This is a genomic window from Mesorhizobium sp. M0239 (genome assembly GCF_040321815.1).
GTDB lineage: Bacteria > Pseudomonadota > Alphaproteobacteria > Rhizobiales > Rhizobiaceae > Mesorhizobium.
Genome location: NZ_JAMYSG010000004.1, coordinates 114,396 through 297,103, shown reverse-complemented (window position 1 = coordinate 297,103; position 182,708 = coordinate 114,396). Strand labels below are relative to the sequence as shown.

The window sequence follows — 182,708 nt, the reverse complement described above, 5'->3', positions numbered from 1 at the left end:
CTAGCCCCCTGCCCTCCCCTCGTTGTGCTTTATCCCGATTCTTATTTCCTCGACCCCCCACCCCGCCACTCATAAAACTTTTTTTCTCCGGGGGGGCGCGCGGGGCCCCCCCCCGACAGATGTTCCGGATGTGTGGACCAACAGCTGACGTGCGGGTTCCGTCCTGAAGACCGGGCGACGCAGGCCGAGGGCCGGCTTGACGGCCCAGCGCAACCACAAAGATTTTTTGCCATCAGCGAACCGCGGAGCTCAGGCACCGCGCCGCCGCAATTGGACACTCGAAAACCTTGGACAACCAAGGTGATGCAGACCGGCCACCCGTACCGGCTCAGGCAAGCACCGCGCTCATCCCGCAAGACACGAGTCACATGAACGCTCCGGCAATCGCGAGGGAATCTCGCCTCGCTGGTCGCCACCCTTCCAAACATCACTGGTGTCATTCAAACGGACGAGGACAGGCACCTGGTGTCCCCCTAGCGTGCACTCGGGCGGCATGCGCTCAGAGGTGATTAAACCGGGCCATGGCAGCATCGAGAGCCAATCGGCCATGTGCGCTTGGGAGAGGCAGATGAACCCGCACCTGGTCTGCGTGGGAGGCGAGGATCACGCCTTGAGAGTTCCCTTCCTCATCGCGCTGCGAGAGAAAGGCTTTCGCGTTACGGCGGTCTCGAGCGGTTCTCCCGTACCGTTTTTACGGCATGACATTTCGCATCACAGGTTCTCCTTCGACCGCTTTGCAAGCGGAGGCGGGGAATGGCGCACTCTCGGAACGATGCGCCGCTTGATGCAGGAGCTTCAGCCTGACATCATCCAGAGCTTCGACACCAAGCCAAATCTGTTAACGCCCCTTTCGGTACGGGGAACTGTTCCGGTCATTCGCACCATCAACGGACTGGGATGGACGTTCTCATCGCTGGAGCCTCGAGCCCTGGCCTTGCGTCCGGTCTATTGCGCACTGCAATGGCTTGCGTCTTCCTGGACGGCAGCGACCGTATTCCAAAATAGCGACGACCAACTGTTCTTCGAGCGCTTTCGGCTGATCGGTCGCGGAAGTTCGCGACTGATACGCAGTTCCGGAATCGATGTCGACGCGTTCGCAACGGTGCGCCATCTCGGGTCCTCAGCAACGAAGATGCGAAAGGACCTCGGCCTTCAGTCCGCCGAAGTGGTGATCTTCGTCGGCCGTTTGACGCGCCAGAAAGGCGTGGCGGCCCTTCTCAAGGCGGTCCCTCGCATTCTGTCCGCAAGGCCCTCGGCACGGTTTGTGCTCGTCGGCCCACGAGAATCCGAAGGCTCATTCGCAATCGACAAGTCGGAACTCGATCGGCATGCACCTCATGTGCTGGCCTTGGGTCCACGACGCGATGTCGCCGACCTCCTTGGCATGGCCGATGTATTCGCCTTTCCCACTCAGTATCGCGAAGGGGTTCCGCGTGTATTGCTGGAGGCGGGGCTGGCGGGACTGCCCATCGTGGCCTCAAGGATGCCAGGCTGCAGCGACGTCGTCGAAGACGGATGGAACGGCTACCTGGTTGCGCCGCATGATGCCGAAGCCCTCGCCTCGCGAACAATAGACTTGCTGTCCGACCGCGCGGCGGCCAAGGCGATGGGCGCCCGTTCTGTTGAACTTGTCCGGAGGCGATTTGCCCTGCCACTGGTGGTCGACCAGTACTGCGACCTTTACGACAACACACTCCGCGCGGGGCACATGCGACCGCTCCCTGCCGTTGGGCTTGGAGGCGGCCTCGCAAATCACCGAGGTGGGGCACATCAATGATCCGGGACGCCTTGCTCGCCCTGGGGGTTGCTATGTCCTATGCGACGCAACTAGGCGTTCCGGGATTGCCGCTCGGCTATGGCGAATTGTTCATCGCGATCTGGATCGTGCTGGCGATTGGACGAATACTCGCTGGCGGTCGTCTCCAGCTCACACCCGCTTTTGTCCAACTGGCGAGCTTCTGGCTGCTCCTGTCGCTCGCTTTGGGGATCGGCACGATCGTCGGTTACCTGACCACCGTTCTTTATCTGACCGGGTTTGTACATGACGTTATGGCCTATGTGTTGCTGGCAAGCTTTACGTGCCTGGCCGCGGCGGAGCCGGACGCCGATCGGCATCTGCGCCGCAGCGCATGGTACGTGGTCGCGTTTGCCAATGGGGCCTTTGTGATACAGCTTGGTTTGGCTTATGGTGCGATCCACCAATCCGGCGTCGATCCCTGGTATTGGGACCGGTTCCGTGGCTGGTCAGAGAACCCGAACCAACTCGCGCTCTATTGCGCGCTCTTTGGCCCGCTGGCTTTGCATCTTGCCACGACCACGCGCAACCCATGGGCTCGTTTGCTTGCATTCTCATGCCTGCTCCTGACGTTCTATGTCGGCCGACTGACGAAGAGCGACACCTATCTCTATACCAGCATCCTGAGCTGCCTCATCTTCCTCGGATTGCGGCTTCGTGCATGGATAGCAACGAGCGGCCGCGCCAGCATGCCCCGCCTGGCGGCAATTATGCTGTTGGCAGGCTCCTTCCCTCTAGCGCTTGCAATGACGCCGTACGCGCTCACCGAAGAGACCAGCGTCGCCAATTTTGCCAAGAGCCTCACCAAAGACGAAGGCGGGGAAGCGACCGTCGAAACGTTCGAACTCCGGCTTTATCTGTGGCAGGAGGCTGTGGAAAAAGGATTGAAATCCGGGTCCCTGGGACTGGGCCCTGGCCCCCACCTCGAGCGGCCTCCCGTCGCCGACCGTCAATTTCTACAGCGACCTTTCGAGGCGCATAACACCGTTCTCGACCTTTACCTGCAGGGCGGATTGCTTGCCGTGATGGCGTTGGTCTGGATCGTGGGCGCCGCCATGTCCTCCGCCTGGCGAGCGGGATTCGACGCCCTGCTGGTGCTCGGGGGATCGACGATAATCTTCAGCATGCCTCACCTGATCATCCGCCACCCGATCGTGTGGTTTTCGCTGGCTTTCTGCCTCGTTGCCGGAAATCCGACCGCACTTCGGCGGCAGCTTGCTGAACCGAGGGTGGCCTAATGTGTGGGATCGCGGGAATTCTATTGGCTTCGGACGCTCTGGACATAAAGCCGCTTGGAGCGATCGGGCGGATGACTGCATCGCTGCGTCACCGGGGGCCGGATGGCGAGGGGCTCTGGATCGACCGCGAAGCTGGAATCGCACTGGGCCACAGGCGGTTGGCAATTGTCGACCTGTCAGCCGCCGGGCACCAGCCGATGCATTCCGCCAGCGGTCGGTACGTGATCACCTTCAACGGTGAGATATACAATTTTCGCGATTTGCGTAGCGAACTCGAGTGTGCGGGCCAAACCTTTCAAGGTGCTAGCGACACCGAAGTGATGCTCTGCGCAATCGAGCATTGGGGGCTTGAGGCCGCCCTCAATCGCTTTGCCGGTATGTTCGTCTTCGCATTGTGGGATCTCAAGACAAGAACCCTGCATCTGGCCCGCGACAGAATGGGCAAAAAGCCCCTCTATGTCGCATCGACCCGAGATGCGCTGGTTTTCGCGTCTGAGCTGAAGGCGATCAATTGCTTTCCGGGCTTTTCTCCTGACCTTGATCTTGATGCCGCCGCGGCAATGCTTTCGACGGGATGGGTGCCGGACCATCGCTGTATCTGGCGAAGCGTGTTCAAACTGCCGCCTGGTTCTGTCCTTTCCGTCACGGCGGCGAATTTTGCCGAAGACCGCAGCGCGGACCGTCTTTCCCGATGCGTTCACCGCTGGTGGTCGCTGGCTGCCGTCGCTGCCGATGGGCGACGGAATCCCGCCATCGGCACCGACGAAGATCTGGTTGACGAACTGGACAACCGGCTTCGGCTGGCTGTGCGGGAACGTATGATCGCCGACGTGCCTCTGGGCGGCTTCCTGTCGGGCGGGATCGACAGCTCAGCCGTGATCGCCTTGATGCAGGCCCAATCCTGCAAGCCGGTTCGCAGCTTCACGATCTCGTTCGGAGAGGGCGGCTTTGATGAAGCTCCATACGCAGCGGCCGTTGCCCGTCATCTGGGTACCGACCACTCCGAACTTCACCTCTCGCCAAGCGCCGCACGTGACGTCATTCCCGAGTTGCCCCAGGTCTGGGATGAACCCTTCGCCGATGAATCACAAATACCGACCTTGCTCGTTGCCAGGCTCGCTCGTCAGCACGTCACCGTAGCGCTGTCGGGCGACGGTGGTGACGAATGCTTCGCAGGATACGGCCGCCACTTTATGGCGGAGCGGCTGAAACGGCACCTGCGCCTGCCCCGACAACTGCGCCGAACCTTGGCGGCAGGGGCAGGGTTTTTCGCACGCGCCGGACGTGACGATGCCGTTGGCAAACTGCCGCTCTCTGCGAGCGCGAGGCATTTTATCCGGAGCGACCGAATGGAACGCCTCGCCCGGCTGCTCACGGCATCGAACGAAGACGAATTGTTTCAGCGGCTGGCGCGGCCACAAGCTGAAAACCTTGGATATCAGCGGCCGACCGAACCAACCCACGGCTACGGCGGTCCGCCGCTTGACGACCTGCTCTCCCGTCTTCTGTACGATGACATGGCGGGCTACTTGCCTGGCGATATCTTGGTGAAGCTGGACCGTGCCACCATGGCCAACAGCCTTGAGGGTCGGTGTCCTCTGCTTGACCACCGCGTTGTCGAATTCTCCTGGCGGCTGCCATCCAACATGAAAGTTCGTGATGGCGCCGGCAAATGGATCCTTCGCCAATTGCTACGCCGCTATCTCCCGCAGCACCTGATCGAGCGTCCGAAACAAGGCTTCGATGTCCCTATCGCTGCATGGCTGCGGGGTCCGCTGCGCAACTGGGCCACCGATCTTCTCGCCGACATGCGAACCGAAAGCAGTGACGTATTGGACACCGCGAAGATCGACGCCTGCTGGCGCGATCACATTGATGGCCATAACCGCTCGCGCGAATTGTGGTCCGCGTTGATGTTCCAGGCCTGGCGGAGCAAGGCCAATCGGCAAGCACAGCAAACCGGCCCAACTCATGAACGCGACCTGGCAGGAGTGTAAGATGGTAGGTTCCGCAATCAGCCCGATCCAGCTGCCACGGGTCAATCAACTACCAGCACCGGTTCTCGAAGGCAGAGTGCCCGTGCGGTCATTGCGTGAGTATGTCGAGCCGCCCACCGCGTCGCGCCAACTCTTCGTGATTCTGGCAAGGAGAAAATGGTCTATTGTTGCCTTCGCTGTGTTGGGCGGCTTGTTGGCGGGGTTGCTGGGAAGCCTTCGACCAGTTCTCTACGAGTCAACAACCCAGCTTATCGTCGACGCCCCCTCGCGCGGTTCACTGCCCGTCGGCGCCCCGTCTTCGCAGGACCTCGTTGATTCAAGCATAGATGACCACATCACGATGTTATCGTCGCAAGATCACCTGCGCCGCGTCATGGCGGCACTGCGCAAGACAGGTGCGGCGGAAACCGGACAGGACAATTCCGCGAGCAGGAATTCCCGGCTTGAACCGTCTGCCACCCCTCCCCCAAGGACACGCTCACTTGCCGGCGGTCTACTGGACTGGCTGTGGCCAGGGGCGGACCAGGTAGCCAACGGTCCACAAGCCGAGGATGCCTCCGAGTTGAGAGCTTTGCGGCGAGGCATGCGGGTCGGGCAGGAGCTGCGATCGAGAGTAATCTCCGTCGCTTTTGCCGATGACAGCCCCGCGCGGGCGGCGCTCGTGGCCAACACATTCGCTCAGGTTTATGTCGACTCCCTAGCGAAGAAAAGGCAGGCATCCGACCAGCAAGAGCTCGATGCGATCACCGCCAGTTTGCCCGGGCTGCAAAATGATCTGCAGGCAGCGGCAGACCGCCTTGAGAAATATCGGCTGAGCCACGGAGCCATCGACCAAGGCTCGGCGGACAATGCAGCCAGGGAACGGGCCGACCTCAGCCAGCAATTGTCGATGTCAAAGGCGGACCTCGCCGCTGTGGAATCTCGGCTTCGATACGTCCAGGGGCTTCGAGAGCATGGGGCCTCTCTCACCGCCTTGGCCGAAGCTATTGGCGCGCCTGAACTTGCCGACCTTGCGGCTCGACAGGCTCTCGCGCCGGCAGACCAGGAACTCAGAGCCACGACGCAAAGCAAGATCGAACAAGGCGTCGACAAGATTGCTGCCGATGCAAACATTTTCCGTGCACAGATCGCCGCTCTTGAAAGCCGAAAGAACATCCTGGATGCGGTCATGGCCGACACCGCCAGCCGGCTTTCCGGTTTGCGGGCTCTCGAGCCGCAGGTCAGCCTGCTGACCCAGCGATATAACGAACTCCTTGGTCGACAACAGGATTTGACGCGGCGTATCGGAGTTCCCTCAGCTGGAATTTCCATCCTGTCCGCTGCTTGGCCGCCGACTATCCCGCAGACCTTGCCAGCCATCTTCCTTGTTCCCCCTGGGATGATCCTATTCGCCATTCTGGGGGCGATGTACGTCACGATGCGCAATCATTTCGACCGGACTTTCCGTGGCGAGGCCGAGGCAGAAGCGGTGCTCAAGGTTCCCTGTGTGGGGCAGATTCCCGAAGCAGGCGGAATGCATGCCAAACAACTGCGAAACCTCGTGCTGGGGGAGCGCAGGTCCGCATATAGCCGCGCCGTGACGTCGTTGCTGATTGCGGCGGCACCAAATGCGCTAAGGGCTCGTTCGTCGTACACGGCGCTTGTCACCTCCAGCGTGCCGCAGGATGGCGGGACCGAGCTCGCGTGGAGCCTGGCGCTCGCCGGCACGCGACTGGGCGGTCGAGTTCTGTTGGTCGATCTTGAACGCAAGGGCGTTCAGCTCACGCTCGAGTTCCTGCACCAGTTCAGCGAACGCAAGAACCGCCATTCCTTCGCTGACTATGTTTGCAATCGCTGCGACCTGGAAGGTGCCGTTGCCAGGCTGCATGAAATCGGGATCGACGTAATGACCGCCGCTCCGTCGGACGACCTGCTGGCGCTGCTATCATGCGAGGACGGAGGCAAAGTGATGGCGGATCTGCACGCGACCTATCGCATCGTGATCATAAACCTGCCGTCGGCGCTGGGGCAGCCGGAAGCCAAATTTCTGCCAGGATGGGCGGACGTGGTTCTTTTCGCCATCCGGTGGAGGAAAACGCCACGCACCCTCGCTCGCGGGGTGCTGGAACTCCTTCAGGGCAACGGTTCTCTTGCGATACCTGTTGGCAGTGTCCTCACGCGAGTGAATCTGAAAAAACATGCCGGATATCGGCTCGAGGACAGCGCTGACCTCTTGCGCGAGCAAATAGCATGACGGCCACAGGCTCGTCCTTGGGCTACGGACGATCCTGGGGCGGTTCATCCAGGGAGCGGCCAGGACGATTCACGGTGCAGCCTGTCAGCAGAGCGCGTCATTCAGGTGAATGATGGCAAGGTCCGGTGTGCATCGTAGGCTGCGGCAATCCCCGATATTTGCCTCCCTCGGAAGCGCGAACCGATGGCACCAAGCGACCTTCTGAGACCCAAGACGGTTCCTGCGGCAGGCACAGCCATCATCGTTGTTCGGCCGAGCCCGATCGGCTCGATCATTCGTGCAGCAAGCGGAGTGTCGGCAATGGCGATTGTCGGCCAGCTCACCCTTCTTGCCGCAATCCCGGTTTTGGCGCGGCTCTATTCGCCGGCCGATTTCGGCATCTTTACGATTTATCTGTCGATCGTGAACATACTCGCCGGGGTCGCGGCATTGCGCTTCGAGGCTTCGCTCTATGGGGTCAAGGGGAACGCGCAGGCCTATGTGACGGTCAAGCTTATTCTCTTGGCTGTGTTCGTGACGACCGTCCTGGCCTTTTCGGCCGGACAGATGCTGTCGAACCTTGCTCCCAATCGCCTCGGCTCGCTCGCCTGGCTCATTCCGATTGGAATGGGAGGCGCAGGTCTGGTCGAAGCCATGAACTGCTGGAGTCTGCGTGCCGGGCTTTTGCGCGATTTTGCTCTCGGGCGCCTGATCCTGCCGGCAAGCATGGCTGCACTGCAATTGGCTTTCGGCATCGCCGAACTCGGCGGTGAAGCGATGATCCATGCCCATATTTTAAGCCAGTTCGTCTTCATCGGGGTGATCGGCTATCGGGTGATGAGTTGGGAGGATTTGCGTGGCATCGCCTGGGCACCTTGGCGTGCGGTATTGGAAAAGGCTCGGCGGGAATACAAATTTCCTCTGTTCGATATTCCCGCAACGCTCGCGAGCATAGCAATCAACAATCTTCCAGCAGTCCTTGTCGGCGGGCTGTTCGGCACCGCATTTGCCGGATATTTGGGCGTGGCCGCGCGGCTGGTCACCGGTCCGGTGACGCTGATCGCCACACCGCTCAGCAATGTTTTTGTCGCCGAAGCAAACCGGAACAGCAATCGTGGACACCTGCTTGGTGTGGCGCGCGGGCTTCTCCTGCTGGCCGCCGCCTTTACCGCGGTGCCGATCTTGCTGCTCGGCCTCGCCGCGCCCTATGTGGTCGTTCCGCTTCTGGGCGAGCCTTGGATGCCCACTGCGGAAATCATGACCGCACTGGCGCTGATGGGCGCGGCACAGGCGTTGTCGACTCCGCTCAGCGACGTTCCCGCTCTGTTACGGCGGCAAGGAACAAGACTGGTCATCGACCTCGCACGGGCGGTTCTCGTGTTTGGCCCGCTGCTCGCCGGCGCCCAGGCGGGCTGGCAGCCAGTCACCGTCATCTATTTCATGGCCGCCGGCGGCGCGTCGGGTTTCGCTCTGAAAATGGCAGCATCACTGTATCTGTTGACCCACGACCCTCAACCAGCAGGCGCTGCAACGTGCATCCAACATGAATGTCTCGAGGAAAAAACACCATGAATTCGTCGTCGGTTGACAACCTTCAAGCGGCAGTTGCGGTCACCCAGCATGACCGGGCCGATCTCTCGTGGTCACGCCCTTTTATCTCGGTCGGGATACCAACCTTTCGTCGACCGGATACGATCCGCAGGGCGATCGACAGCGTCTTGGGCCAGGATTACTCCGATTGGGAGTTGGTCGTGAGCGACGACGAGGGGCCGGAGGGCGAGACCTGGGCTATCGTGACCGACTACGCACGGAGCGAACCTCGCATCCGCATCATCGAAAACAGTCGAGGTCGCGGTCAGGTCGAGAACACCAACAACGCTATGCTGGCTTGCTCCGGACGATGGATCAAGTTGCTACATGACGATGACTGGCTTGCGCCAGGTGCACTCAGGACATTCGCCGAAATTGCCAAACAGTACCCCTCAGTCGCCTTCATGACGTCAGCCGCAAACATAATCGAGGACAAGCGAGTGCGATTTCGCCAAGTCCCCAAGCAGCAGGAACCGATCTCGCTTTATTCCAGCCAGCAGTGCCTGATGGACCTCTATCTGGTGCGCGCGACACGCTGCCTGGGGATTATTCCATCCACATTGTTGATCAACAGCGACGTCATTCGTGCCGGCTGCTTGATGCGCACGCACAAAGAGATTCCGGCCGGAGTGGATCAACTGTTCTTCGTGGATCTAGCCAGCCATGGGGACATGGTGGCGATAAGCGATCCGCTTACCTTTTACGATGCAACGAACCATCCAAGCATTACAACGTCAAAGAGTTTCCGCGAGGTCGACGAAGTGACCCTCGCCGTCAAACAGCTTAACTGGAATCTCATCAAGGACCGCAACCATCTCCCGCCTCCCGAGACATTGCTGCGGGCATTGCGGGTTGCTCGTATTCCCATGAGGTTCCACCAGCAGTCCTGGTTGACCACGTTCCTGGACGGGATTCAGATCTTCCGGCCTTCCGTCATGAAGGTGGCGGGCTGGCACGTGCTTAACCACGTGTTTGCAATCCGCCCAAGATTGGGCCGGGTGCGCACACGACGGCGGTAGGGTGAGGCTGGCGGACAAGCACGCCGGCAACAGATTGCGCGCGCACAAGCCTGTTGCGCGCGCGCATGGTACGGCCGTTACCTCACGGCAAGACGCATATGCGCCCAAGAAGAGCTACCAGTTCCGCCTGGCGCCGTGTTTCGGTCTTGGCGAAGAGCGACGCCAGCTGTGACCTTATCGTGGTCCGGCTCAAGCGCCGCTTGCGGGCTATCTCCAAAGGGGCATCGCCCTGCGCCAAGCGCAGCGCGAGTTGCGTTTCGGCACTCGTCAGACCAAACATTCTTTGCAGCGTCTGGGGATTTGGCCCGGACCTGTTTTCACGATCCAGCAGCGCCACGATACTCGTCGCGTCAGGCGTTGCTATGCCCTTCTCGTTCAAAATCAAGGGCCTGTCGCCCATACCGCGGATCACCACCCATGAAAGCGTGCCAGGAAGAAAATTCCCCGGCACGTTTGCGATCAGCCGCCTCAGAGCAACCGACACCTTGCCGGCCGTATCAGCTGCCTCGCCCTCGCGCTCCAAGGTGTTTTGAGCGGCTGAATTCCACTCCATGACCTTCCTGTCGCTGTTCAGGATCAGATAGCCACACCCGATGCGATCAAGCATTCTCACAACAGATGCAAGGCTGCTCTGCTTTGGCTCGACAGCCACGCCGTCGAACCTTTGTGGTGCTTGGTGCCAGGCGGAACTATGGCCACCCTGCGTTCTCAAGGCCGAGACGGGCTTTCCCCCGAAACTTCCATATTGGCGACCAAGAATTCCATCATGCTGCCTACCAACCAGTGCCATTTTCTTACCTCCCGCAAAACGGCAACGCCTCCCTGTCAGGAGGTGCCTTAAACATGTCAGTCAGGTCGCTTGGAGAGTTGCGGTCCGATCCGCCCCCGACAACGGACAAAATGCGCGCTACAATCCCGGGGAACAATCCTGCGGTCGGACTAGTCTGTACGCTTTTCGGTCTAATCTCGACGGACTAGTCAGAAGGTTATAGTCTGGCACATGCGTTTGCATTCGCTCAGTTTGCATCCGAACAGCTCAGGCAAGTTGCTAACCCACCTTGCCTCGATGTCGCTCCTGGTCGCGACACTTGCGGTCGAGACAGCGCTGCCCGCCTCCATGGCATACGACATCGGCTTTTTTGAGTTTGTTCCCACCATTATTGCCATCTCATATCTCGAAGATCGCCTGATTGCCCTTGCGGCAACGTTTGTGATGGTGACTGTCGGCTTGTTGGCGCGGGATGTCCTTCACAATCCAACCGACGTCGACGTTTGGATTAGGGCCATCCTGCTGCTGGTTGCAGGGGGGATGATCGCCCTGACTTTCCACCGGCAGAGGCAGGACTACCGCACCCTTTTGCGGGTTGCAGAGGCTAGACTCGTGGCCTTGGAGGCGACCGAAAACAGTTATCGCTGGGCATTTGAACGTGCCGCTATCGGCTTTGCCAATATGAGCGAGAACGGAGAGTTGCAACGATCCAACAAACGTCTTTGTGAGATGACAGGGTATGCCGAGGAGGAGCTTTCTAGTTTGCCAGTCAGGGCACTCGTCCATCCTGACGACAACCACACTTTGGCGGAAGCATTGACTCGCCTCAAAGACACGACTTCGTTCGGCTCGGAGATCCGTCTCCTGAGAAAGGACGGCACGGTTTTGTGGACAAGATTGGCGCTGTCTTTGGCCGTGCCAGCTGATGCTCTCCCTCAAAGCATCTTTGTAATGGTGGACGACATATCGGGAGAGCGAACCGCCCGCGAGGCACTCCGGGCTCAGAAGGAATGGTTGGACCTGGCGCTGTCGTCCAGCCGGTTGGGAACATGGCGCATAGACTTCGAGAGCGGATCCGTGAACGGCTCGGCCGCGTTCTGGGAAATGATGGGACTGGCACCCGCGCCGAGCCGTCCGCTGCAGGAACTGGCTGCGGTCGTTCATCCAGCCGACTTGCCTAATTTGACGGCCCCGGGAGAGCTTGCATCCGGCGCCAACTATGACGCGGAGATCCGCATCAGGCGAGCTGGCGGACATATCCGCTGGATTGCTCTTCGCGGACGGGACGAATTGCGCGATGGTCGTGCACAGCGAATAGGAGTCGCCGCGGATGTCACCGATCGGCGCATAACCATTCTGCTGCGGGCTGCGGCGAAGAAGCGAGAGCGGGCCATGCTTGAACAGCGCCACAGGCTCAACAATCTGTTTCCGGTGATCACGGCGCTTGTGAATATGGTTAGTGCCCCCGACAACGATATCGCCCGCTATAAGCAGACACTGATCCAAAAAATCGGCGCACTCCAGGCGACGCATCTGCTTCTTTCACGCGATGGCAACCTGTCGGCGTCCTTGCGCGACCTCATCGTTCAGGAATTGCAGCCCTACATGGGGACGCACAACATCTCGATCAGTGGGCCCGAAGTAAAAATCGCAGAGGGTTCGGCTGAGAGCTTCGCAATGATCGTTCACGAGCTTACGACCAATTCCGTGAAGCATGGGGCTCTCGGCACTCCGGCAGGCCGGATCGAGGTCATGTGGCAATTCACAGCCCAGGAGCCCGGCGCCGACATCGTGTTTGAATGGTCGGAATCGGGAGAGCGCCGGGTCTCCACCTCGGCTCGGCGCGGTTTTGGGTCGTTGATCATTGGAGCCGACGGTGAGCCTATCGTGGGTCACTCTTCCAAGCTTGAGATGCTGGCTCACGGACTGAAATATTCGGTCCGGCTGCCGCCAAAAGCAATCGGCGCTAGTTGACGTCTCTGGCGGCCCATGTCTTCAGCAGAACCGCGGCCTCTGTCCGATTTCGTGCCCCAAGTTCGCGCAGGACGGCGGCGGCATGAATCTTCGTCGTCGCTTCTGCAATTTCAAGAGAGCGGGCAATCTCTTTGTTCGAGTAACCTTCGGCCATCAACCTGAGGACTTCCTTCTGTCTGGACGTAAGCCTGCCCAGATTGTTGACGCTGGTGGTCCTGTGGGGCATTCGCGTGGGAGCCTCGGATGGAAGGCGTACCGGCTCCTTGGACCTTTGTGAAAGAAGTGCCGGAACGTAAATACGGCCGGCCAGGATTTCCTTCACCGCCAGGACCACCTCCTCGTCCGTTTGGGACTTTACGATATAGCCATGAAGTCCAATCGAGAGGGCAGTTAGAATCTCGGCGCGTGAATCGGTCCCTGAAACAATTGCAAACCGTGTGTCGGGATGAGCCGGTAAGACGTCGCGAAGATCGTCCTGGCCGGACAGTCCTGGCATGTTCAGGTCGATGACGGCGAGATCAACGGGCGCCTGATCTTCAAGCAGGCTTATGACGGTATCAAAACACGCCGCTTCGAATATTTCCAAGTCTGGAATGCCGGCCATCAATGCCAGTCGCAGCCCACGACGATACAAGCCGTGATCATCGGCGATGATAATACGATACATGAACCACCCACCTTTTGGCAGCCCGCATGTGTCCCTAGCTGCCGAACCCTCCCTTTGGATGGACTGTACGGTGACCCAACACAGATCAGCCGCCCGCTGATCCCCCGTATGTCGACGCTCGTCGCCGCCCATCCGCACATTTCAACCTGCTAATATAGCTTACAATCGCACACATTTCAGGGCCAGATAGCAAAGTGTTTTTTTCGTACGAACGGTAGCGATGCCCTTCCGAGAAGGTCGTTACCGGCGCCGGACATGCGCACAGCAGTTGCCAATCGAGCGGCTACAGCTCCCAGCTCTGATTGACCGCCCTGCCGCGCCCATGCCCTGCCGGCTGGAATATTGAAATCAAAACGCCGGGAAAGTGCCATTCAAATGCACGACGACGCCTTCTCGGGCGCCACTTACCATCGCTGCACCCGGAGAGGCGAAACCAACACTGGCGTACCTTCCGGCCGGTGGGCTGGACCCATCACACCGCGACAGTCGTATCAATAGGAGGACGAGATGAAAGCGGTCATTCAGTGCGGTGGAATGGGAACACGCCTTCGGCCTTTCACATCCATCTTGCCCAAGCCTCTCATGCCGATCGGTGCTCGACCGGTTCTTGAATTGCTTTTGAAGTGGCTGCGACGGAACGGCATTCAGGAAGTCTACGTCACGACCGGCTATCTGGGGCACTTGATCCGCACCGTATGCGGAGACGGATCACAGTGGAATCTAAGGATACGCTATACCCAGGAGCTGGAACCTCTCGGCACTATCGGCCCGCTCTCCCTGATCAGGGAGGAACTGGACGAGCCGTTCATTGTTCTCAATGGGGACGTACTTACCGATCTCAGTCTCAGCCGGTTTGTGGCATCACACCGGACTCACACGGATCCAGTCACCATAGCCACCGCTTCCCGCGTCATCAAGATGGACTTCGGCGTCATCGACGAGATCGACAATACTGTTAAAGTATTTCGTGAAAAACCGACTCTATCTCATCTGGTAAGCATGGGTATATATTGCATGAACCCAGATGTTTTCCGTTTTATACCTGACGGTATCGCCTTCGGATTCGACGACCTCATGCTGCAGATGATGCAAAACGGCACGAATGTGCACGTCTACAAACATGATGGGCTTTGGCTGGATATCGGACGCGTTGAAGATTTTCAAAACGCACAAACCATTGCCTGGGAAGAGCAGTCCGCATCGATCGAGGTCTCGGCAGCGGCCGCTTGAGGGCCGAACGCTCGGCCGCGCCAACATGAGGAGGTCGTAATGCTCTTGGTCAGCGCTCCTATTCTTGGCTTTCCGGAAAAGGCGGCCCTGGCCAAAGTTGTCGACAGTGGGTGGCTGACGATGGGGGACCAGGTACGAGCCTTTGAAGAGGCCTTCGCGGCCGTGCATGATGCGGTCGATTGCGTCGCCGTCAGCTCTTGCACCGCCGCCCTGCATCTCATTCTCCATGCACTTGGGATCGGCCCTGGAGACGAAGTGCTGGTTCCCTCGCTGACCTTCGTGGCGACCGCGAATGCAGTGCTCTACGTAGGAGCAACACCGGTATTCGTCGACATAGAGTCGGCCGAAGTGCCACTGATGTCTCTAAGCGACGCGGAAGCCAAGTGCACCGGACGCACCAAGGCAGTCATTCTCGTCCATTTTGCCGGCTACCTCGCCGACCGGGAAGAATGGCAGAGATTTGCCCGTGTGCGAGGACTGCATATCGTCGAGGATGCCGCGCATGCTCCCGGCCTTAAGGAGGTGGGGACTTACGGTGCGGCCGCGGCCTTTAGCTTCTACGGCAACAAGAACATGACCACCGCGGAAGGCGGGGCCGTTATCGCCCGGGATGCACAGCTCCGTGAAGCGATCCGCCAGGCTCGCGGACATGGGATGACCAGTGGCACACATCAGCGGCTGAACAGCCGCACGCCGCAATACGACGTGACGATGCTCGGTTTCAATTATCGCATGGACGAATTGCGCGCCGCTATCGGCTTGGTCCAACTTCAGAACCTGCAGGAATGGAATGAAATCCGGCGCATATTGGTCGTCCTCTATCGGCGTCTGATCGCAGATTATTGCTCGGCTGTGACAGTCCCGTTCGGCAAACCGCGGACCTCGGCCTACCACATCATGCCTGTCCTCCTGCCGCATGACGTCGACCGGCAAACGGTAATCGACCATCTGCGAACGAAGGGTATACAGACCACAATCCACTATACGCCCGTGCACCAGATGACGCTTTATCGCCAGATGTTCACTGAAATCCATCTGCCGAAGACCGAGGACTTCGCGCAGCGGGAATTGACGATTCCACTACACCCGCAAATTACGGCAAGTGCGATCGAGTCGGTGGTTGTTGCGTTGGCCACGGCGATTGAAGGCAGCGGGCGGGCGGGAGCCGCGGCATGAACGCACTCGACGTGACGATGCATCGGCCCGCCGTAGCTGGCACCAGCCACGGAATTGCCAGACGCGCTATGGACATCATCCTCGCCGCAGTAGCGGGAATGGTACTCGCTCCACTGATGCTCCTGATTGCCGTTGCACTCTTTGTCGAGGGCGGTTGGCCCGTGCTTTTCGCACAGACGCGCCTGGGTGCCGGCGCAAAACCGTTTCGCATGTACAAGTTCCGCAAATTCAAGACGACAGCCGATCCTTTCGGCCTTGCGCTGACCATGAACGATGACAGCCGCATGACGCGGGTAGGCCGTTTTCTCGCGGCAACGAAACTTGATGAGCTGCCCCAACTGTGGAACGTTTTCACGGGGGACATGGCAATTGTCGGGCCGCGGCCGGAAAGCCTTGCCTTCGCCGATTGTTTCCGCGGCGGCAATGAAGCTGTCCTACAGTGGAAGCCTGGCCTGCTCGGCCCAACCCAGGTTCTCTTCCGTCACGAAGCCTGTTTTTACCCGCCCTCCCTTGATCCGCTCCTGTTTTATCGAGAGGTCCTGTTCCCGGCCAAGGCAACGATCGACCTCGCCTACTATCCGCGGCGCACCATTGCATCGGACCTCGTCTGGATAATGCGGGGCTTCAGGGCGGTTTTCGGCGTGTCCCTGCCTCCCGCGGCAAGTGGGTAGAGTTGGCAAGTGAGGAGAGTTTGGCATGAATGGATTGTTGTTCGTTCGCCAGTTTGACGGCTCACATGATCGAAGGAGTGCACGGTCGTGAACTATCACGGCAGGAAGGTCCTGGTCACGGGTGCGGATGGATTTATCGGATCCCACCTCACGGAAGCGCTGGTGCGCGAAGGTGCCGATGTCACGGCACTGGCCCTCTACAACTCGTTCGACAGCCATGGCTGGCTGGATGATTTGCCCGACCACGTTCGAAGCCAGTTGCAGTGCATTCGGGGGGACGTTCGTGACAGCGCCTTCATCAACCGGATCGTGCGCGGCCAGGCGGTGGTGTTTCATCTGGCTGCGCTGATTGCGATTCCCTATTCCTATGCGGCTGCCCAATCCTATGTGGAAACCAATGTGCTGGGTACCGTGAATGTCCTCGAAGCGGCACGCCACTGGGAAACCGAGCGCATTGTGCATACGTCCACAAGCGAGGTTTATGGCACCGCTCTGACCATGCCGATCCACGAATCCCACCCGTTGCAGGGACAATCCCCCTACTCCGCATCCAAGATCGGCGCGGACATGATGGCGGCGTCCTATGCCAGGTCCTTCGATGTGCCGGTGGTGATCCTGCGACCGTTCAATACATACGGGCCGCGCCAGAGCGAGCGGGCCATCGTGCCGACCATCATAAGGCAGGCTCTGGACGAGAACTGTTCGGCGATCATGGTCGGCGACACCAGCCCTATCCGCGACCTTACCTTTGTGGAAGACACTGCGGCGGCATTTGTGGCGGCAGGGGCGGCCAAGCTTGAATTTGGCCATGCCTACAATGCCGGCAGCCAGCGCGCCGCCAGTGTCTCGGACGTTTTGGAGTTGGTGCTCGAGTTGAGTGGCACCAGGAAACCGGTCCGCCGCGATGAAAGCCGGGTGCGGCCGCAGAACTCCGAGGTTCGTGCGTTGCTCGCCGATTCCTCAAACCTTGAAAGTAAAGTCGGATGGCGGGCACATACGAGCCTGCGTGATGGTCTGGAAAGGACCATCGAGTGGTGGCGCTCGCGCCTCAGCGAAGGCCGCGTCCGTCGTGAAATGAGCTATATGACATGACCTTTCCGCGGCTCATACCGGCTGTGCTGCTGATGGCCGCTCTGCTGGCGCTGCACACAGCCGGAAACCGGCCGAGCGGTGCGGCAGGCACGGAGCCGTCAATGGATCTGCCCGCTTACCTGAAACCTGTCACTGATCCGGCGACAGGGATCAGCTTTACTCGGATTACCCAGCCCGGAGCTCTTGGCAGCGGAATTGTCTGCGGCAAGATATATTGCAGTCACCGATACTCGAGCGCGCAAGCGTGGAATGCGGATCAGAGCCTCCTCGTCCTCATGAACGGCTGCAACGGCATGTGTTTCCTCGACGGGAAAACCTACCTCCCTTTGTTTCACCGCAACAAGTCGGGTGAGTGCGAATGGCGCCCTCGAAAGGCGGAGATGATGATCTGTGTCGACGGTCAAAAGATCTCGACTTGGGCTCCCCGCACCAATCGTGAGGACATAGTGTATGCCGCAACGAAATATCGGGATCTCGAATTCGGCCCGTCCAAGGGAAATCCTAGTCGTGACGGCAACCGCATTGCCGTACGCGCGACCCGCGATGATGGAGCTGCCGTCGTCTTCGCATACGACATCGACCGGCGTCTGAAATACCCGGACATCGATCTCGCCCAGGTTGCCGGAACGACCAGTTCCTGCACCATTTCTCCGCTTGGAGAAAACATCCTGTGTTTCCAAAACCTGGTCGACGGCACCGAGCAGCGAGCCATTTTCGCAGTCGACGGCACCCTGCGCCAGAGGTGGAAGGACCATCATCGGCCCGGCCATGGCGATTTGACTCTCGATGCGGATGGTAGCGAGATTTACGTCGGAACCAGCAAATCCGCTCCGGACGAATATCAGGTGATCAAGCGTCGGCTGTCCGATGGAAAGGTCACGTCGCTCACGAAGTACGGTGAGGCCGAGCATACGTCGCTGCGTGCTTTGGACAGGCCCGAATGGGCATTTATAAGTTACGGGGGCAATCCCGATGAGGTTCGGAGCCATCCAAACTGGGCGCCATACACGCGCGAAGTGATCGCGCTGCGTGTTGACGGTCGTCAGGAGGTCCGACGCATCGTGCAGACGCGAAACGCTCCATTTGACTATTGGAGCGAGACACATGCCTCACCGTCCCCTGATGGGTCGCAAGTGATCTGGTCGAGCAATTGGGGGGTGCCTGGTGGGCCGGTCTACGAATTCGTCGCCCGTCTCGATTGGCCGCAGCAGCCGAGCTTGAATTAAAGGGAGATTGCCATCAATGGCCTTCGTTAGCCGAATTTTCTTTGCAGCGCTTGCCGGCTGCCTGGCCCTGGATATCGCAGCCGCGGCTGAAGCGCCGGTGGCCTACAAGCTTTCCCCCGGCGACACGGTAGAGATAGGAATTGCCTCCATAGCGGAACGAACGCAACGCGCGATTGTCCAGATGGATGGCTCGATCGCGCTGCCCGAGTTCGGGATGATCCCAGTTGGCGGGTTGACGCCGGCTGAATTGCAGACGCGCATGGAAGCGGTGCTGCCAACCAAGATCGTCCACCAGCGTCTGCCTGATGGACGGGAGCAAATAATCGTCATCAAGCCGAGCGACGTCACGGCCGTGATCGCGGAGTACCGGCCGATCTACGTGACTGGCGATGTGCTGACGCCAGGGCAGCAGGCTTACCGGCCACTCATGACAGTCCGGCAGGCGATTGCGGTCGCCGGCGGTTTCAGCCTTCTGCGGTCGCGGGCAAGCCAAAGCGGACCTGATCCCGTTGATCTGCGACGCGACTACGAGTCGATCTGGGGGGATTATATCAGGGACTACTTTCATGGCGCCCGTATCCGCGCCGAACTTCAGAACCAGGCAGAATTTGACATGCAGCCGCCGCAAGGTTCGCCCCTGTCGAATGCATTGATATCGGCGGTCGCGCAGGCGGAAGCGGAGGGTCTCAGAATTTCGCTGAACAATTTTCAACAGGAGCAAAGCTATCTCGACAAGACCGCCAAGGATGCCGAGGCTGAGGTCGAGGTTCTGCTCAAGCGCGAGCAGACGGAAGCGGCCGCGGTGAAACAGGATGAGGACGATCTGGCGCGGGTCACCAAATCGTTCGAATCGGGCAACCTGACCAACAGCAGGCTCGCCGACGTCAGACGTGCCGTGCTGATGTCGTCGAGCCGGGCGCTCGAGACGTCGGTCGAACTCATGAGAACGCGACGCCAGCAGGAAGACTTCGTCAGGCAGCAGGAACGCAATGAAAATCAACGAAGGATCGGCCTTCTGAACGAGTTGAGGGACACCGACCTTCGCCTCGCCGAGACCACTGCAAGGCTCCACGCAGCCAGCCAGAAGCTTCAGCCATCAGGGGCGTCCGCTCTTCCACTGCCGGTCGCCGGCGAAACCTTCCAGGCGCGGATCACAATAACCGGCGGGGCCGGCGACGCGTCTAGAAGTCGACCGGTCGACCAGGACACTGAGGTCGCGCCTGGAGACACGATCGAGGTGAGGTTCAGCAGCGACCTGCAGAGTGCGGCGATCCAGTAGCTACGCGGACGTGAACGTAGCCGGGAACGATGAGGCTGATGCCTCGCCTCACAGCATGAAGACATGGGCGACCTGAGAAATCGAGCATGGGAAAATCAAGAAAGCGGGTTTGTCGTGATTGGTGAAATAGATGTCGCCAGCGCCTACAGCACCGGCCGCACCGACTTCATGGGACTGAAGTTGGTTGTCGCGCCCGGCGTGCTCGTCCCTCGCCCGGAGACGGAATTGCTCGGCTGCACCGCCCTCAATGTGCTGCGTGAACTTAATCGGCCGGTCCCGCGTGTCGTCGACATGTGCTGCGGGGCAGGCAATCTCGCCTGCGCCATTGGATACAAGGTCCCCACCGCGCGCGTCTGGGCGAGCGATCTCACTGACAGCTGTGTAGAAACCACGTGCCGGAACGTCGCCCATCTTGGCCTGGCCGGACGCATTTCGGTGCTGCAGGGCGACCTGTTCAATTCCTTCTCGGGTCTGGAGCTCGAAGGCACGATCGATCTGGTCGTTTGCAACCCGCCTTACATCTCCGAGAAGCGGCTCGAAAACGACCGCGCGCATTTGATGGAACTTGAACCACGTGAGGCGTTCGCTGCCGGGCCCTACGGCCTGAGCATTCACATGCGGGTGATCAAGGAGGCGCGGCGCTATCTGCGGCAAGGTGGTATGCTGCTTTTCGAGGTCGGGCTTGGCCAGGACCGGCAGGTCATGAGTTTGGTTGAACGTTCCAAAGGCTACGAGAGCATTCGCACGGTTGCGAACAATGCTGGTGAAGCCAGGGTGGTTTGTGCACGAGCCAGAACGCCAGCGTGAGCCGCGCCATGGGTTTGCGCGCTCGGTTGGGAAGACGCCCTTATTACCATCGCCCGGCGATCAGTTTTCCTTGCTCACCACGTAACGTGCAATTCCCTGGATGGAATCGAAATTCTCAGGCAGAAGTTCACTGTCCTCGACAGTGATGCCGAATGTCTCCTCGACGAAGCCGATAACTTCAAGCACTCCAGTCGAGTCTATGATGCCCTGGTCGAGCAACGACGTTTCAACCTCCAGGGCACGCGGGTCGGCCACGTAGAAATTTGACGCCAGAAAGGCGCGTATCTGATCGCTGTAGGTGTCAATTCTGTTGTTCGTGCTCAGCATTGAATTGGCCTCCGATCCAAATGATTTCCAGGTATCGCTTTATGACAGCGCTATTTTCTTGAGCTTGCCCGTGTCCGTCATCGGTAGACTGGACACAATTTGGATGGACTTCGGAATCATGACGTTTTCCAACCGCTTCTGACATTCCATCCGCAGCTGCTTTTCGCCTATGATCGTTCCTTGCTCCATGACGACAAACGCTTTCACTGCTTGCCCCAGCAGGTCGTCGGGAACTCCGACAACCGCGGCTTCCCGTACTCCCGGGATTTCCATCAGCACGTTTTCGACTTCCCTAGGCGCCACCTTTTCTCCCCGCGATTTTATGATCTCATCGCTGCGGCCGACAAAATAGAGGTACCCTTCCTCGTCCATTCGGCAGTAGTCGCCGGTGTACAGAACCTGCTCGCCGGGCAAAGGGCCAGGCTTGAGCTTCCTCGCGGTAGCCTCCGGCTTACCCCAGTAGCCCTTCATGACCGTTGCTCCGCGGATGACCAACTGGCCGACGACATTGGGACCGACCTTTCGGTCATCCTCATCGACAATCCACATTTCGGTGTTCGGGATGGCGATCCCCACGCTCAACGGTTTTCGCGCAAGATCTTCCGGCGGAAGATAGGTGCAGCGTTTGCATTCGGTCAGGCCGTACATCGAATAGATCCGGGCATCGGCAAACAGTTCCTGGAGCAGGCGAATGTGCTTGAGCGGCAGTGCCGCAGCAGTGTTCGTGACATACCTTATGCTTGCAAAATCATTTGCCTTCAGCGTCTTGAGATCCGACAGCGCGGCAAAGATGGTCGGCACGCCGGGAAAGCCTGTAACTCTCTCCCTTTCGATGATCGCAAGTATCTGTGCGGGGAAGGCAAACGAGCGCTCGAGGACCAACCGCGCCCCGGTACGGAATGCCATTATCATCTGATAGAGGCCGTAATCGAAGGCCAGGGGCAAGACATTGAGGATCACGTCGTCTTCGCCAAGCTCGAGGTACGAGGCGATAGACGCGCAGGCTGCCATCATGTTCCTGTGTGTCAGCATCACGCCTTTGGGTTCGCCGGTCGAGCCCGACGTGTAGATGATGGCTGCGAGATCGATATCGATGCGGCGGCGGGCCGGCGCTTTGCCGTGGCCGGCAGCCGCCTCATCCCAGCGCACGGCATGCGGCAATCCCCGGAGCTCGGCGTCGTCCACCTGACCGGAGACGATGAGCCGCCGCAGCGACGGACAGTTACGCGCCGGCTCAGTAAAGATCGGCTGCAAATGTTTGTCGGTGATCAATGCCGCCGGCAGGCAATCGTTGAGCAAATACCCCAGCTTGTCGCTCTTGGTGAGCGGATTGACGACGCACACAACGGCGCTCGCCTTGAGAACCGCCCAGAAGCTGACCACGGTCTCGACGGTGTTGTCGGCGAAGATCATGACGCGGTCACCGGGGGCGACCCCGGACGTGACGAGATGATGGGCGACCGCGTTGGAACGTGTCTCAAGCTCATCATAGGCGAGCCGGTGCCCGCCGCACACCAGCGCCACCTTGTCGCCGAGCCGGCCGGCCGAATGGCTGAGGTAGTCGTGCAGCAGAGGGACGGCGCCATGCATCATACCAGCACCTCTTGCCTGTGCAGGTGATCGACATCTATCCTGAGGTCGACCGCACACCCGCTCGAAGGGCGGCTTGCGACAAACTGCTGATGGAGGAGCTGCGTCGACAGCACGCCGACCAACGCCATGTTGTCCGAGTTGGACAGATCCCCATCGCCGGTCTTGGCAGCGCATTTGTCCAGCAGGCGCGCGACCGAGTTCGGATCAAAGACATTCGCCGCGCGCAGGGCAGTCTCCGAGAGTGCTTCGCGGACATAGGCGGGTGCGCTATCGCCGATGAAGCAAAGTGCGTTGGGCGCCCGGTAGGGTTGCTTCTTGCGGGCCACGACTTCCGCGGGCACGATCGATTTCGCCACACGCTTCAGCACGTGTTTCTCATCCAGAATGCGCAGCTTGTAGTCGGCCGGTAGCGAATTCGCCAAGGCCACCAGCCTGTCGTCCAGGAACGGGAACCGCCCTTCGACGGAATGGGCCATCAGCATCCTGTCTCCCTGCGAGGAGAGCAGGTAGCCCGACATCAGCGTCCTGATCTCAAGATACTGGTCCTGCGCGAGAGGACCCCATCGTTGAAACTCTTCGGGCAGGCGGCAGAGCAGGTCCGCCACCACGTCGTGACGCGCCGTTTCGGCGTGCATGTCGGCCGAGAACAGCCGTTTGATGGCGCTGGTGGTGCGCCAGCGGGTATCATGCGCGAAGCCGGGCGCGCCAAATGCATGGATACCATGTCCAAAGAACTGGCGCGCCATCGCCTGCTGCTTGACCGGCGAGCGGCTCAGATAAGGGTAGAGGCGTTCCAGCAGTCGCGCGCGTCGGGCAGAGGCGGGCTGCCGCCCCCAGAAGCGGCGGACCTTGCCTTCCCGGAACAGGTCGTAGCCGGCGAACATCTCGTCGGCCCCTTCGCCGGTCAGCACGACCTTGATGCCATGTTCGCGCACCAGCCTCGAGAGAAGGAACAACGGCGCCGGCGCCGTCCTGAGAATCGGACGCTCGGCGTGACGGATCACATCTGGGAAGATGTCGGCGATGTCACCGCGCGAAACCATCACCTCGTGGTGTTCGCCGCCGCTCGCACTTGCAACCAGCCGCTGGTAACGGGTTTCATCATATTCGGCGTCAGCAAAACGCAACGAGAAAGTCTGGAACGGCGCGCCGGCGAAGCGCCTCCCGAGCATGGCGACAAGTGAGCTGTCGAGCCCGCCGGAAAGGTAGCAGCCGACCGGCACATCCGCCTTCACCATCCTAAGCGCCGTCGCGGCCCGCAAGGCGCCGCGCACTTCGTCCACCGCATCCTCCAGCGAGCCCCTGAAGGTGCCGTGGGCCGGGTCCTCGTTCTCGGGATAGCAAGGTTTCCAGAAAGCCTGCTCACGAACGCTGCCATTGTCGTAGATGCGGACATGGCCGGGGGTAAGTTCCTGTACTCCCTGAAATACGCCTTGCGGCGGTACGACGGTCCACAGCGTGAAAGTCTGGTCGACCCCCGCCGGATCGAAGGCCCGCGGTATCGCCGGGTCGGCTGCGAAGATGGCCTTAACTTCGCTGGCGAAATGCAGGCGGCCAGCGTGTTCGCACAAATGCAGCGGGCAGATGCCGAACCGATCGCGCGACAGGACGAGGCGGCCCGTCAGCGAGTCCCAGATGGCGAGTGCCCACTGCCCGTTCAGCCGCTCGAACGCGGCCACGCCCCAGGCGCGGTAGGCATGCACGACGACCTCCGTATCGCTGCGGGTGCGGAAACGATGTCCCAGGGCCATGAGTTGTTCACGTAGCTCGACGTAGTTGAAGATCTCGCCGTTGAACACGATCCAGGTGGTATCGCCTGTGTCGGCGAGAGGCTGCTGTCCGGTCGAGAGATCGATGACCGACAGGCGGGTATGCGCCAGCCCCGCTCGCCTGTCGCGGTAAAGGCCGCTTTCGTCCGGACCTCGATGGGAGAGCGCGGCTGCCATTCTCAGAAGCGCGGCTCGTGACGGAGGCTCCGCAGCCGCGTTCAGCGCCACAATTCCGGCGATGCCGCACATGGGTCAATCCCTGTCCATCGCAGCGGACAGCTGCGGCCGTGCGTGAAGGTAGCGTGCGGCGCGGCGTTTGCTGACGATATCCTTATAGACCTTCTCGACCTGCTCGGCCGTGAGGCCGGCGGCGGCGGCGACCGCGCCGGCCGAAATTCCGTGATTCATGCCGTAGAGGCACAAATCCATCAACTGATAGGGCAAGGCGAAGTAGAACTCCTCCTGGGTTTGCGCCATGGAAAACGTGTCCGTGGTCGGCGGCCTTGTTCGGACCTCCGTGTCAATCCCGAGATATTCCGCCAGCTGGTAAACCTGGGTCTTGTAGAGATGGACGATAGGCATCACATCGGCGACGCCGTCGCCCTGCTTGACGAAGAAGCCCTGGTCGTATTCGAGCCGGTTTGGCGTGCCTGCCACTGCATAGTTGAGGCGGTCCGCATGATAATATTCGGTCATCTTGCGAACCCGCTGCTTGTAGTTGGTAGCAGCGACGATCTGCAGGTAAGCCGCCGGCGACAGACGCACGGTGTCGATCTTTCCGTCCGGATCCTCGACCGTAAGGCGCGTGATATTGAGGCCGCTGCTCTCCAGCACCGATGCCATGACCAGCTTGCATTTCCAGCCTTCGCCATATCCAGGGACGGCAGTTCGGATGGCCTCGATCTGTCGGGCGTAGGCGCCAATGCCTTCGAGCGCCGGCTCGATATCTTCAAGGATGGTGTCGATGCCAAGCTGCCCAGCGACGCTGCGGCCAAGCCTCAACGAGTCGCCTGACGAATCGCGCTCCGGCATGAACAGGCCCAGTACCTTGTACTTTCCGAACGCCCGTGCGCACACCGTTGCGACGACCGAACTGTCGATGCCTCCGGAGAGCCCGACGACCACTCCGCGACGCCGTTGTGTGCCGAGAACCTGTTCGCGCAAAGTCTCGACGATGCGATCGATCTCCAGCCGGGCATCGAGCGCCAGCACATCGCTGCTGAATTCGCCGATCAGGTCGATGACACTGCCTCCTGTTTGCGTGACTCGATTGAAGAGTAGGTCTCGGTCACAGCGTTTTCGATGAGTGGGCGATTGACGGTCAGATGAGGCTCCACGACCATGTCGATGTGGGTGCCGGCGATCGGAATGACGTCCAGATGGACGAATGCCCGATCCCACCCGAGTGCAAGGGGCATTCCGGGCCGCGCGCAACGGAACAAGGTGCCGGTGATCGGCAGTATCGGCCTAGGTTCTGTCAGCCATTGGAAGAAGGCCCGCGCCCGCAGAACCTCCTGCAGTTCCAGTTTGGTTCTGAAGCTCGTCGGATTGAACTGACCCTCGGCATAGCGGTCGAGGAAGCCGGCAAGCCGGGATTCGCAGTGCATTTTGACCGCGACCTTGGCGAGCGCGCGACACGCCACCCGACTAGCCGATATACGATTGGTTCGGATCCGGTGAAATGTCCGGGTAATGGTCTCCCAACGCTTGCTGCGCTCGCCAACCAGGCTGGTATCCAGAATGCCCGTGAACGCTACCGCTCGCCCTTGATCAAGCAGACGCGCGGCAACCTCAAAAGCGACCGCTCCTCCGAGCGAGTGGCCAAGCAGGCGAACACAGCCGGTCGGCTGCACGCGGTTGATATGATCAATTGCAGCTTCGACCATTGCGGCGACAGTGTTCTGACCTTGCAGGATCATGCCCAGGGCCGGATATCTGATGGGAGACACCCTGGCGACCTTGCTTATTGCTGATGCGAACGAAGCAAGGCTCGGACCATAGCCGACCGACCCGGGGAAAAGGAAAAGCAGCGGAGGCTCGTGTTTCCAGGCGGGCGCGTGCTCTCCGCCTCCTTGAGCGGAAATGACCGCTGCAACCATCTCATCGAAGCTCATTCCAACCGTGAAGGCTTCCAATCCGAGCTCTTGCCCGATCGCGCTTTCGATTTCCATCACGCAATGCAGCAGCTTCAGCGAATCTCCCCCCGCTTCATCCCAGCACCCCAGTGCGACCCGCGTTTTAAGGACCTTGGTCCAGGCACGCCGTACGATCTGATGAGCAGGAACTTCATTTCCCGCATGGGCGATTTGCGGTGGGGGCGTTGTTTCCCGCACCGAAAGGTCGATTGCAGCCAGCATTGCCATATCGATCTTTCCGCTGGCCAGCCGCGGTATCTCGGCGCTTGCATGGAGCCGCAGCGGGCAAAGCGCCGGCGGCAATTTTGTCCTGGCAAGTTGGCGCAGCTCGTCGCAAAAACTGGCTCCCGCCCCGCCGTGCGGGACGGCGAACGCAACCAGTTCATTCGCCGGGGTGACGATAACCACGGCATCCTTCACCGACGGCGCGCCACGCAGAACCCGTTCGAGTTCGGCCGGCTCAACGCGCCGCCCATTGACCTTTATCTGGCGCCCTTTGCGACCGATGATCCGCAACAGGCCATCACTCCCAATTTGCACAAGATCGCCCGTTGCAAAGATACGAAGCGTCTGATCGGCGGGATCTATTTCAAACGGAACGACTGCCCCGTTTTCCCAATATCCGAGTGCGACATACGGGCTTCTGATCAACAGTTCTCCGATCTTGCCGGGCTGAACCGGGTAACCCTCTTCATCGACAATTGCGAAGCTGATTCCCGGAAGCAGCCAACCGACGGGAGCTGAGGAATCGAATTCCGGCCAATCGTGCGGCAAGAACCACTGCGACCCAGTCGTTTCCGTCGATGAATAGCCGATCTGCACCAGGCAAGTTGGCGGGACAGCCTTGCGCACCAGGCGGATGTCGGCCGAGGACACCTTCTCGCCTCCAATTCGGGCAACCCTGAGTGAACCAAAGGCGTCCGCAGGCTCATCCGCCAGGAGAGCGCGAAGCAATGCCGGCACCAGATACGTGATCGTCACGCATTCCGATTGCATGCGGCCGCGAACCGCGCGCAGGCCGACGGCTTCGACCTCCACAAGCTGCAACGTAGCACCCGTAAGAAGAGCAGCAAGGATTTCCCGGCAACCGGCGATGGTTGCCGGGCCGGTCAGGGGCAGGAAAACATCCTGCGCATTGATGTGGCAGGCGTCGACATATTGCTGCACTCGGCACAGCAAGCTCCGCTGGCTGTTGACAATCCCCTTGGGGCGGCCCGTGCTGCCGGAGGTATAAAGCACGATTGCCGGTGCATCGACAGAAACGGTACGGTGTTCAGCTGGACGAAGCGTTGCCTGCAACGATTGCGCTATCTCGATCCGGGCAACGTGCTGGGGCAGATCAAGGCCGTGGATGCCTTTGTCGCCAATTATGGCGGAGAGCCGCGCGTCGGCGACGATTTCGTTGATGCGCGAGTCCGGATCTCGCACGTTAAGCGGTACTGACGGTCGACCGGATGCCATGCTGGCCAGCATCGCAACGGTGTACCAGACCGAGTTGGCCTGAAGTATTCCAACCGCATTTCCATCGGGAACGACGGCTTCAATCCGGCTGGCCAAGGCCTCGACCGCCCGAAAAAGCTCGGAATAGGTCAGTCGGTTGGTGCCGTCGCTGGCGGCTAATTTTTCGGAATAATGCCCGGCGATTTCCCTCAGGTGATCAAAGACCGGAATGTCGACGAAGCCAGTTCCCATCCGTTGATGCAGACGTAGAACGGGCCCGCCCTCGTCAAGAGCATGATCGGGAACTTTTGACCATCGACAAGAGACCACCGGTTGGTAGTCAGTCTGCACCGTTCGAATCGCCCTCGAAGATTCTAAATGCGCCAGAGACATAAGGGCCCCACGTTAGGATTGTTGCCGCTTATCGCCCCGCGGCATGATCTTTTCATCAATCATTCGGATGATGCGCGAGGCGGTCTTGATCACTTGAATCGTTCGAAGTTGAATATGCCAGCCTGCGCCCGCTAAGGCTGCGGGGCTACCTTACCGAGGTGTCGGGCTGTGCGCTGCTGTCCGCTTCGCCGGCGCCTGAAACGAAGCAGTATGCGAATACTTCCCCTCCAAGCTCATCCGTGACACGAACCCAATTGTTTTCCCATGTCCGCAGGGTAACTTGGCGTCCTGTTGATATAGTCGCCGCCGTGAACGGGCTGGACGCATTGACATTACTCGCCGCAACTACGTCGTCCCCTTCCATTTGCTCTACCAGGTATGTTTGCATCACTGCTCCTGACTGCAGGGCATGGCCGGCTCAATTGCGTGTAGCTGGAGGCATGAACTCCAACCGCAAGGAACGGATTTCGTTCCATGCAACAGGCAACACTACCGCCGGCAGTCAGCGTTCAGACTGCCCCTGGCAGGACCATGGCCTAGCCGCTGAATGACTTGGTCAGGACTGAGCTATGCTTTGGCGGAGATGGACCCTCGCGTTGCGAAGCCCCATACTTCTGGAATAGTGCAATCTTGTCGGGATAAGTAATCCGGATTTCGCTGTGACACCCCTCGCAGCGATATTTGGATGCAACCTGAAACCAGCGCCCGGGTTTCAGCAAAGCCAATCCGCAACGTGGACATTTGAATGTCATTTCAAGAGGGCATAGATTCTGACACAGCGGCATTTCGCAACTTCCATAAGAGATATCTAATGTTAGGCAACGGCAGCCGGCCGGAATCGTTCCTAGACGCCGTTCTTTTCGTCAGGCCGATGACCAACCCGGACGTCAGGGACTATTCGTTATCCGCGATGCCATATTCACTGACGCAGGTCTGAACTGAGGCGCATCACGCTTTCATGGTGACGTCGCGCCTGAGCGCCGATCGAACGGCTGTCAGAAGGTTTTATGAGAACTTGTTCACCGGGCCTCGGCACCGAGCGTGATGGCCTCGGGGCGACGACGGGCCGCACGGTCGACGACACGACCTCTAATCCGGACGCTGAAACAACGCCGCGCGCCAGCATGTCGAACAGCACTGCCGCGATCAGTGAAACAAGAAGGACGAAAAGCGGCGTAACCAGGCGGCGATCCTTGAGCATCTCGCCTATATCGTTGTGCTCGGGAGCCGCGATCCCGACCGAATTTATGGATATGGAGGCGCTGTTGAAAGCAACCGACGCATCCCTTGGCGAAATGCGTCGGTTCCAGAAGCTTATGCGTGGCGGATTTCCGTTCCCAGCACCTTCAAACATTCGCGGATGAACGCAGCAAGCGCCGTCCAGCCTTTGGCAGAAACCATTGTCCCGTCCACATAGGCCTCGGTCGGCGACAGGTCGATATAGGTGCCACCCGCCAGTGTCACCTCAGGCTCGCAGGCGCCGAGTGCTGCGACCTTCTTGCCACGCACCACGCCGTCAACAGCGATCAGGATCTGCACACCGTGGCAGATGGTGAAGATCGGCTTCTTGGCCTCGTGGAAATGGCGCACGATCGCCTGCACGCGCTTGTCGGTGCGGATGTATTCCGGGCCGCGGCCGCCCGCGCAGTAGACGGCATGATATTGATCGAGCTGCCTCTCGGCTTCCGAGAAAGTCTTGTTGATCAGCGCATAGTGGCCGAGCTTTTCGGTGTAGGTCTGGTCGCCCTCGAAGTCGTGCAGCGAGGTCTTGATCAGATCTCCGGCGTTCTTGTCTGGGCATACCACGTGGATGGTGTGACCGACGGCTTCCATCGCTTGCTGGTAGACAAAGATTTCGTATTCTTCGGTGAACTCACCGGTCAGCATCAGTATCTTCTTGCCTGGCATGGCTCTTCCTCTCAGTGTTTGAGCTAGGCAAGGCGCAGACCGCGCCCTGCCTTTCGGTGAAATCGGATAGGGTTAGAATGGCGAGTCGGGGAAATAGTATTCCTTGGCGTTGGCTTGGGTGATCAACGGCGCGTCGAGCTTGACGGTGCCACGGACGGGTGCCTGGCCGATCAGGTTGGCGACGGTCATGTAGATCGCGGTCTTGATCATCGACGGCGGATATGGCGTCTCGACCGGCGTCATGGCGTCGCCGTCGATCACCTTCTTGACGATGTCCTTCATGCCGTTGCCACCGAGCGCCAGCTTGATATCGGTCCGGCCCGATTGCTTGACCGCTTCGAGCACGCCAAGCAGCATGTCGTCGTCATTGGCCCAGACCGCATCGATATGGGGGTACTTGGCCAAATAGTCCTGCATCAGCTTGAAGGCCTCGTCGCTGTTCCAATGCGCGTACTGGATGTCGAGGACTTTCAGGTTCGTACCCTTGATCGTGTCCTGGAAGCCCTTGATGCGCTCGTCGTCGATGACGGTCGGAATGCCGCGCAGCACAACGACGTCGCCCTTGCCGCCGAGCTTATCGATCATGAACTTGGCTGTGTTGGTGCCAACCGCGATATTGTCGCCGGCGAGGTAAAGATCCTGGACGGAGGCGTCAGTCAGACCGCGATCGACGACGGTGATGAACGTGCCCATGTCCTTGATAGCCTTGACCGGCTGAGTCAGCTCTTCCGAGCTGTAAGGCAGGATCACCAAAGCGTCCAACTTGCGGCTGGCCGACAGGTCCTCAAGCGCGCTGACCTGCTCCGCCGCGGACGGCGACGTCTTCACGACCACTTCGACGTTCGGGAACGCGGCGTTGATTTCCTTGGCCGCCGCCTGTGCGTGATAGACGATGCCCGCCGTCCAACCGTGGTCGGCTGCCGGTATCGACACCGCGATGACCTTCTTGTCTTGCGCCATGGCCTGACCGGCCAGCAGCAGCGCGCCAAGTGCCGCCGCCGCAATCCATTTTCTATCGAACATTGTCTTCTCCCTTGGACCTACAAGAACGTTAATCCGCGTGGTCCGGACGCGGCGCTATTTCGAATTCGAAAACCGCTGGATGAGCATGGCGATGATGATGATGACGCCCTGAACAGCGGCAACGAGGTATTCCGAGACGAAGTCCGACAGCACCATGAGGTTGGCGATGAGCTCCAGGATGACGGCGCCGGCGACCGTCCCCCACACATGGCCCTTGCCGCCGCGCAGCGCGGTGCCGCCAATCACCACGGCTGTGATGACCTGCAGTTCCCAAAGCTGTCCGGTCGTCGGCGTCGCGGCGCCCAGGCGCGGCACGTAGCAGATCGCGGCAATGGCCACGCAGACACCCTGGACGATATAGGCGACGGTCCGTGTCCTGATCACCGAGATGCCGGAATAGCGGGCGACATCCTCATTGGCGCCGACCGCCGCGCATTTACGGCCGTATTTCATTTTGTACAGGATGAAGGATGCGACCGCGGCGACGGCGACGGATATGAGGATTGGAACCGGGATGCCGGCAACCGTGCCGAAATAGACAGGCCGGTAGGCCTCGCGCAGCGACCGGTCGATCGGTATCGTGCCGCCGTCGGTCAGATAGGTTATCAGCGCCCGGAAAATCCCCATCGTGCCCAGCGTGGCGATAAATGGTTCGATCCTGCCGACCGTGACGATGAGGCCGTTGGCAAGCCCGCACAGCAGGCCGACCAGGATCGCCACCGCCATGCCGGCGGGAATAGCCCAGATACCGGCATGCGGCGCCACCGTGTTCATGAACATGATGGTGATGCCGGTGATGAAGGCGGCCATCGAGCCGACGGAAAGATCGAGCCCGCCGGACGAGATCACAAATGTCGCGCCGACCGCGATAATGGCGATGAAGGCGCTGCGGGTGATGACGTTGGCGAGATTGGTGGCGGACAGGAAATCGGGGTTGATGAGGTAACCCACGACCAGGAGGGCCGCCAGCGCAAGGAAGGGCCCGATGTCGGTCCAACTGACATTGAGATCCAGGGGGCGACGCCTGGGTGCGGATTCGGTCATGACAGCCATTCTGTGCCTCCCTTGGCTTTTGGCCCTGGCTTGGGGCCACTGGTCGCCAGTACCGCCACGTTGCTTTCGGTCATTTCGGCGCCGCTGACCTCGCCGGTGATGCGGCCTTCGCGCATCACCAGGATGCGGTCGCAGATGCCGATCAGTTCCTGCATCTCCGAAGAGATGACGATGCAGGCCTTGCCCTTGGCCACAAGCTCCTGGATGAAGGCATAGATCTGCGCCTTGTTGGCGATGTCGATGCCACGCGTGGGCTCGTCGATAATGACCACCGAAGGATCGGTCAGCAGCACCTTCGCCAGCAGCAGCTTCTGCTGATTGCCCCCGGAAAGCTGGCCCGCTTTGGCGCCGAGACTCTTCAGCCTGATGTCATATGCCTCCACGGCCTGTTCCAAGGCCTCCGCTTCGCGGCGCCGACCCATCGAGAGGCCCCGATGGAACACACCGAGCGCCGACAGCGTCAGGTTAGGCGCCAGGCGCTCCTGCAGCAGCAGTCCCTTGCCCTTGCGATCCTCGGTCAGGTAACCGACGCCGGCGTCGATCGCCGCGCGCGGCGATTGGAAATGGATCGACTTGCCCTCAAGTTCGACCTTGGCGGCCGCCGGGCGCAGGCCGATAATGCCCTCGAAGAGTTCGGTTCGACCTGCGCCGACCATGCCGGCGAACCCGAGGATCTCGCCTTTGTGGACCGTGAACGACACGTCCTCCGCATAGCCGGGAACGGAGGCGTTCCTCACGCTCAGCATCGGTACATCCGAAGGCGCTGAGGTCCTTTCAGGATAGAGGGCGGCCAGTTCGCGACCGACCATCATCCGCGCCATATCCATCTGGCTCAGCGTCTTGCCGGGATAGGTGCCGACCATCTTGCCGTCGCGCAGAACGGTCACCTTGTCGGCCACCCGTTGCACCTCGTCCAACCGGTGGCTGATATACAGCACGGCGGTGCCGTGAGCCTTCAGTCGCAGGACGATCTCCAGCAGGCGCTCGACCTCGCCACCGGTCAGAACGGCGGTCGGCTCGTCGAAGATAACCAATTTATAGTCGTCAAGCAGAGCGCGAGCGATCTGCACCATCTGCCGGTCTGCCAGCGAGACGTCGCGCACCAGTGCACTTGGCGAGACCACGCAACCGATCTGCGCCAGTTTCTCGGCCGCCAGCCGGCGCATGGTGCGGTCATCCACGACATGGCCGCGCGAAAGCTCTCGCCCGAGAAACAGATTATCGGTGACCGTGAGCCCCTCGGCGAGCAGGATCTCCTGATGGACCAAGGCGATACCGGCATCCTGTGCCTGGCTGGGCTTGGCAAATTTCACCGCGTGTCCGTTCATCGACAATGTGCCATGGCTTGGCTCGACATAGCCGGACAGCAGCCGCATCAACGTCGACTTGCCGGCACCGTTCTCGCCAATGATGGCGTGGACCTCACCGGGCAGGATGTCCAAAGTGACGTCCGACAACACCGTCACCGGGCCGTATTGCTTGGACAATTGCTGGGCGCGCAGCACCGGTTCGAGCGAACCATGCGCATTGCTGGACAACGTGCTCCCGCCCTCCCCGGCGATATTAGCGGCAATGGACATCCGTTCCGACCTCAATCGAATGCCGGGAGCAGGCGATCGCGCGAGTGCTCTATATGGATGCGCATCGCCTTTGCGGCGGCATCGGGATCGGCAGAGCCGAACGCGGCAAGAATCGCCTCATGTTCGTCAAGTGCCTCCTCGGTCACACGTGCATGAAACATCAGGCGGAAGATGTGGAAGTGCGTGTGCTGGTGGCCCAACGTCTCTCGGATGAGTTCGTTTTGAGAAAACTCCAAGATCTTGTCGTGGAAGATCGCATCCTGCCTGGCGAAGTTCGAATAGCGTACGCGATCATCCTTGCCGTCGCGGCGTGACATCACGCCGGCGGCTTCGAGCAACACATTGAACTTGGCCTCGTCCATCATTACGGCGGCCTTTGCGGCGCCATGCGGTTCGAGCAGCAGACGCATTTCGTACAATTCGTCGAAACGGCGCCGGGTGATCTGGGGTGCAGCACGATAACCGATCAAATGCGTCTTGAGGACGAGGCCTTCGCCTTCGAGCCGGCCAAGGGCTTCGCGGATCGGCGTGTGCGAGACGTTGAATTCCTTGACCAGGCTATCGACTGTAATACGTGAGCCTGGCGGGATTTTCAGCGCCATCAACTGCGCGAAGATGGCTTCATAGACATCTTCGACGAGACTGTTGGCGCGCTTGATGCGACCAACTCCAATGGTGGCGTCGCTTGGGTCGGGTAAGTTTGCGGTGTGCATATTTTGCCTCTTGACAGTCAGGACTGCTAACACGATGGTTCCGTCGATGCAATCCTATATCCTATACGATTTTAAAGCGGATATGTTTTAGGGGCGAGAGACACGCGCTTAGACCGTCCGATCCCAAGCCCAGTTCAATGCCTCCGTTTCCAGTCAGCCGCCGTCAAAGGACCGATCATGACCCTCTTCGCCGCCCTGCGGTTGCCGCGTGAAATCCTGTTCGGGAAAGGGCAGCGCCATGTGCTGCCGACGGTCGCCGCCCGGTTCGGCCAACGTGCGCTGGTCTGCACCGATGAGCGTTTCGCGGGCACAACGGTATTCGTCGACATCATCAAGTCCCTTCAATCAGCCTCGATCGAAGTCCTTGTGCATGACCGCGTTCTGCCCGACGTGCCACGCGACACGGTCGGCATCTGTGTCGAGGAAGCGAAGGGGTTCAGACCGGACATGGTGATCGGCATCGGCGGCGGCAGCTGTCTCGATTTCGCCAAATGCACCACGCTGCTTCTCAGCCATGGCGGCAAGCTCCAGGACTATTACGGGGAGTTCAAGGTGCCGGGTCCGACGCTGCCGCTGATCGCCGTACCCACCACGGCCGGCACCGGCTCCGAGGTGACGCCGGTCGCGGTGATTTCCGACCCGGACCGGACGCTCAAGGTCGGCATATCGAGCCCTCACCTTATCGCCGCAGTCGCCCTGTGCGACCCCGAACTGACAATGACCTGCCCCCCTGGCCTGACCGCGATCGCCGGCGCTGACGCTTTGACCCATGCGATCGAGGCCTTCACCGCCATGCGGCGCGGTGAAGACCCCAATCTGCCGCAACAGCATGTCTTCATCGGCAAGACTGACCTGACCGACCATTTCGCGTTGCTCGCGATAAAACTGCTTGGCCGGAGTCTGGAGAAAGCCTGCAGCGACGGCGCCGATGCCGACGCGCGTGCCGATGTCATGATGGGCGCTCTGGCAGCGGGCTGCGCATTCGGCACTGCCGGCACGGCGGCGGCGCATGCCGTGCAATATCCGGCAGGCGCCCTCACCCACACCGCCCATGGTTTGGGCGTGGCGACAATGATGCCTTACGTAATGACCTATAACAGCCGCGTCGCCGCTGACGAGATGGCAGAGATCGGCGCGGCACTTGGCTTGGAGACGAAGGCGAGAACCACCGCCCAGATGGCAGCCGCCACAATCGAGGAGATCAGGCGATTGTTCGCGGCGATCGGCATTACGCCAACACTGGCGGATCTAGGCCTCCCTGCCGATAAGCTTGACTGGACCGCCGAGCAAGCGCTCGGCATCGACCGCCTGATCAAGAACAATCCGCGTGCCTTCGATCTCGGCACGATGCGACGCCTCGTTCAGGCTGCCCATGACGGCGACCTCGCCGCCTGCGTTATGTGAAAACGGAACAAAGCGATGAATTTGAACGCTCAGCAGCTCGACCAGGATGGCTATGACGTGCGCGGTTTTTCACACGGACTCTACATCGACGGTACTTGGCGACCGTCCTCCGACGGTCGGCTCATCGATGTTGTCGATCCCTCCTCCGGGGCGGTGATCGCGGCGGTTCCCGATGCGGCAGTCGAGGACGCCACCGCCGCCGTCGAGGCCGCGGCCAAAGCAGCTAAGGGATGGCGGGAGACGGCGCCGCGCAAACGCTCGGAAATCCTTCGGCGCTGTTTTGAGCTCATGGTCGAACGCTCCGAAACGCTTGCCATGCTGATTTCCCTGGAGAATGGCAAGGCGCTGCGCGACGCGCGCGGCGAGGTAGCCTATGCAGCCGAGTTCTTCCGTTGGAATGCTGAGGAAGCGGTCCGCATCACCGGCGAGTTCGGCACCGCGCCCTCCGGCAGCAATCGCATCGTGGTCGATTATGAGCCGATCGGAATTTGCGTGCTGATCACCCCGTGGAATTTTCCGGCCGCTATGGCGACCCGCAAGATCGCGCCGGCGCTGGCGGCAGGCTGCACTGTCGTCCTGAAGCCGGCAAGTGAAACACCGCTGACGGCCTATGCGCTGGCGGCACTCTACAGCGAAGCCGGCGTGCCTGCCGGTGTCGTCAACGTGCTGACCACGACCAGTCCCGGGCCGCTGACTTCGGCCATGCTCGCCGATCCGCGCGTCAGGAAGCTGTCCTTCACGGGGTCGACGGGCGTGGGCCGAACCTTGCTCGGCGAGGCTTCAAAGCATGTCATTTCCTGTTCGATGGAACTCGGCGGCAATGCCCCGTTTGTCGTCTTCGACGATGCCGATCTCGACGCCGCCCTCGACGGCGCGATGATCGCCAAGATGCGCAACGCCGGCGAAGCCTGCACCGCCGCCAATCGCCTCTACGTGCAATCAGGAATCCATGATGCTTTTGCCGACGGGCTCCGCAAGCGCATGGCGGCACTTAAGGTGGGGGCGGGTCCGAATGCCGACACCGAATGCGGGCCGATGATCACCAGAAAGGCTGTCGACAAGATCGACCGCCTGGTCAAGGACGCCGTGGGCCGGGGAGCCAAGGTGCTTTGCGGCGGGGCGATTTCGGAGGAAGAAGGATTCTTCTATCCGCCCACAGTGCTGTCCGATGTGCCGCCCGATGCGGAGATGGCGCACGAGGAGATTTTCGGCCCGGTGGCACCCATCACACGCTTCGACACCGAGGCCGAGGCGATCGCACATGCTAACAACACGGAATATGGCCTGGCCGCTTATATATACACACGCGATGTTGGACGCGGCATGCGGGTGGCGTCGGGGATCGAGGCCGGCATGATCGGTCTCAACCGAGGACTGATGTCGGATCCGGCCGCACCATTCGGAGGCGTCAAGCAGAGTGGCCTTGGCCGCGAAGGCGGCCAGCACCACGGCATCGCCGAGTTCATGGAGGCTAAATATATTGCCGTCACCTTCTGAACCGGCAGTCATGTCAAAGGACCCTTTCCGCACGCGCGACCATGTGGCCGATTTTGACGATATCGTGGCCGACATAGTGACTCGCAGCGCCGAAACCCGGGCGACCCTGCCGATATCGGCTGATATCGCCTATGGCGAGGGCGAGGCCGAGAGGTTGGACCTGTTCTTTCCGCCCGGCGCGCGCAGGGATCTTCCCGTGCACATCTTCATCCATGGCGGCTACTGGCGCATGTTCTCCAGGAGCGACTATTCTTATGTAGCAAACACAGTCACCAAAGCTGGGGCGATCGCGGTCATCGTCGACTATGCGCTGATGCCCGAGTTCAGGATGGCGGCAATCGTCGGCCAGGTCCGGCGTGCCAAACAATGGGTGCTGGACCATATCGTCGACCATGGCGGCGACCCTGCCCGGCTAAGCGTAAGTGGTCATTCGGCGGGTGCGCACCTGGCCACATTCCTGTTTGAAAAGACGCCAATGCCATCACGCATACGTGCGGCGCTGCTGCTAGGCGGCCTTTACGACCTCAAGCCCCTTCAGACGTCCTTCCTCCAGCCGCTAATCGGAATCACCGATGAGGAGGCAGCTGTCTTCACCCCAATGACGCGGTGGCATGACCCGGAGACGGCAGCGACCATTCTCGTCGGAGATCAGGAAACGTCACCTTTTCACCAGCAGGCCGCCGACTTCGGAAAGCGCTTGCGCGCGCAGGGGCACCTTGTCTGCGACCTCCGCCTGAATGACCGAAACCACATGAACAGCGTGCGTGATCTGGGCATCAGCGGCACACAATCTGGCGATTGCCTGATGGCGATGATCGAGGGAAACGGCCTATAGGACGGAAGCTGGGGAAAGCAGAGCCGCTTGACTGCCGGGCCAGACACTCCCGTCACTCAAGAAAGTACCGTCACGGGATCGCGGCACGCTACCGGCATCGGGCTGAGCTTTGCGGCAGGTGAAATCCGGCAGAGGACACAACCGACGATTCCTCATCCTCTTTCTCCACACTGCATGCGGGCGGAGCCGATCGACCATGCTCAGTCGGCATCATCACCGCGCGGGGCTATGTGCACCACTCTTTCTCCGAACAGCTGATGGGCCTCATCCGCACAAATTTGCGCGAACTGGCAAACTGAACATCGCGCCTTCGGACAGGCACCTTGCACGAGCGCCGAGAATGGTGCGTTGCGAACGCCGCCATTGGCAGTCCGGCCTCACCTGAATATCATCGCACGCTCAGTCGGTCTGGATCCAGATCGACTTGGTCTCCAGATATTCATGCAGATGTTCGATGCCGCCCTCGCGGCCGTAGCCGGACATCTTCATGCCGCCGAACGGCACCGCCGGGTCGATGGCGTGGTACATGTTGACCCACACCGAGCCGGCCTTGATGCGGCGGGCGAGCTTGTGGGCGGTGCCCAGATGACTGGTGAAAATGCCGGCGGCCAGGCCGTAGGGCGTCGCATTGGCCCGCGCAACGGCTTCGTCGAGCGTGTCGAACGGCATCGCCGAAATCACCGGACCGAAGATTTCTTCACGCGCGATGGTCATCTTGTCCGACACCGCGCCGAAGACAGTCGGCGCGATGAAATTGCCGCCGTCGTAGATCTCGCCGGTCAGTCGCGAGCCGCCCGCTATCAGTTCCGCGCCTTCGTCGCGGCCGGCCTTGATATAGCCCACCACCTTGCCGGCCTGCCTGGCATTGATGAGCGGGCCGATTTCGGTTTCCGCCTCGATGCCATGGCCGATGCGAAGCCTGCCGGCAAACTCGGCTACCCGGCGCACGAATTCGTCATGGATCTCGCGCGCCACGAACAGCCGCGATCCGGCGATGCAGATCTGGCCCGAATGAACGAACACCGCCATCGCGGCGACAGGAACCGCCTTGTCGATGTCGGCATCCCGGCAGACGATGATCGGCGATTTGCCGCCGAGTTCCAGGGAAACGCGCTTGAGGTTGGTCACGCTCGCCCGCGCGATGGCCTGGCCGGTCAGCGTCGAGCCGGTGAAGACGATCTTGTTGACGTCGGGATGTTCAGCGAGCCGCGCACCGGCCTCCGCCCCGGTGCCGGTGACGACGTTGACGACGCCGTCGGGAACGCCGGCTTCCTGCATCAGCCTGGCGATCAGCAGCGGCGTCAACGAGGCATCCTCCGAGGGCTTCAGCACGATCGTGCAGCCGGTGGCGAGCGCCGGCGCGATCTTCCAGATCGAAGCGGCGGTCGGAGCATTCCAGGGGATGATCGCGCCGACAACGCCCACCGGCTCGCGCCTTGTGAAGCTGACGATCTCGCCGGGGATCGAATTGTCTATGGATTCGCCATGCAGCGCGGTCGCCATGCCCGCATAGAAGCGCAGCATGCCGATGACGCGCCGCCGGTTGACGAGCGTGCGCGTGATCGGCAGCCCCATGTCGAGAGTGTCCGAAACGCTGAGCTCTTCCCAATGGGTCTCGAAGAGATCGGCGATGCGCAGAAGCACGCACTGCCGCTCATAGGGCGAGAATTTTGACCATGGCCCTTCGAAAGCCGTGCGCGCAGCGGCCACCGCCGCATCGACGTCGGCCGCCGAGCCACGCGGCACGGTGGCCAGCACTTCGCCAGTCGCTGGGTTGAACGCCTGCATCTCCTGGCCGGACTGTGCCGGAATCCACTTGCCGCCGACGAACATCGGCCGGAATTCGCCATGGTAGAGCGCCGTGGCCTTCGCCCGCGGGTCGAAATTCAGCGTCATCCCTTCCTCCTCACAATCCGTGGTGACTATGCCTCCCACGCCGGTCGACCTCAAACAAGGAAAGCTAAAAGGGCGTTCAGATAATCGGACTGTGCAATGTACCCGACTTCCCCGATGGTGGCGTCAATGGAGGAACAGATATGAGACTTGCTGGCAAGGTCGCCATCGTCGCTGGCGGCGGTTCGGGATTTGGCGAAGGCATCGTCAGGAAATTCGTCACCGAAGGTGCGCGGGCCGTGTTGATGGACCGGGATGAGGCCGCCGCGGCCCGCGTTGCTGCCGAAATCGGCGAAATGAGCGGCCAATCACTGGCGACCTCTCGACACTCGCAAGCTCGAAGCGGCGGCAGACCTGGCCCGCTCGGCCTTTGGCGGTCTCGACATACTGGTCAACAATGCCGGCGTGGCCCAGCCGCCCTGGCGCTCGAGACGATGGACGAAGAGATGTTCGACCGGATCGCCAACGGCGGCGTCTCGCCTCGCCCGAATTTGACTTGGTGCAATGCTTCAAGGGCTGGGCGATTGCCGCCACCCGGGCCATGGCCGTGGAACTCGCACCGTTCGGCATCCGCGTCGTCGCCACCATTCCAAGCCTGTGCCATAGCGCCTGCCTGACGGCAGGCGGTTAGCCGCCGCCGCCCATGGTCACGGACATGAAGGCCCGGAAGGCCGCCGCTGCCGGTTCGATTGATCTGTCACGCGACCAGGCCAGGCCGACATCCATAGTGGGGATGGGCTCGACAAGCCCGCGCACTTCGATGCGCTGCCCCTCCAAGGACCAGGGGCGGTAAACCATGTCGGACAGGACAGTGACCCCCATGCCGGCAGCCACGAGCGACCGCACGGCCTCGACCGAACTGGTGGTAAGGACGGCGCGGAGCGAAAGCCCCGCGGCATCCCAGTAACGGGCGGCCGTCGTACGTGCCTCGTCAACCGTCAGCATGACATAATCTTCCGCCGCCACATCGGTGAGGCTGATTTCCTGTCGCGCGAGCAGGTGATGATCAGCCGAAAGCCAGAGCCGGCGGTTCGACCGCATCAAGACCTCCTGCGCCAACTCCTTGGTGTGCTCCAGGTTCGACACCAGCATCACGGCCATGTCGATGTCCCCGCACATCAACCCGCTTTCGAGAGCGTCTCGGGGCAGTTCCAGCACCTCGACCTCGATCTCGGGATAGGTCTTTCGAAACCGGGCGTAGTGGCGCGACATGTAGTAGCCGACGACCGTGTAGGTCATGCCCAGCCGCAGCTTGCCCGCCAGGCCTTTCCTATCGCGCAACGGGCTTCGGACGGCGGCAGCGACGGCCCCGGTGATAACCCGCGCATGTTCAAGAAACCGCGCGCCCTCCATCGTCAATCTTACGCCAGCGTGGTTACGCTCCAAAAGCCGTACGCCCAGGTCAGCCTCAAGCGTCTTTATCGCCGCAGTGACCGCCGATTGCGAGATGTTGAGTTCCACCGCAGCATGACTGACCTGTCCGCTCTCGGCGGTCGCGATAAAATAATCAAGCTGTTTCAAGGTGATGGTCATGGTGCGCTCCGGCCCAGAACCATTATCTGTTTTTTTGATATGACAATCAATAAACTACTATTTCACAAACGCCTTCGCATGCGCAAAAAATGCTGCAACGCCGCAAAGACGGCAGGTTCGAGGGGTAACAATGCGATGGCGGTGACGCTAAACTGCGACATGGGCGAAAGCTTTGGCCTCTACAAGGTTGGCGATGATATGGGCATGATGCCCATCATCGACGTTGCCAATGTCGCCTGTGGTTTCCACGCTTCTGATCCGGATCACATGCACGCCGCCGTCCGCAGCGCCAAGGCGAGTGGCGTCAAGATCGGCGCCCATCCAGGCTTGCCCGACATTCAGGGTTTCGGCCGGCGCGAGATGCGGATGACCCGCGAAGAAGTCAGGAACACCATCATTTACCAGGTGGGAGCGCTTGCCGGCTTCCTCAAGGCCGAGGGTGTGGAACTCCACCACATCAAGCCGCATGGCAGCCTTTACTTCATGGCCATGCAGCAGGAGGCAATCGCCCATGGCGTGTGTGACGCGGCAGAGGTTTTCGGCGTACCCCTCTTCGGCATGACGGGCACCCTGCATGAGAAGATCTATCAAGAGCGCGGTATCCCATTCGTCGCCGAGTTCTATGCCGATCTCGACTACGATGCCTCCGGCAAGCTGATCTTGACACGCGTTCATGACGCCAAGGACCCCGCAGAGATGGCCGAGCGGTGCGTACGCGCCATCAGGGAGGGCGAGGGCACGGCAGAGGACGGCAGTTTCTTCCCCGTACGCTGCGAAACCATCTGCGTGCATTCCGATACGCCGAACGCCATCGAAATAGCCAGAGCCGTGCGCACCGCAATCGCCCCCTGGCACTGAACTCGACCGAACCCGCCCGCGCGGGCGGTTCCAAATTAATCTGTCCGCAGTTTTCCGGAGCTTTTTATGGCCCAGATTCTTTCGCCTCTTCCCGGCACCTTCTATCGCAGCGCTTCGCCAGACCAGCCGCCCTACAAGGCGGATGGCGACGCGGTTTCCGCCGGAGACGTAATCGGTCTCATCGAAGTGATGAAGTCGTTCCACGAAGTGAGGGCCGAGACGGCCGGTACGAACATCCGCTTCATTGCCGACAATGAAGACCCCATCATGGCCGGCGCACCTATTGCGGATCTCGACTGATGCTGAAAAAGCTTCTGGTTGCCAACCGGGGCGAGATAGCGGTCAGGATCATCCGGGCCGCGCAAGATTTGGGGATCACCACCGTGGCGGTGTATTCGGCCGCAGACGCCGAGTCGCTCCACGTCCAGCTTGCGGACGAAGCGGTCAACATCGGCCCACCAGCGGCAAAGAAGTCCTATCTCAATGTCGAAGCAATTCTGAAGGCTGCCCGCGACACCGGTTGCGACAGCGTTCATCCAGGCTATGGGTTCCTTGCCGAGAATGCCGCGTTTTCCGACGCGGTCACAGGCGCTGGATTGGTCTTCGTCGGCCCGTCGGGAGATGCGATCCGGATGATGGGAGACAAGGTCTCGGCGCGATCCGCCGCCGCCGCTGCAGGTGTCCCTGTGGTGCCTGGCTCGGCTGGCCGGGTCGAGGGCCTCAAGGCTGGCCACGAGGTGCTGACCGCAACCGGTTTTCCGGTGATGATCAAGGCGGCGGCAGGCGGCGGTGGGCGGGGCATCCGCATCGCCAACTCGCTCGCCGAGTTCGAACAAGCCTTTCCTCAAGCCAAAGCAGAAGCCCTCGCCGCCTTTGGCGACGGTGGCCTCTACATGGAAAAGGTGATCGGCAAGGCCCGCCATATCGAGGTGCAGGTGCTGGCAGACGGAAGCGATGCCATCCACTGCTACGAGCGGGAGTGCTCACTGCAGCGGCGACGCCAGAAGGTTTGGGAGGAGGCGCCGTCGCGCGCACTTTCAGACAGGCTGCGCGAGGAGCTCTGCGCTTCGGCGGTCGCTTTGGCCAAGGCGGTCAAATACTCTGGTGCCGGCACGGTAGAGTATCTTTATGACGATGAAGCAGATCGCTTTTACTTCATCGAGATGAACACCCGTATCCAGGTCGAGCACCCGGTCACCGAAGCGATCACCGGCATCGACCTCGTTGCGGAGATGCTTCGCATCGCCGGCGGCGAGAAGCTGCGGATCCGGCAAGGCGATGTCTCCGTCAAGGGGCATGCGATCGAAGTCCGGCTCAATGCCGAAGACCCGGCGAAGGAGTTCGCTCCATTCCCGGGGCAAGTGGCCGAGCTTCGCATTCCCGGCGGTCCGGGCGTACGCTTCGATTCGATGCTTTACCAAGGCTATCAGGTGCCGCCCTTTTATGACTCGCTGCTTGCCAAGCTGATCGTGCATGCAGAGACGCGCGAGGCGGCGATAGTGCGCCTGATCCGCGCGCTCAACGAGTTGAAGATCGGCGGGCTCAAGACCACCAAGCCGCTGTTTCTTGCGCTGGCCGCCGATCCGGCGGTGCGGGCGGGAGACGTGCATACCCGCTGGCTGGAAGGCTGGCTCATCGAAAACGCCGCAGCTTTGGCGGGTTAAGGAGGACCGATGTCGATACGATTCAACTTCGGCGGTGACGAACATATCTTCGGCGAGGTGTCCGAGGAAATGTCGCTCACCTCCTTCTTTACCGGCCTTTCGATGACGAACGCGGTGCGTACGGCAGGCATCCGAGGTGTCACCGAGATCTGCCCTGCCAACGCCAGCTTCCAGATTCGCTTCAACCCCGACATCGTCAAGCCGCAGGATTTGCTCAGCGAACTGAAGTCGATGGAAGAGGCGGCCTCGAAGGCGGACCCGGTGCTGAAGACCCGGATCATCGAACTGCCGGTTTATTTCCAGGATCCATGGACGCGTGAAACCTGCTTGCGCTTCCGCGAGCGCCATCAGGACCCCTCCTCCACCGATCTTGAATATTCGGCCCGCATCAACGGCTACGCCACGGTGGAAGAATTTATCGAGGCCTATTCCGGCCAGCCCTGGTTCGTATCGATGGTCGGCTTCGTCGCCGGACTGCCCTTCCTGTACCAGATGGTTGAGCGCAAGAAACAGATTCAGGCGCCGAAATACTTGCGTCCACGCACCGACACTCCCAAGCTCACCATTGGCCATGGCGGCTGCTTCGCAGCGATCTATTCAGTACGCGGCGCTGGCGGCTACCAGATGTATGGCATAACCCCGGCCCCGATCTACGACCCGACCAGGAAGGTGCGCTACCTCTCCGATGACATGTGCCTGTTCAAGCCAGGCGACATCGTCAAGTTCAAGGCCATTGGCCGCGATGACTACGACGCCACGCTGGAGGAAATTGAAGCCAATCGGTGGCAGCCGACGGTTCGCGAGTGCACCTTCAGCCTGAAGGACTTCAACAGCGATATTTACGGCACCAATGCAAAGCTGATGGAGCTTATCAATGGCCGTTAAGGTAATCTCTCCCGGCCTCTCCACTTCCGTGCAGGACCTTGGTCGACCAGGCCACTATCATGTCGGCATTCCCGAAGGCGGCGGCATGGACCGCTTTGCCACACGCATCGCAAACCTGCTTGTCGGCAACAATCCGGGTGCCGCGGTGCTCGAAGCCACCTTCATGGGCCCCGAACTCGAATTCACCCAATCCGCGGTCGTCGCCGTCACCGGCGGAGAACTCCCCCCCAAACTCAATGGCGAGGAGCGGCCGACCTGGGAAAGTTTTCCGGTGAAGGCCGGTGACCGGCTTTCCTTCGGCTTCCTCAAGGGCGGCGCGCGCGCTTATCTGGCCGTCTCCGGCGGCATCGACGTACCCGTGGTTCTCGGTTCGCGCTCGACTTACATTCTGGGCGCACTCGGCGGCCATCAGGGCCGCACGCTGAAGGCGGGTGATGAGCTTCCCCTCGGCGAAGGTTCCGGCAAAGCCGGTCTTTCACTGCCTGCAAATCTGCGCCGCGCGGGCAATAGTCCGGCGGAACTCAGAATGCTTCCCGGGATGTACTGGCATCGGATCACCGAGGCTGCCGGCAATCGGTTCTTTGAGGAAACCTGGAAGGTCGCGCCCGAAGCCGACCGCATCGGCTATCGCTTCCGGGGCGGGACGCCGCTGGAGTTCGTCGAGCGCGAGCAGCCTTTCGGTGCGGGCTCCGACCCCTCGAACATCGTCGATGCCTGCTATCCCTACGGATCCGTCCAGGTGCCGAGTGGCACGGAGCCGATCGTTCTTCACCGGGACGCGGTTTCGGGTGGCGGGTACATGATGCTGGGCGTGGTGATATCGGCCGACATGGACCTTATCGCCCAGCTCCAGCCGCACACCCCGGCGCGCTTCGTTCCGGTGACGCTGGAAGACGCGCTTGCCGCGCGAACCGAACAGCGCGCCGCGCTGGCGCGTGCTGAAGGACATCTGGCCGGCTGACGTCAGCCGGAAAAATGCCGGCGGAGGAGCCGGTGGCGAGGAGATCGGCCGGCCAAAACCGACCGTGCGTGGCGGAAGACAAAATCCGGTGCGCGAAACGACAAGACGACGCCGGGCAACGGCGTGAATTTGGCATCCGAGCAGTCCGCTAGAGACCGCCGGAACCGACAGGGGAAGACATTTGCAACGTGACTGGCCGCAAGGCCGGATGCTTCGCGCCTTTCCGTCGGTAGAAAGAAGGAAAGGGTCATGAGTCATCTGAGCGCGGAGAACGTCTCGGTATCGTTTGCGGGGCTGAAGGCCCTGTCATCGGTAGACCTCCAAATTACGCCCGGCCGCATTAGTGGCCTCATCGGCCCGAATGGCGCTGGCAAGACCACGCTCGTCAACGTGCTGACCGGCTTCCAGGCACCGACGGAAGGCACCATCAAGCTCGACGGCGCAGCACTCACGGGTCTCAAGCCGCATCAGGTCCGGCGGCGCGGCATCGCCCGCACCTTCCAGGGTGGGCGGCTCTTCCGCGACTTGCCTGTGCTGGACAATTTGGAGGTAACCGGCGTTGGCCTGGGAATGAGCCGGCGCGCTGCCATCGCCGAAGCGGAAGCGATGCTCGACTGGATAGGCATCGGTGCGCTGAGCACCCGCATCGCCGGAACGTTGCCATATACGGACGAGCGCCGCGTCGCCATTGGCCGCGCCCTGATGGGACGGCCCGCATACATCCTGCTCGACGAGCCCGCGGCTGGCATGAGTGCACTGGAGGCGCGGGAGCTTTCGGCCCTGATAAGACATATCGCCGCCGATCTCGGCTGTGGTGTCCTGCTCATCGAGCACAATGTCGGGCTGGTGCTCGGCCTTTGCCAGCATATCGTCGTGCTCGATTCCGGAGCGATCATCGAGGAAGGCCCGCCTGCGGCGATCCGCGACAGCGAGAAGGTGCGCCACGCCTATATGGGCACGGCCGCGAACACCGACCTGCCTGTTCTGGAGGCGATGGAATGAGCCTGCTCGCCCTTTCCGATATCACTATTCGCTATAGCCGTCTCACGGCGGTCCGAAATGTCTCCTTCTCCATGGCCGAGGGAGAAATCCTGTTCATCACCGGCCCGAACGGAGCCGGGAAGTCTTCGCTGCTGCGCGCGATCGCCGGTGTTACGCCGGTGGCGGGCGGCCGGATCGACCTTGCAGGTCATGAGATCACCGGCCAGGCGCCGGAAAACATCGCCCGGCTCGGATTCTCCATGGTGCCGGAGGGGCGCGATGTCTTCGGCTCGCTGACGACCGAAGAGAACCTCCTGGTCGGAACCGGCATGCACGCCCGCGAACGCGGCTGGCGCAGCCGAGCGGCCGACGAACTCGAAGCCGTCTACGCAACCTTCCCGATGCTGAAAGAGAGGCGGCACGGGCAGGCGGGATTGCTGTCCGGCGGGCAGCAGCAAATGCTGGTCATCGGACGCGCGCTGATGACCAATCCGCGGCTTGTAGCCATTGACGAGCCTTCGCTGGGCCTCGCCCCCAACATCAACGACCAGGTCTACGAGCGGCTGATCGCGCTGCGTGCGCAGCGCCAACTCACGCTCCTGATCGTTGAGCAGAGCTCGGCCCGGGCGATGATGGTGGGCGGGAGGATGATCCTGATGCGTGGCGGACAGATCGTGCTCGATGGCGACGCGCGGACGCTCGGCAACGGCGAGGCGATCCAGGCTGCCTATTTCGGCTACGAGGACAATTGAGATGCTTCAGATCCTGTTCGACGCACTCTCGCTTGGCTCGCTGTACGCGCTCGGCGCGCTCGGCATTGCCCTCATCTTCGGCGTGATGCGGCTCGTGAACTTCGCGCATGGCGACGTCATCGCCTTCTGCGTCTTCGCGCTGCTATGGCCGTCAACAGACGCCATGGCCATCGTCTTCGCCGGCCAATTGCCGTGGTACCTGCTGGTGCCCTTCGTGCTCCTCTGCGGGGCCGGGCTGTCGGTGCTGTGCGAAATCGTCGTCTTCAGGCGGTTCCGCCAGGCAAATCCGGCAACCATGATGATCGCCTCCTTCGCGCTCGGTTTCGTTATTCGCTACTTCCTGCTCATGCTTTTCTCCAGTCGGCCGAAATCGATTTCGCTGCTGCCCGAATTGTCCCAGCCGGTGGAGATCCTTGGTGCCCGGCTTCCCCTCCTCCAGCTCATAACGATCGTCGCCACGATGGTCATCCTGATCGGCCTGACATTGTTCCTGCGTCAAACCCGCTTCGGCCTGGAGATGCGGGCGGCGGCCGAGAACTTCTCGATGGCCCGCATGCTGGGTGTGCGTGCGAACCGGGTCATCATGGGTGCGTTCGCCCTCTCCGGCGCGTTGGCCGCCGCCATTGCGCTGATCTTTGGCGCCCAGACAGGCACGCTGGACATCCAGATGGGCGCCTCGATCATGTTGATGGCCTTCATCGCCACCGTCATTGGCGGCCTCGGCAGCCTCGGGGGAGCCGTGCTCGCCGGCTTCCTGCTGGGTGCCGCCTCGGTGATCATGCAGGTCATGCTGCCCATCGACGCCCGGCCATTCCGCGATGCCTTTGTCTATGGAGCGGTCATCCTCGTCCTCCTCTTCCGCCCGCAAGGGCTTATTGCCGCGCGCGGCACCAAGGAAAGGGTCTGATTTCATGGCTGTCGCCGCCTCCCTAGCCAACTCTACCGCTCCCGGTGCCGCGGCTGCCAAGCAAAAGCCCGCCCGCTTCGCACTTGCGCGCCGCACAATCCTGACGCCGGTCCTGCTTTCTCTGCTGCTGCTGGCCATCGCGCTGATCACGGTGATGACCGGATCGCGGCCCTTCAACCAGACGGTGATCGACGTGTTCGTCCGTGTCATCCTCGTCGTGGGCCTATACATCTTTATCGGAAATTCGGGCGTTCTCAGCTTCGGGCATATCGGCTTCACCTGCCTTGGCGCCTACGCGGCCGCGTGGCTCACCATCAACCCGATGATGAAACGCGGTTCGTTGCCGGGACTGCCCGAATGGCTGCTGGCGACCCGATTGCCTTACTGGCAATCGGCCGTGCTGGCGGCATTGTTCGCCGCCCTCGCCGCTCTCATCTTCGGGCGGGTGCTGATGCGATTATCGGGCATCGCAGCATCGATCGCGACCTTCGCGATGCTCGCCATGATCAACACAATTTATTCCAACTGGGAGAGCGTGACCGGAGCGACCTCGTCGGTCGTCGGCATTCCGATCGTGCGCGTGATCTGGCCGTATCTCATCGGCGCCGTGGTCGCAATCTTCATCGCCTGGGTGCACGCGATCTCCCGGTCCGGCCTAGCCCTTCGTGCTGCCCGCGACGAGCCCACCGCCGCCGCGGCTTCCGGTATCGACATTCCCAGGGAAAGACTGGTGGCGTTCGTCGTATCGGGCGCGGTGATGGGGCTGGGCGGTGCGCTGATGGCTCATTCCATCGGCGTGGTCACACCCGATACATTCTATCTCGGTCTCACCTTCATCACCCTTTCCATGCTCGTCGTCGGCGGCATGGGCAGCCTGTCGGGTGGTGTGGTGGGTGTCGTCCTGCTGTCCGCCCTCATCCAGGCGCTGCGTTGGCTGGAGGCAGGCGTATCGCTCGGCGAGTCCACGTTCGCCCTCCCGAAAGGGGTTCAGGAAATAGCCCTCGGCGTCATCATGATCGTGATCCTCGCGCTTCGCCCATCCGGACTCATGGGCAACCGCGAACTCACCTTACCTCGCAGCAGTCGCAACAAGTGACCGGCGGCACAAGCCCGACCGGAAAACAAAAAAGGAGACGTGCATGGCATACAAAATGAGAATTGTCGCAACCGCTCTGGCCTCGATGTCCATCGCATACCCGGCCCTGGCCGATGACAAGACTATCGTCATCGGCTTCGCCACTGCGGAGTCGGGCTTCATGGAAGCCTATGACAAGCCTGCCCAGGAGGCGGCTTTGATCCGCATCGACGAGATCAATGCGGCTGGCGGTCTGCTTGGAAAGCAGATCAAGGTCGTCAAGGCCGACACCAAGTCCGACCGGGCCGAAGGCGCCAAGGCTGGCCTCTCCGTGCTCGACCAGGGTGCGGATCTCGTGGTCGTGTCCTGCGACTACGACTTCGGATCGCCGGCTGCGCTCGCGGCCGAGGACGCAGGCCGTATCTCCTTCTTCCTGTGCGCGGAATCGGTCAAGGCCGGCATCCAGGGTGTCGGCCCGCACAGCTTCTCCGCGTCGGTGCTGGCGGCCGTGCAGGGAGCGACCATGGCCGAGTGGGCATTCAAGGAAAAGGGCGCAAAGGACTTCTACCGTCTGCTCGATACCTGGACGGCCTACAACAAGGGCATCTGCGACGGCTTCGACTGGATGATGCCGAAGCTCGAAGCCCAGGGCGCGAAGCTTGTCGGTGAAGACACCTTCAAGAACGAGGATGCCTCCATCGCCGCGCAGATCACCCGCATCAAGTCTCTGCCGAAGGAGCCGGATGCGATCATGCTTTGCACGATGATGCCGGGCGCCGTCTCGGCCATCAAGCAGCTTCGCGCCGCGGGTATCAATTCCATGATCCTGAATGGATCGGGCGTCGACGGTAGCTATTGGCTCTCGGCTGTGCCCGATCTGACGAACTTCTACGTCCCCGTTCAGGGATCGATCTATGGCGACGATCCCAATCCGGCCGTGCTGAAGTTCAATGCCACCTACAAGCAGAAGACAGGCGCCGATCCCTCGAGCCAGTATGTCTTTCCGGGTTACGTCATGGTCGACGTCTGGGCCAAGGCGGTGGAGCGTGCAGGCACGGCCGATGCCGACGCGGTCGTCGCGGAACTGGAAAAGATGAAGAATGAGCCGACACTGTTCGGGCCTCGTACCTTCACGCCGGAACTGCATCACCAGAACCAGACGCGGTACCTGATCGTCGAGACCAAGGCCGGCAAGCCGGGTGTTGTAGGCAACTGGACGATTTCCGAGCCGGTACCGATGGAAGCCTTGCTCAAGTAGGAGAAGATGGGCCGGGTAAGCCCGGCCCTTCATATGCGGAAGGCCCTGTTCCTTTGGGATGACCGGGCCTTTCGTCTTTTGAGGATATTGCCTTTGAGCAAAAAACGAGGGCGGCCCGTTTGGACCGCCCTTGTCGCCCGATGAATCCAGATTTTCGCTACCCTCGCGCTTTGCGGTAGGAATCCTTGAGCGCTATGAGCTCCCCCGAGAAAGCGAAGATATCGCAGCCGTCGACTTCGATTTGCTGCCCCGCTGCCGTGGTGCCGACGAAGCGCCATGATGAAAGCCCGGTGTCGCCCGTCACGATGTGCCGTCCCCTGATCCACGCGGCTTTCGGGAAGGCATCGAACAGCGCTGCATAGGCGACGCGCACTGCGTCACGCCCCACATGCTTGCGCCCTTCGGCATCGGGGCCGGCCGAGCCGTGGAAAGCGCAATTCTCAACCATGCAGTCCATCAGCGCGCCCACGTCGCGAGCGTTCCAGGCCGCGAGGAACCGGTCGAGCACGGCGAGCCGCCTGGCTGCGAGATCGCCAGCCTCAACGACCTCGACCTCGAGAAAGGCGAGCGGCGCATCGCCGGCATTGATGACATTGTGGGCCACACCCGTCCGCCGCGAGTAGGGCACCCCTTGAGTGAGAGCGGCTTGCGACTGCGCGCCGTCGGGGCCTTCGAGACCGAGCTTGCCGTCCGTAAGCGGCACGATGACGTAGTCATGGCCATGGATGTGCCAGCCGGTCTCGGCCCCGGTGGCAAAGCGCCATTCGGTGACCCGAAAGCGTTCGTCGTCGATATGGATGACCGGTTCGGCTTTCATGCGGGTCATTCAAGTCCCTCCTTGGCAACCGCACCGGTCAGGCGCTCAAGCGTCCGGCCCATGCGCGTCATGATTTCCTTCACATCGTCTTCTGTCGAGATCATCGGCGGACAGAGCGCGAGCTGGTCGCCGATGGCGCGGAAGATGAGGCCTTCCTCGTGGCCGATTCCCGCTGCGATACTCCCTGCGCGCCCAACCTTGGCGAAGGGGCGTTTCGTCGCCTTGTCTGCCACCAGCTCCACGGCGCCGATAAGACCGGTGCCCCGCGCTTCGCCGACAAGCGGGTGATCGGCGAATGAGCGGATGCCGGCCTGGAACGACGTCTCAAGGCGGGCCGCGTTTCCGATCAAGTCCCGCTCCTCGAAGATGGCGAGGTTTTCGAGACCCACCGCCGTCGCGACCGGATGACCCGACGCCGTGAAGCCGTGGCCGAAATTGCCGATCGTTGCGGTGTTGTCGGCGATCGCCTGATAGATCGCATCGGAGAAAATGACGGCGGCAAGCGGCATATAAGACGACGTGATTTGCTTGGAGACCGTCATGATATCAGGCGTGAAGCCGTATTTCTGAGCGCCGAAAGGCGTACCAAGCCGCCCGAAACCACAGATCACCTCGTCTGCTATCAGGATGATATCATTTGCCCGGCAGATTTTCTCCACGCCTTCCCAGTACCCGACCGGCGGCGGCAGAACGCCGCCGGCTGCCATGAGCGGCTCTCCTATAAAGGCTGCAATGGTGTCAGCCCCTTCTTCCGCGATCGCCGCTTCCAGCTCGGCGAGCAGACGCGCCGTGAAGGCGGCTTCGTCTTCGCCTTCCATGCCGAAGCGATAGAAGTGCGGGCAGGTCAAATGGCGAACGGGAATCGCCGGCAGATCGAAGTCGCGATGGTTGACCGGCAGGCCCGTCAGGCTGCCGGAGGCGACGGTGATGCCGTGATAGCCCTTGGTCCGTGCCAGGAATTTCTTCTTTTTTGGCCGGCCCAGCGCGTTGTTCATGAACCACATCATCTTGACGATGGTGTCGTTGGCTTCCGAGCCCGACGACGTGAAGAAGACACGCGTCAGGTTTTCCGGCGTCATCTCCACGAGTTTCTCAGCGAGCCGGATGGATGGCTCATGCGCCTTGGAGGAGAAGGTGTGGTAGTAGGGCAGCTTCAGCATTTGCTGGTAGGCAGCGTCGGCCAACCGCTTTTCCGAAAAGCCGACGCCCACCGACCACAGCCCGGCGAGCCCTTCGATGTATTCCTTGCCGCGTTCGTCATACACACGGATGCCGTCGCCGCGGCTGATGATCAGCGGCCCGGTTTCCTCGTGCTGACGCAGGTTTGTGTAGGGGTGCATGGAGGTGGCGATGTCGGCGGCGGCGAGAGAGTTGGAAAGCGCATCCATGGAAGTCCTCAGCGGCTTGGGGAAATGGTTCGGGAGGTGAGTGCGAGATAGTCCTCGATCCCATGCGTGGAGCTTTCACGATTCGGGAAATGAATCATGGCAGGCTGTTGGAATGGGTGTCGATGATCCGCCGCATCAGCGCGGCGACGTCGCGCGCATTCGGAGGATCGGAGTGGATGCAGACGGTGTCGAAGTCGACCGGGCGGATCGTACCGTCTGTCGTGACGAGTTCGCGTCGGGTAAGCGCCCCCACCATGCGGTGCTCGGCAAGCGTCAGGTCGATGGCCGACTGGACGCGCGGAATGATCAGGCTGCCGCCGGGAGCGTAGGCAAGATCGGGAAAGAACTCGCCCACGAAGGCGACGCCGAGTTCGGCTGCCGCCGTCTCGTGACAGGTTCCCGCCAGGCCGAAGAGAGGGACGCCGAACGGCTTGACCGCCGCGGCAATCGCCCGGGCAGTGTCCACGTCGTGCGCGGCCATGCCGTAGATGATGCCATGCGGCTTGACATGGCTGAGCTGCCCGCCCTCGGCGGCCAGCATTCCTGTCAGCGCACCGATTTGGTAGAGGAAGGCGGCTGTCAGTTCCTCGGGCTGAAGTTTCATCTCGCGCCGGCCGAACCCCTCGCGATCGGGAAGGGACGGATGCGCGCCAACCTGCTTTCCGTGCGAAAGCGCGAGCCGCACGGTCTTCAGCATCGTCCATGGATCGGAGGCGTGGAAGCCGCATGCGATGTTGGCGCAATCGATGTGGGGCATGATGCCGGCATCGTCGCCGAAACGCCAGTTGCCGTAACTTTCCCCCATGTCGCAGTTCAGGGTGACCATGGTTTGCTTGCCTCAGCCCAGAGTGTTCGACGCCCAGCCGTGGGCGATGTGGGGGAATTCCGGCGGCGGTTCGCGCTCGTGCAGCAGTCGAAGCACGCGCGGCGGCGTCAGTGGCAGCTGCCGCACCGGCTTGCCGATAGCGCGTGCCACAGCGCAGCCGATCGCCGCGCCCACGGCCAGGATCGGGACCTCGCCCGCGCCCTTGGTGCCTAGAGGCCCCATCGACGGAGCGCCCTCGTAGAGGTCGGCGGCGACCGGAACCACGTCCTGCGCCAGCGGCAGGCGATAGGTCTCGAAATCGTCCTGCGCGATACGTCCGTCAGCGGTGATCGTCACCTCCTCATGCAGGGCGTAGCCGAGACCCTGCACGACACCACCCTGTATCTGGCCCATGACCGCGCGCGGGTTGAGTGCGCGGCCGACATCCTGCACCACGCGATAGGCCAGCACCTCGACATGACCGGTGTCCGGATCAACCGCCACCTCGGCCTCGTGGACAACGAAGACGGGGATGTCGAGCGCATCGATGAAGTGCCCCATCGCGCAGCCGGACATTGCCGGAGTGTTCCTGGCGGTAAAGGCTCCGCTTCCGGTGACCGGGCCGGTGGTTGCCTGCGCATGGGCGACGACAGCGGGGATCGACATGCCGGAGCCGGGACGTCCCGCGATCTCGACACGACCATCCCGCAGCACCAAGTCTTCCGGTCGGGTCTGGAGCATCTCGCCGGCGGTCCGCAGCAGCTTTTCCCGCACTTCCGCGCAGGCAGCCACACTTGCCGCGCCGATGGACACGGTGGTTCGTCCGCCGCCAACGCCGACATCGAGACCGGCGGCATCGGTGTCGGCTTCGCGCACGATCACCTGGTCGGGAGCGAGGCCGAGTTGCCCGGCCACGATCTGCGGCAGGGATTGCACCATCGTGCCAGATCCGATCTCCACACCCGACGTGACCAGTGTTGCACTGCCGTCGGCGTTCAAATTCACCGTCGCCGCCGAAGGCCCGACGAAAACGAACCATGTGCCGACCGTGGTTGCAATACCATAGAGCCTGCCGTCGGCCTCGGCCTCTGATGTACCGGTACTGGCGCGCAGTGTCTCCATGCGATCGAGCATCGGACCCAGCACGTCGGCCTCGAAAACCTGGCCCGTGGCACCGAGATCACCATCTCCCAGGACATTTTTCTTCCGGAACTCCATCGGGTCGAAGCCTAGCGCATCACAGATTTCGTCGGTGTGTCGCTCCAAAGCGAATGTGTTGTAGACGCCGTTGCAAGCCCGGAAAGCACCGTTGGGTGGTGTGTTGGTGTATACGGCGCGGCTGACGAGCCGCGTTGCGCCAACCCTGTAATTGCCGCCCAGCGTGTGCGCCGTCATCGTCGTCAGAAAAACCTGTTCGCCTCCATACGCACCGCAGTCCATCAGCACGACCGCCTCGCGCCCGGCGATGTATCCTTCGGCAGTGACAGCGGACCGGATGCGGATTTCCGCATTCTCGCGGCAGAGGCAGGTTGCCATCTCTTCCTGCCGGGTATTTTCCAGGACCACCGTGCGCCCGGTCATCCGCGCCAGAACTGCAGTGATAGGCTCGATGGATGCATCGAATTTCAGGCCGAACCCGCCGCCGACAGGGGGTACAGTGACCCGCACACGCCCGGGCGGAAGCTGCATGACCCTTCCGGTGACGTTGCGCACGGTCCAAGGCACCTGCGTCGAGGTCTGTATGTGAGCACGGCCGTCCTCCCAGGAGCCGATGGCAACGCGCGGTTCGAAGGGCACATGGCTCTGCCGGCCGACGGTAAAGCTGCTCTCGACAATGCGTATGTCGGGACGGGCGAAGGCCGCATCGACGTCACCGCGGCTGGATTTTGCCTCCCATGCGATGTTGCCGGCACGTGCACCGCCCTCGGTGATCACCTCGTAGCCGCGCCAGCCCTCGTGGACGAGACGGGCGCCGGGCTGGAGCGCGTCGGCCATGGTGAGCACCGGTGCCAGCGGCTCGACCTCGAGCATGATGGCGGCAAGTGCCGCCCGCGCCTGCTTCTCCGTCTCGGCGGCGACGACGGCGATTGGTTCACCGTGATAGCGGATCGTGTCGATGGCCAGGAGCGGATGGTCGGCAATGCCGATGCCGTAGAGCCCTGGCGCGTCGGCGCCGGTCGCCACCGCGCGCACGCCAGGACAGCGAAGTGCCGCCGAAACGTCGAGCTTGCGGATACGCCCCGCGGGAACGGTCGACCGCAGCAGCACGGCATGCAACATGTCGGGGCGAACCCGGTCGTTGGTGTATTTCGTCCGCCCGCGCAGCTTGTCCTGCGCATCGCGGCGGGGAAGATTCATCACGGTGGCGGACAGCTCAGACATGTATGCCTCCCGCCAACTGGCCAGCCTTCCGCGCTTGGTCAAGGCAGTCGGCCACGGCGTCGACGATCCGCTCATATCCCGTGCAGCGGCAGATGTTGCCGGCCATCGCGGCCTTGATTTCGGGACGGCTCGCATGCGGATTGTCACGCACGAACGCCGAAAGGCTCATGACCATTCCTGGAAAACACATGCCGCATTGCACGGCATCGACCGCCTCGAAATTGGCCTGGAGCGGGTGCAGCGCCTGGCTTCCGAAACTCAATCCCTCGATGGTCGTCACCGCGCATCCCTGGACGAGGCCAATCGGCTTCAGGCAGGACGGCACCGCTTCGTCGTCGACATGCACCGTGCACGCGCCGCAAAAGCCTTCGCGGCACACGGCTTTGGTCCCCGTCAGGAATCGTTCCTGCCGCAAGATGTCGACGAGCGGCGTCATCGGATCGCCATCAAAGCGGCAGTCCTCGCCATTCAGCTGGAATGTCACGGTCATGCCAGGCCCCCAGTCTTGAGAAGTGCGGCAACACCGCGTTTGACCAGCGGCGGAAGAACCTGGCGGCGGTACCAACCCTCCGCCTCCTTACCGTCGCGGCCCTGAAAATCATTGTGCTCCAGTGCAAGCTCGGCGGTGCGTTCCGGATCGAGCGCATAGGCCGGGCCTGCCCTCATGGCCTGTTCGAGCGCCGTCCAGCGCCGCGCTACCGGCTCCACCGAGCCGACGGCGATGCGACATCGTTTGTCCTTGTCTACCGCAAGCGAGACGACGGCGACCGGATAGTCGCCGGCTTTCCGAAGCGGCAGGCGGATATGAGCACTTGCGACAAGGTCGCGGCGCAGATGAATTCTCGTCACAATCGCTTCGGCCAGCAGCGCATACCTGTCTTTGAGGAAATCTGAAATACCGAGAAGTTTTGGGCCTTCGAACGTCTCCAGTTCCACCGCCGCCTCACAGACGAGAAGCGCAGGGGCGAGATCGGCGGCGGCAAAGTCGAGGGCACAAAGGTTGCCGCCCACGGTGGCGACCCTTCGGATGCCGGGATTGGCCGCATTCTCCGCCGCGGCAACCAGACCTTCGAAGCCCACTGCCCCGTGCAACGCGCGGCCAAGGACTGCATGGGTAACGGCTGCGCCGATCACGACATGGTCCGGTTCGATTTCGACCTTGGACAAGGCGGGTATTCGGTGGAGTGCGACCACCGCCTCGGGAAGGTCGACCCCGCGCCGTGGATCACGCATCATCCAGGTGCCGCCGGCAAGCACCGCCGCGCCTTGCCGGCGTGCGGCCATTGCCTCTTCAATCGTGCTGGCTGCGGTGAACGATCGTTCCACGCTTGGTGCCATCTGTCATACCCCTCGGAAGCAGCCAACTTTCGCGGCGCTGCAGCATTGTTGCTCCAGCTTTAGGCTCCTGTGAAATAGTAATTCTTTGAGTATCGTATCGAAAAAACAGATAACTCTGCGGCGTGCTCTTTGGCGCTCAGGCCCAGTGAGCGACCGTGCGTTTCTCAAAGCTCTCACGGAACTGGGCGGTGGTTCTGGGGAGGAGTTCGCCAGTCTCCCAGTCGAGGATCACGGCATAGTGCCGAACCGCATCGAGCGTATCGATCTCGCCGGAGCGATATTTGCGCGCGACCTCCTCAGGATCCATGCGTGCCCAGTCCTTCCGTTTCGCCCGGATGTCGGCACGGCAGGCTTCGGTTGCCGTCCCGTCGATTTCGTACTGGCACAGGTCGCGGTCGATTTCGCGGATCACCACGCCGTAGTCAGTCTTGGCGCGCTCCAGGGAAACGTAGTCGTCGATCACGTCCTCCATCACCTTGCGGGGCTCGCGCTGCAGTGGATCGCCGAAACCGCCGCCGCCGGCCGTCGGACGAGCGAACTGGTCGCCTGTGTGGACGGAGTAATCGGAGAATACGGAGCCGAGCCAGATCTCGGTCTCTTCTCCGGCGCGCTTCATGGTCAAGCCGTGGGGCATCGACGGCAGGCCTCCTTCGACACCCCAGACGACAGCGCGCTCGCGGTCGCAAATATAGGACATGACGGCATTTTCAGCCTCAAGCAGCAACGAGGTCTTCTGCACGCCGACGCCGCCCCGCCATTTGCCGGGCCCGGCTGAATCCTGCTTGATCTGGAACTCGACCGTCCGAGTCGGATTCACCCGTTCGTTGCCTTCGTTCGGTTGCGACATCAACCCGGTTCCGAAGCAGGCGGTGGTGACATCGGCACCATCCTTGCCGTTGCGCCCGCCCCAACCGCCCGGCAGCCATTCGTAGAACATGAAGATCGGCTTTTCGGGTTTGCGCGCGTCCCGTCCCCCGGCCAGCAGATATTCGAGGTTGAAGGCGCAGGCGATAGCGCGTTCGGGCATGATCTTCGACCACATCTCGAAGATCGCGTTCATGATCTTTTCGAACGGCATCAGGAACCCGGTCACCGCCACCGGCCATTCCGCACTGACGATGCTGTTCTTTGGCGCAGTCACCTCGATCATCCGGTAAAATCCGCTGTTGAGCGGGAGGTCCGGAAAGAAGGTTTTCATGCCGGCGACCACGGCCGAGAAGGTCGCGCCCGGGGCGGAATTGTACATCGAGGCAATGGTCGAATGGCTTCCCGTAAAGTCGTAGTGGATCGTGTCGCCCTTGATCGTCATCTTGATGCGGATCGGGATCATGCCTTCGCCGGCACCGAGATCCCGGTCGATGTAGTCGACCGTCTCCCAAGTGCCGTCGGGCAGCTCCGCGAGACGCTTTCGCACGGCACGTTCGACGTAGTCCTGAACCTCCTCCATCCCGCGCATGACCTGGCCGCGTCCGTACTTCTTGACCAGCCGCAACAGTTCGCGCTCGGCGGCCTGCGTCGCCTGCGCCTGGGAATGGATGTCGCCAATGATCGACGCGGGATCGCGCGTGTTGGCCGCGATCATGTTGGCGACGTCGGAGCAGAAGCGGCCGCGCTGGAAAAGGCGCAACGGCGTGATCCGCAGGCCTTCGCGAAACATGTCGCGGGCGGTGACGTCGAAGGAACCCGGCACCGAGCCGCCGAGATCCGACCAGTGTCCGTTCGACTGGGAGAAGCCGATCAGTTTGTCTTCATCGAAGATCGGTCGGACGAGCCGAACATCGCTGAAATGCGTACCGCCGGCATAGGGATCGTTGATAGCGTAGACGTCACCGGGTGCCATATCGCCTTCGAAGACCCGGATCACCTCCTTGCATGTGTTGTGCAGTGTGCCGACATGGACCGCGATGTCGTAGTTGCCCTGGGCAACGGAGTTGCCATCGGCGTCGTGCAGGGCGTTCGAAAAGTCTCGGTTGTAGATGACGAAGGAATAGCAGGTGCGAAGCATCTGTTCTGCCATCTGGTCGACGGTGGTGATGAAGGAGTTTTTCAGCACCTCGAACGTTACCGGATCGAGGCCAGGGCTCGTTTCAATCAGCTTTGTCATGTCTCAGCCTTTCGTCACGATGAGAATGTTCAGGAAGTCGTCGACGGTGGCGCTCATTCCCGGCGGAACCACGGTGGTGGAATCGAACTGTTCGACGATGGCGGGTCCCGCAAAGGCAGCGCCGGCGCTGAGTTGGTCGCGTTCATAGACAGCCGCATCATGAGATACGCCGTCGAACCAGACGCCGCGGCGGCCGACCGGCTGTGGCTTGTGCGGCAAGACTTCATGCCGCGGCATCTCGGCTTTCGGTACGATGCCGATCGCCTTGACCGCGATGCGGAAGATCGACACCGGCGCCTCTTCGCGGCGGTAGTTGAACTCGCGTTCGTGCTCGTTGTGGAATGCCTCTATCAGCGAGCAGATGCTCTCGATCCGCGCCGGGGCTGACACCGCGAGTGAGCGCCACTGGCCCTGGTACATCATCTCGACCGTACGCTGCAGCGCCATGTCTTCGCGCGCCACGCCCTCATGGGTCAGGCGCTCAACCGCCTGTTCTTCCATCAGAACAAAGGCCGTCTGCATCTCGGCGGGCGAGACCGTCGAAGCATCGGCCATGAAGCTTTCGGAGAAATCATGCTGCACGTCGACGAGAAGGCAACCGAGCGCGGAGGTGACGCCAGGATTGGGCGGCACGATCACGGTTGGAATCGAAAGCTCCTTCGCCACGGCCGCTCCGTGCAAAGCGCCTGCACCGCCGAATGCGACGAGCGCAAAGTCTCGTGGGTCATAGCCCCGGCTGATGGAGAGAAGCCGGACGGCATTGCCCATATTGGCGTTGGCGACAGCGATGATCGCCTCGGCCGCTTGGTGGAGTTCCATGCTGAAGGGTGTCGCCACAGTCTCCTGCACCGCCTGGGCGGCCAGAGCGGGGTCGAGCGTGATCTTGCCGCCCGCAAGGCTGGTGCCGAGACGACCGAGCACGACATTGGCGTCGGTGTTGGTGGCGGTGCGGTTGCCATTCTTGTAACAGGCAGGGCCCGGAAACGCGCCGGCGGACTGCGGTCCGTTGCGCAAGCTGCCGCCCTCGTCCTGCCATGCCAACGAACCGCCGCCCGCGCCGATGGTCAGCACCTCGATGGAGGGGAAGCGGATCGGATATCCGAATTCGATGTACCAGTCTTTTGTGATGCGCGACTCCCCGTTCCATGCGAGCGAGACGTCGGTGCTGGTGCCGCCCATGTCGAAGCCGATCGAGTTCTGGAAGCCACAGAGATTTCCGATGAAGCGGCTTGCGATCGCACCGGCGGCAATGCCCGATCCTGCGAGCCGGGCTGAGAAATCCCTGACGCTTGCGGGTGTCATGACCCCGCCACCGCTGTGCAGCAACAGGAGATCTCGCTTGTATCCGGCCGCGGCAAGCTTTTCTCCGAGACGCGACACGTAGTCGACGACGACCGGGGCGCAGACGGCGTTGGCCATGGTGGTGGAAAAACGCTCGTGCTCGAAGATTTCCGGCATCACCTCCGAGGAGATCGAAACCGGCAGATCCGGCATGGCCTCCTTCAGAATCTCACGCATGCGGCGCTCATTGGCGCCGTTGACATAGGAGTTCATGAAGCAGACGGCGATGGACTTGACCTGCCGTTTGACGAGAATTTCCGCGACGCGGTGAGCGGCCTCTTCGTCCAGTGCTTCCAGGATCGTGCCCTCGGCACTGACCCGTTCCCGGACCGTCAGCCGGTCGCGGCGCGGGATATAGGGCTTGGCGACATCCTTGTAGGTGTCCCAGAGGTCTTCCTTGTTGGCGCGGCGGATCTCGACAACATCACGGAAACCCTCGGTGCAGACCATTGCGGTGCGTGGCAGGCGGCGGGTGATCAGCGCATTGGTGGCGACCGTCGTACCATGAGAGAACAGCGTCACCTCCGAAAGATCGATGCGGCCCTGCTCCACGCCATTCATGATCGCCTGCATGGGATCGTCAGGCGTGGAGGCGGTCTTCTCGATGCGGATCGCGCCGCTATCTTCGTCCATGATGCAAATGTCGGTGAAAGTCCCTCCGACATCGACGGCAACTCTTATTCTGCTCATGACAGTTCCTTCGCGGGATATTTGCGGGCAAGGCCCGGCTTTCGCCGCCCTTGCCGGGGCGGCGTCGCAATAGATTATGGGAATTGGCCCGGATTTCGCCGGGTCTAGTGCCGCTCTCTTGAGGTCGAAGCGCGGCCTGCCCGGTTCGCTGCTTCGCGACGGGTATCAGTCGGTGCGCAACCGAACCGCGTCCGGTAGTGCTTGCAGAATTGAGACTGGTCGGCAAAGCCCCAGCGGTAAGCAATCTCGGCAACGCTGCTGATGTTGGTCACCGACATCAGTTCCTCGGAGCAAAGCTCAAGCCGGGCGTCGCGGATGAAGCCGTTGATCGACTGGTTGCTGTCCTGAAAAAGAACCTGCAGGTAACGCAGGGAAATCCCGCAGGCATCGGCCACCGCCTGCGGGCCGAGGCCGGAATTCTTCAGATTGTCGCGAATATACTGCTCGGCACGATGCAAATGGCCGGCCCGGATCGACGAGATGCTGCTGTCCAGCACGCGATCGTCGCTCACGATCGACAGGCACAGCATTTCCAGGATGTGCCTGCCCATCATCTCACGAGCGACTTCAGTGATCTCATCGACATGGCCGATCGTGGTTCGCACCGTGTCAAGGAAGAGCGCGGCGACGCCTTGGGTTGCGTCGAAACTGAGCGCACTGAGCCGTTCGGCAGACCCGATCCGCGCCCGAACGCTCGACGACGGCACCTTCAGGACCCACAGCGCGTTGGGCTTACCGTGCCAGAATTCGTAAGGCGCATCTCCCCTCTCAACGAGGAAGCCCCCCGGACCGCAATTGACGGTCCTCGACCCTTGCGAGAAATTCACCTCCGACATCTCCGGGATGGTGATGAGCAGGCTGGCGTCACGTTCGTTGAGGAAGTGGCGGCGATGGCGGCGATAGCTTACGGCATCGCAGCGCATTTTAGACACGCTGACGAGCCCAAGCGAGAAGGTTTCCAGCGTGCCTGAAAATTCACGACGGTTCCGATACTCGGTGTCGAGCGGAAAATAGGCTTCGGTAACAGCGGCTTGCCAGGCATCACCGCCTGTGGGACCGCCGATCGTATCGACGACGTATTTCATTCCCCGACCTTTCTGGTTGGCCCCGGTTAGCCCGGTGTTTTTCTGAAGATTACAGGAATCCGCCGGCGCGTATTGGTCAAAAACGAATAAACTTATGTGGCCGTTTGGCCCAAGGGCCGGAGCTCGCGACGGTTTCAATTATCGTCACGGTCCTGGTGTGCAGTTGATCAAACCAGCCTTGGGCGCGCAAACCGCAAGCCAACTTGGAGCCATGCATTCTTCTCGCACACTCATTCAGGATAAGTTGGCCAGCGCCGGGATCGCCGCCATGTTCTGTGCCAGGCCGACGGTCACCGCCGCCTCGGCCAGTTCCTGCGCACCCTTCACCCCGAGGATCTTGAGCGCGATGTGGGCAGCGGACGCGTCTGGTGGCGCCGCCAACCAGACCGAGCGCCATCGGCATCTCGATCGTCCCCCGAGAAACCCTGTTTCGCCAAAAATGGTGACGATCCGCTCGGCTCCTCGGTCGTTTTGGCCCATGAGCCCAACCCTTCCACGCGCCGAAGCAACGCGCCGGCCTAGTCGGCCGCCGGGATAATCCGCCAAATCTTGTTGCCCACATCATCCGCGATCAGCAATGCGCCAGTTCGGTCGATGGCGACGCCAACCGGACGGCCGAATGCCTTGTCATCGTTGCTCAGAAATCCGGTGAGCACGTCCTGTGGCGGCCCCGACGGCTTGCCGTCGGCAAACGGCACGAAGATCACCTTGTAGCCGCTTCGCGGCATGCGATTCCATGAACCATGCTGGCCGACAAAGGCGCCATTCTTCATGTGCGGGCCGAACAGGTCGGCGGTGTTGAAGGTGAGCCCAAGCGACCCGGTGTGCGCCCCGAGTGCGTAGTCGGGCACGATCGCCTTGCCGACGAGGTCCGGACGTGGTGGCTGCGCCCTGACATCGATGTGTTGGCCGAAATAGCTGTAGGGCCAGCCGTAGAAGGCGCCATCCCTGACCGATGTCATGTAGTCGGGAACGAGGTCGCTGCCGATCTCGTCACGCTCGTTGACGACCGCCCAGAGTTCCCCGCTTTCAGGGTTCCAGGAGAGGCCGTTCGGGTTGCGCAGACCCGACGCAAAGAGCCGCGTCTGCCGCGTCGCGAGGTCGATTTCGTGCACGGCGGCGCGGCCTTCTTCCTCCTCCATGCCGTTTTCGCCGACATTGGAGTTGGAGCCCACGGTGGCATAGAGCTTCGTTCCGTCCGGACTGGCAATGACGTCCTTGGTCCAATGGTGATTGCGGCCGGCCGGAAGGTCGACGATCTTCTCGGACGGAGCAGTGATCTCGGTGGTGCCGTCGCGATAGGGGAAAGTGACGACCGCGTCGGCATTGGCGACATAGAGCTTGCCGTCGAGCAGCGTCATGCCGAAGGGCGAGAAGAGGCTGCTGAGGAGGGCTGTCCTGGTCTCAGCCACGCCATCGCCGTTCTCGTCGCGTAACAGCGAGATACGGTTGGCGCTCCGCACCTCGGCGCCAGCCCGGCTCTGGAACAGGTTCATGAACCAGCCACGTATGGAAAAACCTTCGTCAGGTTTTGGCGGCGCGTTGCTTTCGGCGACCAGCACGTCGCCATTGGGCAGCACGTGCAGCCAGCGCGGATGGTCGAGGCCGCCAGCGAATTCGTTGACGGCGAAGCCTTGGGCGGCGACCGGCATCTTGCCTTGGGGCCAAGGGGTCGCCTCGGCAACGTGGACCGTGGGTATCCAGGTCGGATTGGGTTCGGCGAGCGTCGGGTTTGGACCGTAGGTCTGCTCGATCGGAACGGTGGCCTGTTCGCGCGAGAAGAAGAACAAGCTCGCCCCCGCGATTACGACGAAGGCGACAATAACGAGTAAAACGCCGAGAATTTTTCGCATCAGATATTCCCGAGATTGGGACAGTGACGTAACGCCATCAGGGCGTTCCGGTTGCGGCGGCACGCGACATTTGCGCGAAATAGGCGGCCAGTGCGGCAATATCTTCGTCCGAGAGGTTTTTAGCAGCGTTGCGCATCAGATGGGCGAAGCGCGTGCCGCTGCGCTTTTCCTCGCGGAAAAGCTCGAGCTGGGTCGCAATGTATTTGGCGGGCTGTCCGGACAGTTCCGGATAGATGGGGTTGCGGTCCGGACGACCGTGGCAACCCAGGCATGCCGGAACGTCGCGCTCCGGAATGCCGCGTCGCGCGATCTCATCGGCACGCGCGATCCGGGCACGGTCCGGTTGCGTCGACGTTGCAGGCGCAGGCAGCGCGGAAAAATGCCGCGCGAGATCGGCGAGGAGTGCAGGGTCGACAGCGGTGACAGAAATTCCCATGACACCGCTCTGGCGGTGGCCGGCAGCGTAGGCTCTCAAACTTTCAAGAAGATAGGTTTCGCGCTGAGAGGCCAAGACGGGCGTTGCGGGGCTCCGGCCGAGCCCATCCGTGCCGTGGCAGCGGGTACAGTCGGCGAGTGCGCGTTCGAGGCCTCGTGTTTGGCCAGTCGGCGGTTCGCTACTGCCATAAGCAAGGTCGCGCCACCGCGCCTGGTCCATCATCGGCAGTTCGCGCAGGAAGGCAACCATCGCCCAGACTTCATCGTCGCGCTGCTGCGTCGGCCAGGCCGGCATGCCGGTGAAGCGCACGCCGTGCTGGACGATGCGGAAGAGTTCGGCGTCCGTCCATTCGCCGACCTTACCGACAAGGTCCGGCGGCTGCGGCAGCATCGCAAGGACGGCGGGCGATCGCGGTTCGCCGGGCGCGCCGTGGCAGATGGCGCAGCCGCGCGCGAAATGGCCGGCAGCCGGCTGAATAGCGTAGCGCGGCAGCTCGTCCGGCACCTTGACCGTGAGTGCGTATGTCCGTACGGCCGAGCGCATGGCGAAGTGGAGGAACCACTCGGTCACCTTCCAGTGGCCGGTCGAGGCGCCAACGTTGAAGAAGCCGATCCAGGTCGCGAAAAGCACGGCGACCGGCAAAATCGCCAGGCCTATCGCCAAGTGTTTCCAGTTGACGTGCATCAGCCGGCCAGCCTCTCGGTTTTGCCGCCTAGGAGCCTGGCAAGCAGGAAGACGCCTCCAGCGAGGTAAGCGGCAGCGCCGATCATCAACATGATGATGCCGCCGAGCGCCTGGTCCTGTCCCGCCCCGAGCACGAGGCCGAAGCACGTCACATCGCCGAGGCCATAGAGCGGTCGCGAGGCGAGCGAGAGCAGCGCGCCAAGCAACGTCATGTGGATGGAGGTCAGGAGCAACGCGAAGGCGCCGGCAGCGTCCCTAGCCGGCGCATCGGAATTGCGCGGCGCCACGCACGTCAGCCACAGGAACAGTCCGGCGCCAAGGAAGGACACCTGCTCGATCATGGTGGCGATGGTCGATGTCTCGGCCCACTGGCGCGCAGCCGGCGCATGCCAGCCCCAGACGACAATCAGTTCGACGAGAGAGGCGATAAGGGGAGCGGCGGTGGCCACGGAGCGTATCGTCCTGGCAATACCGATCGCGATCAGCGGCGCCGCGATCGCGACGACGCCCATGTGGGCAAGCATGTGGGCCGCGAACGAGCCACGCCACGCATCGAGCAGCGGTCCCGCCCAGACCAGCGCGAGGGTGACGAAGCCCAGCAACAGGCTTGCCGTCCTCATGAGGAGCATCCGTCGATGAAGAGCAGCGGCAGCGCCACGTAGAGCACGGCGACGAAGCTCAGGCCGCAAAGCAGCAGCGTGGCAAACCCCTGGAAGAGGTTGCGGTCCGTCGCTGTGGGATCGTCGTGCGGCGGATCGTTCGTGCCGAAGCCCCACTGCCTCCAGGCGAGCCACCCGGACAAGACGATCATCGCGAGTGCCGCCAGCGTCATAGCCACTATGCCAGCCTGGACGACAGCGAAACCGAGGTCACCGCGCTTTGCACACCAGATTGCGGCCAGTGCGTAACAGGCGAGGAAATGTCCGGCCCAGATCACGGGCGCGGTGAAGAGCGTCCAGAGCGTTTCGACCTCTTTGGGAATGATGCGCATCACCGTCTCACATCGCTTCAGGGAAAAGGCCGATGACGGCGAAGGTGATGACAGCGGTGATCGCCATAAAATGCCAGTAGAGCGCGACGTTGTGCAGTTCCATGTCGTGCTCCCGCGTCAGGCGACCGGCGAGGCTGCGCGCAAGGCAATAGAGCTGCATGACGGATCCGACCGCGGCATGAGCAAGCGCCCAGATGACGAGAATCCAGACGATCGCCGGATAGACATGCGCGGTCGGCTGCATGTCATGCTGCCAAGGTCCGGCAAAACCGGCTGCAGAGGCAGCAAGCGTCAGCAGAAACGCGGCAACAAGCGCAACGCGTGCGCCGTCGATCCACCCGCTTGCGTTCAGTCGGCGCGCACCAAGCATCGCGACCCATGCGGCGACGAAGAGAGACAGCGCGATCATCGGCCACCGCATACCGGGACCCGGCTGCCCCAGAGTGAAGTCGGGATGGATGGTCCAGTAGAAGAAATAGCCGAAGATGAGGCTGGCGAAGGCAGTTCCGTCGCCAACCATCGTAATGAACATCGCCCACCAGCCAACAGAATCCGGGCCGGAGGCATAGAGCGGCAAGCGCAGTCCAAGGCCGACATCCTTGGTCTTCTTTTCCGGGGTTTCGCCGGTGCCGGTCCAGAGCCACCACAAAATGGCAGAGAGCGTGCCGATGCCCGACAATAGGGCAAGGATCCAGAGTTCGAAGGTGAGCGCGACGAAGACGCCGCCGAGCAATGCGGCCGAGATTATTGTGATCGTGGTTGATGTCGCCACGCGCTGGCACTGCAGCGGATGGGCGTCGAGCACCGAGGTGATGAGCGTCTCGCGGCGATTCTCCTTGGCACTGCGAAGATAATAGGCGCCCTCATTGACCTTTTGCATCAGATCCGCCTGGTCCCAAAGCGGATACCGGCTCTCGATGATCGGAATGGATCGAACGCCCCAGTTCTCCTCGGGCTCGTTCAGCCATTCGAGCGTGCCCGCCTTCCACGGATTCTGCTCGCTGCGAGGTTCGCGATGCTTCGGCCGTACAACATCGAAGACAACCACCAGCACCCCTGCCGCGAAAACATAGGCGCCGATCGTGGAGATGAGATTCAGCCAGTCCCAACCGATCCCCTCGGGGTAGGTGAAGACGCGGCGCGGCATCCCGCGCAGGCCGCTGAGATGCATCGGAAAGAAGGCGACGTTGAAGCCGGCAAACATCAGCCAGAAGGCGGTGCGCCCGAGACGGGGCGAGAGCATCCGCGCATTGATCAGCGGATAGTAATAGTAAACGCCGGCGACCAGCGGGAACAGCATTCCACCGATCAGCACGTAATGCAGATGTGCGACGATAAAATAGGTATCGTGCGCCTGCCAGTCGAACGGCACGAGCGCGACCATCACGCCGGTCAGCCCGCCGATGACGAAGATAGCGAGCCCGCCAGCGCCAAACAGCATCGGCACCGAGAAGATGACACGTCCGGCCAGCATGGTGGCGATGAAGACGAAGATCTGCACGCCGGTTGGAATCGCGACCGCTTCCGAGGCGGCCGAGAAGAATGCCAGCGAGATCTGCGGCAGGCCGGTCGCGAACATGTGGTGGACCCAGAGGCCGAACGATAGGAAGCCGGTGCCGACAGCGGCAAGCACGATCCAGGAATAGCCGACGATCGGACGTTGCGAAAAGGTTGGCACGATCATCGCCATCAGCGCGATGGCGGGCAAGAAGATGATGTAGACCTCGGGGTGCCCGAAGATCCAGAACAGGTGTTGCCACAGCAGTGGGTCGCCGCCCCGCGTCGGGTCGAAGAACGGCCAGTCGAACATGCGCTGCATCTCAAACAGGATGTCGCCGGCGATCAGCGGCGGAAAAGCGAATAGGATCATGCCCGCGACGATCAGCAGGTACCAGGCGAACAGTGGCATTAGGTTGATGCGCATGCCCGGCGCGCGGCACTTCATGATGCCGACGATCAGTTCGACCGCCGCAGCAATGGAGGCGACTTCGATAAAGGAGAGGCCCAGCAGCCAGATGTCGGCACCAATGCCGGAATATGCCTTGTCAGTGGCAAGAGGCGGATACATGAACCAGCCTGAAGAGGGAGCGGCGTCGAAGAAGATCGAACCGCAAACGAAGACACCGCCGATCAGAAAGCTCCAGAAGCCGAAGGCGCCGAGACGGGGAAATGGCAGTTCACGCGCACCGAGCATTGGCGGCAGCAGAAAGATGGCGACGGCCTCGAAGATGGGCACGGCAAACAGGAACATCATCACGGTGCCGTGCAGCGTGAAGGCCTGGTTATAGAAGTCGGCAGAGAGGAAATTGTTTCCCGGAACCGCGAGTTGCGTGCGCACAAGAAGCGCCAGCACGCCGCCAAACAGCATGAAGGCAAAGGCCGCACCCCCGTACCAGAGGCCAACCTGCGTATTGTTGACCGAAGTCCAGTAACGCCAGCCGATCGGCGTCTTCCAGACGAGGCGCAGCTGTTCTTCCTCGATCTTCTCTGCGGAGGGCAAGGCGTTTCGCTTGATGCGGGCTTTGAGGGTTGTCATTCGAGCCCCTTCAGCCAGGAGGCGATTTCGGCGATGTCCTGTTGGGGCAACATGTTGAAGTCGGGCATCTTCGAACCCGGCTTGATCAAATGCGGATGGGCGATGAAGCTACGAACGGCCTCATCGTCGGTGGGCAAAACGCCGGCACCAATCGTTCCCCGCGAACCCATATGCGAGAGATCCGGGCCGACACCACCCTCAGCTTGTGTGCCCGCAACGCGGTGGCACGCGCCGCAGCCGTTGCGAAGGAATATGTCGCGTCCGGGCAAGGATGCGCCGGGCGAAGGGTTCGCCCGCACAGCCAGCCATTCCCGGAAGGCAGCGGGCTGCATGGCGACGGCCGTGAAGGTCATCAGCGCGTGCGAGGTCCCGCAATATTCCGCGCAAGGGCCGCGGTAGGTGCCAGGTTTGGTAGCCAGCAACGAGAGCCGATTCACGCGACCCGGGATCATGTCCATCTTGCCACCGAGCGCGGGAATCCAGAAGGAATGGATGACGTCGGTGCTTTTCAGCAAGAACTCGACGCGCTCGCCAACCGGCAGCCTGATCTCGTTGGCGGAAAGAATAGGAACTCCGCCGTCAGCCGGGTGGTAGGCGACCCGCCACCAGAATTGCTCACCGGTCACTTCGATCCTGAGACCATTGGCTTCGCCGGCTCGTGCGAAAGGTCTCAGTCCAGGCATCAACCAAAGCGCATAGCCTAGCAAGAGAAAGAGGAGTAGCGAAGGAATGGCTGCCCCGCCCCAGAAAATTAGCCGGCTTGCAATACGCTCGTCTATGGGAGTGCGCTCATGACGCGTCGCGTGGACCAGAAGACCGATGACCGTCAGCCAGATAAAACCGCCAGCAATGGCCATGAGCCAGAAAAGGTCAGCGATCTGGCGCGCTTCCTCTCCGGCCGGATCAAGCGCCGACTGGGCTCCCGAGCAGCTGGAACAGGTTCCCAAGCATAACCACAGCGCGAGCCAGCGCACCGCAGCGAGTTTCGTAATCCGGGCGCTTGTGCTTGGAACTGTTGACGAATCTATCCCTCCAATCGATGCCCTTGCTCACAAACGCGCCCGCAACCGAGTGGTTGCGCCAAAACTTCAGTTTAGCGGCAATGGCCAGTGCTCATGCAATCTACGCGCCGGTTTCGTCATTTGTCGCGCCGGTAGGCGATTTCTTGCACTTTGCGGCGTTCGACGGCGTGCCCAAGCCGTCTCGAAAAGTGCCGTCTCCGCTCCAACCTGCGAGCAGGCGACTGAGCATTGGTGCGGGTGAAAACGTGGGCGCGCACCGAAGAGTTGTCGCCGGGCCGCCCGTCGATCTCGAACACCTCGATCAGGAACCCGCACCTCCGGCGCGGTTGCAACGCCAGTCCTGTAAATGTCCGCAACGCCAAGGGGGCGGCTCAGCCATCCTCCCTGGCGACCAGTAGAAAAGGTTCGCGCTCCGGCGTCGTCACCGAAAAGCCCGAAGGGCCCACCGCGCTGAAAAAGCGATGGAACATGTCGATGAAGACACGCACGAAGAGTGGCTTTGCCGAACCGTACATGTCGGCGACGATCAGCGTCGGTGGCGGCAGTTCATCGAGGATTGGTCTTCGAACGATCTCCTCGCCATCGGCGGTGGCGCGACCGATCGGCCGCATGTTGAGGACGGCCATGCCGAAGCCGGATGCGACGGCCGAGCGCACCGTTTCGTAGGAGCGCGTGCGAAAGCGCACCTCCGGCCGTTTCGCCAGCACGTCGAACAGGGTCAGGAGATAGGTCGCCGTGTGCGGCAGGTCGAGCAGCACCAGCGGCCGTGCCGCCAGTTCCGCCAGCCAGATGCCGTCGCGCGCGGCAAGGGGATCGTCTGCATTGAGCACGGCATGCGCCGGTACCTTGCAGATGCGGGTGACGCTGTCGATACCGATTGGACCGATGTCGTAGAGAATGGCCAGATCGATCTGGCCGGCGACAAGCCGTTCCTGCAACTGGACCTGGTCGGCCTCGACAAGGTCGATCTCGACATCGCCGACGTTGTCGAGGTAGCTGCGCAGCATCTCCGGCATGAACAGCGCGCCGAACGGCTCGAAGCAGCCGATGCGCAGGACCTTCGGCACGCGCCCGTTGAGGTCTCCGATCGACCGGTTGAACTCCGTTTCCGCCGCCAGCATGATGCGGGCGGCGGCGACGAAGCGTTGGCCGGCCGGCGTGATGGAGACGCCGCGCGCCGGCCGCCTGTCGAAAATGCGCGCCCCCATCCCGGCCTCGGCCAGAGTGATCGCCGCGAGGATGGAGGATTGCGAGATGTAGAGCGATCTGGAGGCCGCCAGCACGCTGCCCAGGCGGGCGACTTCGCAGACATAGCGCAACTGCCGAATGGTCAGATTCATGGCTCTTTGTTACATTAAATAGCGAATATTCCCCACAACAATACATTTTATGGTGATGAAAAAACCCGCCAGATTGCCCGGGCTGACAAGGCTGCCGGAAGAGCGGCCATGAAGTGAGGGGTTCGAACTGCATGCCGAATGGGCTGTCTCCCATTGCCGACGCCGATGATCTATGCCGCCTGGCTGCTGCGGAGCTTAGCGCCGCCTACCGCGCTGAATCGCTGTCGCCCGTCGAGGTGACGCTGGCGGCGCTGGATCGCGCCGAAGCGATCAATCCGCTTTTCAACGCCTTCACCATGATCGACCGCAAGGGTGCGATCGAGGCCGCAGGTGCTTCCGAGAAACGATGGCGGGCAGGCGAGCCGCTGTCGGCGGCCGACGGCATACCGACGACGCTGAAGGACATCGTCTGGGTCGAGGGCTGGAGCGTGCGTTACGGCAGCAGGACGACGACTTCCGCCGCCTATGACAAGGATGCCCCCGCCGTTGCCCTGCTGCGCAGAGCGGGTGCGGTCTTCATCGGGCAGACGACGACGCCCGAATTCGGCTGGAAGGCGATTACCGACAGCGGCCTCTGCGGCATCACGCGCAATCCCTGGAATGCGCAAAAGACTCCCGGCGGTTCCTCCGGCGGAGCGGCGGTGGCCGCCGCCACCGGCGCCGGCGTCTTCCATCTCGGCACCGATGGCGGCGGCTCGATCCGCATTCCGGCCTCGTTCACCGGCATCGCCGGATTGAAGCCGACCTTCGGCCGCGTGCCCGCCTATCCGTCCAGCGCGTTCGGAACCGTCGCCCATATCGGACCGATGGCGCGGACAGCACTCGATCTTTCCGTCATGGCCGGCGCCATGTCCGGCCGCGATATCAGCGACTGGCAGCAAGGCGTGGGAACGCTGGCGCCGCTTGGCCGGATCGAAGAAGTTTTGCGGGGCGCCCGGATCGGCTACTGGTCGAAGCCGCCTTCAGGAGCGCTGGATTCCGGGATCGCCGCCGTCGTCTCCCACGCCTTGACGTGTTTCGACGCCTTCGGCGCGACGGTCGAGCCGATTGATCTTCCTGGTGGCGATCTCCTCGATCTGTTCCGGCATCACTGGTTCACCGGCGCCGCGGCGCGGCTGGCGCTGGTTCCGCCGAGCGAACGGGCGGGCATCGATCCGGGCTTCCTGGAGATCGCGCAGGCTGGGGCGGCGTTCGACGTCCATACGCTCGTCGCCGCACAGTTGGAGCGCGCCGAATTCGGCGCCGCCATGGACCGGCTGCTAGACGACTATGATTTCATCGTTTCGCCGGGGACATCGATTCCAGCCTTCGACGTTGGCCTTGAAGTGCCTCTGGGCAGCGGCCTCTCGCGATGGATCGAATGGGCGGCGTTCAGCTACCCGATCAATCTCAGCCAGCAACCGGCCTGCGTCATTCCTTGCGGCATGACCGAGGCGGGCCTGCCCGTCGGCTTCCAGATCATCGGCGCGCGCGGCGACGATGCCCGCGTGCTTTCGGCGGCAGCCGACCTGGAAGCCGCTTTCGTGCCCATGACCCACGCGTTTCGCCAGAAAGATCTGGTGTGAAAGATTTCGCATGAAGAAAAGACTCTAACCAACGCCAAAAGGGGAACTTTGCCATGATGAACAGACGTGCAATGCTGCAGGGCGTGGTCGGCGCGGGTGCGGCCGGTGCCGCGCTTCTTGCGGATATGAACACTGCGGCGATCGCCCAGGACACCAAGCCCATTCCGGTCGGCTCGGCCCTGCCGATGTCCGGCATCGCCGCCGCCGACGGCATCGAGTTCAAGAACGGTCTCGAACTTGCCGCCGAGGAGATCAATGCGGCGGGCGGCATTCTCGGCCGGCCTGTCGAGATCCACATCGAAGACACCAAGGAAATGGGCGCCGACCTCGTCAGCCAGTCGATGCAGCGCCTGATCGACCGCTTCGAGGCGCCGGTCATCATCAATGGCTACAATCTCGGCACCAACATGATCGAGATGGACGTCGCCGCCGACAACGACGTCATCATGATGCACTACAACACGCTGATTTCGCACAATGAGAAGTTCAAGACCGACCCTGCCCGCTATTACAGCTCCTTCCAGGGCGATCCGCCGGAGTTCTGGTATGGACCGGGCTGCCTGAACTTCCTCAAGACGCTTGCCGCGGACGGCAAATGGAAGGCGCCCAACAAGAAGATCGCCATCATCCCGTCTGCCAACGAATATTCGATCGTCATCGCCAACGCGATCCGCGACAAGGCCGCCGAATACGGCTTCGAGGTTAGTCTGTTCGAGACCGTTCCGTTCCCGACCAACCAGTGGGGACCGACGCTGGCGAAACTCCGCCAGGACCCGCCGGCGGCGATCCTGGTCACGCACTTCCTGCCGCAGGACCTGGCGCAGTTCATGGTCCAATTCCTCGCCGAGCCGATCAACAGCCTGATCTACATGCAGTACGGACCATCGCTGCCGGCTTTCCGCGAGATCGGCGGCGAGGCGGTCAACGGCGTCGTCTATTCGACGGTGATCGGCTGCCTGCCGGACGACTTCTCCAAGCCGTTCCGCGAGAGCTACCGGGCCAAATTCGGTCCGAACTCGGCCTACATCACGGGATCGCAGACCTATGACGGCCTGTGGATGTGGGCGCTTGCCGCGGCAATCGCCGGTGGTCCAGGCGAACCGATGGACAAGGCGCAGACCACCAAGGTGGCCAATGCGATGAAGCGCCTGGTCTATCGCGGGGTCAACGGCACCTACCGGGCCGATCCGGCCGGCCAATCGGCCTTCTGCTATCCGACGCAGGTGGCCGATCCGTCGCTTGGCATGCCGCACCAGTTCCTGCAGCATCAGGATTACAAAACCGATCCGAAGCTGATCGCGCCGGCGCTCTATGCCACGGACAGCTTCATCCTGCCGCCATGGATCAAGTGACCGGACGCGGAAATGAAACCAACGACACCGGCCGGGCCCTTTGCCCGACCGGCTCCATTGGGTGAGAAATATGACTGAGGCCGCCGGTCCGATGCTGGTTTGTGACAGTGTGGTCAAACGGTTCGGCTCGCTGGCCGCCGTCGACGGCGTGTCGATGGTGGTCAATGCGGGCGAGATCGTTGGCATTGGTGGGCCGAACGGCGCCGGCAAGACGACCTTCTTCGACGTGGTGACAGGGATCACGCCGGCCAGTGGCGGCCGGGTGCATTTCGGCGACACCGACATTTCGGCGCTTCCGGCCGACCGCATCTGCCAACTCGGCATCGCCCGCACTTTCCAGCTCAATGCCGCCTTCGACAGCTTGACCGTTCGCGAAAACATCGAGATCGCCGCCTATTTCGGCCGGCAGCGGCGAAGGCTGGCCGGCTTCCGCCTCGGCGAGGATGTCCGGCAGGCAACGATCGAAGCGCTGGACTTCGTCGGGCTTGCGGCCAAGGCCGACGAGACCGTGGCGCGGCTGCCGGTGCTCGACCGCAAGCTGCTGATGATTGCCGGCGCCATCGCCACCCGGCCGAAAATGCTCTTCCTCGACGAGCCGGTGGGCGGGCTCAACGTCGCCGAGATCGACCAGATCATGGCGATGGTGCTGAAACTGCGCGACCAGGGACTGACCATCGTCCTGATCGAGCACGTCATGCGCTTTCTCCTGGCGCTCTCCAGCCGCGTGATCATCATGCACCATGGCAAGGTGATATTTGAAGGCCGGCCGGACAAGGTCGCCGAGGACCAGACCGTTGTCGAAACCTATCTCGGCCAGGGCACGCAGAAACGGCTGAAGAAATTCTTCGATGAGAAAGCTGCCATGACGAATCCGGCGGTGGGGGGAACGCCATGACGGGCGCAGCCGCAAAACCACCTGTCCTGCAACTCGACGGCATCGTCTGCGGCTATGACGGACTCGACGTGCTCAAGGGCATTTCGCTGACCGTTCATGCCGGTGAATTCATCACCGTCGTCGGCCCGAACGGCCATGGCAAGTCGACATTGCTCAAGACCATTTCCGGCCTGGTGCCGCTGCGCGGCGGTCAGATCAGCATCGACGGCCGGCGCCTGTCCGGCAAGCCGCATGAGACGGCGATGCTGGGCGTCGCCCACGTGCCGCAGGGCGATATGCTGTTCGCGCAGATGAGCGTGCTCGAAAACCTTTTGATGGGCGGTTATCTCGCGCCGGACAAGGCCGAGATCGCGCGTCGGTTGGACGAGGTCTACGCGCTTCTGCCGAAGCTTGCCGACCGTCGCAACCAGATCGCCTCGAGCCTATCGGGCGGCGAACGGCGCATGGTCGGCATAGGCCGCGGCCTGATGATGGGCGGGCGCATCCTTTTGATCGACGAGCCGTCGCTTGGCCTCGCGCCACTGATCATCGATCAGGTCTACGACGTCATTTCGCAACTGAGCAAGGCTGGGCGCACGATCCTGCTGGTGGAGGAGAACCCGGCCCGGGTCGAGGACCTCGCCGACCGCCTGCATCTGCTCGACGACGGCGCCATCGTCTGGTCAGGCAAGCCCGCCGAACTGATGGCGCGCGACGAACTCCTCGCAACCTACCTCGGAGGCTGACGCCATGACCGACGTTCTCATGGCCATTCTCGTCGCCGGCTTCACCTCGGGCGCGCTCTATGCGCTGGCGACGGTCGGGCTGTCGCTGGTCTGGGGTTCGATGGGCATGCTCAACATGGCCCATGCGGCGATGCTGACGCTTGGCGGCTACGTCGCCTTCACGGTGATCACCTCGCTCGGCCTGCCGGTCGCGATCGGTTTCGCCGGTGCCATCGTCGCGGGTGCTTTGGCCGGCGCCATCCTCTATTTCGCGATCGTTCGCAATCTCCTGCAGAATGACAAATCGACATTCGAAGCCAACGTCATGATCGCCACGGTCGGCATCGGCATCGCCCTCGAGAATGCCATCCTCCTGACCTATGGCGGGCAGCCGCTGAAGCAGCCGGTTTCGATCGCCGGTGCCTTACGCCTGGGACCGCTGACGCTGCCTTGGCAGAACCTTCTGATCATCGCGGTGGTGGTCGTGATGATGGTGGTCGTCTCGGCGGCGCTCGGCCGCACGCGGATGGGCCGTGCGATCCGGGCGACGGCGCAGAACCGCGACGCGGCGCAGCTCATGGGCGTCGCCGTCAACCGCGTCTACCTGCAGGTGCTGATGCTGTCGGGCGCGCTCGCCGGCATCTGCGGCGTCATGGTCTCGTCGATGACGCAATTGTCGCCGCCACTCGGCAACGACCCGATGCTGAAGGCCTTCATCATGTGCGTGGTCGCCGGTCTCGGCAATCTGCCGGGCGCCATCGCAGCAGCACTTGGGCTGGCGTTGCTCGAATCCTTCGTCCAGTACGCCTTGGGCGCCAGGTGGGGCTTTCCATCGCTGCTGTTCGTCGTCATTGCCGTGCTGATCTGGCGGCCGTCCGGCCTTTTCGGCCACGTCGAAATCCGGCGCATGTGAGGGGCATCATGACAGAGACACGTCCCATGTCCCGTTCCTCCATGTCTCGCTCGGGCAGGACTGATCTTGCCATCAGCCTGATGCTGATCGCGGCGGCGATCGCGCTGCCGTTCCTGGTCGACAGCCGCTACATCCTTGGCCAGATCGTGCTGGCGCTGTTCTATGCGACGATCGCCTCGCAGTGGAACCTCCTGTTCGGCTTCTCGGGCATCTTCTCGCTAGCGCAAATGGCGATCTTTGCGTTCGGCGGCTATGCGACGGCGATGCTCTGCTTCTATTTCGGCTGGAACGTCTGGGCAGCACTTGTGCCTGGCGCGCTGGGCGCCGTGCTGTTCTCGCTGGTCGTCGGCCTCGCCTGCCTTCGCCTGACCGGCGTCTATGTGGCGCTGCTGACGCTGGCGATCGCCCAGACGATGTATCTGCTGATCGTCACCGACACCGAATGTTTCGTCATGGTCGGCTCCGTCTGCCGCCAGTTCACCGGCGGCGCCGTCGGCTTTGCCCGCTTCGGCGACCTCGGCACCAGGGCCTTGCTCCGGGCGCAGTGGCTGGTCGGCAATTACGCCATCATCGCGGTGCTGTTCGCGCTCACCATGGTCTTCACCTACGCGATCGTCAAAAGCCCTATCGGCCTTGCCTTCCGGGCGCTGAAGGACAATCCGGGCTATGCGGTGGCCCGCGGCGTCAACCGCTTCCAGGCGCAGCTTCTGGTGTTCGGCATCTCCGCCTTCTTCACCGGGCTGGCCGGCGGTTTCTATGCCGCGCATTTCCAGGCGATCGGCCCCGGTGTGCTGTCGATGTCGCAACTTATGTTCATCATCGCCATCGTCGTGGTCGGCGGCGTCGGCACGTTCTGGGGACCGCTGGTCGGGACGGTGGTGCTGGTGCTGGCTGACGAATTGATGCGAGAGAGCGGCGAGTTCCGCACGCTCGGGCTCGGCCTGATCATCGCCCTGTCGGTGGTGTTGATGCCCAAGGGGCTGGTCGGCCGTTTTGGTGATCTCATCGACTGGCTCGGGCGCCGTCGCGCCAGCCCCGACAGCAAGCCGGCAGCAAGCAGCATTGTGCAAAGCCCGACCCCGGCCGGAAAGTGAGAGACTGACGATGTTCGATACGATCATAGTGGGCGCCGGCTCGGCCGGCTGCGTGCTGGCAAACCGGCTCAGCGCCGATCCTGCCCGCAAGGTGCTGCTGCTCGAGGCCGGGCGCGAGGCGCCGCTCGCCTCGGACGTGCCGTCGGACTGGCCGACCATGTTCAACACGCAAGTCGACTGGAGCTACTACACCGAGCCGCAGGCCGGCTGCCGCGGCAGGCGGGTGTTCTGGCCGCGCGGCAAGATGATCGGCGGCTCCGGCGCGCTGAACGCCATGATCTATATTCGCGGCCTGCCGTCCGACTATGATGGCTGGGCGGCGATGGGCTGCCCCGGCTGGGCGTGGGCTGACGTGCTGCCGGTGTTCAAGGCCAGTGAAAGCAATGCCGAACTCGGCAACGACCCGCTGCACGGCGCCGACGGGCCGCTGCATATCGGCAATGCCGGACATGTCGATCCCAACGAGCTTGCCTGGATCGAGGCCTGCAAGGCCGCAGGCTACAAGCAGAACCGCGATTTCAACGGCGTCGAGCAGGAAGGTGTCGGCCTGTTCCAGTTCACCATCAAGAATGGCGAACGCTGGGGCACCGGCAAGGCCTATCTGCGCCCGGCGCGGGAACGACCCAACCTGACCGTGAAAACCGGTGTGCTGGCGACGGGCCTGATCGTCGAGAAGGGCCGGGTCAAGGGCATCCGCTATCTCGTCAATGGCGAACCTGAGACCGCTTTCGCCGACAGCGAGGTGGTGCTGTCCTCGGGCTCGATCGGCAGTTGCCAGCTGATGCTGCTTTCGGGCATCGGGCCGGCCGACGAACTCGCCCAGGTCGGCGTTGCTCCCGTGCACGACCTCCCGGGCGTGGGCAAGGATCTGCAGGACCACATCAACATTCCGATCACCTTCTATACCAAGGACAAGATCGGCGTCGGCGCCTGGACCGACGAGACGCTGCAGCGCGACTTCGCGGAATGGCAGACATCGCGCAGCGGTCCGCGTTCCTCACCCTGGGTGGCGGCGGGCGGCTTCGTCAAGAGCCGGCCCGATATCGAGCCGGACCTGCAGCTTTACGGCGCCATCAGCCCGCATCGCGACTATGTTCGGTTCCTTTCGTCCAGGCCCGGCATCACGCTGCACACCACGCTGCAGCGGCCAGACAGCCGCGGCGAGATTCGCCTGCGCTCGGCCAATCCAATCGAATATCCGGCGATCGATCCACGTTACTTCATCAGCGACGAGGATGGCTCGGACATTGCCACGCTGGTCGAAGGCATCCGCATCAGCCGGCGCATCGCGGCGCAGTCGCCGCTTGCCGAAATGCTCGTCGGCGAAATCACGCCGAGCGCCGAATGCGAGAGCGACGCCGAGATCGCCGACTATATACGCGGCCACTGCACGACGCTCTATCACCCGACCAGCACCTGCCGCATGGGTTCAGATGCGATGGCCGTCGTCGATCCCACGTCGATGAAGGTTCATGGGCTGGACGGGCTTTGCATCGCCGATGCCTCGGTCTTTCCGAAAATGGTGTCGGGCAACACCAACGCGCCGACGATCATGATCGCCGAACGCGCCGCGTCAATGATCCTGGCGGGCTAGGAAACAAAACATGACGACAGGCTGGAATTTCCACGAACTCTATCTCTGGCACGAGACCGGCAATGCCGCGCAGTTCTTTCAGCCGAGCCTGACCATCGAGCCCGGCGAGCATGCGGAGAATGCCGACACGAAACGCCGATTCCGCAATCTGATGGAGGTTTCGGGCCTGACCGAGAAACTGTATAAGATCGCCTCCGTCGCGGTGAGCGAGGATGACCTCGCCCTGTTTCACGACCGCGACTACATCAGCCGTATCAAGCTGCTCAGTGATGGGCGCGGCGGCGATGCGAGCTATCTCACCCCCTTCGGCCATGGCAGCTACGAAATCGCCTGTCTGGCCGCCGGCGGCACGGCAGCGGTGATGGATGCGGTGTTGAGCGGCGATGCCGACAATGGCTATGCGCTGGTACGACCGCCCGGCCATCATGCCGAGCGCGGGCAAGGCATGGGCTTTTGCCTGTTCGGCAACGTTCCGGTCGCTATCCTGAAGAACCGGGCCAAACATGGCTTCGAGCGGGTCGCCAGCGTCGACTGGGATGTTCATCACGGCAACGGCACCCAGTCCGCCTTCTATTCGGACCCGTCGGTACTGACCATCTCGATCCATCAGGACGGTCTTTATCCGGATGACAGCGGTCTTCACAAGGAACGCGGCGAGGGCAAGGGCGAAGGCTACAACATCAATGTACCGCTGCCGGCCGGCTGCGGCCACGGCGCTTACATGTCCGTCTTCGAACGCGTCGTGCTACCGGCGCTCAATCGCTACAAGCCTGATCTCATCGTCGTGCCGTCGGGCTTCGACGCCTCGGCGGCCGATCCGCTGGGGCGCATGATGCTGCATAGCGGTAGCTACCGCGACATGACGCGGATGCTGATGCAGGCGGCGGACGACCTCTGCGGCGGGCGCCTGATGATGTCGCATGAGGGCGGCTATTCGGCCTCCTACGTTCCCTATTGCGGCCTGGCGGTGATGGAGCAACTGTCCGGCATCAGGACGCATATCGACGACCCGTTCCTGCCGGTCTTCGAAAGCTATGCCGGCCAACCCTTGCAGCCACATCAGGCGGCCGCTGTTTCCAGGGCGGAGGAACTTTTGGGCGGCATCGCCTAGAATTCTGATTGCGGTCAGCCAATGAGGCGATCTCAAGACACACCGGCGCCCAATCTCACAAATGCGGACTTGCGCTGACGGTAGGACGTGCGGCTGATGCATGTCGCCCAAAAGTGGCCCCGGTTTGGGACAACGACATGCATGAAAACAAAGACTTAAAGCGCGTCGCATGAATCCGTTTCAACGCGACGCGCTTTAAAGTACTGTTCGCGCCGAAACGTCACCGGGAAAGCCATTTATTTCAAATGGTTGACCTACAAAAAGCGTCAGGCCGAGAAACGGGTGACGGTCCTTTCTCGGACGTTGATTCACGTACGAAAAGTACCGTCAAAAGTACCGCCAGATTGATCTGCTGCCCTTCACACGCAACGAAGCCCTCGTTTGCACGGGGCCAGAAAAATCAGTGACTTAGACAGTCGGAGACTTCAGTTGATGATGCAGCATCGATAGTGAATGAGATAAACCGCAAATCGTTGCTTTTTCTGCGAAAAACTACGCCGGAGCAGTCCAGACTACTAACTCCTACTCCCACTCGATTGTTCCCGGCGGCTTCGACGTCACGTCGTAGACGACGCGGTTGATGCCGCGGACTTCGTTGATGATGCGGGTGGCGGCGGCGCCGAGGAAGGCCATGTCGTAGTGGTAGAAATCCGCCGTCATGCCGTCGACCGAGGTGACGGCACGCAGCGCGCAGACGAACTCGTAGGTGCGGCCATCGCCCATCACGCCGACCGTCTGCACCGGCAACAGCACGGCGAAGGCCTGCCAGATGGCGTCGTAGAGGCCGGCCTTGCGGATCTCGTCGAGATAGATGGCGTCGGCCTCGCGCAGGATCTCCAGCTTTTCGCGGGTGATGCCGCCGGGGCAACGGATGGCAAGACCCGGGCCTGGAAACGGGTGCCGGCCGATGAAGCTTTCGGGCAGGCCAAGCTCCTTGCCCAGCGCCCTGACCTCATCCTTGAACAGTTCGCGCAGCGGCTCGACAAGCTGCATGTTCATGCGCGCGGGCAGGCCGCCGACATTGTGGTGCGACTTGATCGTCACTGACGGGCCGCCGGTGAAGGAGACGCTTTCAATGACGTCGGGATAGAGCGTGCCCTGCGCCAGGAATTCGGCGCCGCCGAGTTTCTTGGCCTCTTCCTCGAACACCTCGATGAACAGCCGGCCGATGGTCTTGCGTTTTTTCTCCGGGTCCGACTCGCCCTCGAGGGCGTCGATGAAACGGTCCGACGCGTTCACCAGAATGAGCGGTAAATTGTAGTGTTCGCGGAACATCGCCACCACGCCCGCGGCCTCGTCCTTGCGCATCAGGCCGTGGTCGACAAGGATGCAGGTCAGCTGGTCGCCGACCGCTTCGTGGATCAACAGCGCCGCAACGGAGGAATCGACGCCGCCCGACAGCGCGCAGATGACCTTGCCCTTGCCGACCTGCTTGCGGATCGTCTCGACCGCGTGCTCGCGGTAGGCGCGCATGGTCCAGTCGCCCTCGATGCCGGCGATGTTGTGGACGAAATTCCTGAGCAGCCGGGCGCCGTCGGGCGTATGCACCACCTCGGGATGGAACATGATGCCGTACATCTTGCGCTCGATGTTGCCGAAGATGGCGAAGGGCGAGCCTTCCGACTTGCCGAACACTTCGAAGCCCTTGGGCAAGGAGATGACGCGGTCGCCATGGCTCATCCACACCTGGTGGCGCTGGCCGGGTGCCCACAGGCCCTCGAACAGCGGGCTGTCCTTTTGGATCTCGACGAAGGCGCGGCCGAACTCGCGATGATCGGAGCTTTCGGCAACGCCGCCCATCTGCACGCACATGGCCATCTGGCCGTAACAGATGCCAAGCACCGGCACGCCGGAATCGAAGACGATCTGCGGCGCGCGCGGGCTGCCGATATCGCCGGTCGAAGCCGGACCGCCGGACAGAATGACGGCCTTCGGATTGATGCGCTTGAATGCCGCTTCGGCCGACTGGAATGGCACGATCTCGGAAAACACGCCGGCCTCGCGGATGCGGCGGGCGATGAGCTGGGTGAACTGGCTGCCGAAATCGACAATCAGGACGGTGTCGGGATGATTGGCTGTTTTCATGGCGAGCGTTTAGAGAAAGAAACGAGTCGGCGCAATGGGTTGCGTAGCCCGACTTTCAGGCTGGTCTGGCATCTTCATGGGATGGTTCCGTCCGAAGGGCGCCGTCGCCGATTGCCTGTTCAAGCCGCATGACGGCGTCCGCCAGCTTCTCGTCGATGACTTCAAGATATTCGGTCCAGTCGCCGACATGCCGCAGATCGGCCGCCCCGTCGGAAATGCCGCGCAGACCGATCAGCGGAATGTCGAACAGTTGACAGGCGCGCAGGCAGGCGAAGGTCTCCATGTCGACCATGTCGGCGCTAACAGCATCATAGGCCGCACCGGTGATGATCGCTGCGCCGGTCGACAGGGTCGCCTGCCTGATCTCCGGTATCTTGAAGGGCAATGGCACGGTTACCGGCAGGTCGAGGAAGGGTGTCGCACCCTTTTCGAAGCCGAGCGGCGAAGCGTCGATGTCACGGTAGCTGACCGAAACCGCCTGGTAGATCTCCGTCTGCTCCAGCGTCCGACTGCCGGCTGAGCCGAGCGAAACAACGAGATCCGGCAGTGCCTTTTGCGATTTCAGCCAGGAGAGTTCCGCACCCAGCCTGACGCCGGCCTCGACGGGACCGACACCGGTCATCAACGGCGTGAACAACTGCTTGAGGTGCGGGCCGTATTCGGCCTGCGCCGCCATGACGAAGAGGACGTCCTTGCCCGACAGGCGCGACACTTTACCGGTCATGATGATTTGCTCCTCTCCGCCGGATCATCTGCTTATCTGCACCGCCGCTCGCCGGGACCCGCTGCCTCCGGCAGCTCCCGGCGTTCGTGGCCTTCCATCGTGCCACCGGCACGATGGATTCGCCTGCGGCGAACCGGCCACTCACCCTTCTATGCCATCACGCCCGACCACGGTCATCATGGTGCCGGTCATGGTGGCGATCAGCTTGGCCTCGCCGTCGGCGGCGAAGGCGTAGGCTTGGCCGTCGGCGACGATGATGGTGCGGCCCGGCTTGGTCACCGAGCCGCGAAACAGGAAGCGCTCGCCCCTGCCCGGCGCCAGGAGGTTGACCTTGAACTCGATGGTCAGCACGCCGGAATTTTCCGGCATCAGCGAAAAGGCGGCATAGCCGCAGGCCGAGTCCAGCGCCGTCGAAATGACGCCGGCATGGAGGAAGCCGTGCTGCTGGGTGAGTGCCACCGAATAGGGCATCTCGATCTCGATGATGCCGGGCGTCACCAGCGTCAGTTCGGCGCCGATCGTGGCCATCGCCTTCTGGCGCGCGAAGGAGGTCCTGACGCGATCCTCATAGTCCGGGGCGGGTACGATCTTTGCTGCCATTGCCGCTGCCTTCCTCTACGCGGATAAGCTTATTGCAGAGGCATGGACGGCAGGCAAATGCTTTTGCTGCACTGCACAATCGACCTGGCCTGCCGGCCGGCGCCGCGCATCCGTCAGGAATTGGATTCAGGCCGATCTGCGTAACGCACAGAGATAAAACCCATCGGTGCCGCTGAGCGCCGGCGACAGCGAGATGTCGCCTTTGGCGCCGATGCGTGCGGCTGCCTCATGGCCGGGAAAACGGCTGTCCCAGAGCCGGCGGTGGTCGACGGGAACATAACCGCTGTTACGGTCCCGAAAGGCCGCGATCTGCTCACCGTTTTCCTCATCGAACACCGAGCAGGTGATGTAGACCAGCAGGCCGCCCGGTTTGACATAGGCTTTGGCCGCATCGAGGATCGCCGACTGCTCGCCCTTGCGGGCATCGAGCTGTCTCTGCGTCAGCCGCCATTTGGCGTCGGGACGGCGGCGCCAGGTGCCGCTGCCGGTGCATGGGGCGTCGACCAGCACGATGTCCATGTGGTTGCCGAGCGGCGCGAGTTCTGTGGGTTTGGTGACCACCTGCACATTGCGGTTTTCCGAACGACGGATGCGGTCGAAGATCGGTGCCAGCCGTGCTTTCTCCGCATCATGGGCAAAGATCTGGCCACGATTTTCCATCGAAGCCGACAGTGCCAGCGTCTTGCCGCCGGCGCCGGCGCAGAAATCCAGCACCTGCATGCCGGCTTCGGCCCCGGCAAGGGCGGCCGCGATCTGCGAGCCTTCGTCCTGGACCTCGAACCAGCCCTTCTGGAAAGCCGGCTCGGCCTGCACGTTCGGGTGCCGGCCGTCGCCGTCGATCGGCGGGATGCGGATGCCGTGTGGCGCGATTGCCGAGGGTTTCGCGCCAGTTCCCGTCAGTTCGGCCAGCACCTTGTCGCGGTTGGCCTGCAAGGTGTTGACCCTGAGGTCGAGCGGCGGGCGCGTTGCCAGCGCCGCGCCCTCGTCGGCCCAGGTCGAGCCAAAGGCTCGCTCGAAAAGCGGCGCGCACCAGTCGGGAACATCCGCCCGCACCGCGTCCGGCGCGTCGGCGAGCCGATGGTCGGCGATGGCCTGAAGCTCGGCGGCGGTCAGCAGCGGCGGTGCGAACTTGTCGCCATCAAGCGCCTCGTTGAGCGATTGTGCCGTCTGGCCCCATTCGAGCAGCAGCGCGCCGAAGCCGATGGCGCGCGGCGTGTCCTGCCCCAGCAGCCAGCCGGCGGAACGCTTGTGGCGCAAGGCGTCATAGACGATGTTGCCGATCGCCGCACGGTCGCCGCCGCCGGCGAAGCGATGCGACAGGCCCCAATCCTTCAGCGCGTCCGCCACCGGCCGGTGGCGCCGGCCGATGTCTTCCAGCACTTCGATGGCCGCAGCCAGCCGTCCGCCCAATCGCATGGTCTTGTTCCGTCACGCAGAAAATTATTCCGGCCCTGCTCTAGAGCGCGCAACCGGCGCGCACAAGCAGGTCGGCCTGCACAACCGCTCTGCTTTCCAACTTTTCTGGTTGCGAATACTCTTCCGGTTGTGATTCGCGGAGCGCAAAAGGCGGACCGGCGGATTGACACGAGGAGAGGGCAATGAAGACTTATCTGGCGGAAGTTCTAGGCACATTTCTATTGGTGTTCATCGGTACGGCTTCTGTGGTGACGGGCGGCTTCGGCGGCGCGCTGCCTCTCGGCCAGGAAGGCATCGGTCTGGCGTTCGGCATCGGCCTCATCGCGGCGGCCTATGCGATCGGCCCGATTTCGGGCGCGCATCTCAACCCGGCGGTGACGCTCGGTGTCTTTCTGGCGGGCCGGCTGCCGGCCAAGGACGTCATCCCCTACTGGATCGCGCAGGTCATCGGCGGCGTCCTTGCTTCGCTGGCGTTGTGGATCATCGTTTCCGGCCAGGTTGGCGGACACACGACCGGCTTCGGCGCCAATGGCTGGGATGTGACGAAATGGGGCGTCAGCTCGGCATTTCTGTGGGAAGTGATCGGCACCTTCACCTTCGTCACCGTGATCCTTGGCGTCACGGCTGAAAAGCACTCGACCGCGTTCGCCGGACTGGTCATCGGCCTGACGCTGGCAGGATTGCACTTCGCCATCATCCCGGTGACCGGAACGTCGCTCAACCCGGCCCGCTCGATCGGCCCGGCGCTGTTTTCGGGAACTGCCGCAATCGGCCAGCTCTGGCTGTTCATCGTTGCACCGCTGATCGGCGGCGCCATCGCCGGCGTGGTTGCGAAGGCGCGCATCTTCGAGAAGGACTGAGCTTCGAAAGCCTGGACAGAACAAAGGCGCGGGCCAAATCCGCGCCTTTTTCTTTGGGGGATACTCTTGCCGTCAAAGCACAGCCGGGGCGGTCGTCGTTAGGATCCGGACCTTCGGAGGGCGTAGCAGAAAATAGAATGCGGCGATGTGCGTGATCATCAGCAGCGGCACATAGATGATCGGGATCGCGTAGGCGGCGCCCAGTTGCTCCGCATGTGCAGGGAGGCCGACCTGGATGGCGTGGTAATAATCGACGACGAGCTCGACCGTCCCGACGATGTTGAAGGCGACGATCAACGGCCAGAAGAGCCGGGGTAGCCTCACCGTGAGCAGCGCCAGCATGGCCAGTACCCCTGTTGCGAAGTCGCCGTAGGCGGCGAACACGGCGAAACCGGCCGGCAGATCGGGGCTTACGACGCCCGGCAGGATGAAGACGAGCCCGAAGAAACGGAAGCTGTGCAGGGTGGCGATGGCACGTTGCGCCGCGACCCGGTCCAGCGAGCTCAGCCATGGGAGGCCGTATGCGCCGAAGCAGAGCAGCCACGCGACGTAGCCTAGAACGAGATGGGTCTGGAACACCATTTCCGTGGACATTTGGCCTCCTGTCAGCAGCCGGTTCACGCGGCCCCAGCTTCAGTCGGTTACCTCTAAGCCTGCTTCCATAATTCGACTACCCGGTGTAATCACAACAAACTATGAAGCAGAACTACACAGTCCGGCACGGTGCGCTGGACGGGGTCGAGACCTTCCTGGCGGTTGCCAGGCGCCGCAACTTTCGCCGTGCCGCCGCCGATCTCGGCGTGACGCCGTCCGCCGTGAGCCAGGCGGTGCGCACGCTGGAAGCCCGCACGGGTGCGGCGCTGTTCGTGCGCACGACGCGAAGCGTCGGTTTGACAGAGGCTGGCCAGCGGTTCCTCGATCGTGCCGGACCTGCCTTCGAGGAGCTCGTCGCGGCAGGCGAGGCCGCGCGCGATGTCGGCCAACGGCCAACCGGGCTGCTGCGCCTGTCTGTGCCCCGCGCCGTCGTGCCGTTGATCCTGGAGCCGATGATCGCGTCGTTCTGCCGAACCTATCCGGAGATCGAGCTGGAGATCGCCGCGAGTGACGAGATGGTCGATCTTGCGACCGGCGGGTTCGATGCCGGCATCCGCCTCGGCCAGTTCATCGCGCCCGACATGGTCGCGGTGCGGCTGACGCCGTCGTTCCCGTTCGTGGTCGTCGGCAGTCCGGACTATCTCGAGCGCCATGGCTACCCCGAGCACGTCGACGACTTGTGCCGCCACGCCTGCCTGCGCTTGCGCCGTTCGAACGGCGCCATCGCGCCCTGGTCTTTCGTCGACGGCAACGGGGAGATCGAGGCGATGGTCTCAGGCCCGCTGATCGCGCACGACTATCCGACGCTGCTCGGGGCCGCGATGCAGGGCATTGGGCTGGCGCAGATCCCCCGACCCGTCGCCGAAGGTCCGATAGGCCAGGGAAAACTCGAGCCGGTCCTAGACACCATCGCCGCCACGACGCCGGGCGTCTTCCTCTACCATCCCGGCAAGCGCCAGATCCTGCCGAAGCTGCGCGCCTTCATCGACCACCTCAAATCCACGGCGTGAGGTAACGAAGGATACCGCCCCCTTGGCGCTTCGCTTGCACCAAAGCTCTCATGGTATAAATATCAGAAATACATAAGTAAAAAATACTACAAGATGGACCATTCCGGTCAAGAACGTCGTTCTTTCAGTGCTGAAGCTTACATTGCATATGAAAAGCGCCAAGACCAAAAGGACCGCATCAGCAGCCGGCAGCCCCAGGGTTAACCCTCTTCCCGTCAGCAGGCTGGCGGCTGCGACCGCCGGTATTGTCAAACCAATCGTGGCACAAGCGGAACCCATCGCGACATTCAAACCGCGTTGCAGCTCATTGTTGAGTGAAGCGCGAACCGCCGAAATGGCCTCCGGCATCAAAACCAGCCCGGCGATCAATGCCCCCACAATGCTGTCAGCCTGTGTCACCTGATAGGCAACGAGCGTATTTTCAACACTTGCGGCGACCTGCTCGGCGAGCATGACAATGCCAATCAGCCCGATCAAAAGCAGCAATGCGCCGGCAAAGACGCTTTCGTGAGGGGCAGTCCGCAGCGCAACGCCGTGGGCCTGCCCTTCGACAAAGTCTTCTCGGTGGCGGACAGTCTGCGCGAACACAAAACTTGCATAAAGCAGCACCGAAAGCACGCTCACAAAGCCAAGTTGAGCTGCCGAAAATGTGCCCGGCCCCGTAGCTTGTGTGTAGGTCGGCAGAATAAGCGTCATGATGGTCAGCGCGATCAGAACCGCCAAATATGCGCTGGTCCCTTGTCGAACAATTGCCTGCTTGCGATGACGCCAGCCGCCGAGCGCAAGACACGTGCCGACGACGCCGGTAGATGCAATCATCACCGTTGAGAAGACGGACTCACGTGCAAGCGTAGGGTTGTTCTCTCCATGCAGCATCATGGAAACGATGATCGACACCTCGATTGCCGTCACGGCAAAAGTCAGCACCAATGTGCCATAGGGCTCTCCTACACGCCGGGCCACCGCCTCGGCGTGGTCGAGCACCACGAAAATGGTGGTGAACATAATCGCACTCGAAAGCGCTCCGACGAGTATCCTGGCGCTCAGCGAACCTTCGTCCGCCGACAGCCCGCCTGCCCTGACTGCAACAGCCATCACCAAGGCGGCCAAGGGCATCGCATAAGAAACCACCGATCGTTTGAAACCACCCATTCAAGCCCCTATGCGCTTCTGCGAACCTTGCGGAAAACCCATGCGGAGTGTGGAGCGCCTTGGAAAACATCCGGCAGGCCCGACGGCCGGCGTTCGCCCCCTCACAAACAACGCGCTCCAAATGATGCAGCAGGATCGCGACCTGACCGCACCCAGCGCGCCGGACAAACCGAAGCGCCGCCTTCGCTCACGCCGTCTTCTGCGCCACCAGCCCCAGTTCCTCCACCATCGCCTCGCGCATCAAGAACTTCTGCGGCTTGCCGGTCACCGTCATCGGCAATTCGGTGCGGAAGCGTATGTGGCGGGGGATCTTGTAATGGGCGATCTGGCCGGCGCAGAAGTTCTTGACCTCCTGCTCGGTGGCGATCTGGCCGGGCTTGAGCACGATCCAGGCGCACAGCTCCTCGCCATATTTGGCGTCGGGAATGCCGAACACCTGCACCTCCTTGACCTTGGGGTGTCGGTAGAGGAATTCCTCGACCTCCCTGGGATAGACGTTCTCGCCGCCGCGGATGACCATGTCCTTGACCCGGCCGACGATGTTGCAATAGCCTTCGGCGTCGATGGTGGCGAGGTCGCCGGTGTGCATCCAGCCGTCGCTGTCGATCGCCTCGCGGGTCTTCTCCTCGTCGTCCCAGTAGCCCTTCATCACCGAATAGCCGCGCGTGCAAAGCTCGCCCGGCGCGCCGACGGCGACGGTGGCGCCATCGGCATCGACCGCCTTGACCTCGACATGAGGGTGGATACGCCCGACGGTCGAGACGCGCTTTTCCAAGGGATCGTCGACGCCGCTCTGGAACGAGACCGGGCTGGTCTCGGTCATGCCGTAGGCGATGGTCACCTCTTCCATATGCATCAGCGACACCACCTTCTTCATCACCTCGATCGGGCATGGCGAGCCGGCCATGATGCCGGTGCGCAGGCTGGAGAGATCGAAGGCGGAAAAATCCGGATGATCCAGCAGGGCGACGAACATGGTCGGCACGCCATAAAGCCCGGTGCAGCGTTCCTGAGCCACCGCCTTCAGTGTGGCGCCGGCGTCGAACCCTTCTCCCGGGAAAACCATGGTCGCGCCTTTCGAGACGCAACCCATCGTGCCCATCGACATGCCGAAGCAGTGATAGAGCGGCACCGGAATGCACAGCCGGTCGTCGGCGGTCAGCTTGATCGCCGAAGTGACGAAATTGCCGTTGTTGACGATGTTGCTGTGGGTCAGCGTCGCGCCCTTGGGGGCTCCCGTGGTGCCTGAGGTGAACTGGATGTTGATGGCCTCGCCCGGCTTCAGCTTCTCCGAGATGCGGTCGAGGCTGTCATGCTCGTCACGCCCGGCCATGGCCAGCACGTCGCCGAAATTGAACATGCCGGGCGAATTCTCGTCGCCCATGCGGATGACGATCTTCAGCGCCGGCAGTTTCTGTGCCTTGAGCTTGCCCGGTGTGGCCTTGGCGATCTCGGGTGCCAGCGTCTCGATCATGCCGAGATAGTCTGACGTCTTGAACTTGGCAGCGGTGACCAGCGCCTTGCAGCCGACCTTGTTCAGCGCATAGTCGAGCTCGGTCAACCGATAGGCGGGGTTGATGTTGACCAGGATCAGGCCGATGCGGGCGGTGGCGAACTGCGTCACCAGCCATTCCCAGCGGTTGGGCGACCAGATGCCGACGCGATCGCCCTTTGCCAACCCCAGTGCCAGGAAGCCTGCGGCCAGCGCGTCCACCGTGTCCGACAGTTCGCTCCAGGTGAAGCGCTTGTCCTGGTCGACGAAAACGGCGGCGTCGAGCGTGCCGTATTTGCTGACGGTGTCGGAAAACAGCGCGGGGATGGTCTTGTCGAGCAGCGGCACGCTGCGTTCACCAGAGACATGCGCTCTGTTGTCGACGGGTGCGACGAAGACACCGCCAGCACGCGCGCCGCGTCCGCGCAAATTGCTGGCATTCTTCAGCTCGTCGAGATTGACCGGCATCGCTCTCTCCTCCCGGGACTGGCCGAGCCTATCAGCCCGAGGGGGTGGTGAAAATCCCGCCGATGGTCGAGGCCGGGCAACGATACGGCCCACGACGCTTCGGGGCCTTCGTTGGTTGACGAACATCAAAACGCAAAAACCCGCCTGGGCGGCGGGTCACTGGCGCAAATCAGCACCATAGGCAAAAATGTACCATAGCTGACTGCATCGATCAAGGAAATAATTCCTATACAGGAAAAACCCCGGCGCAAAGTTACCGACACCGCAGGACGGCCCGCCGTAAGGTTTTGAAGCTGGGTTCGGAGCCCTGAGGGCAGCGGGCGAAGGCCCGCCGCTATCCGGCCGCAGCCGCCATCTTCGCGGCAATGTCGCGCAAGAGCGCCTCATCCGCCGCCGCCCGTGTCTTCTTCGACGCTACCAGACAGGCCTGCGAGCGCAGGACGAGGCCATCGCCCAGCACCTTGAGATGATTGGCGCGCAGCGTCGAGCCGGTGGTTGTGATGTCGACGATGACATCGGCCAGACCGGCCGCCGGCGCGCCTTCGGTAGCCCCTAGGCTCTCGACGATGCGATAAACCTGGATGCCGTGCTTCTGCGAGAAGAATTGCTGCGTCAGCCGCCAGTATTTGGTGGCGATGCGCAGCCGCCGGCCATGGCGCTGGCGAAAATCGGCGGCGACGTCGTCGAGATCGGCCATGGTGTCGACATCGAGCCATATGTCGGGCACGGCAACCACGACATCGGCATTGCCGAAGCCGAGACGGGCGACAATTTCGGCGCGGGTCTCCCAGTCGGCGAGGTTTTCACGCACCAGGTCCTCGCCGGTGATGCCGAGATCGACGGCGCCCTGGCCGATCTCGCCTGATATCTCGGAAGCCGACAGGAACACCACTTCGACATCATCCAGACCCTCGACGCGGGCGTGGTATTTGCGCTCGTCACCGGGCAGGCTGACGGCGAGGCCGGCTTTGGCCAGTATTTGCAGCGCCTGCTCTTTCAGGCGGCCTTTCGACGGGATCGCCAGCGTGATCATGGCGCCGTCTCCCGCAATGCCTCGATGCGATCGAGCCAGACCGAAAAGCCTACGCCGGGGATAGGCGTCTTCGCGCCAAGCAGGGTCAGCAGCCGGTCATAGCGGCCGCCGCCGACCAGCGGCCGGTCGCCATTGTCGGCCGCGATTTCGAAAACCAGGCCGGTGTAGTAATCGAGCGGGCGGCCGAAGGCGGCGTCGTAGCGGACTTTATCGGCCGGCAAGCCATGCGCTTCGATCGCCTTGGCGCGGGCAGCGAACTTTTCCAGCGCGACATCGAGCGACAGACCGGCCCCGGTGGCGAAGGTCTCCAGTGCCTGGGCCGCGCCATCAAGCGGAACGTCGATCGCCAGAAAATCCTTCAGCGCGGAAAAGACCTCGCTCGACAACCGAACGCTGCGCAATTCGGCTTTCTCGATCAGCCGCCGGGCAATGTCGGACGGCGCGCGTCCGGCGGACGCCGACAGGCCCGCCTCTTCCATGCCGCTGGCGATGTGAGCGGAAAGACCGTCCAGATCACCGTCTAGCACAAGGGCCGCGACCGGCCCGGAGAGCTGGCCGTTGCGCGGCGGGTTGGCGAGATCGGCGAGAGCCGCCTCAAGCATCGGCGCCGAGCCGAACGCACGGGCAAGGCGCATGCGCCAGCCGCGCGGCAGGCCAAGGGCAGCCAGAACCGCCTCGAAAATGGTCTGGTCGCCGAGCGTGATGGCCAGCGCCTGACCAGGCAGCACCAGCGACAGCAGCGCATGCGCATCCGCCACCGAGCGGGCATCGGCTCCAGCGGTATCGCGGTCGCCGAGATCCTCGATGCCGGCCTGGAAGAACTCGTTGCCGCCTTCGCGGCGTTGGCGAAACACCTCGCCCAGATAGGAATAACGGCGCGGCGTGCCGGCCTGCGAACTTATGTGGTCGAGGCAGACCGGAATGGTGAATTCCGGCCGCAGGCAGAGCGTCTGCCCGGTTTCGCTTTCGGTCAGGAAAATCCGGCGGCGCAGATCCTCACCGGCCATGTCGAGGAAGGGGTCCGCCGGTTGCAATATGGCGACCTCGACCGCGTGCGTGTTGCGGGTGGCGAAGAGGTTGGTGATGTCGGTTGATATTGCGGGGTAGCGGGAGGTCATCGATCGGATGGGCGCGAGGCACCCCCCTCTGGCCTGCCGGCCATCTCCCCCGCAAGGAGGGAGATCGGCAGCTTGAGGCTCAGCGCCTCTTCTTCAACGCTGGAGATTGGCGAAAGCCCACGTGACATCCAATCTCCCCCCTTGCGGGGGAGATGGCCGGCAGGCCAGAGGGGGGTATTCAAGCGCCACCTTTCGCGCGATCAGCGGCCTGCGCCGCCAATATCTTCTTCACCTCACCAACCAGCTCGCTTTCCGCCACCGTCACCTGCGCCGGGCGGGCGGCGCGCCATTCGGCGTTGTCTGTGATCTCGGCCGACATGCGCGCGCCTTCGATCAGATCCTTGATCTGCAGCTCGCCCTTGGCGCGCTCGTCGCCACCCTGGATGATGGCGACCGGGCAGCCGCGGCGGTCGGCATATTTGAGCTGCGCCTTCATGCCGGCGCCGCCGAGATACATTTCGGAACGGATGCCAGCGGCACGCAGCTCCGCCACCATCTTCTGGTAGCGGCCGAGGCTGTCGGTGTCCTTGTCCATCACCAGCACGACGACAGGTGCGATCACATCCGAGGCGTCGAGCTTGCCGAGGTTCTTCAGCGCGGTCATCAACCTGGAGACGCCGATGGAAAAGCCGGTCGCCGGCACAGGCTCGCCGCGAAAGCGCGAGACCAGACCATCATAGCGACCGCCGCCACCGACCGAGCCGAAGCGCACGATCTGGCCGTCCTCGTTGGGGATTTCGGCCAGCAGCTCGGCCTCAAAAACGGGGCCGGTATAGTATTCGAGGCCGCGCACGACCGAGCGGTCCATGGCAATGCGGTCCTCGCCATATCCTGCCGCCCTGACCAGCGCTTCAATCGTGGCGAGTTCGCCGACGCCTTCCTGGTAGATGGCATTCGAACTGACCATGGAATCCTGGCCGGTCTGTATAGTCCTCGCAGTCGCGAGAAGAACCGCCTCGGCTTGCCCGTTGTTCAATCCGGCGCCCTTGGCGAAGTCGCCTTCGCCCTCCTTGCCGCCGTCCCAGCGGCCCGGGCCAAGCAAAAGCTTCACGCCTTCCGGCCCGAGCTTGTCGAGCTTGTCGATCGCGCGCAGCACCGTCAGCCTTCGTCCGGCATTCTCCTCGCCGCCAAGGCCGATCGCCTCCAGCACGCCATCCAGAACCTTGCGGTTGTTGACGCGAATGACGTAGTCGCCGCGCCTGATGCCGAGCGCTTCCATGACGTCGGCCATCATCATCGCCATTTCGGCGTCGGCGGCCACGCCAGGCGTGCCGATCGTGTCGGCGTCGAACTGCATGAACTGGCGGAAGCGGCCCGGACCCGGCTTCTCGTTGCGGAACACCCAGCCGGAGCGATAGCTGCGGTAAGGCTTGGGCAGCCGCTCGTAATTCTCGGCGACGAAACGGGCCGTCGGCGCGGTCAGGTCGTAGCGCAGCGACAGCCACTGGTCGTCGTCATCCTGGAAGGAGAACACGCCTTCGTTCGGCCGGTCCTGGTCGGGCAGGAATTTTCCGAGCGCGTCGGTGTATTCGATCAGCGGCTGGTCTGCCGGTTCGAAGCCGTAAAGCTCATAGACCGAGCGGATCGTCGCCATCATCTTCTCGACGGCGCGGATGTCCTCGGCGCTGCGGTCGGCAAAACCGCGCGGCAGTCGCGCTTTCGTCTTTTCCGATTTGTCGGCCATGAGTGAGCATCCGGTGTTTCGTGGCGTTGCGGGATAGGAAATTTCCTATTCGGCAGCGCGCGTTTCCTAACTGATGCAGCCGGGAGCGGCAAGGGTCGGCACCCAGCACCACGCTCGAACCTCCGTGAAACAAAACCGCATCGAAAATGAAACAATCCCGACACGGGTGCGGCATCGTGCCGACACAATCGTCGCCGATAAGGCGGGGTAAATGAGGGCTCGGGGCCATGGTCAGCACAGCAAGATTTTACGCTATTGATGGCGAAGCCGGCGAATTGCCCGCGCGCTTGCGCCCGGCCGACATCCACGCTCCGAAAATGGTCAGCCAGGCTGCCGGCCCGTTCGAAGTGCCGGCCGACACCGGCAAAGGCCCATCCATGCGCGACGCGTTGATGACCGGCCTGCTGGTGATCTATCCGACCGTGGCCACGGTGGTGGCGATCGTCGCCGGCCTGGTGCTGGCCAGCGCCAACGGCACCTGAAATTACTCGTTTTACCGGAAGTAGAGGGGCTACTTCGGCCTTTTGAACGCCTTCCGCTGCTTCTCGACCTCTTTGCGGCAGATGCAGCCCTCGAGATGGTCGTTGACCAGGCCCATCGCCTGCATGAAGGCGTAGACAGTGGTCGGCCCCACGAAGCTCCAGCCGCGTTTCTTCAACTCCTTCGAAATCCGCACCGAGACCGCCGTGGTCGGGTTGGCGCGCAGATGGGCGAGATCGACGATCTGCGGCCGCTCCTCCTTGCCGGGTTCGAACTTCCAGAACCAGGCGGCCAGCGAGCCGAACTCGTCGGCCATTTCGCGGGCGCGCTTGGCGTTGTTGATGGTCGAGACGATCTTGCCGCGATGGCGGATGATGCCGGCATTGCCGAGCAGGCGCTCGACATCCTTGTCGGTGAAGGCGGCGACCTTGTCGAATTCGAAATTGGCGAAGGCTTCGCGAAAATTCTCCCGCTTGCGCAGAATGGTCAGCCACGACAGGCCAGACTGAAAGCCTTCGAGGCAGATCTTTTCGAACAGCCTGCGGTCGTCGGCCACAGGCCGGCCCCATTCATGATCGTGGTAGTGCAGATAGTCGGGCAGATTGCCGTGCCAGAAGCAGCGCGCGACACCATCGGGACCGGCGAGCAGTCCGGTGTTTTCCTTGTCCATAAGCCAAAATCCGTTCGTTAACGCGCTTTTGCGCGGCATTTACTGCGGCTTTACCAGATTCCTGAACCCGGCGGTAACCACACCAAAAGGTTTACCGACAGTTCCGCATTTTACGCATTCCGATTCATGTTTCGGTTGCTGCTTGCGCGCCAATGATCGCCGAACCGGGAGGACGTTTCCACCCGTTTTGTATCAGACGATCAAGGTGCGCTACGATGAAGACAGTTCTGTTTCCCGTGCTCGGCGCCGTGGCTGTGTTTGCCGCCGGCGTCACACCCTCAACCGCCGGCGACCGCTATGCCGACAGGCCGCCGGTGATGGTGAGCCCCGACCTTTCCGCACCCTGGGTGCTGCAGCTTGGCCAGGCACCCGGCATCGTGCGCCAGAACCGCCAGGTCGTCCAGCAACAGCGGCGCCTGCGCCCGGCGCAGCCCGACCGGGTGCAGACGGCGGCGGTGCAGCCGCCGGCCAAGCGCATGGTCGCGCGTCCTCAGATCAACCCGATCTACCTGCCGCAGGAAGTCGACTATGACGGAGGCCAGAAGCCGGGCACGATCGTCATCGACACCACGCAGAATTTCCTCTTCCTGGTCGAGAAGAACGGCAAGGCAAGGCGCTATGGCGTCGGCACCGGCAAGCCGGGCTTCGAATGGTCGGGTACGCACAAGATCACCAACAAGCGCGAGTGGCCGGACTGGCGCCCGCCGGCGCAGATGATCAAGCGCGAAGCCGCCAAGGGCCGCTATTTGCCGACCTATCTTGCCGGCGGCGCGGAGAACCCGCTTGGCGCCCGCGCGCTCTACCTCGGCACGACCGAGTACCGCATCCACGGCACCAACCAGCCGTGGACGATCGGCGGTGCGGTGTCATCGGGCTGCATCCGCATGCGCAACGAGGACGTCGTCGACCTCTATGAACGGGTCAATGTCGGAACCACGGTCGAGGTGATATAGTAGGTCCTGCGAATCACCTGGCCGGCAAAGCAGTCCGCTTTTCGAGGCCAGTTAGGGACAACGGGGGACGGGCCGTATGGGGATGCGGCCGGTCAGGAAGGGCAGCACGGGAAACCGCGCTGCCCTTTCCGTTTTTGAGCAGAAATCGAGGGCAAAGGTCACCTACGCGTCGCGCAACGGGCATAGCGGTTCGCTTTCATGCTGCCCTTTACCGCATTCTTTTGCTATCTCGGTGGCTAGTTCCACAAAAGAGTTCACCCATGCCCCTGTCCGAAGACAGCCGTTATCTCAAGGGCGGCCCGGTCGCCCAGCGCATCATCGCCGCCGTTCGCGAGGACGCCGCGATCGCCAAAGCCGAGGGCTTTCCCCCCAAGCTGATCTCGATCACCGTCGGCGACACCGATGCGGTGGATGTTTATGTGCGCAACCAGCGCGCCAAGGCTGAGCTCGCCGGCATCGATTTCGAGGAACGGCGCTTTCCCGCCACCATCACGGCAGGCGAGTTGGAAGCGGCCATTCACGGCCTGAACGCCGATCCGCGCGTTACCGGCATCATCATCCAGCGGCCGGTCCCAGTGCATATCCCGATCAGGACGCTGCAGGCGGCGGTGCATCCGCTCAAGGATGTCGAAGGCATGCATCCGGCCTCGATCGGCAACATCGTCTACAACCAGCTCGATCTCGCGCCTTGCACGGCGGCGGCCTCGGTCGAACTGCTCAAGGAAACCGGCCTCGACCTCAAGGGGCTGGAAGTCGTCATCGTCGGCCATTCGGAAATCGTCGGCAAGCCGATCGCCTTCCTGTTGATGAGCGAAGGCGCGACGGTGACCGTGTGCCACCACATGACGCGGTCGGTCGCCGCCCATGCGCGACGTGCCGATGCGCTGTTCGTCGCCGTCGGCAAGCCGCGGCTGATCAAGGCCGACATGGTCAAGCCGGGTGCGGCCGTCATCGACATCGGCATCAATTCCGAAATCGGCCCCGACGGCTCAAGCCGCATCGTCGGCGACGTCGACACCGAGAGCGTCCGCGAGGTCGCCTCCTGGATCACCCCGGTGCCGGGCGGCGTCGGCCCGATCACGGTCGCCATCCTGCTGCGCAACACCATGGTCGCGCTCAGCCGCCAGCGTGCGCTTTATGAGGCGACCTACGGTACGGCGGACAGGCTCGCGGCGGAGTAAGCGCGGCGCCCTACTCCGCGGCGATGAGGTTCTCTCCCCGAACGCCTGCCGGCATCGGTCCGCCATAGGCCCAGTCGAGCAGTTTTATCGTGTGCACCACCGGCAGCTTGGCGGCGGAAGCGATCTGGGTGATGCAGCCGATGTTGCCGGTGGCGACGATCGAAGCCCCCGTCGCCTCGATGTTCTTCACCTTGCGATCGCGCAGTTTGGCCGAGATCTCGGGCTGCAGGATGTTGTAGGTGCCGGCGGAGCCGCAGCAGAGATGTCCTTCACGCGGCTCGCGCACGATGAAGCCGGCCTTGGCCAGCAGTTCCTTCGGCTGGCGGGTGATCTTCTGGCCGTGCTGCATCGAACAGGCCGAGTGATAGGCGACAACCGTGCCCGGTTTGCGCACCGGTTCGGGCAGGTCGAAGGTCGAGAGATATTCGGTAATGTCCTTGGCCAGCGCCGAAACGCGCGCCGCCTTGTCGGCATAGGCCTGGTCGAGCCGCAGCATGAAGCCGTAGTCCTTGATCGTCGTGCCGCAGCCGGAGGCAGTGATGACGATGGCATCGAGCCCGCCTTGTTCGATGGCGCGCGTCCAGGCATCGACATTCTGCCTCGCAGAGGCAAGCGCGGCCTGCTCGCGCCCCATATGATGAACCAGCGCCCCGCAGCAGCCCTCGCCCGGTGGCACCACGACCTCGACGCCGAGCCGCGTCAGCAGCGAAATCGTCGCCTCGTTGATGGCGGGATCGAGCACCGATTGCGCGCAGCCGGTGAGGATGGCGACGCGGCCTCTTTTGCTCCCCTGCCCGGCATGGATGCCAGGTGAAGCTATCGACGATGCTGTCGGGATCGAGGCCGGCGCGAGCTTGAGCATCGCACTGAGCGGTTTCAGCGCCGGAACCTTGTCGAACAAGCCTATGAACGGCTTGCCCAGCTTCGCCAGCTTGAGCGCCGCGCGAAAACGCTGGGGATAGGGCAGCACGAAGGCCAGCATGGCGCGGGTCAGGCGGTCGAGCAGCGGCCTCTTGTAGGTTTCCTGGATATGGGCGCGGGCATGGTCGACCAGATGCATGTAGTTGACGCCCGACGGGCAGGTGGTCATGCAGGCAAGGCACGACAGGCAGCGATCGATATGGGTGACGATCTCCTTGTCGGCCGGACGGCCGTTTTCCAGCATGTCCTTGATCAGGTAGATGCGCCCGCGCGGTGAATCGAGCTCGTTGCCAAGCGTCACATAGGTCGGGCAGGTGGCGGTGCAGAAGCCGCAATGCACGCATTTGCGCAGGATCTTTTCCGATTCCGCGACATGCGGATCGGCAAGCTGGGCAAGCGAAAAATTGGTCTGCATCGCTGATGTCCTAGGCCATTCGGCCGGGATTGAGGATATTCTTCGGGTCAAATTCTTGCTTCAGCCGCTGGCTGAGTGCTGCCAGCGCCGGCGGCTGCGGCTCGAACACCGGCAGAGCGGCGCGATGCGAAGGTGCGGCACGCACCAGCGTCGCATGGCCGCCGCCATGTTTCCTCAACAGCCCGCGCAGCAGGGCGGCTTCCGGGTCGCCTTGTTCCATGCGCAGCCACACCAGCCCGCCCTGCCAGTCATAGAAGGCGCTGACGGCGGCCTGCATGCGCAGTGTCAGGACCATCTGGTGGCACTGTCCCGGCGTCATCGAGACACGCCAGACCGGTTTCTCGCTGCCGTCGGCGAAAGGCCTGCAATCGCGCACATCGCGCCAGATCAGCCGTGAGGTTTCACCGGCAATCTCCTGCAGCGGCCCGGCCTTGCCGAGCAGCGTTTTCAGCGCGGCGATGCGATAGGCAACGGACGGGCCGAAGCCTTCGACACGCAGCAGCGTGGCGGCCTCGCTGCCGAGACTGCCGCCGGCGACACGCGCGGCGATGCGCTCCGGCAGATGGGCGGCACTCGACACTTCAGCACTCGAGCCAAGCGCCAGGGCCATGGCTGCGGCAGCGGCATCATCGAGCAGGCCACGGATGGCGAGCGTGACTTCGGTCTCGGCTGCCGGCAGCACCTTGAAGGTGACGTCGGTGAATACGGCCAGCGTGCCCCAGCTGTTGGCCATCAGCTTGGACATATCATAGCCGGTGACGTTCTTGACGACGCGGCCGCCCGACTTAAAGGCCTCGCCGCGACCGGACACCACATTGATGCCCAGAATATGGTCGCGCGCAGCACCCGCCTTCAGCCGGCGCGGACCGGAGAGGTTCGCGGCGAGCACGCCGCCGATCGTGCCTTTGCCAGCTTCGCCGCCGAGCAGCGGGCCGTAGTCCATCGGCTCGAAGGCAAGCTGCTGGCCGTGTTCCGCCAGCAACTTTTCGATGTCGGCCAGCGGCGTGCCGGCCTCGGCCGACAGCACCAGTTCAGCCGGTTCGTAAAGCGTGACGCCGGTGAGCCTCGACAGGTCGAGCGTGTGTTCGGTTTGCAATGGCCGGCCGATGCCACGCTTGGAACCGTGGCCGAGGATTTCGAGCGGCGAGCCTTCCGCCACGGCCCAGGCGACGGTGGAGAGGACTTCTTCCGACGTGGTTGGGGTGAAGGTGGTCATGAGATCGACGCCCCATCGACAGATGCGGAGGCGTCGCGATCCTTCACACCCCCCTCTGTCCTGCCGGACATCTCCCCCGCAAGGGGGGAGATCGGCAACTTCAACGTCGCATCTGTCTTCCAACGCCGGCAGTTGGCGAAAGCCGCGATGATAGCCAATCTCCCCCCTTGCGGGGGAGATGTCCGGCAGGACAGAGGGGGGTGTTCAAGCGCCGACATGTCCACTCAAAACCTCGGAATGTCTGGGAACGGCAGTTTGCCGCCGGAAATGTGCATCCGCCCAAGCTCGGCGCATCGCCGCAGCTGCGGGAACACTTTTCCCGGGTTGAGCAGATGGTTGGGATCGAAGGCACATTTGACCCGCATCTGCTGGTCGAGATCGATCTGGGTGAACATTTCCGGCATCAGGTCGCGTTTTTCCACGCCCACACCGTGTTCGCCGGTCAAGACGCCGCCGACCTTGACGCAGAGCCGCAATATGTCGGCGCCGAAGCTTTCGGCCTTGTCGAGTTCGCCCGGTACGTTGGCATCGTAGAGGATCAGCGGATGCAGATTGCCGTCGCCGGCATGAAAGACATTGGCGACGCCGAGACCGTATTTTTCCGACAGCTCGCGCATGCCGGCGAGCACGCGCGGCAGCTCCTTGCGCGGGATGGTGCCGTCCATGCAGTAGTAGTCGGGCGAGATGCGGCCGACGGCCGGAAACGCCGCCTTGCGGCCAGCCCAGAAGCTCAGCCGTTCCTGTTCGGATTGCGAAATGCGGCAGGTGGTCGAGCCGTTCTTGTAGGCAATCGCCTCGACCAGACCGATCAGATGATCGACTTCGACGCCCGGCCCGTCGAGCTCGACGATCAGCAGCGCCTCGACATCGAGGGGATAGCCGGCATGAACGAAATCTTCCGCCGCATGGATCGCCGGCCGGTCCATCATCTCCATGCCGCCCGGGATGATGCCGGCGCCGATGATGTCGGCGACGCACTGGCCGCCCTGCTCGCTGGTCGGGAAGCCGATCAGCAGTGCACGTGCCGTCTCCGGCTTCTTCAGGATGCGTACGGTAACCTCGGTGACGACGCCGAGCAGCCCTTCGGAGCCGGTCATGACGCCGAGCAGGTCGTAGCCTTCCGCATCAAGGTGACTGCCGCCCAGCCGCACCACTTCGCCATTCATCAGCACCATCTCGATGCCGAGCACATTGTTGGCGGTTAGGCCGTATTTCAGGCAGTGCACGCCGCCGGAATTCTCCGCGACATTGCCGCCGATCGAGCAGGCGATCTGGGAGGATGGATCGGGGGCGTAGTAAAAGCCCTCCTGCTCGACGGCGGTGGTGATGCCGAGATTGGTGACGCCCGGCTGGGCAACGACGATGCGATTGGGGAAATCGATCCCGAGGATGCGGTTGAAGCGGCTCATGACCAAAAGCACCGCGTCCTCGAGCGGCAGCGCGCCGCCCGAGAGCGAGGTGCCGGAGCCGCGCGGCACGACGCGGATGTTGCGGTCGTTGCAGTATTTCAGCACGCGCGAAACCTGCGCCACCGTTTGCGGCAGCACGACAACCAGCGGCAGCTGCCGATAGGCGGTCAGGCCGTCGCTCTCGAAGGCGCGCATGGAATTGGCGGCGTCGACGACGCCCTCACCCGGCACGATGATGCGCATGTCGGCGACGATCTCGTCGCGCCGGCGCATCGTGGCGTCGTCTGGTTTCGGCATGGACAGGCCCGACATCAGCAGCCTCATTTCGCTTGACTGGTCAAAATCTTTTACCAGTGAAGTGGGTTGGGTGCAAATCCGGTGGTGGTTGGGAATCCGGCATCAAGGCTGAGGCAAGCTTCCGCAGCGGCAATCTGCCGCTGTCTCACCCTCCCCCTTGGGGGGAGGGTCGCGAACGAAGCGAGCGGGGTGGGGGTCCGCGCGGCGCTCTACGAGGACCCCCACCCCGTCTCACGATCTTCGCTTCGCTGCGATCATGAGCCGACCCTCCCCACAAGGGGGAGGGTGAGCAGATCTATTCGCCGGGCGGCTTGCCGGGCTCGGAATGCATCCGGCGCACGCGGCGTACGCCCCACCAGACCAGCAGGATGGCGACAGGCACCGAAGCAGCGGTAACGATCTCCGGCGCGAAGGCATGGCCGAAGATCGAGGCGCCCTTGGCGACATAGCCGACAAGGCCGACCACATAATAGGAGACGGCGGCGACCGAGAGCCCCTCGACGGTCTGCTGCAGGCGCAGTTGCAGGCGGGCGCGGTTGTTCATCGAGGCAAGCAGGTCGCGGTTCTGCTTCTCGACCTCGACATCGACCCAGGTGCGCAGCAGCGTCGTGGCGCGGGTCAGTTTTCGCGACAGATTTTCCTGCCGCTCCTCGACCGAGCGGCAGGTGCGCATTGCGGGTGCCACACGGCGCTGCAGGAACCCGCGCCATGTGTCATAACCGGGCACAGCCTCTTCCTCGAGCGCCTCCAGCCGTTCGCCGACGATGCCGTCATAAGCGCGGCTGGCGCCGAAGCGGTAAAGGCTCGATGCCGCGTCCGCCTCCAGCTCCGCCGCAAGTTCGGTCAGATCGGCCAGCAAGGTCTGGCTGTCGCGTGTCCCGGCGACCTTCATCTCCAGCGTGGTCTGCGCCAGCCGGTCTTCGATGCGGCGGGCGCGGCCGGACAAGGTCAACGCCAGCGGCAGGCCGAGCATGGCCAGCGTCCGATAGGTTTCGATGTCGATAAGCCGCTGCGACAACGCGCCGGTGCGCGCCGGGGTCAAACCGCGATCGAGCAGCAGCATGCGCGTCAGGCCATCGCCATCCTGGCGAAAATCGGTGACGATGGCGGCGTTTCCGCGCTCGACCAGCGAGTAGCACAGGCTGGTCGGGTCGAAACCGGCTATCAGTTGCTCGCTCGCTTGCGTCCATTTGCGGATTTCGAGCCTGATGCCGGAGATGCAGGTTCCCGGCGGCGAGAACCCGTTGCCGAACGGGGAGTCCTCCGGCGTCCTGCCGCTTTCGGAAAGCGGCCCTTCCCACAAATAGGTCGAGAATTCGGTGTGCCGCTCCCAGCGCAGCGAGCCCTTGCCCCATTTCATGGCATGGTGGCGGGCCTGGCGGTCGGGCGCGGCGATGCCGAGGCGCCGCGACAATTCGGAAAGCACCGCATGGTCGACGCCCGAGCCACCCTCCGTCATGAAGGCGAGTTGCATCAGGACGCGTGGCTTTTCGATCAGCGGATGCGGCCGGGCATGAACCTCGCCGAGTGCGCCGGGCCGGCCCTCATGCGCAGGAAAGCCCATGACGCTGCCCTTGGCGCGCGGCTGGAATTCGAGATCGGACGGGTCGTCTGACACGGCTTGTTCCCCGGGGTTTCCTTGAGCCCTCTTGCACTCGCGTCCCTCTAGTGCCAATGGCCTGACGACGCAAACAGCAAAGTTAGCCGAAGATGATGGCATCGGGCGGAAATCGGCGCGCTTTTATCAATTGGATAAATAATTTGACCAGTTGGCGAGGCAGGCTCTATTCTGCGACACCGGTTCACCTTCCAGGCATTCTGTTGAGCGACATTTTTTCCAGGATCGAGCATTCGCGCACCGCCGACGAGGTGGTGCAGCAGATCGAGAGCCTCATCCTCGAAGGCGTGCTGCGCACCGGCGACCGGCTGCCGGGCGAGCGCGAGCTTGCACGCCAGTTCGACGTATCCCGGCCGATCCTGCGTGACGCCCTGAAGGCACTGGAAGGACGCGGCCTTTTGACGACAAGGCCCGGCGGCGGCACGCATGTCGCCGATGTCATCGGCCAGCTTTTCACCAAGCCGGTGACGGACCTGATCTCGATGCACCGCAAGGCAGTGACCGATTATCTGGAATACCGCCGCGAGATCGAAGGGGTCGCGGCTGAATACGCGGCACGGCGCGCCACTGCGGACGACATGGCGCTGCTCGACAAGATCATGGCACGCATGGACGATGCGCACCGGACCGGCGACTTCGACGACGAAGCCGAGATCGATGTCGAGTTCCACCACGCGATCTGCGAATGCGCGCACAACATCATCCTTTTGCACACGCTGCGCTCCTGTTACCGGCTGTTGTCGGAGGGCGTGTTCCAGAACCGGCTGCTGGTGTTCAGCGTGCCCGGCGCGCGCGACGCCCTGCTCGCGCAGCACCGCGCGATCCATGCGGCGGTGAAGGCCGGCGACCCGGATGCTGCCCGGCAAGCGGCGATGGACCACATCACCTATGTCGAACGGTCGATGGCTGAGGCCGAGCGCAGCGGCGACTGGCAGCGCGTCTCGCGACTGAGGTTGAAACAGCGCATCGACGCCACCGATACAGAACCAGCACGCAAACGCTCCTAGCTATCGAGACGGGAACCCATGAGCCAGATCCTGACCATCGCCGACCTCAAGGACCTCGCCCGCCGGCGCGTGCCGAAGATGTTCTTCGACTATGCCGATTCCGGTTCGTGGACCGAAGGCACGTATCGGGCCAACGAAGAGGATTTCCAGAAGATCAAATTCCGCCAGCGCGTGCTCGTCGACATGGACAACCGTTCGCTGGCGTCGACGATGATCGGCGAAAAAGTGTCGATGCCGGTGGCATTGGCGCCAACCGGCATGACCGGCATGCAGCACGCCAATGGCGAGATGCTGGCGGCTCAGGCGGCGGAGGAATTCGGCGTGCCGTTTACCTTGTCGACGATGAGCATCTGCTCGATCGAGGATGTCGCCTCAGTAACCATGAAGCCGTTCTGGTTTCAGCTCTATGTGCTGCGTGACAAGGATTTCGTGCTCAACCTGATCGACAGGGCAAAGGCGGCGAAATGCTCGGCGCTCGTGCTGACGCTCGACCTGCAGATTCTCGGTCAGCGCCACAAGGACATCCGCAACGGGCTTTCGGCGCCACCCAAGCTGACGCTGACGAACATCGTCGACATGGCCATCCGCCCGCACTGGTGCGCCGCCATGGCCGGCACGAAGCGGCGAACCTTCCGCAACATTGTCGGCCACGCCAAGGGCGTCGGCAACATGGCCTCGCTGGCATCGTGGACGACGGAGCAGTTCGACCCGCATCTGTCGTGGAAGGACGTCGCCTGGATCAAGGAGCGCTGGGGCGGCAAGCTGATTCTCAAGGGCATTCTCGACAAGGAGGACGCGCTGATGGCGGCCAAGACCGGCGCCGACGCGATCATCGTTTCCAACCATGGCGGGCGCCAGCTCGATGGTGCGTCGTCGTCGATCGGCGTGCTGGAAGAGATTGCCGACGCGGTCGGCGACACGATCGAAGTGCATATGGATGGCGGCATCCGCTCCGGCCAGGATGTGCTGAAGGCGCTTTGCCTCGGTGCCAAGGGAACCTATATCGGCCGGCCATTTCTTTACGGCCTGGGTGCGCTTGGCAAGGAAGGGGTTACCAAAGCGTTGGAAATCATCCGCAAGGAGATGGACATCACGCTGGCGCTGTGCGGAAAGCGTCTTGTCACCGACATGGGCAAGGACCAGCTCCGGCGCCAGGTCCCGTGACCGCCTGACCACGGAGACACCGAAAAATTGGCAGAACCCGGCATCCATTTTCTCGACGCGCATGGGCCGGACGGCATGCGTCTCTATGCGATCGGCGACGTCCACGGCCGGCTCGACCTGCTGGCCGCTATGCATCTGCGCATCAGGGCTGAGATCGAGCAGGAGGCGCCTGCCGACTGGCGCATCATCCATCTTGGCGACTATGTCGACCGCGGGCCGGACTCGAAGGGCGTCATCGATTTCCTGATCGAAGCGCAAGAGCGCGACCCTCGTCACCTGATGCTGGCCGGCAACCACGACATCGGTTTTCTCGACTTTCTCAAGACCCCTGACCCGGAAGGGCTTTTCATCCGGTTCGGCGGCATCCAGACGGCACAGTCTTACGGCGTGGCGATCAGTGAAGGCACAAGCGTGTGGTTCGGCAAGGCCGAATCGGCCGTGCGCAAAGGACATCAGGCCCTGGTCGAGGCCGTGCCGCAAAGCCACATCGACTTCCTGCGATCACTGCCGTTCTCCGCGATTTTCGGGGACTTCTTCTTCTGTCATGCCGGCATCAGGCCGGGTAATCCTCTGGAGAAGCAAAACCCACAGGACCTGATCTGGATCCGCGACGTCTTCCACAACCACACCGACCTTTATCCGAAGATCGTGGTGCACGGCCACACCCCGGTGCCGGAGGCGGAAGTGATGGCCAACCGCGTCAATATCGACACGCTTGCCTGGCAGTCAGGCATGCTGAGCGCGCTCGTCGTCGACGGCGCGGACAAACGCATCCTGACAATGACGATCAAGGAAGCTTGAGCGTCGCGCGTCGGAAGACGCGAAAGACGCTTCCCGCCTTTAGCGCAGCGAGGCGGTGACGCCGTAACCGTCTACGGCGTTGTGGTTGTTGGCTGCGTCGGCGGCATAGATGCCGAGACCGCACAGCACGATGGCGGACAACATGGCAAAGGACAGAAGCGCTGCTTTCACGGAGGTCATCTCTTGTTGAGCTTTCTGCATCTGTGCACCAGGCGGTTACCAATGCGTTGAAACGGAGAATTCGCTTCAAAGTTTCGACGATTTTGCGCTTCTAGGCATGTTCTGTATCAACGGTGTGTCGCGCGGGTCACACAAAGGTTCATAGCCGTTGCACAGAAGATGCAGAGCGCGCGCCTTCTAGGATGGCGGGCGGACACAAGCCAAGAATGAAACGGTTTTCCCCAGGCGGTTTCACCGCCGCGTGCCAATTATGTCACGCTGGAGGGTGCAGAGAGACCAACGCTCAGATGGTCGCTACCCAGGCGCGGGCAATGGCCAGACCCGCGGCATCCGCATCGGGTCCGTTGCGGGCCATTTCGCCATCGAGCTTGCCGGCCCAGTCGGGATGGCGGGCGGCGATGGTCGGGGCAAAGGATGTGCTCCAGTCCTTGACCATCGGCCGGTCGGCCTCGAAATGGAACTGGAAGCCATAGACGGCGCGGCCGACGCGAAACGCCTGGTTCTCGGCGACATCGTTGCCGGCGAGCCGCACGGCGGCCTCGGGCAGCACGAAGGTGTCGTCATGCCACTGGAAGATCGGGAATTTCTCCGGCAGCGCGCCCAGCACCGGATCGGCCTTGGCGTCCGCCGTCAGCGATACGCCGCGCCAACCGAACTCATTGGCGCCGCCGATGCGGTTTTCGCCGCCGAAGGCACGGGCGACGAGCTGGCTGCCGAGGCAGATGCCGAGCACGGCGCGATCCTTGTCGGCAAAGTCGCGGGTCAGTTCGAGCAGTGCCGGGAAATAGGGGTACTCATCGTCGGCCAGCGCATTCTGGCCCCCGCCGAGCACCACCATGGCATCATGCCCGGCGGCGTCATCCGGCAGGGGATCGCCCCTGTAAGGGAGACGCAGGTCGAGATCGGCACCCGCTTCCGCAAGTGCTGCGCCGACCTGGCCAAGGCCGGTATTGTCGTAGTTCTGGACCACCAGCACCCGCATCACAAAACCCTACTGACATGAAAAAGATGCGACGAGCGATATCATGCCGCTCGCATTGCAGCCAAGATGCGTGTCCGGAGAGAAAACTATGCCACTGCAGAACCGGGTCGATCCGTTCGGTACCATCCACGCCGTGCCTGATCGCGGCCTGTTCACCGGCAATCGCGGCATCATCCACGATCCCGAGACGAAGACGCTCAAGAAGAAGCGCTGGGCGCTTCCGGCCTGGATCATCTGCGTCCGCCAATTCCGCAATGTGCGGCGCGAACCGATGGGCCGCAACCGGAAGGGCGGCAAAGTGGGCTGGACCGAGCTGTTCTTCCTCGACGAGGTGACTGCATTGGCTGGCGGGCATCGCCCCTGCTTCTTTTGCCAGCGCGAACGGGCCAGGGATTTCGTCAGCCGCTTCGGCGACGCCTTCGGCATTGCCGAACCGCGTGCGCCGATGGTCGACAGGCGGCTGCACAAGGAGCGGCTGGCCTCGGGCGGCAGGCCGCCAGTGGTTGCGGTTGAAGACCTTGCCGGCCTGCCGGACGGCGCCATGGTCGCGGATGGCGCCACGGTTTATGCTTTGCGTCGGGGCAAAACGCTGCGCTGGTCGTTTGCCGGATATGGGCATCCCGGCGATTTCGGCTTGCTCAACGGCAAGACACTCTCGCTGCTGACGCCGGCCACAACGCTCGCCGTGCTGGGGCATGGCTTTCGGCCGGTGTGGCATCCGACCGCCGAGGCTTGACGCCGGCAGCCGGCTCGCTCATTCCTCGGCGATGCGCGCCAATTACAAGATGCAACGTCTGTTCGTGCCCGACGATCTCGCGCCGGATGTAGAGTTCGACGCCGGCCAACAGCAGAGCCACTATCTCCGGCATGTGCTGCGGCTTGGCGAAGGCGCCGAAATCCTGGTGTTCAATGGCCGCGACGGCGAGTGGTCGGCGGCCATCGCGGCGAAGACGAAAAGGGCGGTGCGGCTGAAGGTGTCGGCGCTGCAGCGGCCGCAGCCGCCGCTGCCCGATCTCGTCTACTGCTTTGCGCCACTGAAGCAGGGCCGGCTCGACTATCTCGTGCAGAAGGCGGTCGAGATGGGCGCCGGCATCCTGCAGCCGGTCATCACCCAGCACACGCAAGTGGCCAAGCCGTCGATCGATCGCCTGCGCGCCAATGTCGTCGAAGCCGCCGAACAATGCGGCATCTTGGCGGTACCTCAGGTGCACGAAGCCGAAAAATTCGACCGCCTGCTGATCGGCTGGGACACAGGGCGACGGCTGATCTTCTGCGATGAGGATGCTTCGACCAACAATCCGCTGGCCGCGCTGCAGGCGGTCAAGGAAAAGAAGCTTGGGCTGCTGGTCGGGCCGGAGGGTGGCTTTTCCGACGACGAGCGCAAGATGCTGCGCGCCCTGCCCTTCGTCACCGCCATTCCGCTCGGCCCGCGTATCCTGCGCGCCGATACGGCGGCGGTGGCCGCGCTCGCGGTGATGCAGGCGACAGTCGGAGACTGGTAAGACCTCGCCTGTTGCAAGGAATGGGCAGCGCTGCCACGTTCAATTCCTGTTGACCTGTGGCTCAGGATTTTTCGCTTGATCGTCTGCTGACATTTCGTCCATTTAGCGCCGGCGATCGTCCGATCGTCCTACAGCGCCCGCCGCCTTTCGGACGTGCAAAGGACACTGTAGCATTCCATTGGGGCACATGATCCCCAGCGAAAGTCGAAAGCCGATTTTCGGGGTCATGTGCAGAGGGTTCATAATGGCGCGCGATACGACCGATTTCCGCCCGATCGAAGGTGTCGACGAACTCGTCGAGCATCTGGCCGAAGGCAACAAGCCGCGCGACAAATGGCGCATCGGCACCGAGCACGAGAAATTCCCCTTCTATGTCGACGGCAATGCACCGGTCCCCTATGGCGGCGAGCGCGGCATCCGCGCCATTCTCGAAGGCATGCAGTCAAAGCTCGGCTGGGATCCGATCGTCGATGACGGCCGCATCATTGGCCTGGTCGAACCGACCGGTCAGGGTGCGATTTCGCTGGAACCCGGCGGCCAGTTCGAGCTTTCCGGCGCACCGCTGGAGACGATCCACCAGACCTGCCGGGAGGGCAACGCCCATCTGGCGCAGGTGCGCGAGATCGCCGAGCCGATGGGCATCCGCTTCCTCGGCCTCGGCGGCAGTCCGAAATGGTCGCTGGCCGAGACGCCGAAAATGCCGAAATCGCGCTACGAGATCATGACGCGCTACATGCCCAAGGTTGGTACCAAGGGCCTCGACATGATGTACCGCACCTGCACGATCCAGGTGAATCTCGACTTCGAGAGCGAGGCCGACATGCGCCGCAAGATGCAAGTGTCGTTGAAGCTGCAGCCGCTGTCGACGGCATTGTTCGCCAATTCGCCTTTCACCGAAAGCCACCCGAACGGCTTGCAGAGCTGGCGCGGCGACATCTGGCGCGACACCGACAACCAGCGCTCGGGCCTGCTCGAATTCTGCTTCTCGCCCGATTTCGGCTTTGCCGACTATGTCGAATGGGCGCTCGACGTGCCGATGTATTTCGTCATCCGGGACGACCGCTATCACGACATGACCCACATCACCTTCCGCCAGTTCATGGCCGGGGCCGCGCGCAATGCAGTGCCGGACGGGCTGCCGACAATGGGCGACTGGGCGAACCATCTGTCAACGCTGTTCCCGGACGTGCGGCTGAAGCGCTTCCTCGAGATGCGCGGCGCCGATGGCGGGCCATGGCGGCGCATCTGCGCGCTGCCGGCCTTCTGGGTCGGATTGCTTTATGATGAGGCCGCACTCGATGCCGCCGAGGCGCTGACCTCGAGCTGGACGTATGAAGAAACGCTGGCGATGCGCAACGCCGTGCCGGAACAAGGCATTTCCGCACCGTTCCGCAACACCACGCTGCGCGAGATCGCGCGTGACGTGATGGTCATTTCCCGCATGGGCCTGAAGAACCGTGGCAAGAAGAACCGCGACGGCTACGACGAGACCTCCTTCCTCAACACGTTGGACGAAGTCGTGGCGCGCGGCACCACCAGCGCCGAGGAGATGCTATCGGCCTACCACACGCGCTGGGGCGGCTCGATCGAGCCGGTTTTCATGGAATACGCCTATTAACCCTCGGATTTGGCAAAGCTGACCGGCCGGCAAAAGTCGCTTCAATCGGAAGTGGAAACAAACTAGGCTTCTTCGGCGAGGATTTCCGGAGGAGAGACCAATGCCTTCCTTGTTCGACATGCTGACGCAGGCCCAGAACGGCAACGGCATGCAGGCCCTTGCCCAGCAATACGGGCTCTCGATGCAGCAGACGCAAGCGGCGGTCGCCGCGTTGCTGCCGGCCTTTTCGCAAGGGCTGCAGCGCAACACCGCCGACCCTTACGGGCTCGGCGCCTTCATGGCGGCGATGGCCCGCGGCCAGCACGCCAAGTATTTCGAGGACGCAACCCGGGCCTTCTCGCCGCAAGGCGTGGATGAGGGCAACGGCATTCTCGGGCACCTGTTCGGCTCGAAAGACCTGTCTCGCGCCGTGGCCAGCCAGGCGGCGCAAGCCAGCGGCGTCAATCAGCAGATCCTGCAGCAGATGCTGCCGGCGATCGCCTCGATGGTCATGGGCGGGCTGTTCAAGCAGACGACAAATCAGATGCAGGCCGCCGGCGGTTTTGGCGGCGGCGGCAACAATCCGCTCGGCGAGATCATCGAGCAGATGATGCGCCAAGGCGGCGCCATGCAGGCCCCGGCGCCGCAGCCGCGCCAGGCGCCGCAGCCCCAGAATCCAATCGACAATCCGCTCGGCAAGGTGTTGCAGGACATGTTCGGCGGCGGTGCGCCTCAGCCACAGCCGCAAAGCCAGCCGCAGCCGCAGCCTAATCCCTACGGCGACAATCCGCTCGGCAAGGTGCTGCAGGACATGTTCGGCGGTGGCGCGCCTCAGCCGCAGCCGCAAGGGCGGACGCAGCCGCAGCCTCAGCAGACACAGAGCCCCTACGGAGACAATCCGCTGGGGAAAATCTTCGAGGAGATGCTGCGGCAAGGTGGCGGTGGCTTAGGCGGCATCCCTGGCGGACAGCCGGCGCCGCAACAGCCTCAAGCGCCCCCACAGCAGCGTCAGGCACCGCAGCCACAGGCCAATCCGAGCGGCAGGCCAACGAATCCGTTCGACGACCTGTTCGGCAAGATGTTCGAGACCGGCGCCCAGCAGCGTGACGACTACCAGAAGGGCGTGGAGACGATCTTCGACCAGTTCAAGCGGGATATGGATCGGCGGTAGGCGGTCTTCGCTGAGGTAGAAAGAGAAAAGCCCGGTCCTGGGAGGACCGGGCAGAGTGCAGGCGGGCCGGGGGGATCCGGCAGGGAGTGGGAGCCTGCATACTCGTCAGTCGCGTCGAACCCCGAAAAGGTTCACGACCTAAACAACAAGCAACAGATCAGGCCACCTTGCGGGCGATGTCCTCGATCATTTCGACGCGATCGCTGGCGATTTCGCGCAGCATCGCCGTCGGGTCGCGGCCAAACGGCACGTCGATGGCGACGTGCAGGTCGGCGCGCGTCAGGCCGATATCGGCGAGTTCGGCGTCCGACATCTCGCCAAGGCGATAAAAGGCGCGGCGGTTTTTCCAGGCGCGATAGATGTTGGAGACGGTGTTGGCCACGCGAGTCGCAACGGCCGGACGCGAGGTGATGCGCGAGGTCTCGGTGGCGAAATCGAACGTGGTCATTGTCGGTCTCCTTCAGACTCGAACGGGCAAAGCCTTGCAATCGGCGCTGGCGACAGCGGCCGTTCCGGCTTCGATTCACATGCCTTCATGTGGACAATACCAATTTGCCATCGAGTGATTGATTAATCCAACGAATGTTTCTAATCTTTACCATCAACACTAGTGATGGATCATGTCGATGAAATCGCCGCTCGATCTCGATCAATTGCAGACCTTCATCTCGATCGCCGATACCGGCAGCTTCACCAGGGCGGCCGAAGAGGTGCACCGGACCCAGTCGGCGGTTTCGATGCAGATGCGCCGTCTGGAGGAGCGGCTCGGCAAGCCGCTGTTCGAAAAGGACGGGCGCACCAACAGGCTGACCGAGGAAGGCGACAAGCTGCTCTCCTATGCGCGGCGGCTGCTCTATCTCAACCGTGAGACGCTGGCTGCCTTCGATGACCGGCGGCTCGAAGGCACGATCCGCATCGGCACGCCCGACGACTATGCCGATCGTTTCCTGCCCGAGATCATGGCGCGGTTCACGCGCTCCAATCCGCGCGTCGAACTGACCGTCATCTGCGAGCCGACGCCGGGGCTGGTCGAGCATATCAAGCGCGGCAATCTCGACCTCGCGCTGGTGACTCACAACGACGTACGCGGCCAGTCGGAGGTGGTGCGGCGCGAACCGCTGCTGTGGGTCACCTCGGCCAACCATGCGACGCATGAGCAGGAAACGCTGCCGATGGCCTTTGGCCGGCCGAACTGCATCTGGCGGCGCGCCGCCGTCGATGTGCTCGACCAGCAGAACCGCGACTATCGCATCCTGTTCACCAGTTTCTCGGCCACCGTCATCACCGCCGCGGTGCTTTCCGGGCTGGCGATCTCGGTGCTGCCGGAATGCGCGCTGCGGCCCGGCATGCGGGTGCTGAGCGAAGCCGACGGCTTCGGCGCCCTGCCCGATTGCCGCATCGGTATCATGCGCGGCCAGACGTCGCGGCCGGAGATCGTCGATGCGCTCGCCCGCCATATTTCGGAAAGCCTGGACAATATCTCCGTCCCGGTCGGCGAAGACCCCGGGACATTCGATTTCGCAGCACTCGCCTTCACCAAGCTGCGGCGAACCAAGCCGAACCAGATTCTGCCCGGCTGGTAGGCAGGGTCAGGTATGCGGGTTATGAACGGCTGGCCCGACGCAACCGCCTTGACGCGGGCGCCCAACCGTTCCCCAATCGGCCGATGAGCGAAGCAGCATCCGAATCACGCACCAACGCCGCCGAATATACGGTGAGCGAGATTTCCGGCGCGCTGAAGCGCACGGTCGAGGACGTTTTCGGCAATGTGCGGGTGCGTGGCGAAATATCAGGCTATCGCGGGCCGCATTCCTCAGGTCATGCCTATTTCGCGCTGAAGGACGACCGCGCCCGGCTCGACGCCGTGGTGTGGAAAGGCACGATGAGCCGGCTGAAATTCCGTCCCGAAGAGGGCATGGAGGTGATCGCCACCGGTAAGCTCACCACCTATCCCGGCAAGTCCAACTACCAGATCGTCATCGACAATCTGGAGCCTGCCGGCGCCGGCGCGCTGATGGCGCTGCTGGAGGAGCGCAAGCGGCGGCTACAGGCCGAGGGGCTGTTCGATGCCGGCCGCAAGCGGTTGCTGCCATTCATGCCGCGCATCATCGGCGTCGTCACCTCGCCGACAGGATCCGTCATCCGAGACATCATCCACCGCATCAAGGACCGCTTTCCGCTGCACATCCTGGTCTGGCCGGTGCGTGTTCAGGGCGAGATGTCAGGCGCGGAAGTGACTGCTGCGGTCAACGGCTTCAACGCGCTGGCATGGGATGGCGCCATCCAGCGTCCCGATCTGTTGATCGTGGCGCGTGGCGGCGGCAGCCTCGAAGACCTCTGGGGCTTCAACGACGAGGCGCTCGCCCGCGCGGTTGCCGCTTCCGGCATTCCGGTGATCTCGGCTGTCGGCCACGAGACCGACTGGACGCTGATCGACCTCGTTGCCGATGTGCGGGCGCCGACGCCGACGGGTGCGGCCGAAATCGCTGTGCCGGTGAAGGCGGACCTTGAAGCAACGCTTGCCAGCCTCGGTGCGCGGCTGAAAGCGGCGGTCCTGCGCAATTTCGAGCGCAAACGGCAGGCTGCTCGTGCGGCGGCCCGCGCACTGCCTTCGCCCGACCAATTGCTGGCGCTGCCGCGCCGACGCCTCGATGAGGCGACATCCAGGCTCGGCCGGGGCCTGTTGGTCTCCACCGAACGTAAGCGTGCAAGGTTTTTTGCCGTAAAGCTGACACCGGCAATGCTGTCGCAGCGCATTGCCGAGGCGCGGCGCACCAACGAACGCAATCTTTTGCGAGCACAAGGGGCATTGCGAACGTTGGCAAGAGCCCGGCGTGCGGAGCTTAACCGAGCGGCGGATCAATTGCCAAAATGTGCCAGGGCATCGCTGCAGCGGCACAAGCAGCAATTGACCATGCTGCAAGGCCGCATCACGATCGAGCCGACGGCACGGCGGCAACGCGTGCAGAGGGATTTGCTGACAGCTTTGACAAGACGCGGCACGCAAGCAGTGGTGCTCAGGCTGGAGCGCCTGCGCGGCCGCGTCGTCCAGGCCGACAGGCTGATGGCAACACTGTCGCACAAGGCCGTCCTGGCGCGCGGCTTTGCGCTGGTGAGGGATGCGGATGGCGCGGTGATCAAGCAGGCTGCCGATGTGGCGTCGGGAATGGCGCTTTCGCTCGAGTTCGCCGACGGCACCGCCGATGCGGTGGCGATCAGCGGCACGGCAAAACCGAAAGCCGTGGCCAAGCCGGCGGCCAAGGCCAAAGAGCCTGGCAATCAGGGATCCCTGTTCTGACACCATGACCGACAATCCGCATCATCTGACAACACCCTCAGGCAAACCGCGCGCGCGGAATTTCGGCATCGGCTTCGACGGGCGGCCCGGACCGTTCAATGCGATCACCGACGTGCCCGGCGTGGCTGTCGGCTATGCGACGCTGATCTCGGGCGATGGCGCGCTTGTCGTCGGCGGGGGACCAGTGCGCACCGGCGTGACCGCGATCCTGCCCAGGCCGCTCGCCGACCTCGCCACGCCGGTCTTCGCCGGCATCTTCAGCCAGAACGGAAACGGCGAACTGACCGGCTCGCACATCGTCGAGGAAACCGGGGCTTTCAACTTCCCGATCACCATCACCAACACGCATTCCTGCGGTGTTTCACGCGACGGCACGCTGCGCTGGATGCAAAGCGTGCTGCCGGCAGCGCTCGACAGCGGCTGGGGGCTGCCGGTGGCGGCGGAGACCTATGACGGCTTCCTCAACGACATCAACGGTCACCATTTGACGTCAGCGCATGTTGCGCAGGCCCTCGACGGCGCCGCCGGCGGACCGATCGAGGAAGGCAGCGTCGGCGGCGGTACCGGCATGATCACTTTCGGCTTCAAGGCCGGCTCCGGCACCGCATCGCGCATCGTCGAATGGCACGGCCGTGCCTACACCGTCGGCGCCTTCGTGCAGTCTAATTTTGGAAAACGGCGCAATATCACCATTCGCGGCCTGCGCGTCGGGCCGGAACTCGTCGAGCCGGCGGTCCGCGAAGGCACACCGCGTGCTGAAAAGGGCTCGATCATTGCCGTCGTCGCCACCGACGCACCGTTCCTGCCGCATCAGATGAAGCGGCTGGCCCGCCGGGTGCCGCTCGGCGTCGCCATGACCGGCGGCTTCGGCTATCACAGCTCAGGCGACATTTTTATCGCCTTCTCAACCGCCAATGCGAGCGCAGCGCTGGCGCCCTCCGGCCGCATCGCCAGCGCCAATTTTATTCCGGACACCGATATCGATCCGTTTTTCGATGCGGTGATCCAGACCGTGGAGGAAGCAATCCTCAACGCGGTGGTTGCCAACGACGATATGACCGGACGCGACGGAAATTTCGTGCCGGCGCTGCCGAAGGCGTGGCTGAAGGAGAAGTTTGGCTGAAGACAAAAACGCGGGCCAGAAGCCCGCGCTGGAACAACGTCGCCGCTATGCGATCATTCCGCGGCTTTTCCGGGGGGCTGCTGGCTTTCCTCGGCCTCGGCGGCTTCCTCAAGCCGGGATGCGATAAGTTCCTGGATATCGCCGACTTCTTCCTGGATGTCCTCCAGCGGGATGCCGACCTCGGCCGCCTCGGCGGCGCACTCCTTGGCCAGGGTTTCGGCCTGCTTGTCGATCCTTGCCTGGGAGGACTGGCAATGGACCTTTTCGCCGATCCATCCCCGCAAGAATTCGATGGCGTGTTCACTCATACTGCTGTTCCCTGGCGGCAAAGCCGGTTGGTAATCATAAACGTCGACATCCCGCAAAGGATGCATGTCCCCATTCCAGCCGAGTCGCGGTCGGCCGGCAAGCCAATGCCGTCCAAGGTCCACAGAGCCATAGGAAATCGAGGGGTCAAGAGCATTTTCTGATTCTGGAGGAGTCGGTACCGTTGGCTAGGTCACGCCCAGCGCTGCGCCACTGTTTCTATTTGCTTTTTTCCGGTTTCCGAGCCGATTTCCGTCACAATAGATGGCGCAACATACTACACATTCACAGTTGCTTCGAGGTGTGGCCCTCGAGCGCGCGGGTCGAAGCCGCCGCTATATAGTGACATCCTCCTGCAATGTCGACTCCGCTCGCCATGCTGCTTCTTTCCGCCGCGCCGAAGGCTCCGCAACGGACCAAGAGCAAGTGACGATGGACGCGAACGGGGTGGAGCAAGCCTCGGCGGAATCGCTCAGACGGGCACAGCCACCACCGCCGCGCAGTCGCCGGCCTTGACCAGCCCGGGGAAATGCCGCGCCGCCAGCATGCCCGACATTTTTGCCTGGATCTCCTGCGGGGCGATGCCGGTGCGGCCGGTGGAATGGATGCGCGCCAGCACCGCGCCCTTTTCGACGGGTTCACCGAGATCGACCATGGTTTCGATCATGCCGTCATCTTCGGCGAAGGAGAAACAATCGCCCGATGGCATATCCAACCACTGGGTTGAGGTCTTCTCCACCGCACCGGCGACAATGCCGGCGTGGCGCAGCACGTTGAGAATGCCGTGCCGCGCGATCCGCACGGTTTGCGCGCGCGACGTGCCGCCGCCGCCAAGCTCGGTGCTGACGAAGACCTTGCCCATCTCCTCGGCTGCCGTGTCATACATGCCGATGGCGTCGATTTCGATCATGCGCATCGAGAACGGGGCGGCGAAGGCTGCGACCGCGTCGAAGGCTTTCTGTTCCAGCGCCTTGTCGGGCAAGGTGTGCGCGGCGCAGAACGGCACGAAGTCCAGCGTCTTGCCGCCGGAATGGAAGTCGAACACGATGTCGGCGCGGGGGAGCAGCTCACGCTGGAAATAGTCGGCGATCTTTTCGGTCACCGTTCCGTCCGGCCGGCCGGGAAAGCTGCGGTTCATGTTGCCCTTGTCGATCGGCGAGGTGCGCTTGCCGGCACGGAAGGCCGGATAGTTCATTGCCGGCACGATGATCACCGTGCCGCTGACATCTTTCGGGTCGAGCGTGCGGGCGAGATCGTAAAGGGCCAGCGGTCCCTCATACTCATCGCCATGGTTGCCCCCGGTCAGCAGCGCTGCCGGCCCGTTGCCGTTGCGGATGACGCAGATCGGGATCATCACCGAGCCCCACGCGGAATCGTCGCGGCTGTAGGGCAAGCGCAGGAAACCGTGCTGGATGCCGTCGCGGTCGAAATCGACGGTCGGCGCGATCGGCGACGGGCGGGTGCTGGACATCGGGCTCAATCCTTCACCGCCAGCTTACGCGGCACATTGGCCAGGCACTCTACACCGGTTTCGGTGATCAGGATGGACTCGGTGATTTCCAGTCCCATCGTTTCCAGCCACAGGCCGGTCATGAAATGGAAGGTCATGCCGGGCTTGAGTTCGGTGCGGTCGCCGGGACGCAGGCTCATCGTGCGCTCGCCCCAGTCCGGCGGATAGGACAGTCCGATCGAATAGCCGGTGCGGTTGTCCTTGATGATGCCGTATCGCTTGAGGACACCGAAGAAGGCGTTGGCAATGTCCTCGCAGGCGTTGCCGGGTTTCGCCGCGGCCAGCCCCGCTTCCATGCCTTCCAGCGTCGCCTTCTCGGCATCGAGGAATTCCTGCGTCGGCTTGCCGAGGAAGACGGTGCGCGACAGCGGGCAGTGATAGCGATTGTAGCAGCCGGCAATCTCGAAGAAGGTGCCCTCGCCCCGCTTCATCGGTCTGTCATCCCAGGTCAGATGCGGCGCCGAGGCATCGGCACCCGACGGCAGCAGCGGCACGATCGCCGGATAATCACCGCCGATACCGTCGACGCCGCGCGTGCCGGCATCATAGATTTCGGCAACGAGATCGCATTTGCGCATGCCGACCTCGATCTTGTCGAAGATGCGCTGGTGCATCGCTTCGACGATGCGGGCCGCCTTGCGCATATAGTCGATCTCGGTCGGGCTCTTCACCGCACGCTGCCAGTTGACCAGCGCGGTGGCATCGACAAAGCGGGCATTGGGCAAATGCTTCTGCAGCGACGCGAAGGCGGCCGCCGAGAACCAGTAATTGTCCATTTCGACGCCGACTGTCAGCTTGCCCCAGCCGCGATCCGCAAGCACGCTCGCCAAAAAATCCATCGGGTGGCGCTCGGTCGACTGCACATAGTGGTCGGCATAGCCGACGATGTTGTCGTGCGCGAGATAGGCGGTGCGCTTGGCGCCGTTGGCGTCCTGGCCGCGGCCGTACCAGACCGGCTCGCCCGAAGGCGGCACGATAACCGCCTGGTGCACATAGAACGACCAGCCATCATAGCCGGTCAACCAGGCCATATTGGAAGGATCGCTGATAACAAGAAGATCGACGCCCTTCACCTCCATGGCTTTGCGCGTTTTGGCGAGACGATCCGCAAATTCGCCGCGCGAGAACTTCAGGTTCGGTTGCATTGTTCTTGGTCCTCGTTTGTTGGGCCTTGCGGCCGGTATCAGCTTTGAATCCAACTCGTCGTTCTTGTTTGAGAGTGATCTCTGGACAAAACGGAAACTGTTTGTCCGAGAAAACCTGTTCCCACTTTTCCGGATCACGCTTTGGCCAGCATCAGCTTTCGAAAATCGTTCCGGAGTTGGCCACCCTCGCGCGATCTCGAGCGAGCGTGGCGATCGCCGTGTCCTGGACGCCAGTGCCGGTGAGGTCGGCGATGGTGATGTCGCTGGCCGAGCGCCGGCCATGTTTTTCGCCGGCGATGATCTGGCCGAGTTCGGTCACCTCTTCCTCGGCGGCCATCACGCCCGCCGCGATGGCATGGTGCAGCTCACCCAACCGCCTTGTCTGGCGGGCACTGTCGGCGACATAGAGATCGGCCATGCGCAGGATTGCCGGCGCGATCTCGTTCTTATGCTCGGCGTCGGAACCCATCGCGGTGATGTGCTGGCCGGCGGAAACGAATCCCGCCTTGATCAGCGGCTCGGTCGAAGGCGTGGTGGTGACGATGATGTCGGCGCCGGCGACCGCGTTTGCCGCGTCGGATTCAGCGCGCACGACGATGCCGATCTTTTCGCGCAGGGCTCCGGCGGTCGCCTCGGCCTTTGCCGCATCGCGCGCCCAGATGCGCGCCTCGGCAATCGGCCGCACCAGCATGAGGGATTCCAATTGCAATCCGGCCTGGACGCCGGCGCCGAAGATCGCGGCAACGGACGAGTCCTGCCGCGACAGATGTTTGGCGGCGACGGCGCCGGCGGCAGCCGTGCGGACGTCGGTGAGATAGCCATTGTCGAGCAACAGCGCCTCGACTAGGCCGGTCTTGGCCGAAAGCAGCACCATCATGCCGTTGACGCTGGGCAGGCCGAGCTTCGGATTGTCGAAGAAGCCGGGGCTGATCTTGATGGCGAAGCCGTCAATGCCCGGCACATAGGCTGTCTTCACGTCGACCTCGCCGTGGTACTCGGGAATGTCGAGCCGCAGGATCGGCGGCATCGCCACCGGCAGGGTAGCGAGCGCGCGGAAAGCGTTTTCAATGCAGGCGACGGCATCGAGATCGAGTGTCACGATCGCCCGCAACTCTTTCTCGGTAAGGATGGTCATCCGGCTCATGCGGCGCGCTCCGGAGTGGCAAGCTCTGCAAAGGACAGCGTTCTGTCACACCCCCCTCTGTCCTGCCGGACATCTCCCCCGCAAGGGGGGAGATTGGACTTCATCTTTGCCTTCGCCAATCTCAGACGCCGCAAGAAAAGCGGCAGCATCGAAGCTGCCGATCTCCCCCCTTGCGGGGGAGATGTCCGGCAGGACAGAGGGGGGTGTGAAGAAACTCGGCGTGAAAGACGTTTCATCCGGCGCGACCCGCATTTATCGAAGTGTCACCGCAGACGATTTTCCGATGCAGCTCCATATTCATGTTTCGGCCAGAAAGAAGCACAACCACCGGCCCGTTCGCCGTAATCTTGCCGGCGAGCAGTGCGGCGATGCCGACCGCGCCGGCGCCCTCGACGATCTCGCGCTCCTGCGCATAGGCGTGGCGGATGCCGGCGGCGATCTCGTCTTCGCTGAGCAGGACGACATCGTCGAGCAGGTCGCGGCACATGGCGAAGGTCAGCCGGTTGTCGAGGCCGATGCCACCACCGAGCGAATCCGCCAGCGTCGGCAATTCTTCCACCAGCACCGGCTGGCCCGCATCGAGGCTGGCCTTCATCGCCGCGCCACGCGCCATCGAGACACCGACGACTTTTGTCCGGGGGCTGACGCCTTTGATGGCTGTAGCAACCCCTGATGCGAGCCCACCGCCGGAGATCTGGGCCAGAACGAGGGCGGCATCCGGGACCTGCTCGATCATCTCAAGCCCGAGCGTGCCTTGCCCGGCGATAATGTCGGGATGGTCGAAGGGCGGCAGCATAACCAGCCCCTCTTGCGCCACCAGCCGATCGACCTCCTGCTGGGCATCGTCCTGGCTGTCGCCGACGATGCGGACTTCCGCGCCAAGCCGGCGGATCTCGTCGAGCTTGTTGCCGGGCACCAGGCGCGACATGCAGATTACGGCGCGCATGCCCTCAAGCTTCGCCGCATGCGCCAGCGCGCGGCCGTGATTGCCGGTCGAGGCCGCGACCACGCCCCGCGCCTTCTGTTCGGCGTTCAACGAGGCGACGGCGTTCGAGGCGCCACGCAGCTTGAAGCTGCCGGTGGTCTGGCGATGCTCGAGCTTGAGGTGAACGGGGACGCCGAACTGTTCCGAGAGGCTGTGGGACAAGACGGTTGGCGTGCGCTCGACTTTACCAGCGATACGCTCACGGGCGGTACGGATGTCGGTGAGAATGACGGCGGGCATCACGAAACGCCCCCCTCTGGCCTGCCGGCCATCTCCCCCTCAAGGGGGGAGATTAGCGGCTGCAACACCTTCGCCAATTGTCGATGTTGCAGGAAGAGCGGTGACGCATGAACTGCCAATCTCCCCCCTTGAGGGGGAGATAGCCGGCAGGCCAGAGGGGGGTGCTCGCTCACACTGGACATAATCTTACTGAACCAAGGGCAACGTCATCAGCCGCCCGAACTCAGGATGCGGCGCCTCATCCCCGCACAATCTCAGGCAGTTCCAGGCGGTCGCCTGGTTGCTGGTCACCACGGGACGTCCAATAGAATTTTCCATGCCGGTGACCGCGAGGGCGCTACGCAGCGCCGTGCACGACACGAACAGCGCATCGGCGCTGGCGTCGGTCGCTTCACGCGCCAGGTCGACAAGCGTTGCCGGTGCGATGCGTGCCATCTCGCGGTCGTCCTCGAAGCCGAGGCAGGTGAAGCTGACGATCTCGAAGCCGCGCGCGGCGAAATAGGCGGCCATCGGCCTGGATGTCTCGACCGTGTAGGGAGTGAGAATGCTGATCTTGTTTGCGCCCAGAGCACGCAGCCCGCGCACGCCCGCCATCGGCGGTGTGACCACCGGCACGCCGGGCTTTGCGACCTGGATCGCCGCCTCGATCTCGGCATCGCCGATCACCACCGAGGCCGAAGTGCAGGAATAGCAGATGGCATCGAGCTTCTCGTCCGGCAGGATCAGGGCCGCGCCCGCCGTCAGCGCCGGCTGCATCTTGCGCAGGTTTTCAGGCGTCGTCGGGTTGGCATAGGGAATGCGCGCGACATAGACGCCGACCCGCTCGCCCGCCACCATGCGGCGGAAATCCGGTTCGCTGGTATGGTCGGTGGCCAGGATAATCAGGCCGACGCGCCGCTCCAGCGGGCGCGCATCCAGCGCCGACCGTTTCGGGTAGACCTTGATCTCGGGCAAGGGTTTCATCGGCTACCTCTCGATCTTGCCGTAGCGGCGTTCCAGCCAGCGCAGCAGCACGACCGAAAACAGACTGATGACCAGGAAGAAAGCACCGACCAGGGTGATCGGCTCGATATAGCGATAGTAGGTGTTGGCGACGCTTTTGGCCTGGTTCATCAGTTCCAGCACGGTGATTGCCGACAGCAGCGGCGTTTCCTTGAACATGGCGATGAAGTAATTGGCGAGCGCCGGTATCATCGGCGGGATAGCCTGCGGAATGATGATGTTGGTCCAGGTCTGCGTGGCGCTCAGATTGCACGCCTTGGCCGCTTCCCACTGGCCGCGCGGCACATTGTCGATGCCGGCGCGATAAACTTCCGCCGTGTAGGTGCCGTAGTGCAGCCCGAGCCCGATGACACCGGCGACCAGCGGCGGCAGCAGGATGCCGATGTCGGGCAGCACGTAGAAAATGAAATAGAGCTGCACCAGCAATGGCGTGCCGCGGATGAACTCTGCGAGGAAGCCGACCGTGCGCGACAGCGCTTTGTTGGGCGAGCGGCGCGCAAGCGCAATGCCAAGCCCGACGATCGCCGCCAGCACCGAGCCGAGCAGCGTCGCCAGGATGGTGATCTTCACCCCCTGGATCAGCGTCGGCATGATTTCCCAGACGAAGTTCCAATCCCACTCCATCAGCAAGCCCAATTTGTCAGAAGGGAATTGGCCATCAGGCACGCACCCCATCGAGGCCGCGCGCCATGCGTCGTTCCAGCGAGCGCACGCCCCACGAGATGAGCAGGGCGAGGACGAAATAGATGATCAGGATGGTGGTGAACGGCACCAGGGTGTTGCCGGTCTGGGCGCGCACCACCTGCGCCTGGAAGGTCAGGTCGGTGAGCGAGATCAGCGACACCACGGCGGTCGCCTTGAGCAATTCGATGGCATTGTTGCCAAAAGTCGGCAGCATCACCAGCAGCGCCTGCGGCAGGATGATGTGGCGCATGCCTTGCCAGCGGCCGAGATTGAGCGCTGTGCAGGCCTCATACTGTTCGCGGCCGATCGACTGGATGGCGCCACGCACCACTTCGGCGGCATAGGCGCCGACATTGAGGCCGAGCGCCAGCACGCCGGCCTGCAACGGGGTCAGCGAAATGCCGATGAAGGGCAGCACGAAATAGGCCCAGAACAACTGCACGAAGATCGAGGTGCCGCGGAAGAATTCGATGTAGGCGGTAGCCAGCGCGCGCAGCACGAAGAAACGCGACAGCCGCCCCATTCCGGCAAGAAAGGCCATGAACAGCGCAAGCACCGACCCCATCAGCGTCAGCTCGATGGTGACAAGCGCTCCCTGCAATATCAGGCCGAAATAGCCGGACCACTGGGTCATCTAATGTACTGTTCCACCTGGACGTTTGGTCGAAGCCCCCTCACCCGGCCTCCGCTACGCTCGGCCGACCTCTCCCCGGCGGGGAGAGGAGACCACCAGCGTCGGCGCCAGCCTCTTCTCCCCAGCCGGGAGAAGGTGGCCCGAAGGGCCGGATGAAGGGGTCTTCCTTACTTCACTTCGCCGCGCAGAGCTTGTCGCGGCTGGTCGACATCGCGGCCGCCGCCGAGAAGCCGTAGGGCTCGATGATCTTGGCGAACTCGCCTGATTTCTTCATCTTGGCCAGTTCTACGTCGAAGGCGTCGCGCAGTGCCTCGTCGCCCTTCTTGAAGGCGGCGCCGTCGCAATAGACCGGTGCGCCCTGCACCGGAGCGATGACTTCGAGGTTCGGATCGTTGGCCTTCTTGACCAGATCATTGATCGACAGGACGGGCAGCGAATAAGCGTCGATGCGGCCATCCTGAAGCATCTTCACGCCGCTCTGGCCATCCGGCACGACGATGACGCGATCGCGTGGCACGCCGGCATTGAGGGCGAGCTTCTCCTCAGTGCCGCCGCCCGGCGCACCGATGGTCGCAGTCGTATCCTTGGCGACATCCTCATAGCTCTTGAAGCCCTTCGGATTGCCCTTCTTCACCAACATCGCCTCGGCATCGCAAAGCACCGGCTCGGAATAGACGACGGCGGCGCAGCGTTCCGGCTTCATGAACAGGCCGGCGGTGACGACATCGAAGCGACCGGCCTGCAGGCCAGGGATCATGGCGCCATATTCGGAGATCGAAGCGGCGACGTCGGCGACGCCGAGCCGCTTGAATATCTCGCGGGCCACATCAGGCGCGGCACCCGAAACCTTGCCGTCGGCGGCGACCGCCGTATAGGGCGGCTCGTTGGCGATGGCGAGGCGGGCGAAACCTTGCGCCTTGAGCTGTTCGAGCTTGCTGTCATCGGCCGAACCCACGTTCGAGGCGGCCAGCACCGCCGCCAACGCAAGGCTGGCGACGCCAGCCAGAATGCCAAGTTTTTTCATTGTTCCCAACTCCTTGTTTCTTGTCTTGCTTTGTTACGAGGCGGCTCTCGCCACCTCGGGACGACTTCGTCGCCTTGGGCATTGCGGTCAGACGCGATGTCCGGCCGCGATGATCTTCTTCAGGAAGCCTTGCGTGCGCTCCTGCTTGGGATTGCGGAAAATCTCGTCGGGCTTGCCCTCCTCGACGATCCTGCCACGATCGAAGAACAGCACCCGGTCGGCGAAATCATGGGCAAAGCCCATCTCGTGGGTGACCAGCAGCATGGTCATGTCGGTCTCGGCGGCAAGCTTGCGCATGACGTTCATCACCTCCTCGACCAGCTCCGGATCGAGCGCCGACGTCACCTCGTCGAACAGCATGATCTTTGGCGACAGCGCCAGCGCCCGGGCGATCGCCACGCGCTGCTTCTGCCCGCCGGAAAGCTGTGCCGGCATGCTTTTCGCCTTGTCGGCCATGCCGACCATCTCGAGCAGTTCCATCGCCCGCTTTTCGGCGGCCGCACGCGGCGTGCCCTTGGTCAGCATCGGCGCCAGCGTGACATTGTCCATGACGCATTTGTGCGGAAACAGGTTGAACAGCTGGAAGACCATGCCGATCTTCTGGCGCATCCTTGTCAGGTGTCGCTCATCGGCGGGCAGCAACTGGCCGTTGCGTTCCATGTGATAGAGCTGCTCACCGTCGATCTGGATATGACCGCCATCGATGCGCTCCAGCGTCATCAGGATGCGCAGGATTGTCGTCTTGCCCGAGCCCGACGGGCCGATCAGTGCCAGCTTTTCGCCAGGCATGACCTGCATCGACAGGCCGTCCAGCACTTTGAAAGTGCCGAAGCTTTTTGAAATGGCGTCGATCTTGATGATGGGCGTGGGCACTGCAGTTCCCCGTCCTGGAGAGGTCTATGCTCTTAACGATGCGGAACGCGCCAAATCATGTCAATTGAGAAAATAATATCATGACAATTATTTCTGATTCCGCACAATTTCCGAGCAACCCCAGCCTAGATAGCGAGCAGCAGGTGTTCCGGATCGCCAAGCAGCAGCTTGGTGACAACGCCGAGGCCGGCGCGCAGTTCCCCCTCGGTGGTCGAACCCAGCGAGATACGCACCGCCGGATGCCACGGCGCAGCCGAAATACGGAAGGACGCGCCGGGTGCAATCGCCACACCCTGCAGGCGGGCCTGGGCGACAAAGCTTTCCTCGGCGCGGTCGGCCGGCAGTTGCAGCCAGACATGCAGCCCGTCTCGCCGGGCGCGATAGCCGACCCCCGCCAGCACTTGCGCTGCAATATCCTGCCGGCGCCGCAAAGCCGCGCGCTGCCAGTGGACAAGCTCCATCGCCGTCCCGTCGGTCACCCATTTTGTGGCGATCTCGGCCACCAGCGGCGTCGCCATCCAGTTCGAAACCAGATGCCGGTTGGCGACGGCGGCGACATAGCGGTCGGGTGCGACGAGATAGCCGATGCGCAGCCCGGGCACGGTGATCTTGGTGAAGGAGGTGACGTAGAGCGTGCGCTCCGGCGCGAACGCGGCAACCGGCGGCGGCCGGTCTTCGACCAGCGGACCGAGCACATCGTTCTCGATGATAGCGATGTCGTGCTTGCGCGCAACCGCCGCGATCTGCTCGCGCCGCGCCGCATCCATCAACGTCGCCGTCGGGTTGATCACCGAGGGCTGCACGAAGACCGCGCGGATGTCGGAAAGCCGGCAGGCTTCGTCCAGCGCTTCCGGGATCAGGCCGTTGTCGTCGATCGGCAGGCCTTCCAGGTTGAAGCCGAGATAGCGTGCCAACGGCACCAGCGTATGGTGGCCGATCGCCTCGGTGGCGACCGTCGAGCCCGGCGGGGCGACACTCATCAGCGCTACCGTCATGCCGGCGGTGGCGCCGTTGGTCAGGCTGATGTTCTGCGCGGAGGTGTCGAGACCGCACAGTTTCAGCCATTCGACCGCCACCGCGCGGTGGCGCGGAAACACCATGTTGGGCCGAAACGACAGTGCCGAACTCGACGGCAGGTTCTCGGCCAGCCAGCCCAGCGCCTGCTTCAGCCGCTCCAGATGCATCGGCTCGCAGACCGGCTTCAGGATCGACAGATCGATGACTTCGCCGAGCCGCTCCGGCAGATAGGGCGGTTCCGGCTCGCGGCGCTGCGTCTGGACGAAGCTGCCGCGGCCGATCTCGCCCGAAATCAGCCCGCGGCGGATCAATTCCTCATAGGCGCGGCTCACCGTCTGCACAGAAAGCTTGAGGTCGTCGGCCAGACGTCGATGGGTCGGCAGCCGCGCGCCATTGGCGAGGCGCCCGTCATGGATGGCGCGCGCGAACTGGTCGGCCAGCGATTGATAGGCCGGGCGCCGGATGAGCGCGGGATCGGGTTGCCACAATGTCATGACTTATTAGAGATCGAAATCAGTGCAATTGACAATCGAAATAATGCGCCGTCATGGTACTCGGACGAAAAGTGAGCTCTGATGACATCCGCGAAACTCGACCCGATCGACCTGAAAATCCTCGACGCCATCCAGCGCGACGGACGCATCACCAAGTTGGCGCTGGCCGAGCAGGTCGGCCTGTCGCCGACGCCGTGCTGGATGCGGCTGCGCAAGCTGGAGAAGGCCGGCATCGTCTCGGGCTATCACGCCAGGATCGCCATGCGCGTCGTCGCACCCGTTGCCACCGTCCTGATGGAGGTGACGCTGGCAAACCACCGCCAGGCCGATTTCGACCGCTTCGAGCGCGTCATCCGCGATGTTCCCGAGATCGTCGCCTGCTGGTCTGTCGGCGGCGGCGTCGACTATGTGGTGAAGGTGATGGCGCGCGACATCGACGCCTATCAGCGGCTGGTCGATGGCTTGCTCGAACGGGAAATCGGCATCGACCGCTACTTCACCTACATCGTCACCAAGACGGTGAAGGACGAGATCGCGCTGCCCATAGCCGACCTGCTGCCGGCGTCGGCTTAAGGCGGAGAGATCATCTGTCGGGGCGGGACAAAAGAGAGAGTCTCTCTCCTTCGAGGCATCCAAACAGCCTCTCTATCTGCATCGGGCGGATAGTCTTCCCGCATCAGTCCGAACCGGGAGGTCTCGACCATGTCCGCGCATTTCGCCCGCTCGCATCGCCATGAAGCGCTCGACCGCCTGACCGACCGCCGGCTGCTGCGTGAACTCGCCTATGTCGATGGCCACTGGACGGCAAGCGAAGCCGCTGAAAGCTTCGAGGTCACCGATCCGGCCACCGGCACGACTGTCGCTTTCGTCGCCGCGCTAGATGCACGGCGGACGACAAAGGCGATCGATGCGGCCGCGCGCGCCTTCCCGGCGTGGCGGGCACTGTTGCCGCAGGAGCGCTCGAAAATCCTGCGCAAATGGTTCGAGCTGATCCTCGGCGCCAAGGATGATCTGGCTCTGCTGATGACGCTGGAACAGGGCAAGCCGCTGCAGGAATCGCTGGGCGAGATCGACTACGCCGCCTCTTTCATCGAATGGTATGCCGAGGAAGCAAAACGCCTGAACGCCGAGAGCGTCACCAGCCATCTGCCGAACGCCGAAATGATCGTGCGGCGCGAGCCCCTCGGTGTCGTCGGCATCGTCACGCCGTGGAACTTTCCGTCGGCGATGCTGACCCGCAAGGCTGCGGCAGCCCTTGCCGCCGGCTGCACCATCGTTGCGCATCCGTCCTCGGAAACACCGCTGTCGGCGCTGGCTCTGGCCGAACTCGGTGAGCGCGCCGGCCTGCCCGCAGGCGCCTTCAACATCGTCACCGGCAAGGCTTCGACCATCGTCGGGCGGATGTGCGAAGATCCGCGCGTCCGAGCCATGAGTTTCACCGGGTCGACCGAGATCGGCAGGCTGATCGCCGCGCAAAGTGCGCCGACCATGAAAAGGCTGGTGATGGAGCTAGGCGGCCACGCGCCGCTGATCGTCTTTGCCGATGCCGATCTGGACAAGGCGGTTGATATCGCCGTCGACGCCAAATTCGCCACGTCGGGCCAAGACTGCCTCGCTGCCAACCGTATCTATGTCCAGCGTCCGATCTACGATCGGTTCTGTGCCGCCTTCGCCAAGCGCATCGAGACGTTGCGGACCGGCAATGGCCTTGCTGATAGCACAGACATCGGCCCGCTGATGCACGAGCGTGCCGTCAAGAAGGTCGAGGAACAGGTCGCCGATGCCATCGCTCACGGCGCGCGCTGCCTCACTGGCGGCAAGCGGCACCTGGCTGGCCCCCTGTTCTACCAGCCGACGCTGCTGGCCGATGTCAGGGACCAAGCGCTGATCATGCGTGAGGAGACGTTTGGTCCGGTGGCCGCCGTGACGCCGTTCGACAGCGAGGCCGAAGTGATCGCCCGCGCCAACGCCACCGAATATGGCCTCGTCGCCTATGTCGTGACCGAGAATGGTGGCCGGCAGCAACGCATGGGCCGCGCCCTCGACTACGGCATGGTCGCCATCAACCGCGTCAAGATCACCGGCGCGCCGATCCCGTTCGGCGGCGTCAAACAATCCGGCATCGGCCGCGAAGGCTCGCGCCACGGACTCGAGGCTTTCACCGATCTCAAATATCTCTGCCTCGATGTAGCTTAAGCTGCACCGGAATCACCCTTTTGTCAGGAGTCAAAAGAATGCTCGACCAGTCCAACGAACTCGCCGCCTGGGATCGCGACCACTTGTTCCATCCCTCGACCCATATGGGCACCCACGCGCGCGGCGAGAGCCCGACGCGCATCATGGCCGGTGGTGAAGGCGTCACTGTGTGGGACAACAATGGCAAGAAGAGCCTCGACGCCTTCGCCGGCCTCTATTGCGTCAATGTCGGCTACGGCCGGCAGAAGATTTCAGACGCCATCGCCGCCCAGGCGAAGAACCTCGCCTACTACCACGCCTATGTCGGCCACGGCACCGAAGCCTCGATCACGCTCGCCAAGATGATCATCGACCGCGCGCCGCAAGGCATGTCGAGGGTCTATTTCGGCCTCTCAGGCTCGGATGCCAACGAAACCAACATCAAACTGATCTGGTACTACAACAACGTGCTCGGCCGGCCGGAGAAGAAGAAGATCATCTCGCGCTGGCGCGGCTATCACGGCTCGGGCGTGATGACGGGATCGCTGACCGGGCTCGACCTGTTCCACAACGCCTTCGACCTGCCGCGCGCACCGATCCTGCACACCGAGGCGCCTTATTATTTCCGCCGCGCCGACCGCTCGATGAGCGAGGAGCAATTTTCGCAGCATTGCGCCGACAAGCTCGAGGAGATGATCCTGGCTGAGGGCCCGGAAACGGTCGCTGCCTTCATCGGCGAGCCGATCCTGGGCACCGGCGGCATCGTGCCGCCGCCGGCCTTCTATTGGGAAAAGATCCAGGCGGTGCTTAAGAAGTACGATGTGCTGCTGGTCGCCGACGAAGTGGTGACGGGCTTCGGCCGGCTGGGCACCATGTTCGGCTCCGACCACTACGGCATCAAGCCGGACCTGATCACCATCGCCAAGGGCCTGACCTCGGCCTATGCGCCGCTGTCGGGCGTCATCGTCGCGGACAAGATGTGGCAGGTGCTGGTTGAAGGCTCCGACAAACTCGGTTCGCTCGGCCATGGCTGGACCTATTCCGCGCATCCGATCTGCGTTGCCGCCGGCGTCGCCAATCTCGAACTGATCGACGAGATGGATCTTGTGACCTATGCCAGCGCGGCCGGCGGCTTTTTCCGCGCCGAACTGGCGAGCGCGGTCGGCGGGCCGCGGAATGTCGGCGACGTCCGCGGCGACGGCATGCTGGCGGCGGTGGAGTTCGTCTCCGACAAGGACGACCGGGTGTTCTTCGACGCTTCGCTCAAGATCGGGCCGCAGGTGGCGACGGCGCTTGCCGCAAGCGGCGTCATCGGCCGCGCCATGCCGCAGGGCGACATTCTGGGCTTTGCGCCGCCGCTCTGCCTGACCCGCGAGGAAGCCGACATCGTCGTGTCGAAGACAGCCGATGCGGTGAAAAACGTGTTTGCCGATCTCTGAGAGTGACTATGAATGCCATGACCAGGACCCTCCCCGCCACCATGGCCGCCGTGCTGCTTACCGGGCACGGCGGACCGGAAAAACTCGTCTACCGCAGCGACGTGAAAGTGCCCTCGCCCGCTCCCGGTGAAGTGCTGGTCAAGGTCAGCGCTTGCGGGATGAACAACACCGATGTCTGGGTGCGCCAGGGCGCCTATGGCACGGAGGAGGACGCTGCCGCCGTGTCGACATGGCGCCGCCAGGGCAACACGCTTGTTTTCCCGCGCATCCAGGGCACGGACACCGTCGGTATCGTCGCCGCTGTCGGCGAAGGAGTGTCGCCGGACCGTATCGGCGAACGGGTGATGGTCGATTTCTCGATCTACAATCGCGACGACGATTCGCTCGCCGACATCGACTATATGGGCCACGGCCGCGACGGTGGTTACGCCGAATATCAGGCCGTGCCGGCCGAGAACGCTCATGTCATCGACACCGACATGAGCGATATCGAACTCGCCACCTTCTGCTGCGCCTACCTGACCGGTGAACAGATGCTGGAGCGCGCCGCGCTCAAGGCCGGCGAGCGCGTGCTGGTCACCGGCGCCTCGGGCGGCGTCGGCTCCGGCATCGTGCAATTGGCACGGGCGCGCGGCGCCATCCCCTATGCCGTCGTCGGCAAGGGCAAGGAGCAGGCGGTGCGCGACATCGGCGCAGAGGCTGTCATCACCCGTGGCGTTGCCGACCTGCCGCATGCCGTGAACGAGGCGACCGGAGGCCAGCCGATCGACGTTGTCGCCGACCTCGTTGGCGGTGCCATCTTCAATGACCTCCTGCGTATTCTCAGGCCCGAGGGCCGCTACACCACGGCTGGCGCAATCGCCGGCCCGGTCGTGCAGCTCGATCTCAGGACCATGTACCTGAAGCAATTGCAGTTGCATGGCTCGAGCCAAGGCACGCGCGCGGATTTCCGCCGCATCGTCGGGCACATCGAGGCGAAAAAGATCCGGCCGCTGGTCGGCGGCGTCTACAAGCTCTCCGATTTCCACCATGCGCAAGCGGATTTCATCGCCAAGGATTTCGTCGGCAAGCTGGTGGTGGTGCCGGATGCCATGTGGGGTTCGGCTATCTGAACGACCGATGTCTCAACCCTGCTGGGCCGCCCGCAGCAGCATGCCGAACAGGTCGCGCGGCTCGTCGGGGTCGGCCAGCATGTCGAGTTCCTGATAGAGGCCGGTCGAGCGCAGTTGATCCCTGACGTAACGCAGTGCCGAAAAATCCTCGATGGCGAAACCGACCGAATCAAACAGCGTGATCTGCCCGGGATCGCGCCGGCCTTGCACGGCGCCTGACATCACCTGCCACAGCTCGGTCACCTTGTGATCTGGTGCAAGCTGCTGGATCTCGCCCTCGATGCGGGTCTGCGGCGGATATTCGACGAAGATGTCGGAGCGCAGCAGGATATCGCGGTGCAGTTCGGTCTTGCCGGGACAGTCGCCACCGACGGCGTTGATGTGCACGCCGGAGCCGACCATGTTGTCGGTGAGGATGGTGGCGTACTGCTTGTCGGCGGTGACGGTGGTGATGATGTCGGCCCCTTCTACCGCCTCTTGCGCGGTGCCGCAGGCGACCATGTCGAAGCCGAGGCCGGCCAGATTGCGGATGCATTTTTCGGTGGCCTTGCGATCGATGTCGTAAAGCCTCAGCCTGTCGACGCCGAGCAGCGCCTTGAAGGCTACCGCCTGGAATTCGGCCTGAGCGCCGTTGCCGATCAGCGCCATGCAGTCGGAGCCAGTCGGCGCCAGGTACTTGGCGGCCAGGGCCGACATCGCCGCCGTGCGCAGCGCGGTCAGGATGGTCATTTCCGACAGCAATACGGGGTAGCCATTGTGGACATCGGCGAGCATGCCGAAGGCGGTCACCGTCTGGCGGCCCTCGCGCATGTTCTTGGGGTGCCCGTTGACATATTTGAAGCCATAGACCTCGCCGTCGCTGGTCGGCATCAGCTCGATGACGCCTTCGGCGCTGTGCGAGGCGACGCGCGGCGTCTTGTCGAACAGTTCCCAGCGGCGGAAATCGTCCTCGATGTAGCCTGAGAGTTCGACGAGGAAGCGCTCGACGCCGATCTTCAGCACCAGCTTCATCATGTGGTCGACGCTGACGAAGGGGACGATGTTGAGATTGGGAATCATTTTTTCTTGTCCTTGCCGCATGCAGCCGGTCAGTCCTGGCGATGCGCGTTGTGCGTCTTCATCATCGTTGCCAGCGCAGGGTCATTTTGCTCCAGCGCCCTGATGGCTCCGCCTGTGTCGTAGAGGCGCTCATCCTGACCCATCTTGAACTTGGCCTCGAGCCGATCGATCGGCAGGTCAAACCCTATGATACCAGGTATGCGCCGCTCCATGCCGCCAGGGCCGAGCTCGCGCATGCGCCAGCGATCCTCGCGATCTTTCTCCAGCACGTCGACAAGCTGCAAGAGATGCCGGGCGGTGGCATGATCGTCGAGCGGAACCGGATGCCCATGGCAATGCACGACAGCAAAATTCCAGGTCGGCGCGCTGTCGCGCACCGGATTGCGCGGATACCAGGACGGCGAGATGTAACCATGCGGACCGTGGAAGATGGCGGCCGTCTCCCTGCCTCCGCTGATCAAGGTGCTGTGCGGATTGGCCCTGGCGAGATGCGAGACCAGCGTTCCGTTTTCACCACGCGCGCGATCGAGCACGAAGGGAAGATGCGAGACGGCAAGGCCCTGCGGTCCCGCTGTCACCACCGTGGCAAAGGCCGCGGCCTCGATCAGGCCGAACACCTCGTCGCGCGACAGCGGCGCAAATTCAGGCTTTGTATACATCAGGTCAGCTTCGCTGAGCGCGAACCGCCGGGATCAGGCCTTGCGGGCGAACCAGCAGTACCGCGATGACCCCCGACAGCACGATGGCATCGCGGTAGGGCGCGATCGCTCCCGGAAGCGTCGCCTGCAACAAAACCTCGATGATGCCGAGCAGAAAACCGCCGGCGACAGCACCGGGCAAGCTGCCGAGCCCGCCGACGACGGCGGCGATGAAGGCCTTCAGCACCGGCGTAAAGCCCATCAGCGGATCGACTGAGGCACGCTGCGCCACCCACAGCATGGCCGCCAGCCCGGCAAGCAGGCCGGAGAGCAGGAAGGCGGTGGCGATGATGCGGCTGGCCGGAATGCCCATCAGGCGCACGACGTCGAAATCTTCCGCCGCGGCGCGCATCGCCGTGCCGGTCACCGAGCGGCAAAGGAAGACTTCCAGCGCAATCAGCGCCAGTGCGGAGACGACGATGGAGATGCTGGGACCGACGCCGATGGTGAAATCGCCGAAGGAGAAGGCGCCGGTCATCCAACCGGGCATGGCGACAGCTTGCGGCCGCGCCGAAATGCCGTTCTGGAATACGACCTTCAACAGGCTGGAGACGGCAAAGCTGGTCAACAGCAGGCTGGTGACGCTGGCGCCGCGCATCGGCCTGAAGGCGATACGCTCCATGGCGACAGCGGCGAGCGCGCCGCAGGAGACGGCGACAAGCACGGCTACCGGGAAGGGAAAGCCGAGCACCAGCGAGGCCAGAAGCGCGTAGCCCGACAGCGTCATCAGCTCGCCATGGGCGAAGTTGATGAGGCCGACGATGGAAAAGACGATCGCCAGCCCGAGCGCCAGCAGCGCATAGACGCCGCCGAGGCTCACCGCATTGATGATCTGCTGCGCGATCATGCTTCTCAAGCTCCCAAATAGGCCTGGCGGACGAGGTCCGAGGAGGCGAGTTCTTTTGCCGTGCCGGCCAGCACCACTTCGCCATTGGCGAGCACGACGGCGCGGTCGGCGATTTCGAGCGCCAGCGCCACATTCTGTTCGACCAGAAGGATGGTCAGGCCCTTGCGGCGCAGTTCGGCGATCAGGTCGAAGACGGTGTCGATCAGTTGCGGGGCAAGGCCGAGCGAGGGCTCGTCGAGCAGGATCATGCGCGGCTTGCCCATCAGCGCGCGGGCGATGGCCAGCATCTGCTGTTCGCCGCCCGACAGATTGCCGCCCTTGACGCGATGGTAGCGGCGCAGGATCGGGAACAACTCCAGCATCTCCTCCTCGCGCAGCCTTGCCTCGGCCGCCGGCTGATGCACCGCGCCGCCGAGACGCAGATTGTCGGCCACCGTCAGGCTGGCGAAGATACGGCGGCCTTCGGGAACCAGCGCGACGCCCTTGCGGGCTATCGCCTCCGGCGCCAGGCCGGTGATGTCGACACCGTCGAAGACCACCTTGCCGGATGCCGCCGGCACCAGCCCGGCGACGGCGCCGAGCGTCGAGCTCTTGCCGGCGCCGTTGGCGCCGACCAGCGCGATGATCTCGCCGCTGCCGACGGTGAGGTCGACGCGGCGTACCGCCTCGACCTCGCCGTACCGGATTTTCAGGGCTTCGACGCTCAGCATGACATCACGGCGCGGGAACGTCGGCAGCGTCGGGGATCAGTGTCTGGACATGCTTGCCCTCGCCGCCCTCGTAGCGCATCAGCGCCACTGGCCGCAACGGCATGCGATCGGTGCCGGCATAGGTGATCTTGCCGGTGATGCCTTCGAAATCCTTGAGGCCGGCGATGGCGTCGCGGATCGCCTTCGGGTCGTCGGAGCCGGCCGTCTTGACCGCCTGGTCGAGGATCAGGCCGATCTCGTAGCCATTGACCTCATAGGTCGATTCCGGTGCGTGGCCGGCATATTTGGTGAAGGCGGCGTTGAAGGCCTCTAGCTTGCTGCCCGGCTCGGCATAGCCGGCCGCGGTGTAGACGACGCCGTCGACCAGCTTGCCGAGCGCCTTGATGGTCGGGGTGCCGATGGCATCGGCGCCATAGACCGGGATGGTGACGCCGGCGCCGCGCAATTGCTGGATGAAGGCCGGGAAATCCGGCTCGTAGGCCGCCGTCATGATCAGGTCGGGCTTGTCGGCCAGGCCCTTGATGTTGGTGATCTCGGCGGAAAAGTCGGGCTGGCCCATGCTGAAGGTGCCGCGGCCGACAATGGCGCCGCCCTTCTTCTCGAACACTTTGCCGAAATATTCCGGCAGATTGGCGGTGTAGGTGGAGTCCGGCGAGGTCAGCAGGAACACCTTCTTCTTGCCTTCGGAGACGGCAAAGTCGGCGACCGCCGTCGCCTGCACATTGTCGGCCGGATAGGTGCCGAACATGACGTCGCCGACCGCGCCGGTCAGCACCGGGGCGGAGCCGCACAGCGTCAGGGTCGGAATGCCGAGCGGCTGGGTGAGCTGGCCGGCGGAAATCGAGGGATCGGCATCGCACGGCGTGATCATGATCTTGGCGCCGGCGTCGATCAGCTCCTGGGCGACGGTGGCGGTCTGCGCGGTATCGGAGCGCGTGTCCTTGATCAAAAGCTTGACGGTGTATTTGCCGCCGAGCCCGCCCTTGGCGTTGAGTTCGTCGAGCGACATGCGCAGGCCGGCAAGTGCCGGCTGGTCGTAAGGGGCAAGGCCGCCGGTCTGCGCGGTCGCGGCACCGATGATGATCTCCTCGGCGCTGGCCGTCGAAATGGCGGCGATGCCGAACACGGCAGCGCACAGGGCGGCGCGATGGAGGCGATAGAGGCTTGGCATGTCGGTTCTCCTTCTGGATTTTTATGATTGGTTGTCGTTGCAGGTCATGCGGTCTGGTTTTCAGCTGTTGCGGTCTTAGCACGCGCCGTGCGGCTGCCGAGATAGGCGGCGATCACGGCGGGGTTCTTCTGGACGTCGCCGGGCGTGCCGTCAGCGATGACGCGGCCATGATCGATGACGACGATGCGCTCGCACAAATTCATCACCAGCCGCATGTCGTGTTCGATCAGCACGACGCCGATGCGGCGCTCCGCGCGAACCGTCGATAGAATCGAGACCAGTTCGGCGGTCTCGACGGCGTTCATGCCGGCGGCCGGCTCGTCGAGCAGCAGGAAGCGTGGCCTCAACACCAGGGCGCGTGCCACTTCGAGCCGGCGGCGCTGGCCATAGGCAAGCCTGGCGGCCGGCTGATCGGCAAATCTCTCCAGCCCCATGCGCGCAAGCTCGCTCATCGCCGCCGCCTCGGCATGGCCGAGATCAGGTTCCACCTGGCGTGCTGCGACAACGACATTTTCGAGCACCGTCATGTGCGGAAAAACGCGGATGTTCTGGAAGGTGCGGGCAACGCCGGAGCGGGCGAAGCGAAAGGCCGAAGCCTGCCGCACCGCGCCGCCGACAGACACCGTGCCGGTGCTTGGCTGGACATCACCGGCCAGCATGTTGAGCAGCGTGGTCTTGCCGGCGCCATTGGGACCGATAATGCCGGTGATGCTGTCTGTCCCGAAGCTCAAACTGACGTCATCGACGGCAACGACGCCGGCATAGCGGCGCGACAGATGGTCGGCGGTGAGCCGGTCACTCTCGACATGCTGCGGAGGTGCCGCCGAAGCCGTCACGGCCTGGCGTCCCGGCCGGCGCAAAAGGTTGAGCTCACGCTCGCCGAACAGACCGGTCGGGCGTCGCCAGATGACCAGGATCATGGCGATGGCCAGCACGCCCTGGGTCAAGCCGAACAGGACAGGCAGATGCAGGCCGAGCACCTCGCCGCCGCCCTCGAAGCGGCGCACCACTTCGACCAAAACGATGGTGACGATGACGCCGGCGAAAGCGCCGAGCGACGAGGTCATGCCGCCGACGATCAGCATGGCGAGCATGGTGAAGCCGAGGTCGAAATAGAAATCGCGCGGCGAAAACGCGCCAAGGAATTGCGCCATCATGGCGCCGGCGGCCATGGCGGCGACGACGCCCGCCACCCAGGCGGCCAGACGCGCCGTGCGCTGGTCGACGCCGACGGCGGCCGCACCACGCTCGTCATTGGCGGCGGCGCGGGTGGCAAGGCCGAAGGAGGTTTCGCGAAACAACCTCGCCGCCACCAGCGCCACCGAAGCGACAGCGGCAGCCGTCCACAGCCCGACCTCGCGCGGCACGCCGTAAAATGGCTGGCTGCCGCGGGTGATTTCGCGTCCGGCGACCAGCAGCGTGTAGACGATGATCAGCATGGCAAGCGTTGCGATCGAAGCGCTCGATCCGGAAAGCCTGAGCAGCGGCGTGCCGGTCAACAGGCCGACGATGACCGCGAGAGCAAGGACGACGGCCAGCGCCGCGACAAAGGAGAGTTGATGGCCTGCGAGGAATTGCGGCAGGTCGCGCAGCGCCGTTCGCTGCAATGCGGTCGGCATGGTGAGGATGCCCGTAGCGTAGGCGCCGAGGCCGACAAAGGCGGCCTGGCCGAACGAGACGATGCCGCTGTTGCCGGAGAATATCTGCAGGCCAAGCACCGCCGTCAGCATGATCGCTGCATAGGTGACCACACGTTGCATGGCGGCGCTGCCGAAGACAAAGGCGGCAAGCGCCACCAGCAGCAGCACCGCGACCATGCACAGGGCATCGGCGGTGGCGTTGCGAAACGCGGCCGGCATGAGGCCGCGTGAGTTGCTCTCGCTCATCGTCGGCGACGCCATCACGCGGCCCTGAAGCGATCGGGCGAAAACGGCGCCAGGATCGGCTGTGCTCCCTCGGTGACCAGCCTGGCCACGGCCTCGCCGACGGCTGGACCGGTCTTAAAGCCGTGGCCGGAGGATCCGGCAGAAACGACCAGCCCTTCGACCCCAGGCATGGCGCCGATGACAGGCAGATCGTCGGGGCTCATGTCGTAGAGCCCGGCATAGCCGGGGCGGATGCCAAGTTCGGCCATGGCCGGCAAGCGGGTGGCGAAGGTCTCCAGGATCTCGACCGATTCAGCTTCCTCGACACCTTCCATGTAGTTGTCGGGATTTTCGACAAGGCGCGGACGGCCTGCATGCTCATGGCGCAGGCCGGTGCCGCCGCCGGCCCAGGTGCCGGCCAGGATGACGCCGTCATTGTCGGGCCGTGCATAGTTGCAGGAAATGTCGTCGCACCAGGCGAACGGCATGACCTGCCTTGCCTTGCCGGCAGCGTCCAGCACGGCCATCGGATGGCGCTCGACATGCAGCGGCAGATCGAGGCCCACTGTCGCCAGCAGCCGGCGCGTCCATGGCCCGGCGGCCAGGACGACGGTACCGGCTTCCAGCACCGTTCCATCGGTCAAGGTGACGCCGGTGATGCGGTCGCCCTGCCGCTGGAGGCTCTCGACCAACGTGTTCTGCATGATCCCAGCACCGTTGGCGCGGGCGGCACGGGCGATGGCGTTGGTGGCGCCGAAGGCATCGGCGTAGCCATATTCCGGCTCCCACAGCGCCATTGCGACATTGTCCAGGACAAAGCCGGGTGCCGCGTCGGCAAAGGCCTGCGGCGACAATGTCTCGATGCGCGCGCCCTCGCCGCGGATGCGTTCGGCTGCCGCCGTCCAACTCACCTTGTTGTCGTTGCCGCAGACCCACATCATGCCGATTTCGGTGACAAAGGATCCTTCGCCCGCGATTTCCGGCAGCGACACCAGGATCTCTCGGCCACGGATGGACAGCTGCGACAGTTCCGGCATCAGGTAGAAGGCGTGCAGCAGCGCCGACGATTTGCCCGACGGGCCGCCGGCGGGGTGGGTCTGCTCGACCAACGTGACCTTCACACCGGCCTTGGCCAGATGATAGGCGGCGCTCGATCCGACAATACCGGCACCGACGACGATGACGTCGCTTCCGTTTCGCATGGCTGTTCCCCACAGTCTCTTGGCTGCTTTCCGACAAGGTAGGGCCAGCGATCACACAATGTCAACATCTCTTCATTGTTGACCAAGATTTAAATCTCTGTAATAAACTCGACAAAACAAGAGAACATGGATTTCGGGGAGGCCCATGGCGATACGCGATGTTCTGATGCGCGGGGATCTTGCGCTGACGCCGTCGGAAGAGAAGATCGTCCGGCTGCTGTTGACGGACTATCCGACCTCCGGCCTCGGCACCGCTTCGTCGCTTGCGCGGCGCGCTGGCGTCAGCGATCCGACCGTGGTGAGGCTGGTCGTAAAACTCGGCTATGAAGGGTTTCCGGATTTCCAGGCGAAGCTTCTGGCCGAAGTCGAGGCAAGACTGCACTCGCCGCTGCTGATGATGGAGGCCAAGCGGCAGAGCGGTTCCAACGACAGCGCCGTGCTGGCCTATCTCGATAGCGTCACCACGGCCTTGCAGAAAGCCACCGCCGCGACACCCATCCAGACATACGAACGGGCGGCCCGCCTGCTGATGGAGGTCAAGGGCGAGGTCGTGCTGGTTGGCGGCCGGTTCAGCCGCCACATCGCCGGCATGCTGGCCGGCTATCTCGTGCAGTTTCGCTCCGGGGTTCGCGATCTTGGTGTGCTCTCCCCGCAGACCTTCGACACGCTCGCCGACCTCGACCGCCGCGACGTGCTCGTCGTGTTCGACTATCGCCGCTATCAGCTTGATGTGATGGCCTATGCGAGCCAAGCGGCGGCGCTCAATGTGCGCATCGTCCTGTTCACCGACCAATGGCTGTCGCCGATATCAGATCTCGCCGAAGTCACCATCGTCAGCCCGCTCGAAGTCGCCTCGCCCTACGACACGCTGGCGCCGGCGATCGCCCAGATGGAGGCGCTGGTCGCCCATATCGTTTCGACGCTGGGCGACGAGGCCCGCGCCCGCATCGAGCGGCTCGAAAGGGTGCGACATGCCAATGCCGTGACGCTCGACAGCGACCCGCAAGAGAACGGCGCGCGCAAGATACCCGGACCCCGCAAGACGCCGGGACCCAAATCAGCAAAGCAGGACGACAAAGCATGACCCAGGCCCTACCCAAACGAGACGAAGCCTTCCGTGCCGGCGAAACGGCACTGCTGCTCGTCGACATGCAGCGCATCTGGCTGGAGCCGGGCGCCGATCCGTCGCATCCGGAGCGTGGCCCCGATCACTATTTCTACCGGCAGACATCCTCGCGGACGATCCCCAACCAGGAGCGCCTGCTGGCCGCGGCGCGGGCCAATGGCGTCGAGGTGCTGCACACCATCATCCAGAGCCTGACCGAAGACGGCCGCGACCGCTCGCTCGACCACAAGCTGACGCCGATCCATATTGCACCCAGCCTCCCCGAGGGACTGCCGGTGGCATCGCTGGCGCCGGTTGGCGACGAGATCATGCTGCCGAAGACGTCGTCGGGCATCTTCAATTCGACCAATGTCGACTATCTCCTCAAGAACCTCGGCATCCGCTATCTCGTCGTGGTCGGCGTGCTGACCGATCAATGCGTCGACATGGCGGTGCGCGACGGCGCCGACCGCGGCTATCTCGTCACCTGCGTATCGGATGCTTGCGCCACCATCACCCAGGAACGCCACGACATCGCGCTCAAGGCCTTCGGCGGCTACTGCTGGGTGGCCGACACCGACACGGTCGTCGACCGCTTCAACGCTTTGGGAAAACCGGCATGACATCGACCGTCGAGCCTCTGGTTGCCGTCGTCACCACGGATCTCTCCGCCGTCACGCGGGGCCGTTTCGTTGCCGAAAGCAAGTTGCAGAAGACCGCCACGACCGGGGTCGGCTGGCTGCAGGCCAATCTGTCGCTGACGCCGTTCAACTCGATCGTCGATCCCAACCCCTGGGGCTCGTCGGGCGACCTGCGGCTGATCCCCGATCTCAAGGCGCGCTTTCGCACGACACGCACCGGATCGGCGACGCCGTTCGACATGGTCGCCGGCGACATCGTCGAGCTCGACGGCAGCCCATGGCTCGGCTGCACCCGCACGATGCTCAAAGAGGCGTCGGCCGATTTGAAAGCCGCGACCGGCCTGTCGGTCATCGCCGCCTTCGAGCATGAATTCAACGTCGCCGACGGCGGCTTCGCGCCGGCGCATTCGATGTCTTTCGCCGCGCTCAGGCGAACCGACCCCTTCGCGCCCAACCTGATGGCGGCGCTGGAGGAGGCCGGCGTCGCACCCGAAGTGGTCATCGCCGAATTCGGCGACGAGCAGTTCGAGGTGACGCACGAGCCGGCGGACGCGCTGACGGCAGCCGACCGCGCCGTCGCCATCCGCGAAATCACGCGCGAACTGGCGCGCAATGCCGGCTGGCGTGCGAGCTTCGCGCCCAAAACCGCGCCAACTGCCGTCGGCAACGGCGTCCACATCCATTTCAGCTTCGTCGACGAGGCCGGCAAGCCGGTGACATACGATCCGGCACTGGCGGGCGGCCTTTCCGCCAAAGCCGGCGCCTTCTGTGCCGGCGTGCTGCGCCATCTGCCTGGAATGACCGCGATGACGGCGTCGAGCGTGTCGTCCTTCTACCGGCTGAAGCCGCACAGCTGGAGTTCGTCCTATACCTGGCTCGCCGACCGCGACCGCGAGGCGTCGCTGCGCATCTGCCCGACAGTGACGATGGGGGGGCGCGATCCGGCGCGGCAGTACAATATCGAGTACCGGGCGGCGGACGCCACCGGCAATCCCTATCTGTCGCTGGCGGCGATTATCCGCGCCGGGCTGGAAGGGCTGAAGGCGGGCCTGCCGTCGCCACCTTTGGTCACCGGCGACCCGACGCTGATGAGCGAGGCGGAGCGCGCAAGTCTCGGTCTAGTGCGCCTGCCCGAAACCCTGCCCGCGGCACTGGACGCGTTGCTGGCCGACGGCACCGTGACGGGATGGTTCGCGCCTGTCTTCATCGACACTTTCGTCGGCCTCAAACGACATGAAGCCGAGCGTCTTGCCGGTCTCGATCCGGCCTCCATCTGCGATCTCTACCGGACGCTCTATTGATGACCGCACGGACCGAAAAAGATTGGCCGGAGGCCGTCGAGGTCCTCAACGAGCACGGCCGTTCCGATATCGTGCTGTTGTGCGAGCATGCCTCCAACCACATGCCGGCCGAGTATCGACAGCTCGGCCTCGATGCCAATCATCTGCAGCGCCACATCGCCTGGGATATCGGCGCCGCCGAGGTGACCCGCCTGCTGTCCGCGAAGCTCGATTCACCAGCTTTCCTCAGCGGCTACTCCCGGCTGCTGATCGACCTCAACCGGCCGCTCAATACCCAGGGCAGCATTCCGGTGCTGTCGGAAGATACCGGCATTCCCGGCAATGTCGGCATCGACGCGACGGAGCGGACCCGGCGTGCCGAGATCATCTTTTCGCCGTTTCATGACCGGGTGACCGCGCATCTCGACTGCCGGGCACAGGCAGGCCGGCGGACGCGGATCGTGACGATCCATTCCTTCACGCCGGTCTTCCTCGGTGTCAGCAGACCCTGGCATGCCGGCGTGCTGCACGACCAAGCAAGAGATCTCGCCGAAGCGATCCTTTCGGGCCTGCGCACCGACGCCGGGCTCAATGTCGCGGCCAACGTGCCCTATGTGATCAGCCGTGACGCCGACTACGCCGTGCCCATCCATGGCGATGATCGCGGCATCGCCGCCGTCCTCATCGAGATCCGGCAGGACCTTTTGTCGACACGGCGCGGCATCGAGGAATGGGCGGACCGGCTGGCGGCGGCACTGCCGGCACAGAAGGCGGAGAAAGTGTCGTGAGCAATCTCAGCTTGCGCGAACGTGACGCCGCGACCATCGCCCAGATCGGCAAGCTGCGTTTCTCGCCGCTCAGCGTCATCGGCGGCCGGGGCAACCGGCTGATCGAGGAAGACGGCCGCTCCTTGCTCGACCTGTCGGGATCGGCCGGTCCGGCGGTGCTCGGCTACGGCCATCCGGCCATCGTCGAAGCGGTCGAGACGTCGATCCGCGACATGGCCGGCGCCAGCCTGCTGCTCTACCCGAACGAGCCCGCCGTATCGCTGGCGGAGCGGCTGCTGGCGATTACGCCCGGAGAAGGCGAACGGCGCGTCTGGTTCGGCCATTCCGGGTCGGATGCCAACGACTGCGCGGTGCGCGTGCTGCAGGCGGCCACCGGCCGTTCGCGCTTCATCTCGTTCATCGGCTCCTATCACGGAAATCTCTCCGGCTCGATGGGCATCAGCGGCCATACCGCCATGACCCACACGCTACCCCGGCCGGGCGTGCTTCTGCTGCCTTATCCCGATCCGTTCCGACCGAATTTCAGCAGCGACGACGTGCTTGCGCTGCTCGACTACCAGTTCGAGACCACCTGCCCGCCGCATCAGGTCGCGGCGGTGTTCATCGAGCCGTTGATGTCGGATGGCGGGCTGATCGTGCCGCCGCCTGGCTTTCTCAAGGCATTGCAGGAGCGTTGCCGCAGGCACGGCATCAAGATTGTCGTCGACGAGGTCAAGGTCGGGCTCGCTCGCAGCGGCATGATGCACTGCTTCCAGCATGAAGGACTGACGCCGGACCTCGTCGTCTTCGGCAAAGGCATCGGCGGTGGCTTGCCGTTGTCGGCCGTGATCGGCCCTAAGGAGATCATGGACCATGCGCCGGCCTTCGCGCTGCAGACAACCGCCGGCAATCCGGTGGCGACATCGGCCGGAACGCGGTGCTGAAGACGATCGAGACGGACGGCCTGGTCGAGCGCTCGGCGCGGATCGGCATGCTGTTTTCCGACGCGCTGCGAGCCCTTGCCGCCAGGCATGAGATCATCGGTGATGTGCGCGGGCGCGGCCTTGCCATCGGCGTCGAACTGGTCAAGGGCCGCACGACACGTGAGCCGGTTGCGGCGGCGACCACGGCCAAGATCATCTATCGCGGCTATGAGCTGGGTGCAGCCTTCACCTATGTCGGGTTGAAGGCCAATGTGCTGGAGTTCATGCCACCGCTGACGCTGACGGAAGACGAAGTGGCGGAGGGCGTGGCGATCGTCGACCAGGCGATCGCCGACGTCAACGCCGGCGAGGTCTCGGACGCGGACGTCGCCTCCTTCATGATGTGGTGAACAGAAAGGCGCGGCCACGGCTGCGGCAGAAATTGCCTAGAGCAGTTCACCGTTTCACGGAAACGGCGACCCGCTCTAACTCCTTGTTTTTACGCAATCCGGACGGAAAAGCGTTTCACACTTTTCCTGAAATTGCTCGAGGCAGCCCCGACTGATTGTTGCGCAGCAACTATTCCGCGATACGCACGATCAGCTTGCCGAAATTCCTGCCTTCGAGAAGGCCAAGAAAGGCCTGTGGCGCATTTTCGATGCCATCCACGATATCTTCCCTGTATCGAACCCGGCCGGATGCTATCCAGTCGGCCATCTCGCGGTAGAAGGCCGGGCGCTGGTCGACAAATTCGCGCTGGATGAAACCCCTGATCGTCAGGCTGCGGTGCAGCACTTGCTGCATCAATGTCGGCAACCGGTCGGTGCCGGCATCCGCGATGACGTTGTACTGCGCGATCAGCCCGCAGACCGGCACACGCGCAAACTCGTTCAGCAGCGGAAACACCGCGTCCCAGACAGGACCGCCGACATTCTCGAAATAGATGTCGATGCCGCCGGGGCAAGCTGCCTTCAATTGCTCGGCAAAATCGTCGGCCCGGTGATCGACGACCGCGTCAAAGCCCAGCTCGTCTCGCACGAAGGCGCACTTTTCGGCACCGCCGGCAATGCCGACGGCACGCGCTCCCTTGATGCGCGCGATCTGGCCGACGGCCGACCCGACCGCACCGCTGGCGGCCGCCACGACGACCGTTTCGCCAGGCTTCGGCTGTCCGATGGTGAGCAGACCGGCATAGGCCGTGAAGCCCGGCATTCCGAGCACACCCAGTGCGGTCGTGATGGGCGCCGCCGCGGGATCGAGCTTGCGCAGCCCGACACCGTCGGACAGGGCGAAACTCTGCCATCCGGAGTGGGACAGGACGATGTCGCCTTCAGCAAACTCCGGATGGCGAGAGATCATCACACGCGCGACGGTGCCGCCCTCCATCACACCGTCGACATCGACCGGCCTGGCATAGGATCTGGTGGCGTTCATACGACCGCGCATATAGGGATCGAGCGACAGATAAAGAATCTGCAACAGCAGTTCGCGCTCTCCCGGCTGGTCAAGGTCGACCGTCTCGATGCGGAAATGATCCGGCTTCGGCCGGCCTTGCGGTCGCGCCGCGAGCACGATGCGGGTGTTGGACTGGATTGACATGGAGACCTCTCCGCGAAGGATGTTCTACTCGAAAAACCGGTTGGGCGGCCGCTTCAGGCCGAGATTCTCGCGCAGTGTCGACCCCTCATATTGCCGCCTGAAGATGCCTCGCCGTTGCAATTCCGGCACCACTTTCTCGGCAAAATCATCGAGCCCTGCCGGCAGGTAGGGAAACATGATGTTGAACCCGTCGGAGCCCTCGGCAACCAGCCATTCCTCCATCTCGTCGGCGATTGTTTCAGGCGTGCCGACAAAAGCAAGCCCGGAATAGCCGCCCAGCCTTTGCGCAAGCTGCCTAACGGTCAGGTTCTCCTCGCGCGCCAGTTCGATGACGCGCTCGCGGCCACTCTTCGAGGCATTGGTCTCGGGGATTTCGGGCAAGGGCGCGTCGGGATCAAAACCGGACGCATCATGTCCGATCGCGATCGACAGCGAGGCGATGCCGCTCTCGTAATAGACGAGGCTGTCGAGCTTGGCCCGTTTGGCCTGCGCGTCCTCGACGCTGTCGCCGACCACGACAAAGGCACCGGGCAGGATTTTGATGTCGTCGCGCGAGCGGCCAAGTTTCTCCGCACGGCCTTTGACGTCGGCGAAGAAACGCTGCCCCGAGGCGAGATCGGCATGGGCGGCGAAAATGACTTCCGCCGTTTCGGCAGCCAGCTGTCGCCCCGCCTCCGAGGCGCCGGCCTGGACGATGACCGGCCAGCCTTGGATAGGCCGCGCAATGTTGAGCGGACCGCGCACCGAAAGATGCTCGCCCTTATGGTCAAGCACATGCAGCTTTGCGGGGTCGAAATAGAGCCCGCTTTCGGCGTCGCGGATGAATGCATCGTCGGCGAAGCTGTCCCACAGGCCGGTGACGACATCGTAGAATTCCCGTGCCCGCCGATAACGCTCATCATGCTCGACATGCTCGTCGAGGCCGAAGTTCAGCGCCGCGTCAGGGTTGGACGTGGTGACGATGTTCCAGCCGGCGCGTCCGCCGCTGATATGGTCCAGCGAGGCGAAGCGGCGGGCAACATGATAGGGCGCGTCGAACGTCGTCGATGCGGTAGCGACCAGCCCGATATGGTCGGTGACGGCGGCGAGCGCCGACAGCAGCGTGAATGGCTCGAACGACGTGACAGTGTGGCTGCGCCGCAGCGCCTCGATCGGCATGTTGAGAACGGCCAGATGGTCGGCCATGAAGAACGCGTCGAATTTCGCCGCCTCCAGCGTCTGGGCGAAGCGTTTCAGATGCGCGAAATTGAAATTGGCATCGGGATAGGCGCCCGGGTAACGCCAGGCGCCGGTGTGCAGACTGACGGGGCGCATGAAGGCGCCGAGGCGCAATTGTTTTCGTGTCATGTGGCGGATATCTCGGACGTTGGAGATTGAACAAATCTCGACGAGGATCGACCTCCATCAAGGCACGGGGAAGGTATTGCGTTCCCCCGCCACGCGCTTCCGCAGCATTCGCTTCCCCGCCGCCAGCGCAAAATGGCACAGCGCTCCGCCGGCGAGCTTTATGGGCTCAGTGTCGCTGCGACCGGCGCAGATATGTCTCCAGCCAGAGGCTGTAGCGTGAGCCGCCGAAGCACAGCACGAAATAGATCAGCGCAGCGAACAGATAAGCCTCGTCGTAGTAGCCGAGCCACTGCGGATCGGCCGCCGAGGATCGGGCCGCATTGAGCAGGTCGAAAATGCCGATGACGGCAAGCAGCGATGTCGCCAGCAGGAAGCCGATCGCCAGATTGACCATGCCGGGAATGACCAGACGCAGCGCCTGCGGCAGGACAACGAGCTGCATCGTGCGCCAATAGCCGAGGCCAAGCGCGGTCGCGGCCTCGTGCTGGCCCGCCGGTATTGCCTGGAGGCCGGCACGAACGACCTCGGCGACATAGGCCGACCAGAACAGCGTGATCATGATCATCGCCCGGACATTCTTGTCGATCAGCTGGCCATTCGGAATGGCCATTGGCAGGATGAGCATCGCCACATAGAGGATGGCCACCATCGGCGTGCCACGCATCAGTTCGATAAAGGCGATCGCAAGCGTGCGCAGGCCGCCCATGCCGGAACGCCGCGCCAGGGCGAGCAGGATCGCCAGCGGCGTCGCCAGTCCGAAGCAGACCGACCATACGAACAGCGTAACGGCCAGCCCGCCCCACTGGTTCGATGGGACGGCGGGAGGCACCAGCGTGCCGGACATCAGGATCCAGCTGGCGACGACGACGACAGGCCAGGCGACGAGCAATCCCTTGCGCCAAAATCGCGGCTGAGCGGTGATGACGAGGAGCCCCAGCAGCAGCACCATGACGACGAGCGGGCGCCATTGCAGCGCCGGCGGATAGAAGGCGAACAGGATGAAGCGGAATTTCGCCCCCACGAACGCCCAGCATGCGCCGTTGGCGAGTGCACAGTCGGCTGAGGTTCCGGTCCATGTCGCGTCGAATACGCCCCAGCGCAGCAGTGGCGGTACGATCCAGCCCAGCAACGCCACCGTAACCAGGGTGATGACTGAATTGAGCGGGGTGCCGAAAAGCCCGATCTTCAACGTCCGCAGCGTTGCCGACGATCGCCACGGTCGTAGGTAAACAGCGTCGGAGATGCTCATGTCCTCGCAATTCCTCTGAGAGCGACACGCCGGTTGTAGTGGTTCATGGCGGCCGATACGGACAGGTTGATCGCCAGATAGATGCCTATCAGCAGTGTCAGCGCTTCCAGCGACTGCCCGGTCGTGTTGGCGGTGGTGTTGATGATGCTGACGAGATCAGGGTAGCCGATGGCAACCGCAAGGCTGGAATCCTTGGTCAGGTCCAGGTAGCTGGACGTTGTCAGCGGCGTGATGACGCGCAAGGCCTGCGGCAGCACGACGAGCCGCATGATCTGGCCGCTGTGCAGGCCAAGCGCCCGGGACGCTTCCCATTGGCCACGGTCGACCGACTGGATGCCGGCTCGCACGATCTCGGCGATTGCCGCCGAAAACTTGACCACCAGGCCCGTCAACAGTGCCGTGAATTCCGGCGTCAGATTGTAGCCGCCGCGAATGTTGAAGCCAGCCAGCGCCGGTATCTCCCAGCTCGCACCGGCTCCGGTTAGAGGAAAGGTCAGCACAACGCCAGCCAGCAGCCCCGCGGTTGCGATGCCCAGCCGCCTGGCAGGCAAGCTGCCCTCGCGCCGCGCCCTCCAAAGGAAAGCCATATAGGCCAAGGCGAGGCCGACAAGCAGCCAGAGCGTCGGCGCCGACACACCATGAAAGGCGAGCCCGGGAACGAACACGCCCCGGTTGGTGAGGAAGAAACTGCCGAAGACCGAGAGCGCCTGGCGTGGCGAGGGAAACGATTTTGCCAGCGAAATCCAGAAGAACAGCTGAAGCAGAAGCGGCGTGTTGCGGACGATCTCGACATACCAGCGCACGAGCGCGGCCAGCAACAGATTGCCTGAGAGGCCGGCAACACCGAGAGCAACGCCGAGGATCGTGGCGAGCAGACATCCAAGCGCTGCCACCGTCAGCGTGTTCAGAAGACCGGCCAGGATCGCGCGCGCATAGGGGTCGCCCGCCCTGAAGGCGATCGGCGCCTCGCCGATCTCGAAATTCGCCGGCCTGCCGAGGAAGTCGAACCCCGGCGTGATGCCGATGCGCGCCATGGTCGCGGCGGTGTTGTGGCCGAGCAGCCAGAACAGGGCGATGACAGCCGCGATCACCGCGATCTGGGTCAGCGGCCAGTCGCCCCACCACCTGGACAACTTGCGTAACATGCCGGGTCCGTCTGGACCCGGCACGGTTTCGTCCGTCAATGACATTGGCTGAAGGGTCTCAGCGGAACGGCGGTGAGTACAGCAGACCACCGTTGGTCCACAGGCTGTTGTAGCCGCGCTCCCAACCGAGCGGTTTCAGGTTCCGGTCATAGATTTCGCCGTAATTGCCGACAGTCTTGACGATATTATAGGCCCATTTCGGATCGAGGCCGATCGCCTGGGCGAGCGACGGGTCGACGCCGAGAAAGCGCTGGATGGCCGGATCCGGCGATTTCAGGAACTCGTCGACATTCTTGCTGGTGATGCCCCATTCCTCGGCCTGGATGGTTGCGTTGACCGTCCAGTTGACGATTTCGAGCCAGCGGTCGTCGCCACCGGCGATTGCCGGTGCGAGCGGCTCCTTCGACAGCCGCTCGGGCAGGATAATGTAGTCATCGGGCTTCTTCAGCTGGGTGCGCTTGCCAACGAGATCGGACGAGTCCTGCGTGATGGCGTCGACGCGCCCTGTCTCCAGTGCGTTGATGAATTCGCCGGTATCCTCGATCGTCACCGGTGTGAACTTCTTGCCGGTCTTGCGGAAGAAATCGGCGATGTTCAACTCGCCGGTCGTACCGCTCTGAACGCCGATCGTGGCACCGTCCAGGTCGGCAGCCTTGGTGACGCCGAGGTCCTTGCGCACAAGGATGCCCTGGCCGTCGTAGAAAACCGTCGGACCGAAATGGAAGCCGAGCTGGAAGGCACGCGTGATCGTTACCGTCACGCCCGACAGCAGAATGTCGAACTCACCGGCCTGGAGCGCCGGCAGGCGCTGCTGCGGCGAAGAGTTGGTGAACTCCACCTTGTCCGGGTCGCCAAAGACAGTGATCGCCAGGGCGCGTCCATAGTCGGCGAAGAAGCCTTGCCAGCGACCGTTGCTGTCCGGCGAGAAGAAACCGGGTGTCGTGCCGACACCGACCTTGATGGAGCCACGCTCCTTGATCTTGTCGAGCGTCGGGCCCGCATAGGTCGCGGTCGAAAACAATCCCGCCACCACCAGCGTCGTCGCCAGTGCCGTCCTCCAACCGGCGCCAAGCCGCATTGCAATCGTCATGTCAGTCAACTCCTGAGGTTCATTGTTGTCAGCCGATCGCGGAACGTCCCCCGCTCTGTTCGACTGCCCCGAAGTTAACTCTATAATTTTTGTAGACTAAGGAACGGCAATCCAATTTTCTGCCTGTCCGGAAAGCAGATTGCTTCGAAAATGCCCATTGGCGGCGAATGCGAACCTGCACCGTTCCCGAATGTGTTCCCTCGCGAAAGACACGTTCCAGCGCGGCTGAAGAAGAATATCCCGGGACAAAAAAATGGCCGGGCTCGAATACGGCCCGGCCAAAAGAAGGTTAAACCTTCAGAGGGGAACACCGTTCAGCGGAATGGGAGGAAACCGCCGAACGATTTTACCTGTTTGAGCCTATTTTGGTTACTTGGCGACGAATGGAATTCCAAAAATATACAAATGAGCAAAAATTCGTGCTCAGCAGCCGTTACGAGCCCGCGGTTCCGGTCTGGAGGAGATCAGCGTAGTGGCGGCGTGCCACGTCGGGATGTGAACGCAGCCGGCTTTTGAGCACGTTGGTTCCGACATCGCGGAACAACGGGTTGTCGGGATCGCTTGCCGGTCCGCGCGCCTGCGCCGCCAGTTCCTCGGAAAGGCCGAGAAGCGGGATGGTCGCATCGAGCCGCGCGCTGAAGAAGAACGGGACGGAAATCCGCTCGACGCCGGCAGGCGGCGTCACGACGCGGTGCACGGTGGCCCGCAGATAGCCATTCGATGCCAGTTCGAGCAGTTCGCCGATGTTGACGACCAGCGTTCCCGCCAGCGGATCCACATTCACCCAGCTTCCGTCATATTCGACCTGCAGCCCCTTGTTGTCGTCCTGCAGCAGCAGGGTCAGGAAACCGCCATCCTTGTGCGCGCCGACGCCCTGGTCGCCTTCGGTCGCGTCACGGCCGGGATAACGGACGATCTTCATGCGATGGTTGGGCGAGTCCCGGTAGATCGCGTCGAAGGCATCCTCCGGCTGGTCAAGCGACAGCGCGAAGGCCTTCAGCAGCCGAATCGCCACCGCGGTCGCCTTGGCCTGCCATGCAAGCAGTGCCGGCTTGAGCTCCGGCAATGCAGACGGCCACTGGTTCGGTCCCTGCAACCTTGTCCATGGTGCAATTCCAGGTCCCTGCGCTATGGGCTGGCGCTCGACGCCTAAATCGAGTTGCTCACGCCAATCGGCCGCGCCCCTGGTCAGTTCGCCACCGGCGCGGGTGTAGCCGCGGAACTGCTGGGATTTGACCATTTCGATCGCCAGCTTGTCGGCCTCCGGCAGCGCGAAGAACCGGCGCGAGGCATCGAGCACGTCGTCGATCTCCGAGGCGGAAATTCCGTGGCCGCTGAGGTAGAAGAAGCCAACGTCTCGCGCCGCCGTGCGCAGGTCCAGGAGAAAGGTACGATATTCGGAGGCACCTTGTTCGAGACGGCTCAGATCGAGCACCGGCACAATTCTGGGCATGGTCAGGTTCCTTCTTTTTTCTGCTTTGGATTTTGCATGGAGCTCCCCCACAGAAGCGCGAAGCTGGAAATGATCGCTCCGGCCCACAACAGTTCGGGCGAATAGCGCCGGATGCCGAGGAAATGCCAAGTCTTGCACAACGACATGGCAAGCGAGCAGCGGTCAGACGTCTGCAGCAGACATGGCAGGGTGCGCTCGATTGGAAATCCGGTGTTCGACATGACCTGTGCGTAGACGATCGCCCACCAGACGAGAGCAATGAGCGTCAGGACAATTCCCGCCGCTTCCAGCCAGCGCGGCGAAAACAGTTTTCTGACCGATGCCGACGTATTTTCGGTCATGCCGAGAACCCGAGAATCTCGAGGATGTGCTGGCGTTGGGCTACGATGCGCGGATCGTCACGCCGCCGGGGGTAGGGCAGATCGACCGCGACCTCGGCCTTGATGCGTGCCGGGCGCTCGGTCAGCACGATGACGCGCCCGGACAACAGCAGCGCCTCTTCGACATCGTGGGTGACCAGAATGACCGTGTATTCGGCCTGCCGCCAGAGCGCCAAAAGCTCCTCCTGCATGGTCAGCCGGGTGAGTGAGTCCAGCCGGCCCAGCGGCTCATCGAGCAACAGCAGGCGCGGGTCGTTGATCAGGGCACGCGCCAGCGCGGCGCGTTGCGCCATGCCGCCGGACAGCTGGTGCGGAAAGGCGGAGGCGAAAGCCTCGAGCTTGACCAGGCGAAGCGCACCATCGATCCGCTTCTGACTGCCAGGCAGGACGCCGCGCGCTTCCGGCCCGATGGCGACATTGTCGCGAACGGTCCGCCACGGAAACAGCGTCGGGTCCTGAAACACCAGGACGCGCGACGGATCCGGTCTGGCGACGATTGTCCCGTTTGCCAGCACCTCACCGCTGCTTGGCCGTTCCAGCCCTGCCGCCAGCCGCAGCAGGGTCGACTTGCCGCAGCCGGACGGACCGAGCAGCGCCACGAACTCGCCTGGCGCCACGGCCAGGTCGATCTGGCGCAGCACCGGCAAGGGTTGCCCATCCAGATCGTACTGATGCGAGACGCCGAGAAAGTCGACGGAAAGACCGGCAGAGTTATCGACCGCGACGCGAGTGGTGCCGAAGGCTACCATTGTACGACACCCTTCTGCCAAACGAGCAGCCGGTCGCGCGCGACGAACAGCAGCTTGACCAGACCCGAGCAGAGCAATGCCATGACGATCAGCATCGCGTAGACGTTGGCGTAGGCCGAATAGGCCGTCTGGAACTGCAGATACCAGCCCAGACCGTATTTCGCGCCGAGCATTTCGGCGACCACCAGCACGGCAAAGGAATAATACAGCCCCATGAACAGGCCGACGAAGACATGCGGCAGAGCGGCCGGTATCGCCACGCGAAGAACCAGATAGCGGCTGCTGGCGCCAAGCGTACGCGCCACGTCGTAGAAGGAGCGGTTGACCGAGTTGACGCCCGACGCGGTCAGGATCGCGACCGGTATGCCGGATGCAAGCGCGACCAGGAACAGGCTCGCCTGGAACGTCGTCGGGAACAGGAAGAAGGTTGCCGGGATCCAGGCGCTCGCCGGCACGGGGCCGATCAGCTTCAGCACCGGCATGCCCCAATAGGCGAAGTTTTTGGACCAGCCTAGCGCCACGCCGCCAATGAAGCCGACAATGATGCCGCTGAAGAAGCCGATGGTCCACAGCCGCGCGGTGTAAGCGATGCAGATGAGGATGCGTTGCCAGTCGACGATATAGACATGCAGGAGGCCGTGCGGCGGCGTGAAGAATGGTTTCGGCATCCAGCCGAGCTTGGCGGTGATCAACTCCCAGACCGCGAACCAAAGGCCCAGCACAATCAGCCATGGACCGTAGTGCATCAGCCCGCGGCCAAATCCGCCAAGCTTTTCGACGCTGAATGCAAGACCGGCCAGGATCATCGCTCCGGCGACCAGCAGGGCGACGAAGACATCGCGGCTACCCCACGGAACGACATCGGGGAAGGCAATCGTGACAATGGCAGCGAGCAGCCAAGCCGAGGCGGCATAGAGCCCGTGCTTCCACACCGGCCCGGCAGAAGCGGAAGAAACACTCTTTTCGCCTGCGTCCTCGTCGATCGCTGCGCTCATCACCGCAACCGTCAGGCCAGAATGTCGACCGTCACCCGCTGCGCGAGTTCCGCCGGGTCGGTGGTGGGATCGAGCACCTTGATCAGCGACAGATCAGCGGCCGCATGCTTCACCTGATCCTGCAGATCCTTGCCGACCGGATGGTTGTGCAACACCCATGACGCAATCTCGTCGCGGATATCTTCAAAGGGGAAACCCGGGTTGAGATTGTCGACGAACCACTTTGCCACCTCATCTGGATGCGCCGCGGCATATTCGTGGATCTCGATGTCGGCCTCGGCCAACCGCCGGATGGCATCCTTGTTGGCATCCAGGAAAGCCGAATTGACGCCAAGCACACAGCAGACTGCACCTTCGAACGAGCCGGTTTGCGTGTTGGCGACTTCCACAAGGTCGAACTTCTTCTTGTGGGAATAGGCCCACGGATCGAGATGCGCCAGCGCATCGGCCTGACCCTTGCCAACCGTTTCGCCGACCAGATCGAACGGCACGTTGAGCCAGTTCACATCATTTTCGGGATCGAGGCCTGCCTTGGCCAGCGCAACCTGGAAGGAGTGCTTTGGCGGGCTGGCGACGTCATAGGAGACGATGGTCTTGCCCTTCAGACCTTCGAGCGTGGTGACGCCGGAGGCCTCGGACGCCAGCAGCCTTGTACAGCCGCCATGTGAGCCGACGAACAGCTTGACGTCCAGCCCCTGCTCCAGCGGCTTGACCCAGTCATAGAGCAAGCCGGCGCCGGCATCCGTCTTGTTGGTGGCGATCGACTGGATCAGCGTCTGGCCGCTGGCACCTTGATAGTAGAGTTCGATGTCGAGATCATGCCTGGCATAGATGCCCTTCGAAAGGGCGAAGGCGATCGGCGAATGGCAGGCCGCGAACTCGGTCCATGACAACCGCACCTTGGTCGCATTGCCGGCTATGGCGTAGCTGGTCGGCCTGGCGAGCAGGGCCACAGCCGCGGCGCCAACACCGAGTGTGCCGGCGGCGCGCAACACGCCGCGCCGCGAGATCTTCGATGTTGCCCCGATTTTCCTGCTGGAAGTCATTGTACCCTCCTGTGACCGGATCGATGTGGAGCCGACGATTTGTTCGCCAGCAGAAATGCCTCAGGCGGCCTTCAATTCGCGATCGCCGACGGCCTGATCGAGCGCCTGTTCAAGATCGCGAATGATGTCGTCAGGATGCTCGATGCCGACGGAAAGCCTGACATAACCGGGCGTCACGCCGGTCGCGAGCTGCTCTTCCGGCGAAAGCTGCGAGTGGGTCGTGGTCGATGGATGGATAGCCAGCGAGCGCGCATCGCCGATGTTGGCGACGTGATAGAGCAGCTTCAACCCGTTGATGAAGGAACGTCCAGCCTCGCGGCCATCCTTGAGTTCGAACCCGACCAGCGCGCCGTAGCTGCCCTGACGGAAATAGGCGTCGGCCCGGCGCTTGCTCTCGCCGCTTTGGTAGCGTGGGAAGATGACGTTGCTTACCTTTGGATGACCGCGCAGAAACTCCGCCACCTTGATGGCGTTCTCATTGTGTTGACGGAGGCGCAAGGGCAGCGTCTCCAGGCCTTGCAGCAGCTGGAAGGCATTGAACGGGCTGATCGCGGCACCGACGTCGCGCAGAAGCACGGTGCGGATGCGCAGTACATACGCCACCGGTCCAAGCGCTTTGGCCGCCTCGACCCAAACCTTGCCGTGATAGCTTGGATCGGGCTGGTTCAGCGTCGGGAAGCGTTCGGCATGGTCTTCCCATGGGAAGTTGCCGCCATCGATGACGATGCCGCCGATCGAGGTTCCGTGGCCGCCAATGTATTTCGTCGCCGAATAGACCACGACAGCCGCGCCATGGTCGAACGGCCTGATGCTCAGCGGTGCCGCGGTGTTGTCGACGATCAACGGCACGCCGAGCGACCGGCCGATGTCAGCGACTTCCTTGATCGGGAAGACTTGCAGCTTCGGATTGGGCAGCGATTCCGCATAGTAGGCGCGTGTCCGCGCATCGGTGGCACGGCGGAAATTCTCAGGGTCGGACGGATCGACGAACCGTACTTCCACCCCCAGGTGCTTCAGGGTCGCGGCAAAAAGGGCCCAGGTGCCGCCATAGAGATCGGTGGCGGAGACGATGTTGTCGCCGGCGCCGGCAAGGTTCAGCACCGAATAGGCTGAAGCCGCCTGGCCGGAGGACACAAGAAGGGCAGCAGCACCCCCTTCCAGCGCCGCGATGCGGGTCTCCAGCGCATCCTGCGTCGGGTTCGAGACGCGCGTGTAGATATGGCCGATCTCATCGAGGGCGAACAGCCGGTCGGCATGGCCGGTGTCCTGGAACTGGTAAGACGTGGTCTGGTAAATAGGTACGGCAACGGCGCCGGTGGCGGGATCGGCGCGCCAGGAGCCGCCGTGAAGGGCAAGGGTCTCGGGAGAAAGATTTTCCAGGGTCATTTATCGTTCCTTCCTGATGGTTGTGGCGGTCAAGCGACCGGGACAGCTTCGGCGCGTGCCTGGACGGCCAGCAGATCGGCGTGATGGCGCCGCGCGACGTCGGGATGCGAACGCAACCGGCTCTTCAGCGCGTTTTGCCCGGAATTGCGGTAGAGCGGATTCTGCGGATCGCGGGTGACCCCGTTCGCCTGCGCCTTCAGGTGCGGCGCCAAATCCAGGAGCGGAATCTCGGCATCGAACGGAGCGCCGAGGAAGAAGGCGACCGACAGCCGGTCGGTGCCGGCTGGCGGCGTTACGACCCGGTGCACGGTGGCCTTCAGGTAGCCATCGGTCGCCATTTCCAGCAGTTCGCCGATGTTGACGACAAAGGTGCCGGCGCGCGGCTCGGCGTCAATCCAATCGCCATCGGCGCTTTCGACCTGCAGCCCCTTCTGCCTTTCCTGCAGCAGGAGCGTCAGGAAGCCGCTGTCCTTGTGCGCACCGACGCCTTGCTCGCTTTCGGTCGCGTCACGGCCGGGATAGCGGATGATCTTGATGAGGTGGTTCGGCGTGCCGGCATAGATGGCTTCGAAAGCACCCTCATCCTGCTCCAGGACAATGGCAAAGGCTTTCAGCAGGCGCGTCGAAAGATCGGTGAGGCGATCCTGCCACTCCAGCAGAAGCGGCTTCAGCTCGGGCAAGGCGGTCGGCCATTGGTTTGGTCCCTGCAGGCGCGTCCAGGCCGGCAACGAGGCATTGCGCGGCAGCGCCGGTGCCTCCGAGCCGATGTCGACCTGCTCGCGCCAGTCCCTCTGGCCTTTCGTCAGTTCCTGTCCAATCCGGTTGTAGCCGCGGAAATGCGGCGAGTTGACCATCTCTATCTGGAGCTTGTCCTTGTCCGGCAAGGCAAAGAAACGTCGTGACGTGCCAAGCACATCGTCAATCAGCGATTGTGCGATGCCATGTCCGGTCAGGTAAAAAAAGCCAACATCGCGTGCAGCGCGCCGCAGTCCCTCGATGAATTCTTTGCGAGATGCCGGATCGGCTTCATAGCGGGAAAAATCCAGCACCGGAATCGTTTGTTTACCAGCAGAACTGCTCATTTCGACCTCTTGTTTGGTGATCGAAGCGTCGCACCGCAGGCGATGGAAACAAAGAAAACGCCATCCCTTTCGGTGGCAGGTGGGGAAATTCCAGTATCGCTCGGGCAAGACGGACAGCGCGTTTTTGTTAATTCTACAAGATTGGTAGATTTGCCCTGCGACCGGTATCACGCCTCTATTCCGCGGCGGCCCGGTCGATCTGGCTGCGGCTCCGCTCCCAGGACAGGCCTGGGACCGCCGCCAGCAGCGCACGCGCATAGTCGGATCCGGGACGTGTCAAAACCTGTTCGGCGGGACCGTCCTCGACGATCTTGCCGCTCTGCATGACGACGATGCGGTCGGCGATCGCCGAGGCGACACGAAGATCGTGCGTGATGAACAGCATCGACAGGCCAAGATCGCGTTTGATTTCCGCCAGAAGGTCGAGAATCTGCGCCTGTATCGAGACATCCAGGGCCGAGACCGGTTCGTCGGCGACGAGCAGGTCGGGCTCAAGCATGAGTGCTCGCGCCAAGCCAATACGCTGCCTTTGGCCGCCTGAAAAGGCATGCGGGAAACGATCGGCCGCACCGGGGTCAAGTCCGACGCGGACAAGGAGGCGGGACATGCTCTCCTCCGCCCTCTCGCGTGAAAGGCCGTTGACTATGGCGGCTTCGGTAAGGATGCGGCGGACGCGATGGCGCGGATTGAGGGAGGCGATCGGATCCTGAAACACCATCTGGATACGCGGACGTAAAGTGCGCTCCCGTGTCGTGCCGGCGAGATCGCCACCGTCGAAGCTCAGGCTGCCTTCATCCCAGTCGGCCAGTCCGACGACGCATTGGCCGAGCGTCGTCTTGCCCGAACCGGATTCACCGACGAGGGCGACCGTCTCGCCGCGCCCAATCGTCAAATTGACACCGTCCAGCGCCCTGGTGGCGGAGGCCTGCCGCCGCCAAGGGGCGCGGCGATCACGATAGGTCTTGCTCAGCCCGCGGACAACGAGAAACGGATCCCCTGCGTCCCGTCTTTGAATTGCACTGGTATGAAGAACCGGAACGGCTTCGATCAGGCGGCGTGTGTAGGGCTGCGATGGCGCTTCGAGGACGTCGTTTGCTCTGCCGCTCTCAATCACCCGGCCCTCCTTCATCACCACGACGCGATCGGCGATATCGGCGACCACGCCGATATCATGGGTGATGAACAGAACGGCGAGGCCGAGCCTTTCGCGGATTTCAAGGATCAGCCGCAGGATTTCCGCTTGCGTCGTGACGTCGAGCGCGGTGGTGGGTTCATCGGCGATCAGCAGGTCCGGATCGTTGGCGATCGCCATGGCGATCATCACCCGTTGCCGCTGTCCGCCCGAGAGCTGGTGCGGGTAACGGTGAATGATCGTCTCGGGATCCGGAAGCCTGGTTGCCCGCGCCAGTTCCAGCACGCGAGCGGTGCGCGCCTTGCGGTCGCCACCGTCATGCGCGGCGAGCGCTTCCTCGATCTGGCGGCCGATGGTCAGCACCGGATTGAGCGCGCTCATCGGTTCCTGGAAGATGAAGCCAATGCGCTTGCCGCGCAGCAGGCGGAACGAAGCCTCGCTGATCCCGGCAATGTCGCGGCCATCGAAACGGATCGCACCGGCGGCGATCCGGAGCTGCTTGGCAGGCAACAGGCCGGCAATGGCCGCGGCCAATACCGATTTGCCAGATCCGGATTCGCCGACCAGGCAGAGCACTTCGCCACGGTCGATACGCAACGACACGTCTTCGACGGCCAATGCTCGATCGGCGTGCTCCGGCAAAGCGATGGAGAGACCCGCGATCTCGACCAGAGCCGTCATGCGCGCCCACCGCGATTGCTGTTGCGAGGGTTGAGCCAATGGTTCAGGCCGTCGCCGACGAGGTTCAGGGAAAGAACGGTGAGGAAGATCGCCAGGCCCGGGATGGTCGACAGCCACCAGTTGACGCGAAAGGCGGTCCTGCCGGTGCCGAGCAGATAGCCCCAGGAGACGAACTCGCGATTGCCCAGACCAAGGAAGCTGATGCCCGATTCGATCAGGATGACGGTCGCCGTCATCAACGAAGCGGCAACGATCACCGGCGACAGCACGTTGGGAAGGATGTGCCCCCAGATGATCCGGGCAGTCGACAGCCCGCCAACCCGTGCCGCCCGCACGAAGTCATGGTTGACGAGGCTCAGCACCTCGGCCCGGACCAGCCGGGCGATCTGCGGCCAGCTGACGATTGCAATGGCCAGGATGATCGAAGCCAGCGAAGGCGCGACGATCGCAACGATGACGACCGTCAGCAGGAAGCTTGGGATGGTCTGGAAGAACTCGGTGAACCGCATGGCGACGTCGTCGACCCAGCCGCCGAAATAGCCGGCGACAGCACCTATCGCCGTGCCGAAGGCGACGGCGAGCAGCGTCACCGCCAGAGCGATCAGCAGCGTGACCTGCGCCCCGTGGGCGATGCCGGCCGCAAGATCACGGCCGAGCATGTCGGTGCCGAACAGATGACCCGGGCTGAAGGGCGGCAGGTTCGGGCGCGCAACCATGCGCCAGGGATCGCCCGGAAAGAGGATACCGGCGAAGATCGCCATCAGGAGGATCGCGATCAGGATCAGCGCGCCGGCGACGGCGCCCGGATGCCTGAGGAACGGGGTTCGCGGCAAGGCCATCGCCTCAAGCTCCCATTTCGATGCGCGGATCGGCGGCAACGTAGAGAAAATCCGCGGCCAGGTTGATGACGACGACGATTGTCGAGGTGATGAAGAAGATCGCCAGCAAGAGGTTGTAGTCCCGCTGCATGAGGGCATCGAAGGCGAGACGCCCGACGCCCGGCCAGGCGAACACCGTCTCGATCAGGATCGACCCGCCGATCAGTTGTCCGGCCTGCAAGGAGGCGAAGGTGATGATCGGCAGCAGCGCGTTCCTCAGCACATGCTGGCGCCAGATCAATCCCGGTTTCAGGCCCTTGGCCCTGGCGGTACGGACAAAATCGCGATCGAGCACGTCGAGCACCGAGGCGCGCGTCACGCGCATGTAGATGGCCATGTAGAACAGGCCGAGCGTCAGAGCCGGAAGAATGAGATGAACGGCGACATCCCCGATAAGCGAGAGATCCGACCCGCCCTCGCCTACCGTCTGCATGCCGTAGGACGGCAGCCAGTTCAGCCAGACCGAAAACAGCAGGATCGCCATCAGGCCGGTCCAGAACAGCGGCATGGCAAAGAACATCACCGAAATGCCGGTCAGCACGGTGTCGAGCAGACTGCCGGCGTGCCGGGCGGCGATAGACCCGAGCGCAATGCCGGTCCCCAACGCAAAGCCAAAGGCGGTCAATGTCAGAAGCAGTGTGGCCGGCAGCCTTTCCGCGATGATATCGATAACAGGACGCTGGTCGCGGTAGGATTGGCCGAAGTCGAGACGCGCCAGCGACTTGGTGTAGATCCACAATTGCTCGGGCACGGAGCGATCAAGCCCGAGATCGTGGCGCAGTTCCGCGACAAAGGCCGGGTCGGCCGCGCCCTGATCCCCGGCCAGGACGGATGCCGCATCTCCCGGCGCGAGGCGCAGCAGCACGAAGTTGAGCACGATAACCCCAAACAGGATGAGAACCGCGCGGGCGGCCCGTCCCGTCAGGAAGCCAAGACGATCCATCCTACCCAGCCCCGCCAGCTATTTCGCCAGCCAGACATCGGCGAAGTTTTCATCTGTGCCGAGACCGGTCGCGATCAGATTGTGAACCTTGGTTCGGTAGAGCGTCGGAAAGACGATGTCGTGCGTCCAGATGAGCGGCACGTCGGCGGAGATGATCTTCTGGGCTTGCGAATAGAGCGCCTTGCGCTTGTCGAAGTCGTTCTCATGGGCGGCGTCGGCCAGCAGTCTGTCGACCTCGGGGTTGGAATAGCCATGGACATTGCCGCCGGTCGTGCCCGCATTGTCGCCTTCGAGCGTGGTGTAGGCATAGCTGATGCCGATTGCCGGGTCGGGGGTGGTGTAGACAAAGTTTTCGGCAAGATCATAGTCGAAGGTGGTCAGCCGCTTGAACCAGCCCGGCACGTCGGTCGCCACGATGTTGACCTTGATGCCGACAGACGTCAGCGCCTCCCGGATATATTCCGCCTCGCGCTGCCACAGCTCGCCATACGGCAGCGGAACGAACTGCAGTTCGAAGCGCACGCCGTTGGCGTCGGGCTTCAGGCCGGCCTCGTCGAGGATGGCGTTCGCCTTGGCCAGGTCGAATTCATATTTCGTTTCGACCGATGTGTCCTTGAACCGCGACAGACGCGACAGCGGGCCGTTGGTCTCGTGGCCGAATCCACCAAAGATCGTGTCGATGATGAACTGGCGGTCGATCGCATGCGCGATCGCCCGGCGCACCCGCGCATCGTCGAGCGGCTTGTGGCGGTTGTTGAGGTGGATGTAGCCGACCGGTTGAAGAAATTCCCAGCCTGCCTCGGTCAGTTGCACGCCATCGAGCCCGGCCAACCGCGTAATGTCGAAGTTCTCGACGTCGCCTGCGCGCAGCACATCCACCTGACCGGTTTCGAAAGCGATGGCGCGGCTGTTGGCGTCAGGGATGACGTGGAAGAAGATGTCGTTCAGATGCGGCTTGCCGGCATCCCAATAGTCAGGGTTGCGGACAAGGTGGATGAAGGACCCCTTCTTCCACTCGGCGAATTTGAACGGCCCGGTGCCGATGAACTTGCTGTTTGCCTCGGCGGTGCGAAAGTCGCTCACCCCTTCATAGAGATGGGCCGGCAGCACGGCGGTGTTGTGGACGTAGATGAAGGCTGGGTACGGCGCCTTGAGCGTGAACACCACGGTGTGGTCGTCCGGCGTGGCGATGTCCTTCACCTCCGCCAGGTTGAGTCGCGAGCGGGCCTGAAGTGCCGGCAGAAACTTCTTGAAGCTGAACACCACGTCCTTGGCCGTGAACGGCTGGCCGTCATGCCATTTTACATCGCGGCGCAGGTTGAAGGTGTAGACGAGGCCGTCATCCGAAATCGACCAGCTTTGCGCCAGGCGCGGCAGCGGCTTCAGATCGGCCGAATAGGTCAACAGGCTCTCGTAGATCTTGTTGCCGACATAGGTCGTCGGCCCGAGGCGATTGACGCCGATATTGACCGTCGGCGGCTCAGGCTGGACGATCAGGTTGAGCGTCCCGCCCGCCTCCTGTGCCGCAAGTCCGGTCAGCGTCAGAAGCGTGGCTGCCAGAGACAGCATGATGGTTCGCAACAGGCGGGAGATCATCGTGAATTCACCTTGTCGAGTAATTGATCGCGGAGCCTGAGATGTCGCTCCGCAGGAGAGTGTGGCTCCACCGAATGACGCGGCCGATCTGCTTGCGAATTGCGGTGCTATTTGTGTAGTAAGATTATAGACAAAGGTGATTATGATAAGGGAACATGCTTCATCGATGTCAGCCAGAGCGGATATTTTTCCCAATATCCGTGCTGAAATGAGAGCGAATTGCCTGATGGCGGGCGGTCACGACAGGCTCGCCGGGTCGCGCCATCTGGTTGTGATGTCGACGGCGAAGGTGCAGAACACGAACGATGCCGCGGCGAAGATCGTCGTCCCGATGACGACCGGAAAATCGCCTTCAAGCGCCGAGTTGATCGCCAGCCGGCCGACGCCGTCCAATCCGAAGATCGTCTCCGTGACGATCGCCCCACCCATGATGACGGCAAGCTCCAGGCCACCCAGCGTGATCACCGGATTGAGCGCGGCCTTCAACGCATGATCGTAATAGACCCGCCATTCCGGAACACCCTTGGCGCGCGCCGTCCTTATGTAGTCCTCGCCCAGAACCTCAAGCATGCTTGCGCGGATCAGCTGCTGGAAAATGCCGATCTCGGCAAGTGCCAGCGTCAGCCACGGCAGGGCCAGATGCCGGGCCCATTCGAACGGATCTTTCGTCAGCGGCACATAACCGCTGCTTGGAAACCAGAAGACCCCATGGTTGGAGAGCTGGAAGAACAGGAAATAGGAGATCAGGATGCCGGAGAGGAACGTCGGCACCGACAGGCTCGCATAGGCGAAGCCCGATATCAGCCTGTCCAGCCAGGAGCCCTGCCGGCGCGCGGCAATCACGCCAAGCAGGATCGACAGCGTCATCCAAATGACGACGGCACCAAGGGCGAGCGAAAGCGTCACCGGCACCTTGGACAGGATGAGGTCTGTCACCGGTGTCTGCTTGCGGAAGGAGTAGCCCAGCGCCGGCGGCCAGTGAGCGATCCCCATCGGCGCGCCCTGGATGTCGGGGCCGCGGTAGAGATAGTACCACAACTGCAGATACCATGGCTCGTTGAGCCGCAGCGCGTGTGCTATGGCATCGATCGCCTGCTGGCTGGCGTTGCGCGGCGCCAGCATCGCGGCCGGATTGCGATAGGCTATGCGGGTGATGAAGAACGCGATCACCAGCACGATCAGCAGCGTCGAGAGTGCCCGGAAGATCAGCCCGCCTGTGTGCCGGATCATGGCGTCACCCGCTGCGGCGATGGGGGTCGACGACGTTGCGCAGGCCAGCGCTCAGCGTGTTGAAGCCGGCCACGGTCAGAAACAGCGCGATGCCGGGTCCGAGCAGGAACCATGGCTGCAACTGGTAGAGGGATGAGCGCTGCGCCTCGGCGATCATATTGCCCCAGCTCGGCTGCGGCGCCTGCACGCCGACGCCGAGGAAGGAGAGCGTCGCTTCGGCGATGATGTTGGTCGGCAGTTGTACCGCCCAGTAGACCAGGATGACCGGCGCGATGTTGGGCAGGATCTCGCGCATGATGATCCTGGTCTTCGAGGCGCCGATCGTCTGCGCGGCTTCCACCAGCGGGCTGCGGCGCAGGACAAACACCAGGCCACGCGTCAGCCGGGCAAAGTAGGTCCAGGAAAACAGGGTTATGATCAGCACCACCACCAGGGAGGGCGCAACAAACGGCTTGCCATCGACGCCCCGGTTCAGCGACAGGAGGCTGAGCGCGGTGACGATGAACGGAAACGACAAAGCGACGTCCACCGCCTGCGAAATGACGCGGTCGACGCGACCGGCAAGAAATCCGCTGACGAGGCCAATGGCGGTGCCGATGATCATGGCAAGCGTGGTCGCCGGGATGGCGATGGCCAGCGATACGCGCGCGCCGTAGAGCGTTCTGACCAGCACGTCGCGGCCGTTGCCGTCGGCGCCAAGTGGAAATTCGAACGTGGGGCCACTCGGCAGTCCCATCTCGGTCAACGCCGTATCGCGGAACTGCTCCGTCACCCCGTGCCCCAGCAGCCATGCGACCACTGGCGCCAGCAGCGCACCGGCGGTGACGAAGCCTATGATCAGCGCGCCGATGCGAAAGGACCGTTCGCGCAGCAGCGCTCGCAGAAGCAGCGACCTGTAGGAATTCACCACCTCGCCATGCCCCAGCAGGACGTGGTCCTGGACGGACGCCAGGGCACGGATCTCAGGCATGCGCGGCGATCCGCTCGGGAACCGGGTTGCGCCGCAGGACCTTGCCGGGGAGCGCGTCTATCAGCCTGACCGTGTAGGGATGCCGGGGAGCGCCGAAGACACGGCCTGTCTCGCCGGCTTCCACGATGACGCCCTTCTCCAGCACGATAACGCGGTCGCACAGTTCCGACACGACGCCGAGATCATGCGAGATGAAGAGCAGCGACAGGCCTCGCTGCCGGCGAATGGTCTGCAGCAGCCTGATGATCTTCGCCTGCGTCGTGATGTCGAGTGCCGATACCGGCTCGTCGGCGACGATCAGCGAGGGTTCGAGCGCGATGGCGCGCGCAATGGCGACACGCTGCCGCTGGCCACCTGAAAGCTGGGCCGGGAAACGATCCAGCACGTCGTCGGGAAGTTCCACGTCGCGCACCAGATCCTGCACGCGCCGGCGTATCGCCGCGGCGTCCAGTCTGGTGCCGATGATGAAGGGTTCCGCCAGAATGGACCGGATGCGCCGCCGCGGGTTGAGGCTTGCATAGGGGTCTTGAAAGATAACCTGTATGTCCGACCGCAATTGCCGGTCGATGGCGATGCCGCCGACACCCGGACGCGAATAGATACGCTCCCGCAGGGAGATGCTGCCCTCGTCCGGCCGGTCGAGCCCGGCGATCAGCCGGCCGATTGTCGACTTGCCGGAACCGGATTCGCCGACGAGGCCGATGATCTCGTTTTCGCGGACGGTGAACGAGATATCCGTGAGCACCGGCCTGATCAGACCGCCTGCGGCGGAGCGGCCTGCGAACGAACGCGCGATTGCCGAGACGGAGAGCAAATCGGGCATCGACGGCAGCGCCGGGAGTAGCGATGATCGCGCCGCGCGTGCAACAAGGCCGCCAAGCCGCGCCGCACCGAGCAACTCCCTGGTGTAAGCCTGGCGCGGTGCCCTGTAGATCAGCTCGGCCGGCGCCTGCTCCACGACGTGCCCCGCGCGCATCACCAGGACATCGTCGGCAATGTCCGAAACGACGGCCAGATCGTGGCTGACGAAGATCATCGCCGTGCCGTGGTCCTGCTGGATTCGTTTCAGCAGATCAAGGATCGACGCCTGCACGGTCACGTCGAGCGCCGTCGTCGGTTCGTCGGCGATGATCAGACCGGGATTGAGCGCGATCGCCGCTGCGATCATCACGCGCTGGCGCATGCCGCCCGAGAACTGCCTGGGATAGTCGTTCACGCGGGCCGAAGGGTCGGGGATGCCGACATCGGCCAGAAGATCGAGAACGCGCTGACGCAGCTCCCCACGTCCCACCCTGCGGTGCGCGGTGATCGCTTCGGCGATCTGCTGGCCGATCGTCTTCAACGGATGAAGATTGCTGAGCGGGTCCTGGAAGACGAAGCCGATGTCGGCACCTCTCCGCCGGCGCAGGTCGCCGGCGGAGAGGCCCAGTATCTCATCGCCCTTGTGCAGCACGCTGCCGCGAACACTCGCCGCCGGTGGCAGAAGGCCGGTGGCGCCGAGCAGCGACACGCTCTTGCCCGAGCCCGATTCACCGACGATGGCAAGCGTCCTGCCCGACTCGACGGAAAACGAGACGCCATGCACCACGTCCACGCCGCCGAACGCGACGCGCAGATCGGCGACAGAGAAGATGGGCACGCGCGCCTCCTTTTGCCAATCCGGCCTTGCTACTGCTTGAGGGCTATGTTGGTGATGTCGGCATTGACCGCCAGCGACGACCACACCCAGTTGGCGAGGCGATCGGAAGTGACCACGACCTTGCGCTTCTCGAACAACGGAATCCACGGCAGGTCGGCGGAGACGAGCTTGTCGGCCTTGGTCCAGATCGGCCCCGGATCGTCGGACGGATAGGCCTGCGCCGCTAGCTTGTTGAGTTCCGGATTGCTGTAGCAAATGGCGTGGACGTTGCCGGTGCCGCAAGGTGCCGCGTCCGAATTCAACCAGCCGCCAAGCAGCATGCGCGTGCTCGGTCCCTGCCAATCCGGGGAGAATGTTCCGCCCAGGGAAAGATCCCAACGGCTCTTCGGATCCTGGATGAAGGCGTACCACTGTGTGGGCGGGATCGGGATCAGGTTGAGCGTGATACCCGCTGCTTCCAGATCCTCCTTCGCGGTCACCGCAATCGCTTCGAACTGTGCGTTGCCGCGATAGATGGCGTCGAAGGCGATGCCGTTCGGATAGCCTGCCTCGGCAAGCAATTGCTTGGCCTTGGCCGGATCGCCCCTGTAGCTCTCGGTCGGGTACGGATCGAACTTCTCGAAACCAAGGATGGTCGAGGTGATGATCTGGGTGAGCGGCACGGCGCCGATCGAACCGGCCTGGGTCTGCGCCAGATGCTCGCGGTTCACCGCATAGGTCAGCGCCTGCCGGACCTTCAGCTTGCGCAGCGCCTCGGCCCCGTCGCTCTTGACCTCCGGCCGCTGGTTGAAGGTGATGAAGTTCGCCGATCCACTGTTCGTCACATGGATGTCGGGGCTCTTCTGCGACAGGAAGCGCTGGATCGTCGGAATGGGCGGGATGTCGAGATACAGCGACAGATCGGCCTCACCGGCGATGATCTTCTGGACGACGCTGTCCTCGCTGTTGGCGGTGAAATCGATGTCGATCTCATCGGCATAGGCCTTGCGCGCCTGGTCGGACTCCGCCTTGAAATTCTTTGCCTTCTTCAGAACCAGCTTCTGACCCTGCTCATAGGTGTCGACATAGTAAGGGCCGCTGGACGGCAGGTTCTTGCGCGACTCCAGCGAGTCCGGGAAATATTTGGACGCGATCTCGGGCGCCACCGGGGACACGAAATTCATCGAAAGGATGTTGAGGAAGTCGTAGTTCTTGGTGTCCGACTTGATGACCAGCGTGTGCTCGTCGGGAGCCGAGACGCCGGCAATCTCGTGCGTGTCGGTGAAAGCCTTGGTCGCAGCGAGATCGCCTGTCGGCACTTTCGCGAATTCCTTGCAATAGTCGACGAAGCCGGAGATCACGAGGTTGAAATAGTTGATGGCGGCGACCTGCTTGTTGGGATCGCAGAAGCGCTTGACGCCATAGACGAAATCACTGGCGACGATCTTGCGCTCGATGCTGCCGGAGAAGAACACGTCGTCCTTCAAATGGAAGGTGTAGACCTTGCCGTCGTCGCTGATGTCCCAGGACTTGGCGAGATCCGGCACGAGCGTGGTGTCCTCCTTGAGGCCGGCTGGCGAGCCGGGATAGGTCACCAACTGGCGCGTTGTTGCGCGCAGGATTTCCCAGGAATCGATGCTGTAGCCGGTGAGCGGATCGAACGCATCGAGATCGGACTGGATCGAAGCAATCCGCAGGACCCCGCCATGTTTCAGATCTTCCGCTTGCGCGGATGAACCAAGAACATAAATCGACAGAATGCCACCTGCAATTCCCAATAGTAACTTACGCGCAACATGTGTTGTCATTACTTCTCTCCGATTATAAATAATTCTTCAAAATACCATTGCATTTAGCGAGAATAATTCTGAGATAAAATTACCCATTTTTCAAACACACTTTCAAAATGAATTTTATATTAGCTCCGCCTGTCAAAACATTGTTCCGGAATGAGGCAAGGCCGGCGCCGTGAACAGCGTGTCGAGCGTTTCGACCGCAGCCCGGTCGAAGTCGCCGAGGCGCCCCGTCTGCGCGAGCTGCCACCACTTCACGCCGCCGAGATAGGCCGCCGAAACCGCGGCCACGTCCGTCACCACGGCGGCGGACAGATTGGTGCGCTCGGCTCCTTCTGGCGAGAGGCGCAGCCTGGTCGCGTTCTCGGGCAGGATGGCATCGGAGACTTCCAGCACGACGCTGCCCTGCCCGGCATAGGACCGGGCTGTTAGAGCCTTTTCAGCGTCCAGGAGCCGCAGCCATGTTTCGTCGCGCGCCGCCGAAACGCGAACGCTTCGAAAATCCTCGAACAGCCACGGCAGCAGATCGTCCGCGGGACGGCTCCAGAAGACGATGCGATGCGGCAGGTCGACCGCCAGCAGATGTGCGACCAGCGCGACATAGGCGGCCGGACTGTAGGCCACGATATCATCGACCACGATGGTGCGTTCCGAGCTGGTGAACCAGCTGTCGAGGCCGACAGGGTGATAGCGCACGAACCCGGTTTCCGAACCCTTGTCGCCGTGAACGGCGACGTAGTTAGGCGTGCCGCTGTGCGTCTGGCGCAACGCCTGAAAATCCCACCAATAGGCCGAGCGTGTGATGACGCCCGCGCGCGAAACAGGCTGACCCGCGTAGATGCGCGCCTGTATCGCCCAGGCATCGTCGCTGTCGATCAGCCGAATCTTGTCGGAGTACGTCAGCCCTGCCCGCAGGCGCGCGCGCTGGGTGTCGACTTCCAGGCTGACAGAAGTATTGGCGATCGCATAGCCAAAGTTGCCGTAGATGCGCGCGTCGGAGGCCCGCAAGGTGGCCGCCGCCTCGCCCTGTTCGCGCGCGGCGCGCAGCTGCGCCTTGAACAGCGCCGTGGCGGCGCCACGCCGCGTATGGGTGGGCAGCACGCCGACATGGGTGACCGCGGCCTGCGGCAACCAGGCGCCGCCGGGAACCGCGATCCGTCCCGAATAGGAGTCGGTTGTGCCAACGAGTGTCTCGCCGTCGAAGGCGCCCCAGGTGCGATCCGGCTCGAACAGTCTGTCGATCAGCGCGTCGTCGATCGGGCCGAGCGGCGGCAGGCCGACCATGGCCGTGCGGAAGGTGCGTGCGGCCTGCGCGAGTTCGGCCTTCCCGGTCAGCAGGCGCACATCCGATATCATGATGCCTTCCGCGTGGGCACGGCTTCAGGCTTGTGCGCTTCCGGCTGCGGCGGCTGCGCATAGGTTCGCGGTCTCGGCAGCGTTTCGGCCAGCAGATATGTGCCGACCTCGCGCGCCCGGTAGGAGACCGGATCGTGGACGGTATGGGTGCGCGCGTTGCGCCAATAGATGTCGAGGCCATATTTGTTGGCCGTCGAGCGCGCGCCCGTCGCTTCGAAGATGCGCGCCGTCACGTCGAGCACGACGTCGTTGGCGACGATCTTGCCCTGGTCGATGATCGTTGCGAGTTCGCCCCATTGCTGCGCCGTCACCGACGCTCCGGCATGCAGTGCCGCCTCGTAAAGCGCCGCGGCCTTGTCGGCGATTGCTATGCCCGCCGCAATGCCGGCGGATAGCCGGCCGAACAGCACCAGATGGTAGGGATCGTCGATCGCCCGTTCCAGCCCGGACTCCGGCCAGGGCCGGCCGAAGCGGCGGACATGATCGGCGGCGGCGGCAAGAGCGCCCTCGGCGATGCCGAGATAGAAATTGATGAAGATGAGCTGGCTGAACAGGACGCGCAGGCCGTCGCGCAATTCGACATCGCCCTCATAATCGTCGAGGGCGCTGAGCAGCTCATCCTCGAAGACTTCGACACGGTCGAAAGTGACACTGCCGCTCGCCGTCAGTCTCTGGCCGAGATTGTCCCAGTCGCCGCCGAAGCTGATGCCCTTGCGCGTCGGCGGGATCTGATAGTGAGCGCGTTTGCCGTTGTCCCAGAGGCTGACGGTGATGACTTGGGCCACCGAGGCGCCGGTTGCGAAGGTGCGTCTGCCGTTCAGGAAGCGGCGGTCGCCGACATGCTCGATCTCGTTCCACTGGTCGCGCGGGTTGCTGACGCCGCCCTGGAACCAGCCTTGTGCGCCGACGCCACGCGCCGTCTTTTCCCACTGCTCGGCCGTGCCGAGAATGTAGGTCCAGACACCGTTGGAATAGTGATACGCGATCAGTTGTCCGATCGAGCCGTCGGCGGCGGCGATGATGCGGCTGATCTTGAGCGCCTGGACGAGGTTTGCGCCGGCGCCGCCGAATTCGCGTGGCGCAGCCAAGCCGAGCAGGCCGCTGTCGCGCAGCAGTGCCAGCTCTTCCACCGGATCCTTGTTTGCCCGGTCGCGTTCGAGCGCCGTTGCCGCGAGTTGCCGCGCCACGTCGCGGGCCTTCTCGGCCCAGGTCTCGAATTCGGCGTCGCTGAGGCCCGGATAGATCTGAATGTCCGACATTGTCTTTTCGTCATGCTCCATTGTCGCGGCCACCAAAGGCCGCACATGTTTCAGGCTGCGAGCAGCCCCTTCGATCTCAGGAGCGCCAGCGCGCCTTCGGCGAAATGATAGGCTTCCTCGACATGCGGCTGGCCCGACAGGATGAAGTGGTCGAAGCCGACGGCGTGGTACTCCTCGATGAGGGACGCGACCTGCTCGTGGCTGCCGACGATCGCGGTGCCGGCGCCGCCGCGAACCAGGCCGTAGCCGGCCCACAGATGCGGCGATATTTCGAGATCGCGCACGCTGCGCGCGGTGAGCGCCGCGGTGCCGCTGTCGCTATGCAACGCGTTCATCCGGCGCTGGCCGGCCGATTCCGTGCGCGCCAGGATTGCCTGCGCCTGCGCGATCCGCTCCGGCGTCAGTCTCTCCAGCAGCCTCTCGGCCTCCTCCCAGGCCTGCGCCTCGGTATCGCGACTGATGACATGCAGGCGTATGCCGAAGCTTAGTTTGCGGCCCTGCGCGGCGGCGAGTTCCCGCACATGGCCTATCCGGGCAGCCTCGGTTGCCGGGCTCTCGCCCCAGACCAGATAGGTGTCGACATGGCGCGCGGCGACCGCTTGCGCAGCACCACTTGCGCCACCGAAGAAGATATCGGGAAGCGGCCATTTGCCGAAATCGATCTGGGCGCCTTCGATGTCATAGTGCTTTCCCCTGAAATCGAAGCGCCGGCCCGAACCGGCTGGCAGGACCACGCCGCGCAGGATCTCGAGGAACTCTCCCGTGCGTTCATAGCGCTGGTCGTGGCCGAGATGATCGCCGAAGCGTTTCTGCTCCAGCGGATCGCCTCCGGTGACGACGTTGAGCAGCAGCCGCCCACCCGATATGCGCTGAAGGGTCGCCGCCTGGTGGGCGACCAGCGTCGGCGAGATCAGGCCGGGACGGAAGGCGACGAGGAACTTCAACCGCGTGGTGACCTGCGCCAGTGCTGCCGTGACTATCCAGGCATCCTCGCACCAGGTTCCGGTCGGCGTCAGCACAGCTTCGAAGCCCAACGTCTCCGCGGTCTTGGCGACCAGCGAGAGATAATCGAGGCTCGCTTCCCGAAACCGCGATCGTGACGGGCCGTTGCCGAGATGGGAATCATCGCCAGAGCCGACGATTTCCCGGCTGTCGCCGTTGGTCGGCAGATACCAGTGGAGATGGATGCCGCTCACTCGGCCGCCTCGACGATGGTACCCCAGTTCGAGCGGTCGCGTGCGGCTGTTCCCGGATGGTCGTCGCGCAGCAGCCGCTGGCCCGCTCCCTGGAAGCGCTCGCGGATCGTGGTGCCGGGCGCGCCACGTTCCCGGATGCGACCCCGCCGCCGCAGCTCCGGGACGACGAATTCGATGAAGTCCTCGAACGTGCCCGGACTGACGACATAGGCCAGGTTGAAGCCGTCGACGCCGGATTCATCGGCGATGCGTTCGAGCTCGTCGGCGATCCTCTGCGGTGAGCCGACCAGCTTGGGATGGATGCCGCCGAGCCCGATATACTCGGCGATCCCGGCCACGGTCCAGCGCCGGTCGGCATCGATCCGCGTCAGATTGGCAAGGGCTGAACGGCCGGCATTTGTCTCGATATATTCGAGCGGGTGGTCGAGTGGGTATTGCGACCAGTCGACGCCGGTCCATGCCGAAAACAGCGCCAGGGCCGCTTCGACACTGGTGTAGGATAGATAGTCCTTGTGCTTGGCCTCGGCCTCTTCGTCCGTGGCTCCGGTGATGACGGTGACCGCGGTGATAAACTTTATCGCATCCGGCGCCCGTCCGAGTTCGACGGCGCGGGCACGGATCGCCTCGACCGAGCGGCGGATGGAGGCCGTGCTGGTGCCGCCGAGGAACACCACCTCGCCGTTGCGAGCAGCGAATTCGCGCCCGCGCGGCGAGGTTCCCGCCTGGAACAGAAGCGGCGTGCGCTGCGGACTGGGCTGCGCGAGATGCGCGCCGGGCACGGAGAAATATTTGCCGTGATGGCCGATCGGATGGACTTTGGAAGGGTCGGTGTAGAGCCCCTTCTCGCGATCGTGCACGACCGCCCCGTCCTCCCAGGATCCCTCCCAGAGCTTGTAGGTGACATCCAGGAATTCCTGCGCCAGATCGTAACGCTCGTCATGGTCGATCTGGCGCTCCAGGCCGAGATTCTTCGCCGCCGATTCCAGAACCGAGGTGACGACGTTCCAGGCAATGCGGCCCTTGGTCAGATGATCCAGCGTGGTGAACTTGCGGGCCAGGAGATAGGGCTGCTCGTAAGTGGTCGACACGGTGATGCCGAAGCCGAGATGCCTGGTGGCGGCGGCCATTGCCGAGACCAGCAGCAGCGGGTCGTTGACCGGCGACTGGGCTGCGGTGCGCAGCGACGCATCCGGTGTCCCTCGGAAGACATCGAGGTGGCCAAGCGCGTCGGCGAGGAACAGCGCGTCGAAGCCGCCGTCGTCGAGCAGCTTGGCCAGCGAGGTCCAGTATTCGAGGCTGGTGTAGGTGTTGGCGCGGTCGCTCGGATGACGCCAGAGGCCCGCCGACACGTGACCGACCACGGTCATACCGAAGCCGTTGAGGATGAGAGGCTTGACCGCCTTATGGGTGGAACTTGCCATGCTTCGGCTCACGAATAGTAGGTTGGCGGCGGCACACGGCCGTTAAGCGCGAAGTCACCGACTTCCAGCACCTTGTAGTGCACGGGATCATGCAGGCTGTGGGTGCGGACGTTGCGCCAGTAGCGGTCGAAGCCGAACGAGCGCGCCGTGGAGCGGGCACCGGTCAGTTCGAATATGCGCGACGTCACCTCCAGGGCGACCTCGGTCGAATGCACCTTCGACTGGTAGGCGATTGCCGCGGCATGGCCACGTTCTTCCGCGGTGAGATCCCTGCCTCGCTCGAAGGCGCGCTGCACGGCCTCGCCGGCGGCGTCCGCGAGCGCCTGCGCGGACGCCAGCGAAATCGAAAGCCGGCCGAAGCGCTCGACAACCAGCGTGTCCTCGGAGGCTTTCTTTGCCGGCGAGGACAGCCATGGCCTGCCGCGTTGGGTGATGTAATCCCTGGCGTCTTCCAGGGCGGCAAGGGCGGTGCCGAGATAAAGTTCGCCGAAGGCTGCATGAACGATCGGCACATGCAGCGTGGCATGCGGCGGATGAACCGTATCATCAGGCCAATGCCCGACCAGATCGTCGGCGGATGCGGCGACATTCTCGAGCGCCGCACTGCCGCTCACCGTCAGCCTCTGGCCGATATTGTCCCAGTCATTGCCGAAGCTGAGGCCTGACGTCGGGTTGGCGACGATGAACTGGCCGATATGACGGCTGGCGTCGGTGCCGGCGATCCGCGTGCTCCCGGCAAAGCGCACCCAGACCTGCAGCGTGTCGGCCACCTGCGCACCACTGGTGAAAGGCTTGGCGCCGTTGAGCACGAAACCGCCGTCCACCTGCCTCGCCTCGACAAGCGGCTCATAGGCGGCCTGCGCGATGCCGGCATGAAACCAGCCCTTGGAGAGAAAGCCTTGAAGCCGTCTTTCGATCAGGGACTTGTTGTCGCCGTCCAATCCGATTGCCGTGCCGAAGAGATGGTAGATGACGATCTGGGCTATCGATGTATCGCCCCTGGCCAGGATGCGGACGATCCTGAGCACTTCGGCCGGCGTCGCGCCACCGCCGCCAAATCGCTTGGGAATATAGATCGTCAGCAGGCCGGCCAGACGCAAAAGGTCTATCTCGGCATGCGGGGCGGCCCCGGCCAGATCGCGCGCTGCAGCTGTTCGCTTGAGTTCGCGCACGACCTCCTCGGCCTTCTCGGCCCAGCCTTGGAAATCGCTGCGCTGTTCATGCTGAACGGTGGCGTGGATGGTCATGATGCCAAAGCCTCCGGCTGACGGCCCTGCGAGAAAGCGTGTTGCGCCGCCGGATGATCGGCGGGCACCCGGTTGTCACGCCCGAAGAGCCTGGACCGCAGCGAGGGACCGACATCCTCGCGAATTCGTCCGCGCTTCCGCAGCTCGGGAACGACGTGGGCGGAGAAATCGATGAAGCTGCCGGGGCTGACCACATGCGTCAAATTGATGCCGTCGGTATCGGTGGCTTCCAGCCATTGCTCGAGCTCGTCGGCAACGGTCTTGGGGCCGCCGACAAAGGACTTGCCGCGCCCGAAACCGCCCTCCGGGGAAAACGCCTGGCGCAAGGTCCACTGGCGGCCCGACGACGGGTCATCGAACATGCGCAGCAGGGAACGGTTGGAATCGGTTTCGGTGTAGCGGATAGGCTGGTCGAGATCGTGCCTGGAAAAATCGATGCCGGTCGTTGCCGAATAATGCACCAGCGCGCCTTCGACATCGTAGTGCGACCTGTAGTCAGCGAGCTTGGCGGCCGCGGCGGCGTCGGTTTCATCCGTGATCACCGAGACCGCGGATATGAACTTGATGCTGCCTGGAGCCCTGCCTTCATCGCGGGCAAGCCGCTTCACCTCAGCGACATTGCGGCGGATGCCATCGACATCGGCACCGGCGACAAAGACCACCTCCGCGTGACGAGCGGCAAAGCGCTGGCCGCGCGGCGAACCGCCCGCCTGGAACAGCACTGGCACCCTCTGCGGACTGGGCTCCGAGAGATGCGGACCCGGAACGTTGAAGTAGCGACCGGAATGACCGATCGGATGGACCTTTTCCGGATCGGTATAGAGACCGTCCGGGTTGGCGGCGCTGCCGCGATCACGCACCAGGGCACCGTCTTCCCAGGAACCTTGCCAGAGCTTGTAGGCGACATCCATGAACTCGTCGGCGATCTCGTAGCGCTCGTCATGCGCCACCTGCCTGTCGAGACCGAGATTGCGCGCCGCGCTGTCGAGCTGCGAGGTGACGACGTTCCAGGCGATCCGCCCCTTGGTGAGATGATCGAGCGTGGTGAATTTGCGCGCCAGCAGATATGGCTTTTCGTAGGTCGTCGAAACGGTGACGCCGAAACCCAGCCGGCTTGTAGCGCCGGCAAGCGCTGAGACCAGCAACAGCGGATCGTTGACGGGGGACTGCACGCCCTTTGCCAGCGAGGCGTCGTATCCACCGCCATAGACGTCGAGAAGGCCCAGCGCGTCGGCGATGAACAAGCAATCGAAGCCGCCCTCCTCCAGTGCTTTGGCAAGCTCGATCCAGTAGTCGAGCTCGGCATGTCGATAGGCCTGGTCGGCCGGATGACGCCAAAGGCCGTAGGCGACATGGGAGACGGCATTCATGGTGAAGCCATTGAGAATAATAGGAGATTTTGCCATATGACAACCCAGACAAACGCGCTCAGCACGGGATCGATCTTTGTCTATGGATTTAGTGTAATTCAAAGCATCGCGCGTGGAGATTTTTCCTAAAGATCGCGGTGTTTGTGACAATCCATTACTGGATGGTGTCGAAGCGGCCAGTGTCGAGCCGCATCACCAAGGTTGTCGTCAAGCCATGCGGACAATCCATGCCCAGCTTCGCCGAACTGCGGCAGCGCATGGCTGCCCTGGCGCGATGCGACCCAGGGCGTTTCTCAGCAATGTGGCATATAAACACCGCGGAAGTGCAAAACCGGCGCGATAGTTTCAGATCCTGCCAGCCGAACTGAGGGGGCCGCTCAAGCCAGCTCGAACCGCTCGATGGCGCGCATGATGCCACGCAGCTCGGCGAGGCCTTTCAGCCGGCCGATCAGCGAATAGCCGGGATTGATCCTGGTCTTGCCGATATCGTCGGCGAGCAGATGGCCATGGTCGGGCCGCATCGGAATACGCCAGTCGGCACGGCCCTCCCGGCGGCGGCGCGCCTCTTCCTGCATCAGAGCGAGAATCACATGCGCCATGTCGGTGCCGCCCTCGAGATGCTCGGCCTCGTGGAACGAGCCGTCATCCTCGATGGTGATGTTGCGCAGATGGACGAAATGGATGCGGTCCGCGAACTCCTTGACCATGGCGACGATGTCGTTGTCGGCGCGTGTCCCATAGGAGCCAGTGCAGAACGTCAGGCCGTTGGCGGGGCTGTCGACGGCGTTGAGGATGAAACGCGCATCCTCGGCGGTCGAAACGATGCGGGGCAGGCCGTAGAGCGAGAAGGGCGGGTCGTCGGGATGGATGCACATGCGCACCCCCTCCTCTTCGGCCACCGGAATGATCTCGCGCAGGAACCAGGCAAGGTTGTCGCGCAGCTCCTTTGGTCCGATCGCGTCGTATTCCGCCAGGGCCTCGCGAAAACTGTCCCTGTTATAACTGCGCTCGGTTGCCGGCAGGCCGGCGATCAGGTTGCGCTCGATCCTGTCGATAGCTTCGCTGCTCAATTCCTTCAGCCGCGCTTCCGCCTCGGCGATGCGGGCGGGGGTATAGCCGGCCTCGGCATTGACGCGCTTCAGCACGAACAAATCGTAGGCCGCGAAATCGATCGCGTCGAAACGCAGCGCATAACCTGTCGTTGGCAGCCGATAGGCGAGATCCGTGCGCGTCCAGTCGACCACCGGCATGAAATTATAGCAGACCGTCGCAATGCCGGCCTTGGCGAGCGCGCGGATCGAGTCGCGATAGTAGCCGGCGTAGCGCTCGCGTTCCGGCGTGCCGATCTTGAAGGAATTGTGGACCGGAATGCTCTCGACCACCGACCATGTCAGGCCGGCGGCCTCGATGACACGCTTGCGCTCCAGAATGCTCTCGAGCGGCCAGGCGCGACCGTCATAGATATCGTGCAAGGCGCTCACCACGCCGGTCGCACCGGCCTGCCTGACATGATCGAGCGTTACCGGGTCGTTCGGTCCATACCAGCGCCAGCACTGTTCCATTGCCGCTTCCTTCCGCGAGAGAACGGCAACCTATTGTTGGACCACGATGGGTGTCAAACTAGGAACCGGTTTCGGACAGCGAATGAAGGAGTTTTCCCAATGAAGGATTTCGACGGCAAGGTGGCCTTGGTGACGGGGACGACCGGGATTGGCCTCGCAACCGCCAGACGCCTTGCGGCTGGAGGCGCTGCGATCGTCGCCTGCGGCATCGACCGCGCGGCCAACGCGGCGCTGGAAGCGGAACTGGAGAACTCCGGAGCCGGGGCGCTGGTCATAAGCGCCGACGTCTCCGTACCGGAGCAGGTTCGCGACGCCGTCGCGGCCGGCGTCGAGCGGTTCGGCGGCCTCGATATCATCGTCAATTCGGCGGCGGTGCATCCGTACGGAACCGCGACCAGCACCGATTTCGAGACCTGGAACAGGGCGATGTCGGTCAATGTCGGGTCGATCTATCTGACAGCGCATTTCGGCATCCCGGAAATGGTCCGCAGGGGCGGCGGCGCCATCATCAACGTCGCTTCGGTGCAGGGCTTTGCCTGCCAGCAAAACGTCGCCGCCTATGCCACCACCAAGGGCGCCATCCACACGCTGACGCGTGCCCTGGCCCTCGACCATGCGCGCTCCGGCATCCGCGTCAATTCCGTCAGCCCGGGCTCGATCCGCACCCCGATCCTGGAGAAGGCCGCCCGCGGCGAGAACGGCACGGATGCCGATGTCGAGGCCGCCTACAAGCGCTTCGGCGAAGCGCACCCCATCGGGCGCATCGGCGAGCCGGAGGAGGTGGCTGAACTCATCGCTTTCCTGTGTTCGTCGAAGGCCGGCTTCTGCACTGGCGCGGACTACAAGATCGATGGCGGCCTGACCGCCGGCATCGGCGTGAAGTAGATCGCGAAGATTGGGGCTTGTCCGTTACCGGGACCAGCCGGCATCCGACAATTGGTTTGCCGATCTTCTTGCAGATCACTGCCCAGGCAAATCGAACACCGCACGGGCCACGCCGAACACGAAAGGGGGGCGGTGCGATCGATGAAATAATAGGCATTCTTGCCGATTGACAAAAACATCAACAGGCGACCAAGATCATATGACCATCAACGATATTGGTCCCGAGGTTGCCCCTCGGCATTGGCGTAAAGGAGAGCCAGATGCCCCTTCAGCAGAGAGTGACCCATCGTCCGAAACAACGTTCCGCCGCTCCCATCCTTGCCACCGCACTGCTAGGCCTCGGCCTGATCACAGTGCCCGGCATCGGCCACGCCGAAGGGATCACGCTCAAGATCTTCGGCGGCTCGGCGCTCGACGAACTCGCGCCGCGCCAACCGCCGGACGAGCAGAAGAAAATCCAGCAGCAGGTTATCGACGGCTTCCTCAAGGCCAACCCCGACGTCGCCGCGGTCGAGTGGGATGCCCAGGGGCCGCAAACCGATTCCATCCAGCGCGTGATGACCGCAAAACTTGCAAACCAGGAAATGGATCTGATCGCCTGCCCGGCCTTCTACACCAATGGCGCCTATGTCAGGCGAAAACTGGTGATGCCGATTACCGACAAGATCAAGCCGTTCCAGGACAGGATCGACGCCGCCGCACTTGGCGCCTTCACGGTCAACGGCCAAGTCTACGGCGTGCCGATCTCGACGCTGTCGACATCGACGATCTTCTACAATGTCGATCTCTTTCAGAAGCTCGCCATTCCTGTCCCGCCAACCTATGACGACCTGAAGGCAGCCGTGCCGAAGTTCAAGACCGCGGGCGTGATCCCTCTGCTGCATCAGGGCTCTAACACCGTGATGTGGCCGATGTGGTACTTCGAGACCTTTTCGCAGGCCTCGGGCGACCCGGTCGGCAAGACGCAGAAGAACCTCGAGGGCACGGCGAAATTCACCGACGCGCCCGATGTCGAGGGGTTCAAGCTGATCAAGCAATGGGTCGATGATGGCATCCTTTCCAAGGATTCGCTTTCCGTCGACCAGGACGGCATGCGTGCGGCCTTCGCCGCCGGCAAGAGCGCCATGTATTATGGCGGCACCTGGGAAATCCCGTCGCTGCAGTCGAGCGTCAAGGACTTCAAATGGGGCGTCTTCGCCTTTCCGAAAATGGACGGAACGCCGGGCGCGCCTGGCCATGGCGGCGGTGCCGACAACGGCATGTGCGTCGCCTCCTCGATCCCGCCCGAGAAGCTCGATGCCGCGGTCAAGTTCATCGAATATTTGACAAGGCCCGAGGTCGCGACGCTCTACCTCGCGCCGGAACAGCCGATCGCGGCCTCGATCAAGGGCGTGCCGCAGGTCGACGATGCCTATGCCGTCGAACTGCGCAAGCAAGCCTTCCCGAACACGATCAAGTTCCTCGACTGGATCTGGCCCTCGGAGGTCGCGAGCGCCACGTCTTCGGCAATCGCCGGCATCGTCGGTGGCACGACCACGCCCGAAGATGCCGCCGCATCGATCCAGGCCATTTTCGACGACCTCAAGGCCCAGGGCAGTTGGCCGCCCAAATGAGGCCCTGAAGTAGCGCCTGCAAGCGAGCGCACATCCGGTCGGGCTGATGCGCCAGGCAAGAAAAACAGAGGCTGCCTGCTTCGGGCAGCCTCGCCCATCGGAGAGAACACATGACGACACATCGCGCCGAACGGCAGCGCTTCTCGATCGGTTATCATCTGAACAGCTGGGACCTGACCGGCCTTCCGCTACGGCCAGCCATCAAGTTCCTGGCAGACCAGGGCTTCGGCTGGTTCGAGATCCTCGCCTTCACCAGCCTGTCGGACCAATACGCCCGCAAATACATGCAGCTCGGCAACCAGGCGCCGATGGGGGTGACCACCGACACCGACATCTTGCGGCGCTATGCGCTGCTGTCGGAAGGCCAGAGCGAGTATGGCATCAAGCTCTCCTCCTTCTACGTCAATGCGATCTTCACCAACCCCGTCGCCTGGCCCTATGAACGGGATGTGCTCGTCGCGCTGACCAGGATGTTGAAGGGGTTCGGCTCACCGGTGCTGGTTCTCGGCGGCGGTCCATCGGAAGCCGCTGCCGGGGCGCACACGGCCGACGACTACCGCGCCTTTTGCCGGGCGCTCGAGGATATCGGCAGGCGGACAAAGGACCTTGGCATCGAGACGGTCTATCACCCGCACCTCGACACCTTCATCGAGCGCCGCGACCAGCTCGATCGCATGATGGATGAACTGGATACCGATCTGGCCGGCCTGTGCATCGATCCGGCGCATCTTGCGCATACCAATTCCGATCCGGTCGACGCGGTAAAGACCTACATTTCGGCCGTGCGCTACATGCATTTCAAGGACACCAGGGTCGATCCGGCGCTGAAGGGCTATGACCGCTATGGCGCCTTTTGCGAGCTCGGCGCCGGGGTCGTCGATCTCGCCGGCATCGTCGACGTCCTGCTGGATGCAAACTACGATGGGCTCGCCATCATCGAGCTGG

158 protein-coding genes and 1 pseudogene (1 of these 159 only partly in view) are annotated in these 182,708 nt (G+C 62.9%); 63 read left to right on the top strand and 96 right to left on the bottom strand.

The window, feature by feature from the left end; translation table 11 throughout:
- Window positions 1–568 precede the first annotated feature (568 nt).
- The 6 genes from NKI99_RS05875 to NKI99_RS05850 all read left to right on the top strand — a co-directional run bounded on the left by NKI99_RS05875 (window position 569) and on the right by NKI99_RS05850 (window position 9,851).
- Complete coding sequence (locus tag NKI99_RS05875) at window positions 569–1,777, top strand: glycosyltransferase family 4 protein (protein WP_352610099.1); 1,209 nt, start codon at window positions 569–571, stop codon at window positions 1,775–1,777.
- Entirely contained in the window at window positions 1,774–3,033 is a 1,260-nt protein-coding gene (locus tag NKI99_RS05870) for an O-antigen ligase family protein (RefSeq protein ID WP_352610097.1), read from the top strand. Before NKI99_RS05875 ends, NKI99_RS05870 begins: the two co-directional genes overlap by 4 nt.
- A complete protein-coding gene (gene asnB, locus NKI99_RS05865; protein ID WP_352440667.1) occupies window positions 3,033–5,030 on the top strand; it encodes an asparagine synthase (glutamine-hydrolyzing) in 1,998 nt (665 codons plus the stop codon). The genes NKI99_RS05870 and asnB (NKI99_RS05865) overlap by 1 nt, the downstream gene beginning before the upstream one ends.
- Window position 5,031: 1 nt before the next feature.
- The gene (locus tag NKI99_RS05860) at window positions 5,032–7,263 is read left to right on the top strand and encodes a GumC family protein (RefSeq protein ID WP_023808944.1); all 2,232 of its coding nucleotides are present in this window, start codon (window positions 5,032–5,034) and stop codon (window positions 7,261–7,263) included.
- Window positions 7,264–7,446: 183 nt separating this feature from the next.
- Complete coding sequence (locus tag NKI99_RS05855) at window positions 7,447–8,814, top strand: oligosaccharide flippase family protein (RefSeq protein WP_023808945.1); 1,368 nt, start codon at window positions 7,447–7,449, stop codon at window positions 8,812–8,814.
- Entirely contained in the window at window positions 8,811–9,851 is a 1,041-nt protein-coding gene (locus NKI99_RS05850; protein WP_023808946.1) for a glycosyltransferase family 2 protein, read from the top strand. Before NKI99_RS05855 ends, NKI99_RS05850 begins: the two co-directional genes overlap by 4 nt.
- A gap of 82 nt (window positions 9,852–9,933) precedes the next feature.
- Here the strand turns inward: NKI99_RS05850 and NKI99_RS05845 are convergent, their stop codons facing one another.
- On the bottom strand, window positions 9,934–10,641 hold the full coding sequence (locus NKI99_RS05845) for a helix-turn-helix transcriptional regulator (RefSeq protein WP_031212340.1): 708 nt from the start codon (window positions 10,639–10,641) through the stop codon (window positions 9,934–9,936).
- A gap of 210 nt (window positions 10,642–10,851) precedes the next feature.
- Between NKI99_RS05845 and NKI99_RS05840 the strand changes: the two genes are divergently transcribed.
- Window positions 10,852–12,594 carry a PAS domain-containing protein gene (locus NKI99_RS05840; protein ID WP_023808948.1) on the top strand — a complete coding sequence of 581 codons (1,743 nt, stop codon included), beginning with the start codon at window positions 10,852–10,854 and terminating at the stop codon, window positions 12,592–12,594.
- Here NKI99_RS05840 and NKI99_RS05835 read toward each other — a convergent pair.
- Window positions 12,587–13,261, bottom strand: a complete 675-nt coding sequence (locus tag NKI99_RS05835; protein WP_023808949.1) for a LuxR C-terminal-related transcriptional regulator — start codon at window positions 13,259–13,261, stop codon at window positions 12,587–12,589. The genes NKI99_RS05840 and NKI99_RS05835 overlap by 8 nt on opposite strands.
- Before the next feature lie 507 nt (window positions 13,262–13,768).
- On the opposite strand from NKI99_RS05835, the gene NKI99_RS05830 reads away from it, so the two are divergent.
- The 7 genes from NKI99_RS05830 (at window position 13,769) to NKI99_RS05800 (ending at window position 20,742) form a co-directional block, all read left to right on the top strand.
- Window positions 13,769–14,491 carry a nucleotidyltransferase family protein gene (locus NKI99_RS05830; RefSeq protein WP_023808950.1) on the top strand — a complete coding sequence of 241 codons (723 nt, stop codon included), beginning with the start codon at window positions 13,769–13,771 and terminating at the stop codon, window positions 14,489–14,491.
- A 39-nt stretch (window positions 14,492–14,530) separates the two neighbouring features.
- Window positions 14,531–15,667 (top strand): DegT/DnrJ/EryC1/StrS family aminotransferase, encoded by a 1,137-nt coding sequence (locus NKI99_RS05825; RefSeq protein ID WP_023808951.1) that lies wholly within the window; start codon window positions 14,531–14,533, stop codon window positions 15,665–15,667.
- Window positions 15,664–16,338: a sugar transferase gene (locus tag NKI99_RS05820; protein ID WP_023808952.1), complete on the top strand. Its 675-nt coding sequence runs from the start codon at window positions 15,664–15,666 to the stop codon at window positions 16,336–16,338. Before NKI99_RS05825 ends, NKI99_RS05820 begins: the two co-directional genes overlap by 4 nt.
- Window positions 16,339–16,425: 87 nt before the next feature.
- Window positions 16,426–17,430, top strand: coding sequence for an SDR family NAD(P)-dependent oxidoreductase (locus NKI99_RS05815; protein WP_023808953.1), 1,005 nt, complete (start codon window positions 16,426–16,428; stop codon window positions 17,428–17,430).
- Window positions 17,427–18,656 (top strand): hypothetical protein, encoded by a 1,230-nt coding sequence (locus NKI99_RS05810; protein WP_031212341.1) that lies wholly within the window; start codon window positions 17,427–17,429, stop codon window positions 18,654–18,656. Before NKI99_RS05815 ends, NKI99_RS05810 begins: the two co-directional genes overlap by 4 nt.
- A 16-nt stretch (window positions 18,657–18,672) precedes the next feature.
- Window positions 18,673–19,935: a polysaccharide biosynthesis/export family protein gene (locus NKI99_RS05805; protein WP_352610094.1), complete on the top strand. Its 1,263-nt coding sequence runs from the start codon at window positions 18,673–18,675 to the stop codon at window positions 19,933–19,935.
- 63 nt (window positions 19,936–19,998) lie between these two features.
- Window positions 19,999–20,742 (top strand): N5-glutamine methyltransferase family protein, encoded by a 744-nt coding sequence (locus NKI99_RS05800; protein WP_050592622.1) that lies wholly within the window; start codon window positions 19,999–20,001, stop codon window positions 20,740–20,742.
- Window positions 20,743–20,802: 60 nt separating this feature from the next.
- Here the strand turns inward: NKI99_RS05800 and NKI99_RS05795 are convergent, their stop codons facing one another.
- The 11 genes from NKI99_RS05795 to NKI99_RS05745 form a co-directional block, all read right to left on the bottom strand.
- A complete protein-coding gene (locus NKI99_RS05795) occupies window positions 20,803–21,069 on the bottom strand; it encodes an acyl carrier protein (RefSeq protein ID WP_013533122.1) in 267 nt (88 codons plus the stop codon).
- A 39-nt stretch (window positions 21,070–21,108) separates the two neighbouring features.
- Window positions 21,109–22,662, bottom strand: coding sequence for a class I adenylate-forming enzyme family protein (locus NKI99_RS05790; RefSeq protein ID WP_352610091.1), 1,554 nt, complete (start codon window positions 22,660–22,662; stop codon window positions 21,109–21,111).
- Window positions 22,659–24,680, bottom strand: coding sequence for an asparagine synthase (glutamine-hydrolyzing) (gene asnB, locus NKI99_RS05785; protein ID WP_352610089.1), 2,022 nt, complete (start codon window positions 24,678–24,680; stop codon window positions 22,659–22,661). Before asnB (NKI99_RS05785) ends, NKI99_RS05790 begins: the two co-directional genes overlap by 4 nt.
- A 3-nt stretch (window positions 24,681–24,683) precedes the next feature.
- A complete protein-coding gene (gene nadE, locus NKI99_RS05780) occupies window positions 24,684–25,667 on the bottom strand; it encodes an NAD(+) synthase (RefSeq protein ID WP_032908690.1) in 984 nt (327 codons plus the stop codon).
- Window positions 25,664–28,399 (bottom strand): AMP-binding protein, encoded by a 2,736-nt coding sequence (locus NKI99_RS05775; RefSeq protein ID WP_502895789.1) that lies wholly within the window; start codon window positions 28,397–28,399, stop codon window positions 25,664–25,666. Before NKI99_RS05775 ends, nadE begins: the two co-directional genes overlap by 4 nt.
- A 919-nt stretch (window positions 28,400–29,318) precedes the next feature.
- Window positions 29,319–29,600 (bottom strand): hypothetical protein, encoded by a 282-nt coding sequence (locus tag NKI99_RS05770; protein ID WP_352610084.1) that lies wholly within the window; start codon window positions 29,598–29,600, stop codon window positions 29,319–29,321.
- 113 nt (window positions 29,601–29,713) lie between these two features.
- Window positions 29,714–30,307: a DJ-1/PfpI family protein gene (locus tag NKI99_RS05765; protein ID WP_013533129.1), complete on the bottom strand. Its 594-nt coding sequence runs from the start codon at window positions 30,305–30,307 to the stop codon at window positions 29,714–29,716.
- Window positions 30,308–30,379: 72 nt separating this feature from the next.
- A complete protein-coding gene (locus NKI99_RS05760) occupies window positions 30,380–31,330 on the bottom strand; it encodes a substrate-binding domain-containing protein (protein WP_352610082.1) in 951 nt (316 codons plus the stop codon).
- 54 nt (window positions 31,331–31,384) lie between these two features.
- On the bottom strand, window positions 31,385–32,374 hold the full coding sequence (locus NKI99_RS05755; protein ID WP_352610112.1) for an ABC transporter permease: 990 nt from the start codon (window positions 32,372–32,374) through the stop codon (window positions 31,385–31,387).
- The gene (locus NKI99_RS05750) at window positions 32,371–33,963 is read right to left on the bottom strand and encodes a sugar ABC transporter ATP-binding protein (protein WP_352610080.1); all 1,593 of its coding nucleotides are present in this window, start codon (window positions 33,961–33,963) and stop codon (window positions 32,371–32,373) included. Before NKI99_RS05750 ends, NKI99_RS05755 begins: the two co-directional genes overlap by 4 nt.
- Window positions 33,964–33,974: 11 nt before the next feature.
- A complete protein-coding gene (locus NKI99_RS05745) occupies window positions 33,975–34,676 on the bottom strand; it encodes a GntR family transcriptional regulator (protein ID WP_352610078.1) in 702 nt (233 codons plus the stop codon).
- 177 nt (window positions 34,677–34,853) lie between these two features.
- On the opposite strand from NKI99_RS05745, the gene NKI99_RS05740 reads away from it, so the two are divergent.
- Genes NKI99_RS05740 through NKI99_RS05730 form a run of 3 tightly spaced genes read left to right on the top strand, consistent with a single transcriptional unit; the run spans window position 34,854 to window position 38,412 of the window.
- Window positions 34,854–36,080, top strand: coding sequence for an iron-containing alcohol dehydrogenase (locus NKI99_RS05740; protein ID WP_352440671.1), 1,227 nt, complete (start codon window positions 34,854–34,856; stop codon window positions 36,078–36,080).
- A gap of 15 nt (window positions 36,081–36,095) precedes the next feature.
- Window positions 36,096–37,577 carry an NAD-dependent succinate-semialdehyde dehydrogenase gene (locus tag NKI99_RS05735; protein ID WP_352610075.1) on the top strand — a complete coding sequence of 494 codons (1,482 nt, stop codon included), beginning with the start codon at window positions 36,096–36,098 and terminating at the stop codon, window positions 37,575–37,577.
- 10 nt (window positions 37,578–37,587) lie between these two features.
- The gene (locus tag NKI99_RS05730; protein ID WP_352610111.1) at window positions 37,588–38,412 is read left to right on the top strand and encodes an alpha/beta hydrolase; all 825 of its coding nucleotides are present in this window, start codon (window positions 37,588–37,590) and stop codon (window positions 38,410–38,412) included.
- A gap of 399 nt (window positions 38,413–38,811) precedes the next feature.
- On the opposite strand, the gene NKI99_RS05725 is transcribed toward NKI99_RS05730, so the two are convergent.
- Together NKI99_RS05725 and NKI99_RS05720 are read right to left on the bottom strand one after the other, a co-directional pair.
- Window positions 38,812–40,308 (bottom strand): aldehyde dehydrogenase family protein, encoded by a 1,497-nt coding sequence (locus tag NKI99_RS05725; RefSeq protein ID WP_352610073.1) that lies wholly within the window; start codon window positions 40,306–40,308, stop codon window positions 38,812–38,814.
- Between the two features lie 50 nt (window positions 40,309–40,358).
- Window positions 40,359–40,613 (bottom strand): hypothetical protein, encoded by a 255-nt coding sequence (locus NKI99_RS05720; protein WP_352610114.1) that lies wholly within the window; start codon window positions 40,611–40,613, stop codon window positions 40,359–40,361.
- Here NKI99_RS05720 and NKI99_RS05715 point away from each other — a divergent pair.
- A complete protein-coding gene (locus tag NKI99_RS05715) occupies window positions 40,509–40,922 on the top strand; it encodes a Rossmann-fold NAD(P)-binding domain-containing protein (protein WP_352610109.1) in 414 nt (137 codons plus the stop codon). The genes NKI99_RS05720 and NKI99_RS05715 overlap by 105 nt on opposite strands.
- Window positions 40,923–40,932: 10 nt before the next feature.
- Here NKI99_RS05715 and NKI99_RS05710 read toward each other — a convergent pair whose 3' ends face one another.
- On the bottom strand, window positions 40,933–41,838 hold the full coding sequence (locus NKI99_RS05710) for a LysR family transcriptional regulator (RefSeq protein WP_127294331.1): 906 nt from the start codon (window positions 41,836–41,838) through the stop codon (window positions 40,933–40,935).
- A gap of 135 nt (window positions 41,839–41,973) precedes the next feature.
- Between NKI99_RS05710 and NKI99_RS05705 the strand changes: the two genes are divergently transcribed.
- From NKI99_RS05705 to NKI99_RS05660, 10 genes are all read left to right on the top strand, one after another.
- The gene (locus NKI99_RS05705) at window positions 41,974–42,696 is read left to right on the top strand and encodes a LamB/YcsF family protein (RefSeq protein ID WP_127255327.1); all 723 of its coding nucleotides are present in this window, start codon (window positions 41,974–41,976) and stop codon (window positions 42,694–42,696) included.
- Between the two features lie 66 nt (window positions 42,697–42,762).
- Window positions 42,763–42,996 (top strand): acetyl-CoA carboxylase, encoded by a 234-nt coding sequence (locus NKI99_RS05700; RefSeq protein ID WP_013533152.1) that lies wholly within the window; start codon window positions 42,763–42,765, stop codon window positions 42,994–42,996.
- Window positions 42,996–44,360, top strand: coding sequence for an acetyl-CoA carboxylase biotin carboxylase subunit (locus NKI99_RS05695; RefSeq protein WP_128302547.1), 1,365 nt, complete (start codon window positions 42,996–42,998; stop codon window positions 44,358–44,360). The genes NKI99_RS05700 and NKI99_RS05695 overlap by 1 nt, the downstream gene beginning before the upstream one ends.
- A gap of 9 nt (window positions 44,361–44,369) precedes the next feature.
- Window positions 44,370–45,245: a 5-oxoprolinase subunit B family protein gene (locus NKI99_RS05690; protein ID WP_128302548.1), complete on the top strand. Its 876-nt coding sequence runs from the start codon at window positions 44,370–44,372 to the stop codon at window positions 45,243–45,245.
- Window positions 45,235–46,206 carry a 5-oxoprolinase subunit C family protein gene (locus tag NKI99_RS05685; RefSeq protein ID WP_023808979.1) on the top strand — a complete coding sequence of 324 codons (972 nt, stop codon included), beginning with the start codon at window positions 45,235–45,237 and terminating at the stop codon, window positions 46,204–46,206. The genes NKI99_RS05690 and NKI99_RS05685 overlap by 11 nt, the downstream gene beginning before the upstream one ends.
- A gap of 249 nt (window positions 46,207–46,455) precedes the next feature.
- Window positions 46,456–47,208, top strand: a complete 753-nt coding sequence (locus NKI99_RS05680) for an ABC transporter ATP-binding protein (protein ID WP_023808980.1) — start codon at window positions 46,456–46,458, stop codon at window positions 47,206–47,208.
- On the top strand, window positions 47,205–47,939 hold the full coding sequence (locus tag NKI99_RS05675; RefSeq protein ID WP_023808981.1) for an ABC transporter ATP-binding protein: 735 nt from the start codon (window positions 47,205–47,207) through the stop codon (window positions 47,937–47,939). Before NKI99_RS05680 ends, NKI99_RS05675 begins: the two co-directional genes overlap by 4 nt.
- A 1-nt stretch (window position 47,940) precedes the next feature.
- On the top strand, window positions 47,941–48,846 hold the full coding sequence (locus tag NKI99_RS05670; RefSeq protein ID WP_027036291.1) for a branched-chain amino acid ABC transporter permease: 906 nt from the start codon (window positions 47,941–47,943) through the stop codon (window positions 48,844–48,846).
- Window positions 48,847–48,850: 4 nt separating this feature from the next.
- A complete protein-coding gene (locus NKI99_RS05665; protein WP_352440675.1) occupies window positions 48,851–49,942 on the top strand; it encodes a branched-chain amino acid ABC transporter permease in 1,092 nt (363 codons plus the stop codon).
- Window positions 49,943–49,985: 43 nt separating this feature from the next.
- The gene (locus NKI99_RS05660; protein WP_023808984.1) at window positions 49,986–51,179 is read left to right on the top strand and encodes an ABC transporter substrate-binding protein; all 1,194 of its coding nucleotides are present in this window, start codon (window positions 49,986–49,988) and stop codon (window positions 51,177–51,179) included.
- 157 nt (window positions 51,180–51,336) lie between these two features.
- Here NKI99_RS05660 and NKI99_RS05655 read toward each other — a convergent pair whose 3' ends face one another.
- From NKI99_RS05655 to NKI99_RS05575, 17 genes are all read right to left on the bottom strand, one after another.
- Window positions 51,337–52,005, bottom strand: a complete 669-nt coding sequence (locus NKI99_RS05655) for a nuclear transport factor 2 family protein (protein ID WP_127294316.1) — start codon at window positions 52,003–52,005, stop codon at window positions 51,337–51,339.
- The gene (locus tag NKI99_RS05650; RefSeq protein ID WP_352440676.1) at window positions 52,002–53,384 is read right to left on the bottom strand and encodes an aspartate aminotransferase family protein; all 1,383 of its coding nucleotides are present in this window, start codon (window positions 53,382–53,384) and stop codon (window positions 52,002–52,004) included. The genes NKI99_RS05655 and NKI99_RS05650 overlap by 4 nt, the downstream gene beginning before the upstream one ends.
- A 94-nt stretch (window positions 53,385–53,478) precedes the next feature.
- Entirely contained in the window at window positions 53,479–54,210 is a 732-nt protein-coding gene (locus NKI99_RS05645) for a LamB/YcsF family protein (protein ID WP_023808987.1), read from the bottom strand.
- Window positions 54,211–54,222: 12 nt separating this feature from the next.
- On the bottom strand, window positions 54,223–56,571 hold the full coding sequence (locus NKI99_RS05640) for a xanthine dehydrogenase family protein molybdopterin-binding subunit (RefSeq protein ID WP_352610071.1): 2,349 nt from the start codon (window positions 56,569–56,571) through the stop codon (window positions 54,223–54,225).
- Window positions 56,564–57,061, bottom strand: coding sequence for a (2Fe-2S)-binding protein (locus tag NKI99_RS05635; protein WP_352610068.1), 498 nt, complete (start codon window positions 57,059–57,061; stop codon window positions 56,564–56,566). Before NKI99_RS05635 ends, NKI99_RS05640 begins: the two co-directional genes overlap by 8 nt.
- A complete protein-coding gene (locus tag NKI99_RS05630) occupies window positions 57,058–57,909 on the bottom strand; it encodes an FAD binding domain-containing protein (RefSeq protein ID WP_352610067.1) in 852 nt (283 codons plus the stop codon). Before NKI99_RS05630 ends, NKI99_RS05635 begins: the two co-directional genes overlap by 4 nt.
- A gap of 136 nt (window positions 57,910–58,045) precedes the next feature.
- Window positions 58,046–60,013: a hydantoinase B/oxoprolinase family protein gene (locus tag NKI99_RS05625; RefSeq protein ID WP_352610065.1), complete on the bottom strand. Its 1,968-nt coding sequence runs from the start codon at window positions 60,011–60,013 to the stop codon at window positions 58,046–58,048.
- A 3-nt stretch (window positions 60,014–60,016) separates the two neighbouring features.
- Complete coding sequence (locus tag NKI99_RS05620) at window positions 60,017–62,044, bottom strand: hydantoinase/oxoprolinase family protein (RefSeq protein WP_352610064.1); 2,028 nt, start codon at window positions 62,042–62,044, stop codon at window positions 60,017–60,019.
- 104 nt (window positions 62,045–62,148) lie between these two features.
- A complete protein-coding gene (locus NKI99_RS05615; RefSeq protein WP_023808993.1) occupies window positions 62,149–63,129 on the bottom strand; it encodes an AraC-like ligand-binding domain-containing protein in 981 nt (326 codons plus the stop codon).
- 234 nt (window positions 63,130–63,363) lie between these two features.
- Window positions 63,364–63,609 (bottom strand): hypothetical protein, encoded by a 246-nt coding sequence (locus NKI99_RS05610; RefSeq protein WP_245486035.1) that lies wholly within the window; start codon window positions 63,607–63,609, stop codon window positions 63,364–63,366.
- A 38-nt stretch (window positions 63,610–63,647) separates the two neighbouring features.
- Window positions 63,648–64,982 (bottom strand): PQQ-dependent sugar dehydrogenase, encoded by a 1,335-nt coding sequence (locus tag NKI99_RS05605; RefSeq protein WP_352440680.1) that lies wholly within the window; start codon window positions 64,980–64,982, stop codon window positions 63,648–63,650.
- Between the two features lie 37 nt (window positions 64,983–65,019).
- Entirely contained in the window at window positions 65,020–66,060 is a 1,041-nt protein-coding gene (locus tag NKI99_RS05600; RefSeq protein ID WP_352553559.1) for a c-type cytochrome, read from the bottom strand.
- Window positions 66,061–66,101: 41 nt separating this feature from the next.
- Window positions 66,102–66,722, bottom strand: a complete 621-nt coding sequence (locus NKI99_RS05595) for a cytochrome c oxidase assembly protein (protein WP_245486037.1) — start codon at window positions 66,720–66,722, stop codon at window positions 66,102–66,104.
- Window positions 66,719–67,093: a hypothetical protein gene (locus NKI99_RS05590; protein WP_127294296.1), complete on the bottom strand. Its 375-nt coding sequence runs from the start codon at window positions 67,091–67,093 to the stop codon at window positions 66,719–66,721. The genes NKI99_RS05595 and NKI99_RS05590 overlap by 4 nt, the downstream gene beginning before the upstream one ends.
- Window positions 67,094–67,100: 7 nt before the next feature.
- A complete protein-coding gene (gene ctaD, locus NKI99_RS05585; protein ID WP_128302556.1) occupies window positions 67,101–69,629 on the bottom strand; it encodes a cytochrome c oxidase subunit I in 2,529 nt (842 codons plus the stop codon).
- The gene (coxB, locus tag NKI99_RS05580) at window positions 69,626–70,603 is read right to left on the bottom strand and encodes a cytochrome c oxidase subunit II (RefSeq protein ID WP_281040870.1); all 978 of its coding nucleotides are present in this window, start codon (window positions 70,601–70,603) and stop codon (window positions 69,626–69,628) included. Before coxB ends, ctaD begins: the two co-directional genes overlap by 4 nt.
- Window positions 70,604–71,022: 419 nt before the next feature.
- Complete coding sequence (locus NKI99_RS05575) at window positions 71,023–71,991, bottom strand: LysR family transcriptional regulator (RefSeq protein ID WP_128302557.1); 969 nt, start codon at window positions 71,989–71,991, stop codon at window positions 71,023–71,025.
- A 131-nt stretch (window positions 71,992–72,122) separates the two neighbouring features.
- Here NKI99_RS05575 and NKI99_RS05570 point away from each other — a divergent pair, with 131 nt between their 5' ends.
- From NKI99_RS05570 to NKI99_RS05535, 8 genes are all read left to right on the top strand, one after another.
- Window positions 72,123–73,556: an amidase gene (locus tag NKI99_RS05570; RefSeq protein ID WP_352610063.1), complete on the top strand. Its 1,434-nt coding sequence runs from the start codon at window positions 72,123–72,125 to the stop codon at window positions 73,554–73,556.
- A gap of 53 nt (window positions 73,557–73,609) precedes the next feature.
- Window positions 73,610–74,908 carry an ABC transporter substrate-binding protein gene (locus tag NKI99_RS05565; RefSeq protein ID WP_031212361.1) on the top strand — a complete coding sequence of 433 codons (1,299 nt, stop codon included), beginning with the start codon at window positions 73,610–73,612 and terminating at the stop codon, window positions 74,906–74,908.
- Between the two features lie 70 nt (window positions 74,909–74,978).
- The gene (locus NKI99_RS05560) at window positions 74,979–75,803 is read left to right on the top strand and encodes an ABC transporter ATP-binding protein (RefSeq protein ID WP_128302559.1); all 825 of its coding nucleotides are present in this window, start codon (window positions 74,979–74,981) and stop codon (window positions 75,801–75,803) included.
- The gene (locus tag NKI99_RS05555; protein ID WP_127294286.1) at window positions 75,800–76,528 is read left to right on the top strand and encodes an ABC transporter ATP-binding protein; all 729 of its coding nucleotides are present in this window, start codon (window positions 75,800–75,802) and stop codon (window positions 76,526–76,528) included. Before NKI99_RS05560 ends, NKI99_RS05555 begins: the two co-directional genes overlap by 4 nt.
- A 4-nt stretch (window positions 76,529–76,532) precedes the next feature.
- Window positions 76,533–77,420, top strand: a complete 888-nt coding sequence (locus NKI99_RS05550; RefSeq protein WP_352440685.1) for a branched-chain amino acid ABC transporter permease — start codon at window positions 76,533–76,535, stop codon at window positions 77,418–77,420.
- 26 nt (window positions 77,421–77,446) lie between these two features.
- Window positions 77,447–78,514 carry a branched-chain amino acid ABC transporter permease gene (locus NKI99_RS05545; protein ID WP_352440686.1) on the top strand — a complete coding sequence of 356 codons (1,068 nt, stop codon included), beginning with the start codon at window positions 77,447–77,449 and terminating at the stop codon, window positions 78,512–78,514.
- A gap of 10 nt (window positions 78,515–78,524) precedes the next feature.
- Entirely contained in the window at window positions 78,525–80,108 is a 1,584-nt protein-coding gene (locus tag NKI99_RS05540; protein ID WP_352610061.1) for a GMC family oxidoreductase, read from the top strand.
- A gap of 10 nt (window positions 80,109–80,118) precedes the next feature.
- Entirely contained in the window at window positions 80,119–81,219 is a 1,101-nt protein-coding gene (locus tag NKI99_RS05535) for a histone deacetylase-like amidohydrolase (protein WP_023809007.1), read from the top strand.
- A gap of 522 nt (window positions 81,220–81,741) precedes the next feature.
- On the opposite strand, the gene guaA is transcribed toward NKI99_RS05535, so the two are convergent.
- The 4 genes from guaA to NKI99_RS05515 all read right to left on the bottom strand — a co-directional run bounded on the left by guaA (window position 81,742) and on the right by NKI99_RS05515 (window position 86,044).
- The gene (gene guaA / locus NKI99_RS05530) at window positions 81,742–83,304 is read right to left on the bottom strand and encodes a glutamine-hydrolyzing GMP synthase (protein WP_023809008.1); all 1,563 of its coding nucleotides are present in this window, start codon (window positions 83,302–83,304) and stop codon (window positions 81,742–81,744) included.
- Between the two features lie 55 nt (window positions 83,305–83,359).
- Window positions 83,360–84,028 carry a 5'-methylthioadenosine/S-adenosylhomocysteine nucleosidase gene (locus NKI99_RS05525; protein ID WP_352610060.1) on the bottom strand — a complete coding sequence of 223 codons (669 nt, stop codon included), beginning with the start codon at window positions 84,026–84,028 and terminating at the stop codon, window positions 83,360–83,362.
- A gap of 141 nt (window positions 84,029–84,169) precedes the next feature.
- The gene (locus tag NKI99_RS05520) at window positions 84,170–84,628 is read right to left on the bottom strand and encodes a PaaI family thioesterase (protein WP_352610059.1); all 459 of its coding nucleotides are present in this window, start codon (window positions 84,626–84,628) and stop codon (window positions 84,170–84,172) included.
- Between the two features lie 126 nt (window positions 84,629–84,754).
- Window positions 84,755–86,044 carry an RsmB/NOP family class I SAM-dependent RNA methyltransferase gene (locus NKI99_RS05515; RefSeq protein ID WP_352610057.1) on the bottom strand — a complete coding sequence of 430 codons (1,290 nt, stop codon included), beginning with the start codon at window positions 86,042–86,044 and terminating at the stop codon, window positions 84,755–84,757.
- A gap of 182 nt (window positions 86,045–86,226) precedes the next feature.
- On the opposite strand from NKI99_RS05515, the gene NKI99_RS05510 reads away from it, so the two are divergent.
- Window positions 86,227–86,904, top strand: coding sequence for an MIP family channel protein (locus tag NKI99_RS05510; RefSeq protein WP_013530368.1), 678 nt, complete (start codon window positions 86,227–86,229; stop codon window positions 86,902–86,904).
- Window positions 86,905–86,976: 72 nt separating this feature from the next.
- On the opposite strand, the gene NKI99_RS05505 is transcribed toward NKI99_RS05510, so the two are convergent.
- Window positions 86,977–87,498, bottom strand: coding sequence for a DUF8737 domain-containing protein (locus NKI99_RS05505; protein ID WP_352610055.1), 522 nt, complete (start codon window positions 87,496–87,498; stop codon window positions 86,977–86,979).
- A gap of 101 nt (window positions 87,499–87,599) precedes the next feature.
- Between NKI99_RS05505 and NKI99_RS05500 the strand changes: the two genes are divergently transcribed.
- Window positions 87,600–88,508 carry a LysR substrate-binding domain-containing protein gene (locus tag NKI99_RS05500; RefSeq protein ID WP_352610053.1) on the top strand — a complete coding sequence of 303 codons (909 nt, stop codon included), beginning with the start codon at window positions 87,600–87,602 and terminating at the stop codon, window positions 88,506–88,508.
- Window positions 88,509–88,556: 48 nt separating this feature from the next.
- On the opposite strand, the gene NKI99_RS05495 is transcribed toward NKI99_RS05500, so the two are convergent.
- From NKI99_RS05495 to hisS, 5 genes are all read right to left on the bottom strand, one after another.
- Window positions 88,557–89,660: a calcium:cation antiporter gene (locus NKI99_RS05495; protein ID WP_352610052.1), complete on the bottom strand. Its 1,104-nt coding sequence runs from the start codon at window positions 89,658–89,660 to the stop codon at window positions 88,557–88,559.
- A 187-nt stretch (window positions 89,661–89,847) separates the two neighbouring features.
- Complete coding sequence (locus NKI99_RS05490) at window positions 89,848–91,620, bottom strand: AMP-binding protein (RefSeq protein WP_352610050.1); 1,773 nt, start codon at window positions 91,618–91,620, stop codon at window positions 89,848–89,850.
- Window positions 91,621–91,954: 334 nt separating this feature from the next.
- Window positions 91,955–92,653, bottom strand: coding sequence for an ATP phosphoribosyltransferase (gene hisG, locus NKI99_RS05485; RefSeq protein ID WP_352610049.1), 699 nt, complete (start codon window positions 92,651–92,653; stop codon window positions 91,955–91,957).
- Window positions 92,650–93,771 (bottom strand): ATP phosphoribosyltransferase regulatory subunit, encoded by a 1,122-nt coding sequence (locus NKI99_RS05480; RefSeq protein ID WP_352610048.1) that lies wholly within the window; start codon window positions 93,769–93,771, stop codon window positions 92,650–92,652. Before NKI99_RS05480 ends, hisG begins: the two co-directional genes overlap by 4 nt.
- A 178-nt stretch (window positions 93,772–93,949) precedes the next feature.
- Entirely contained in the window at window positions 93,950–95,455 is a 1,506-nt protein-coding gene (gene hisS / locus NKI99_RS05475) for a histidine--tRNA ligase (RefSeq protein WP_352610047.1), read from the bottom strand.
- A gap of 227 nt (window positions 95,456–95,682) precedes the next feature.
- Here hisS and NKI99_RS05470 point away from each other — a divergent pair, with 227 nt between their 5' ends.
- Window positions 95,683–95,937, top strand: a complete 255-nt coding sequence (locus NKI99_RS05470) for a hypothetical protein (RefSeq protein ID WP_023809021.1) — start codon at window positions 95,683–95,685, stop codon at window positions 95,935–95,937.
- A 29-nt stretch (window positions 95,938–95,966) separates the two neighbouring features.
- On the opposite strand, the gene NKI99_RS05465 is transcribed toward NKI99_RS05470, so the two are convergent.
- Window positions 95,967–96,605 carry a DNA-3-methyladenine glycosylase I gene (locus NKI99_RS05465; protein ID WP_023809022.1) on the bottom strand — a complete coding sequence of 213 codons (639 nt, stop codon included), beginning with the start codon at window positions 96,603–96,605 and terminating at the stop codon, window positions 95,967–95,969.
- A 215-nt stretch (window positions 96,606–96,820) separates the two neighbouring features.
- Between NKI99_RS05465 and NKI99_RS05460 the strand changes: the two genes are divergently transcribed.
- Window positions 96,821–97,558 carry a L,D-transpeptidase gene (locus tag NKI99_RS05460; RefSeq protein WP_352610046.1) on the top strand — a complete coding sequence of 246 codons (738 nt, stop codon included), beginning with the start codon at window positions 96,821–96,823 and terminating at the stop codon, window positions 97,556–97,558.
- Window positions 97,559–97,818: 260 nt separating this feature from the next.
- The gene (locus NKI99_RS05455; protein ID WP_127292743.1) at window positions 97,819–98,739 is read left to right on the top strand and encodes a bifunctional 5,10-methylenetetrahydrofolate dehydrogenase/5,10-methenyltetrahydrofolate cyclohydrolase; all 921 of its coding nucleotides are present in this window, start codon (window positions 97,819–97,821) and stop codon (window positions 98,737–98,739) included.
- 10 nt (window positions 98,740–98,749) lie between these two features.
- On the opposite strand, the gene glcF is transcribed toward NKI99_RS05455, so the two are convergent.
- From glcF to NKI99_RS05435, 4 genes are all read right to left on the bottom strand, one after another.
- Window positions 98,750–100,075 (bottom strand): glycolate oxidase subunit GlcF, encoded by a 1,326-nt coding sequence (gene glcF / locus NKI99_RS05450; protein WP_352610044.1) that lies wholly within the window; start codon window positions 100,073–100,075, stop codon window positions 98,750–98,752.
- Between the two features lie 10 nt (window positions 100,076–100,085).
- Window positions 100,086–101,291 (bottom strand): glycolate oxidase subunit GlcE, encoded by a 1,206-nt coding sequence (gene glcE, locus NKI99_RS05445; protein WP_352610042.1) that lies wholly within the window; start codon window positions 101,289–101,291, stop codon window positions 100,086–100,088.
- Window positions 101,292–101,515: 224 nt separating this feature from the next.
- Window positions 101,516–103,012 (bottom strand): FAD-linked oxidase C-terminal domain-containing protein, encoded by a 1,497-nt coding sequence (locus NKI99_RS05440; protein WP_352610040.1) that lies wholly within the window; start codon window positions 103,010–103,012, stop codon window positions 101,516–101,518.
- Window positions 103,013–103,292: 280 nt separating this feature from the next.
- Window positions 103,293–104,615, bottom strand: a complete 1,323-nt coding sequence (locus tag NKI99_RS05435) for a DUF3422 family protein (protein ID WP_023809028.1) — start codon at window positions 104,613–104,615, stop codon at window positions 103,293–103,295.
- Between the two features lie 203 nt (window positions 104,616–104,818).
- Here NKI99_RS05435 and NKI99_RS05430 point away from each other — a divergent pair, with 203 nt between their 5' ends.
- The 3 genes from NKI99_RS05430 to NKI99_RS05420 are packed head-to-tail and all read left to right on the top strand — an operon-like array spanning window position 104,819 to window position 107,587.
- Window positions 104,819–105,622, top strand: coding sequence for a FadR/GntR family transcriptional regulator (locus tag NKI99_RS05430; protein WP_352610039.1), 804 nt, complete (start codon window positions 104,819–104,821; stop codon window positions 105,620–105,622).
- 18 nt (window positions 105,623–105,640) lie between these two features.
- Window positions 105,641–106,786 (top strand): alpha-hydroxy acid oxidase, encoded by a 1,146-nt coding sequence (locus tag NKI99_RS05425; RefSeq protein ID WP_352610038.1) that lies wholly within the window; start codon window positions 105,641–105,643, stop codon window positions 106,784–106,786.
- A gap of 27 nt (window positions 106,787–106,813) precedes the next feature.
- The gene (locus NKI99_RS05420; protein ID WP_023809031.1) at window positions 106,814–107,587 is read left to right on the top strand and encodes a metallophosphoesterase family protein; all 774 of its coding nucleotides are present in this window, start codon (window positions 106,814–106,816) and stop codon (window positions 107,585–107,587) included.
- Window positions 107,588–107,626: 39 nt separating this feature from the next.
- On the opposite strand, the gene NKI99_RS05415 is transcribed toward NKI99_RS05420, so the two are convergent.
- Window positions 107,627–107,758, bottom strand: coding sequence for a hypothetical protein (locus NKI99_RS05415; RefSeq protein WP_013893872.1), 132 nt, complete (start codon window positions 107,756–107,758; stop codon window positions 107,627–107,629).
- 292 nt (window positions 107,759–108,050) lie between these two features.
- Window positions 108,051–108,749, bottom strand: coding sequence for a type 1 glutamine amidotransferase (locus NKI99_RS05410; RefSeq protein ID WP_127292765.1), 699 nt, complete (start codon window positions 108,747–108,749; stop codon window positions 108,051–108,053).
- A gap of 88 nt (window positions 108,750–108,837) precedes the next feature.
- Between NKI99_RS05410 and NKI99_RS05405 the strand changes: the two genes are divergently transcribed.
- From NKI99_RS05405 to NKI99_RS05390, 4 genes are all read left to right on the top strand, one after another.
- Window positions 108,838–109,485, top strand: coding sequence for a hypothetical protein (locus NKI99_RS05405; RefSeq protein WP_352610037.1), 648 nt, complete (start codon window positions 108,838–108,840; stop codon window positions 109,483–109,485).
- Window positions 109,486–109,516: 31 nt separating this feature from the next.
- Window positions 109,517–110,251, top strand: a complete 735-nt coding sequence (locus NKI99_RS05400) for a 16S rRNA (uracil(1498)-N(3))-methyltransferase (RefSeq protein ID WP_352440704.1) — start codon at window positions 109,517–109,519, stop codon at window positions 110,249–110,251.
- A 244-nt stretch (window positions 110,252–110,495) separates the two neighbouring features.
- Complete coding sequence (locus NKI99_RS05395) at window positions 110,496–111,869, top strand: glutamate--cysteine ligase (RefSeq protein ID WP_352440705.1); 1,374 nt, start codon at window positions 110,496–110,498, stop codon at window positions 111,867–111,869.
- 100 nt (window positions 111,870–111,969) lie between these two features.
- The gene (locus NKI99_RS05390) at window positions 111,970–113,019 is read left to right on the top strand and encodes a DUF937 domain-containing protein (protein ID WP_352610036.1); all 1,050 of its coding nucleotides are present in this window, start codon (window positions 111,970–111,972) and stop codon (window positions 113,017–113,019) included.
- A 157-nt stretch (window positions 113,020–113,176) separates the two neighbouring features.
- Here NKI99_RS05390 and NKI99_RS05385 read toward each other — a convergent pair whose 3' ends face one another.
- Window positions 113,177–113,467, bottom strand: a complete 291-nt coding sequence (locus tag NKI99_RS05385; protein WP_352610034.1) for a DUF1127 domain-containing protein — start codon at window positions 113,465–113,467, stop codon at window positions 113,177–113,179.
- A 178-nt stretch (window positions 113,468–113,645) separates the two neighbouring features.
- Between NKI99_RS05385 and NKI99_RS05380 the strand changes: the two genes are divergently transcribed.
- From NKI99_RS05380 to NKI99_RS05370, 3 genes are all read left to right on the top strand, one after another.
- Window positions 113,646–114,602, top strand: a complete 957-nt coding sequence (locus tag NKI99_RS05380; protein ID WP_027035580.1) for a LysR substrate-binding domain-containing protein — start codon at window positions 113,646–113,648, stop codon at window positions 114,600–114,602.
- Window positions 114,603–114,685: 83 nt separating this feature from the next.
- On the top strand, window positions 114,686–116,317 hold the full coding sequence (xseA, locus tag NKI99_RS05375; RefSeq protein WP_352440707.1) for an exodeoxyribonuclease VII large subunit: 1,632 nt from the start codon (window positions 114,686–114,688) through the stop codon (window positions 116,315–116,317).
- A 4-nt stretch (window positions 116,318–116,321) separates the two neighbouring features.
- Window positions 116,322–117,440, top strand: coding sequence for a DmpA family aminopeptidase (locus NKI99_RS05370; RefSeq protein WP_352440708.1), 1,119 nt, complete (start codon window positions 116,322–116,324; stop codon window positions 117,438–117,440).
- 53 nt (window positions 117,441–117,493) lie between these two features.
- On the opposite strand, the gene NKI99_RS05365 is transcribed toward NKI99_RS05370, so the two are convergent.
- From NKI99_RS05365 to ehuR, 11 genes are all read right to left on the bottom strand, one after another.
- Window positions 117,494–117,814 carry a hypothetical protein gene (locus tag NKI99_RS05365; RefSeq protein ID WP_245273059.1) on the bottom strand — a complete coding sequence of 107 codons (321 nt, stop codon included), beginning with the start codon at window positions 117,812–117,814 and terminating at the stop codon, window positions 117,494–117,496.
- A gap of 404 nt (window positions 117,815–118,218) precedes the next feature.
- Window positions 118,219–119,217, bottom strand: a complete 999-nt coding sequence (gene doeB / locus NKI99_RS05360) for a N(2)-acetyl-L-2,4-diaminobutanoate deacetylase DoeB (RefSeq protein WP_023809041.1) — start codon at window positions 119,215–119,217, stop codon at window positions 118,219–118,221.
- Between the two features lie 5 nt (window positions 119,218–119,222).
- Window positions 119,223–120,401, bottom strand: coding sequence for an ectoine hydrolase DoeA (gene doeA, locus NKI99_RS05355; RefSeq protein ID WP_023809042.1), 1,179 nt, complete (start codon window positions 120,399–120,401; stop codon window positions 119,223–119,225).
- Window positions 120,402–120,552: 151 nt separating this feature from the next.
- Entirely contained in the window at window positions 120,553–121,545 is a 993-nt protein-coding gene (gene eutC / locus NKI99_RS05350; protein ID WP_352440709.1) for an ectoine utilization protein EutC, read from the bottom strand.
- 232 nt (window positions 121,546–121,777) lie between these two features.
- Window positions 121,778–122,770: a hydroxyectoine utilization dehydratase EutB gene (gene eutB, locus NKI99_RS05345; protein ID WP_352610032.1), complete on the bottom strand. Its 993-nt coding sequence runs from the start codon at window positions 122,768–122,770 to the stop codon at window positions 121,778–121,780.
- A 186-nt stretch (window positions 122,771–122,956) separates the two neighbouring features.
- Window positions 122,957–123,733, bottom strand: coding sequence for an ectoine utilization protein EutA (eutA, locus tag NKI99_RS05340; protein WP_352440711.1), 777 nt, complete (start codon window positions 123,731–123,733; stop codon window positions 122,957–122,959).
- A gap of 3 nt (window positions 123,734–123,736) precedes the next feature.
- Entirely contained in the window at window positions 123,737–124,396 is a 660-nt protein-coding gene (gene ehuD / locus NKI99_RS05335) for an ectoine/hydroxyectoine ABC transporter permease subunit EhuD (RefSeq protein ID WP_352440712.1), read from the bottom strand.
- A 34-nt stretch (window positions 124,397–124,430) separates the two neighbouring features.
- The gene (ehuC, locus tag NKI99_RS05330; RefSeq protein ID WP_023809047.1) at window positions 124,431–125,090 is read right to left on the bottom strand and encodes an ectoine/hydroxyectoine ABC transporter permease subunit EhuC; all 660 of its coding nucleotides are present in this window, start codon (window positions 125,088–125,090) and stop codon (window positions 124,431–124,433) included.
- A 172-nt stretch (window positions 125,091–125,262) separates the two neighbouring features.
- A complete protein-coding gene (gene ehuB / locus NKI99_RS05325; RefSeq protein WP_023809048.1) occupies window positions 125,263–126,114 on the bottom strand; it encodes an ectoine/hydroxyectoine ABC transporter substrate-binding protein EhuB in 852 nt (283 codons plus the stop codon).
- Window positions 126,115–126,201: 87 nt separating this feature from the next.
- Window positions 126,202–126,987 (bottom strand): ectoine/hydroxyectoine ABC transporter ATP-binding protein EhuA, encoded by a 786-nt coding sequence (ehuA, locus tag NKI99_RS05320; RefSeq protein ID WP_023809049.1) that lies wholly within the window; start codon window positions 126,985–126,987, stop codon window positions 126,202–126,204.
- Window positions 126,988–127,112: 125 nt separating this feature from the next.
- Window positions 127,113–128,498 (bottom strand): MocR-like ectoine utilization transcription factor EhuR, encoded by a 1,386-nt coding sequence (ehuR, locus tag NKI99_RS05315; RefSeq protein WP_352610030.1) that lies wholly within the window; start codon window positions 128,496–128,498, stop codon window positions 127,113–127,115.
- An 81-nt stretch (window positions 128,499–128,579) separates the two neighbouring features.
- Between ehuR and NKI99_RS05310 the strand changes: the two genes are divergently transcribed.
- The 4 genes from NKI99_RS05310 (at window position 128,580) to NKI99_RS05295 (ending at window position 133,224) form a co-directional block, all read left to right on the top strand.
- Window positions 128,580–129,071, top strand: a complete 492-nt coding sequence (locus NKI99_RS05310) for an Lrp/AsnC family transcriptional regulator (RefSeq protein ID WP_023809051.1) — start codon at window positions 128,580–128,582, stop codon at window positions 129,069–129,071.
- 129 nt (window positions 129,072–129,200) lie between these two features.
- Window positions 129,201–130,694 carry an NAD-dependent succinate-semialdehyde dehydrogenase gene (locus tag NKI99_RS05305; RefSeq protein ID WP_352610028.1) on the top strand — a complete coding sequence of 498 codons (1,494 nt, stop codon included), beginning with the start codon at window positions 129,201–129,203 and terminating at the stop codon, window positions 130,692–130,694.
- A gap of 38 nt (window positions 130,695–130,732) precedes the next feature.
- Window positions 130,733–132,112 carry an aspartate aminotransferase family protein gene (locus NKI99_RS05300; RefSeq protein ID WP_352610026.1) on the top strand — a complete coding sequence of 460 codons (1,380 nt, stop codon included), beginning with the start codon at window positions 130,733–130,735 and terminating at the stop codon, window positions 132,110–132,112.
- An 8-nt stretch (window positions 132,113–132,120) separates the two neighbouring features.
- Window positions 132,121–133,224, top strand: coding sequence for an alcohol dehydrogenase family protein (locus NKI99_RS05295; protein WP_023809054.1), 1,104 nt, complete (start codon window positions 132,121–132,123; stop codon window positions 133,222–133,224).
- 12 nt (window positions 133,225–133,236) lie between these two features.
- On the opposite strand, the gene ocd is transcribed toward NKI99_RS05295, so the two are convergent.
- The 7 genes from ocd to NKI99_RS05260 are packed head-to-tail and all read right to left on the bottom strand — an operon-like array spanning window position 133,237 to window position 140,776.
- The gene (ocd, locus tag NKI99_RS05290; RefSeq protein ID WP_352610024.1) at window positions 133,237–134,283 is read right to left on the bottom strand and encodes an ornithine cyclodeaminase; all 1,047 of its coding nucleotides are present in this window, start codon (window positions 134,281–134,283) and stop codon (window positions 133,237–133,239) included.
- Window positions 134,284–134,312: 29 nt separating this feature from the next.
- On the bottom strand, window positions 134,313–134,942 hold the full coding sequence (locus NKI99_RS05285) for an FMN-binding negative transcriptional regulator (protein WP_352610021.1): 630 nt from the start codon (window positions 134,940–134,942) through the stop codon (window positions 134,313–134,315).
- A 4-nt stretch (window positions 134,943–134,946) separates the two neighbouring features.
- The gene (locus NKI99_RS05280) at window positions 134,947–135,828 is read right to left on the bottom strand and encodes a branched-chain amino acid ABC transporter permease (protein WP_352610019.1); all 882 of its coding nucleotides are present in this window, start codon (window positions 135,826–135,828) and stop codon (window positions 134,947–134,949) included.
- A gap of 5 nt (window positions 135,829–135,833) precedes the next feature.
- Window positions 135,834–136,538, bottom strand: a complete 705-nt coding sequence (locus NKI99_RS05275) for an ABC transporter ATP-binding protein (protein ID WP_023809058.1) — start codon at window positions 136,536–136,538, stop codon at window positions 135,834–135,836.
- A gap of 4 nt (window positions 136,539–136,542) precedes the next feature.
- Entirely contained in the window at window positions 136,543–137,709 is a 1,167-nt protein-coding gene (locus tag NKI99_RS05270) for an ABC transporter substrate-binding protein (RefSeq protein WP_023809059.1), read from the bottom strand.
- A gap of 44 nt (window positions 137,710–137,753) precedes the next feature.
- Entirely contained in the window at window positions 137,754–139,595 is a 1,842-nt protein-coding gene (locus NKI99_RS05265) for a branched-chain amino acid ABC transporter ATP-binding protein/permease (protein ID WP_245486042.1), read from the bottom strand.
- Between the two features lie 14 nt (window positions 139,596–139,609).
- Window positions 139,610–140,776, bottom strand: coding sequence for an NAD(P)/FAD-dependent oxidoreductase (locus tag NKI99_RS05260; protein WP_023809061.1), 1,167 nt, complete (start codon window positions 140,774–140,776; stop codon window positions 139,610–139,612).
- Between the two features lie 145 nt (window positions 140,777–140,921).
- Between NKI99_RS05260 and NKI99_RS05255 the strand changes: the two genes are divergently transcribed.
- From NKI99_RS05255 to NKI99_RS05235, 5 genes and pseudogenes are all read left to right on the top strand, one after another.
- On the top strand, window positions 140,922–141,860 hold the full coding sequence (locus NKI99_RS05255; protein WP_023809062.1) for a MurR/RpiR family transcriptional regulator: 939 nt from the start codon (window positions 140,922–140,924) through the stop codon (window positions 141,858–141,860).
- Entirely contained in the window at window positions 141,857–142,504 is a 648-nt protein-coding gene (locus tag NKI99_RS05250; protein WP_023809063.1) for a cysteine hydrolase family protein, read from the top strand. Before NKI99_RS05255 ends, NKI99_RS05250 begins: the two co-directional genes overlap by 4 nt.
- Window positions 142,501–143,823, top strand: coding sequence for a type I glutamate--ammonia ligase (locus tag NKI99_RS05245; protein ID WP_352440721.1), 1,323 nt, complete (start codon window positions 142,501–142,503; stop codon window positions 143,821–143,823). The genes NKI99_RS05250 and NKI99_RS05245 overlap by 4 nt, the downstream gene beginning before the upstream one ends.
- A complete protein-coding gene (locus NKI99_RS05240; protein ID WP_352440722.1) occupies window positions 143,823–144,590 on the top strand; it encodes an N-formylglutamate amidohydrolase in 768 nt (255 codons plus the stop codon). The genes NKI99_RS05245 and NKI99_RS05240 overlap by 1 nt, the downstream gene beginning before the upstream one ends.
- Window positions 144,587–145,902: pseudogene (locus NKI99_RS05235) on the top strand (aspartate aminotransferase family protein). The gene NKI99_RS05240 and the pseudogene NKI99_RS05235 overlap by 4 nt, the downstream one beginning before the upstream one ends.
- A 169-nt stretch (window positions 145,903–146,071) precedes the next feature.
- Here the strand turns inward: NKI99_RS05235 and curA are convergent.
- The 27 genes from curA to uxuA form a co-directional block, all read right to left on the bottom strand.
- Window positions 146,072–147,091, bottom strand: a complete 1,020-nt coding sequence (gene curA / locus NKI99_RS05230; RefSeq protein ID WP_352610017.1) for an NADPH-dependent curcumin/dihydrocurcumin reductase — start codon at window positions 147,089–147,091, stop codon at window positions 146,072–146,074.
- Between the two features lie 24 nt (window positions 147,092–147,115).
- Window positions 147,116–148,438 carry an LLM class flavin-dependent oxidoreductase gene (locus NKI99_RS05225; protein WP_352553652.1) on the bottom strand — a complete coding sequence of 441 codons (1,323 nt, stop codon included), beginning with the start codon at window positions 148,436–148,438 and terminating at the stop codon, window positions 147,116–147,118.
- A gap of 166 nt (window positions 148,439–148,604) precedes the next feature.
- Window positions 148,605–149,687, bottom strand: coding sequence for an amino acid ABC transporter permease (locus tag NKI99_RS05220; protein WP_032908639.1), 1,083 nt, complete (start codon window positions 149,685–149,687; stop codon window positions 148,605–148,607).
- On the bottom strand, window positions 149,684–150,832 hold the full coding sequence (locus NKI99_RS05215; RefSeq protein WP_352553657.1) for an amino acid ABC transporter permease: 1,149 nt from the start codon (window positions 150,830–150,832) through the stop codon (window positions 149,684–149,686). The genes NKI99_RS05220 and NKI99_RS05215 overlap by 4 nt, the downstream gene beginning before the upstream one ends.
- Before the next feature lie 58 nt (window positions 150,833–150,890).
- Window positions 150,891–151,922, bottom strand: coding sequence for an amino acid ABC transporter substrate-binding protein (locus tag NKI99_RS05210; protein ID WP_352610015.1), 1,032 nt, complete (start codon window positions 151,920–151,922; stop codon window positions 150,891–150,893).
- Window positions 151,923–152,355: 433 nt separating this feature from the next.
- Window positions 152,356–153,375 (bottom strand): isopenicillin N synthase family dioxygenase, encoded by a 1,020-nt coding sequence (locus NKI99_RS05205; RefSeq protein WP_128302598.1) that lies wholly within the window; start codon window positions 153,373–153,375, stop codon window positions 152,356–152,358.
- A 2-nt stretch (window positions 153,376–153,377) separates the two neighbouring features.
- On the bottom strand, window positions 153,378–153,716 hold the full coding sequence (locus NKI99_RS05200) for a hypothetical protein (RefSeq protein WP_352610013.1): 339 nt from the start codon (window positions 153,714–153,716) through the stop codon (window positions 153,378–153,380).
- Complete coding sequence (locus NKI99_RS05195; protein WP_352610011.1) at window positions 153,713–154,504, bottom strand: ABC transporter ATP-binding protein; 792 nt, start codon at window positions 154,502–154,504, stop codon at window positions 153,713–153,715. The genes NKI99_RS05200 and NKI99_RS05195 overlap by 4 nt, the downstream gene beginning before the upstream one ends.
- Window positions 154,498–155,499 carry an ABC transporter permease gene (locus NKI99_RS05190; RefSeq protein ID WP_352610009.1) on the bottom strand — a complete coding sequence of 334 codons (1,002 nt, stop codon included), beginning with the start codon at window positions 155,497–155,499 and terminating at the stop codon, window positions 154,498–154,500. The genes NKI99_RS05195 and NKI99_RS05190 overlap by 7 nt, the downstream gene beginning before the upstream one ends.
- 11 nt (window positions 155,500–155,510) lie before the next feature.
- Entirely contained in the window at window positions 155,511–156,545 is a 1,035-nt protein-coding gene (locus NKI99_RS05185; protein ID WP_023809077.1) for an ABC transporter substrate-binding protein, read from the bottom strand.
- A gap of 60 nt (window positions 156,546–156,605) precedes the next feature.
- Window positions 156,606–157,931, bottom strand: coding sequence for an O-acetylhomoserine aminocarboxypropyltransferase/cysteine synthase family protein (locus tag NKI99_RS05180; protein ID WP_023809078.1), 1,326 nt, complete (start codon window positions 157,929–157,931; stop codon window positions 156,606–156,608).
- A 29-nt stretch (window positions 157,932–157,960) separates the two neighbouring features.
- Complete coding sequence (locus NKI99_RS05175; RefSeq protein WP_023809079.1) at window positions 157,961–159,013, bottom strand: isopenicillin N synthase family dioxygenase; 1,053 nt, start codon at window positions 159,011–159,013, stop codon at window positions 157,961–157,963.
- Window positions 159,014–159,188: 175 nt separating this feature from the next.
- Entirely contained in the window at window positions 159,189–160,826 is a 1,638-nt protein-coding gene (locus NKI99_RS05170) for a dipeptide ABC transporter ATP-binding protein (protein ID WP_352610007.1), read from the bottom strand.
- Window positions 160,823–161,665, bottom strand: a complete 843-nt coding sequence (locus NKI99_RS05165; RefSeq protein ID WP_352610005.1) for an ABC transporter permease — start codon at window positions 161,663–161,665, stop codon at window positions 160,823–160,825. The genes NKI99_RS05170 and NKI99_RS05165 overlap by 4 nt, the downstream gene beginning before the upstream one ends.
- A 4-nt stretch (window positions 161,666–161,669) precedes the next feature.
- Complete coding sequence (locus tag NKI99_RS05160) at window positions 161,670–162,647, bottom strand: ABC transporter permease (protein ID WP_352610003.1); 978 nt, start codon at window positions 162,645–162,647, stop codon at window positions 161,670–161,672.
- 18 nt (window positions 162,648–162,665) lie between these two features.
- Window positions 162,666–164,243 (bottom strand): ABC transporter substrate-binding protein, encoded by a 1,578-nt coding sequence (locus NKI99_RS05155; protein ID WP_352610002.1) that lies wholly within the window; start codon window positions 164,241–164,243, stop codon window positions 162,666–162,668.
- A gap of 237 nt (window positions 164,244–164,480) precedes the next feature.
- Entirely contained in the window at window positions 164,481–165,473 is a 993-nt protein-coding gene (locus NKI99_RS05150) for an ABC transporter permease (RefSeq protein WP_023809084.1), read from the bottom strand.
- A 4-nt stretch (window positions 165,474–165,477) separates the two neighbouring features.
- Entirely contained in the window at window positions 165,478–166,443 is a 966-nt protein-coding gene (locus NKI99_RS05145; RefSeq protein ID WP_352610000.1) for an ABC transporter permease, read from the bottom strand.
- A complete protein-coding gene (locus NKI99_RS05140; RefSeq protein ID WP_352609998.1) occupies window positions 166,436–168,082 on the bottom strand; it encodes a dipeptide ABC transporter ATP-binding protein in 1,647 nt (548 codons plus the stop codon). The genes NKI99_RS05145 and NKI99_RS05140 overlap by 8 nt, the downstream gene beginning before the upstream one ends.
- Window positions 168,083–168,111: 29 nt before the next feature.
- Window positions 168,112–169,869, bottom strand: coding sequence for an ABC transporter substrate-binding protein (locus NKI99_RS05135; protein WP_352609995.1), 1,758 nt, complete (start codon window positions 169,867–169,869; stop codon window positions 168,112–168,114).
- 123 nt (window positions 169,870–169,992) lie between these two features.
- Entirely contained in the window at window positions 169,993–171,210 is a 1,218-nt protein-coding gene (locus NKI99_RS05130; RefSeq protein WP_128302608.1) for a GNAT family N-acetyltransferase, read from the bottom strand.
- A complete protein-coding gene (locus NKI99_RS05125; protein ID WP_352609993.1) occupies window positions 171,207–172,469 on the bottom strand; it encodes an acyl-CoA dehydrogenase family protein in 1,263 nt (420 codons plus the stop codon). The genes NKI99_RS05130 and NKI99_RS05125 overlap by 4 nt, the downstream gene beginning before the upstream one ends.
- A 50-nt stretch (window positions 172,470–172,519) precedes the next feature.
- The gene (locus tag NKI99_RS05120) at window positions 172,520–173,665 is read right to left on the bottom strand and encodes an LLM class flavin-dependent oxidoreductase (protein ID WP_352609991.1); all 1,146 of its coding nucleotides are present in this window, start codon (window positions 173,663–173,665) and stop codon (window positions 172,520–172,522) included.
- A complete protein-coding gene (locus NKI99_RS05115) occupies window positions 173,662–175,086 on the bottom strand; it encodes an LLM class flavin-dependent oxidoreductase (RefSeq protein WP_023809091.1) in 1,425 nt (474 codons plus the stop codon). Before NKI99_RS05115 ends, NKI99_RS05120 begins: the two co-directional genes overlap by 4 nt.
- Before the next feature lie 8 nt (window positions 175,087–175,094).
- The gene (locus NKI99_RS05110) at window positions 175,095–176,333 is read right to left on the bottom strand and encodes an acyl-CoA dehydrogenase family protein (protein WP_352609989.1); all 1,239 of its coding nucleotides are present in this window, start codon (window positions 176,331–176,333) and stop codon (window positions 175,095–175,097) included.
- A complete protein-coding gene (locus tag NKI99_RS05105; protein WP_352609986.1) occupies window positions 176,330–177,739 on the bottom strand; it encodes an LLM class flavin-dependent oxidoreductase in 1,410 nt (469 codons plus the stop codon). Before NKI99_RS05105 ends, NKI99_RS05110 begins: the two co-directional genes overlap by 4 nt.
- Before the next feature lie 341 nt (window positions 177,740–178,080).
- Entirely contained in the window at window positions 178,081–179,265 is a 1,185-nt protein-coding gene (uxuA, locus tag NKI99_RS05100; protein WP_352609984.1) for a mannonate dehydratase, read from the bottom strand.
- A gap of 99 nt (window positions 179,266–179,364) precedes the next feature.
- On the opposite strand from uxuA, the gene NKI99_RS05095 reads away from it, so the two are divergent.
- The 3 genes from NKI99_RS05095 to NKI99_RS05085 form a co-directional block, all read left to right on the top strand.
- A complete protein-coding gene (locus NKI99_RS05095) occupies window positions 179,365–180,150 on the top strand; it encodes an SDR family NAD(P)-dependent oxidoreductase (RefSeq protein WP_352609982.1) in 786 nt (261 codons plus the stop codon).
- Between the two features lie 260 nt (window positions 180,151–180,410).
- On the top strand, window positions 180,411–181,763 hold the full coding sequence (locus tag NKI99_RS05090) for an ABC transporter substrate-binding protein (protein ID WP_352440738.1): 1,353 nt from the start codon (window positions 180,411–180,413) through the stop codon (window positions 181,761–181,763).
- A 110-nt stretch (window positions 181,764–181,873) separates the two neighbouring features.
- A protein-coding gene (locus NKI99_RS05085) for a sugar phosphate isomerase/epimerase family protein (protein ID WP_352440739.1) crosses the window boundary here: on the top strand, window positions 181,874–182,708 show its 5' portion. 104 nt of this gene lie beyond the right edge of the window; the window shows 835 of its 939 coding nt (coding positions 1–835); it begins with the start codon at window positions 181,874–181,876; the stop codon falls past the right edge of the window.

Bases quoted from the DNA above. Each gene is read 5' to 3' on its own strand.
- NKI99_RS05875 (WP_352610099.1), top strand. From the start codon at position 569: ATGAACCCGCACCTGGTCTGCGTGGGAGGCGAGGATCACGCCTTGAGA.
- NKI99_RS05870 (WP_352610097.1), top strand. From the start codon at position 1,774: ATGATCCGGGACGCCTTGCTCGCCCTGGGGGTTGCTATGTCCTATGCG.
- asnB (WP_352440667.1), top strand. From the start codon at position 3,033: ATGTGTGGGATCGCGGGAATTCTATTGGCTTCGGACGCTCTGGACATA.
- NKI99_RS05860 (WP_023808944.1), top strand. From the start codon at position 5,032: ATGGTAGGTTCCGCAATCAGCCCGATCCAGCTGCCACGGGTCAATCAA.
- NKI99_RS05855 (WP_023808945.1), top strand. From the start codon at position 7,447: ATGGCACCAAGCGACCTTCTGAGACCCAAGACGGTTCCTGCGGCAGGC.
- NKI99_RS05850 (WP_023808946.1), top strand. From the start codon at position 8,811: ATGAATTCGTCGTCGGTTGACAACCTTCAAGCGGCAGTTGCGGTCACC.
- NKI99_RS05845 (WP_031212340.1), bottom strand. From the start codon at position 10,641: ATGGCACTGGTTGGTAGGCAGCATGATGGAATTCTTGGTCGCCAATAT.
- NKI99_RS05840 (WP_023808948.1), top strand. From the start codon at position 10,852: ATGCGTTTGCATTCGCTCAGTTTGCATCCGAACAGCTCAGGCAAGTTG.
- NKI99_RS05835 (WP_023808949.1), bottom strand. From the start codon at position 13,261: ATGTATCGTATTATCATCGCCGATGATCACGGCTTGTATCGTCGTGGG.
- NKI99_RS05830 (WP_023808950.1), top strand. From the start codon at position 13,769: ATGAAAGCGGTCATTCAGTGCGGTGGAATGGGAACACGCCTTCGGCCT.
- NKI99_RS05825 (WP_023808951.1), top strand. From the start codon at position 14,531: ATGCTCTTGGTCAGCGCTCCTATTCTTGGCTTTCCGGAAAAGGCGGCC.
- NKI99_RS05820 (WP_023808952.1), top strand. From the start codon at position 15,664: ATGAACGCACTCGACGTGACGATGCATCGGCCCGCCGTAGCTGGCACC.
- NKI99_RS05810 (WP_031212341.1), top strand. From the start codon at position 17,427: ATGACCTTTCCGCGGCTCATACCGGCTGTGCTGCTGATGGCCGCTCTG.
- NKI99_RS05805 (WP_352610094.1), top strand. From the start codon at position 18,673: ATGGCCTTCGTTAGCCGAATTTTCTTTGCAGCGCTTGCCGGCTGCCTG.
- NKI99_RS05800 (WP_050592622.1), top strand. From the start codon at position 19,999: ATGGGCGACCTGAGAAATCGAGCATGGGAAAATCAAGAAAGCGGGTTT.
- NKI99_RS05795 (WP_013533122.1), bottom strand. From the start codon at position 21,069: ATGCTGAGCACGAACAACAGAATTGACACCTACAGCGATCAGATACGC.
- NKI99_RS05790 (WP_352610091.1), bottom strand. From the start codon at position 22,662: ATGATGCATGGCGCCGTCCCTCTGCTGCACGACTACCTCAGCCATTCG.
- asnB (WP_352610089.1), bottom strand. From the start codon at position 24,680: ATGTGCGGCATCGCCGGAATTGTGGCGCTGAACGCGGCTGCGGAGCCT.
- NKI99_RS05775 (WP_502895789.1), bottom strand. From the start codon at position 28,399: ATGTCTCTGGCGCATTTAGAATCTTCGAGGGCGATTCGAACGGTGCAG.
- NKI99_RS05770 (WP_352610084.1), bottom strand. From the start codon at position 29,600: ATGCTCAAGGATCGCCGCCTGGTTACGCCGCTTTTCGTCCTTCTTGTT.
- NKI99_RS05765 (WP_013533129.1), bottom strand. From the start codon at position 30,307: ATGCCAGGCAAGAAGATACTGATGCTGACCGGTGAGTTCACCGAAGAA.
- NKI99_RS05760 (WP_352610082.1), bottom strand. From the start codon at position 31,330: ATGTTCGATAGAAAATGGATTGCGGCGGCGGCACTTGGCGCGCTGCTG.
- NKI99_RS05755 (WP_352610112.1), bottom strand. From the start codon at position 32,374: ATGACCGAATCCGCACCCAGGCGTCGCCCCCTGGATCTCAATGTCAGT.
- NKI99_RS05750 (WP_352610080.1), bottom strand. From the start codon at position 33,963: ATGTCCATTGCCGCTAATATCGCCGGGGAGGGCGGGAGCACGTTGTCC.
- NKI99_RS05745 (WP_352610078.1), bottom strand. From the start codon at position 34,676: ATGCACACCGCAAACTTACCCGACCCAAGCGACGCCACCATTGGAGTT.
- NKI99_RS05740 (WP_352440671.1), top strand. From the start codon at position 34,854: ATGACCCTCTTCGCCGCCCTGCGGTTGCCGCGTGAAATCCTGTTCGGG.
- NKI99_RS05735 (WP_352610075.1), top strand. From the start codon at position 36,096: ATGAATTTGAACGCTCAGCAGCTCGACCAGGATGGCTATGACGTGCGC.
- NKI99_RS05730 (WP_352610111.1), top strand. From the start codon at position 37,588: ATGTCAAAGGACCCTTTCCGCACGCGCGACCATGTGGCCGATTTTGAC.
- NKI99_RS05725 (WP_352610073.1), bottom strand. From the start codon at position 40,308: ATGACGCTGAATTTCGACCCGCGGGCGAAGGCCACGGCGCTCTACCAT.
- NKI99_RS05710 (WP_127294331.1), bottom strand. From the start codon at position 41,838: ATGACCATCACCTTGAAACAGCTTGATTATTTTATCGCGACCGCCGAG.
- NKI99_RS05705 (WP_127255327.1), top strand. From the start codon at position 41,974: ATGGCGGTGACGCTAAACTGCGACATGGGCGAAAGCTTTGGCCTCTAC.
- NKI99_RS05700 (WP_013533152.1), top strand. From the start codon at position 42,763: ATGGCCCAGATTCTTTCGCCTCTTCCCGGCACCTTCTATCGCAGCGCT.
- NKI99_RS05695 (WP_128302547.1), top strand. From the start codon at position 42,996: ATGCTGAAAAAGCTTCTGGTTGCCAACCGGGGCGAGATAGCGGTCAGG.
- NKI99_RS05690 (WP_128302548.1), top strand. From the start codon at position 44,370: ATGTCGATACGATTCAACTTCGGCGGTGACGAACATATCTTCGGCGAG.
- NKI99_RS05685 (WP_023808979.1), top strand. From the start codon at position 45,235: ATGGCCGTTAAGGTAATCTCTCCCGGCCTCTCCACTTCCGTGCAGGAC.
- NKI99_RS05680 (WP_023808980.1), top strand. From the start codon at position 46,456: ATGAGTCATCTGAGCGCGGAGAACGTCTCGGTATCGTTTGCGGGGCTG.
- NKI99_RS05675 (WP_023808981.1), top strand. From the start codon at position 47,205: ATGAGCCTGCTCGCCCTTTCCGATATCACTATTCGCTATAGCCGTCTC.
- NKI99_RS05670 (WP_027036291.1), top strand. From the start codon at position 47,941: ATGCTTCAGATCCTGTTCGACGCACTCTCGCTTGGCTCGCTGTACGCG.
- NKI99_RS05665 (WP_352440675.1), top strand. From the start codon at position 48,851: ATGGCTGTCGCCGCCTCCCTAGCCAACTCTACCGCTCCCGGTGCCGCG.
- NKI99_RS05660 (WP_023808984.1), top strand. From the start codon at position 49,986: ATGGCATACAAAATGAGAATTGTCGCAACCGCTCTGGCCTCGATGTCC.
- NKI99_RS05655 (WP_127294316.1), bottom strand. From the start codon at position 52,005: ATGACCCGCATGAAAGCCGAACCGGTCATCCATATCGACGACGAACGC.
- NKI99_RS05650 (WP_352440676.1), bottom strand. From the start codon at position 53,384: ATGGATGCGCTTTCCAACTCTCTCGCCGCCGCCGACATCGCCACCTCC.
- NKI99_RS05645 (WP_023808987.1), bottom strand. From the start codon at position 54,210: ATGGTCACCCTGAACTGCGACATGGGGGAAAGTTACGGCAACTGGCGT.
- NKI99_RS05640 (WP_352610071.1), bottom strand. From the start codon at position 56,571: ATGTCTGAGCTGTCCGCCACCGTGATGAATCTTCCCCGCCGCGATGCG.
- NKI99_RS05635 (WP_352610068.1), bottom strand. From the start codon at position 57,061: ATGACCGTGACATTCCAGCTGAATGGCGAGGACTGCCGCTTTGATGGC.
- NKI99_RS05630 (WP_352610067.1), bottom strand. From the start codon at position 57,909: ATGGCACCAAGCGTGGAACGATCGTTCACCGCAGCCAGCACGATTGAA.
- NKI99_RS05625 (WP_352610065.1), bottom strand. From the start codon at position 60,013: ATGACAAAGCTGATTGAAACGAGCCCTGGCCTCGATCCGGTAACGTTC.
- NKI99_RS05620 (WP_352610064.1), bottom strand. From the start codon at position 62,044: ATGAGCAGAATAAGAGTTGCCGTCGATGTCGGAGGGACTTTCACCGAC.
- NKI99_RS05615 (WP_023808993.1), bottom strand. From the start codon at position 63,129: ATGAAATACGTCGTCGATACGATCGGCGGTCCCACAGGCGGTGATGCC.
- NKI99_RS05610 (WP_245486035.1), bottom strand. From the start codon at position 63,609: ATGGGCCAAAACGACCGAGGAGCCGAGCGGATCGTCACCATTTTTGGC.
- NKI99_RS05605 (WP_352440680.1), bottom strand. From the start codon at position 64,982: ATGCGAAAAATTCTCGGCGTTTTACTCGTTATTGTCGCCTTCGTCGTA.
- NKI99_RS05595 (WP_245486037.1), bottom strand. From the start codon at position 66,722: ATGAGGACGGCAAGCCTGTTGCTGGGCTTCGTCACCCTCGCGCTGGTC.
- NKI99_RS05590 (WP_127294296.1), bottom strand. From the start codon at position 67,093: ATGCGCATCATTCCCAAAGAGGTCGAAACGCTCTGGACGCTCTTCACC.
- ctaD (WP_128302556.1), bottom strand. From the start codon at position 69,629: ATGACAACCCTCAAAGCCCGCATCAAGCGAAACGCCTTGCCCTCCGCA.
- NKI99_RS05575 (WP_128302557.1), bottom strand. From the start codon at position 71,991: ATGAATCTGACCATTCGGCAGTTGCGCTATGTCTGCGAAGTCGCCCGC.
- NKI99_RS05570 (WP_352610063.1), top strand. From the start codon at position 72,123: ATGCCGAATGGGCTGTCTCCCATTGCCGACGCCGATGATCTATGCCGC.
- NKI99_RS05565 (WP_031212361.1), top strand. From the start codon at position 73,610: ATGATGAACAGACGTGCAATGCTGCAGGGCGTGGTCGGCGCGGGTGCG.
- NKI99_RS05560 (WP_128302559.1), top strand. From the start codon at position 74,979: ATGACTGAGGCCGCCGGTCCGATGCTGGTTTGTGACAGTGTGGTCAAA.
- NKI99_RS05555 (WP_127294286.1), top strand. From the start codon at position 75,800: ATGACGGGCGCAGCCGCAAAACCACCTGTCCTGCAACTCGACGGCATC.
- NKI99_RS05550 (WP_352440685.1), top strand. From the start codon at position 76,533: ATGACCGACGTTCTCATGGCCATTCTCGTCGCCGGCTTCACCTCGGGC.
- NKI99_RS05545 (WP_352440686.1), top strand. From the start codon at position 77,447: ATGTCCCGTTCCTCCATGTCTCGCTCGGGCAGGACTGATCTTGCCATC.
- NKI99_RS05540 (WP_352610061.1), top strand. From the start codon at position 78,525: ATGTTCGATACGATCATAGTGGGCGCCGGCTCGGCCGGCTGCGTGCTG.
- NKI99_RS05535 (WP_023809007.1), top strand. From the start codon at position 80,119: ATGACGACAGGCTGGAATTTCCACGAACTCTATCTCTGGCACGAGACC.
- guaA (WP_023809008.1), bottom strand. From the start codon at position 83,304: ATGAAAACAGCCAATCATCCCGACACCGTCCTGATTGTCGATTTCGGC.
- NKI99_RS05525 (WP_352610060.1), bottom strand. From the start codon at position 84,028: ATGACCGGTAAAGTGTCGCGCCTGTCGGGCAAGGACGTCCTCTTCGTC.
- NKI99_RS05520 (WP_352610059.1), bottom strand. From the start codon at position 84,628: ATGGCAGCAAAGATCGTACCCGCCCCGGACTATGAGGATCGCGTCAGG.
- NKI99_RS05515 (WP_352610057.1), bottom strand. From the start codon at position 86,044: ATGCGATTGGGCGGACGGCTGGCTGCGGCCATCGAAGTGCTGGAAGAC.
- NKI99_RS05510 (WP_013530368.1), top strand. From the start codon at position 86,227: ATGAAGACTTATCTGGCGGAAGTTCTAGGCACATTTCTATTGGTGTTC.
- NKI99_RS05505 (WP_352610055.1), bottom strand. From the start codon at position 87,498: ATGTCCACGGAAATGGTGTTCCAGACCCATCTCGTTCTAGGCTACGTC.
- NKI99_RS05500 (WP_352610053.1), top strand. From the start codon at position 87,600: ATGAAGCAGAACTACACAGTCCGGCACGGTGCGCTGGACGGGGTCGAG.
- NKI99_RS05495 (WP_352610052.1), bottom strand. From the start codon at position 89,660: ATGGGTGGTTTCAAACGATCGGTGGTTTCTTATGCGATGCCCTTGGCC.
- NKI99_RS05490 (WP_352610050.1), bottom strand. From the start codon at position 91,620: ATGCCGGTCAATCTCGACGAGCTGAAGAATGCCAGCAATTTGCGCGGA.
- hisG (WP_352610049.1), bottom strand. From the start codon at position 92,653: ATGATCACGCTGGCGATCCCGTCGAAAGGCCGCCTGAAAGAGCAGGCG.
- NKI99_RS05480 (WP_352610048.1), bottom strand. From the start codon at position 93,771: ATGACCTCCCGCTACCCCGCAATATCAACCGACATCACCAACCTCTTC.
- hisS (WP_352610047.1), bottom strand. From the start codon at position 95,455: ATGGCCGACAAATCGGAAAAGACGAAAGCGCGACTGCCGCGCGGTTTT.
- NKI99_RS05470 (WP_023809021.1), top strand. From the start codon at position 95,683: ATGGTCAGCACAGCAAGATTTTACGCTATTGATGGCGAAGCCGGCGAA.
- NKI99_RS05465 (WP_023809022.1), bottom strand. From the start codon at position 96,605: ATGGACAAGGAAAACACCGGACTGCTCGCCGGTCCCGATGGTGTCGCG.
- NKI99_RS05460 (WP_352610046.1), top strand. From the start codon at position 96,821: ATGAAGACAGTTCTGTTTCCCGTGCTCGGCGCCGTGGCTGTGTTTGCC.
- NKI99_RS05455 (WP_127292743.1), top strand. From the start codon at position 97,819: ATGCCCCTGTCCGAAGACAGCCGTTATCTCAAGGGCGGCCCGGTCGCC.
- glcF (WP_352610044.1), bottom strand. From the start codon at position 100,075: ATGCAGACCAATTTTTCGCTTGCCCAGCTTGCCGATCCGCATGTCGCG.
- glcE (WP_352610042.1), bottom strand. From the start codon at position 101,291: ATGACCACCTTCACCCCAACCACGTCGGAAGAAGTCCTCTCCACCGTC.
- NKI99_RS05440 (WP_352610040.1), bottom strand. From the start codon at position 103,012: ATGTCGGGCCTGTCCATGCCGAAACCAGACGACGCCACGATGCGCCGG.
- NKI99_RS05425 (WP_352610038.1), top strand. From the start codon at position 105,641: ATGAGCCAGATCCTGACCATCGCCGACCTCAAGGACCTCGCCCGCCGG.
- NKI99_RS05410 (WP_127292765.1), bottom strand. From the start codon at position 108,749: ATGCGGGTGCTGGTGGTCCAGAACTACGACAATACCGGCCTTGGCCAG.
- NKI99_RS05405 (WP_352610037.1), top strand. From the start codon at position 108,838: ATGCCACTGCAGAACCGGGTCGATCCGTTCGGTACCATCCACGCCGTG.
- NKI99_RS05400 (WP_352440704.1), top strand. From the start codon at position 109,517: ATGCGCGCCAATTACAAGATGCAACGTCTGTTCGTGCCCGACGATCTC.
- NKI99_RS05395 (WP_352440705.1), top strand. From the start codon at position 110,496: ATGGCGCGCGATACGACCGATTTCCGCCCGATCGAAGGTGTCGACGAA.
- NKI99_RS05390 (WP_352610036.1), top strand. From the start codon at position 111,970: ATGCCTTCCTTGTTCGACATGCTGACGCAGGCCCAGAACGGCAACGGC.
- NKI99_RS05385 (WP_352610034.1), bottom strand. From the start codon at position 113,467: ATGACCACGTTCGATTTCGCCACCGAGACCTCGCGCATCACCTCGCGT.
- NKI99_RS05380 (WP_027035580.1), top strand. From the start codon at position 113,646: ATGAAATCGCCGCTCGATCTCGATCAATTGCAGACCTTCATCTCGATC.
- xseA (WP_352440707.1), top strand. From the start codon at position 114,686: ATGAGCGAAGCAGCATCCGAATCACGCACCAACGCCGCCGAATATACG.
- NKI99_RS05370 (WP_352440708.1), top strand. From the start codon at position 116,322: ATGACCGACAATCCGCATCATCTGACAACACCCTCAGGCAAACCGCGC.
- NKI99_RS05365 (WP_245273059.1), bottom strand. From the start codon at position 117,814: ATGCATCCTTTGCGGGATGTCGACGTTTATGATTACCAACCGGCTTTG.
- doeB (WP_023809041.1), bottom strand. From the start codon at position 119,217: ATGTCCAGCACCCGCCCGTCGCCGATCGCGCCGACCGTCGATTTCGAC.
- doeA (WP_023809042.1), bottom strand. From the start codon at position 120,401: ATGCAACCGAACCTGAAGTTCTCGCGCGGCGAATTTGCGGATCGTCTC.
- eutC (WP_352440709.1), bottom strand. From the start codon at position 121,545: ATGAGCCGGATGACCATCCTTACCGAGAAAGAGTTGCGGGCGATCGTG.
- eutB (WP_352610032.1), bottom strand. From the start codon at position 122,770: ATGCCCGCCGTCATTCTCACCGACATCCGTACCGCCCGTGAGCGTATC.
- eutA (WP_352440711.1), bottom strand. From the start codon at position 123,733: ATGAAACCCTTGCCCGAGATCAAGGTCTACCCGAAACGGTCGGCGCTG.
- ehuD (WP_352440712.1), bottom strand. From the start codon at position 124,396: ATGGAGTGGGATTGGAACTTCGTCTGGGAAATCATGCCGACGCTGATC.
- ehuC (WP_023809047.1), bottom strand. From the start codon at position 125,090: ATGACCCAGTGGTCCGGCTATTTCGGCCTGATATTGCAGGGAGCGCTT.
- ehuB (WP_023809048.1), bottom strand. From the start codon at position 126,114: ATGAAAAAACTTGGCATTCTGGCTGGCGTCGCCAGCCTTGCGTTGGCG.
- ehuR (WP_352610030.1), bottom strand. From the start codon at position 128,498: ATGACATTGTGGCAACCCGATCCCGCGCTCATCCGGCGCCCGGCCTAT.
- NKI99_RS05310 (WP_023809051.1), top strand. From the start codon at position 128,580: ATGACATCCGCGAAACTCGACCCGATCGACCTGAAAATCCTCGACGCC.
- NKI99_RS05305 (WP_352610028.1), top strand. From the start codon at position 129,201: ATGTCCGCGCATTTCGCCCGCTCGCATCGCCATGAAGCGCTCGACCGC.
- NKI99_RS05300 (WP_352610026.1), top strand. From the start codon at position 130,733: ATGCTCGACCAGTCCAACGAACTCGCCGCCTGGGATCGCGACCACTTG.
- NKI99_RS05295 (WP_023809054.1), top strand. From the start codon at position 132,121: ATGAATGCCATGACCAGGACCCTCCCCGCCACCATGGCCGCCGTGCTG.
- ocd (WP_352610024.1), bottom strand. From the start codon at position 134,283: ATGATTCCCAATCTCAACATCGTCCCCTTCGTCAGCGTCGACCACATG.
- NKI99_RS05285 (WP_352610021.1), bottom strand. From the start codon at position 134,942: ATGTATACAAAGCCTGAATTTGCGCCGCTGTCGCGCGACGAGGTGTTC.
- NKI99_RS05280 (WP_352610019.1), bottom strand. From the start codon at position 135,828: ATGATCGCGCAGCAGATCATCAATGCGGTGAGCCTCGGCGGCGTCTAT.
- NKI99_RS05275 (WP_023809058.1), bottom strand. From the start codon at position 136,538: ATGCTGAGCGTCGAAGCCCTGAAAATCCGGTACGGCGAGGTCGAGGCG.
- NKI99_RS05270 (WP_023809059.1), bottom strand. From the start codon at position 137,709: ATGCCAAGCCTCTATCGCCTCCATCGCGCCGCCCTGTGCGCTGCCGTG.
- NKI99_RS05265 (WP_245486042.1), bottom strand. From the start codon at position 139,595: ATGAGCGAGAGCAACTCACGCGGCCTCATGCCGGCCGCGTTTCGCAAC.
- NKI99_RS05260 (WP_023809061.1), bottom strand. From the start codon at position 140,776: ATGCGAAACGGAAGCGACGTCATCGTCGTCGGTGCCGGTATTGTCGGA.
- NKI99_RS05255 (WP_023809062.1), top strand. From the start codon at position 140,922: ATGGCGATACGCGATGTTCTGATGCGCGGGGATCTTGCGCTGACGCCG.
- NKI99_RS05250 (WP_023809063.1), top strand. From the start codon at position 141,857: ATGACCCAGGCCCTACCCAAACGAGACGAAGCCTTCCGTGCCGGCGAA.
- NKI99_RS05245 (WP_352440721.1), top strand. From the start codon at position 142,501: ATGACATCGACCGTCGAGCCTCTGGTTGCCGTCGTCACCACGGATCTC.
- NKI99_RS05240 (WP_352440722.1), top strand. From the start codon at position 143,823: ATGACCGCACGGACCGAAAAAGATTGGCCGGAGGCCGTCGAGGTCCTC.
- curA (WP_352610017.1), bottom strand. From the start codon at position 147,091: ATGTCAATCCAGTCCAACACCCGCATCGTGCTCGCGGCGCGACCGCAA.
- NKI99_RS05225 (WP_352553652.1), bottom strand. From the start codon at position 148,438: ATGACACGAAAACAATTGCGCCTCGGCGCCTTCATGCGCCCCGTCAGT.
- NKI99_RS05220 (WP_032908639.1), bottom strand. From the start codon at position 149,687: ATGAGCATCTCCGACGCTGTTTACCTACGACCGTGGCGATCGTCGGCA.
- NKI99_RS05215 (WP_352553657.1), bottom strand. From the start codon at position 150,832: ATGTTACGCAAGTTGTCCAGGTGGTGGGGCGACTGGCCGCTGACCCAG.
- NKI99_RS05210 (WP_352610015.1), bottom strand. From the start codon at position 151,922: ATGACGATTGCAATGCGGCTTGGCGCCGGTTGGAGGACGGCACTGGCG.
- NKI99_RS05205 (WP_128302598.1), bottom strand. From the start codon at position 153,375: ATGCCCAGAATTGTGCCGGTGCTCGATCTGAGCCGTCTCGAACAAGGT.
- NKI99_RS05200 (WP_352610013.1), bottom strand. From the start codon at position 153,716: ATGACCGAAAATACGTCGGCATCGGTCAGAAAACTGTTTTCGCCGCGC.
- NKI99_RS05195 (WP_352610011.1), bottom strand. From the start codon at position 154,504: ATGGTAGCCTTCGGCACCACTCGCGTCGCGGTCGATAACTCTGCCGGT.
- NKI99_RS05190 (WP_352610009.1), bottom strand. From the start codon at position 155,499: ATGAGCGCAGCGATCGACGAGGACGCAGGCGAAAAGAGTGTTTCTTCC.
- NKI99_RS05185 (WP_023809077.1), bottom strand. From the start codon at position 156,545: ATGACTTCCAGCAGGAAAATCGGGGCAACATCGAAGATCTCGCGGCGC.
- NKI99_RS05180 (WP_023809078.1), bottom strand. From the start codon at position 157,931: ATGACCCTGGAAAATCTTTCTCCCGAGACCCTTGCCCTTCACGGCGGC.
- NKI99_RS05175 (WP_023809079.1), bottom strand. From the start codon at position 159,013: ATGAGCAGTTCTGCTGGTAAACAAACGATTCCGGTGCTGGATTTTTCC.
- NKI99_RS05170 (WP_352610007.1), bottom strand. From the start codon at position 160,826: ATGACGGCTCTGGTCGAGATCGCGGGTCTCTCCATCGCTTTGCCGGAG.
- NKI99_RS05165 (WP_352610005.1), bottom strand. From the start codon at position 161,665: ATGGCCTTGCCGCGAACCCCGTTCCTCAGGCATCCGGGCGCCGTCGCC.
- NKI99_RS05160 (WP_352610003.1), bottom strand. From the start codon at position 162,647: ATGGATCGTCTTGGCTTCCTGACGGGACGGGCCGCCCGCGCGGTTCTC.
- NKI99_RS05155 (WP_352610002.1), bottom strand. From the start codon at position 164,243: ATGATCTCCCGCCTGTTGCGAACCATCATGCTGTCTCTGGCAGCCACG.
- NKI99_RS05150 (WP_023809084.1), bottom strand. From the start codon at position 165,473: ATGATCCGGCACACAGGCGGGCTGATCTTCCGGGCACTCTCGACGCTG.
- NKI99_RS05145 (WP_352610000.1), bottom strand. From the start codon at position 166,443: ATGCCTGAGATCCGTGCCCTGGCGTCCGTCCAGGACCACGTCCTGCTG.
- NKI99_RS05135 (WP_352609995.1), bottom strand. From the start codon at position 169,869: ATGACAACACATGTTGCGCGTAAGTTACTATTGGGAATTGCAGGTGGC.
- NKI99_RS05130 (WP_128302608.1), bottom strand. From the start codon at position 171,210: ATGATATCGGATGTGCGCCTGCTGACCGGGAAGGCCGAACTCGCGCAG.
- NKI99_RS05125 (WP_352609993.1), bottom strand. From the start codon at position 172,469: ATGTCGGACATTCAGATCTATCCGGGCCTCAGCGACGCCGAATTCGAG.
- NKI99_RS05115 (WP_023809091.1), bottom strand. From the start codon at position 175,086: ATGGCAAGTTCCACCCATAAGGCGGTCAAGCCTCTCATCCTCAACGGC.
- NKI99_RS05110 (WP_352609989.1), bottom strand. From the start codon at position 176,333: ATGACCATCCACGCCACCGTTCAGCATGAACAGCGCAGCGATTTCCAA.
- NKI99_RS05105 (WP_352609986.1), bottom strand. From the start codon at position 177,739: ATGGCAAAATCTCCTATTATTCTCAATGGCTTCACCATGAATGCCGTC.
- uxuA (WP_352609984.1), bottom strand. From the start codon at position 179,265: ATGGAACAGTGCTGGCGCTGGTATGGACCGAACGACCCGGTAACGCTC.
- NKI99_RS05095 (WP_352609982.1), top strand. From the start codon at position 179,365: ATGAAGGATTTCGACGGCAAGGTGGCCTTGGTGACGGGGACGACCGGG.
- NKI99_RS05090 (WP_352440738.1), top strand. From the start codon at position 180,411: ATGCCCCTTCAGCAGAGAGTGACCCATCGTCCGAAACAACGTTCCGCC.